This window comes from Flavobacterium soyae (assembly GCF_021245985.1).
Lineage (GTDB): Bacteria > Bacteroidota > Bacteroidia > Flavobacteriales > Flavobacteriaceae > Flavobacterium > Flavobacterium soyae.
In genome coordinates this window covers 1-230,686 of record NZ_JAJQXA010000003.1, presented here as the reverse complement: position 1 = coordinate 230,686, position 230,686 = coordinate 1, and the positions used below count along the sequence as shown (strand labels likewise).

Below are 230,686 nucleotides of genomic sequence, written 5' to 3'. Positions count from 1 at the left end.
TTATCCAATAAATAATCTTATAATTTTTAAATATCAAATAACGGATTTCTTTTGAATAACTTTCTAAAAGTTCTTCCTTTTGTCCAATTTCAGATTGTCCTTGCTGCTTAGTTGTTTCTTTCGTAATTCCTATAACAAGTTTTCTTGCAACGCTTAAATTGGCTTCTTTTTATAATAATCAAAAAATATTCTTAAGTACTTTTTTAGTAAAATCAGTCCAAAAAGTCTTTAACTTCATTTCTCACTTTCAAGCTTAAGAAAGTCTCTAATAAAAATCACTTTTCGAGTATCTAAATCCATTTCTTTTATTTTTATTAAAGTTACAAATTATCTTTAAATGAAAATTTAATTGCAAACAATTTTGAAGCAGCGTTTTCTCTGGTTAAATATCTTATTTCTTTTCAAAATCATAACATTCTTAATGATAAAATAACGCTTTCATAATAACTATCCCCGTATTGATTAACATTCGGGGTCTAATTTTGAGGAAAATAAAAATCAAAAAACAGAAATTAAAATTATAGCTATGAAAACAAAAATATGTGTTGCAATAATTACACTTATAAGCACTTTTTTTCTACAAGCTCAACAACAGATAAAAGGAATAACCGGCACCAATAACTGGATGAATAATTGGACTAATTTTAATCCGTCTAAAATAGAATACAGTGAAGCAACCAACATAATTGCCGGAACGATTGACAAAGATACCAGATTAGTAAAACGAAATACCTACCAGCTGGTAGGTATTGTTTATGTGACAAACAATGCAACTTTAACCATCGAGCCCGGAACTATAATAAGAGGCGATGATAAAACCTGCGGAACTCTTGTTGTTACAAATGGTGCAAAAATTGTGGCCGAAGGTTTAGAAACTGACCCAATCGTTTTTACTTCAAACAAAGAAATCACAGACAGACGTCCGGGAGACTGGGGCGGAATAATCATTTTAGGAAAAGCTCCAATTAATTCGCTTGGCGGACTTCACACACTTCCTTTTACTTTAGATCCAATATTAAATCATTATGGAGGTCAGGATGCCGAAGACAATTCAGGCATTTTAAAATATGTCAGGATAGAATTTGCCGGTAGAAAACTGAGTTCAGAAAAAGAACTTAACGGTCTTTCTCTGGCTGGTGTTGGGAGAAAAACAATTTTAAGCAATATCCAGATCAGTTTTTCAAACGACGATTCTTTTGAATGTTACGGAGGAGATTTAAATATGAATAATTTAATTTCATACAGAACTACTGACGACGATTTCGATTTTACACAAGGAGCTCAAATTAGCATCAGCAACAGTATTGCTATTCGTCATCCTTTTTCATCAGATATTTCGGGTTCAAGATGTTTTGAAGTCGATTCTTATGATAAGATTCAAAATACTGATATGACTAAAAAAATGACAAAAATCAATGCAACCAATATCACTTTAGTAAATCTTGAAGAAAACAACCAAGGCCTGGTTAGAGAATCTATTCATATTAGAGAAAACACTTTTTTTAATTTAAGCAATAGTATTGTTTCTGGTTTTTCTCCTTTTGTTTTATTAGAAAGCAATATTGGAAATGGAGACGAAAGCTTGGCAAAAATGAGTTTCAAAAACATAATCGTGAACAATTGCAACGGCGGAATTACAAGTGAATCATCTAGTGCTGATGCTGCAATTCAAAATTATTACAATCCAAATTCTGGGATAGAATACTCAAAATACAAGAACAATGAGTTGTTTACACTGCCAAATATCAAAGGAAATCCAGATTTTAGAGCAAATGTTAATAATACGATTGCGATTGGAAACTAAGGCCTTAAGCAAACTTTAGAGTTTAAAATTTAACAAATTTCAAAAATTAGAAAAGTTTTTTTTGAGATTTTATGTATTCTAATTCAAATTACATTTATATCTTTGTCACATCAAAATAAGATATGAGAACAATAATGAACAATACTTGGTGGTGGAACAATTTACGTCAAACGTCGTGAACTAAGCTTCCTATGGTATTTTCAAAACTATAAATATAAAAGGCTTGTCATCACGACAGGCCTTTTTTTTTGGTCGAAATTTTAGCAGAAAAAAATATTAAAAACTAAAAAACACATACTTTGAAACCTTTTATACTCAACACACATTACAAACAAATCCTGGCAGACACCATTACGCCGGTTAGTATATATTTTAAAATAAGAGATAAATTTCCAAATAGTTTATTACTGGAAAGCAGTGATTATCACGGAAACGACAACAGTTTCTCTTATGTATGCTGTAACCCTATTGCTACGATTAAAATCGAAAACGAAACGATTTCAAAAACTTTCCCTGACGGAACTTCAGAGCAGACTAAAATTGATGCTTCAACAAATATTCCAGAAGTAATTCAGGAGTTTTCAAGCAAATTTCAATCGGAGAAAAACGACTTTAAATTCATTAATAATGGATTATTCGGATACATTTCTTATGATGCCGTTCGTTATTTCGAGAAAGTTTCGATTGCTAAAAAAGACAATGCAACTTCAATTCCGGATGTTTTTTATGCCGTTTATCAAAACATCATTGCCATCAATCACTTTAAAAACGAAGCCTATATTTTCTGCCACAGCGTTGATGGAACAAATAACATTTCTGAAATCGAACAATTATTACAATCCAGAAATATTGCTTCATACAAATTTTCAAAAGAAGGCGAAGGTTTCTCTAATTTAACCGATGAAGAATTTAAACACAATGTGGCTTTAGCAAAAAAACATTGCTTTCGCGGAGACGTTTTTCAATTGGTTTTATCTCGTCGTTTTACACAAGGTTTTAAAGGTGACGAATTTAATGTTTACAGAGCCTTAAGAAGCATCAACCCATCTCCTTACCTATTCTTTTTTGATTATGGAGATTTCAAAATATTTGGGTCTTCGCCCGAAGCGCAAATTATCGTAAAAAACAGAAAAGCCGAAATTCACCCCATCGCCGGAACTTTTAAAAGAACCGGAAATGACGAACGTGATGCACTTCTAGCCAAAGAACTTTCAGAAGATAAAAAAGAAAACAGTGAACACGTAATGCTTGTCGACTTGGCAAGAAACGATTTAAGCCGAAACGGTCACGATGTAAATGTGGAGAAATACAGAGAAGTTCAGTTTTTCTCGCACGTAATTCACCTGGTTTCTAAAGTTACAGGTCATTTACACGAAAAAGCGACGACGATGCAGGTTGTCGCCGATACTTTCCCTGCCGGAACTTTAAGCGGTGCACCAAAACACAGAGCCATGCAATTGATTGAAGATTACGAAAAAACAAATCGTAATTTCTACGGAGGCGCAATTGGTTTTATGGATTTTGAAGGTAATTTTAATCACGCCATTATGATTCGAACTTTCCTTAGTAAAAATCATCAATTACATTACCAGGCCGGCGCCGGAATCGTAGCAAGTTCTGACGAAGAAAGTGAAATGCAGGAAGTTTATAACAAATTAAGAGCATTGAATACAGCGCTGGAAATGGCAGAAAAAATATAGTTTCAAGTTTTCTTTGTTTCAGGTTTCAAGTTGTTGGAACGTGAAACTTGAAATCTGAAACTTTAAAAAATAAAAACAAACTATAAAAAACTATAAACCATGAAAAAAGTATTATCAATTCTAGTTTTAATCATTACAATAACCTCTTGTAATTCGGAAAAAAAAGAGAATCCAATTAAAGGAACCTGGCGTCTGATATCAGCAGAAACGACAGAAAAAGATTCAACTTTTTCGACTTTCAATCCAAAAACAAAAATGATTAAAATTATTAACGATACACATTTTGCTTTTTTAAATCATGATTTAAATAATGGTAAAGATTCAACAAATGCAGTATTCTTTGGCGGAGGCGGAAAATATACTTTAAAAGATAGTGTTTATACCGAGAATTTAGAGTACTTCAACAACCGCCAATGGGAAAATGGAAAATTTGAGTTTGTAGTAAAAATTAAAAACGACACTTTAACTCAAAAGGGAATAGAAAAAGTAGAAAAATTAGGAATCGATAGAATTATTACTGAAAAGTACGTTCGAGAAAAATAAATAAAAAATAGTTGTCAGTCTCAGTCCCAGTTTTCAGTAACAGTTTGAAAACTTAGTGTCTTAGCAACTTAGAACCTTAGAAAAAATGAAAAAAATATTAGTTATAGACAATTATGATAGTTTCACTTATAATTTAGTGCACTATCTGGAAGATTTGAACTGCGAAGTTACGGTTTACAGAAACGATGAATTCGAAATTGACGAAATTGCTTCTTTCGATAAAATATTACTTTCGCCGGGTCCTGGAATCCCTGATGAAGCGGGTTTATTAAAGGCCGTAATTAAAAAATATGCACCAACAAAAAGTATTCTTGGCGTTTGTTTAGGGCAGCAGGCTATTGGAGAAGTTTTTGGAGGAACGCTTTCGAACCTAGACAAAGTATACCACGGCGTTGCAACAAATGTAAAAACAGTAGTTTCAGACGAAATTTTATTTGAAGGTTTAGGAAACGAATTTGAAGTGGGCAGATATCATTCATGGGTCGTTGACAGTAATTTACCAGAAGCTCTTGAAGCAACCTCTATCGATGAAAACGGGCAGATTATGTCACTGAGACACAAAAAATTTGACGTAAGAGGTGTTCAGTTTCACCCTGAAAGTGTGCTTACTCCAAAAGGAAAAAGGATTTTAGAGAATTGGATTAAAAGCTAAAATAATTCTTTATTAAAAAACAAGAAATAAGCTACATTTTTGTAGGTTTGAAGCAAAAAGGAATTGCATAAAAAAAGCTATCTTTTGCTAATAAATTTAAATCAAATAAAAAACAATGAAAAAAATTCTACTAACTTTATTTATCCTTCTTTCAACTTATTCATTTGCAGCTGATGTAAGCGGTAAAGTTTTTTTAGATAACACCACAAATTTTGAAAACTCTACAATTACTTTTACACCAGTTTCTCCTAGTGCAGTACTTGCTCAAACAACATCTCAAATAGATGGTAATTTTACAGCTGTTGTTGCTAATGGGGTTTATAATATTAAATATGAAAAGAATGGTTACCAAACTTATGAACTATTAAATTATTTTATTAGTGAAAATATTGTTTTAGACGATGTCACTTTATCATCTAACAATTTAGTCTTAGTAAATGGTAATGTTAGTGGATTATGGACAAAAGGAAATACCTATAGAGTTACAGGAAATATAATCGTTCCCGCTGGACAAACATTAACAATTGAAGAAGGCGTTGAAATAAAATTCGATGGTTATTATTCTTTGACTGCAAATGGAACGTTATTGGCAAATGGCTCTTCAAACAGCTACATTAAGTTTACTTCGAATAAAACTTCTCCAACAAATAAGGATTGGAATCAAATTGTTATTAATAGTACTGGAACATCAAAAATAGATTATTCTATTATCGAATATGGTAAAATAAAAAATGATGACAATATTGGCCTTCTAAACATAAATGGAAATTTAATTTTAACTAACAGTATCATTAGATATTCAGAACAAAGTGCAATAAGTATTCGAAATACAGGTAACTTAACCGTTAAAAACAATAAATTATACAATTGTGCTTATGGCTTTTCTGTTTTTACTACAGGAATTGTAAACATAGAAGATAATGAAATTTTTAATCATTCAATAATAGGTATAAATATACACACAAGCTCACCTCAATCAGTTTTTAAAAATAACATTGTGTATAATTGTGTATTTGATGCTATCCAAGTCCAAGGCACATATAAAATAGAGCGTAATATCTTATTTAATTCTGGAGTTGGAATTAATGTCGCATATGCCATGCCGAATATTGTAAACAATACTATATTTTCTAACAAATATGGTATTAGCATATATAATAATGAATCCATAGTAACAAAACCAAAAATTAATTCAAATATAATAACCGATAATTCATATGGAATTTACTCAACCGGGACACATAAACCTGAATTAGTTTCTTATAATTTATTCTACAACAATTATTCCGGCAATGGTAATAATAATTTGCCAGTAGGTGTTGGACCAATAATCACAACAAACAAAAATAATACCCCTTCAGATGCATACTATAATGTTTTTGTAAATCCTGAATTTGAATCTATTAATTCTGCTGAATCATCTTTTTGTACTTTGAGAAGTATTTCTCCTGCTGTTAATGCTGGGGATCCATCGATAAGCAAATCTAATGGAACAATTGTAGATATTGGAGCAAAAGAATTTAGCGGAAATTTATCTAATGAGGAATTTCAAAACACTAAAATAACAAACGTAAAAGTTTTCCCTAATCCAACAAGTGATTTTTTATCATTTGAAACAAATCAGAATTACAAATTCGATTCAATCAAATTTTTCGACATTAACGGTAAAGATATTAACCAAATTAAATTAGACGAATCTACATCAGCTTACCGATGGCAAGTCTCAAGCAATTTTAATAAAGGCGTGTATCTGTATGTAATTATGAATGGAAATTCAATTATTGATTCAGGAAAATTTATCAAAAAATAAAAACAAATTCTACTTCGATTAGAATTTTAAGGACTTAAAAAAAAAATGAAAACTATATTAAACAAATTAATCAATCACGAAGTACTTTCTAAAGAAGAAGCAAAAGACGTTTTGATTAATATATCAAGCGGACAATACAATCCGAGTCAGATTTCGGCATTTTTGACCGTATTTATGATGCGAAGCATTACAATTGATGAACTTTCGGGATTTCGCGAAGCTTTATTAGAATTGTGTGTTCGTGTCGATTTATCAGCTTACAATACAATCGATTTATGCGGAACTGGCGGTGACGGAAAGGACACTTTCAATATCTCGACTTTAGCCTCTTTTATTTCAGCTGGAGCTGGAATTAAAGTTGCCAAACATGGAAATTACGGCGTTTCATCAATTTCTGGATCGAGTAACGTAATGGAAAAAATGGGAATTAAATTCAGCAATGATCCTTCATTTTTAGAAAAATGTATGGACAAAGCCGGAATCTGCGTTTTGCACGCTCCCCTATTTCACCCGGCAATGAAAAATGTTGGGCCAATTCGTAAAGAATTGGCTGTAAAAACCTTCTTTAATATGTTAGGACCAATGGTAAATCCATCATTCCCGCAAAATCAATTAGTTGGAGTTTTCAATCTTGAATTAGCCAGAATGTATGCTTATTTATACCAAAATACTGATATCAATTTCACCATTTTACATTCACTTGACGGATATGACGAAATCTCTTTAACAGGCCCAACCAAAACGATTACATCACACATGGAAGGAATGTTAAAACCTGAAGATTTTGGTGTTAGACTTTTATCTCAAACAGAAATCGAAGGCGGAAAAACCATCGAAGAATCGGCTGAAATTTTCACTAATATCATATCTGGAAAAGGAAACGAAGCACAGAATAATGTAGTTTGTGCCAATGCAGCAATGGCAATTGCAACCGTTACAAAATGTTCTCCGCTTGAAGGATTTGAACTGGCAAAAGAAAGTTTACTATCCGGAAAAGGATTAAAAGCATTAAAAGCATTACAGGAATTAAGTAAATAAAAAACAAACACAAATTTCACGAATTAGCACTAATAAATTTGCGTCTTTGTGACTTTGTGGCAAAACAACAACAATGAACATTTTAGATAAAATAATATTTGATAAACAAAGAGAAGTCGTTCTCAAAAAATCAATCATTCCGGTTTCTCAGTTGGAAGCTTCTGTATTTTTTGGAAAAGAAACGATTTCATTAAGCCAAAAACTAAGAGCAAGTTCGACTGGAATTATTGCAGAACACAAACGCCGTTCTCCTTCAAAATCAGTTATTAATCACAACTTTACAGTTGAAGAAGTTGTAAAAGGTTATGAAAATGCCGGAGCTTGCGGAATTTCTGTTTTAACAGACGGGAAATATTTTGGAGGTTCTCTTGACGATTTACTTTTGGCAAGAGCAAGCGTAAATATTCCGCTTTTGCGAAAAGAATTTATTGTCGATGAATACCAAATTCTGGAAGCCAAAGCCCACGGAGCCGATTTAATTCTTCTGATAGCAGCTGTTTTAACTCGTAATGAAATTAAATCATTATCTGAATTTGCCAAAAAATTAGGTTTAGAGGTTTTACTGGAAGTACATAATCAGGAAGAACTGGAAAAATCGATTATGCCAACTCTAGACATGATTGGTGTAAACAACAGAAATCTAAAAACGTTTGAAGTAAGCTTAGATTTCAGCAAACAATTGGCATCCCAAATTCCGGATGATTTTGTAAAAGTTTCCGAAAGCGGTATTTCATCAATCGAAGCCATTCAGGAATTAAAACCTTACGGTTACAAAGGTTTCTTAATTGGGGAAAACTTCATGAAAACCGATAACGCCGGACAAGCAGCTGTTGACTTTATTAGTCAGCTATAGGCTTTAAGCTATAAGCAATAAGCCTTTCTCAACATTACTAATTTAGCCTAAAGCCTAAAGCTTAAAGCTTAAAGCATCAAAAAAAATGAAACTCAAAATATGCGGCATGAAATATCCCAAAAACATTCTCGAAGTAGGCGCACTCCTACCCGATTATATGGGATTTATTTTCTGGGAAAAATCCGCACGATATTTTAACGGAACCATTCCTGAACTTATAAAAACAATCAAAAAAGTGGGAGTTTTTGTAAATCAAAGTCAGGAAGAAATTCTGGAAAAAGTAACAAAATACAATTTGCAAGCCGTTCAGTTACATGGAAATGAATCCGTTGAATTTGTATCGGAACTAAAAAATAAACTGTCAAAAAAAATCGAAATCATAAAAGCATTTTCTGCAGATGAAAACTTTGATTTTGAAGTGATAAAACCTTTCGAACCTGTCTGTAATTATTTCCTGTTTGATACAAAAGGAAAATTACCCGGCGGCAACGGAACAACATTTGACTGGACGATATTAAAAAAATACAATTCAGACAAACCATTCTTTTTGAGCGGCGGAATCGGAATTAACGAATTAAAAGCCATTGAAGAAATTTCAAAAAGCAATTTACCAATTTATGCTATCGATGTAAATAGTAAATTTGAAATCGAACCAGGGCTTAAAAACAGAAATCTATTTAGCAATTTCAAACGAAAATTTGATGTTGCCAACTTTTAAACTTTAAATAAAATGAGTTTTAACGTCAACGAAAAAGGATATTACGGAGAATTTGGAGGAGCTTACATTCCTGAAATGCTGTATCCAAATGTAGAAGAATTACGCCAAAAATATCTAAGCATAATGGATGAACCAGATTTTAAAGCTGAGTTCAACCAATTGCTAAAAGATTATGTAGGACGCCCAAGTCCGTTGTATTTTGCAAAGCGATTATCTGAAAAATACAATACCAAAGTCTATCTAAAAAGAGAAGATTTAAACCATACCGGAGCGCACAAAGTCAACAACACAATTGGGCAGATTTTATTAGCAAAACGTTTAGGTAAAAAAAGAATTATTGCCGAAACCGGAGCAGGTCAACATGGTGTAGCATCGGCAACAGTATGCGCTTTAATGGGAATTGAATGTATCGTTTACATGGGCGAAATTGACATTGCGCGTCAGGCTCCGAATGTGGCCCGTATGAAAATGTTAGGCGCAGAAGTTCGTCCGGCACTTTCGGGTTCACGTACTTTAAAAGACGCTACAAACGAAGCCATTCGCGATTGGATTAATAATCCTGTTGATACACATTATATAATCGGATCGGCGATTGGACCTCATCCTTATCCCGATATGGTTACACGTTTTCAAAGTATTATTTCAGAAGAAATAAAATGGCAGTTAAAAGAAAAAGAAGGACGAGAAAATCCTGATTATGTTGTTGCTTGTATTGGCGGCGGAAGTAACGCCGCAGGAACATATTACCACTTTTTACACGAACCTGAAGTTGGAATTATTGCCGTTGAAGCTGCAGGAAAAGGTGTTGACAGCGGGCATAGTGCTGCAACAAGTAAATTAGGAAAAGTGGGGGTTATTCACGGCTGCAAAACCCTTTTAATGCAAACGCCAGACGGACAAATTACTGAGCCGTATTCAATTTCAGCAGGGTTAGATTATCCTGGAGTTGGACCTTTACATGCACATTTGGCACAAACCGGACGCGGTGAATTCTTCTCTGTAACCGATGATGATGCTATGAATGCAGGCTTGCAATTGACAAAACTAGAAGGAATTATTCCGGCGATTGAAAGCGCCCATGCATTTGCAGTTTTAGATCAAAAGAAATTTAAACCTACAGATGTTGTCGTTATTAGTCTTTCTGGACGTGGCGATAAAGATTTAGACAATTATATTGATTATTTTAAATTGTAATAATAATCGTAATTTGGGCATTCGCTAACGCAAACAAATAACGAGAAAAAAGTAGATATGGAAAAGTTATTCTCTTACGGAACATTACGATCAAAACAAATTCAAATGCAGGTTTTCAATAAAGTATTAACTGGAACTCCTGACCAGCTTCTTGGTTATAAACTAAAAAGCCTTCAAATTGAAGAAGAATTTGGAATGGCTGATTATGTTGTCGTTGTACCAAGCGAAAATCCTTCAGAAGTTATTCATGGAGTTGTTTTCAATGTTACTAACGCAGATTTAGCAAAAGTAGATTTATTTGAATCTAATGCTTATAAAAGAGTTAAGGTTACTTTAAAATCAGGAATTTCGGCCTGGATTTATATGGAAAACTAAATAATTATAAAATAAAAAATGATTCTAGCTGCTGCACAAACAAAACCAACGCGAGGGGATATCGATGCAAATTTATCAGATCATTATCGTCTTATAGAATTGGCTGTAAAAAATAAAGCGCAATTAATTGCATTTCCTGAAATGTCTATTACAGGCTATGAAAGAGAACATGCACAGAGATTAGCTTTCCAGAAAAACGATTCGCGCTTGGATCATTTGCAAAAATTAGCTGTAGAAAATAATATTGTAATTATTGCCGGTGCACCTATTGAAATTGGCTCAAATCTGTTTATTGGCGAATTTGTAATTTCTCCAGATAAGTTAGTTTCAATTTATACGAAACAGTTTTTACACGAAGGCGAGGATGAATATTTTCAATCTTCTTTTGATAATAATCCGATTATTTCAATTGAAAATCAAAAGATTTCATTTGCCATTTGTGCCGATATTGATAATCCGCTTCATCCGGAAAATGCGAAAAAGAGAGAAACTGATATTTATACTGCCAGTATTTTCTTTTCGCCAAACGGGATTCCGAACGCATACAGAGATTTGCAAAATTATGCCGAGAAACATCAAATGAATGTTTTGATGTCGAATTTCAGCGGCGAATCGTGGGGATCTCCTTCGGCAGGTCAAAGTGCATTTTGGAATAATAAAGGAGAATTAATTGGGCAGATGAATGATTCAGATTCGGGATTATTATTGGTAGAAAAACAAAAGGATAATTGGACAAGTAGGGTTTTAAAAAATTAAAAATAATGCTACAGATTTCACAGATTTGCACAGATTTTTTTCACGCAGATTTGACAGATTATTACAGATTTAATTAAAGATATTTTTAAAAAATCTGCATCAATTGGCTTAAATCAATTTAAATCTGCATGAAATAAAATTTGAATAATAATCAGTGAAAATCCTTTTAATCTGTGGCAAAAAACTAACATACCTACAAGGTTTTGGAAACCTTGCAGGATAAAAAAGATATTAAAATGAACAGAATAACTCAAAAATTACAAGAAGATAAAAAGATACTTTCGATCTATTTTTCTGCGGGATATCCTAACTTAAATGATACTGTGCAGATTATTCAGGATTTAGAGAAAAATGGGGTCGATTTAATCGAAATTGGACTTCCGTTTAGTGATCCTTTGGCCGATGGACCAACAATTCAGACGAGTTCTACACAGGCACTTCATAACGGAATGACAACTCAAATTCTTTTCGATCAGCTGAAAAACATCCGTGAAAGCGTAAAAATCCCCTTGATTATTATGGGATATTTTAATCCGATGTTACAATACGGCGTTGAAGCTTTTTGCAAAAAATGCAGCGAAATTGGTATCGACGGTTTAATTATTCCAGATTTACCTGTTGATGTTTACGCTGAAGAATACAAAGCGATTTTCGAAAAATACGGATTAATTAATGTTTTCCTGATTACGCCGCAAACTTCTGACGATCGTATTCGTTTTATCGACAGCGTTTCAAACGGATTCATTTATATGGTAAGTTCTGCAAGCGTTACGGGATCTCAATCTGGTTTTGGAAATGTTCAGGAAAGCTATTTCGAGAGAATAGCAAACCTAAATTTAAAAAATCCACAAATTGTAGGTTTCGGAATTTCGAATAAAGAGACTTTTAATCAAGCTACTAAATATGCAAAAGGCGCTATTATTGGAAGTGCTTTTATTAAACATTTAAGTGAAAACGGAAGTGGGAAAATTGAGGAATTTGTTGGAGAGATTCGATAAACGTATACAATAAAAGCCTAGCTTGTCATTCCGACGAAGGAGGAATCGCACTAGAAACTCCACAAGCAAATTCTCCAATCTTTGTCGAATTACGAGTGCGATTCCTCCTTCGTCGGAATGACAAAACAAACTAACAAAGCTGAAATACTAAGTGTTTCAGTTTTTTTTTTTGCCCAAAATTATCGAAACCGTTTTATGTTAATATTGTGTTAAACAAAAACTAAACAAGTGTTTAAATTAAACGAGTGTTTAATTTTGTATTCGATTATAAACAATACTATGTCACAGATCGAATTAAACGATAAAAAAATTCAGATTCTTACTGTTGCTGAAAAGCTATTTTCTGAGAAAGGATTTGAGGGAACATCAATACGGGATATCTCGAAACATGCAAAAATTAATATTGCCATGGTTTCGTATTATTTTGGTTCAAAAGATAAATTACTGGAATCTTTAATCATTCATAAAACAGCTGATTTAAAGTTACAAATCGAAAGTTTACAGCATGAAGATCTTCACCCTCTTGATAAAGTCAATAAATTAGTCGAAATTTATATCAATAGAATTAATTGTAACAGAGGGATTTTCAGAGTTTTACATTTCGAACTTAATTCTAAAAAAAGAGAAGAAAGCCTTGCCGCTTTTACAGAGCTGAAAAAGGGAAACCTAAAATCTCTTGAAGCAATTATTAAAGAAGGCCAGTCAAAAGGGATTTTTAGAAAAGATGTCATTATCCCGTTGATTACACCAACGATTATGGGAACTTTTTTTCATTTTCATATGAATAAATCATTCTTTGAGGAACTCTTAAATCTAAAAACAGAAACGTTATACAACGATTACATTAAAAACAGTCTTACAAAGCACATTCAACAAACTATAAAAGCGCTACTTGTTTATGAAAATTAGTCAAATAATGCTCTTTGGAGTTTTCTTTATAGGGATATCTTCAATAGAAGCACAAGAAAAAACAAGTTTAACTTTAGATGAAGCCGTAAAAATGGCTTGGGAAAAGAGTAACGAGGTTACGCTTGCCAACACTAAGGTAAACTCAAAAAAATATGAATTACAAACGGTTAAGAATAACCAATATCCTGATTTAAAAATTTCAGGACAATATCAGCGATTAACAAAAGCTTCGATCGATATGCCTAATCAGGGAGAAAGCGCTTCTTTAGCTTCTCCGGATCGTGCAATGCTTGGTATGGCAAATTTAAGTTTACCTCTTTTTGCAGGATTTAAAATTCAGAATAGTATTGACGCTTATGAAAGCTTATATGAAGCCGAAAGCGTTACTGCTGCTAAAACAAAAGAAGATGTTGCCTTAAGGGTAATTACTTATTACACGGCTTTATACAAGGCACAAAAAACTTTAGATGTTTTAACAGAGAATCAAAAAAGTGCTAAACAGCGTGTTACTGATTTTATTGAATTAGAGAAAAACGGAATCATTCCAAGAAATGATTTATTGAAAGCACAATTACTGGTTTCAAAAACGCAATTATCTATTGATGAAGCTAATAACAACATTAGCAACATCAACTTTTATCTAACGACATTACTTAAATTAGAGCCAACAGTAAAAATTCAGGTTAACGAAGATGATTTCTTTAACTTAAAAACAACTAATGCTCCAAGATCAGATGTTTTAGCACTTGAAAGCAGAAAAGATTTAGAGGCTGTTCGTTTACAGCAAAAAGCTTCAGAAGCTAATGTTAAGATTGCAAAAGCCGGATATTATCCAACAATTTCATTACTTGGCGGTTATACTGCTTTAGATCTTAAAGACATTATTACTGTAAAATATGCTATGAATTTTGGTTTAGGTTTATCGTATGATTTATCTGGAATCCTTAAAAACAGCGCACACGTAAAAGAAGCAGAAAGCAAAGCGCTTGAAGTAAAAAATACGGAGGCTATTATGACGGACCGCATTAAAGTTGAAGTTCAAAAATCTATTGAAGATTATGACTTAGCGATCAATCAAAGTGTGGTTTATGAAGAAGCATTTCAGCAGGCTGCAGAAAATTACAGACTTGTAAAAGATAAATTCGACAATGGTCTTGCAGATACCAATGATCTTGTTGAAGCTGATGTTGAACAGCTAAGTGCTAAAATCAATACCGCTGTAGCAAAAGCAACAATTATTCAAAAATATTACGAATTACTTTCAGTATCAGGACAATTATCACAATCATTCAATCTTTCTAAAATATAATCGAAGCTCTCATGGAAAAGAAAAAGACAAATAAAAAATTCATCATCATACTAACCGTTTTGGTTTTAGTGGGAGGAACTTACGGAATATCAAAATACTTACACTCATTGGCTCACGAAGAAACGGATGATGCTCAAATTGAGAAAAAAATGAATCCGATTATTCCGAGAGTATCAGGATATATTAGTAAAGTATATGTGAAAGATAATGACTATGTAAAAAAAGGAGATACTTTATTTACTATCGATAAAAGAGATTATCAGTTAAAAATCGATGAAGCAAATGCTGCATTATTAGGAGCTGAAGGTCAATACGAAGCAGCAAAAGCTGATATTGGAAGTGCAAATGCAAGCATCTCGGTTTCTGATGCAAATATGAGATCTGCAAGCGGTTCTATCGAAAGTGCTAAAATCAGATTGAGACAGCTTACAAACGATTTCAACCGTTATAATAACTTGTATAAAACGCATACCATTACAAAACAGCAATTTGAACAGGCTCAGGCTGCAAAAGATGAAGCTGAAAACCAAGTACGTGTTTTAGAACAGCAGCAAAGAGCAAGTTCTTACCAAAAATCTGTTATTCAGTCAAAATCTAAAGTTTCTGATAAACAAACAGAAGTTGCAGCAGCAAACATCAAAAAAGCAAAAACAATGCTTGATGTTGCTCACTTAAACTTAAGCTACACAGTAGTTACAGCGGCTATTGATGGTCAGGTTTCTAAAGTTGATATTCAGCCGGGACAATTAGTTCAGCCGGGGCAATCTTTATTCTACATTATCAACAATAATGAGGCTTGGGTTGTAGCTAACTTTAAAGAAACACAATTAAACAAAATGGTTGTGGGGCAAAAAGTAAGTTTAAAAGTTGATGCTTATCCAAACTATGAGTTTAAAGGTACTGTAACTTCATTTTCTCCTGCAACAGGATCACGTTTTTCATTGTTACCTCCTGATAATGCTACAGGAAACTTCGTAAAAACAATTCAGAGATTACCAGTAAAAATTAGTTTAGATGAATCAAACGATCCTGAAAAAGTAAAACTTTTAAGACCAGGAATGAATGTTGATGTAGACGTACATTTAAAATAAAAAATGGCAGCAGCAGTACAAGCAGACGACGATTTAGTAGAATACGGTTTTAGACGTGTTGTCATTACGATTACGGCAGTACTTTGTGCATTGCTGGAAATTGTAGATACGACGATTGTAAACGTAGCGCTGACAGACATGCGCGGAAGTCTTGGTGCTACCCTGACCGATGTGGCGTGGGTTATTACAGCATATGCAATTGCAAATGTTATTGTAATACCAATGACGAGCTGGTTATCGCAGCAATTTGGAAGACGTAATTATTTTGTGGCTTCTATCATTATATTTACCGTCTGTTCCTTTTTATGTGGAAATGCCACTAATATTTGGGAACTTGTAGCCTTCCGATTCGTACAAGGTATGGGTGGCGGAGCGTTACTTGTAACAGCCCAAACGATTATTACAGAAAGTTATCCGGCTGCAAAACGTGGTATGGCACAGGCCATTTACGGAATGGGTGTAATTGTGGGTCCAACTTTAGGTCCGCCTTTGGGGGGATATTTAGTAGATAATTATTCCTGGCCTTATATATTTTACATTAATATTCCACTTGGAATTATCGCTACTATTTTGGCTTTAACTTTCGTAAGAAGCCCTAAATATGGAGAAAAATTAAAAGCAAATCAGGTTGACTGGTGGGGAATTTTCTTGTTGAGTGCTTTTATCGGTTCTTTACAATTTGTTTTAGAACACGGACAGCAAGATGACTGGTTTAACGATTCACTTATTGTAACTCTAAGTGTTGTGACTGTTCTAGGATTGATTCTTTTTATTTGGAGAGAGCTGACTTACAAACATCCAATTGTTAATTTAAGTGTTTTAAAAGATGGAAATTTAAGAATTGGGACTGTAATGTGTTTCATTCTTGGTTTTGGATTATATGGTTCAACCTTAATTATCCCAATTTATACACAGTCAATTTTAGGATGGACAGCAACTGATGCAGGATTATTATTGATTCCGGGATCTATAACAACGGCGATTATGATGCCTTTTGTTGGAAATATGATTCAAAAAGGTGTTCCGCAAGGTTATATGGTTGGAGTTGGATTTTTTGTGTTTTTCCTCTTTACTTTTATGATGTACAGTCGTATGACTCCTGATACCGGTGTTGAACATATGTACTGGCCATTAATTTTAAGAGGAATTGGTCTTGGATTACTTTTTGTACCAATTACAACACTTTCACTTTCAACTTTAAAAGGAAAACAAATTGGTGAAGGAGCTGCTTTTACCGGAATGATGCGTCAATTAGGAGGTTCATTTGGTATTGCAATTATTACCACTTTTATCACACGTTTTAGTCAGGAACACAGAGTTGATTTAATCAACAATTTAGATCCTGCAAAATATGATGTTCAGCAGCGTATTGCAGGAATGCAAAGAGCTTTTATGTCAAAAGGATATAGTGCTGATGTTGCACTTAAAAAAGCTTACCAGGCAATAGAATATTCAGTATTAAAACAAAGTACCGTTTTGGCTTACATGGATATTTTTATGTACCTGGGAATTATGTTTTTATGTTGTATACCGATTATTCTCTTTATCAAAAAAGGGAAGAACAAGATTAGCGCAGCCGACGCAATGCACTAATAATAATTTTATAATACGCAGAAACGCCGAATTCAATTTAGAATTCGGCGTTTATTTTTTTGTTGACATCCACTAAATCTTCAGAGATTGAAATCTTTATCAATATTCTTGAAATTTACAGGGATTGAAATCCCTGCCTACAATATGTTCCGAGCCTTCGGCTCTCTAGTAAAAAATCTTAGAACCTTAGCATCTTAGTAACTCAGAACCTTAAAAAAAAACCTCTGATCCTTTGTAACTTTGAACCTTTGTCCCTCAAAATTTACCTTATAAAAACCAAATGATTTCCTTTTGAAAGATTCGCATCAAAATGATAACCTTCGTAATTAAAACCTTTTAAATCATCAATAGTTTCTGCATTTGTATCAATAATATAACGCACCATCATACCTCTCGCCTTTTTTGCGAAGAAACTGATCATTTTTAATTTTCCATCTTTGTAATCTTTAAAATCCGGAGTGATTACAGGAACTTTTAAAGCTTTTACATCAACTGCCGAGAAATATTCGTTACTGGCTAAATTCACAAATAATTCCCCTTTTGTCAATTCTTTGTTTAAAGCTTTTGTAACAACAGGTTTCCAAAATTCATGCAGGTTTTTATAATCTCCAACAGGCAGTTTTGTTCCCATTTCTAAACGGTATGCCTGCATTAAATCAAGCGGTTTTAAAACTCCGTAAAGTCCTGATAAAATTCTAAGTTTATCCTGAAGAACATCTAATTTTTCTAACGGAATTGAATAAGCATCTAAACCTGTATAAACATCACCATCAAAAGTATAAACTGCCGGGCGGGCATTTTCAACCGTAAATGGTGTTTTCCAGTCTTGGTTTCGTTTCCAATTTAAGTCAGCAAGTTTATCGGAAATTGACATTAAATGAGATAATTCAGCAGGTTTTTTTCCTTTTAGTATTTTATGAACCTGACGCGCTTCTTTTAAAAATGAAGGCTCAGTATGTTGAGCAGTAGGTAATTCTTTTTCGAAATTCAGTGATTTCGCCGGCGATATAACAATTTTCATTTGTGCATTTTTATATAACTCAAAAATACAAATTGCATTTTTAAAAATATGTTATTGTAATTGATTTGTTTTATTACTGTATAGTTTTTTTCGCCACGAATTACACGAATTTTCACGAATTATTCTTTCACGCAGATTGCGAAGATTTTTTGCCACAGATTAAAAAGATTTTCACAGATTTTTTAATCATTTTAATCCTTTAATCTGTGGCTATATTTTTCTGCCACGAACTATTCTTTCACGCAGATTGCAAAGATTTTTTGCCACAGATTAAAAAGATTTTCACAGATTTTTTAATCATTTTAATCCTTTAATCTGTGGCTATATTTTTCTGCCACGAATTATTCTTTCACGCAGATTGCAAAGATTTTTTGCCACAGATTAAAAAGATTTCCACAGATTTTTTTTAATCCTTTTAATCCTGTAATCTGTGGCAGAAAAAAAATAATTCGTGAAAATTCATGTAATTCGTGGCAGCTCTTTCTCAATTCATAAAAATCAGCCTGCCAAAATGTGAAATTGTTCAAAAAAGTGAGCGATAGATTATAATAGGGATTTTCTATGTTGTAAATTTGCATGCATTTCATTTCTTCGAAAATTGAAATCATCTTTATTCAAAAATTAGTGAATTCGTGGCTATACAAACAAATTATAAAACTGCTTTACAAAACAAAATCTTCGATATTATTTCGAAAGCTTCTCAGGAATTAAATGTAGACTCTTATGTGATAGGAGGTTTCGTTCGTGATTTGCTTTTAAACCGAGGTTCTAAAAAAGATATCGATGTTGTAGCGGTTGGAAGCGGCATCGAATTAGCGCTTAAAGTTTCTGACTTACTTCCGAATAAACCAAAAGTTCAGGTTTTTAAAACTTACGGAACAGCAATGCTTCGTTTTGAAGATACCGATATTGAATTTGTTGGTGCCCGAAAAGAATCTTATAATTTTGACAGCCGAAATCCGATTGTAGAAAACGGAACGCTTCAGGATGACCAAAATCGTCGTGATTTTACCATCAACGCTTTGGCTTTATCTTTAAATGCAACTAACTTTGGAGATCTTTTAGATCCGTTTAATGGATTGGCGCATTTAGAAAGTAAAACCATCAAAACGCCTTTAGATCCGGATATTACCTACTCTGATGATCCGCTGCGAATGCTGCGTGCGATTCGTTTTGCAACACAGTTAAATTTTGAAATTGAAGAAAATTCATTGAATGCGATTACCAAAAATGCAGATCGAATTAAAATTATTTCGGGTGAAAGAATCGTAGACGAATTGAATAAAATTCTTTCTACACCAAAACCGTCAACCGGATTTTTACTTTTATATAAAACCGGGCTTTTAGATTTAATCTTACCTGAATTAACAGCGTTGAATCAGGTAGAAGAAATCGAAGGTCATACGCATAAAAACAACTTTTACCATACACTTGAAGTAGTTGATAACATTTGCCCAAATACAGATGATGTTTGGCTGCGATGGTCGGCTTTACTTCACGATATTGGAAAAGCACCAACAAAACGTTTCAATAAAAAACAAGGCTGGACTTTTCACGGACATGAATTTTTGGGCGGAAAAATGGCAAAAAAAATATTCGAACGTTTACATATGCCATTGAATCACAAAATGAAATTTGTACAAAAAATGGTCATTATGAGTTCACGCCCAATTGTTTTGGCGCAGGATATTGTAACCGACAGTGCAGTACGTCGTTTGGTTTTCGATGCCGGTGAAGATGTTGAGGATTTAATGACTTTATGTGAAGCCGATATCACAACTAAAAACCCAGCAAAATTCAAGAAATATCATAAGAATTTTGAAGTAGTTCGCAAGAAAATTGTCGAAGTTGAAGAACGCGATCATGTTCGTAATTTTCAACCGCCAATTTCAGGCGAAGAAATTATGGAAATGTTCGATTTGAAACCTTCACGTGAAATTGGAGTTTTAAAAGAAGCTGTAAAAGAAGCTATTTTAGAAGGAGATATTCCAAATGAATATCAGGCTGCGTATGATTTTGTGATTAAAAGAGCTGCGAAATTAAATTTAACTCTTAAGAAATAGCATGGATCTTTTAGGTGGAATTTTTATATCTATATTATTGTTAATAATTATTTATTCAAATTTTATTTTTTTTAAGGGATTTAAGAAAACTGGAGAAAAACATATCAAACACAAATTATTTTACTTTTTAATGTCTGTTATTATTCCTTCTTCTGTAATTTTTATTGTTGCTGCTCTTTTAACTAGTCCTACTTTAATTGAAATGTCGGGTTTAAGAACTGAGATGAATGATAAAATTTCCAGGATTATCTTCGGAAGCGTAATATTTGCTCCAAGTATTTTAATCAATATATATTTCTCGAAATTCTATTTAAAAAGAATTTCCAAAACAAAAAAGACAAACGAAATCGAATTAATCGGAAAAGAATGAAAAGAGAGAATAAATCAGTAATCATTTGGTTACTATCAGGTTGTGTTTTATTATTTTTAATGGTTGTCGTGGGCGGAATCACACGTTTGACCAATTCAGGTTTATCAATGACGGACTGGCATTTAGTTACCGACACATTTCCACCTTTAACAGATGCAAAATGGCAGGCTGCATTTGATGAATATAAAAAGTTTCCTGAGTACCAAAAAATCAATATTCACAACGATTTTCAATTAGCAGATTATAAATTCATTTATTTCTGGGAATGGTTTCACCGTTTCATCGGTCGTATAATTGGTTTGGTTTTCTTTGTGCCGTTTGTTTACTTCTTAATCAGAAAGAAATTAGATACGCCAACAATTAAAAAATGTATTGTGCTTTTAGCAATGGGCGCTTTTCAAGGTTTTCTTGGATGGTTTATGGTTCGCAGCGGTTTAATTGACAATCCAGATGTGAGTCATTTTAGACTTTCATTACACTTAACTTTTGCTTTTATCACTTTTGCTTATACACTTTGGGTTGCGTTGGATTTGATTTATCCTGAAAGAAATATCAATAAAATATTACCGCTTCGTAAAATCGCCAGATATGCTTTAGCAGCTTTATTAATCCAAATTATTTATGGTGGATTTGTTGCTGGACTAAATGCCGGATTAATTCACAATCACTGGCCTTTAATGAGTGACGGAGAATTTATTCACGAATCGGTTTTTATTGAGCAGTCTAGTTTGATTAAAAATTTAATTGAAGGGAAAAGCGGTGTTCAGTTTGTACACAGAACTTTTGCTTATGTTGTTGTTGGAATTATTCTTTTCCTTTTCTTCAAAAGTAAAAAATATACGCTTACTAATACGCAGGTAAACGGAATCAATACTTTAATAGTTTTTGTTTTTATACAATTCTTTCTTGGTGTTTTTACATTATTATACAGCGTGCCTTTGGCTTTAGGATTAATTCACCAGATTATGGCGTTTTTCCTTTTGAGCGCAATGACATATACATTGCACAGATTGAGCAAATAATGTTTTGAACGATATAAAAAAGAGCCGAAAATTTCGGCTCTTTTTTATTTTATGTATTTGGTTAATTCCGTTTGAAAATTTACGTCTCGTTAACCGGATTGAAATCCGTCAGAAATGATAATCACACAATATAACGTTCCGTAGGAACGTCTCATTTAAAACAATCTATTTTACCCCAGCCAGGTTTTAAAATCCTGCACTTTTTCACGGCTTACAATAACCTCATCTTCTTTGTAAGTTGGTAAAATTACTTTTAAACGAGAATTGGTATACACCTGAATTTCTTTAATTGCCTGAAGCGGGACAATAAATTTTCTGCTTACGCGGAAGAAATCTTTTTTGTCTAATTCCTGCTCCAGAATCTCTAAAGTTGAATCGATTAAATAGTTTCGGTTGTCGTAGGTATGAATGTATGTTCCTTTGTTTTCACTAAAAAAACATTCGATTTCTTCTGTAGTAATTACTTTTAAGTGCTGTCCAATTTTAACCGTAAATCGTTTTTTATATACTTTCTCAAAAGGATTTGACAACATTTGACGGATCTGTTCAAAATCAAGCTGCAGATTTTGAGTTTCTGAACTTGGTTTTGGCAAGCGCGTTTTAAATTTAGTAACCGCTACTTCAAGATCATCTTCATCAATTGGTTTGAGGAGATAATCGATACTATTTAATTTAAATGCTTTTAAAGCATATTCATCATAAGCAGTTGTAAAAATAATAGCGCTTTTGATATCTATTTTTTCAAAAATTTCAAACGATAAACCATCTGACAATTGGATATCCAGAAAAATCAAATCCGGATGATCGTTATTGCTAAACCAATGAAGGGATTCTTCTACAGAATGTAACATTGTTTCTACGGCAATATCTAACTTTTCAAGCTTTCGCTGCAACAATCGCGCAGCTGGTTTTTCGTCTTCTATAATTAATGTGGTCATTTAGTACTGTGCTAAATTTAAAAAAAAATATAATTTAAAATTACTCCCATTTATTTTTATTCTGAGCTTCTTTCTCCATATATTTTTTAATTTTTTTGTCCTCCCATTCTTTATTTAAAAAAAGATCAGGTCCAAAAACTGAAAATGCATGAATGGCTAAAGCAATACCCCAATAAAATGCTGTTGAATAGACTTCCCATTCTCTAAAGTTTCTAATTTCAAAATGATTACCTATAAAACCTCTGCTATTCAAACTAGAAATAATGATAATCGCATTTACGATAAGATAAACTTTCAAATGCGAATAAAAGCCTTTTATTCTTTTAACTTTTCTGTATGCTATATTGTAACTTTCATCTGTACTAAATTCATGTGCATAATCTTCGTACATGTGTCTTCTAAATCGTCCCATTTTTATTGAATTAAATTATTGCCATTTATTTTTATTCTCTTTTTCTTTTTCCATCAATTCTTTGATTTTTCTTTCTTCCCAATCTTTACCTAAAACCGGAAATATTTCAAAAACTTTTAATCCGTGAAAAAGAACTCCAACTCCCCACCACAATAAGGGCCAGAAAAACCATAAATATTCTGGTGATGTCCATAAATTAATGACAATCAAAATAATATTTACACCAATGTAAGAGGTAAGATTAGCATAAAAGCCCTTTATATTTTCTACTTTCTTTTTTGCAAGATAGTATCTGTCTTCTTCATTATATTTTATTTCCATGATTACACCCATTTTTGTTTTTTCTGTCTTTTCTCTAAAATACTTTTCAGTTTACGTTCTTCCCATTCATTTCCTAAAATTTTAAAAGAAACAAATAAGTCTATTGCAGAACATACAAATACCGAACTCCAAATTACCATTACAACATCGTTTAAAAAATTTAATGGAAAAAAGTTCAATGGAGCTCCATAATATTCCTTTAACACAAAAGCTGCTAATCCTGCTGCATATATTAAAGCATGCATATAAAAGGATCTTAGTCTAACCACTTTTTTTCTAAAGATTTGCTCAAACTCCAGTTTTTCTCTTTCATTGTTACAATTCGTTTCCATGATTACTCCCATTTTTGTACTTTATTTTTCTTTTCTAAGAGGCTTCTTAACTTTCGTTCTTCCCATTCTCGACCAAGAAATTTAAAAGAAACCACCATATCAATTACACAACTAATGTAAACTGCCGTCCAAATACTCATTACAACTCCGTTTATAAATTGAAAAGGGAAAGAATGCAAAGGCAATTCGGTATATTGTTTTAATACATAAACAATTAAAGCAATGATGTAAAAAAATGTGTATTTATAAAATGATTTCAGTTTAGCTACTTTTTTACTTGCTAATTGTTGTAATTCATTTTCTTCGATATTATTACTAGAATTGTTTTCCATGATTACTCCCATTTTTGTTTTGAATTTTCTTTTTCTAAAATTGACTGGATTTTTCGTTCTTCCCAGTCTTTATTAAAAATTGGAGAGAAATTAAAAGCTTTCATTCCGTGTAAAATTATCGGAATTGTCCATCCCAGTACAGAATACAAACACCATAAATAACCTGGCGAAGTCATAAGATTTACTACAATAACAATTGGATTACAAAGAAGATAAACCGTTAAATGCTGATAAAACTTCTTAATTTCAATCACTTTTTTCTGAGCTTCATAGTAACGCTCTCCTTTGTTATAATTTGGTTCCATGATTATTTCCAGTTTCTCTGTTGGTTTTCTTTTTCTAAAATCTCCCTGATTTTTCGTTCTTCCCAATCAGAACTGTATCCAAATACTTTAAAAGCATGCATTACAACTCCAAATCCCCAGCCTAAAGCCGAAAACCAAAACCATTGAAATCCAGGAGAGTACGTTAAATTTACAAAAATTAAGCACGGAATCACACAACAATAAGAAATTACGTTTGCATAAAATCCTTTTAATTCCTCTACTCTTTTTTTTGCTCTGAAATAAGCTTTAGTTTCGTCACTATAATCTGCACTTGTTTCCATAACTGTAATTTGTTTGGTTAAAATTGGAATCTTAACCGTGAAATTTTTCTCGTTTTGTTCCACTATAACTTTCCTGTTCGTTACAATTTCGTAGCGGTTTACAATATTTTGTAATCCAACGCCTTGTCTGTCTTGTAACACTTCTTTCTTTTGAAAATCATTTTGAATGGCTAAATAATCGCCATCAATAAAAATCCTGATGTGCAGTGGTTTTTGTTCACTTACTACATTATGCTTTACTGTATTTTCGAGCAGAAGCTGTAACGATAACGGAACCACTTTTGCGTCTGGGTTAATGTTTGTTGTAGGCAATTCATAAAACAAACTATTCTCAAAACGCATTTTCAATAAATTCATATAAGTTTTTGCAAATGACAATTCATCTTCAACAGAAACCAGTTCTTTATCTTTTTGCTCTAAAACATACCTGTAAATTTTAGATAAAGAAGTCGTGAACCGCTGTGCGTTATCCGGGTTTTCTTCAATCAAAGAACTTAATACATTTAAACTATTAAAAAGAAAATGCGGGTCGATTTGATTTTTTAAACTTTCGAATTTAGCACTTGCCGTTCCTGCAATAATCTTTTGCTGCGTAACTTCAAATTTTGACGCCTGTTTCCATTTTACCATGAAACTTCTCGCTTGCATGAAAGTTGACACTGCTAAAGACAAAATAATATAAAACAGATGTATCCAAATCATTCTTTCGCTAAAGAACTTCTCTAAAGGCATGCTTTGCAGGTAAACAAAAATGTAATAATTTATTCCTAAAACTACCGGAACGGTATACAAAACAGTAACTATAATTCCGTAGTAAACCCTTAGATTTGTCTGCTCCAGCCAATCCCATTTTTTGTCTAAGAGCACATTAATGTATCCGTTTCCAAAACCTACTCCAAAAGAATAAAGACAGCTTATAAAAAAGGTTATAAGAACGTTTTCTACACTTAAATCATCTCCTAAACAAGCTGAGAATATCACTGTAAAAATCATAGAAATCTTAAACGAAACAATTGTTCCGCTTTTTAAATCTGCATATATATTTCTATGATCTTTCATTTATAAACTGGCTTAAATTGATACTTTTTATTTACAAGTTTTTTGAATTTCCAAAGCTCTGTCTAATCCCCATTTAGGAGAAAAAGGAGTTTCTGGTTTAAAAGTAGCAAAAAGTTCTATAGCTTTATCAACTTGAGCACAAAGTGGTTTTGTATCAACTCCTGTCCATTTTGCACCGCCTATTTGGTAATCAGCTTCTCCAAAAACAATTCTTGGGTTGTTTGGGTCGATCGCTTTTCCTTTTGCGTAAGCTTCCATTACTTTAGCCGAATATTTCATTCCGTTTGTCATTGGGTCAGCAACAACATATCCTGTATAAATTAAAGCTTGCAAAGCATAAAGTTCAGCATTATTTTGATCTTTAATAAATTCTACGTCTAATGCATCCTGAGCTTTTGTTAAAAGAAGATCAATTTTTGTTTTATCTTTTTCAGTAAAAACGGCTGTTGTATTCATTAAAGCGATATAATAATTTGGCAGATAACTGTTTTTATCAGCAGAGGCAATTCTTTCAAATAATGCCGAAGCTTCTGTGTTTTTTCCTTCTTTCCAAAGTGCAAAAGCTTTAGTCATTCCTTGTTCAAATTGAGTTTGAGCAGAACTTATTACTACTACAAATAATGCGATTAAAGTGATGATTTTTTTCATTTTATAAGTAATTTAAATGGTTATTTTGATTTGTTTGTTAGTTACTAATTTATAATACAATTTCAATTTTTGAATCTTTCTCAACAATAAATTTAGCATCTTTATAGGCAGGCGGTCCCATAAACCCTTTTGCATTGTTTGAAGCTGCATAATCTTCGGAAGGTATTCCCATCGCATTTCTATCAAGCTTACCGTTATTGTTTTCATCGTGATACGTTGAAATTGCATATTCTCCCGAAGGAAGATTGTCAAATGTTACGGTAACTTCATTGTTTTTAATTTCAGAAGAAAGACTTTTGTACGTCGTTTTAAGAAATGTACCGTCTGAGTTGTACAAACCTACTTTCACAATTCCTGTATTGTTTTTAATGCCTGAAACAGATACAGTCAATTTTACATTTTGAGCAGACATTAAGCTACAGATAAATAACGTGATTAGTGTAATAATTTTGGTCATGATTTCTTTTTTTAAGTTTCTAAGATTCTAAGTGACTGAGATTCTAAGTTTTTTTTTTGATGATTAAAACTCTTTTTTTCTAGGTTCAAAGTTGCAAAGTGACAAAGTGACAAAGTGACAAAGGTTTTATCCTTTTTAAGTTTTGATGGAACTTTGAACCTTTGTCACTTTGTCCCTCTGAACCTTTAATTTTATACTTCAAAAGTATATCTGATTTTACTGTCTTAAAATTAAATGATACTGAGTTGTTGATTTTTGCTGCTGAATTGTTTCTTCTTAAGGTTCAAAGTGACAAAGAGACAAAGGTTTTTCTTTTAGGTTCAAAGAGGAAAAGGTTCAGAAATACTGAGGTTTTTATCCTAAAAACTTAAAAATTTACTATTTCAAAAAACCTTTGTCTCTTTGTCTCTTTGTCACTTTGAACCTAAAATTAAAGATTCTTCAACTGATTCTCACTCTTATTCTGGCTGATCGTCCAGAAGAAACCTACGAAGAAAAATCGGTCTGCGGTTGGTGTAATCGCTTGTCTGTTATACACTCCGTTTGGATCTGGTAATTTTGCGTAATCGTATCCAAAGATATTCTGCGTTCCTAAAATGTTTGAAACTGAGAAATAAAGGATTTTTTGTGTTGTCAATAAATACGCCCAGTTAAAACTCAAACTATTATATGATTTTGTTTTTCCGTTCATGAATTGCGTTTGGTTTGGATCGTTGTACGGACGACCTGAACTGTAACTGTTTGTGAATCCAATTTGTGATTTCCAGTCGGTAATAAAATATTTCGTTACAACAGATAAGGTGTGATTTGCGATAAAACTTGGCGTTGCCATTCTTGGAAAGTTTTTATATTGTCTTTCAGAATCAATATAAGAATATGAAATCCAATATTCTAAATTTTTATACAAATTGCTGTCTCTCCAAAATAAATCCAATCCTTTTGCATAACCTTTTCCATTATTATTGAAAACCGAATTGTACTGAATATCTCTTGTATCGTATTGCACTAAATTGCTGTAATCTTTATAATAAGCTTCGGCTCTAAAAGTTTGTCCCGGCTGTGTAAACTGATAATTTAAAATATAATGCTGTGCTTTTTCACTTTCAAACTGGTGGTATTTTGAATACTTAATATAATCTACAACAGGTGTTTGAGAAAAGTCTCCGTAAGCAAATGAAAACTGGCTGTTTTTTGAAACTTTGTATGCTAATGAAGCTCTTGGTGCAATATTGTTTTCATTTAATAAACTGTTGTTAGAATATCTTAAACCAACTTTCATTGCCAGCTTTTTAGAGAATAAAATATCTGCTTCTGTATAAGCTGCAAAAATATTAGAATCATATCCGTTTTTCACGTCAATAGAAATATTGTCATCAAAGTTTTCATTGAATTTGGTAATGAAATAATCAGCTCCAAAAGACAATTTGAAATAGTTTGATACTTTCTTTCCAAGTTTTAATTTCAACTGCGCTGCATTTTCATCTGTATTGATATCATTAATATCGTATTTTGTTTTGTTTTTGCTGTAACCGTAGCTAATTCCAGAAGTTAACTGCCATCCCGTTCCAAAAGTTCCTTTATAAGAAGTGTTTAGGTAAAAGTTATTGTTGTTTAAATCTGTTCTTATTGGGTTCTCGAAATTGATATTTTTCTGGTTCAAATCGAATTTTTCAGAATCAAAAGCTGCGTATAATTTAAAGATTCCGTTTGTAAAATTATATCTGTAAACTGTTTCACCTCCAAGCGATTGATACGGATTATTCCAGTCTACATCTTGTGGAATCACTGCCTGATAAGGCGCTAAATTAATGTAAGCCATATTTACGCTTAACGAACTTTTTGTCCATTTTTGAGTATTTCCTAAACTCAAACCAACGGTCATTAAACCAATATCTGTTTTATTATGATCTGGTTCATCCTGTGTATTTAAAAGCAAAACACTTGATAAAGCTTCACCATATTCTGCCGAGTAACCTCCGGTAGAAAAAGCAATTCCGCTGAATAAGAAAGGGGAAAAACGGCTTCTTGTTGGTAAATTATTGGTTGTTGCTCCGTACGGCTGTGCCACGCGAATTCCGTCAACAAAAGTCTGCGTTTCGCTGGCTTCACCTCCACGTACAAACAAACGTCCGTCCTCGCCCACACTTTGCGTTCCAGGCAAAGTCTGCAAAGCGGCAACAATATTTCCTGCAGAACCTGCAGTTGTTACAATATCTAAAGGCTTTAAAACCGAAACCCTTGCTTTGTCTCCAGATTCTAAAGTTCCGGCTGTAATAACAACGGCATCCAGAGTGTTTACATTTTCTCTTAGTTTTATTGTTTGATTTTTATAATTAGCAACATCAATTTCATTTTTAAAAGTTTCGAAAAGTAAAAAGCTTACTACTAAAAACTGATTTCCGGTTGAAGTAGTTTCAAAAGAAAAATCTCCAGTTTCAGAACTTGTTGCTCCATCGTAAGTTCCGTCTATATAAATATTAGCGCCGGCAACAGGTTTTCCTTTTTGGTCCAAAACTTTTCCTGAGATAACATTTTGTGCAAAAGTAAATGTGCTTAGTAATAATAAAATAAAAGTAATTCTGGTTTTCATACCTGTTGATTTTATTGGTTATTGGTCATGTATGCTGTCGCCTTTTATTTAATGGTGTTTGCAAGCAAACTTTTTAAGCGGCGATTTCATGATATTGGTTTTTGATGGAGCAAATGTATTTTAACATTTCCTGTTAAAAAATATATAATAACCCAATTGTAGAATTTTAAGGATGAGTTGTAAATTACTAATTTGTATCTTAGCTGTAGTGTTTCTAAAAACTATTAACTATGTCAGAAAGTAAAAGAGTTTCGAATTTGTATCAATCCATTTATAATGGAAATCCGTGGCTTGAAGTTACCTTAGCTGATACTTTAAAAGATGTAACAGCAGCTCAGGCTTATAAAAAAATCAATCCTAATTTAAACACGATTTGGGAAATTGTCAATCACCTAATACAATGGAGAAGAAACATATTAAAACGTGTTCAGGGAGAAATAATTACCACTCCCGATCATAATTATTTTGTGCCAATTTTAGATTCATCTGAACCAGCCTGGGAACAATCACTGCAAAGTCTGGCAAAATCTCAGGAATTATGGAGTGCTTGTTTGAATAATTTTAATGATGCGGATTTCGAGAAAATAGATCAAAATAATAATCATAATTTTTATGAAGATATTCACGGAATCATTCAGCATGATGTTTACCATTTGGGACAGATTGTTATTTTGAAAAAATTATTAAACACATAGAAACATAGATTTAATATTGTGTTTGAGATTATTTTAAAATCCAGATTTTACGCATAGCTATGTCTTTATGCAAATGAAATACCTTTTTTAAAGTTTTCAATTCTATGTTTCTAAGTGTTAAAAAATAAAACAATTATGAAAAACTCACTTTTTATTATCGCTTTTTTATTGATGAATGTAATCGGTTTTTCTCAGGAAACCGAAGTTAAATTCGACGAAAATCTTGCAAAATCCCTAAATGCCGATGAATACGGAATGAAGAAATATGTTTTCTGCCTTTTAAAATCAGGAACCAATACAACGGCTTCAAAAGAAGAAACCAAAAAGTTGTTTGAAGGACATATGGCAAACATCAATAAACTGGCAAAAGAAGGAAAACTGGTTGTTGCCGGCCCTTTTATGAAAAACGATAGAAATTATAGAGGTATTTATATTTTTAACGTAGAAACTGTTGACGAAGCAAAAGCACTTGTAGCAACAGATCCAGCTATAAAAGCCAATTTACTCGAAGCCGAATTAACGCCTTGGTACTGCACCGCAGCTTTACAGGAAACTGTAAAAATTCATGAAAAGATTGCCAAGACGAAAATGTAATACTCTATATGAAAACAGAAAAAGAAAAAATGATTTCGGGCGAATATTACAACGCTTTTGACCCGGAATTAGTAAAAGGCCGCCGAACTGCAAAAAATCTTTTACACAGCTTAAATGTAAAAGAATACAGAGTTACCAAAAAAGCAAAAGAAATTTTAAAAGAATTAATTCCCAATACTGGAGCTGGTTTTTACATCGAACCACCTTTTCATTGTGATTATGGTTATAATATTTTTTGTGGAGAAAACGTTTATTTTAATGTGAATTGCGTTGTTTTGGATTGTGCTCCTGTAAATATTGGTTCGAATGTATTTATTGCGCCAAATGTTCAAATTTATACAGCCTCGCATCCGCTTGACGCTGAATTGAGAAAATCGCTTGAGAATGCTTATCCGGTTACAATTGGGGACGATTGCTGGATTGGCGGAAATTCTGTTATCTGCCCGGGAGTTACGATCGGAAAAAGCTGTGTTATTGGCGCCGGATCTGTTGTAACAAAAGATATCCCTGATAATTCACTGGCCGTTGGAAACCCTGCAAAGGTAATCCGAAAATTAAATCAAGAACCTGAATCAAAATCATAATGCTTACCTTAAATAAAGTTCACCATATTGCCATTTTATGCTCTGATTATCAAAAATCTAAAACCTTTTATACCGAAATTTTAGGATTAACGATTATAAGAGAAATTTACAGAGAAGAACGCCAGTCTTACAAATTAGATTTGGCTCTAAATGGAATTTATGTAATTGAATTATTTTCATTTCCAGATCCGCCAAAAAGACCTTCAAGACCAGAAGCCGTTGGATTACGTCATTTGGCGTTTGAAGTAATTAATCTAAATGAAACTGTTGCTTTTTTGACTTCAAAAAATATAGAATCTGAGCCAATACGAATTGATGAAACGACTGAAAAGCGTTTTACATTTATCGCAGATCCTGATTTACTGCCGATAGAGTTTTATGAGAGATAAGTTTTTGCTGCGAAGGCGCTAAGACGCGAAGTTTTTTTCTCGTTTTATGTCATTTCGTATGCAAAGGAATATTTCAATTGCCTCCAGCTTTAGCTGGATGATTCAAAAATCAAGCTGAAAAGGCTTTAGCCAAACATACGGTAGTTCGGCTAAAGCCTTTTTTCTATCATATTTCGTTCCTCCAGCTAAAGCTGGAGGCAATTTATTTCTTTAATAATTTTAATAAAAAAACTTCGCGTCTTAGTGCCTTCGTAGCATTCATTACACCGCTATACTCATAAAAACACACTGAAAGAATTTTCTTATTTTAATAATTTTAACATATAATAAGGAACGATTATTATTAAAAAACAGATTTGATTGCCTAATTTTGTGAAATCGCAAATAAAATCCTGCGACTACAAAATCACTTCTGATGAACAAAACGGCGCAAATCAAAAAAAATCATCAATTTATTAAATTCCGAAAATTAGTTATTGTTTCTATTTTAATTGGGTTTCTTTCAGCCTTTCTCGGAATTTCACTTAAAAAAATTACGGAGTATTACGAAGAAATCTTCTTCCATGAAGTTTCGGTAAACCCAATATTTTACATCATTTTTCCGGTTTTTGGGTTATCTGTAATTTATTTTTTGAGACAATATCTTTTTAAGAAAAAAGAAAACAAAGGAATTAAAGAAGTTTTTGAAAGCACAAAAACAACAAAAAATCTTCCATCTTATAAAATCCCATCACACTTTATCAACGGATTACTTACCGTAGTTTTTGGCGGCTCTACCGGAATAGAAGTTTCTACCGTTGTTGCTACTGCAACAATTGGCTCAGTTGCCCACGAAAAAGAAAATATCTTCCGTCAATACAAAACAGAATTAATCTGTGCAGGGGTTGCAGCCGGAGTTACAGCACTCTTCAGCAGTCCAATTGCGGGTATTTTATTTGCTTTTGAAGTTATATCACGAAAAGTAACGCGTGCTTTTATCATTTCAAATATCATTGCTGTTTCAATCGCTTTTGGCTTACTTTCTATTTTAAAAGAAGAACCTTTATTTTCGGTTTCAATTACAACCTGGCATTTAAAAGCAATCCCGTATTTCATTCTTTTAGGAATTTTAGCCGGAATGAATTCGGTTTATTTAACCAGATGTGTATTGTTTTTTAAATCTCAGTTTGGAAAAATCGGAACTCATTATTATAAAATTATTATTGGTTCTGTTGTTTTAAGTATTTCGTTATTTATTTTCCCTCAATTATATGGGGAAGGTTATCATGCTATAAAAGACATTTTCGGAAATACTGCACAAATACCTTTAACCATAACATTAGCTTTAACATTCATCGGAATTTTAATTCTAAAACCTATTGTAACTTCTATAACATTAGCTTCGGGGGGCGACGGCGGTGTTTTTGCTCCGAGTTTGTTTATTGGTGCTTTCTTAGGATTGTTACTGGCGTCTATTTTAAACAGTTTTTTCCATGTAAATGTAATTCCGGTTAATTTCATGATTATCGGGATGGCGGCTGTTTTGAGCGCCAGTATTCATGCTCCGTTTACTGCCATCTTTTTGGTATGTGGCTTAACAAACGATTATACTCTGTTTTTACCAATTCTTGTAGTTTGTTTAATTTCAAAATACACTGCCAAAACAATTTATCCTTACACTGTATATAGTTACGCCCCAAGCTTGACGAAATAATTTTTTTGCCACGAATTCACCAATTTTTCTAATTTATTAAACGCAAACATTTGTGAATTCGTGGCAAAAAGTACCACAAATTACATTACTATGCCAACTCCTAAAATTAAAAGAAGCTATCGCAAGACACGCTATATTCTTTACAAAGAAACTTTAATTGACTACAAGGAACATTTTTGGTCATTTTTAGGATCATTTGCCGGAATTGGGATTTTGGCTTACGTACAGTCCCTGCATTTTTCCGGAAGTGATGCCGTATATTTAATTGGTTCTTTTGGAGCTTCGAGTGTATTGGTTTACGGAATCATTCAAAGTCCGTTTTCTCAGCCTCGAAATCTGGTTGGAGGTCATATAATCTCTGCTATAGTAGGCGTAACCGTTCATAAACTGGTTCCAGATGTTATGTATATAGCTGCTCCATTGGCAGTTTCTCTTGCCATAATTTTAATGCAGATTACCAAAACGCTTCATCCTCCCGGGGGTGCAACGGCTTTAATTGCTGTTATTGGAACAGAAAAAGTAAAAGCTTTAGGTTATATGTATGTTCTTTCTCCTGTTTTAAGCGGGGTGCTTATTTTACTTTTAACGGCTTTAATTTTTAATAATATGACTTCGAGCAGAAGTTATCCTAGTCATAGTACTTACCACAAACATTATCATAAACTTAGAAAGAGATTGACTGGGAAGTAATTCTCTGGTCTGCTCCTGCAAGGTTTTCAAAACCTTGTAGGTATGACTTGAGTGATACCTGAAACCTACAAGGTTTTGAAAACCTTGCAGGAATGTAAATATATGAATGTCACCCTGAGCGAAGTCGAAGGGCGCTCCAATTGGAATCGGGGGCTTCGACTTCGCTCAGCCTGACAATTATTTTCGCTTTCTCTTTAAAAGAAAAAAATCTTTTCAACAAATCGTAATTCACAATTCGTATTTCGTTTTTTATATTTTACCTTTGACCTCTCAATAAAAACAAAGATTATGGTTTATAAATTTAGAGTAATTCTAGACGCCGAAGAAGATATTTTTAGAGACATTGCTATTCTTGAAGACGATACACTTGAGGATTTACACAATGCTATCTTCAACGCTTTTGGTTTTGACGGATCAGAAGTTGCTTCATTTTATACTTGTGATGAAACCTGGAATCAGGAAGATGAAATTCCTCTTTTTGATACTGGCGATGTTCCGGGAGAACAAAGAACCATGAACGATTATCCGTTATCTAGTATTTTAGATAAAGAAAACACAAAGATTATCTACGTTTATGATTTCATCAGCATGTGGACTTTCTTAGTTGAATTGGCCGCCATCGAAGAAGAAGCTGTAGGCGCAACTTATCCTGAAACTTTATTCTCTCACGGAGTTATGCCAGACGAAGCAATGGAAAAAAGCTTCGAAGCTGATGATATGCACAATGATATCTACGGAGAATTTGAAGATGACTTAGACGAAGATGATCTTGATATGTTCGAAGGCGACGACAGCTTTGAAGATTATGGATTTGAGGAAAATTGGAATTAGTTTTTTTGAGGTCCAAAGGCTCAAAGTTGCAAAGGTTCAGAGGTTTTCTTTAGAATCTTTGATTTCTTATTGTAGGAATATTTTTATTTTTGTGTTTGATTTTTTAAATGCAAAATATGAATACTTTTAGAGACCTTTTGATTTGGCAGAAGTCAATGAACTTAGTTACCGAAATTTACCAATTAACAAATTCATTCCCGAAAGAAGAAATTTATGGACTGTCTTCACAAATTAGGAGATGTTCTATATCAATACCGAGTAATATTGCTGAGGGATATGGAAGAGACGGAAATAATGATTATTTGAGATTCTTAAATATTTCAATTTCATCATTGTTTGAAATGCAGACTCAGCTTGAAATTTCATTCAATTTAAAATATATAACCGAGTATCAATTCAATAAAATAAATGGAGAAAGCAGAGAAATAGAACGAATGTTAAGCTCTTTTATCAGAAAAATAAAAGACAGAAAATAACCTTTGTCCCTTTGATCCTCTGTAACTCTGAACCTAAATAACACATGATAAACCTATTCAACACCCACATCGAAACGCTTGCGATACACCGCGTAGGGAACAAAAGCCGTAACGAAGCTATTTTTTTATCAGAGCAGCCATTTAATCTAAATGATGAAATTGTGCCTTTGATAAAAGAGTACTTCTTTAAACCTTTTAGAGAGAAAGAAGAAAACTATTATCAGTTTGCGCACGAAGTGGACTTGGATTACAACGACATGTTTAAATATGCAACGGAGATTTTTGCTAATCCTTCAAATCTGCAGGAGATTTCAAAAAAAATTACGATGCATTTATTTGAGCAGTCAAATCATCCGCATATTAAAAACGGAGAGGTTTATGTAACCTACTTAACAAACTTAAGTATTGATAATAATGTAGTTGATGCAATCGGGATTTTTAAAAGCGAATTGCAGTCGGACTTTTTACAATTTGAAGAAAAAAACAGCAATCTTGAAATGATTTTGCAGCAGGGAATTAACCTGAGCAAATTAGATAAAGGGTGTTTGATTTTTAACTATAAAAAAGAAGAAGGATACAAAATTCTAACTGTAGACAGCAACCGTTATGACGCGCGTTACTGGTTAGAGCACTTTTTATCTGTAGATGCTTTTGAAGACGAAAACTTCATCACTAAAAAATATTTAAAATTCTGCCAGAACTTTGCAAAAGATGTTGTTTTACCAGCAGAAGACAAAAAAGAGGAAGTAATGTTTATGAACCGATCTGTGAATTATTTCGCTAAAAACGATCAGTTTGAAGAGCAGAATTTCCTAAATGAAGTATTAGACAATCCAGACTTGATTCCTGAATTCAAAAACTATAAAGTTGATAAAGGAGAAAAATACAGCATCGAAGATGTAACCTCATTCCCAATTGCAAACGCAGCAGTTTCTGACGCCAGAAAATCGATTAAAAACGTGATTAACCTGGATACGCATATTCAGATTAAAATGGATTTTATCAACCCTGAAAGTGCAGAAAAATTTGTTGAAAAAGGCTGGGATGAAGAAAAACAAATGTATTACTACTTAGTTTACTTCAATAAAGAAGAAAAAAGCTAAGAAGTTTTCATTTTCTATTACTTACTTAAAACAAAAAATGGCAGTTACAAAATGTAATTGCCATTTTTTTATTTCGATTATTTTTGATGCTATAAAAGGGAAAAAACTGCTTTTACAATATCATCATAAACTTGTTTATCTCTTTCTCCCGTGCGGGCCAAAACCCGAATTCCGGAATAATTATTAAAAATGAACCGGGCTAAAACCCTTGCATCCTGCTGTTTGGAAATATGTCCTGCCTCCTGCCCTTTTTTCACAGCATTTGTAAAAACTTCTTCCATTGTCTGGCTGTTGCTTTTTACAATCTTAGCAATTTCTTCATCGTGCATAGCCAATTCTACAGAAGAATTTACCATAAAACAGCCTTTTGTAATTCTATCTTCTAAACTCTCTATAACAGCTTGTTTAAAAATAGCATGCAAAGTCTCTTTGACATTTTCAGATTTATCTAAAAGCTCTTTTACAGCATCTTGATTCTGTTGCTGATAGCGCTGCAAAGACTTTGAAAACAATTTTTGCTTGTCGCCAAAAGTATCATACAAACTAGAGCGGCTTAAACCTAAATGTGTTACCAAATCCTGAGCAGATGTCCCGTTGTAACCTTTGTGCCAAAAAATTTCAATTGCTTTATCTAAAGCCTGATCTTCATTAAATTCCTTCGTTCTAGCCATGATATCAAAATTAAATTTCTTTACAAATATAAGGATTAAACGGAACAATCGTTCCTGAATAAGTCAAAAAAAATTATAATACTGTGTTTACAGTAAGCCCGCCGTCAACCACAATTTCAGTTCCTGTAATGAATGATGAATCATCAGAAGCAAGGAAACTAATTGTTTTTGCAACTTCAGCAGCTTGTCCAAAACGTTTCAATAAGATTTTTTCTCCTAAAGCTGCTCCTAAACCTTCAACTTCTTCTTTTTCTAAACCAACTTTACCATACAAAGGTGTTTCGATTGGACCAGGAGAAACTGCATTTACTCTAATTTTTCTTGGCGCTAACTCTGCAGCAAATATTCTGTTTAATGATAAAACCGCAGCTTTACTTGCTCCATATACACTTGAACCCGGCATTCCTAATTGAGCATTTACAGAAGTATTAAAAATAATAGAACCGCCATCGTTTAAAATTGGCAATACTTTTTGAACTGTAAAATAAACTCCTTTTACATTCACGTTCATAATACTGTCATAATGATCTTCTGAAGCTGAATCTACTGGAGCAAAAGCCGCAATTCCTGCATTTAAGAATAAGATATCTACTTTTCCGAATTGTGCTTTTACTTGTTCTACTAAGCTGTCAATAGATTTTAAATCTGATTGATCTGCAACGATTCCCGTAACGTTCAGTTCTGCTTCTGCTTTTGCCAAAGCTTCTTTGTTTCTTCCTGTTACAATTACTTTTGCACCTTTTGATACTAATTCCGCAGCAGCTGCGTATCCAATTCCGCTATTTCCACCTGTTACAATAGCTGCTTTGTTTTCTAAATTTTTCATTTTGTTTATTATTTAAGTTATTGATTATTCAATTATTATGGTACAAAGATATAATAACGGAACGATCGTTCCGTTATTTGTAATGTTAATTTTTAGTTAAAATAATTCCCCGCTTCCGAAAACGCCATTTTATAAGGGTTAATATCTATGAAACTATAAACGAAACAAATCGTAAAATGACGCCAATTCTTAATTTATGCTTAATTTTGTAATTCTAAAAACAAAAAAACAGATGGATCGTCTTTTACCAACCGAAAGTCCTTTCGAAACGATAATCTCATTTCATAAACTAATTGAGTCTTTTGAGCAGATTGCTTTATCTAATGTTGATTACCGATCTAACTACGCCAAAGCGATTTTAAAAGAAATTGAGGCGTATCCGGAATTCAGAACAGGAATTCACGATTACAGCACTATTAAAAATAATGAAGCCTTAATTAAAAACATTGCTGCTGATTTATTCCCTACGGCTTTAACAAACAATGAAATAAAAGCCATAACAATACCTTTTCAAAATATATCCTTTAATTATACAGAGCGTTTCAAGAAAATTTTACGAAATGCAGGTGATGAATTTTATATGGAAATTCGTGATTTTGATGATCATCAATTCTATATCAATAACTGCTGTTTGATTTTAAGCGCTTATTATCATCAAAATATCGATTTTAATAAACCCTTTTTCTACGATATACCAGATGAAGAAGGTGTAGAAAAACATTATCGTATTCTGTACAATGCCGATTTCATGGAAATCACACCTACAGAGAATGCACCGCAGCTTACGCAGGACGATATTGATGTTTTGATTGATAATTATAACGATATTGATTTATGGAAATCTAAATTTCCCCCTAGAAGCTGGATTTTAAAAGGTTTCGGAATTGTTTCTTTATTTGATGCGACTACAGAAAGTGCTATTTCTAATTTAAAAAGTAATCTTTTAAAACCAGAAACCTCAAGAGTTGCCTCTACAGAAATTGTAGAAAATATCTTTAGGTCTATTTTTAAAATTCCGAGCTTAAAAGTTGGTTTTATTATTTATAATCCTGAAGAAGAAAAATTTATACGGCCAATAAAGTTTGACAACCAAATGCAGAGTTTTTTACTTTCATCTACTCAGGAAGTAGATTGTAAAAATGCATTTTTTGGATGTTCGTTTGAAAATCTTTTAGATAAAAAAGAGCCGTTTGTAATTTCAAATGTGAAAAAGTTTATCGAAGAATCTTCAAACCCAAAACTTGGCGAGCATTTATTAAAACAGGGAATTCAAAGCTGTGTTTTTGCACCCGTTATAAAAGATGACCATTTATTGGGCGTTGTCGAATTGGTCTCTGATAATATACGTGAATTAAACAGCATAAATGCAACAAAACTAGAATTGGTTTTACCTTATTTAACAGATACAATTGACCGCTATAATACGGATATGCAGCATCAGGTTGAAGCTATTATTCAGCGTGAGTATACTACGATTCACCCAAGCGTTTATTGGAAATTTAGAAAAGAATCTCAAAACTATTTCCAAAACATAAATCACACAAAAGATTATATTTTTAAGGAAATTGTATTTAAAAATGTATTCCCGTTATACGGACAAATTGATATTAAAGGTTCATCTGAACACCGAAATGAGACGGTTAAAATTGATTTGAAAAATCAGCTGACGGCCCTTTTGGAAATTTTCGATAACCAGAAACCAAATTCAAATCTGGTACTTTTAGAGCAGAGAAAATTCGAATTGGAGTCTCTTCGAAGTGAATTGGATTTTCCGCTAAAAGCAGATATGGAACAGCATATCCAGCGTTATATCGAAGATGAAATTCATCCGATACTGAAAAATACCAAAGACAATGCTAAAAATAAAAAGTTAGAAGAATTGTACTTTGAAAGTCTGGATGAAAAAACAGGAATGTTCTATCAGGAAAGAAAAAAGTTTGATAATGCTATGTCGATTATCAATAAAAGACTTGCTTCTGTATTAGATAAAAAGCAGGTTGAAGCGCAGCAAATTTATCCACATTATTACGAACGTTTTAAAACGGATGGTGTTGAGCATAATTTATATATTGGGGCATCGATTTCGCCAACAAAACCGTTTGACATTATGTATCTGCACAATTTACGTTTGTGGCAGCTGCAGACTTTATGCGAAATGGAATTAGAGCATCATCAGCTAAAAGAATCGCTTCCGTATGAATTAGATGTTACTTCACTGATTTTGGTTTTCAGTTCGCCGCTTTCTATCCGTTTTAGAATGGATGAAAAACGTTTTGACGTTGACGGAACTTATAATGCAAGATATGAAGTCGTTAAAAAACGAATCGACAAATCGAACATTAAAGGAACAGACGAAAGAATTACTGAAAAAGAGAAAATTACAATTGTATATTCTCAAAACAGTGAGGAGGCAGAATATTTAAAATACATCAAATACTTGCAGCATAAAAAAGTTCTTGAGCCGTCAATTGAACAATTTGAGGTCGAAGATCTTCAGGGAGTTTCTGGTTTAAAAGCGATTCGTGTAAAAGTGATTAATAACGTAAATAATTCAAAAATAAAGAAAATTACTTATCAGGATTTATTAGATGAGCTCAACTAAAAGCTGGGCTTTTTCTTATAGTCAAATTTTATAGAAATAGAACGCGGATGAAACGGATTCGCTTTGCGAAGACGCAGATTACACGGATAAATATTTAACGCGGATAAATACAGAAAAAAATCTGTTTTTATCCGCGTTTTTGCGAAGCGAATCCGTTTCATCCGCGTCTAATTTTTATAGATTTTAAAATTTAAATCGATTTAAAAGCAATTACAAACGCAATTACAGTAACAATAATTCCAAACATAAATAGGTTGTACGCAATACGAAGTAAATTATATTTTCGCTGTAAAACCAATCCCAGGTAATACAAATCTTTAATCATGTTCGAATAAAGATAATCGCGGTCTTTCATCATTTCGTTCATGGCCCAGTCGTATTCTTCTAAAGGCATTTTGTAGAAGTTTCCAAAAAACAATAAATTAATCTTTTTATTCTCAATATCTTCTCTTGTAAAAACACCCGAAGTTACTTTTGGACGTGTCGAAAGAATTGCAAAAATAATGGTAATTACACTCGACATCAGCATAATAAATGTGGGGATAACTAAGTGTGCATTTTTCGGACTGTCTAATTTTGGAATAATAGACGAAAGTGCAATCGAAATAATAATGGCATTTACAGACAATAAAATATTGGCTTTACTATCAGCAATTCCGCTTAAACGGGTATGGTTTCCAAGTGTAACGCGAAACAAGGTATCAACACCGCGATCTGGTTTTTCTACTTTTTCGCTTTTTTTGTTTTCTTTTTCAATCTCTTCTGCCGCTTTCAATTCCTGTTTATTTATTTTTTTTTGAATCAAAAGCAGGTTTTTTTCTTTTAAAGGCTGCCATTTTCTTAAAGCATAATCCGTGTAAAACCTATGTTTATTTAGCAAAAAGTTTAAGTTTTCCTTTGTCCATTCAGCATTCGAAAAATTTACAATTCCTATATTTTTTAATTCTAAACGCAATAACTCACAGGTTGTAACATATTCAGTTCCCATTAAATGGGCATAATCAGCATCTTTAATTATTTTCTCTAAATGTGTTTTTGGATGATAGTCTTTGACTGTAGCCAAAATCAAACCGGAAACAAGCTCGATAAACTTTTCTGATTTTTCTTTTTTCTTTAAAAAATCAACTGCAATCTTTACACTTTTGGCTTCATGGTTTTCATAACCTTCAATATAACCTGTATCATGAAACCAGGCTGCAACTAAAAGCGCCTCTTTATCATCTGCATCCACATCCTCTTTTTTGCAAAGCTCTTTTACCGCTGTAACTACTGTGAAGGTATGGTTAAAATTATGGTAAGAATATAAATTAGAAAGTTTATCTTTGAGTAAATTACTGACGAAATCTTCGGATTGTTCTATTAGATTCATAAAAGAATATTTTTACACCACTAAATTATGAAATTGTTTTTGGATAATCATTTTATTGCTAAGATTAAAAACTTTTTATTAGCAATTATCACCTTAACATTAATTTATTCCTGTGCCACACATAAAGCGCAGTACGGAAAAAACGTTAGTGCTAACGAAACAGAAAACGCAGCAGATACCATAAAAATTGCCCACACTTTTTATCTTGTTGGAGATGCCGGAAATGCTGATGAAGAACAAGCGCAGCAAACACTTGAACTTTTACATCAAAAACTTAAAAAAGCGAGTAAAAAATCGACTTTACTTTTTTTAGGAGATAATATTTATCCTAAGGGTTTTCCTAGTAATAATACTGAGGATAAAGCTTTGGCAGAAACAAAATTAACAAACCAGCTAAAATTAGCTGAAGGATTTAAAGGAAAAACAATTTTTATTCCCGGAAACCACGATTGGTACAGCGGAATAAAAGGTTTAGAACTGCAGGCTGATTTTATAACGAAAAATTTAAATGATAAAAAAGCATTTCTTCCCCGAAAATCCTGCCCAATCGAAGATACAAAAATTGACAGTAACACGACGTTAGTAGCTATTGACAGCGAATGGTTTCTGGAAGATTGGGATAATCATCCAACAATAAATGATAACTGCGATATAAAAACAAGAGAAGATTTTTTTAAGGAACTCGAAAGCATCTTAAACAAAAATCAGGAAAAAACGGTTCTTTTAGCGATTCATCACCCTTTATTAAGCAGCGGAAGTCACGGCGGTCAGTTTTCATGGAAAAAACAATTATTTCCGTTAGAAAATAAAATTCCGCTTCCGGTAATTGGGTCTTTTATTAATTTACTGAGAAAAACATCTGGAGTAAGTCCGCAGGACCTTCAAAATAAACAATATACAATTTATGCAAAACGAATAAAAACACTTTTGCAAAAACAGCGAAATGTAATTGTAGTTTCAGGACACGATCATAATCTGCAATATATCAGCAAAGAAAATATTCAGCAGATTATCAGCGGTGCCGGCTCAAAATCGGAAGCCGCAAGAGCCATAAATCCATTTGATTTTTCGTATGGCGGAAACGGTTATGCAGCTTTAACTTTATATAAAAGCGGCGACGCCAAAGTTTCTTTTTACGGAAATGAAAACAATAAAGAAAAACTGCTTTTTGAACGTGAAATTATAAAAGCCAAAGAAATTAACTGGGCATCGGATATTAAGAATAATTTCCCTCCAAGAATTACAACTTCTATCTATTCTACTAAAATGACAGATAAAAGTATGTTTCACAGATTTTTATTTGGACAGCATTACAGAAAATATTACAGCATGCCTATTGATGTTCCAGTGGCAACTTTAGACACTTTAAAAGGCGGTTTAAAACCCATCCGCGAAGGCGGCGGGCATCAATCTGTTTCTTTAAGAATGTCTGATCCAAAAGAACGTGAATATGTTATACGCGGCATGAAAAAAAGTGCCTCTGTATTTTTACAGTCTGTAGCTTTTAAAGATCAATATGTTGTGAATGATTTTGAAGACACTTATACAGAAAGTTTCTTGTTTGATTTTTATACGACTTCGCATCCCTATGCTCCATTTGTAACTGGCAGTATGTCAGACAAAATTGGCATTTTGCATACTAATCCGGTTTTATATTATATCCCAAAGCAAAATGGTTTAGGTGAATTTAATGCGGGTTATGGCGATCAATTGTATATGGTGGAAGAAAGACCTGCTGATAATCATTTAGACGGTAAAAACTTTGGTAATCCAAGCGATATTATTGGTACAGATGATATGATGCTCAATCTTCATAAGGACGAAAAATATTCGGTTGACGAAAAAGAATATATAAAAGCACGTTTGTTTGATATGTTGATTGGAGACTGGGACAGACACAGCGATCAATGGCGCTGGGCTGAGTTTAAAAAAGACGGTAAAGTTATTTACAGACCAATTCCAAGAGACAGAGATCAGGCATTTGCAAAATATGATGGTGCGCTGCTTTCTATTTTAATGAATATTCCGGCATTGCGCCACATGCGTACTTTTAAAGATAAAATTAGCAATGTAAAATGGCTGAACAGAGAACCTTACCCAATGGATTTGGCTTTTTTAAGAACAGCAGAAGAAAAAGACTGGATTGAACAGGCAAAGTTTATTCAGGATAATTTATCTGACAGCGACATTGAAAATGCTTTTAAAGCTATGCCAAAAGAAGTTCAGGATGAAACAGTTGACGATATCATTCAAAAATTAAAAGCCAGAAAAAGAGACCTTCAAAAATATGCGATAAAATATTCTGATGTTTTGAGCAAAACGGTTATGATTGCCGGAACAGATAAAAAAGACCGATTTGTTTTAAACCACAACAAGAAAAAAAGCATTGAAATTCAGGTTTTCAGATTGAAGAAAGAAGGTGATGAATTACAATATACAAAAACGCTGACCGATGCTAAAACCAAAAATTTATGGATTTATGGTTTAGACGATAATGATGTTTTTGAAGTAAAAGGCGATCAAAAATCGAGAATTAAAGTTCGTTTAATTGGAGGTCAAAATAATGATACATACAATATAGAAAACGGAAGAAAGGTTATTGTTTACGATTTCAAATCAAAACAAAACACTTATAATTTATCTCCAGGCCTTGGGAATAAAACCCAAACACAGTTAACAGACGATTATGATGTTAACTTGTATAATTTTCAAAAACCAAAATACAATGTGATTTCCGGACTGCCAAATATTGGTTATAACCCGGATGATGGTGTAAAATTGGGAGTTAACCTTAATTATACAGTAAATAACTTCAAACAAAATCCGTACACGCAAAAACATGTTTTAAATGCTTTTTACTATTTCGCAACCGGAGGTTTAGAATTTAATTATGCTGCACATTTCCCAGGTTTATTAGGAAAATGGGTTATTGATGTTGAATCGCTTTATACAACACCAAATTTTGCGATGAATTATTTTGGTTACGGAAATGAATCTCAATATGATGACAACCTAGGTATGGATTATAACCGTGTTCGTATCCGTAAATTTAATGCTTCGGGAGCCATTCGCCACGTTGGAAGGTATGGAAGTGAATTTAGTGTTCAGCCAATTTTCCAAAGAATGACCGTTGAAGAAACTGAGAACAGGTTTATCAATATTCCAAATATTGTAAATCCTGATGTATTTAACAGCCAGAATTATGGAAGTTTTAAAGTCAAATATCTTTTTAAAAATTCTGATTTTGCTGCAAAGCCAACTTTAGGAATGTATTTTATGATTGCCGGAACATGGACAACTAATTTAGATGATACTAAGAAAAACTTTCCAACGCTGGAAAGCATTTTAGGTTTCACACATAAAATTGATCATAACGGAAAACTGGTTTTGGCTACTTATCTAAAAGGAAAAGCAATTTTAAATAATAACTACGAATTTTATCAAGGAGCTGCTTTGGGCGGCGATACTGATTTACGCGGTTTTAGAAACGAGCGTTTTTTAGGAAATTCTTATTTCTCTCAAAGTTCTGATTTGCGTTTGAGTCTTGGTAAAATCCGTAAAACACTTGCTCCGTTTACTTACGGAATTTTAGGTGGTTTTGACTACGGAAGAGTTTGGCTTGACGGCGAAGATTCCAGAAAATGGCACCAAGATTACGGCGGCGGACTTTGGCTGAATGCTATCAATGTTTTAACCGCCAGAATTTCTTATTTCAAATCTCCTGATGAAGTTGGGAGGGTAATTTTTGGAGCAGCTTACAGTTTCTAGGTTCAGAGTGACAAAGTAACAAAGGTTCAAAGTTTTTTTACTGCGAATTACACTAATTTTCACTAATTTTTATTTAAAATTAATTCGTGGAAATTAGTGTAATTCATGGCAAACTTTTTATTTTAACTTAAATTCGTAAACGTTTCCTCCTATTTTATTTGTTTTTTCATCGGCTACGAGTAGAGTATTGTTGTCTTTAAAAACGATGGCTTCTTTTTGAGAGAAATGGTTTAAACTGATTTCAGTTTGGGTTCCTTTGTGGAATAAATCTCCTTTGAAACCTTTAAACAACACTATTTTATCGTGACTTAATAAAACCACTTTTTTACCGTCTGGACTTATCGTTGCGCTTGTTAAAACGCAGTGATTGTAATTACTGCACGTTTTAAACTCTCCTATTTTAACTGCTTTTTGAGTTCCTTTTGCATTTTTAATTTTGTAAATAAAAGCTGTTCCGTCAAAACCTTTGCTTCGGTTTTTGGTGAAAAGATAAAAATAACCGTTGTGTTCAAAGAAACCTTCAACGTCATAGAATAATTCTTTTTTCTTTGGTGGAAATTCGGTTTGTTCCGGATACGAGAATGAGATTTTATATTCGGCAGAAGCCTCATCTTTATTCAATTGATTTTTGGCTACTTTATAAATGCACAAATCTCTGCGTTCGTTATCGTTGTTTCCGAAATCACCAATGTAAATATTTCCCGTTTTATCTTTGGTAATATCTTCCCAATCGACATTTTCGGCATTTGAAATTGTAATTATCTTTTCTAATTTCCCTTTAGAATTAATGGCATAAATGGCATTCTTATTTCCGCTGTCTTCGAGAGTATAAATCACATTGGTTTCAGGAAAATAGGTAATTCCCGAAACTTCTTTTAATTTTTTCGGAAGCGAATAAAGCATTTTCAAATCATCATTTGACTGCTGCTGACAAGCTAATAAAACAATAGAAACAGCTACTAAAAAAGTTTTTTTCATAAAATTGATTTTTTTGTTTAGCCACAGATTACACAGATTAAAATGATTTTTTTTTAATTCTTTAATCCGTTCAATCTGTATAATCTGTGGCCCAATAACTTTAAACTAAGTTTGTGTTTTTAAAATTACGGATGATGAATTCAAAAGCGGCCTGCATGATGTGTCCCATTGATCTTGCGTTTTTAAATTTCATATCGTTTGTGTATCGGTACAATTCCATTTTTAACTGGTTTAGATGTTCTTCTGTCGAAATGGTATCGTGACACATAATGTTCAATAATTTTTTGATTCTGTTTTCGGCAGAATGGATTCGTTTTGCCAGAATCGCTCTTTCTTCATCTTTATACTGAATAATGGAACGTTCTTCCAATTTCTCTTTAATGAGCTGCATCATCGGATAATTTTCTTTAAAAAACTGCGGACGATAAACTTTGAAATTTCCTTCATAACACTGCTGATCAAAATCGATTGGCCGAATTTTATAGACCACCTGATCAAAATCATGAATCGGGACAATTACATAATTATACGCTCTCATATCTCCCAAAAGCCTAATCATACAGCGTTCATTGAATTTTACAAACTCTTTGGCGATTTGTGCTTTCTCCATTTCGGTACATTTATCGAGCAGCGTATCCATAAAAACATCGCCGGGAATCCCAATAATATGTTCTTCGATTAAAGTATCATTGTAAACCAAAAAGTTGATTTTATCCGGCGAAAGGATATCTTCTAATTCTAATCCGTAAATCCTTGAAGCATCGGCTTTTTTAATATAAAAATGAACATAATTGTCGTTGAGAATATTTCGGACTTTAATCCTAAAAGGTTTTGAATTTCCGAAAGTACAATAGTCGATTGCATCAATGTTTAGGAACTGAATAATCTCACTGTTTCCATCAGAATGCAGAAGCGAATAAATTTTCTTTAAATTGAGATCAATTTCATTTCTTTCAAATTCATTGTAATAGACCCGAATCCATAAAGTATCGGTTTCGTTTTTATCGTAAACGTTAACCGAACCTGAAAATCGTAATAAGTCATCATAAAACACAGATACTTTCGAAATACGCTCGTATCTGTCCAAATAACTTAAAAGTGCTTGTGTTAAAGGAAAAGAAGGCTTCTTTAACACCATCAAAGGTTCGCTCATTTTGAATATCTTTATTACAAATTTACATCAATAAGCTGATAAAAATAAATTTGGCGTAACAATATAGAACTTGAATCGTCATACTAAAAACTAAAACCGAAATAAATTTGGAAACCATCCTTACCATTCAGAATCTCAGTAAAAGATACGGACGCATTCAGGCGCTTAAAAATGTATCTTTTAGTATACAAAAAGGCCACGTCTACGGAATCCTGGGCCCAAACGGAAGTGGAAAATCGACCACTTTAGGAATTGTTTTAAGTGTTGTAAACAGAACATCAGGCGATTATAAATGGTTTGACGGAAATGTAGAAACACATGAAGCTTTGAAAAAAGTGGGAGCGATTATCGAACGTCCCAACTTTTATCCGTACATGACCGCCGAAGAAAACTTAAAATTGGTCTGTAAAATTAAAAACATCAATTATTCTAAAATTGAAGAAAAACTAAATCTTGTTGGTTTATCTGAAAGAAAAAACAGCAAATTCAGTACTTTCTCTTTGGGAATGAAACAGCGTCTGGCAATTGCGTCTGCACTTTTAAATGATCCTGAAATTTTGATTCTGGATGAACCAACCAATGGATTAGATCCTCAGGGAATTCATCAAATTCGAGATATTATTAAAGAAATTGCATCACAGGGAACTACAATTTTACTGGCTTCGCATTTATTAGACGAAGTCGAAAAAGTTTGCTCTCACGTTGTTGTTTTACGAAAAGGCGAAGTTTTGTATTCAGGGTCTGTAGATGCCATGTCTGCAAATGAAGGTTTCTTTGAAGTTTCTTCAGAGGATAATCTGGCACTGAAATCTGCTTTATATAATCATCAAGCCGTTGCAGAAGTTAAAGATGAAGATGGAAAAGTTTTGGTTTACTTAAAAGCCGATTTATCTGCTCAGGAACTAAATCAGTTTTTATTTTCAAAAAATATTATTTTAAGTCATTTGGTCAAACGCAAAAATAGTTTGGAAGCCCAATTTTTAGAATTAACCAAAAATACAAATCCAAAAATCTAACTAAGCCATGAAAAGACTTATCTCTATAGAATTACAAAAAATCTGGATGAATAAAGCCAGTCGTATTTTAACATTAACCTATTTTATTTTACTTTCATTTATAGCTTTAATTGCTTCTATTAAATTTAATATTGGCCCTATTAAACTTCATTTGGCAGAGATGGGAATCTTCAATTTTCCTTTTATATGGCATTTTAATACTTATGTTGCCGCTATTCTGAAATTATTTCTTGCTATCGTAATTGTTTCCATGATGGCTAACGAATACAGTTATGGAACATTAAAACAAAATTTAATTGACGGTTTGAGTAAAAAAGAATTTATTCTCTCGAAATTCCTAACTGTAGTTTTATTTTCAGCTGCTTCAACTGTTTTTATTTTTGTTATGAGTTTAATATTAGGGTTAATTTTTTCTTCTTATACTGAACTTGATATTATTTTTAGTGACTTAGATTATCTTTTAGCCTTTTTCGTAAAATTAACTGGATTCTTTTCGTTCTGTTTATTTCTTGGAATTTTGGTAAAACGATCTGCTTTTGCATTAGGTTTTCTTTTAGTTTGGAATATAATCGAAGCCATAATTAGAGGTTACTTGGCCTTTAGTATTTTTCCTGACAGCAACACCGATGAAAAAATTACACAATTCCTTCCTTTAGAATCAATGTCTAATTTAATTGTTAATCCCGGCCCAAGATTATCTGTAGTCAAGAATATTGGTTCACAAATGGGAATTAATACAGATATCGATTATAGTGTAAGTTACTTTGCAATTCTAATTGTATTAATCTGGACATTTTTATTTGTATATTTTTCTTACAAATTATTAAAAAATCGGGATTTGTAGTATATTTGCTACACTATGAATCAGGCAAAAAGTTTTTTAATTATTCTGTTTTTATGCTGTTTATCTACAAAGGTAAATGCGCAATTTATTACTATTGATGATCAAAAAACACCGCAGCAGCTTATTGAAAATATTCTGGTGAATAGTTCGTGCGCTGCTGCATCAGGTTCAACCGGTACAGGTGATAATTTTAGGCCGGGTAAACAAAGTTTTGCTTATTTTAATAGTAACGGAAGCAATTTCCCTTTTGCCGAAGGAATAGTACTGGCAACATCTACAGCCGAAAGTGCCGTTGGGCCTTTTGTTAGTGACCTTACAAGCAGCGACAGCCCTAACTGGCTTGGCGACAGTGATCTCGATCAGATATTAGGTATTCATTCTATAAACGCAACGGTATTAGAATTTGATTTTATTGCTTATACAAGTGCATTAAGTTTTAATTATATTTTTGCGTCAAATGAGTATCAGTACGATTATCCGTGTCAGTTTTCAGATGGATTTGCTTTTTTAATTAAAGAAGCAGGAACAGCAGATCCTTATAAAAATTTAGCTGTATTACCTAATACAACTACGCCTGTTTCTTCTGTAAATATCCGCCCGAAAATTGAACCCGGTACAAGACCTGGAGGAATTAATTATCAAGGCTGTGCAGCTTCAAATGAAAATTATTTTCATGGTCTAAATAACAATACCAGTCCAGTAAATTATGCCGGACAAACTGTTGTTATGACTGCGCAGACTACAGTTACTACCGGAAAAACATATCATGTAAAACTTGTCGTGGCCGATGACACTTATAGATATCTGGAATCTGCAATTTTCCTTGAAGCCGGAAGTTTTGCTTCAAAAATTTTGCTTGGTGAAGATCGTACTACTGCCGCAAACAATCCTGCTTGTTTTGGAGAAGAAATTGATCTTGACAGCAATCTTGATCCCGCAACTTATACTTTTAGATGGTTTAGAAAAGATGACCCTACTAATACCCTTGGCACAAATGCAGCTTATAAGGTTGTAAGTGCAGGAAATTACAAAGTTGAGGCTACTGTTATTGGTACAACATGTGTATTATCAGGAGAAATAAAAATTGATTATGCTCCCGAAATTCTTTCCGCAAATACTTCTTTATTTCAATGTGATGACAATACAGATGGAATTTCAATTTTCAATTTAGATAAAGCGAACAATATTGTTAAAAATAATGCTGCTTATATTATTAATGAAGGGTATTATGAAACATTGGCTCAGGCGCAGACTAAAACAAATAAAATTGTAAAACCTGAAATGTATATCAATAAATATGCAGATCAAATTGTATATGCCAGATTAGAAAATGAATTTGGCTGTTTTAAAATTGCCGAAGTAACGTTAAAAATTGCTCCTACATCAATTCCAGACCCTAGTCCGATAAGTACTTGTGACCGAGACGAAATTCAGGATGGACTTTATCAATTTGATTTGAATGCAGAAGTTACGCCAGTAGTAACTTCAGGTCTTCCAAACGGATTAATTGCTGCTTATTATTTAAATGCAAATGATGCTTTGGTTGAAATAAATGCATTACCTAATATCTTTAAAAATACAACAGCTTATAATCAAAGGATATATGCCAGAGTTGTAAACGGACCGGATTGTTATGATGTTGTACCTGTCGATCTTGTTGTGAATACTTTTAATCCGCCAAATTTTCAGGATGAATCTGTATTTTTATGCCAAAATGGAAATACAACTTTGTCTGTAGCGGCTGGTTTTAGCAGTTATTTATGGAGCAACGGAGAAACTTCAAATTCTACTGTCATAACTGTTCCCGGCGATTATTCAGTAACCGTAACTGATGCGAATGGCTGCGAAAAAACAAAAGATTTTAAGGTTATTTTATCTGAACCTGCAATCATAACGAATGCAGCTGTAAAAGATTTTTCAGGAAATGATAATTCTGTTTCAATTGAATATACCGGAGTTGGAAATTATGAATTTTCATTAGACGGAGAAACTTTTCAAAACGAACCGCTATTTACAAGTGTACCAGCCGGAACTTATAATGCAGCTGCAAGAGATAAAAATGGCTGCGGATTGTCTAATGTATTTGTTGTATATGTTTTAGATTATCCTAGATTTTTTACTCCAAACGGCGATACTTACAACGACTTATGGCTTATTGGTGACTCAAATTTACTGCCCAATTATACCTTAAATATTTTTGACCGCTACGGAAAACTTTTAAAACAAATGAACCAAAACAGCCCGGGATGGAACGGTATTCTTAACGGACAGCCGCTTCCTTCTGATGATTATTGGTTTACTTTAATTTTTGCAGACGGCAGAAATGTGAAAGGGCATTTTAGTTTGAAAAGATAATTTTTTTGAAATTCCAATCCCGAGGCTTCGGATAAAATCCAAATTCCAATACTTAAAATCTAAATTCCAATTGTATAAAAATTCGGGTTTAAATCATAAAAAAATCCCAAACTCCTATTGGAATTTGGGATTTTATATTGAAATTTAAATCTAATTAGATTTTAAATCTTTTTCTATCTGTCTCACTTAAGTAAATTTTTCTTAAACGAAGAGATTTTGGAGTAACTTCAACATATTCATCTTTTTGAATGTACTCTAAAGCTTCTTCTAAAGAGAATTTGATAGCAGGAATAATTCTTGCTTTATCGTCAGCTCCGGAAGAACGTACGTTTGAAAGTTTTTTCGTTTTAGTAACGTTAACAGTCATATCGTCGCTGCGAGTATTCTCTCCAATAACCTGACCTTCATAAATATCCTCGTTAGGATCAACGAAGAATTTACCACGATCTTGTAATTTATCAATAGAGTAAGGAATTGCTTTTCCGTTTTCCATAGAGATTAATGAACCGTTGTTACGTCCAGGAATTTCTCCTTTGTATGGTTCGTACCCGATGAAACGGTGCGCCATAATAGCTTCACCAGCAGTAGCAGTAAGCAATTGATTTCTTAAACCAATAATTCCACGAGATGGAATATTAAATTTAATAATCATACGCTCTCCTTTACCTTCCATAGAAAGCATTTCTCCTTTACGAATTGTTACGAATTCAACTGCTCTACCTGAAAGGTTTTCTGGTAAGTCGATAGTTAATTCCTCAATTGGCTCACATTTTTTACCATCAATTTCTTTGATGATAACTTGCGGCTGACCAATTTGAAGCTCGTAACCTTCTCTTCTCATTGTTTCGATAAGTACAGATAAGTGTAATACACCACGACCAAAAACCATGAATTTATCAGCAGAATCAGTTTCTCCAACTTTCATTGCTAAGTTTTTCTCAAGCTCTTTTGTCAATCTGTCTCTAATATGTCTAGAAGTAACAAATTTACCTTCTTTACCAAAGAAAGGTGAATCGTTAATTGTAAATAACATACTCATTGTTGGCTCATCGATAGCAATAGTTTGTAAAGCTTCCGGATTTTCAAAATCAGCAATAGTATCACCAATTTCAAAACCTTCAACCCCAACAATTGCACAAATATCTCCGGCAACAACTTCTTCCACTTTTCTACGGCCTAAACCTTCGAAAGTATGTAATTCTTTAATTCTTGATTTGATAACTTTACCATCTCTTTTTACTAAAGAAATTGGCATTCCTTCTTTTAAAACACCTCTTTCAAGACGCCCAATAGCGATACGACCTGTAAAAGAAGAGAAATCTAAAGATGTAATCAGCATTTGCGGAGTACCCTCAGAAACTTTAGGAGCAGGAACATTTTTAATAACCATATCTAATAATGGTTCAATGTTTTCTGTTTGGTTTTTCCAGTCATCAGACATCCAGTTGTTTTTAGCAGAACCGTAAACAGTTGGGAAATCTAATTGCTCTTCAGTTGCACCTAATTCAAACATTAAGTCAAAAACTTTTTCATGAACTTCTTCAGGAGTACAGTTTTCTTTGTCAACTTTATTAATAACTACACATGGCTTTAAACCTAAGTCAATAGCTTTTTGTAATACAAAACGCGTTTGCGGCATTGGTCCTTCAAAAGCATCCACTAGCAAACATACACCATCGGCCATGTTCAATACACGTTCTACTTCACCTCCAAAATCGGCGTGACCCGGAGTATCAATAATATTGATTTTTGTTCCTTTGTACTGAACAGAAACGTTTTTAGAAGTAATAGTAATACCTCTCTCACGCTCTAAATCGTTATTATCAAGAATTAAATCACCTGTATTTTCGTTTTCACGAAATAATTGACAGTGATACATAATTTTATCAACCAAAGTGGTTTTACCGTGATCGACGTGGGCAATAATTGCAATATTTCTAATAGATTCCATTTGTTATTTTTAATGGGTGCAAAAGTACACTTTATTTTGATAAAAAAAACGTTTCTGCGATAGTTTGCGTATATACAAGTAATTAGTTCATTAATCTACTGTTAATTTGAACCTCAAAATGAACTTTACTTATTGTTTAATTATAGTTAATTTAACTATATTTGAGTAATGAAAAGTAAAACTCTCCAAATTACTCTCGTTTACGTTATCATATCGCTAATTATGGCAATAGTCTGCCATAATTTACTCACAGAGCACTTTTTTGAAGCAAAATATTCTTATTTGTTTTTTGCAAAAGACGTCTTTTTCATAATAGCTACTGCATTCATCTTCAAATATATACTTTCAGTAAATGAAACTAAAAATATTTCTATTTTTCAGAAATTAAAAAGTACAAACGAAGAAATTAAGGAATCAAACGAAAAATACGACATTGTTGCAAAGGCAACAAGTGACACTATTTGGGACTGGAAAATTCAGGAAGACACCATAAATTGGAACAAAGGAATTGAAAGCGTTTTTGGCTATAATCCGGAAGAAGTTGGAAAGACTTCAAAGTGGTGGTTTGACAAAATTCATCCCGAAGACAGCATTCGAATGTCTATCAAATTATACTCTTTTATTGAGCAAAAAACAGAAAAATGGCAGGATCAATACCGATTTAGATGCGCCGACGGAACTTATAAATATGTTTTGGACCGAGGTTTTTTACTTAAAGATGAAAACGGAAGAGCCATTAGAATGATTGGGGCTATTCAGGATATTACCAAACAAAAAGAAGAAGAACAGCGATTAAAACTTTTAGAAACTGTAATTACACAATCTAAAGACTCTATTTTGATTACCGAAGCCAACTCACACGATCGTAAAATACCGAAAATTGTTTACGTAAATCCAGCATTTTCGCAAATGTCCGGTTATCAGTCAGATGAAATTATCGGAAAGTCAACCAATATATTTAAAGGCCCAAAATCTGATTCAGAGGAATTAAAAAAACTTTTACGGGCCATAAAAAATGAAGAAGAATGTGTAATTGAAACCATAACATATACAAAAACACAAGAAGAATATTGGGTTCGTTTTGCAATGATTCCAATTTTCAATAACGAGGGAGTAATTACACACTGGATTTCTATTCAAAGAGATATTACTGACGAAAAGAAACTGGAAACAGAAAAAGAACATCTTATTCGGGAACTTACGCAAAACAATAAAGATCTAAAACAGTTCTCCTATATAACATCGCACAACCTTCGCGCACCATTGTCAAATTTAATCGGACTTTTAAATCTTATCGAAGATATTCCTATCGAGAACGAAGAACTGGAAGAAATTCTGGCCGGTTTTACAAAATCAACACATTTATTGAACGAAACCATAAATGATTTAGTAAAAGTAATTATCATTAAAGACAATCCTTCGATGCAAAAAGAAGAGGTATCTTTAAAAGAAGTTTTCGAAAATGTTTTTAGCCAGCTCTCTTTTCAAATAGAATTACATAAACCTATTATTAAACTAAAGTTTGACAGGGTTCCGCTTTTAAACACTAATAAGGCTTATATTGAAAGCATTTTATTAAATCTGTTGACAAATTCAATAAAATACAAATCTGAAAACAGAAAACTAAAAATATCAATTACAGCAGAGCAAATAGATCATCACGCCATTTTAACCTTTAAAGACAACGGAATTGGAATTGATCTGGAAAGAAACCGTGACAAAGTTTTTGGACTTTACCAAAGATTTCATAATTATCCTGACAGTAAAGGATTAGGTTTGTATCTTGTAAAATCTCAGGTAGAAACTATGGGAGGAACAATTAGTATTGATAGTGAGGTCAATAAAGGCACCACATTTACTATAACATTTAAAAATTAACGCTATGCTGGAGCAAATTTTATGCATTGACGACGATCCAATTACGTTGATGTTATGCAAAAAAGTAATTTCAAAATCTTCATTTTCGCATGAAATTATTACTGCTCAAAATGGCGAAGAAGCTTTACATCATTTTAATACTTTAAAATACACAAACAACAAGAATAAAGTAAACAAAAAACCAGAACTAATATTTTTAGATTTAAATATGCCAGTAATGGGAGGCTGGGAATTTTTAGATCATTTCACTTCTAATGATTATGCAGAATTCAACACAGCGAAAGTCATCGTATTATCTTCTACAATTGATCCTGACGATTTAGCTAAAGCAAAAAAATACCCAATTATAATAGATTTTCTTTCTAAACCTATTACTCAGGCTATGCTTGAATATCTTAAAAAGAAAATCAGTTAAGTTAAAATTCTGAAATACTGTCTAGTCCTAAAACAGCAATACACAAAAAATCATGATTATTAACTGTATCTAATAAGTTATTATATTAGTACAAAATTTTGTACAACTTATATTATCATCCTTTAAAAATTAAGGAATATGAAAAACCTAATAATCATTACATTCCTATTTGTTGGTAATTTACTGAATGTGCAAGTAGGTATAGGTACAACAACTCCAGGCAACACTTTAGAAATAAACAGCAGTACAACTGAAGAAAGCTGATTGCGGTTTACTCAATTAAATTCCAATTCAGCTACTGTTTCAAATACGCCGGCAAAGGTATTAGGGATAAATACTGCCAGAGATGTTGTTTTTACCGCATTATACCCGCAAGTTGTATCAACAAATACAACTCTGGACGCCAATACTCCAGCAAATACAACATTAACATTAGGAGAAATACAGTTTCTAACCGATAAAACAAGCTCTGGGGTTACTGGAAACATACAGGTTCGATCCAGTTCTGCCAGCACGCTTGCTGTCACAATTTTTGGCCATGAGGAATATAATTCGGGTACAAATAATTACACTGCTGTAAGGGCAGTTCTCAATGATAATTTAGGAGCGTTTACTACTTTTTTTTTGCAGACGGTTTAAATTTAAATGAGTTACTTGTTTACAGAATCGTAACTGTTGGAGGAGGAATCTACCGAATCACTTTGTTTAACAGAAATGATACTGACATATATTTAGCGGGAGAAAAATTAAAATAAAAACTACTATTCTTATTTCTATTTTTTAACAAAAACATATAAAGCAGATTAACCTTCAATGAAAAGAATATATATTGAATAAATATATCTTAATACAATAAAACAGGATATTTCTATCTTTTCAAAATAAAAAACCAGCATCGGAACCTATTTTTACTATTGAGTCAGATCCATTTTCACTTTAAATTCCAATACATTTACAAATGATTTGGAATTTGAATTTTTAATATTGGAATTTTTATTGATATTTTTCAATGAGGTATAAACAAAAAAAAGTCCTCTAGAAGAGGACTTTTATATATTTAGTAACATTGTAGTTAATTACAATTTAGCAACGTGTTTTGTTAATTTAGACTTCAAGTTAGAAGCTTTGTTATCATGAATGATATTCTTTTTAGCTAACTTATCAATCATAGAGATTACAGTTGATAATTTTGCAGTAGCATCAGCTTTATCAGTAGCTATTCTTAACGCTTTAATAGCATTACGAGTAGTCTTATGCTGATATCTGTTAAGAACTCTTCTTTTTTCGTTACTTCTGATTCTTTTTAATGCTGACTTATGATTTGCCATTTTCTTTAATTTTAGATGTAATAATTATTATAAATACTAGTTAAAAAAGAAAAACCTCCCACAATTGCAAAACAATCACTTTGGTTTTAACTAATAAAACAAAAACCGAGACACCAATTTTTATTTTACAAAACTTATTTACAACTAATTTTGTAGTCCGTAGGGGAATCGAACCCCTGTTACCAGGATGAAAACCTGGCGTCCTAACCCCTAGACGAACGGACCTTAATTCTCCTAAGTTTGGAAACTCTTCAATATGTAATATAACTTGTAGTCCGTGGGGGAATCGAACCCCCCTTACCAGGATGAAAACCTGGCGTCCTAACCGATAGACGAACGGACCGTGCTTCTCTAATGCGGATGCAAAGATACATCTATTTTTTAGTTGCACAATAGTTGAGGCAAAAAAAATTATTTTTTTTTAATATGCCTTAGCAAAAAGCACTCTTTTTGAAGAAGGATTCCCAGTAAATACACAGGCCCCCGCCTCTTCAACAGCATCCAAAGGAATGCATCTAATTGTTGCTTTTGTCAAATCTTTTATCTTCTCTTCGGTCGCAGCAGTTCCATCCCAATGAGCTGAAATAAATCCGCCTTTTCCTTCTAAAACTTGCTTAAACTCCTCAAAATTATTTACTTCCGTAATATGAGTATTACGATAGTTTAATGCTCTGTCAAATAAATCGATTTGAATCTGTTCTAATAAATCATTTACATATTCCACGATTTTTTCTGCAGCAACAACTTCTTTTGATAAATTATCACGTCTTGCAACCTCAAAAGTTCCGTTTTCTAAATCTTTTGGGCCAACAGCAATTCTAACAGGCACACCTTTCAATTCCCATTCAGCAAATTTGAATCCCGGTTTTTGCGTTGTTCTGTCATCGTATTTTACCGAAATCTTAAGCTTTCTCAATTTAGCAGCCAATTCATTAACCGCAGCTGTAATTTCAGCCAGTTGTTCATCCGTTTTATGAATCGGAACAATTACAACTTGTATTGGCGCTAAATTTGGAGGCAGTACCAATCCCTGATCGTCAGAATGTGTCATAATCAGCGCTCCCATCAATCGGGTAGAAACTCCCCACGAAGTTCCCCAAACGTGTTCCTGTTTTCCTTCTGCGTTAGCAAATTTCACATCAAAGGCTTTTGCAAAATTCTGACCTAAAAAGTGGGAAGTTCCGGCCTGTAATGCTTTTCCATCCTGCATCAATGCTTCAATACAATATGTTTCATCTGCACCGGCAAAACGTTCACTCTCTGTTTTAAATCCTTTTACAACAGGGATTGCCATGAAATTCTCAGCAAAATCAGCATATACATTCATCATTTTTTCAGATTCTTCCAAAGCTTCTGCCTTTGTAGCATGAGCGGTATGTCCTTCCTGCCACAAGAATTCTGCAGTTCTTAAAAACAAACGTGTACGCATTTCCCAACGCACGACATTTGCCCATTGGTTAATCAACAAAGGCAAATCTCTATAGGATTGAACCCATCCTTTATATGTAGACCAGATAATTGCTTCACTCGTTGGACGAACAATAAGCTCTTCTTCTAATTTAGCGTTAGGATCAACCATTAATTTTCCAGGTCTGTCCTCATCGTTCTTTAATCTATAGTGTGTTACAACAGCACACTCCTTTGCAAATCCCTCTGCATTCTTTTCCTCCGCTTCAAACATACTCTTAGGAACAAATAAAGGAAAATAAGCATTTTGATGTCCTGTTTCTTTAAACATTCTATCTAACTCTGCCTGCATTTTTTCCCAAATTGCATATCCGTATGGTTTGATCACCATACACCCTCTAACTCCTGAATTTTCAGCTAAATCTGCTTTGACAACCAGTTCATTATACCATTTAGAATAATCTTCTGATCGTGTAGTAAGGTTCTTACTCATATTATATAGTTTGGCACAAATTTTGTTTTAATAATTTTAACTAAATAGTTTGACAAAACTAACTATTTTTGTAATGTGCAACAATAAAAAACACCACAGATATGAAAACTAATATTACTCTCCGCCAAAACTCAAGTCATTTTTACTTAATTGGATTACTGAGTTTTCTGTTAGCATCTTGTGGTTCTTACCAAAATACATCCTATCAAGATAATGACGGTGTATATGGTAACTCTACCAACAGATACGCGCAAACAAATACCACGAACACAAATAATCAATATAAAGATTACTTCAAGTCCCTTCAAGATGATAACCAGCCTACTGAAATTTTTACCGATGTAGACAATTATGGTAATTATGCTGAAAGCGACAGTACACAAACAGCAGCTGTATCTTACCCGGCTTGGGGAAGCAGCAATTCAGAAGTTTCTGTAAACGTTTACTCTAACCCTGCATGGTCATTCGGATTTGGATGGGGTTACCCTTATTACGGATACGGATGGGGATATGGCGGTTATTGGGGCGGATACTGGGGTTATCCTGGTTACGCTTGGGGATACCCTGGATATTGGGGACCTGGATGGGGATACGGATATCCTGGATATTGGGGTGGAAGTTACTACAGAAACTACTCTTATAACTACGGAAGAAGAGGATCTGCCGCTTACTATGGAGGCAGAAACTATGCTTCAAACAGAAACTTTGTAAACAGCAGAAACTATTCTAACAGAGGAAGCTACACAACAAACAGAAGCTATACCAATAGATCAAACGGTTATTCTGATTACAGAAGAAGCTCTTCTGTAAACGGAAGAACTTATAATTCCAGCCCGACTTTCAGCAACAGAAGAAGTTATTCTCAAGGCCAAAGTAACAGCTACGATTATTCTAATAGAAGATCAAGCTCTGCAGCAACTAACAGAAGTTACAACTACAACAATAACAACAGCAGTTCATCAAGAACTTACTCTCCTAGCCCTTCACGCTCAATGAACAGCGGCGGAGGCGGAAGTATGAGATCATCTGGCGGCGGAGGCGGTGGAAGATCATACGGAGGCGGTGGAGGCGGAAGAAGGTAACATTTTCCTTCTTTTCCACATCTAGTTTATATATTTAAAACTACCCAAATGAAAAAAATATTATTCCTTTTAATTACAGGACTAACTGTCAGCGTCTCACACTCTCAGGATGTTTCTGATGCTTTACGATATTCACAAGATAACATAACCGGAACTGCAAGATTTAGAGCAATGAGTGGTGCTTTTGGAGCTGTGGGAGGTGATTTGTCTGCTACAACCGTGAATCCGGCTGGATCTGCAATTTTCAACAACAATCAAGTTGGAATTACATTAAGCAATCAAAACATTAACAATGGTTCAAAATATTTCAACAGTAACGAAACCCAAGACAAAGACAATTCTTTCATCCTAAATCAGGCTGGCGGTGTTTTTGTTTTCAAAGATCGAAATCCTAACAATAAAGGATGGAATAAAATTGCAATTGGAGCAAGCTACGAAAACACAAATAATTTCAACAGCAATACTTTCTCAGCAGGAAGAAATCCAAATAATTCTGTAGCTAATTATTTCCTAGCATATGCAAATGGGGATCCTTTAAAAAACAACGCTGTTCCACTAGGAGCCATAAGAAATACAAACTATGCGGATCAAACTTACAAACAGCAACAAGCTTATTTTGGTTATTATGGATTTGTAATAAATCCCGCAGACGATGGTGATAATGGAAACACAGAATACACAGGTAATCTAGCTCCCGGAGGGAATTATTATCAGGAAAATAACATTTACGAAAGAGGCTACAACAGTAAAGTAAGCTTCAACATTGCAACATCATATAATGATCGCATTTATCTTGGAGCAAACTTAAACGTACACGTAACAGATTATAGAAGATCAAGTAGTTTTTACGAGTTTAACAACAACCCACTTACTGGAACACCAACTATTTCTGATGTAACATTTAATAATGAATTATACACTTATGGTAACGGATTCTCTTTTCAATTAGGAGCAATCGCTAAAGTTACAGAAGCTTTCAGACTTGGATTAGCATACGAATCAAACACATGGTACGAACTATACGATGAAGTATCTCAAAGCCTCTACACTACTACACAGGCAGCAGGCGGATCTTTAAATTATGCCAATATAAATCCAAATATTGTAAACGTTTACGAGCCTTACACTTTACAAACTCCAGGGAAATTTACTTTTAGTGGAGCTTACATATTTGGTAAATCAGGCTTAATTAGTGTAGACTATTCCATTAAAGATTATAGTAATGCAAAATTTAAACCAACAAATGATCCAGATTTTAGAGATTTAAATACTGAAACAAGCAATGAATTAACCACTAATGGTGAATTAAGAGTTGGAGCTGAATTTAAAATAAAACAATTAAGCATTAGAGGAGGATATCGTTTTGAAGGAAGCCCTTATAAAAACGGAACTACAGTTGGAGACTTAAACAGTTTTTCTGCAGGTTTAGGGTATAACTTTGGAGCAACTAAATTAGACTTAGCTTATTCGTATTTAGAAAGAAAATCTAATCAAGGTTTCTTTGCTACAGGATTTACTGATGGCGCAAACATTACATCGAAACTAAACAATGTTTCTTTGACTTTATTATTTGAATTGTAATTAAGAATAAATAGATGAATGGAAATTTCCGTCAGGTTTATACCTGGCGGATTTTTTTGGCCCTAAAATATCAAGAAGCTCTTCATAAAAAACACCTAAAAGAAACCGAAACAAGCTGTGTTTGAATAAAAAAGTGTAATTTTGCACTCCAATTTATAAAAGTATGAGAACCAAGTCTTTAAAAAAAAACAAAATTAACGTAATCACTCTTGGGTGTTCAAAAAATGTATATGATAGTGAAGTGCTTATGGGTCAGCTTCGTGCAAACGGAAAAGAAGTAACTCATGAAGCCGCTGCAAAGGATGAAGGAAACATTATTGTAATAAATACTTGTGGTTTTATTGATAATGCGAAAGCTGAATCAGTAAACATGATTTTGGAATATGCTGATAAAAAAGATAAAGGTTTAGTTGACAAAGTTTTTGTAACCGGATGTTTATCTGAGCGTTACAGACCTGATTTAGAAAAAGAAATTCCAAATGTTGACCAATATTTTGGTACCACTGAATTACCTCAATTATTGAAAGCTTTAGGAGCTGATTATAAACATGAATTATTAGGAGAAAGATTAACGACTACTCCTAAAAATTATGCTTACTTAAAAATCGCCGAAGGCTGTGACAGACCTTGCAGTTTTTGTGCAATTCCATTAATGCGTGGTTCTCATGTTTCGCAGCCAATTGAAAAATTAGTTAAGGAAGCACAAGGTTTAGCTAAAAACGGCGTTAAAGAATTAATACTGATTGCTCAGGATTTAACGTATTACGGTTTAGATCTTTATAAAAAGAGAAATCTGGCAGAATTGTTAGAGGCTTTGGCAGCTGTTGAAGGAATTGAGTGGATTCGTCTGCATTATGCCTACCCTACTGGTTTTCCAATGGATGTTTTGGAATTAATGAAGCGAGAACCTAAGATTTGTAATTATATTGATATTCCGCTGCAGCATATTTCAGATTCTATTTTGAAATCGATGCGCCGCGGTACAACTCAGGCTAAAACAACACAATTATTGAAAGATTTCCGCGCTGCTGTTCCCGGAATGGCAATTAGAACTACTTTAATTGTTGGATATCCTGGTGAAACGCAGGAAGATTTCGAAATCTTAAAAGATTTTGTTCAGGAAATGAAGTTTGACAGAATGGGCTGTTTTGCTTATTCTCATGAAGAAAATACTCATGCATATTTATTAGAAGATGATGTCCCAGATAATGTAAAACAAGCCAGAGCTAATGAAATTATGGAATTGCAATCGCAGATTTCATGGGATTTGAATCAGGAGAAAGTGGGACAAGTTTTTAGATGTATTATTGATAGAAAAGAAGGTACTCATTTTGTAGGCAGAACTGAGTTTGACAGCCCGGATGTTGATAATGAAGTTTTAATAGATGCTTCTAAACATTATGTAAAAACCGGCGAATTTGTTAATATCAAGATAATTGAAGCAACAGAATTTGATTTATACGGAGAACCTGCTTAAATTTACCGTAAACTCTAGTATTAACTTAGACAAAACAATTTTATGAAAGCTTCTCAAAACTTAACTATATTAGTTTTTACATTATTCTGTTTCAATTTTGCTTCGGCTCAATATGGTAACGGATATAATAATGGTTATGGCAATGGCTATGGCGGCGGCTACGGAAGAGGCGGCGGTATGGGCATGGACAGAAGTATGATGGGAGGACCGCAGGGCAATACCAGTAAACCGAAAGAAATACCTGTTGAAGAAACTGCAGCGAAAATTGTAGAGCAAATGAAACCGGTAGTAAATCTTGACGAACTTCAGGCAATTGCTATTACAAATGTTTTTGCCGACGGTTTGAGAGAACAGGGAATTCTTTTAAAAAATGAAAGCAGCAGCCAGGATGAAAAAATGGAGCAGTTAAAAGCCCTAAAGGAAAGCATGACAAAAAAAATCACTGCTTTTTTAAATCCTGACCAAATAGAGAAATACACTAATTTCATGGCTGATTTCAAAGAAATTAAAAAAACAAAATCAAAAAAGAAAAAAGATTCTAAAGAATCAAAAGATAATGAAGAAGAAAAACCTGCAGAAAAAATTCAGGAATAATTGTTCTAATTCTATTATAAAATGTAATTAACCATGGCAAAAAAACATTTTTGTTATTTGATTTTAGCAATTATTATTACTTCTTGCTCAACAAATCCGTATAAGCATACTGAAAAAGCTTATGACCAGCAGTTAAAAACTTTAGAAAATCAAATTACGAGTAAAGAAGCACAAACAATCCCGCCGATAAGCCCGTTAATTATTGATACAACTTATGCTTCGCAGCTGGGTATTATAAAAGACACGTTATCTAAAACGGGTTCAACGGCTTTAGTAAACGGAATTAGTACGGAATGGATTGGAACTGTAAATTTCAATTTAAGAAAACCTAGTTTTATTATTATTCATCATACTGCTCAGGATTCTCTTCAGCAGACTATAAATACTTTTACTAAAACCAAAACTCAGGTTAGTGCCCATTATGTAATTTCTGAGAACGGAAAAGTTGTTCAGATGCTGAATGACTATTTAAGAGCCTGGCATGCAGGAAATTCTACCTGGGGAAAAAATACTGATTTAAATTCAACTTCTATAGGAATTGAACTAGACAATAATGGTTTTAAACCTTTTACTGAGGCACAAATCAACAGTTTAGTAGCATTATTGACAAAACTTAAAAAGGATTACAATATTCCGACCCAAAACGTTTTAGGCCATGCCGATATTGCTCCAGGAAGAAAACAAGATCCGAGTGCCTTATTTCCGTGGAAAACATTAGCCGAAAAAGGGTTTGGAATCTGGCCGGATGAAGTTCTGGAAGAAGCTCCGTTTGACTTTAAAATTGAGCCTGCGCTAAGAATTATTGGCTACAACACAAAGAATCTTTCTGCAGCGATTCAGGCTTTCAAATTGCATTATATTCAAACTGATGCAACTTCAACGCTTGACCGCAAAACAATTGACACAATATATTCTATATATAAAAAACAGGTTCAGTAAGAACACATCTCCAATAAAATATAAAACGCATTTCTAAAGGTTTAGAAATGCGTTTTTTTATACTTGCATTTTTCCCAAGGATAATAATATACATACAAGATTTTGCCACAGATTTAAAGGCTTAAAAAGATTTTTCACTCTTTGAGTTGATGTTTTTTTTGCCACGAATTTCACGAATTTTCACTAATTATTTTTGGTAAAAACTGTATGCACAAAAAATGGATTTCACGGTTTAGTTAAGAAAGTTTATTAACGATTCTTCGTGTAATGATATAAAAAAATTAAGCAAAATTTAATTCGTGAAAATTCGTGAAATTCGTGGCAAAAAAAATCCTTTATAATCCTTTAAATCTGTGGCAAAATCAAACAAAAAAAATAATCCCAATAAAAAAGCTGCCAAAACATAAGTATATTTCGACAGCTCCAAAAAAAAAAAAAATATCAATCTTTATCTCTAGAAAGAGTATGTTGTAGCAAGCAAGGCGAAGAATGATCCTCCTGTTGGAGCAGCATCACTGTCTAAGAAGATATCTTCTGAAGCAGCATCGTATCTTAACTCGGGAATTATTGTTAGTTTTCCAACTTTATAGTTTAATGAAACTGTATTTGCAAATACATTAGAACCAGTTAATGTTCCTAAACTTGGAGCAGCATCTTTTGCATCAAAATATTCAACTCTGTATGCTAGAAGCAAAGATGGGCTAAATGAATAATTTGCATATCCTACTACTGAAAACCATTCACCATCTAAAGTACTATCGAAATCATGTTTCGTTTTAGCATAAGTTGCATTAAGCCCAAGTCCGAAGCTGTCACTTATTGTTTTAGAAGCTGTCAAATCGAATTGTGTTTTATTCTCATTTGACACCGGTATTGTACTTCCAGGAATTGGGTTTGTACTTCCTGATGTAAAGTTTAAATAAGCGCTTCCTGTTTCACCAACAAAACCTACTTGACCTATATACGTTTTTTGTGTTGAACCAGCATCCATTGCCGATTTAAAATCTGTTGGGTTAGTTATACCAAACATAGCAGTAAATTTACCTTTAGTATATTGTGCTTTAACCCCTGTATTAAAGAATGGTCCATAAGAGAAGGCATAAGACATACTGTAGTTTTTATTGTCTACTGCATCTACTAATTCATACCCTACGTGTGTACCAAAGCTACCGGCAACAACTTTAAATTCGTCTGTAATTTGGTAAGTAAAAAATAATTGTTTAATTAAAAATTTAGCATTTATATCTTTATCTGTTGTTTCATTGTATGAGAACTCTCCTGCTCTTTTTCCGAAACCTAAGTCTACAAAAACAGAAGCTTTTCCAAATGTATGACTTGCTTCGATCGAAGCCATTCCTAATTCAAACGAATCCTGAGAGTTGGTAAAGCTCGTTAATCCGTTCATTTGTTTAGAAAAATCATATTTATAGTAAGCGTCCGCAGACCCTCCCCATGTAGTTGCTGGCGAAGTTTGTTTTTCATCCTCTTGTGCAAAAGCAAAAGAACTGGTTAAAGTGGCAGCTAAAATGTAAAATACTTTTTTCATGTGTTAATTGGTTTTTAGTTATTAATTTGATTTTGGTTAGTTAATCGTTTATATATCTATTAATAGTATAAGTCATTTTTTAAAACCCTGAATCTCCGCCTAAAACCTCTTCATTTTCATTAGCGAATTTATTAACTTTTGTATGAGTAGAATAATTGGAAACTACTTTTTTGAGGTTTATAGCGAAGAATTATGGATTACAAAAATTAAACTGCCAATAATCGTTATTTGACATTTATAGCGTTTTGTTTTTGAAAATTCAATAACGTTTTTTTGGTGTTTTTATTCAAAAAAATTGGGTTATTTAAAAACTACAATCAAAAAACAGATAAAAAACTAACTTAAAAACACTTTAAAACAATATTACCCCTTAAAATTTTAGGGGTGTATTAAAAAACAAATATTTAAAACAAAACCAGACCCTTATTATTCAAAAAATCCATCAATGGTAAAGCTTAACAAAATTTCTTACAAAAATAAATTCCTTAAAACACCCGTTAAATATGTTATTACAAAATCAAAAATTCACCCGTAAAACAAAAAAAGCCTGCTCAAATCTGAACAGGCTTACTTATTAACGAAAGAGTTTTTTTACTCTTGACTATTATACTTTCTTAAAAACTCACGGACCTTGATCCCGGATTCTTTTAAGTCTTCATCTTTCCACTTTCCATCTGATTTTGCGGTCTTTTTTAAAATCGAGCAAGTTTCATCTTTATCAGAAACTGACCATGTTATCCAGCTTAATTTTTTAGATTCCATCCAGTCAATATATTCCTGCCATGCTTTTACATTTAAAGTTCCGTCGCCGGAAGCTTCCGTTCCTGCAGATTCAGAAATAAAAATAGGCAGACCTCTTTTCAGTGCTTCATCTGTTCTGTCCCTTAATTCTTTACCATGTGTTGCGGCGTAAAAGTGTAAAGTATACATTATATTATTATATCCTAAAATTGGATCTTCTGCAGGAAGGTCAACATCCTGATCCCAATGCGGTGATCCTACCAATATAATATTGTTGGGGTCATTTTCTCTAATTACCCTTATTACTTCTTCGGCATAGGTTTTAACTTCCCACCAGGTTTCATAATCAGGTTCATTAAATACCTCATATATTATATTAGGGTACTTGGAGTACTTTTGAGACATTTCTGCAAAAAATGCTTTTGCTTCTTTTAAATTAACATTATGGCTGTGCCAATCTATAATTACATATATATCAGATTTTATAGCACCATTTATTACGGCTTCTATTTTTTCTTTTGAAAACTGAGGGTCATTAGTATAGGAGTAATCTCCAAGTTCGATTCCCATTGCGGCACGCACGACATTGCAATTGAAATCTTTTTTGAGCCAGCTTACGGCTTTTTCGTTGTAAAATCTCGGCCACATACTATGCCATCCAAAACTCAAGCCCCGCAAAACAACGGGTTCATTGTTTTTATCTACTAACTGAGTTCCCTGAAGGCTCAATTGACCATGCTTTTTTACAAATTGTGCTTGTACAAAACAGCATACTAATAAGAATAAAATTGTAGTTAATTTTTTAAACCTCATCATAAATTTAAATTTTAAAGAGACAATTTTAATGTTATGCAATCATGCGAAGCTAATTCTGCTGCAAAATTCTTTTTTGTATTTCCTGAATCTTTATTAGTCCAAAGATTTTTTAATTTGAATGTAGTTTTATTAAAATCAGCTTCATAGCCGAAATCTACATCTTTTATTGCATTCTTTTTCCAATCGAAATTAATTTTTTTAGAAACTTCACTTCTGTTTAAAAAAGTAACCGCCCAATTTCCATCAGATAAAGGTTTTACCCAGACTTCTAAACCGTCTTCTGCTGAATGCTTAAAACCCTGAATTCCTAATTTATCCTGATTTACAGCGATTAATTCTTTATTGGTTAAAATCGCTAATGTTTCTTTTGACATTTTTCTGAAATCATTTCCTGCAATAAGCGGCGACGAAAGCATACACCACATTGCAAAATGTGATTTATCTTCAGTATCGTTCATTTCGTTTCCAACTTCCATCATATCAAAATCATTCCAATGATCCGGTCCGGAATATTTACGGATGTCTTTTCGCATTTCGGCAATTTTCATAAATCCCCAGGAAGACCAGTTTTCAGGATGTTTGAATTCGCAGTCAAAGCAAGGATAAATATCTCCGGAAATTCTCCAAAGATTTCCAACAGGTTTTCCCCACTCCCACGGCAGATTATCTCCCCATTCGCAAAGGCTGAAAACAATTGGCCGTCCTGCAGTTTTTAATGCGTTGCTCATGGTTGTATAAGCTTCTGGTGCAGTAATTCCTTTTGTGTTACACCAATCGTATTTTAAAAAATCGATTCCTAGTTTAGCATAAAAACGAGCATCCTGATATTCATAACCACGAGTTCCCGGATATCCCGCGCAGGTTTGCGTTCCGGCACAATTGTACAAGCCAAATTTTAAGCCTTTACTGTGTACATAATCGATTACAGATTTCATTCCGTTAGGGAATTTAACAGGGTCCGGAACTAAATCTCCGTTTGCATCACGTTCTTTGGCCATCCAGCCATCATCTAATACTATATAATTGTAACCGGCAGCAGCCATTCCTGATGAAACCATTATATCAGCGGTTTCTTTTACCAATTTTTCATCAATATTTGTTGCAAAAGTATTCCATGAATTCCATCCCATTGGCGGCGTCATGGCCAGACCTTCAAATTTTCCTGCAGTCAGCGTATGTGTATTCCCCTGGCTGAAACCAAAAACGGAGACACATAAAGCTAATCCTAAAATAATTTTCTTCATTTTATAAAATTAAAAACACATTTATAAAAAGATATTCCCTAACTTTTCAATTAGGGAATATCTTAAACTAACTCAAAAAAGCAACTTTATTTATTTTAATACAAATCCTATATCATCAAATAATACAGTATTACCTCCATCATTATTTGATTCCTGGAAGGTAAGCATCCAAAGACTCGTAGGATTTCCTAAATCGCTAAAAGGAATTTCCAGATAAACCCATGAAGTTGTAACAGGTAAAACATAGTTTGCTCCGCCGTTTACACTAAAATTAACTCGTCCGGTTTTTGAACCTTTAATGGCGATACGTAATGCTTTGTATGGGGTTAAATCAACATTGAAACCCCAGTTTCCTCCATCCCATTGACCAAATTCCCATTGCCATGATTTTTCGCCCTGATAAGAATCTCCTTCAAAAGCAAAATTAACTCCTTTTCCAGCCCATGGACCTCCCCATTGCACACCATACAATATATCATCGTATAATGCTGTTCCTATAGCTTCTTTTGATACGGCTGCTCCGGATATATTAGCTACAGAAAGATATCTGTGATTTGCATTTGCCGGGATTTTTACCACTATCTGCTCTAAAGTTGAAGATACAACTGTAACAGGAACTGCAGGCTGTGTTGGTGTTTCTGCCAGGGTAACTACAGGGTTTAGGAAATATTTGCCTTTAATTATTACCTGATCTCCCTCTGCACAATTGATAGAATTAAAACCGCTAAATGTAGGTACCGGCGGGGCAACTGTCAAATTATACACAACAGTTCCTCTTTCTGTAACCACTTTTAACTGATTAGAAGCATTAGCATAAGGAGTGTCTTCATCAACCAATATAATTATATCAGTATCTGTTACAAATGTTGGTCTGAAATAGGTATCAAAATCATTAAAGTATACTTTTTTCGTGGTAAGCAATCCTTTACCGTGAATTACATAATAATTTTTTGGATCTACTAATGTTACCGGAGTCAATGGTTTAAGACTTCCATCTGCATTATAACCAGAAGGCATAACTGATTCTATTACAGGAGCACCAGTATAAACCTCAGCGCTGCTGTCATCACTTGAGCATGAAGTAAAAAGCATTAAAGATAACATCCATGCCATGCATGCTGCTAACGAAACAATTTTTATATTTTTCATATTTTTATTTTTAAAAATTATTTAAAAGTATACGGTGCTACTTCTGTTAATTTTGGATTTTTAATTAAATCATCTGCCGGATAAGGCAGTAAAAGATTTGATGCCGAAATTGTAATATGTTTCGGTGTTTGCTTATCTCCTCTGTTTTGAGCCTCTAAAATTGCTTTTGCCTGAGCAAATGGCAAACGACCTAAATCAAAATAATAATCTCCTTCACAAGCTAATTCTGCACGTCTTTCTTTAAAGATATCATCAAATGAAATAGAAGCTTTAATTGGCAGACCAGCTCTTTTACGTACTGCGTTAAATGATTTTAAGGCTGCAGGATCAGAAGTGCTTCCTGATTGTGACCCTAAAATTGCTTCGGCATGAATTAAAAGCAGTTCAGCATAACGCATCATATAACTATTCATACTGCTTTCTCCATTAAATGGTGCATTGAATGGTCCTGTTATTGGTAAATTCTCTTTCCCTATTACATATTTTTTCAAACCGGATCCTGAATTCTGAGCTTGATTAGCTTCTTCAAAAGTATATCCTAAAAGTTTTGGAGAATCTACTGCAAGTGTTTGTGCATAAGTCAGGTTTGGGTAATAATCTCCAGGAAGCATAAATGTTTCTGCTCTTCTTTTATCTCCCGGCTCATAAACATTATGAATTAAATCCTGAGACGGCGCAATCTGACCTGAATATGAAGTCTCTACTAATCTGTTCTCCGGAGCAAACAATGTGTTTGAAAAGTTCCCCTCAAAATAAGTTCCTGCACCAGTCCACTGCCATGAAAAGATAGACTCTTCATTGTTATTATTTTTTTGAAGCCATAAATCAGCAAAAGATTTTGTTGGCAGTTCATCACCACCCAATAATTTAAATTCGCCGCTGTTAATTACTTCCTGAGCCATAGCTCTTGCCAGATCATATTTCTTTTGATACAGATATACTTTTGCCAAAAGAGCTTTTGCAGAACCGCTTGAAACGTGTGCATTTGCAGCATAATCAGATCCTCTGTTTTTAGATCTTAAATTGGCAATAGCAAATTTTAAATCGTTCTCTATAAACGTATAAACATCTGCTACAGGATTACTTGGAATAACAAAATTCTTAGAATAATCAGCATTGTTTTCAATAATTGGCACGTTACCCCATAATCTTACCAAAAAGAAGTATGAAAAAGCTCTGATAAAATGCATTTCGCCTAAAGCATTGTTTAAGGCTTCGCTGCTTACATCCGGCCCAACACTTTGAGGAAGTAAACTTATATATGTGTTACAATTTGCAACAGCCCCAAAACATGATCTCCATGAATCTCCAATAAAAGACTGTGAATTAGTAAAACTCAAATCTGTAAACTTACCAAATTCGTTATAAGGCCCCGCATACATATTACCAGATATAACATCGGTAATACCATAAAAACCTTCCTTATTCATATTAAACCAAACAATACCATAAAGCCCGTTACTTGCATTGTCCAATTTTACATCAGAATCGTAATAATTTCCTATTGTAGGCACTCCTTCTGCAGGCACGTCTAAAAAGTCCTGAGAGCAAGAAGAAGATATTAACATTAGCAGCGTCAAAGCAGCTGCACCACTTCTTTTTATTATATTTTTCATATTAATTCGTATTAAAATTCAACATTAAAACCAAAAGATATTTGTCTAGGCACAGGATAACGACCATTATCAACACCTGATAATAATGCATCTTGATTGTAAGAACCAACTTCAGGATCATATCCTTTATATTTGGTAAAAGTGTATAAGTTTTGTCCAGAAGCGTAAATTCTCAATCTTGTTAATTTTATTTTTGAGATTACGTCAGAAGGAAGAGAATAACCTAAAGTTACATTCTGAATTCTTAAGTATGATCCATCTTCTATAATTCGTGACGAAACCGCATTATTGATATCATTGTAAGCAGAAGGTCTAGGCAGTGAAGCATCTAAATTGTCTGCAGAATAAAAATCAGCCGCATCTGTTAAATAATTTGTACCTAAATTACTGTTTAATGTACCAGACATACGAGTTAAGTTCATCAGCTTGTTTCCAGAAGTTCCCTGAAGAAAAATAGATAAATCAACATTTTTATACTTAAAGTTGTTTGTTAAACCGTAAGTGAATTTTGGATTTGGATTTCCAATAGTAACTAAATCTTTTGTATCAATAATACCATCATTATTTTGATCCTTGTAAATTACATCTCCTTTTATAAAGTTTGGCTGTAATGAATTTGTTCCGTTTTTTAAAGGTACTCTTGTACCTGCAGCATTTTCGTAGCCATAAGTTAATAAATCTTCATCTGTTCTGTAAATACCTGTTGCTTCATAACCTAAAAATGAACCTATAGGCAGACCTTCCTGAGTTCTCGATACCGTTACCGTATTATAAGCCAGTGTACCCATTGTTTTAACAATGTTTAAGCCTGCCATATTGGTAACTTCATTTTCATATTTTGTAAAGTTTGCACTTGCGTTCCATGAAAAATTTGGTGTAAATTGCTGTGTATAATTAAGAGTAATCTCAATACCCTTGTTTTTCATACTTCCAAGATTAAAAGAAGGAGGGTTTACACCACCCTCATAATCACCACCTCCAGAAAGAAAGTTTGGCAGAGGAACCTGATACAAGAAATCTTTAGAAACTTTTTGATACACATCTATTGTTGCAGAAAGTTTTGAATCAAACATTGTAAAATCCAATCCTAAGTTGGTCTGTTCCTGAGTTTCCCATTTCAAATCTTTATTAGCTGTATTTGACGGCAGATAAGAAGTTCCCATTGAACTGTTAATCAAATGCAGGTTAGAATCATATAAGTTATTACCAATCTGGTTATTACCAGTTTGTCCCCAGCCCACTCTAAGTTTAATATTATCAACATACTTTCTCGTATTTGCCATAAAATCCTCATGAGAAAGTTTCCAGGAACCGCTGGCAGAGCTAAAAACCCCCCATTTGTTTCCTACGAAAAACTTAGAAGAACCATCTGTTCTTACTGCTCCTGTAACGCTGTATTTATCACCAAAATCATAAACAACCCTTCCTAAATAAGAAGCCAAGGTCTGAGTTCCTGAATAAACACCATTTGTAACCGCTTTTGATAAATCAGATGCAGCCAATGATTTGTCATTGTTATCTTTATATCCATAACCTGTTATTGTATATCCTTCCCAGTGAGCTCTGTTTGACTCCTGAACCGCAAGAACAGTAAAATTATGTCTGCCAATAGTTTTTCTGTAAGTAAGCATGTTTTTTAAATTCCATGAGTTACCAGAAGATGGGCTGTAATATAAATTGGCAAAACTTTTTACCGCATTCCCCAACGAATACATTGGATCAAATCTTTGACCTAAATTATCATATATATAACCACCAGCCTCAAAACGATATTCTAAACCTTTTAATATATCAATCTGAGTATAGAAATTTCCTGAATAGTTTTTTCTAACCAATGTATTTGATCCTAATAAAGAAGTAGCAACCGGGTTAACAAAAGATGTCGCTCCTCCAGCAGGCGGGCCGGCAAATGCACCCGAAAGTTCTCTAACTGCAACATCTGGAGTTGCCAATAATGACGTAGCAACTACACCATTAAACTGCCCGTTAAGAGTTAATTTTTCATCCGTAATTGCACCACTTACATTAACTCCAACTTTTATAAACGAATTAACTTTAGCATCAATATTTGTTCTAAAATTATATCTTTTAAATCCAGATTCGATAACAATACCTTCCTGATTTAAAACACCTCCGGATATATAGTAATTTACCCCTTCTTTACCACCTGAAAAAGAAAGCTGATTAGAAGTCATAAATCCTGTTTCATAAATTGCATCCTGCCAGTCAGTACCTTTTCCTAAAAGTTCAGGATGAGCAAATTCAGGTCTGAAAGAAGTTGGATCATATACAGCAGACAAAGCATTTTGATGTCTTGCATATTCCTGCAGATTCATAGAATGAAGTTTCTTTGGCAGGTTACTTATTGTATAAGAATTTTCAAAAGATAATTTACCAGTACCTTTTTTACCAGACTTTGTTGTTACAATAATAACACCATTAGCACCACGAGAACCATAAATAGCGGTTGCCGAAGCGTCTTTTAAAATATCAATAGATTCAATATCACTTGGATTAATAAGAGCTAAAGGGCTTTGTGTTATATTACCGCTATTAGAGAAATTAGAATTTCCCTGTGCATTTCTTCCCGAAGTTGATGAATTTCTTGCATCTCCTGAAATTGGCACTCCATCTATTACATATAAAGGTTCGTTTGTTCCTGTTAAAGACGAAACCCCTCTAATTCTTACCGAAACGTTACTTCCAGGTTCACCAGAATTGCTATTTACAACCACCCCGGCAGCTTTACCCTGCATCATTTGATCAAACGATGCAACTTTTAAGTTTTCAATATCTTTTGAATTAATACTAGAAATAGCACTGTTTACATCTTTTCTCTTTTGTGTACCGTAACCAATTACAACTACATCTTTTAAGTCTTCAGCACTTGATCTTAAGATTACATTGATTGTTCTTTTACCATCAACTGCGATTCTTTGTGTATTAAATCCAATAAATGAATATACTAAAGTTGCATTTGAAGGAGCATCAATAGAATATTTTCCGTCAAAATCAGTTGAAGTAGTTGTCTTCGATCCTGCTATCGAGATATTTGCACCAGGAATCGATAAACCTTTTTCATCAGTTACTGTTCCCGATATTTTACCCTGAGCAGCAATATAATTACTTGTCAGTAACAGAAATAAAATCAATGGAACCGCTCTGTGGTTCGCGTTCCAATGAATAAAGTTAGTCATTAGTTTTTTCATAATAAGTATTGGTTAGTTTAAATTTGTTTAATTCATAATTAAGCAGTAAGGGCAACTTTTACTTCGAAATTATTTAACAAATCTATAACAGATCCAATTATCAAATCGATAGTATTTCATCAATTAATGATAATATTTTCACTATATCTTCTTAAAAAAACACATAATAAAATAAAATCAAGTAAAAAATGAATTATTCACAATGAAACAACCCTTAACAACCACTATTATACAGAAAAGTTAACGAAATCATAAAAATCAAACGTTTTCGTTAAAAATAATATTTACTTATGCAAAAAAAGTATCACTACAAAATACGTTTTAATCCAGAAAAATCCTCACGATATTGACTAGGAGTACAATTTTTAATAGCCTTAAAACTACGATTAAAGTTTGCAATATTATTAAAGCCAGATTTAAAAGCCACTTCAGAAACACTCAAATCTTTCTCAACAAGCCAGCGTGCAGCATATCCAATACGAATGTCATTAATATAGTTTACAAAAGTTTTTCCGGTGCGTTTTTTAATAAAACGATTAAACGAAATTACAGACATACTAGCAACATTTGCCACATCCTCTAAAGTAATTTTATTTGCAAAATGTTTTTGCACATACTCATAAACCAATTTCATTTTATCGTAATCATCGAACTTATCATAGTCAACAGTATAAGTAGAAAGTAATCGCTGATTTCTAGAATTAGCAAGATCATATAATAAGGAAGTAATTTCCAGAAAATAATCCATACCATCTAATTTAGAAAGACTTACCAATCTGGGAGTTAATTCTTCGGCAGCTTTTTTAGAAAATAAAATTCCGTGAATAGACCTATTAAACATATCACGAATTGGATTCATGATTCGTCGTGCAAGCAGTGATTCATGAAATAAATCATTATGAAACTGAATCGTAATTTCGTGTATTTTTTTGTTAGTACATTTATTTAATTCCCAGCCGTGATATAAATTTGGCCCAATCAAAACCAATTCTACATTATCAATTTCTTCAATATTATCTCCCACTACACGCCTTACTCCTTTTCCATTTAAAATAAAATTAATCTCAAATTCGGGATGGTAATGAACAGGAAAATCAAAACTATCCTTAACCCTGTCAAAGACCAAAAAACTATCTCCGGCTGAAAGCGGGGCGATTTCTCTATAAAAATTTTTAGCAGTACTCATCTCTTAAAACTATTTTATCTAAATATCAATTGATTTTTTTCTGCAATAATATGATATATAATTGATAAAATAATATTAATTACGCTATAAACATACATTTATCTTTGAAAAATAGAATTATCAACTTTACAAAATCAGTATTAATAATAAACATTAATCATTTTTAATACTTGAACTTTTTATAGTTTTAATAATTTTATCAGGAAAACAATACCGAATTATAAATAGAAAAATTCAGCTTCAACAATAAGACAGCAATTTCTAACCAAAAGCTGAAAATGTGCTGAAAAACAATATTTTCAAAAAATGAAAAAATACTTTTTTAAGCTTTTAGCCTCCGCATTAATAGGAACCTCTTGCTCTGCACAGCATACTAATAGTAATACAAATTTGTCACTTTCAGATAAAAAAGCAACCCCTGAAACAGTTTTACTGTATAAAAAACTGAATCAACTCATACAAAAGGGTTATCTTTTTGGACATCAGGACGATTTAGCGTATGGAGTAAACTGGAAATATGAAAACGAACGAAGCGACATAAAAGATGTTGTGGGAGACTATCCTGCAGTTTATGGCTGGGATCTTGCGGGTCTGGAAAAAGATGATATAAATAATATAGACGGAATTCCATTCGAAAAAATGAAACAATATATTATTGAAGCCAATGAAAGAGGGGGGATTTCTACAATAAGCTGGCATTTTGATAATCCTGTAACAGGAAAAAATGCCTGGGATAATACACCAAATTCTCTAAAAACTATTTTACCAGGCGGAGAAAATCATCAAAAATATGTTTCATGGTTAGATAAAGCGGCTAATTACCTTCTATCCTTAAAAGATAAAAAAGGAAAAAATATTCCAATTCTTTTTAGACCTTATCATGAACTTTCAGGAGGCTGGTTTTGGTGGGGAAAAGGAAAATGTACATCTGATGAGTTTAAAACTGTATGGAAATTTACATTTGAATACCTGCAGAAAAAAGGTGTACATAATTTAATTTATGTTTACAATACCTCCAGTTTCAACTCAAAAGAAGATTTTCTGGCGAATTATCCCGGAGATAATTTTGCCGATATTTTAAGTTTCGATTCTTATCAAAATAATAATGATAAGGAAGGAATAAAGTTTATTGAAGAAGTTCAAAACCAGCTTAAGATTTTAAATGAAATAGGTCTTGAAAAACATAAATTAATAGCCATTGCCGAAGCAGGTTATGAAGCTGTTCCAGATCCAAAATGGTGGACAGGAACTTTCTCTAAAGCAATTGGCGATTATAAAATATCGTATGTCCTTTTATGGCGAAATCACGGCTGGCAGGAAAACGAGAAAAAAATGCATTATTATGCACCTTTTAAAGGGCAGGTAAGCGAAAAAGATTTCATTGATTATTACAATATGGATAAAACACTGTTCGAAAAAGACATTAACAAATAAATCTGAGTCATCTGCGTGCAAAAAAATCAGCACATAGAAACATGCTTAAAACACTAAAATAATTGCCCCAAAAACAAACTTTACAACCTTTAAAAAACAACCAATGCACAACAAAATTAGTTTAAAAGAAAAAATCGGTTATGGACTTGGAGATGCCGCTTCTTCAATGTTCTGGAAAATCTTTAGTATGTATCTTTTGTTTTTCTATACCGATGTTTTCGGATTAGCTCCTGCCGTTGTAGGAACCATGTTCTTGATTACCAGAATCTGGGATTCCTGCTTTGATCCAATTGTTGGAATCATTGCCGACAGAACAAAAACTAAATGGGGAAAATTCAGACCTTATCTTTTATGGATTGCGATTCCTTTTGCCGTAATTGGAGTTTTGACTTTTTACACGCCGGATTTTGACGAAAAAGGAAAAATAATTTACGCCTACGTAACCTATTCGTTAATGATGATGATTTATTCACTAATTAACGTTCCATACGCATCACTTTTGGGCGTAATGTCATCTGACCGAAAAGACAGAAACACATTATCATCTTACAGAATGGTTTTTGCCTTTGGCGGAAGTCTTTTGGCACTTTGGTTAATTGAACCGCTTGTAAATTATTTTGGCGGAAACCTAAATTCTAAAACTGGCTGGCTTGCAACGATTACTGTTTTTGGAGTAATTACAACAGCATTTTTTTGGGCTTGTTTTTTCTTCACAAAAGAAAGAGTAAAACCTATCGAAAATGAGCAGTCTAACTTAAAAGAAGATTTAAAAGATTTATTAAAAAATAAACCGTGGTGGATTTTATTAGGCGCCGGAATCGGGACTTTAGTTTTCAACTCAATTAGAGACGGAGCAGCAGTTTATTATTTTAAATATTATGTAAGCAGTTCTGTAAATTTTGATTTTTCCCTTTTTGGAACAGATTTCCATATGACCCCAACTTCTATTTATTTGGTTTTGGGGCAGGCAGCCAATATTATCGGCGTAATTATCGCTACTCCAATCGCTAATAAAATTGGTAAAAAGAAAACATTCTTTGGTGCCATGACAATCGCATCAATTTTAAGTTTAGTTTTCTATTTCTTCGGAAAAGAAGATGTTTTCCTAATCATGAGTTTTCAGGCTTTAATCAGTATTTGTGCAGGCTGTATTTTCCCATTAATCTGGTCAATGTATGCAGACAGCGCTGATTACTCTGAATGGAAACAAGGCCGCAGGGCAACCGGATTAGTTTTCTCAGCATCATCAATGTCACAAAAATTTGGATGGACAATTGGCGGTGCCGGAACCGGATGGCTTTTAGGTTATTATGGTTTTCAGGCAAATGTTGAACAAACTGCCGTAACCCAAAACGGAATTCAATTAATGCTAAGTATACTTCCTGCAATCGCAGCCGCAATATCAGTCGCTTTTATAGTATTCTATCCTTTATCCGAAGAAAAACTACAGACAATAGAACAAGATTTAAACGAAAAAAGACATCAAACAAAATAAAAACAAATCAGATACCGAATCAAAAATATGACAACAATAACCTCTTCGACTACTTTTCTGGATCGAAAAGCAGCATTAGAAAAAGAACATAAAGCACTAATCGAACAAAAAAATGCACCGGAAGAAAAGGCTGGAAACGGGATTTATAAACGTTATAAAAATCCTGTTGTTACGGCATCTCACGTTCCGTTGAACTGGCGTTTTGATTTAAACGAAAAAACAAATCCTTTTTTACAGGAACGAATTGGGGTAAATGCCGCTTTCAATGCCGGAGCAATGAAATGGAACGGAAAATATCTTCTTGCAGTTCGTGTAGAAGGAATCGACAGAAAATCATTTTTTGCAATTGCCGAAAGTCCAAACGGCGTAGATAATTTCAAGTTTTGGGATAAACCATGCGTAATTCCGCAAACTTCAGAGCCAGACACAAACGTATACGACATGCGTTTGGTCAATCATGAAGACGGCTGGGTTTATGGCATTTTTTGTACAGAAAGAAAAGATCCAAAAGCACCAAAAAGCGATACAAGTTCAGCCATTGCCAATGCAGGAATAGTACGTTCAAAAGATTTAGTAAATTGGGAAAGGTTACCGGACTTAATTTCGAATACAGGACAGCAGCGAAATGTTGTTTTGCATCCGGAATTCGTAAACGGAAAATATGCATTATACACGCGTCCGCAAGACGGATTTATTGACGTTGGAAGCGGAGGCGGAATTGGTTTAGGATATATTGACGATATGACAAATCCACTTGTAAAAGAGGAGAAAATCATCTTCGGCAAACAATATCATACCATTTATGAATTAAAAAACGGTCTTGGCCCTGCTCCAATCAAAACAAAAAAAGGATGGCTGCATTTAGCACACGGCGTTCGTAATACCGCTGCAGGACTACGCTATACTTTGTATATGTTTATGACAGATTTAAACGATATTTCGAAAGTAACCCACGTTCCTGCCGGACATTTTATGGGACCGGAAGGAATTGAAAGAGTTGGCGATGTGTCAAACGTATTGTTTTCAAACGGATGGATTGAAGATACTGACGGAACTGTTTATGTATATTATGCATCATCAGATACAAGAATGCACGTTGCTGTTTCCTCTGTAGATAAATTAGTTGATTATGTTACCAACACTCCCGCAGATACATTTATTTCTGCTGGATCTGTGGAAACGATCATTAATCAGATCGAAAAAAATAACGCAATTTAAGTATCGTGTGTACAACCTTAAAACAGCTTAAATCTGAATTAACAACAGAGCTGGATTCCATTTTAAATTATTGGTCAAAACATACACTTGATACTCAAAACGAAGGTTTTATTGGTCAGATTGATTTTAACGATCATCTTATTACTAATGCAGAAAAAGGTTCTGTATTAAATTCCAGAATTCTTTGGACTTTTTCATCAAGTTACCAGGTTACCAAAAAAGAAAATCATAAAAAAATTGCTGAAAGGGCTTTTGATTTTCTTTCAAAATATTTTTATGATGCTGAATTTGGCGGGCTTTTTTGGAGTATTAATTTTGATAGAACCCCAAAAGATACCAAAAACCAAATCTATGCTTTAGCTTTTGCTATTTATGGTTTAACGGAATATTATGCTATTTCTAAAGACGAAAAAGCTTTAGAAATAGCAAAAAAATTATATTTTAAAATTCAGGAACACAGTTACGATCCTATAAACAAAGGTTATCTGGAAGCTTTTACAAGAGATTGGCAGCCTATTGAAGATTTGCGCTTAAGCGATAAAGACGCCAACGAAAAAAAGACAATGAACACACATTTGCATATTATTGAAGCTTATGCAAATTTGTTTAAAGTCTGGAAAGATGAAACGCTCCGAAATCACAGTATTGAATTATTAGAAACGATAGAAAAACATTTCATAAATACCGAAACCGGACATCTTCGTTTATTTTTTGATGAAAACTGGATCGAAAAACCGGACGTTATTTCATACGGACACGATATTGAAGCAGCCTGGCTGTTATTACAATGTGCCGAGATTTTAGAAGAGGAGAATTTAATTGCCAATTATAAAAAACATGCCGTTCAAATTGCCGAAGTTACCAAAGAAGGATTTGATTCTGACGGAGGTTTATGGTACGAATTTGATCCTGAAAAAAAGGAATTAATTGCCGAAAAACATTGGTGGGTTCAGGCCGAAGCCTTAATTGGTTTTTACAACGCTTATCAATTGACCGAAAATGAAGACTATTTAGATATTATTTTCAGAAACTGGAAATTCATAAAAAAACATATTCTCGATCTTAAAAATGGCGAATGGTTTTGGGGAATTTACAGCGATTATTCTTTAATCGAAAAAGACAAAGCTGGATTCTGGAAATGTCCTTATCATAACGGCCGCGCTTGTTTAGAACTTATTAAGAGGATAAAAACTTAAAAGCTTCTCCTAATCAAAATTAATTATTGTACTAAAAAATATTGCTTATGAAAACACTTATTCTTTTTAGTTTATTATTTCTAACTACAATAACAAATGCACAAGGTAATCTTGTCAAAAACCCCGGTTTTGAATATGAGTTTGTAAACTGGCAAGGCGGCGACGCAGCCTATATTACTCCTTATGATAAAAAAACAGGAAAAAATTGTGCTGCAATCAATCAATTTGTTGGTGCCGAATGGAAGGCCGTTGATCAAACTATAAACATACCAAAAAACATTTATGCTTTAGAATTTAGTATTTGGATAAAATCTGAAAGTATCGAAGAGCAAAAAGAAGCTTATAAAGCCGGTGCGGCAATTGCATCGTTTACAAATTCAGCAAATAAAGAAATTATATCCGAAACTTTTGCTCAGGTAAAAGGAACGACTGGATGGACAAATTATAAAAAAACTGTGAAAGTTCCAGACGAAGCAAAAAAAGTCCGCATTATGCTTGCTCTGGCACAAACCAATGGCACAATTTATTTTGATGATGTAAAAGTTACCACTCTTTCAGAAGAAGAGTACATAAAACAAAATGCGCCTGCAGTAAGTGAGTCTGAAAAATTAAGTTCAGCGCCAAAACTATTTCTTAATGGCAATTTTGAAGAGAATTTAGCACCATGGAATGGTTCAGGTTCAATTACATCTGAAGATAAAAAAGAAGGAAAATCAGCTTTAGAAATAACTTCGGATATTGCTGAGTGGAAAGCTGTTGATCAAATTTCAGATCTCACTGACGGAGATAAAAGCTTACAGATTTCAGGATGGTTAAAAGCAAAAAACATTAAACAAGGAAAAGACAGCTGGAATAATGGTATGGTTATTATCGAATTTAAAAATGACAAAGACCATAAAGCACAGGAAGATATGATGATTGCAACTGTAACCGGCAATACAGACTGGACATCATTTCAAAAAACATTTACAATTCCCCAAGGGGCAATTAAATACAGAATTATGATTGCCCTAAGCAATTGTACAGGAACATTATTAGCTGATAATATCGAGATTAAAGTCTCTAAATAAAAATCTAAATGAAAAAATATTTTATAAAAACAGTACTTGCCAGCTTATCAATTTTAGCATTTGCAAGCTGTTCTTCAGATAAAGAAACAGAGGACGAAACTATAGTTATAGTAGATCCGCCAACACAAAGCGACCCGTTAACAACGCAAAATGCTGCCACTTATATGGTTGATGCAAATGCTACTAAAGAAACCGTGGCTTTATTTTATAACTTAAAAAGGCTGGCAAAAACAAAAGTGGCAATTGGTCAGCAGGATGCCTTTAACAGCTTTTATCAAGATGCCGGAGGAGATTCTGATATTAAAAAAAATACAGGTTACGATCCTGCCGTTTTAGGTTCAGATTTTATGTTTATTACCGATAAAAACAATAACAACCAGGCAGATAACTGGTTTTATCAGCAAGAAATAAAAATTACAAGCGATGTCAAAGCCGCTTACGCAAAAGGTATAATCAATACTTTCAGCTGGCATATAAGAGAACCTTTTAAAGACGAATCTTTTTATGCTGCTGATATGTCTGCTCAGGAAAAAGCTGCAGCATTTAAAAGCATTTTACCCGGCGGAACCAATCACGAATGGTACAAGAAAAAATTGGACAAAGTCGCCAGCGTTGTTTTAAACTTCAAAGGCTCGAATGGTGAATTAATCCCGATAATTTTCAGACCTTTTCATGAATTCGACGGAAGCTGGTTTTGGTGGGGCGCTAATTACTGCACTGCCGACGAATACAAACAAGCATATCAATTTACCGTTGATTATTTAAAAAACACAAAAGGCGTACACAACATTTTATACGCTTTTTCTCCAGACAATTCATATGCAACAGAAAGCAGTTATTTAAGCCGATATCCGGGTGATAAATATGTCGATATTCTGGGAATGGACAATTACGGAGATTTTGCTAATCAAGGTTCTACAGGTTCTGGCAAAGCCAATACAAAACTAAAAATGATCTCTGACATTGCTAAAACCAAAGTAAAAATTGCCGCTTTAACCGAAACAGGTTACAGAGTTACAAGTTCAATTCCGCCAGTTACAAACTGGTTTTCAACTTATTTATACGATGCTTTAACAGCAAACGATATTCAGGTAAGTTATGTAATGTTTTGGAACAACAACAGCGACGGGTATTATGTTCCAAATGGTTCTGTTTCGAATGCCGCAGATTTTAAAACTTTTGGTACCAAAACAAAATCGGCATTATTGAATTCCCTGCCAAAAATGTATGAAATGCCGAAATAGCATTTTTAACGGCACGCAGATTTAGCAGATTGTGCGACGCAGAAAAAAGAGCCAAAGGCTCGGCCAAATATTGCAGAGCTGGACTTCAGTCCAGTTTTACATTAAGTTCTAACAAAATATCATATGAAAAACAGATTTCTAAAACACCTCAGCTTTGCTTTAATTTTCTCCGTAATCGCTTGTCAGGCACAGGAAAGAATTACTGTAAGAGGAAATCAATTTTATAAAGGCAATAAACCATACGCTTACATTGGAACCAATTATTGGTACGGAAGTTTATTGGCATCCAAAAAAGCAGGCGACAGAAAAAGATTAATTAGAGAACTTGATTTATTGAAAAAAAACGGAATCGATAATCTGCGAATTTTAGTTGGCGGTGACGGTGGAAAATACGATTTTACTGTTCGTCCGGCACTGCAATATGAGCAGGGAAAATATGACGAAGATTTACTTGACGGACTTGATTTTTTAATCAACGAAATGAGCAAGCGTAAAATGTATGCCGTTTTGTATTTGACAAACAACTGGGAATGGTCTGGCGGAATGTCGCAATATTTAGAATGGAATGGAAAAGGCGCAATTCCGGTTCCGGCAATTCCACCCAATACGTGGCCTCAATTTATGTCATATACAGAACAATTTCACAGCTGCAAGCCTTGTATGAGCGGTTTAGAAAATCATGTAAAATTTATTATCGGGAGAACAAATTCCTATTCAAAAAAGAAATATACCGAAGACAATACCATTATGGCGTGGCAGGTTGGAAATGAACCCCGAACTTTTACGCCAGAGAACGAAGCAAAATTCACAGTTTGGCTAAATAACATTGTCAATTTAATTGACAGCCTAGACAAAAACCACTTAATTTCGACCGGTTCTGAAGGCAAAAACAGTTCAAATGACAGCATGGAAATTTTTGAACGCACACATCAGAATCCGAATATCGATTATTTGACGATGCATATTTGGCCAAAAAACTGGAATTGGTTTAAAGCAGATAATGCCGAAAAAACATTACCTGCTACCTTAGAAAATGCCGGAAAATATATTGACGATCACATAAAAGTGGCAAACAATTTAAAGCGCCCCATTATTATTGAAGAATTTGGTCTGCCAAGAGAAAACGAAAATTTAACTGCCGGATCTTCTGTTGCAAACCGGGATGTTTTCTATAATTATATTTTTGGCCGAGTTGCCGAAAGCGTTAAAAATAATGGTACGCTGCAAGCAGCCAATTTCTGGGGATTTGGCGGTGAAGGAAAAGCAATTAACAAAGACGGAAAATGGAATCCGGGTGATCCCTTAACAACAGATCCTCCGCAGGAACCACAGGGTTTGAATTCTGTTTTTTCTTCAGATAAATCGACTTTAGAGATTGTAAAAAAATACAATTTACAGTTGAAAAAATAATTTCTCAACCATATAAGTGATTTAAGTTTATAAAGTTAGTACGCCCCTTTTTTAAAAAACTTATATTATACTTATATGGTTTAAAAAATATCAGCATGAAAAATGTATTAGTTCTTTCTTGTTTTTTGTTACTTAATCTTTCTTTCTCACAAAAGAAACGAGATTTCATTTTAAATTCTCCCAATGGGAAAATCGATATCAGAATTGCTGTCAATGATAAAATTTCATGGACAATTTCGCATGAAAAAGATTTGATCCTTGCACCTTCTGATATGTCAATGACTTTAGACGAAAATATAGTTTTAGGAAAAAATTCAGTTGTTGTAAATTCGAAAAAAGAAAGTTCAGATTCTTCATTTGAAACTCCTTTGTATAAAAAGAAAACAGTCAAAAATAAATACAATCAGCTGACTATAAATTTCAGAAATGATTTTAGTATTGAATTCCGGGTTTTTGATGATGGCGCTGCATATCGTTTCATCACAAAAAAGAAAAAAGATATTACAGTAAAATCCGAGGAAGTTTCTTTAAATTTTGATCAGGATTACAATACTTTAATGCCTTACGTTCGAGATTTAAGAAATCCAAAAGATCAATATATTTCTTCGTTTGAATCGCATTATGAAAGCAAAAAAATAAGCGAATTTACAAAAGATACTCTTGCCTTTTTACCTTTCTTAATTGATTATAAAAATCATAAAAAAGCCGTTTTTCTGGAAGCCGGTCTGGAAGATTATCCAGGATTATTTGTAACGAATAATAAAAATAAAACAGGTTTTGAATCTCGTTTTTCTAAATATCCGCTTCAGGAAACCAACGGCGGATTTAATTACCTCAACAAATTAATTACCGAAAGAGCTGATTATTTGGTTAAAACCAAAGGAACACGAAGTTTTCCGTGGAGAGCAATCGTAATCTCTGAAAATGATTCGGCTTTAGCCAATAATGATATGGTTCAAAAATTATCTGAGCCTTCAAAAATTGCGGCTATTTCGTGGATAAAGCCCGGAAAAGTTGCCTGGGACTGGTGGAATGACTGGAATATTTACAATGTCGATTTCAAAGCCGGAATCAATACACAGACTTATAAGTATTACATTGATTTTGCTTCAAAAAACAAAGTTGAGTACGTAGTTTTAGATGAAGGCTGGAGTGTAGAAACCGACATTATGAAACACAGTCCGAATGTTGATTTAGAAGCTTTAATAGCTTATGCAAAAGAACGAAATGTTGGAATTATTTTGTGGGCTTCATGGATGGCTTTGCATGAAAATATTGATGGCGTTTTTGACAATTATGCAAAATTGGGTGTAAAAGGTTTTAAAGTCGATTTTATTGATCGTGACGATGCAAAAATGGTCAATTCGGTTTATGATATTGCGCAAAAAGCAGCAAATCATAAATTGATTATTGATTTTCACGGTATGTATAAACCAACCGGAATTCAGAGAACTTATCCAAATATTCTAAATTTTGAAGGTGTTAAAGGTTTAGAGAACAATAAATGGACACCAAATGATGATGTTCCTTTGTATGATTGTACAATCCCATTCATCAGAATGATGGCAGGTCCAATGGATTATACACCCGGAGCCATGCGAAACGCCGCAAAAAGCGAATTCAAGCCAAGTCATTCTAATCCGATGAGTCAGGGAACCAGATGCCATCAACTGGCACTATACATCATTTTTGAGGCGCCTTTGCAAATGATGGCCGACAGCCCGACTGCTTATATGAAAGAACAGGAAAGTACCAATTTTATTGCTAAAATCCCAACTACTTTTGATGAAACAGTTTCTTTAAATGGCGAAGTTGAAAAGTTTGTAACGATTGCCAGAAAAAAAGCAGACACTTGGTATTTAGGTTCTATTACAAATTGGGATTCCAGAGATATTACAATTGATTTTTCTTTCCTTGAAAAAGGCAAAAAATTCCAGGCCGAAATTTTCTCAGACGGTTTAAACGCTGACAAAGCCGCTACCGATTATAAAAAAGAAATCGTTACAATCGATTCATCAACTAAATTAACCTATCGATTAGCAAGCGGCGGTGGGCTGGCGATGATTATAAAATAAACATTCGTTTTCTATACGTTTCTAAACCCAACAGGTTTTAAAAAACTGTCGGGTTTAATACTAGAACATAAACTGAACGTAGACGCACTGCTGTGCGTCTCTACGATATACGTTTGTTGAATAAATGTGTTTACATTTCACAAAACACATCTCACACATATTACAAAAAATTTTACGCTAATATTTTCTCAATTACATTCAATTCATCTGCTGCAAATGCTGTATTTTGCAGACAGTCAATATTATTGCACAATTGTTTTACAGAACTTGCACCAATTAAAACGGAGGTAATTCGTTTGTCTTTTTGCAGCCAGGCCAATGCCATTTGAGCCAAAGACTGATTTCTATTCTGAGCAATTTCATTCAGCTTAATTAATTTCTGAATACGTTCTTCGGTAACTTCATTTTCTTTCAAATGCCCGTTTGGATTATGCGCTCTTGAATTCTCCGGAATTCCGTTTAAATATTTATCTGTTAAAAGTCCTTGTGCCAAAGGCGAAAACGCAATACATCCCACTCCTTTTTCCTCCAAAACATCTAACAAACCATTTTCGACCCAGCGTTCTAACATCGAATATTTTGCCTGATGAATTAAACACGGCGTTCCCAATTGTTTTAAAACATCAACCGCAACGCGGGTCTGCTCTGCCGAATAATTACTGATTCCAACATACAAAGCTTTTCCGCTTCTAACAGCGTGATCTAAAGCCATCATGGTTTCCTCAATCGGCGTTTCCGGATCAGGGCGGTGCGAATAAAAAATATCGACATAATCAACATTCATTCTTTTCAAACTCTGATCTAAACTTGACAATAAATATTTTCTGGAACCCCAGTCTCCATAAGGTCCATTCCACATGGTGTAGCCGGCTTTTGTAGAAATTACAATTTCATCACGCAGATTTCCCTGAAAATTATGCCATAATATTTTACCAAAATTTTCCTCGGCAGAACCCGGAACCGGTCCGTAATTATTCGCTAAATCAAAATGAGTAATGCCTTTATCAAAAGCTTCTACGGCAATACATTCAGCATTTTCAAAATTATCAACTGAACCGAAATTATGCCATAATCCTAAGGAAATCTCAGGCAGTAATAAACCGCTTTTTCCGCATCTGTTATATTTCATTGTTTTAGTTTAAAGGTTGAAGTTTTAAATAGAATTTAAAGGTAGAAAAATATCAAAAGCTATTAATTCAAAAGTTGTATTTTTTTAATCTAGCAAAGTCGCACAGCCGCAGAGTTTTTTTGAATAGCCCCTAGCTTTAGCTGGGGGAATAAGTTTGGAAGTTACAAAGGGCTTTAGCCAAACTTTGTAGGTTTGGCTAAAGCCCTTTTGATTGCGTTAATATTTTTCATCCAGCTAAAGCTGGACGCTATTAATCTTAAATTTAAAAAAAACTTTGCGGCTCTGCGACTCGCGAGATTAAAAAAACTTGCGCCTTAGCGTCTTTGCGGCAAAAACGTCTATTCCTTTATATCAAAACCATCTTGTAAACCTTTATCAGAACTTCCTCCAACCATAATTTTAAAAGTTCCAGGTTCTACTAAATAATTTCCTTCGTTATCATAAAAACCAAGTTCCTTATTAGTTAAAGTAAAAGTTACGGTTTTAGTTTCTCCTTTTTTCAGATTTACCAATTCAAAGCCTTTTAATTCCTTAATCGGACGGATGATACTTGCAAATTCATCATGAATATATAACTGAACTACTTCTTTTCCGTCATAATTTCCTGAGTTTGTTACTTCGACGCTTACTTGCACATTTTCTCCTTTTGCGAAAGAAGGTTTATTTAACTTCAGGTTTTTATAATCAAATTTGGTATAGCTTAATCCAAAACCAAACGGAAATTGAGGTGTTTTCTCTACATCCATATAATGCGACCAGAAAACATTTTTATCACTGTCTGTTGGTCTTCCTGTGCTGTATTTGTTGTAATAAATTGGCACCTGACCCACATTTCTTGGAAAGGACATTGGCAGTTTTCCACTCGGATTATAATCTCCATATAAAACCTGCGCAACCGCATTTCCTGTCTGAGTTCCTAAATGCCAGGCCTCAACAATTGCCGGAACATTTTCTGCAGCCCACGGAATACTCAACGGACGTCCATTATTTAAAACCAAAACCACATTTGGATTCACTTTGTAAATTTCTTCTAATAATTCTTGCTGCAATCCTGGCAGATTAAGATCCGTTCTACTTCTTCCTTCACCGCTCTGAAAACCATATTCTCCTAAAACCATTACGACAACATCGGCATTTTTTGCGGCTGTTTTTGCAGCTTCAAATCCGCTTTTGTCAGTGGTATTGAAAACCGTTTCGGTTAAGAAAGTTGCTTTTTGTTTCAATAAATCGGCTCCTTTTTCAAAAACCAATTGATTGTCTTTGTATTGCTGCATTCCTTCTAAAACCGAAACAGCCGTATTATCATCTGCAGCAATTCTCCAACTGCCAAGCGGGCTGTTTTTATCGTTTGCCAAAGCACCAATCAAAGCAATTTTTTGTCCTGATTTTTTTAGCGGAAGTAAATTTTTATCATTTTTCAATAAAACAATAGATTTCTTAGCCATATCTAAAACGCCTTCGTTGTTAGCTTTACTTCCAACAACTTCTTTTTCACGTTTTTCATCACAATATCTGTACGGATCATCAAACAAACCTAATTCAAATTTTACACGAAGAATTCTGCGAACGGCATCATCAATCAAAGATTCTTTTACTTTTCCCTGTTTAATCAAATCAACTAATTTCGCTACATACAAATACGATTCCATATCCATATCAGAGCCCGCAATTACGGCCTTAGCAGTTGCATCGGCTTCATCTTTTGCGTAACCGTGTGCAATCATTTCACGAATCGAAGCATAATCTGAAATTACAAATCCGTCAAACTTCCATTTTCCTTTTAAAATATCTCTTTGCAAAAACGCATTTCCGGTTGCCGGAACGCCGTTTAAAGTATTAAACGAATTCATAAACGTACGAACTCCGGCTTGAACAGTAGCTTCAAAAGGAGGTAAAACTGAATTATACAATTTAGAATTACTGATATCCACAATATTATATTCTAAACCTGCTTCAACATAACCGTAGGCCGCAAAGTGTTTTGCACAAGCCGCAATTGTATTTACTTTTTGAAGATCAGCAATCGTTTCACCTTGAAAACCTTTTACTCTCGCAATTGCAATTTTACTTCCCAAATACGGGTCTTCTCCCGCACCTTCCATCACACGTCCCCAGCGTGCATCATTCGCAACATCTACATTTGGACCAAATGTCCAGTTAATTCCAGATGCCGAAGCTTCATCTGCTGCAATGGCCGCCGATTTCTTAATCGCTTCTAAATCCCAGCTCGCTGCTTCTGCCAACGGAATTGGACTTAACGTTTTATAACCATGAATTACATCAAAACCAATAATAAGCGGAATTCCCAAACGTGTTTCTTCAACCGCAATTTTCTGTACAGCACGAACTTCTTTTACGCCGCGCACCGTAAGCATTGATCCAACTAATCCTTTTCTTAAATGTTCGTATTTTAATTCAGCCGTTCCGCCTTTTGGAGCCGGTCCCGTAACATCCCAAAAACCATTGTACTGGTTCATCTGCCCCACTTTCTCCTCCAAAGTCATCAAAGGCAAAAGCAAATCAATTCTTTGCTCAATAGTTTTATTTTTATCCAGATACGGCTTTTTTTGTGCATTCATATTTCCAACAGTAAACAGGGACAAAATCCCAATAATTATTATTTTTTTATTTTTCATATGTGGTTTAGTTAGTTTTTTAAGATTCTGAGGGATTAAGATGCTAAGGTTCTAAGTTTTTTCTAATCTTTGCGAGGCTTCGACTTCGCTCAGCCTGACAAAAGCAAACAAAAAATCAGTGTTAATCCCTTCAATCAGTAAAATCTGTGGGCAAAAAATCTAAAATCAAATCACTCTGTAGTAAAACAAGAAGCAGGTAAATTGGCTTTATTAAACAAATCTGACTGCATTGTATTTCCCCAGGCAAATCTCACTTTGGCTGGGTTTGGTATTTTTTTACTTGTCAAAACCACTTGATTATTTTTTATTGAAGCTTCGGCAGGAACAAAAACTCCGTCGGCTCCGGCGACTTCAAACTGATTTGATTTTTTATCTTTAAAATACAATCCGTCAGCATAATCAAAAGAAACTGTCACTTTGTTTTTATCGATTTTTATTTCTTTGAAAAACGGACCGTTTACCAAATTTGAATTGGTTTTATAAACTTCAGCCAAAGCCAAATTTGCCAAACGAATTCCAACTGATTTTTTATTTTTTGGATGAATATCAATCGTGTCTGAAATATCAGAAGTTAAAACCATTCCTGTTTTTGGAACTTCTTTCAGAATTTTTCTTTGAGAATTTCTAACCGTAACATTTGAGAAATTATTTGTTCCTGTTTTATAAGGCGCAATCTGAACGAAATAGAAAGGAAATTCGTCATTCCAGTTTTTTCGCCATGAAGTAATTAAAGCTGAAAGCGTTTTATCGTAAACCAGAGAACCAACATTTGATTCTCCCTGATACCAAATTGTTCCTGCAATTTTAAATCCAACAATTGGAGCAATCATAGCATTGTAAGCACGGCCGGGCTGGTGCGGGCCATATTCCTGCTCATTTAGTTTTTTAGCATTTTCCAGTAAAACCGGATCGTTTTGAACAGCTTCTTCCGGCATCCAGATTTCAGCCGGAGTTCCGCCCCAGTTAGATGAAATTAATCCAATGGGAACATTTTTTAAATCTTCGCGTAAGCGTTTAGCAAAAAAGTAACCAACGGCGCTGAAATACTTCATGGTTTCAGGAGTCGATTCAACCCAATTTCCCAATACATTATTCTGTAGACTTGCTGCTGTAGATTTAGAAACTGTAAAAAATCGAATATTAGGATTTGCGGCATTTTTTACTTCCTCATCGCCATTATCAATTCCCCAGCTTGCCGACATTTCCATGTTGGATTGCCCGGAACAAATCCAGACTTCGCCAATTAAAATATTTTTTAAAACAACTTCATTATACCCTTTTATAGAAATCGTATAAGGTCCGCCAGCTTCTGGAGTTTTAATTACAAGTTCCCATTTTGCCTGATTACTTGTTAGAACTTTATATTCCTGATTGTTCCAGCTCGAAATTAATTTTATTTCTTCTTTCGGATTTGCCCAGCCCCAGATTTTCACTTCAGAATTGCGCTGTAAAACCATATTATCTCCAAAAATATTCGGAAGCGTAACATTTGCTGTTATGATATTAGAAATCATAAAAAAGAAAACAAGCTTAAGTATATTATTTCTCATTTAACAGCTTTTTTAAAAATGGTCCATATTCATCTGCCAAAACTTTATGATCTGCAACATCTGGATGTCCTGTACATCCTTTAGGTGTCATTGGCTTAAATTTGAAAATCTGAATTGGTTTGTGCTGCTTATCTTCTGCAAAAGCTTTTTTTACTTTATTCAGACAATCTTCAAAAACAATGGCTCTTTCTCCACCTACCATCGGACTATTTGTAATCACAATCTGTACCTTCGGATTATGCTCATAAAGCATTTTTATAAAGCTGATATAATTCGAAACATATTTTTCCGGATTAAAAGGCAGACGTTCTTTTTTTCCGTCTCCGCCAGAAAAATCATTTGTTCCTAAAGCAATACTTATAATATCTGGCTGAAAAGCAAAATCATATTTTGGTTTTGATTGATCTTTGGTTAAATATAAATTTTGATAAATATCCGGCATTATGGCTTCGTCTTTGTTTTCGTCGTTCCAGTTTCTGTAAATTCCAATTCCTGAAACACAGCTCATTAAATAATCAACACCAATTGCTCTCGAAAGTCTAGGGCCGTAAGCATAATAACCGTTATGATGATCCATATATTCGCCTTTATCACACGGAATATCTGATGGATCACTCGCCGCACCACAAGTAATCGAATCGCCTATAAATTCAATTTTCTTTTTCTTTTTAGAGGAAATTGAAGTCAGTTTGGCTGTTGTTCCGGCAAACAAAATATTACCGCTTTGCGCTTCGGTATTTTTATAAATTTCTAAATGATGCTGTTTTTTGTTTGAACTCACTTTTATTGGAAATGATTGAACTGCTCCTTTTTCAATTTTAATTTTCCCAATATATTTTCCGTCTAAAACCAGTTGAACATAATTATGGTGTTCATACGAATCGACACTTTGAAGTGAAATTGAACATTCTTTTCCCGTAAAGTTAAATGAAACCGAAGAAGCAGTTCCGATTAAAATAACCTGACCGTTCTGAAGTTTGTCAACTCGTCCTGCATAAAGAAAAGTATTCTGATTTTGAGATGTCGAAATAATTGAAATCAGCAAAAACAGAATTAAAAGTGCATTTTTTTTTAGAAACATAATTTATTTGTTAAAATATAAATACGATTCACAAATATATTTGAAATACATTACACAGAAAGATACTAAAATATCAAAAAGCAATATAAAAATACCAAAAGAACGTTTGCAATTTGAAATTAAATTCTTACGAAGTATCTTTAGCAATTATTTTTTTGAGGTTTAGAAACTCAAAAGAAACAGAGGTTCAAAGTTTTTTTTCTTTGAATAAAATGGGTTATTAAAACAGTTTAGCTAAATATTAATTTTAAAATGAAGAATTACATTTCAATATTATTAATTTCGATTTTAGTTTCATCTTTCACTATAAAAAAGAAAGACAAAATTCAAATTCAAAAAGAACAATCAACAATTGATCGTGATTCTATAATCGTTTTTGCAAAAAAATATTTAGGAACTCCTTATTTATATGCAAGCAGTGATCCGCAAAAAGGGTTTGATTGTTCTGGCTTTGTAAGTTATGTTTTTAGTAATTTCGGTATGACACTTCCCAGAAGTTCGAGCAGTTATAAAAATCTGGGAACACCGCTAAAACCTGAAGATTTTAAAGTTGGTGATGTTTTGGTTTTTTACGGATATAAAGACAAAACGGTTATTGGACATCTCGGAATAATTTGCGAAGCCAATGGAATGCAGTCTAAGTTTATTCATGCATCATCTGGAAAAGCACAGCAGGTTACTATTACTGAACTCAATACAGAACATTATACGAAACGTTTTTATAAATGTATCGATGTAATTTCTAAATAAAAAAACTCCAAATACATTACATATTTGGAGCTTCCACTTTATAACTAACCTTTATTTTAAATAACCGTTCCTTTTAACGTAAGTATTTTTGGAGCAGTTTCAGCGCTTGTCGTTACAGTAACCGTTTTTGTAAAAGCACCTTTGTTTGCTGCGTTGTAAGTTGCTGTAACTTTTGCAGACTTACCAGGCAAAATTGGTTCTTTTGTATAGTCTGTAGCTGTACAGCCGCATGATCCCTGAACTTGTGTAATTACAACGGCCGTTTTTCCTGTGTTTTTAAATTCATAAACAATGACTTTTGGAGTTCCCTGCGGAATTTGTCCAACATCGATTGTTTCAGCTTTCCAAACAATTGTCGATTCAGCTGCAGTAACTTTTGTTTCAGAAACTAATGATTTTACCGGAGCAATTGCCGAAAATGACATTAGGCTTAAAGCCAAAACCAGCATAGAAATTTTAATGATTTTCATAGTTGAATATATTATATGGTTTATAGTTCAAATTTTATATTACAAAGGTAATTCAGACAAAAAAGAATCGCTGTTAACCGGTTTCAAATGTTTGTTAATGACTTGTTAATCGCTGTTTTTAACTATATTTTTGATTAATATTACACTCTCAAAAGTCTGTTTTCTTGAAAATTAATAAACTCAATAGTATTATAGTCCTGGGTTTGGTCGCCATTATCAGTATTTTGGTGGCGCAATTGCTTTGGACAAAAGAAGCTTTTACGATAGAGCAGAAAAAGCTGAGTCAAAAAGCCCATATTGCTCTTCTTGAAGTTGCTAAAAAACTGTATGAAGGAACCAGCCACGAACTGCCGGCACAAAGTCCTGTGCAGAAAATTTCAAATGATTATTATATCGTAAATGTTGATAATGAGTTTGAACCTGATATTTTAGAATTTTATCTAAAAACAGAATTCAAAAAAATGAATATTACGACGGATTTTGAATATGCGATGTACAATTGTCAGAGTGATGAGATGATTTACGGCGATTACATTTCTTTGTCGAAAAAAAAATCTGAATGCAAAAAGACCGTTTATTTCCCCAAGCATAAAAATCTAGTTTATTATTTTGCGGTTCGTTTTCCTAACGAAACGACTTATTTATTTAGTTCGATGCGCTTTTGGTTTGTGCTTTCGATTATGTTGATTTTGATTTTGTTGATTTATGTTTATTCGATTTTTACGCTTTTACAGCAAAAAAAATATTCTGAATTACAGCGTGATTTTATCAATAATATGACGCATGAATTTAAAACGCCTTTGTCATCCATTTTAATTGCTTCGAAATATTTAAGCGAACAAAATCCGATTAAAGACGATAAAAAACTCCATACTTATACGGAGATTATTATTAATCAAAGTAATAAACTGAATCATCATGTTGAGAAGATTTTAAATATTGCAAAATCAGATCATACACCTTTAGAATTAAAAAAAGAACCGGTTTTAATTGTTCCGATTATTGAAGAAGCGATTGAAAATATTCAGTTAAAATATCCCGAAACGGTTATTAAAATTGAAAGTCCTTCAAAAGAATATCTATTAGACACAGATGTTTTTCATTTTGCCAATCTGGTTTATAATCTTTTAGATAATGCAGTAAAATACTGCAATAAAAAGCCAGAAATTACGATTAGAATTATTGAAGAAAATTCAATTCTAAAATTAGAGTTTATAGATAACGGAATTGGTATTTCTACTAAAAAATTATCTTATATATTTGATAAATTTTACCGCATACAAAACGAAAAGAGTAATGAAGTGAATGGTTTTGGACTTGGTTTATATTATGTAAAAGAAATTTGTAATTTACAGAACTGGAAAATAAAAGCTGAAAATAATACTGAAAACGGGGTTACTATAACTTTGTCAATTCCTTATAAAAAATGAAAAATTTCAAGATACTTTATACCGAAGATGATGAAACGCTGGCGTTTTTGACCAAAGATAATCTGGAGCAGAATAATTATGAAGTGATTCATTGTACGAATGGAAAATCTGGTTTGGAAACTTTTAAAAATGAAGATTTTGACATTTGTATTTTTGATATTATGATGCCAAAAATGGATGGTTTTGAATTGGCTGAAGAAGTTAGAAAAATTGATACTGATGTTCCCATTATTTTTCTTTCGGCTAAAACTTTAAAAGAAGACCGTATAAAAGGGCTTCGCCTTGGTGCCGATGATTATTTGGTAAAGCCTTTCAGCATTGAAGAATTAATATTAAAAATTGAAGTTTTTCTGAAACGCTCCCAGAAAAACAATAAAGTCGAAAAATCGGTTTACGAAATTGGAAAATATCAATTTGACACTAAAAATTTCATTCTTTTTAACGATGAAGAAAAGGTCGGTCTTACACAGCGTGAAGCCGAATTGCTAAAATTGTTTCTTGACAATAAGAATTTAGTTTTAAAAAGAGAGCAGATTTTAACTGCACTCTGGGGAACTGATGATTATTTTATGGGAAGAAGTCTTGATGTTTTTATTTCGCGTCTGCGTAAAATTTTATCAAACGAAAAAGGTATTTCCATTGAAAACCTGCACGGAATTGGTTTTAGATTTTCTATAGCATAATTGTAACGTGTATTCTTGCAAATAATAACAATTCTGTTAAAAATAAAGAAAAATCTGTAAATAGATTTTGAAAAATCTTTGTATTTTTAAGTTCTAATTTTCCCAGATATGAAAATACATCATTTGCGAAATGCCACATTGGTAATTGAGACAGAAGAGCATGTTATTCTTGTCGATCCGATGTTAGGAAAAAGAAAAACGATCGCACCATTCACCATTTTTCGTTATAAACCCAAAAGAAACCCACTTGTGGCCCTGCCTAAAAACAGCAGGGAAATTTTGAGTAATGTCACGCATTGTTTAATTACGCATTTACACCCGGATCATATAGATAAAGCCGGGGAAGTATTTTTGAGACGAAAAAGCGTTCCTGTAATCTGCAGCGTAAAAGATGAAAAAGTTTTGCAGCAAAGAGGACTTAATATTGTACAGACTTTAAATTATTGGGAACCTCAGCCTTTTTTAGGTGGAAAAATCATTGGAATTCCCGCTCTTCATGGTTACGGATTTATTGCCAGATTAATGGGAAATGTAATGGGTTTTTACATCGAACTTCCAAACGAAAAATCAATTTATATAAGTTCTGATACTATTTTTACAGATGATGTTCAAAAAGCATTAATTGAACTTAAACCAGATATTGCAACAGTTGCCTGCGGAACTGCCAGATTAGATATTGGACAGCCTTTGTTAATGCGAATCAATGATATTTTGAAGTTTACCACTCTTGCACCCGGAAAAGTTTTTGCCAATCATCTTGAAGCTTTAAATCACTGCCCAACAACTCGCGAAGAATTAAGAAAAGCACTGACTGAAAATAATCTTTTGTCTAAAGTTGCTATCCCAAGTGACGGAACTAGTGTAGATTATTAAGTTACAAAACTAATAATCCGAATTCGCGTAAAGTATTAATTGGTTTTGAATACCAAAATAATTCAAAATCTTCTAATGAAGTTTCGAAATCATTTTTAACTTCCTGAAATGTATAATTTTTAGTATTCAAAATTGATATTTTGCCCAGAATCTCAATCAACCACTCACCTTCTTCTTTACTAGTTTGAATAGTAAAACTTTCTTTTTTATCATGAAAAGTCAGAGACATCATTTCCCAGCTTCTGCCTTTTTTTGATTTTGTGAAGATTTCTGCCGAAGGTTTTCCACCAAGCCAGACTACTTTTGCATTTGGTTTTGTATTGAAATCGTTTTGTTCTTCGAGTGCATTAAAAATAAAATCAGGATGAATTTTTGTTTTCGGAATCTTGAAATCAAACCAATCTTGCAGTTCGTAATCAAAACAAATTCCATGCATGAAATTGAAAAGTGATTTTTTTAATCCGAAGCTGAATTTATCGTGATTGATTCCTGTTGAATCTGTATATTCAATATCGTTATTGGCAAAAGTTCCAATTAATTCTGTTTTTTTAGTTACGCCAAATTGCTCTGGATATAATCCAACCGGACTATGAGCCGTCAATGCAAACTGATGCCAAAATCCTGATTGCAAAACTCCGGCTTCAAACAACTGACGAACCATTTCAAGACTGTCAATCGTTTCCTGAATAGTTTGCGTAGGATATCCGTACATTAAATACGCGTGGACCATTATTCCTGCCTCGGTAAAATTGCGGGTTACTTTTGCAACTTGTTCTACCGTTACACCTTTGTCAATTAATTTCAATAATCGATCCGAAGCAACTTCTAAACCTCCTGAAACTGCAATACAGCCGGAAGCTTTTAGCAATAAACATAAATCTTTAGAAAAGCTCTTTTCAAATCGAATGTTGGTCCACCAGGTTACAGCTAATTTTCGTTTTAAAATTTCGAGTGCCAAAGCACGCATTAAAGCAGGCGGTGCAGCTTCATCTACAAAATGAAAACCGTTTTGACCTGTTTGAAGAATCAATTCTTCCATTCGGTCGCAAAGTAAACTTGCTGCAACAGGTTCGTAAACTTTAATATAATCAAGAGAAATATCGCAGAAAGTGCATTTTCCCCAATAACAGCCGTGCGCCATTGTGAGTTTATTCCAGCGACCATCGCTCCACATTCTATGCATCGGATTTACAATTTCGATTACCGAAATGTATTTATCCAAAGGAAGATCTGAATAATCCGGTGTTCCTACGTAAGCTTGTTTGTAATCGTGTTTTAGGGAATTGTTTTTGTAGACAACTTCTCCATTTTCTAATAAAAAAGTTCTTTTATAATACTTCTCATCCCTCGACTCCGCTCGGGATGACATATTTTCAACAAGTTCTTCAATCGGAACTTCACCATCATCCAAAGTAATAAAATCAAAAAATTCAAAAACTCGTTTATCCGAAAGTGAACGTAATTCAGTATTTGGGAAACCGCCTCCCATTGAAATTTTAATTTCGGGATGATTTTGTTTCACCCATTGAGCAGATCGAAATGCGCTGTATAAATTTCCAGGAAAGGGAACAGAAATTAAAAATAATGTTGGTTTTACAGCTTCAATTTTTTCTTTTAAAATCGAAATTAAAATCGAATCGATATAAGTGGGTTCTTGCTGCAGTGCTTCGTACAATTCATCAAAAGAATTGGCGCTTCGCCCTAAACGTTCGGCATATCGGCTAAAGCCAAAATTTTCATCGATACATTCTACAATAAAATCCGAAATATCTTCGAGATATAAAGTTGCTAAATGTTTTGCTTTGTCCTGAGTTCCCATTGTTCCAAAGGCCCAATCGAGTTCTTCTAACTGCGCAAAACGAGAAGCTTCCGGCAAAAAATCTTCCTGACAAATCTGCAATGCCAATGTTGGATTTTTTCCCTGCAAAAACTGAATTACGGGATCGATCGTTTTGATATATTCATCCTGTAAAGCAAAAATTCTTTTGCAGTTGTCGGTTGTTGGTTGTTGGTTAATAGATTGGAATAAATTGATTAATCCTTTTTTTGAAAACAATTCTAAAATCACATCAATCCCCAAATCTGCCTGAACCGATTCAATATTTTTTGTGTTCAGAAAACCTTTTATATACGCAGTTGCTGGATACGGTGTATTCAGTTGGGTAAATGGCGGTGTAATTACAAAAAGTTTCGTTTTCAAAAGGATTTATTTTTATGCAAAAATACGGGATATTTAGAATTATTTGACAAAAGAAATTAATCCTAATTATTTTACTAACGTCATCAAATCTTTTAAGTTTTTATTATTGATATAAAACTTATAAAACATTTCTTTATTCATATTTACGGCATAGTTTTTTGGCTATATTTGCTCACCAAATTTCACTAAATGAAGCTTAGAATTTTACTCTTTTTTACTGTTTTTATCAAATGTTCTTGTGTCTTTGCGCAAGAAATTAATCCGAATTCGTCTAATAAATTTTTATTAGAAGATAGACATGGCCATTTAATTCAAAATTTAGAAGAACAAAAACAATTTTTGAAAATTAGGGAGGAAAGGATGAAAGCAGAAGTCCTGGATTTAAAAAAAGTAATTTTGAATTCAAAAGATGGAAATTTGACTTCAAAAACAGCAGCTACTCTTCAAGGAGTAGAAATGTGTACTAATGGAGGTTTTGAACAATATGAAACTATAAATGGCAACAGTTATCTTAAAAATTTTCTTTGCACAATAGGCGATCCTCCTGGTCCAACACAATGCCAATCGATTAGCAATACTGCCGATTCCTATATCAATCGCTATAATCCTAATAATATGGATATTATGGCAACTACTGTTTCTGCCAGTTTGGTTGATCCATATATGGGAGATATTAAAGCATTTGATCAATATGCTCTTAAAATTAATTATGAGAACTCTTCTACCTATGGTTCTATTGTTCAGGGCAAGAGGTTTAAAACAAATAATGAAAATTATCTAAAATTTAACTACAAAGCAGTAATACAAAGTGTATACGACAATAGTCATACGGATAATCAAGCTTTTGTAAAAGCTCGGATTTTGGATAAAAATAAGAAAGTTGTCAGTGAATTTTGTTTAGTAGGAGATGAAAAAAATTGCATTTTCAGCAAGGTTCCAAGTCAATATTCTGATTTCGTTACTTTATATACTACCAATTGGCAATCAGGAATATTGGATATTTCATCAATTCCAAATAATGAAGAATTTACCGTTGAATTTATGGCTTCAAGATGTGGATTGGGCGGGCATTTTGGATATATGTATGTTGATGATTTTTGTATCTTACATTCCGCAGAAAATTTGCAAGGTTCTATAGAACTTAATCCTTTAAATAAAGTTTGTCCAACTTTACCAATCTCAGTTTGTGGTAATTATACTATTCCTAATTCTGGAGGAATTTCTGCATCAGTAAAAAAAATCACTTTAAATGTTTACAATAGCAACAATGTGTCTATTTATAGTACATCAACTACTTCAAGCTTAGATACAACAAATAAAAAATTCTGTTTTACATTAAAAAACAGTGATTTTCCAAATATTACAAATGCTAATTATAATGTAGGCGTACAAATAGATTATAACATTTCTGGAACTTCATGCTCAGGAACCACATTTGATTCTGCTGCAGATCCTGACGCAAATCCTGGCTGGGATATTTCTTTTTTGAATTGCTCTTCAAGTTGTACTATTAATGTAACAACTGCCAAAATATCCCAATGTGATGCTAACCGTGACGGAACTGAAAATTTTAATTTATCTACATTAAACTCTTTAATTGTTCCTTCTACGACGGGTTTAAATTTTAGCTATTTCAAAAATTACAAAGAAGCAGAGTCCAACTTGAATGCTATCGCCAATTTTACAAGTTATCCAAGTTCAAGTGCTTCTATTTTTGTTAGAGTAAACAGAGATGCAGCTTGCTACAAAATAATTTCTGCCGATTTAGAGGTGAGAAACCCCACAGCAAATATTACAGGTATCCTAAATGTGTGTTCTGGAAGCACAGTATTAACTTCTTCTCCAGGATCTTCGTATTTATGGAGTACAGGAGGAACCACACAAAGTATTACGGTAACTTCCTTAGGAAATTATTCTGTTACTGTCACAGATTCTTTCGGATGCGCCAGCACTGCAAGTGTCACTATCGAACCAAGCCAAACTGCTGTCTCTCCTATTTTGCAGATTATGCAGCCTTCTTGTTTTTCTACCACAGGAACAATAAAAGTAACTTCGCCAGCATCTCAATATAGTTTTGATGATGGCGCTACTTGGCAGACAAGCAGCATAAAGAACAATTTATATCCTGGAACCTATTTAGTAAAAATAAAGACCGTAAATGGATGTACTTCCTATTCTCAAAGTGTAACTATTACAGCTGCTTCTACTTTGTATCCAAATTACAATTATACTAATCCTTTATTTTGCGGAGATACCGGCAGTATTACCATTATAACTCCAGCTGCATATTATAGCTTTGATGATGGTGTAACCTGGGTAACTAACCCTACTGCTAATAATCTTTTACCGGCAAATTATAAAATTCGTACCAAAGATTTACAAGGTTGTATTTCGTCGGCAAACAATGTACTTATTAGTAGTAATACGCTGGAAACTCCAACTTATACAATCGAATTACCCGCTTGTACTGTAAAAGGAAGTATTACGATCCATACTCTTTCAGATTTTTACACTTTTGATGGAGGAACTACATGGGTTACAAATAACAAAATGAGTAATTTAGATGCAGGAAGCTATTCTTTAGGAATCAAAAATGCTTTAGGCTGTACTTCCTACTATACTTACGCTTATTTAACTGATTTTACAAATTCATATCCTGAATATACAACTGAACAGCCTGTGTGTGGCACAGATGGCAGCATTACTATAACTACAGTTGCAGATTCTTATAGTTTTGATAATGGTGCAACTTGGACTACTAATAATGTTAAAACCCTTCCTTTTGGAAATTATCAAATAAAAATTAAAAACAGTGCTGGATGTATAAGTGGTACAAGTTATGTTTCTTTAAATCAACCTTACTTGAGTCAGCCAGTTATTAGCACGGAACAGCCAACTTGCGGTACAAATGGAAAAATCACTGTCAACTCACTATCTGATTTTTATAGTTTTGACAATGGTGTAACTTGGACAACTCTAAATTCTAAGTCATTACCTCCTGGTATTTATACCATACTTACAAAAAATAAGCTTGGCTGTACCTCTTATCCAAACTCTATTTATTTAAGTAATCCATATATAGACATACCTGATTATACTGTAGTTCAACCAACTTGTACATCCTCTGGCAGTATTACAATAAATACAACTGCTAGTTTCTATAGTTTTGATGGAGGCTATACTTGGGGGACTTCTCCTACTTTATCAAATCTTACTTCTTACGTATATTACAGCATTGCTGTAAAAAACAATTTAGGATGTGTTTCTAACTCTGTAAATGTTTTAATTAATAGCGCAAATCTTCCTGATCCGGACTATACAGTTACCTATCCAAGTTGCGGAAATATTGGAAATATTACATTCAACACTACTGCAGATTATTACAGTATTGATTATGGTACAACTTGGAATAAAAGTAATGTTTTTAATAATTTAGGTGAAGGATATTACAATTTAACGATAAAAAAAGGTAATTGTATATCCAAATACATTTCCATTTATATGGATTCTTTTAAGTTAGCACCGCCCAAAGCAACTATTGTTCAGCCAGGATGTGGAACAAAAGGCAGTATTACCATTACTACTACCGCAAGTTCTTATAGTATAGATGGAAATAATTGGGTAACAAATCCTGTTTTTTCGAATCTCGCTTCAGGATATTATTATCCAATGATTAAGAATGCTCAAGGTTGTGTCTCTAGCTACAACTCGGTATGGCTGGAAGATTTTTATCTCCCAGCTCCTACTTTTAAAGCAACACAACCTACTTGCGGGGTTGGAGGAAGTATAACCTTTACTTCAACTGAAGCACAATACAGTATCGATGGAGGCAGAACCTGGAGTACCAATCCTGTATTTACTAATCTAAGCCCAAACACTTATTATTTAGTAGTAAAAAATGCTTCTGGGTGCACATCTTCCTTTTACAGTACATACACTAACCTGCAAGAATATTATTTACCTAATCCCGATTTTACATTAATCCAGCCAACATGTGGTGTCAATGGAAGCATTACTATTGCAACTGTTGCAAGTTCTTACAGCTTTGACAATGGTAATACTTGGACAACTAACCCAGTTCTTTCAGGGCTTACTTCCGGTTATTACAGCATCATGATAAAAAACGCTGCCGGTTGTAAATCTTATGGTTTATCAATATTCATTACTCCTTACTATCTTCCTAATCCAAACATAAAAGTAGTACAGCCCAGCTGTGGAAATGGAGGAAGCATTACCGTTACAACTCCTGCGGACAGTTATAGTTTTGATGGCGGCAGCACTTGGACTGCAAATCCAATTTTATTAAATCCTGCAAGTTCATCTTATAACGTTCTTATCAAAAATGCTGCGGGTTGTATGTCAAATTCACAATATGTGTACATAAACACTTATTATCTACCTTCGCCAAATGTAAATGTTATTCAACCTACTTGTGGTACTCCAGCTGGAACTATAATAGTAAATTCTACTGCAGACCAATATAGTTTTGATGGAGGAATAACTTGGACTACAAATCCTGTAAAGAAAAATTTAGCTAGCGGCTCATACAATGTATTAATAAAAAACACTTTAGGCTGTACTTCTTCTGGTAGTTATGCCTATATATATACTCCTCCCGCAATTCCTGCCGCACCTACTGTTAAGATAGTTCAACCTTCTTCCTGTGGCGCCACTGATGGCAGCATCACCATAACAACATCAGCTATAAGTTATAGTTTCAATGATGGAAACAGCTGGACAACAAGCCCAACGAAAATAAATGTTGGGGCTGGTACCTATATTATTAAAATCAAAACAGATTCTTATAGCTGCGAATCATCAACAACTGTTGTCAATTTGAGCTCTGGTACTACAATTGCGGCTCCAAATTTTACTACTACTCAGCCAAGCTGCGGCTCATCAAAAGGTTCTATTACTATTACAACAAATGCAGCAACTTACAGCTATGACAATGGATTAACCTACGTTTTTTCTAATACAAAAACAGATCTTTCTCCAGGTACATATTTTATAAAAATTAAAAATTCAACAGGTTGTGTTTCAGATGCTGCTCCAGTCACGATATCGCCATTATCACCGCTTTCAGCTCCTGCTTTTACAGCAACTCAACCCACTTGCACCGATTTTACAGGATCAATTTCAATTAATACTGCTGCCGATTTTTATAGTTTTGATAACGGAATTACGTTTGGAACATCTAATACAAAATCTAATCTATCAGCAGGAACCTATAATTTAATGATTAAATATAATTCGGGTTGTATTTCTCTTGCTGTACCTGTCACTATACAAGCTGCACCTATAATTCCTGAAGCGCCACAAGTTGTAGTCACAGACCCAACTGGTTGTAATTCGTCTACAGGCAGCATTATGGTTTCTACAGTTGCGAATCTATATAGTTTTGATGATGGCATTACCTGGAATACCAATAATACAAGTAGTTTACCTCCTGGAAATTATTCTATCCGAATAAAATACACAAATGGCTGCGCATCTGCTGTATATAAAGCAATCATCAAAACAGCACCAAATGCTCCTTCAATTCCAACTTTAAATATTACGCAGCCTATTACTTGCAGTAATCCTTTTGGTTCAATTTTAATTACAAGTACAGCAGATCAATATAGTTTTGACAATGGCAAAAGTTATTCAGCCAATCCAAATTCAGGAAATTTACTAGCTGGAACCTATATGGTTCGCGTTAAAAATAGCAGTGGCTGCGAATCTGCTTCAATATCTGCAATCATTATTCCTCCAACAGATTATCCGAGCAATCCTATATTTACAACTATACAGCCCGATTGCAATAATCCTAAAGGCTCTATTACAATTACCAATGCTGCATCAGAATATAGTTTCGATGATGGTGTTAGCTGGACTACAGTTGCAACGAAATCAAATCTTGACCCTGCTACTTATTTTATTAAGGTAAAGAATAATAAAGGCTGTGTTTCAAATGCTTCCACAGTTACCATAACTCCTTTTACAAATTTTACCCAAAAGCCTACTATAACGAGCCCTCAAACTTTCTGTGTTCAGGTAAATGCAACTTTAAATGACATTCAAATTACCGGACAAAATATAAAATGGTATAGTAACCTAACAGCAGGAACACTTGTATCACCTACAACTGTAGCTCAGGATAAAGCAACATATTATGCTTCACAAACCATAAACGGATGTGAAAGTGAAAGAGTTCCGGTTACAATTAATATTCAGGTTACTTATCCTCCAACAGGAAATACAAATCAATCCTTTTGTTCAGCACAAAATGCAACAATTGCTGATATTCAAATTACAGGAACATCAATAAAATGGTATGATGCAGTGAGTAACGGAACTTTATTAGCAGAAAACACAAATCTTGTAAATGGTCAAACTTACTATGCTTCACAAACAGAAAATAATTGTGAAGGTCTAAGATTAGGAATAACAGTTTCGATTGTCAATACACCTTCTATTCCAACTGCAAACGGAAATCAATCTTTCTGTAAAAATGAAAATGCAAATTTAAGTAATATTCAAATTTCTGGGCAGAATATAAAATGGTACGACACCAATTTCTCGGCTGCAAATTTACCAATTACAACTTTATTGGAAGATAACAGGACATATTATGCTTCACAAACCATTGGATGTGAAGGCGACAGAATTCCGATTTTAGTTCGTATTTATGATACTCCTTTACCAACAGGAAGCAGTAATCAGCAATTTTGTATTGATGAAATTGCAACTATCGAAAATCTTGTGATTACTGGAACAAACATAAAATGGTACGATGCAGTTGTGGGTGGAAATATTTTAAATGGAACAGATTTATTACAAAGCAACACCTATTACGCATCGCAGACTTTAAATAACTGTGAAAGTCAAAGACTTGCTGTTAGTGTAAGAATTCAGGACACTCAAAATCCAATTGCTGATTCACCGCAGTTATTTTGTATTCAAAAAAATGCTTCTATTAGAGATATCGAAATCACCGGACAAAATATAAAATGGTACGAAAGCAGCTCTTCAAACATGACATTATCAGAATCTGCACCTCTTGAAAATGGAGTTATTTATTACGCTTCGCAAAGCATAAATAATTGCGAAAGTGACAGAATTCCAGTTTCCATAACTATTCTTGAGGCAACAATTGGCGATTGTATTAATTTTGTTGATGAGCTTCCATTTCCAAAGTTCTTTACACCAAATAATGACAACTTTAATGATCACTGGACAATTGATTCAGCTTATTTAGCTCCAAATACAGGAATTAGAATATTTGACCGTTACGGAAAATTAATAAAAGAATTAGCCTCAGGCGCTTCATGGGATGGAATGTATTTAGGGAATCAAGAACCCGCATCAGATTATTGGTTTACTGTTACAAGATTAAACGGAACAGAATTTAGGGGACATTTTAGTTTAAAAAGATAATTCAAATAAAAAAGGCGAAAGTTATATAAAACCTACGCCTTTTTTTATTTCAAGAAATTTAGAAATTCTATTATTTAAAATTTATGTTCCTCCTTGCTAATTACCAAAAATGAAACTAAAGAAATAAATGCTGCAATCGTTAAGTATAAACCAACATAACTTACATCATAAGTTTTGGCTAACCAAATAGCTATCATAGGCGCAAAAGCTGCACCCAGAATTCCTGCTAGATTAAACGTTAGTGATGCCCCCGAATAACGAACATTTGTTGGAAACAACTCAGACAAGAAAGTTCCCAAAGGACCATAAGTAAATCCCATTAAAGCCATTCCAATGCAGGCAAAAGCGGTAACTAAAGCAATATTTCCAGAACTTAAAAAATAAGAAAAGAAAAACCCGAAAACGGCAATAGCCGCAGTAGCTATAATAAGCATTTTACGACGGCCTATTTTATCTGCAACTACTGCTGAAACCGGAATAAAAATGGCAAAAAACAACACAGAAAACAACTGTATTAATAATCCGTCTCTTTTTACAATTCCTAAATCTGAAGTAGCCCAGCTTAATGTAAAAACAGTCATTAAGTAAAAAACTAAAAATGTTGTAATGGCTGCAAAGGTTCCAAAAATCAATTGATTTTTATACGATTTCACAAGTGTTAAAAAAGGAACTTTAACTTCTTCATGTTCTTTTTTAGAATTTTCGAAAGATGGAGTTTCAGTAATTTTTGTTCGAATATAAAACCCAACTACAACCAATAATGAACTGGCAATAAACGGAATTCTCCAGCCATAATCCATAAAATCTTCATTACTCATAGAATCGGTTAACAATAGAAAAGTCCCGCCAGAAAGCAGCAATCCTATTGGAGCTCCTAATTGCGGAAACATCCCGTACCAGGCACGTTTATGCGACGGTGCATTTTCTATAGCCAATAAAACCGCTCCTCCCCATTCTCCTCCTAAACCTACGCCCTGCCCAAAACGGCAAAGCATCAATAATAAGGGAGCTGCAACACCAATACTCGCATAACTTGGCAAAAATCCTATTGTAACGGTTGAAATACCCATTGTTAATAAAGCGGCAACCAATGTGAATTTACGCCCAATTTTATCCCCGTAATGTCCAAAAAAAGCAGAACCTAACGGGCGAGATAAAAAGGCGATTGAAAAAGTTGCTAAAGATTCCAGAGTAGCCATTGTCGAATCTGAACTCGGAAAAAATAATTGCGGAAAAACCAATACTGCAGCATTGGCATAAATATAAAAATCAAAAAATTCAATTGTGGTGCCAATAAGGCTTCCAAAAAGAACATGTTTTAATGAGTTCTTTTTTTTCGGGTTAGTTTCCATGTAAAATAGATATATCTTTTTTTGGTTACAAAAATATAGTTTCGTTATTAATATTACACATTTAAAACAATTAGTTTTAGAACTCTTCTTTGTTTTTAACAAATTTGATGCTTTTTATATTTTTAACACCCTCCATTTTAATCAAATTTAAAAAGCTGATTATAGGAGCTTTAAAACAAAAAATAAAAATCAATCTTAAGCAATAGTTAAAACCGTATTTAACTGCATATTTTCATTAAATTTACAGCTGTCAAAAATAAATTTACAATTATGCCAACCGACTGTGTCAGCTATCAAACTTCAGGATATTTTTCTAAATTGATACAAGATTATTTAGATCAGAAATCAGAATTGAAACCGCTGTACAACAATTTCCCAACATTAGAAAACTTCGAAAAGCAAATTGCTGAAAAAGCAGACAACTTTGATAACAATAACCGAATTCCTTTGATTACAGCTTTAAAAAAGCAATATCAAAATATTGAAATTTCTGATTCAACCAAGCAAAACATTGAGCTTTTAGCACTCAAAAACACCTTTACGATAACAACCGGGCATCAGTTAAATTTATTTAGCGGTCCCTTGTATTTCTTATATAAAATCATTTCGACCATAAATCTTACTAAGGAATTAAAATCGAAATATCCATCGTACAATTTTGTTCCAATTTATTGGATGGCGACAGAAGATCATGATTTTGAAGAAATAAACTATTTTAATTTTAAAGGAAAAAAATTCAGATGGAATAAAGAAAGTAACGGTCCTGTTGGACGGCTTTCAACTGAAGGTTTAGATGAATTCTTTGAAATTTATTCATTAGAATTAGGCTCAAGCACAAATGCCAATACTTTAAAAAAGCTTTTTGAAAATGCTTATTTAAAACATGATAATCTGGCCGATGCAACACGCTTTTTAGCCGACAGCTTATTTGCTAATCATGGTTTAGTGATTATAGATGCTGATGATGCCGATTTAAAACGTACTTTTATTCCGTATGCAAAAGAAGAATTAGAAAAACAAACTTCATACAAAGCAGTTCAGGAAACTATTGAACAATTGAAAGAGTATACCGTTCAGGTAAATCCACGTGAGATTAATTTATTTTATATTGAAGATAATCTGCGCGAAAGAATCATTTTTGAGGAAAACAAGTACTTCGTAAACAACACAAAAATCTCATTTTCTAAAGAACAAATTCTTTCTGAATTAGAAAATCATCCTCAAAAATTCAGTCCCAATGTTATTATGCGTCCGCTTTATCAGGAAATTATTCTCCCGAATCTATGCTACATAGGCGGAGGCGGAGAAATTGCTTATTGGCTGGAATTAAAATCCTTTTTTGATATTGTAAAAATTACTTTTCCAATGCTTTTAGTTCGTAACTCTGTTCTTCTGGCAACCGAAAAACAAGAAAAAAAAGCAGATCAATTAAACTTAAGCTGGAAGGATCTTTTTACCAAACAAGAAAATTTAATAAATACTATTACACACAAAATTTCTGCATTTCCAATTGATTTAACACCTCAAAAAGAAATATTGAAAAACCAATTTCAATATCTTTATGAATTAGCCAATCAAACTGATAAATCTTTTTCCGGGGCTGTAAAAGCACAGGAAACGAAACAGACAAAAGGTTTAGAAAATTTAGAAAAACGTTTATTAAAAGCACAAAAAAGAAAACTAAGCGATCAATTGCAGCGTGTAACAGATTTGCAATGCGAACTATTCCCAAATAATAGTTTACAAGAGCGCCAGAGCAATTTCTCTGAATTTTATCTGGAAAAAGGTGAGCAATTAGTACCGCTTTTACTGCAAAAACTGAAGCCTTTAGAAATGAATTTTAACATCATAACAATATAAAAAATAGTCTGCCACAAATTACACGAATTACCACGAATTATTTTTTTATTCAAAGAATATAAATTAGTGAAAATTTGCGTAATTCGTGGCAAAAAAATATAATAATAATTCTCGAAAACCAAATAACCATCTATTTTCAAGATTATTATTCTCCAAACCAAATAGCGATTTTTAAAATTATTAACTAACCAATTTACCCAAAACCAATGGTAAAAGAACGCTTAATTTCGCTAGATGTCTTTCGTGGACTAACTATTTTATTGATGACAATTGTAAACAACCCCGGAGACTGGGGCAATGTTTATCCGCCATTATTACACGCCGAATGGCACGGCTGCACTCCAACCGATTTAGTATTCCCGTTTTTTATTTTTATAATGGGAGTTGCCGTTCCGCTTGCAATGCCAGACAAATTTTATGACGGCACGACATTCAACAAAATTTTAGTTCGCTCTTTGCGAATGCTTTGTTTGGGGATTTTCTTCAACTTTTTTGGAAAAATCCAGTTATTTGGACTTGAAGGAATTCTGCTTTTAATTGGCCGGCTTGCCATTACTATTGCTGCAGGCTATGCCTTAATGGGAAGTTTCAGTTCAAAAATCAAAAACATTTTAGCATTTTCAATTCTGTTTATTTATCTCTTTCTCGCTTACAGCGGTATCGAAGCTTATAGTGATGTAAGGCTTCCGGGAGTTTTACAACGAATTGCAATTGTTTATTTTGTAGTTTCTCTTTTGTATTTAAAAACATCTCAAAAAACACAGATCATAACCGGAATCGTTTTGTTATTAGGATATTGGGCAATCATGACTTTAATTCCTGTTCCCGGAATTGGCGACGCAAATCTAGACAAAGGAACAAATTTAGCATCTTGGCTGGATGGCGTTTTATTAAAAGGACATATGTACCGCGGAACAGTAACCTGGGATCCGGAAGGCATTTTAAGCACATTTCCGTCAATAGTAAACGGAATTATTGGTTTATTAATTGGTCAATTATTACAGTTAAATTTTCCTAAAACTAAAAAAGCACAAAAAATGACAATTGCCGGAGCTGCATTAATTATTGGAGGCTTAATTTGGAATATTGTTTTCCCAATAAACAAATCCCTTTGGACAAGCAGTTATGTTTTATACACCACCGGATTAGCCACAACATTTTTAGCGATTTTATACTACATAATTGATATTGCCGATTATAAAAAAGGATTCAAACCATTCTTGATCTGGGGTGTAAACCCAATGATCGTTTTCTTTACTTCGCAGATAATTCCGCAGGCATTGGTAATGATCGAATTTCAAAATCCACATAAAACAGAAGAAAAAATCAATTTATTAAATTATTTATATAGCTTTTGGATTGCGCCATTTTTTAGCAACCCAATGACCGCTTCATTAGCCGGCGCATTAGTTTACGTTTGTATCTGGACTTTTATTTTGTGGATATTCTACAGAAACAAATTAATATTCAAAGTATAAAAAACATTTCATCATATACATAGAGACGCACCGCAGTGCGTCTTTTTTTTATTAAATATTTACTTTGTGTTAGATGCACTGCAGTACATCTCTACTATTACTTATATCATTTAAAAAAGCTTTTCTTACTCAAAACATCATTCTACCATGTTTTAATTGTGAATTTATTAAAATCAATTCACAAAAAAAGTCTACTTTTGCACAAAATTTAATAAAATATAAAATGGCAACAAATAGAACTTTTACAATGATTAAACCAGATGCTGTTGCAAACGGACACATCGGGAATATCTTAGCAATGATCACTAATGGTGGTTTCAAAATCGTTTCATTAAAATTAACTCAATTAACTGTAGCTGATGCAAAAGCATTTTATGCAGTTCACGCAGAAAGACCTTTCTACGGAGAATTAGTTGAATTTATGTCTCGTGGACCAATTGTTGCTGCAATTTTAGAAAAAGATAACGCAGTAGAAGATTTCAGAACTTTAATTGGAGCTACAAATCCGGCTGAAGCTGCTGAAGGAACTATTCGTAAAGCATACGCAGCTTCTATTGGAGAAAATGCAGTTCACGGATCTGACAGCGACGAAAACGCTGCTATTGAAGGTGCATTCCACTTTGCTGGAAGAGAGCAATTCTAATAATTTCAGATTGTAGAGTTCAGATTTTAGATTGCTGAACTACACATATAAATCAAAAAAAAGAGGCTGTCTCAAAAGTAAAATCAAGCTGTTGAGAATCGCGTAAATGGAAAATTTCTCCGATAGGTATCCGAATAAAAAAGAGGTTGTCTCGACTTTTGAGACAGCCTCTTTTTTTTGATATCCTGAAAAATCTAAAATCTAAAATCTAAAATCTAAAATCAGCGCAAAACCACATCTTTTACCACTTCACGCCCAAGCTCCTCATTAATCATTTTAACTATTTTAGATTTTCCGTGACTTAATTCTTCTCTTAAAACAGCAGATCCAAGTTCAACATACAATGTACTGCCCTTTAAAACGACATTTTTAGTATACGTTTTTACACCATTTCCCATTAATTGCGTCCAGGCTTCTTTTACATCAATCTGATCCATTCCTGGCTGTAATTTATTAACCTGAATAATTTGTTGTAAAACAGCTCCAATTGTACTTTCGTTATTTAGTCTTTTTGCCATCATTTAAAATATTTATTGGTCCCGTTTTTTTATAATGATATTCCTTATTCTGATCATTTTTCACCACAAATTCTTCATCCGAAATCGAAATTAATTCCTCAGTCCATTTAGCATAATCTGTATTATAATCCAGAAAAGTTCCTTTATCAGTAAATCTAACCGAAACATTTTCAAAAGTATCTGTTGTTAAAAAAGTGCCGTCAAGCTGTGCCATTACTTTTGTCCGAGTTCCTTTAGTTCCTTTAATTTTAAAAAAATCAAAATTCTCATTCATTCCGTACACCTTCTCCTCTCCTTTATCAAAAACCACTTTTTCAATTTCCCAATAACCATTTAGTTTTGCAATATCTGCCGGTTTTATTTCTTCTTTACAGCTTACAAGCAAAAGCGATAAAACCAAAAACATAAAAGCGTTTTTCATAATAGTATAATATTAATAAGGAGCTGTTCCTGCTGTACGCTATATCTTTTCCCGGCTAAAGAAGCCAGAAAAAGGATACCGCTGCCATCAGGGCCAGGACTCCTGTTTTCATAAAAAAATTAGTAATCTACAAAGTTAACTTTATAAATTTCAAAAGAAATACTTTAGTCTATAATTATCTCATTTTTCTAAAGAGTTTATGTTCTAACTATTTGCAGACAATAAAAAAAACTATTTTAACAATCTTATGTCATATTAAGGCAGATATTTTTATGGAAAAGGAAGATGCAGCAAATTTACTAAAGCCTGATATGATCGGCTCAAAAATTTGGGAAGATTTTTCGACAGATGCAAACGGTATTATAAAAGTAAGAGCTTACTATGCAGTTTTACAGATGGAACAAAATGGGAGTTTAAATAAAAACTTCGTGGTTAAATACGTAAAATAAGTTTTCCCACTCATTAAACTATTTTACATATTTTTGGTCAAACCCCAAACCAAAAACAAAAAACCATGACCAAAACTATTTTTACAATCCTGACTACCTTATTATTGATAGGCTGCAGTAAAGATTCAGCAGAACCAGATCCGGTTCCAGCTCCATCAGAAAGTATGTATTTCCCTCCACTAACCGGAACAGCCTGGGAAACAAAATCCATAGCCGATTTAAAATGGAATCAAGGTGCCGTACAGCCTCTTTTAGATTACCTCGAACTCAAAAATTCTAAATCTTTTATCATTTTAGTCAACGGCCGTATTGTTTTAGAAAACTATTTCAACGGACATACCGCTTCAACAAACTGGTATTGGGCGAGTGCCGGAAAAACATTAACTTCTACTGTTACCGGAATTGCACAACAGGAAAATTTGCTAAACATCGACAATAAGGTTTCTCAATATATTGGCACCGGCTGGACAAGCGAAACTCTGGCACAAGAAAATCAAATTACCTGCAAACATTTATTAACGATGACATCTGGACTTGATGACTCAACTGATGATGTAGACCCTGCCAGTTTAATCTACAAAGCCGATGCCGGAACAAGATGGGCTTATCACAATGTTTATGTAAAATTGCAAGATGTCATTGCAAGTGCAAGCGGACAAACCTGGGAAAATTATTTCAATGCTAAATTAAGGGATAAAATCGGGATGAATGGTTCTTGGGTACAGCTTGGTGTAAACAACGTTTATACAAGTACTTCAAGAAGCATGGCGCGCTTTGGGTTATTAATGCTGAATAAAGGGAAATGGGAAAACAATATCATTTTAAATGAAGCCTATTTCAATGAAGCAACAACAACTTCACAAAACATCAATTTAGGATATGGTTATTTATGGTGGTTAAATGGGAAAAGCTCTTATCATTTACCACAATCACAACTTACTTTTCAGGGAAGTGTAATCCCAACGGGACCAAATGATATGTTTATGGCTTTAGGAAAAAATGACCAAAAGATTTATGTAATTCCGAGCAAAAAAATGGTCATTATCAGAATGGGAGATGCCGCAGATAATGTAAATCTGGCTTTATCTGATTTCGATAAAGTTTTATGGGAAAAAATTAGCGCATTGTATCAATAAAAACTTCCTTATTTATCTCGTAGAGATTTTATATCGGTAGTAATTGATTTTACAGTTTTGTCCTTTTAGGGACTAAATATTAACAAATAGATTAAATCCCTAACGGGATAAAATATTTAAAAATTGAATTACTACCGATATAAAATCCCTTTGGGATATTCATATCGACAGAACACTATTACGAAGTAATGTAATTACTGCTTAGTTCGAAGTCTTTTAAGAACTCCCATAAAGAAGAAACCTATGCCCAGAACCAATAAAACATAATAAAAAGAAAGACTATTATCTCTCAAAACATTTGCTAAAACAAAACATATAATGCTTGCAAAATAAAAAACAACAGCCGATATATTTTTAAAAGAAGAAAAACTCATTATAAATTATTTAAAGAAACTGTCTACGAATTCATATTTATTAAAGACCTGTAAATCTTCAATTCCTTCACCAACGCCAATATATTTTACCGGAATTTGAAACTGGTCTGAAATACCTATTACAACACCGCCTTTTGCAGTTCCGTCTAATTTTGTTACTGCTAATGAAGTTACTTCTGTCGCAGCAGTAAATTGTTTAGCCTGCTCAAAAGCATTTTGACCTGTTGACCCGTCTAAAACCAGAAGTACATCGTGTGGCGCATCGGCAACTACTTTCTGCATTACGCGTTTTACTTTAGAAAGCTCATTCATCAAATTGATTTTATTGTGTAAACGTCCGGCAGTATCAATAATAACAACATCGGCATTTTGAGCCACAGCAGACTGTAAAGTATCAAAAGCTACAGAAGCCGGATCACTCCCCATATTTTGTCTTACGATTGGCACATCTACTCTATCAGCCCAGACTTGTAACTGATCGATTGCAGCGGCACGAAAAGTATCGGCAGCGCCTAAAACCACTTTATAACCGGCTTTTTTAAACTGATAAGCCAGTTTACCAATTGTTGTAGTTTTTCCAACACCATTTACTCCAACAACCATTAAAACATAAGGCTTTTTATCTTTTGGAATATCAAATTCGGTTGCTTCACCTCTATTGGTTTCAGACAATAGCCCGCCAATTTCATCACGAAGAATTTGGTTTAATTCGTCAGTTCCTAAATATTTATCTTCAGATACGCGTTTTTCGATTCTTTCGATAATTTTCAATGTTGTATTTACCCCAACATCAGAACCTACCAAAACTTCTTCAAGATTATCTAAAACATCATCATCGACTTTAGATTTTCCTGCAACTGCTTTGCTTAACTTAGAGAAAAAAGTAGTTTTTGTTTTTTCAAGACCTTTATCTAAAGTCTCTTTTTTTTCGGTAGAGAATAATTTTTTAAAAAAACTCATTTTTAATTTATTGTTAGTTTTAGACTGTTTCTAAGAGTTTTGAAACAATCTTAATGTTTATAGAATGCCTTTTGTTTTTAATTTAACCCCAACCCAACTGCATCGATCTTTTTATTGTCTTCTTTAAACAAGTAAAGATATAGAGTATGACGCGAACTAATGTTTAAAAAAATACAAATTGCTTAGTTTCTACAAAATTTTAAACAAATATAAAAAATAAAAAAGCTACTTCCGAATGAAAGTAGCTTTTCTATATATTGTAATTGTAATTATTTCTTTTTCAAGAATTCATCAACCTCTTCAGGAGCCATAATAGATTCTACGAATGTATATGCACCAGTTTTAGGAGATTTTACCATTTTGATGGCTTTTGATAATCTCTTAGAAGATGTTTGTAACGATGCTACGGTTTTCTTTGCCATGATTCAAATGTTATTTGAAGTTTTTTATAAAACTCTAAATGGCAAAACCATTTGAGATTTACAAAAATCTCTAATTATTACTTAATTTCTTTATGAACAGTTACACGTTTCAAGATTGGATTAAATTTTTTAATCTCTAATCTATCCGGAGTATTTTTTTTGTTCTTAGTTGTAATATATCTAGAAGTTCCCGGAACACCAGAAGTCTTGTGCTCAGTACATTCTAAAATTACCTGGATTCTATTACCTTTCTTTGCCATCTTGCTATATATTTATTTAGGAAAAGATTATTTGATAAATCCTTCTGACTGTGCTTTTTTCAAAACAGCAGTGATTCCATTTTTATTAATTGTTTTTATCGTAGATGCTGCTACTCTAAGAGTAATCCATCTATCTTCTTCTGGAAGATAAAAACGCTTTTTAACTAAGTTTACAGAAAACTTTCTCTTAGTTTTGTTCATAGCGTGAGAAACGTTATTTCCTACCATCGCTCTTTTACCTGTAAGGTCACAAACTCTTGACATTATACTTATCTTTTATCGTTATTCAAAATCAGGGTGCAAAGAAAAGAAAAATAAACCATTGTAGCAAAAATTTATTGCACAATTTTTAAAATTTCTTTTTGTAATATTTCTAAACTCTTAATAGTTGCTCTATCTATCACTTTTTCACGTGGTTGACCAAAGTTAAATTCTTCTGTGATTACTCCCTCTGGTGTAGCCAAAGCGATAAAAACAGCACCAATTTCAGCATTCGAGTCTCCTTTTAACGGGCCAGCGTTCCCGGTTGTCGCGATTGCATAGTCGGTTTTAAGTATATCTTTCACATTCAAAGCCATAGCTGCTGCAACCTCAGCACTTACTACTGAAAATTGATCTATCAAGTCCTGCGAAATACCCAAAACATTGACCTTGGCTTCTGTTGCGTATGAAACCACACTTCCTTTAAAATATCTTGATGCTCCTTGCACAGATGACAAAAGTGACGCAATTTTTCCTCCGGTGCAGCTTTCTGCTGTCGAAATCGTTTTATTATTTTTAGCAAGCAGTTTGCCAACTACGGTTTCAATCGTTTCATTTTCTTCATACCCTACTATAATATCATGAATTATAGCATCTAATGACTGAACATTCTCTTCAATTGCTTTTTCTAATTCTCTTTTATCTGTTCCGCGGGCAGTCATACGTAAGCGAACTCGTCCGGGATTTGGCAGATACGCCAATTTGATAAATTCAGGCAGATTATTTTCCCAGTTTTCGATACGTTCTGCGACTAAACTTTCACCTTGACCGTACGTTAAAATGGTTTTATGAATAATATAAGGACGTTTATACTCTTTTACAATTTTTGGGATTATCTCATTTTCTACCAGATATTTCATTTCGTACGGAACACCCGGAAGCGAAACAAATACGGTATTTTCCTTTTTCATCCACATTCCCGGCGCAGTTCCCATTTTATTATGAAGAACAGTACACTTTGAAGGAACAAGTGCCTGATCTTTATTCAACTGAGAAATGGGTCTTTTATAAAAACCTTCAATAAGTTCTGTTACGTGAGCGAGAACTTCGGGATTTACAACCAGCTGATCGTCAAAATAATCGCAGAAAGTTTTTTTGGTGATATCATCTTTTGTCGGTCCTAAACCGCCGGTTATAATTACAACATCAACTTTATTCTGCAGCTGCGCAAAAGTGTTTAAAATATGCTGTTTGTTATCACTTATTGAAATCATTTCATAAGTTTCTACACCAATTCGATCCAGCTCTTTGGCTATAAAATTTGAATTTGTATCTACAATTTGACCAATTAAAATCTCATCTCCAATGGTAACTATTGTTGCTTTCATATTTGTAAAATATTTTACTTATAAATTATTCTATAAGCATATTATGAAGTAGGTTGTGGAAATGATCTGTGGCAGAAAACAAAATTTCTATTTTGTTTTTAGTGAAGTAAAAACCTTAAAGCAGATAAAAATTTATTCCGCTTTTTCAATTTTAAAAAAGCGGAATAATCTGAATTTAGACGTCAAAATCTTTTTTGATTTCTTTAATTGCCTCTTTTACCTGTACTTTTATACTTTTAAAAGTCTCGATAATATCTTTTTTCTTTCCTTCTGCTTTTGTCCACGCTTCGACTTGCAGAATTTCTTCAAATGCAACATTCAACCCCATCAAGTCTAATGTAGGTTTAATTTTATGCGCATACGAATAAGCGTATTTATGATCCTTTTTCTTGATTCCTTCCTTGATTTGTTTTAAATCCTCAGGAACTTCTGTAACAAATAGTTTTAGAATTTCGTTTACAAATTCGGGGTCATTGTCTGAAAGCGCATACACTTTCGAAAGATTATACTTTAAAGCCATTATTTTATTTGTATTCTGAATAATTTTTTATCTTCTAAAAAGCCTTCCAAAACATCATTTGGTTTAACCGGCGCAACACCTGCGGGTGTCCCTGTAAAAATAATATCCCCAATTTTTAAGGTAAAAAACTGAGAAACATAAGAAACCAATTCATCAATTTTCCAAAGCATAAAACTTGTATTTCCTTTTTGAACTGTTTCAGAATTATTTTTGAGTTCAAACGTAAGATTTTCTAACGAAACAAAATCACTTTTTGGCAAAAAATCTCCAATTACTGCTGAACCATCAAATGCTTTTGCCTTTTCCCAAGGCAGTCCTTTTGCTTTTAATTTATCCTGTAAGTCTCTGGCAGTAAAATCAATACCTACACTAATGTCGTCATAATATTTGTGTGCAAACTTAGGCTCAATATATTTTCCAACCTTATTAATTTTCACAATTATTTCTAATTCGTGATGAACTTCCTCAGAAAATTCTGGAATTACAAACGGATGCTGCTTCAATAAAACCGCCGAATCCGGTTTCATAAAAACAACAGGTTCGTCTGGACGATCGTTTTTTAATTCTTCAATATGATTGGTATAATTTCTACCGATGCAAATGATCTTCATTCCTTTAAGTGTTCAGTTTTCAGTTTTGAGTGTTCAGTGTTTTGAGTGCTAAATTCTACTGAACACTAAAAACTGAACACTGAATACTTTATTTCGTATTTAATTTTCTCAATTTAATTCCTGTTAAAACTTTTTTGGTATACAAAGGAAAATCGGCGTTTTGAATCCAGCTGAAATATCCCGGTTCTGTTTCCAGTACTTTTTCAACTTTTGCTCCTTTGTGTTTTCCGAAAGTAAAAATTTCTTCGTCATCTTTATCAAAAGCAATCATTCCGGCAAAATCAGCGATTTTTTTACGGGTTGTAAATTCAGATAATGATTTCATATCGTTTTCTAATTCAGGATAACGATCTAACTGCGCTTTCAAAATCTCATAAGTTGCCATTGTATCTGCTTCTGCTGAGTGGGCATTTTCAAGGCTTTTCCCGCAGTAAAATTTCAAAGCTGCACTCAAAGTACGTTCTTCCATTTTATGAAAAATAGTCTGAACGTCTACCGAAACCTTATTTTTCATATCAAAATCGACCCCGGCACGAAGCAATTCTTCTGCTAATAACGGAATATCAAAACGATCTGAATTGAAACCTCCCAAGTCGCTGTCTTTTATCATATTATGAACCAGTGGTGCCAGTTCTGCAAAAGTTGGCTCATTAGCTACTTTTTCGTCAGTAATTCCATGAACCGCGGTAGTTTGTGGAGGAATTGGAATTGTTGGATTAACCAGCCATGTTTTACTTTCTTTATTTCCGTTTGGAAAAACTTTAAATATCGAAATTTCTACTATTCGATCTTTACCGATATCAATTCCAGTTGTTTCAAGATCGAAAAAGCAGATTGGTTTGTTAAGTTTTAATTCCATTTTTAATTTTTATAAGATTACAAATGTAATTTTTAAAGCCGAATTTTCCTCCCCAATTTCTATTTTTTTTTGACCAAAAAAGGCTTTATTTTTCGATTTTAACTTTTAAAATTAAATCTAAATCGGCTTATTTTCTGTTTTCTTACAAACGAAAAAACCCGAAAAACTTTTAATTTTTTTTCGGGTTTTAAATTTATTTATGAATCGATTAGAAATCTCTGTCTACATCAAAAGCTTCTAAATATTCTGCTACTCTTTTTACAAAACTTCCACCTAATGCACCATCAACAACTCTATGATCGTAAGAGTGAGACAAGAACATTTTTTGGCGAATTCCGATAAAATCTCCTTCCGGCGTTTCGATAACCGCAGGAACTTTACGAATCGCTCCAAGTGCTAAAATACCCACTTGCGGCTGATTGATAATTGGCGTTCCAAAAACACTTCCAAAAGTTCCAACATTTGTAACGGTATAAGTTCCGCCTTGCGTATCGTCTGGTTTTAGTTTTCCTGCTTTTGCACGGTTTCCTAAATCGTTAACCGCTTTTGCCATCCCAACAAGGTTTAACTGATCTGCATTTTTAATTACAGGAACAATTAAATTTCCGTTTGGCAATGCAGCCGCCATTCCTAAGTTAATATTTTTCTTTTTGATGATATACTCGCCATCAACAGAAATATTCATTCCAGGAAAATCTTTTAAAGCTTTTGCAACTGCTTCCATCATAATTGGTGTAAAAGTCAGCTTCTCGCCTTCTCTCTTTTCAAAAGCTGTTTTAACTTTATCCCTCCATTTTACAATGTTCGTTACGTCAACCTCAATAAACGACTGAACGTGAGCCGAAGTTTGCACAGAAGCCACCATGTAACCAGAAATCAGTTTACGCATTCTGTCCATTTCGATGATTTCGTCACCGCCATTTACAGAAACCGGAACTGTCTGCTGGCTTTTTTGAACTACTGGCTCTGATGCTTTCGCAGTTTCAACAGCCGCTTTTGGAGTTTCAACCGCTGCTTTTGGTGCTTGTTCAACTACTTTTGGAGCTTGAACTACTCCCGCTTTACGGTCTTCTATATATTTTAAGATATCATCTTTCGTTACACGGGCGTCTTTTCCCGAACCTTGAATATTATCTAATTCAGCAAGAGAAACACCTTCTTCTTTTGCAATGTTTTTTACTAAAGGAGAAAGGAATTTTTCAGATCCAGAAAAATCCTGAGGAGCAGCAACTTCTTCTTTTACTGCTTCAATTGTTTTTTCGATTTCTACAGCTTCTGCAGGAGCAGCAGCTTCTGCATCTGGAGTTGCAGCAGGCGCATCACCACCTTCAGTTTCGATAATTGCAATAGTCTGCCCTACCTGAACTAAATCATCTTTGCCAAATAATTGTTCAACTAAAATTCCCGATACTTCACTTGGTACTTCGCTGTCAACTTTATCAGTTGCAATTTCAAGTACAGCTTCATCAGCTTCAATTTTGTCTCCCACTTCTTTCAACCAGTTGGTAATGGTTGCTTCAGCGACACTCTCTCCCATTTTGGGAAGCTTTAATTCAAATCTTGCCATATTATTATTCTAAAGGATGATTTTGATTTTCTGATTGCGAAATTACTGAAAAATTTAAATATAAATTAAACTTAATATAATTTTTACTGAATTTTTCTGATTTGCCCTCTGTCATTTCTTGAATTACTTCCAATAATATAACTGGTGTTTTTGGGGAAAATCTTAAAAGTAATATCCTTATCTTTAAGAGTTTCTATGATATTGATACATTTTTTGAATGAAACATACTGATTATCCAAAATGATCTCTGTCTTTTTTCCCTTTAAAATCAGCGACGAATTTACCATTTTTTCTTTTTTGAAATCTAAAAAACTGACTTTATTTTCTAAAATCGAAGCCAGCTTTTCAGACAAATTCTCATTTTCGGAGTATAAAATATATCTTTCCGGCAAAGGTTTTGTTTTTGATTTTCCCTGAAACATTTTTACAAATGAAAAAAACCATGTTCCAATTTGAATAAAAAAGCTAAAAAACCATGATTTTTTAAAATGTTTTTGGTAGAAAAAATTCATTGCATCCTGAAAACGCTGCATATACAATTCATCTTTAACGGTACTTTCTCCTTTATAGTGTAAGACTGTCGTTTCATGAAAGTAATAATTGTTCTTTTTTAGCCGAAGTACTCTATACGACAAATCAATATCATCTGCGTACATAAAGCAATTTTCATCAAAGCCATTTAATTTCTCATACAAATCTTTTTCTAAAAACATAAATGCACCCACCAGAATCTCGACTTTTCCGGTTTGGTTTTCATTTAAATGCTGTGCATAATATTGATTAAAAAGATTCCATTTTGGGAACACTTTATACAAACCAAAGATTTTCGTGAAAGCTACCCAGGGCGATGGAATTCCGCGTTTACTTTCGGGCAGAAAATCTCCTGTTCCATCAATTAATTTACAGCCTATAATTCCTAAATCTTGTTTTCCTTCGGCGAAAGCCAAAATTTTAGTAAAAGTATCTTCGGCAACAACAGTATCAGGATTTAAAATGCAGATGTATTTTCCGCCGGCTTGTTTAACTCCAATATTATTTCCTTTTGGGAAACCAAAATTTTCTTGGTTTTGAATCAGTTTCACTTCCGGGAATTGGGTTTTCATCATTAAACAGCTGTCATCAGACGAATTATTATCTATAACAATAATTTCGGCATCAAGACCTGCAATTGCTTCCTGAACACTTAAAACGCATTGTTCCAGAAAGTAACGCACATTATAATTAAGAATGATAACCGATAACTGCATTGAATTTTTTGTAATTGATTTTGGGGAAAGTTAGAAATTTTCAGCCAATCCTAATCGCAATGACCAATCGTTTTTACTAATTCCGTAATCAAGCACTAAATTGCTGTTGTTTTTTTTGTTCCATTTAATACGTAATCCGGTTCCAACGGCTGGATTCCATTTTTTAAACTGATACGTATCTAACTTCGAAACAGAGGAAACATTGGTAAAAAACACAGCACCCCAAAAACCGTTTTTTGAGATATCAGTTCTGTATTCGGTTTCAAAATAAATCAGCGCATTGCTGCGAAATCTGTTTCGGGTAAAACCACGTCCCGTTCTTCCATCGCGATCCCAACCTATGCTTGGCAGATCTAAATAATGTGGTTTTCCACCAAAAGTTGACCAATAAAAAGCTCTGTAAGCCAAAACCCGATGTTTATATTTATGGAAAGAATGGTATTTGCGGGCATCAAAATAAATCGAATTCCATTTTTTGCCTTCAACTCCGCTTGTATTGATTCGGTAATCTGCCTCTACATACAAGCCTTGTTCGGGATTTACATTGTTTTCTCTGGAATCATAAAGCCCTTGAATCGCAATTCCGAAGGAACTTTCATTAGAAAAATCCCCATCCATATATTTAGAATAATCGGTTTCATCCTCAATATAGGAGTCCTCAGAAATATTTTGATAATTGTCGAACAATAAACCTAATCCTAATCGAAAATTCCCTATTACTTTTCGGGTTGCAAATTGATAAAAACGCCATTGCTGATAATCTAAAGTCGACATTTTTTCATCGGTATTATGTCCGCCTAAACCATAAGTATCCTGCGGATAAATCATATATCGATAATCGCCAATGAAATTCCAGTAATTATCCTTCGTATAAATATAGGTTTGAATAGGAAAAACATATTGTTTGGTGAAACTAAAATAAGGTGAAAACGAAACCTGAGACATTTTGGTCGTTTTACTGTCGCCGAGATAAAAAGTGGTTAAAAATGAAACTACCAAACCGGCATTTTTGTTAGCATCAATTGGAACCGGAAGCAATGAAAATGCTATTTTTTTATCCTGGTTTTTTCTAATAGAATCATTTTTATGAAAAAGCTTGTACAAAACATCCAGAATATCTTTGTTGTTGTTGTTGTTGTTGTTGTTGTTGTTGTTGTTGTCGTATGAAATGGTATCGTTTTGGCAATAGCCGAAATGCATTTGAAAAAAGAAAAAGAAACCTAACAGAAGCTTTGGATTTCTCATAATATAAATTTTATAGAAATAATATCTTACAAATTTAAAATTTTATTGAGAATAGTCACTTTTAAAAAAGAATAAAAAGAAATCTTATTTTTGAAAGAAACAAAAAATACTTTTTATGAGAGTCAAAAAATTGATTTTAACTAATTTCTTTCTTCTAATACCTATATTGTTTATAATATTAAGCTTCGCTTCTCCAGAAGAAATTTCAAACTCGCATATAAATCTTGTAAAAACCTCAACCTGGTATATCGCCGGTCCAGCCAAAGAAAATCAGGAAACAATTAATAAAATCCGAAAAGAAAAAGGCATAATTAAAGTTACGGCAAAAGATAATCCAGTTGGAGAAATCGAACTGAATGTGATGATTACAGAAGCTGATTCGAACGATGGCAAACCAACAAATTTATCTGAAAATTCAAAATATGTGAACATTACTTATAAATCATCGCAGCCTATAAAACTGCAAGCACGCGAAGGAAACGCAGAAGGAACCGGTTGTGTACATGGCGGTTCGCACCCAAGAGTAGATTTACCTGTATCTGCTAAAAAGTTCACGACAATAAAAATTCCGTGGACAGATTTTAAACAAGACGGCGATCTAAATGGAAAGACTTTGAACATTCATAAGCTCTGTAAATTCAATTTTGTGAATTATAATCCGGTTTCTGGTGCGACTTTGGAGATAAAGTCTGTTTTTATAAAATGAGAATATTTTACCGCAAAGTTCGCAAAGCTTTGTATTGATAAAGCTTTGCGAACTTCGGCTAATTTTTTAGCCACAAATTAATAGATTAAACTTTGTGCACTTTGCGTAAAACCTTTGCGAACTTTGCGGTAAAAAATATTATAAGTGAAGCTGAATCTTAAACCTGTTGAAGATTTTCATAACGAATAACATTATTATTGAGAAAACCAGTGACCAGATAATTCCCGGAATTCCTTCACGGAAATATTCTGGAATAATGGAAATTTTAAAAGCTAAATTAAAATAATAAATAACACCCGGCAGAATATAAATCAATAACGGATTTGCCGCTGCGGGCATAAAAAACTCGCTCCATTTGGTTTGTTTTTTAACTTCCATTAGCCAATACAAAAAGTAAAACAAAACGGTGCAAATTCCAGCCGAAATTAATGTCCAAGATGGTGTTCCTTGTATTTTTGAGATTCCGTAATGTGGCCGAAGGAAAAAGCCAACAGCAAAAAACAAAACAATGAATCCTATTACAGGCCAATTAATTTTATTTACTATTTTCTTGTCAAAAAAGAGCAGTGAAATTATTATTCCGGCGGTTACTAAAGTTACATGTGTTAAATGTCCGGCAATAAAATGCAGCCATTCCGGTAAAACTAAACCTTTTGTCAAATTTGCCGAATTTGCCGCAACACAAACTACAAGAAAAGCAATCATTGCCCATAATCTGCCTGAAACCAGCCAATAATAAATTACAGAAATAAGATAAGCCCAGCCTATTAAACCCAGAATTCCCCACCATTTTGGCGTGATTCCTATTTTTCCGGTTTCTTCCTGAACATATAGAAAGTAAAGTGCAATTAAAACTAATATTCCGCCGTATTGAAGTATATATTTTAACCAAACTGAAAAATCTTTTGGGTATTTATTCCAAATAGGAATGGGCATGGAATAAGCCAAAAATCCCCAAAAAGCAGGTGCGATTATCATTTTTGAAGCGTCGTAGCCATATTCAGCATTTACCATATAAACACCAATTATTATTAAAGCTACAGCACGTTTTAAAGTATGTGTCCAGATTACTTTTGGGGTGTCGCCTTTTATTAATCTGGCATTAAAGGCAAATGGAACTGACATTCCAACTATAAATAAAAAAGCAGGGAAAACTAAATCGACAAAGGTCATTGCATCGGCATCGGCGGGCATGTGTTTCATCCACTGTGGTACATTTTTGACACTTGCGAGTTCGTTTACAAATATCATTACAAAAATGGTAATTCCGCGTAAAGCATCAATCGAAATAATCCTTTGATTATACAAATTCTCTTTAATTTTCATAAAATATTACTTTTCTATCAAATATAATATAATTCTAAAATGCCGGTTACATTGTTACATAAATTTTCTTTTGCAATATTTGTTTAAAGAGAAATAAAAACAATATCAATTCTTTACTTTTGCACTTATGTTATCATTCTTTAAATCGAAACCTTTTTTAAAAGACCTTCTGGCAGGCGATTATATCGATATTCATTCTCATTTGCTTCCGGGAATTGATGATGGTGCATCATCAATTAAAAAAACAATAAAACTTGTAAAGGCATTTCAGGAATTGGGAATTTCTCAGTTTGTTACTACGCCGCACATTAATCATTTTGTCTGGGATAATGCTGAACAGGATATTTTAAACAAGCAAAAAGAAACTGAAGTTTTATTGAAAGAAGAAAATATCAATATTCCGTTTAAGGCTGCATCTGAGTATTTTATGGATGACTGGTTTGAAAACCATGTAAAAACAGAAAAGCTTTTAACCTTAAAAGACAATTATGTATTAGTCGAAATATCGTATTTAAGTGCGCCTTTAAACTTATACAAGATTATTTTTGAGATACAGCTTGCAGGATATATTCCGGTTCTGGCTCATCCTGAACGGTATTTATATTTTCATAATAACTTTGAAGAATATGAAAAACTTAAAAAAGCAGGATGTTTATTTCAGTTGAATTTATTGGCTGTTATGGGTTACTATGGCAGCGAAATCACCAAAACTGCTGCACTTTTATTAAAAAAAGGAATGTATGATTTTTCAGGGACCGATGTGCATCACAGCAATCATATAAAATCTTTAAATCAAAAAATAAAAATTGATTCAGTTGTAAACTTAAAGGAGGTTATTGCCAATAATCAGTTTTTTAGATTCTAATTTTTTCAATTTTAAAGCATAAAAAATGCTGCGGATTCTACTATTTTTTATTCTGTCTGTTTTTTCAGTTAAAGCCCAAACTTTTGGCTGTACAGATGTGCTTTCAAAAAATTATAATCCAAATGCAGTACAAAACGATGGAAGCTGCATTTATAAAAATTTAAAACTAAAACCTGAATATTCGATTAGACTTAGCGACTCGATTAAAGAAACTTCGGGTTTAATTGCTTTTGAGAATTTATTGTGGACTCATAATGACGATCACGATAAAACCATTTACGGATTAGATTCGCTAGGAAAAATCAAAAAGAAAATCATTCTGGATCAGGCAATAAATCATGACTGGGAAGAGATTTCGCAAGACAGTTTGTATTTATATATTGGAGATTTCGGAAATAATTATAGCGGAAATCGAACGGATTTAAATATCCTGAAAATTGAAAAAAAATCATTTTTAGAAGGAAAACCAATTATCGAAAAAATTTCATTTCAATATGCTGACCAAACTGATTTTTTGGCTCAAAAACCAAATTCTACCGATTTTGACTGTGAAGTTTTTGTAGTTTCTAAAGACAGTATTTATTTGTTTACCAAGCAATGGAAATCGTCTAAAACCAGTATTTATGTTTTGCCCAATCAACCCGGAAATCATATTGCACAATTTAAAAACACTTTAGATACAAAAGGTTTAGTTACAGGCGCAACGTATTTTGAAGAAAAGAAAATTGTGGCTCTTTGCGGTTATTCTAAAACGGGAAAAACATTTCTTTATCTTTTATACGATTTTAAAAACAACGATTTTTTATCGGGAAATAAACGAAAAATTGATCTAAAACTTCCTTTTAATCAAATAGAAGGAATTGCGACAAAAGATGGTCTTCATTATTTTATTACCAATGAATCTTTGGTTCGAAAACCCATTTTAAATAATCCGCAGCAAATTCATTATTTAGATTTGAGTTCGGTTTTAAATCCATATGTTAATCGGCAGCAATAATGTTGTTTTTCGCTCCCATTATTAAAAGCCACAAACACGTTCCAATTTCACCAAGAGTTGCCGGAAGCCTTACAAAAGAAGATATTCCGAGTTCAGAATAATTCGAAAACAATGCATTTCCGAAGAAATTTATTAAATAACTCACACAGCCAAGCATCAATAAAATTCCTAAAAACTTCGGAATTATTGCTGATTTAAAAATTAAATATCCTAACGGAAACAGCCAAAGTCCCCAAAAAACCTGAACAATTAAATTTCCGTAATCATATTGGTTCAAATAAAACATTACCAAATCCTTTTCTTCTCCGCCTGAATTAATTATAGAAAGAACTGCAAATTTATTCTGCATGTTTATAAAAGAAATCGGCACGCTCACAATGGCTAAAATAACCATATATATCGCATACGTTTTATGAACGGGTTGCAATAATTTGTACAAAACTAAAGGCAGAAATAAAAAGAAAGTATAACAGATTAATCCGCTTACTATACCAAGTCTGAAAAGAAATTCATGGTTTACAATATTACTAAAAGTTATATCAGGATGATTCCAGACAATTAGTAGAGAAGGAACATATCCTAAACTAAAAATTCCGGTTATTACAACTACTAAATATAACAAACCCGCGATTCTGCCTGTATTTCTAAACGATAGTTTTGATTCTTGATTCATGCTTTTATCTTTAAATTTAAACTTGTTTTGGCCATTTAAGCGCAGTCCAAAATATTATTGAAGTCAAAATACTTTCTATTATTGCGAGAAAAACGTAGAAACTCCACCAGGCTCCAGTAGTTGTAAAAGCTATTAACAGCATTATGGCAGTATAAATAATTCCGAAAATGAGATTAAGCCAGCGGTTTATTTTTGGTTTTAAAACTACCGATGCAAAAATCATTAAGGCCGGAATTGCCATTAAAAGTGCTGCCAGAAATAATTTTACGGGAGAATCCAGTAATGTATCTCCGCTAATAAAATCTTCAACTTTTTTTGGAACATAGAGCGAAAAATAATCTCCATAGATATAACAAAACATTACAGAAGTCCACAATGCAGCAAGCTTGATTTTTGTGTTTATTTTAAAATCTTCAAAACCACGGGTGTTTATTTCTTTCTCACTCATATTTAAGGAATTAAATTTTTAAATATGTCGGAGATAGTTCTAAAATGTTACAATTTGTTTTTATTCTAAAAGATAAGAGCCTGTTTCAAAAGTTGAGGCAGTCCTTATACTATAAACTATTTAGTTTGTTTTATAATGACTTAATTGATAGCTTTTTGATACCCTATTTAATCATTCCATAGGAATGTTTCGTAGGTAAAAAAAAAGATGAGCCGCATTTGCGTTCCGTAGGAACGTTTGATAGGTCAGATTATTAAAAACAGTGTAAAATCAAACGTTCCTACGGAACGTAATCCTTTATAACAATATAATTTTCTACCAATAAATGTTTTCCAGCAATGAAATGTTCCTACGGAACAAAGAAATAGGTAAAATAACAAAGAGGCTGTATCGACTTTTGAGACAGCCTCTCCTAATTTTCATGCTCTAAAACTTAAATAAGATTAACAATTCGCAAATCGTAAGATAAAAGTTTACTTTTGCAAAAAGTTATGTTTTCCAAAACACTCATAACTCATAATTTATAACTTACAATTTACAAAGTGAATTACTTATCTGTAGAAAATATATCGAAGTCATTTGGCGAAAGAGTCCTTTTTGACAACATTTCATTTGGAATCAACAAAGACCAAAAAATCGCTTTTATTGCCAAAAATGGTTCTGGTAAAACTACCATTATGAGCATTATTAATGGCTTAGACGAACCGGATACGGGACAAGTTGTTTTGAGAAAAGGAATTAGAATGGCGTTTCTTTCACAAGACAATAATCTGCAGGATGAACTTACGATTGAAGAAAGCATTTTTGCATCTGATAATGAAACGCTTAAAATAATCGAGGCTTACGAAAAAGCGCTTAAAAACCCAAATGACGAAGAAGCGTATCAAAAGGCTTTTGACGGAATGGATCAGCATAATGCGTGGGATTTTGAAACGCAGTACAAACAGATTTTATTCAAATTAAAACTGGAAGATTTTAAGCTTAAAGTAAAAAATCTTTCGGGAGGGCAAAAAAAGCGTCTTTCATTGGCACTCATATTAATCAATCGTCCTGATTTATTGATTCTGGATGAGCCAACCAACCATTTAGATCTTGAAATGATCGAATGGCTTGAAAGTTATTTTGCCAAAGAAAATATTACGTTGTTTATGGTTACGCACGACCGTTTCTTTTTGGAGCGTGTCTGCAACGAAATCATCGAATTGGACAACGGAAAATTATACCAATACAAAGGAAATTATTCTTATTATTTAGAGAAAAAAGAAGAAAGAATTACTTCTGAAAATTCAAGCATTGACAAAGCTAAAAACTTATTTGTAAAAGAATTAGAATGGATGCGCCGCCAGCCAAAAGCGAGAACAACCAAATCTAAGTCTCGTCAGGATGATTTTTACATTATTAAAGAAAAAGCGCAAAGCCGCCGAAAAGAAAACAAAGTAGAGCTTGAAATTAATATGGAAAGAATGGGAAGCAAAATTATTGAGCTTCATAAACTTTCTAAAAAATTCAAAGACCGCGTTATTTTGGATAACTTTAGTTTTGATTTTCAGCGTGGAGAAAGAATTGGGATTATTGGTAAAAACGGAACCGGAAAATCTACTTTTTTAAATCTGCTTACGGGAACAATTCCGCCAGACAGTGGCCGCGTTGTAAAAGGAGACACCATTAAAATTGGTTATTATACGCAATCTGGAATTAACCCTAAACCAGGACAGCGTGTTATCGATATTATTAAGGAATACGGCGAATATATTCCGCTTGCAAAAGGAAAAATTATTTCGGCTTCGCAATTGTTAGAGCGTTTTCTTTTTGATGCGAAAAAACAATACGATTATGTCGAAAAATTAAGCGGAGGAGAATTAAAACGTCTATATTTATGTACAGTTTTAATTCAGAATCCTAACTTTTTGATTCTTGATGAGCCAACAAACGATTTGGATATTGTAACGCTTAACGTTTTGGAAAGTTTCCTTTTAGATTATCCGGGATGTTTATTGGTTGTTTCGCACGACCGTTACTTTATGGATAAAATTGTGGATCACTTATTTGTTTTTAGAGGGCAGGGAGAAATCGAAAATTTCCCAGGAAACTATTCTGATTTCCGTGCCTATGAGGACAGTGCCGACGTTGCTCAAAAAGAAGAAAACAAAGCCGAAAAGAAAGACTGGAAACAAAATAATCCAACTGGAAATTTAAGCTTTAACGAGCAAAAAGAATATCAAAAAATCGAAAGAGAAATCAAAGATTTAGAAATCGAAAAAACTAAAATCGAAACATTATTTGCTGACGGAAAAGTTGCAGATGCTGATATTGAGAAAAAGGCAAATGAATTGCAAAGCATAATTAATAAAATCGAGGTAAAAGAAGAACGTTGGTTTGAGCTTTCGGCAAAGATAGAAGGATAAGTTAATTATAGAGGTTCACAAAGAAAGCACAGAGGTGCACGAAATTTTTTGTGAATCTTCGCGTTTTCTTTGTGAATCTCTGTGAAACCAAAATCTTTAATTATTTAAAAAACCTAAAATATGAAACAACTTTTAACAGTGTTACTTGCATTAGTACTATTCCTTTCTTGCTCTAAGGATAAGGATGAAGTTAAAGATTATACGGCTCAAAATGAACAGGAAATCAAAGATTACTTGGCTAAAAACAACTTAACTGCAACAAGAACAGATTCTGGTTTATATTATATTATCGAGGAACCGGGTGAAGGTGAAGATTTCCCTGAACCCAATTCAAATGTAACGGTTGTTTACAAAGGCTATTTTACAGACGGAAATGTGTTTGATGAAAGTGACAAAGATGTAGCCGAAGAAGATAAAAAAGGAGTTGCATTCGGTTTAAATCAGGTAATTCAAGGCTGGAAAGAAGGAATCAGACTTTTTAAACCGGGAGGAAAAGGTGTTCTTTTTGTTCCCGCGCATTTAGGTTACGGAAGCAGAGATTACAACGGAATTCCGGGTGGATCTGTTTTGATATTTGATATTACTTTAAAATCAATTAATTAAGGTATTTTCAAAATTTAGGCATGCTGTTTCAAATCAAATCTTATTTAAAATTTCTTTGGAATTCTAAAAACGAACACGGTGTTCATTCGCCTTTTGTTTTTAGTTTATTGACTAAATGCTTTTATGATAAGAAGCCGAAACGCGAATATTTGATTCTAAAAAATTATAGAAAATCGCTTCTTGAAAATAAAAATTTTATTGAAGTAACTGATTTTGGTGCTGGCTCTAAAGTTTTTAAATCAAACAGAAGGCAGATTTCTAAAATCGCATCTACAGCCGGAATTTCACCAAAACGGGCTGAATTATTATTTCGCGTAACAAATTATTTTCAGCCAAAAAACATTCTTGAAATTGGGACTTCTTTAGGTTTGGCGACTGCTGCCCTTGCATTGGGAAATACAGAGGCAAAAGTTATTACAATTGAAGGCTGTCCAAATACGGCAAATGCGGCCCAAAATCAATTAGATAAATTTGACTGCAAAAATGTCGAAAACATAATCTCTGAATTTGAATCTTTTTTAATTTCAGAAAACCTGAATTCTAAAATATATGATCTAATATATTTCGACGGTAATCATTCAAAAAAAGCAACTTTAACTTATTTTGAACTTTTACTGCAAACAGTAAATAATGATTCTGTTTGGATTTTTGACGACATACATTGGTCGCCGGAAATGGAAGAAGCCTGGGAGATTATAAAAAATCATCCAAAAGTAAAAGTTACGATCGATACTTTTCAATGGGGATTTGTATTTTTTAGATACGAACAAGAAAAAGAACATTTTGTTATTAGAGTATAAAATGACTATCATTTCTGATTGCCATTTTTTTACCTTCTTTTTCCCTGTTTCCCTGCTTCATTAAAAGAAAAACATTCTTATTCGACAGTTCGAATTGTAACAAAAATCAATTTCAAACTACTCATCGTTAATTAAAAAGTGTTTTGTACTTTTAAATCCAAAATTGTAAAACGAAATGGCAAATCCATTAATTAAAATAACCGACATAAGACGAAATTTTGTACTTGGTAATGAAATCGTCTATGTTTTAAAAGGAATTAATTTAGAAATCAACAAAGGCGAATATGTTGCTTTAATGGGGCCTTCGGGATCTGGAAAATCAACTTTAATGAATTTATTAGGTTGTTTGGATACCCCAACTTCCGGACGTTATGTTTTAAACGGAAAAGATGTCAGCCAAATGCGTGATGACGAACTTGCCGGAATTCGTAATACAGAAATCGGATTTGTTTTTCAAACTTTTAATCTTTTACCAAGAACTACGGCTTTAGACAATGTAGCTTTACCAATGATTTACGCCGGATATTCAAAATCTGACAGAAATACAAGAGCCACTGAGGTTTTAAAACAAGTAAATTTAGGAGACCGAATGGATCACCAGCCCAATCAGTTATCTGGAGGACAACGCCAGCGTGTTGCCATTGCCCGCGCTTTGGTCAACAAACCTTCGATTATTCTGGCCGATGAACCTACAGGAAACTTAGACAGTAAAACTTCTGTAGAAATCATGAAGCTTTTTGGAGATATTCACGCTCAAGGAAACACTGTAATTCTAGTAACTCACGAAGAAGACATCGCAGCTTACGCACACAGAGTTATTCGTTTACGAGATGGATTAATTGAAAGTGACACAACTAAATAATTTTAGATTTCTGATTTTAGATTTTAGATTATTTTCTAAATCTAAAAATTTAAGACTCTAGCATTCAATCTAAAATCATAAATCTACAATCTAAAATAACCATGAAAGTATATACAAAAACAGGCGATAAAGGAACAACGGCTCTTTTTGGAGGCACGCGCGTTCCTAAGGATCATATAAGAATTGACAGTTACGGGACTGTTGATGAATTAAATTCCTATATCGGATTAATTCGCGATCAGGAAATCGATTCACATTATAAAACCATTTTAATAGAAATTCAGGATCGGCTTTTTACTGTTGGCGCCATTTTGGCAACTCCGCAGGAAAAAGAAGTCTTGAAAAATGGAGAACTTCGCTTAAAAAATCTCGGAATAATTGACTCGGATATCCAATTACTCGAAAACGAAATAGATAAAATGGAAGAAAGCCTTCCGCAAATGACTCATTTTGTTTTACCGGGCGGTCACCCAACCGTGTCACATTGTCATATAGCACGTTGTATCTGCCGCCGTGCAGAGCGTTTGGCAGTACATTTAAGTCATAATGAACACGTTCCTGAAATCGCAATTATGTACTTAAACCGACTTTCTGACTACCTTTTTGTCTTGGCACGGAAGTTGTCGTTTGACTTAAAAGCGGAGGAAGTGAAATGGATTCCGAGGAAGTGAAATTTTAGATTTTAGTCCCGAAGCTTCGGGACAGATTTTAGATTTTTCAAGATTCTATAAATCTAAAATCAACAATCTAAAATCCGTAATTAACAGGACGTTCTTAAATTTTATTAAAATAAATCAAATTTTACTTGTCTTTTTCAGTAAAAAATTTATTTTTGCACAAACTAAACAGATAACAGATGTATTGGACATTAGAATTAGCATCTTATTTAAGTGATGCGCCATGGCCTGCTAACAAAGACGAACTTATTGACTACGCTATTAGAGCTGGTGCTCCATTAGAAGTAGTAGAAAACCTTCAGTCAATAGAAGACGAAGGCGAGATATATGAATCAATGGAAGAAATTTGGCCTGATTATCCAACAGACGAAGATTATCTTTGGAATGAGGATGAATATTAAAAAATAAACCAAAGGAAAAAGTCTCATCATAGAGGCTTTTTTTTTGGTTCAAATACATATTATATAATAAAGAAATACAAATAAATTATGAGTTTCATAAATAGCATCATTAAGGTCTTTGTAGGTGATAAATCTCAAAAAGATGTCAAAGCTTTACAACCTTACTTAAACAAAATTAAGACTTTCGAAACTAGTTTAATGAGTTTATCTCACGACGAACTAAGAGCGAGAACCGCTTATTTTAAAGAAAAAATTAAAGAAGCGAGAGCAGAAAAAGATGCAAAAATTGCTTCGCTTAAAACGGAAGTCGAAAATATTGAAGATATCGATAAAAGAGAAGATATCTATGATGCAATAGATGCTCTTGAAAAAGAAGCTTATGAAATCTCTGAAAAAACTTTATTAGAAATTCTTCCTGAAGCTTTTTCTGTAGTAAAAGAAACGGCTCGTCGTTTTAAAGAAAACTCTCATATTGAGGTTACTGCAACTGCAAAAGACCGCGAATTTTCTGCAACAAAACCATATATTACGATTGACGGCGAAAAATCTGTTTGGGCAAACAAATGGAATGCTGCCGGAAAAGATATTACTTGGGACATGATTCACTATGATGTTCAGTTGATTGGAGGAATGGTTCTGCACGAAGGTAAAGTTGCCGAAATGCAAACGGGTGAAGGTAAAACTTTAGTAGCTACTTTACCGCTTTACTTAAACGCTTTGACAGGAAACGGAGTTCACTTAGTAACTGTGAATGACTACCTGGCAAAACGTGACAGCACGTGGAAAGCACCATTATTCGAATTCCACGGTTTATCTGTTGACTGTATCGATAATCACCAGCCAAGTACTGAAGCCAGAAAAAAAGCTTATGATGCTGATATCACTTACGGAACCAACAACGAATTTGGTTTTGACTACTTAAGAGATAATATGGCACACTCGCCTAGCGATTTAGTGCAGAGAAAACACAATTTTGCGATTGTCGACGAGGTCGATTCTGTATTAATTGATGATGCAAGAACACCGCTTATTATTTCAGGACCAGTTCCGCAGGGAGATCGTCATGAATTTAACGAGTTGAAACCAAAAATCGAGAACTTAGTTGCACAGCAGCGTCAGTTAGCGAATGGTTTCTTGGCAGAAGCCAAAAAATTAATCAAAGAAGGAAATACTAAAGAAGGCGGATTCTTGTTGTTAAGAGCCTACAGAAGTTTACCTAAAAATAAAGCATTAATTAAATTTTTGAGTGAAGAAGGAATTAAACAATTACTTCAAAAAACTGAAAATCAATACATGCAGGATAACAATCGCGAAATGCATAAAGTAGATGAAGCTTTATATTTTGTGATTGAAGAAAAAAACAATCAGGTAGAATTGACAGATAACGGTATCCAATATTTATCTGGAGATACAGATTCTGATTTCTTCGTTTTACCAGACATTGGAACAGAAATCGCCGCTATCGAAAAACAAAAATTAGATAAAGACGCTGAAGCGGAAGCTAAAGAAAGATTATTTCAGGATTTTGGAGTAAAAAGCGAACGTATTCACACTCTTACACAACTTTTAAAAGCGTATGCTCTTTTTGAAAAAGATGTAGAATACGTTATCATGGACAACAAAATTATGATTGTCGATGAGCAAACAGGTCGTATCATGGATGGCCGCCGTTATTCTGACGGTTTACACCAGGCTATCGAAGCAAAAGAAAACGTAAAAATCGAAGCTGCAACACAGACTTTTGCTACAGTTACATTACAGAATTATTTCAGAATGTACAGCAAATTAGGGGGTATGACAGGTACAGCGGTTACAGAAGCTGGAGAGTTATGGCAGATTTACAAACTGGATGTTGTTGAAATTCCAACCAACCGTCCAATTGCAAGACACGATAAAGAAGATTATATCTATAAAACAACACGTGAGAAATTCAACGCTGTTATTGAAGACGTTACCGAATTATCAAATGCCGGAAGACCAGTATTAATTGGAACAACTTCTGTAGAGATTTCAGAATTATTAAGCCGTATGCTTAAAATGAGAGGAATCGCACACAACGTATTGAACGCTAAAATGCACAAACAAGAGGCACAAATCGTTGAAGAAGCTGGTAAAGCCGGAGTTGTAACTATTGCAACAAACATGGCTGGTCGTGGTACCGATATTAAATTATCTCCAGAAGTAAAAGCAGCCGGAGGTTTAGCAATCGTAGGTACAGAGCGTCATGATTCACGTCGTGTAGACAGACAGTTACGTGGTCGTTCTGGTCGTCAGGGAGATCCGGGAAGTTCTCAATTTTATGTTTCTCTTGAAGATAACTTAATGCGTTTATTTGGTTCTGAAAGAGTGGCTAAAGTTATGGACAGAATGGGATTGAAAGAAGGTGAAGTTATTCAGCATTCTATGATGACTAAATCTATCGAACGTGCTCAGAAAAAAGTAGAAGAAAACAACTTTGGTGTTCGTAAACGTTTATTAGAATATGATGACGTAATGAACTCTCAGCGTGAAGTAGTTTACAAACGTCGTCGTCATGCATTGTTTGGCGAGCGTTTAAAACTGGATATCGCGAATATGCTTTATGATACTTGTGAGTTAATCGTAAGCAACAATAAAATTGCAAATGATTTTAAAGGTTTTGATTTTGACTTAATTCGTTATTTCGGAATTACTTCACCAGTTTCAGAGGCTGATTTTCAAAAATTATCAGACATTGAAGTTACCGGAAAAGTATACAAAGAAGCTTTGGCTTTTTACACTGAAAAAACAGAAAGAAGCGCAAGAGAAGCTTTCCCAATTATTAGAGGAGTTTACGAAGAGCCAAACAATCATTTCGAAAGAATTGTAGTTCCTTTTACAGACGGAATCAAAACTTTGAATGTTGTTACGGATTTGAAAAAAGCTTACGAAAGCGAAGGAGCGCAATTAATTGCTGATTTCGAAAAAAACATCACACTTTCGATTGTTGATGAGGCCTGGAAAAAACACTTGCGTAAAATGGACGAATTGAAACAATCTGTTCAATTGGCTGTTCACGAACAGAAAGATCCATTGCTTATTTACAAATTAGAAGCTTTTAATTTGTTTAGAGGAATGTTAGACAACGTTAATAAAGAAGTTATTTCATTCTTGTTCAAAGGTGATTTACCAGCTCAAAACGTTACTTCTGAAATTCACGAAGCAAGAGAAGTTCGTCAAAAAGAAAACTTTAAATTAAGCAAAGACGAAATTCCAAACAGCGAAAATATTAATCGCGAAGCTGGAGAAACACAACAGCGTCAGGTTACAGAAACGATTGTGAGAGATATGCCAAAAATCAATCGTAATGATACTGTAACTGTTCAGGAAGTTGCAACTGGTAAAACAGAAACAATGAAATTCAAAAAAGCAGAAAACCTTTTAGCTTCAGGAGCTTGGGTTATTGTTAAAGAATAACTTTTTAGTATTCAGTGTTCAGATTTTTAGTATTCAGTCACAGTTTTTAGACTGATATTCAAATTACATATCAAACCCGACAGGTTTTAAAAACCTGTCGGGTTTTTAGTTTTTGGTTACAAACCAGACTGAACACTAAAAATCTGAACACTGAATACTAAAAAAAACTTTTTTCCGAAACTCTTGGTAATAAATGCGAATTAAATGTATTTTTGCATTCGAAACATAGAAACAGCGTTTTTGAAACGATTTTTGATCATATTGCTTTCATGCACACTTTTACTGCCTTCTTTTGGCAGTTTCTTTGTTTATACTTCTTTCAAACTTAATCAGGAAGAAATTTCAAAAACGATTTGCGTACAGCGAAAAATGGTTTTTAATTCCTGTAACGGTCGATGCGAGCTTCAAAAGAGTTTAAAAAAATACGCTGATAACGAAAAAAGAATGCAAAACAACCTGAAAGAAAAAGCAGAAGTTGTTTACATTCAAAATACTACTACGACTAATTTTAAATTAGTAACTCCAATTGAATCAAGAGCAAAAATTTTTGCTTCTTTTGATACAAAACCAATCTCGGTTTCAAACACTACGTTTCGACCTCCATCCTATTTTATATAAATTTCTGATAACCGCTTTTCAATAGTTTTTGAAAAGATTTTTTCTTGTCGTAAAGTCAGGAAAAGCACACGTTACTTTAAAATTTATATAAATTTAAAATGAAAAAAATATACATTATCCTATTCTTTATAGGACAATTTGTCTTTGCGCAGAACAAGGTAGAAAAAGACACAACAAAATCTCAAGAGCTTGAAAATGTTTTTATAACTGCCAACAGAACTGCTGCTAAACGCAAGGAAACTCCTGTTGCCATTAGCAAATTAACGGCTAAAACTATTAACGAAACCAAGGCAGCTGCTGTTTATGAAATAATAAACAAAACGCCGGGAGTTTTAATGGTTAACTTAGGAAACGAACAGCACATGATGTCTATTCGTCAGCCAATGACAACTAATGCTTATTATTTATATTTAGAAGACGGCTTGCCAATTCGTCCGATGGGAATTTTTAACCACAATGCTTTATTAGAAATTAATCAATATAACCTGCAGAGTATTGAAGTTGTAAAAGGTCCGGTTTCTTCTTTATACGGCCCTGAGGCTGTGGGTGGAACAATCAATTTAATTTCGATAAAACCACCTGTTGATCCAGAGTTTAAATTTGGAGTTCAGGCAGATAATTATGGATACAGAAGATTTCAGGCTGCCGGAGGTGCAACCGTAGGAAAAGTTGGTTTTCATATTGCCGGAATTTCAAGTTTGCAGGAAAACGGATGGATGACTTATTCTGATTATAACAAAGATAATCTGAATGCGAGAATCGATTATAACATCTCTCCTTCTACCCGATTAATAAGTAATACGATGTATGGAAAATATTATTCGGATATGAGCGGAACGGTTAACGAAGATGCTTTCAACAACAGAACATACAAAAGCACCTCTAATTTTACTTATAGAAAATCTGACGCTTTAAGAACCCGCTTAACACTAGAACACGATTGGAACAGCAATTCAAGCAGTTATATTACAGCTTATTTACGTGACAATAAGTTAGGCCAGAATCCTTCTTACGGAATTAAATGGAGCCCGACTATAAATCCTACAACTGCTAAAGGGGAAGTAAACTCAAATAATTTTAAAAGTTACGGAGCAATTGCCCAGCATACTCAAAAATTTGATTTTCTAAATACAAAACTTGTGGCTGGTGCTTTATACGACTATTCTCCAGTTACGTATTGGTCTTATGTAATTGATTTAAAAGCTAACTTAAATCCGGGAGAAGCTGGTAAACAAACCGTTGATTCTTATGAAATAATTGCTGAACATCCAGACTTAAAATTAGCAGATTATACGGCAGATATTTTCAACTCTGCAGGATATGCGCAATTGAGCATTAATCCACTTGAACAATTAATATTTACCGTTGGCGGTCGATACGACAACATGAAAGTAGACTATGATAATGCTTTAGACAAATCTACAGGAAGTAAAGTCTACGATAAATTCACTTTTAAAGTAGGTGCAAATTTTAATCCGATTGAGTTTGCAGGCTTTTATGGTAATTATTCTCAAGGTTTTGCGCCTCCGGGAATTACATCAATTTTTAGAACTAAACCGGGAACCGGAGGAACAACAGGTGTTCCGGCTGCTTTTTATTACAACTTAGAACCTGCAACTTTTGATAATTATGAAGTTGGCGGATGGTTTTCTTTCTTTCAAAATAAATTAAATTTTGATTACGCCTTTTATTATATGGAAGGTAAAAACGAGCTGTTAAGCATTAAACTTCCTGATAACTCAACAGATTATCGTTCGGCAGGAGAAACGCGTCATAAAGGAATTGAATTTGGAGCTTCATATCGTCCTTCACAGCAATTTAATATTCGCTTGGGTGGAACTTACGCACAGCATACTTATATCGATTTTAAACTTTCAGATAAACCAAGTGATCTCGTTCAGGATTTAAATGGAAAAGAAATGCCGGCTGCCCCAAAATGGTCTGGAAATTCAGAGGTAAGTTATTATCCAAACTGGCTTCCTAATTTAAGAACTTCTATAGAATGGCAGCTTGTGGGAAGTTATTACCAAGATCAGATCAATACGGTAAAATACGACGGTTATAACATTTTCAATGCAAGAGTTGGTTATCAATGGAAAGGCATTGAAGTATATGGAAACGTAATGAACCTGACTGATAAATTATACGCTTACAATGTTTCGAGAGCAAATACCACAAACGCACAGCCAACATATACGGCGGCGGCTCCAAGAACATTTGTATTTGGAATTCAATACAATTTTTCATTAAAAAAATAAGTTTTTGCCACAGATTAAAAGGATTAAAGGGATTAAAAAAGAGTTTTAAATTTTCCCTAAGAAATCAAAATTCATAAATCATTTAATAAAAAAAAACATTTTAATCTGTGTAATCTGTGGCAAAAAAAATAAAAACAAAAACAACTCAATTATGAGTAAAGAAATCAAGAAAAAATCTTCTAAAAAGAAAGATTCTAAAATCGTAAAAAAAATCAAGCAGCACATGTACAAATGGCATCGTGTTATTGGCTTAATTACTATTGTTCCTGTTATTTTCTGGACTTTGTCTGGCTTGATGCATCCGTTTATGGCGCATTTTTTCAAACCTGAAATTGCGCACGAAAGACTAGAACAGCAAATAATCGACAAAAGCCAGCTGAAATTATCCATTCAGGAAGTTTTACAAAAAAACGAAATCACTCAATTCAAAAATTTCCGAATTGTCACTTTTAATAATATTACTTATTATCAGGTAAAAACCATTTTTGGTCAATTGTGGTATTATGATGCTTCAAACGGAAAAAAACTGGAAGACGGAGATCAAAAATATGCCGAATGGCTTTCTCGCTATTTTCTCGATGATCAAAAAAGTGTCGTAAAAAAGAGCGAAGTGGTAACCGAATTTACGTCGCAATACAAATATGTAAATCGCTATTTACCTGTTTACAAACTTACTTTTGACCGTCCTGATGCCATGCAGGTTTATGTCGAAACCTCTTCCAGCAAACTGGCGACTTACAATCCAGCTTCAAGACAGGCTTTTATCTGGTTTTTTGATACTTTTCATAACTGGTCTTTTATAGATGCCATAACCAATAATAGTATCCGAATCATTACCATGATTTTCTTATTATCAATTATTGGACTTTCTGCTTTAAGCGGCATCTTGATTTACGGTTTATTGTGGAAACAATTCAAAAAAACAGATAATGCAGCGCCTAAAAAAGGGCTTAGAAAATACCATCGTCAAATTGGGATCTGGGTTTCGTTTTTTACGTTGACTTTTGCTTTTAGCGGAGGATATCATGCCACAACAAAATGGGCTCCTTATACACTGTCACAAATGGTCTATGAACCTACATTTGTGACTAAAGAAATTCCATTAGCTAATAATACGCTGGATTTAGACTGGGCCCGTTTTCAAAATGTAAGTATTATTACTTTAAACGATACCACTTATTTCCGTTGTCAATTGCTTGAAAAAAGTAAATTCAAGACTTCAAAAGTAGATTCTAATTCAAAATGGGGCAAAAAGAAAGATCAAAAATCGGAAGTAATTTACATTAACGCTGCGACCAACAAAGTTGTACCAAATGTTGATCTTCATTATGCGGAATATCTGGCTTACTATTTTACGGGCGGAGCTCCACAAGCGGCTTGCTGCGAAATGATCGAAACTTCTGATGAACCGGAAGAATCAATAGAAAACATAAAATTATTAGAATCAAAAGTTTTAACTGATTTTGAAAGCAGAGAATATGGTTTTGTAAACAAACGTCTGCCTGTTGTAAAATTAGCATACGACACTCCTGAAAAAACAACCTATTTTATCGAAACTTCAACTTCGAGATTAGCTGCTGTAGTTAAAAATGCTGATAAGGTTGAAGGTTATTCATTTGCCATATTCCATAAATTTTTATTCATGGATTGGGCAGGAAAAAACATTCGTGATCTGGCCACAGTTTTAGCTGCATTGAGTATTTTAATTGTCAGCATTTTAGGTTTTATCTTATTCTTGAAAAAGTAAAAAAAGATTCTAAGCTGCTGAGATATTAAGTTTTTTTTTGCCGCGAATTACACGAATTTCCACAAATTTTTAAATCAATTAATTCGTGGAAATTCGTGACAGAAAACTCTCCCCAACTACCAAAAGTGGCTGGGGATTTTTTATATTTGGTAACTAATAAACCTTTTACAATAAAGAATTGAGAAAAAAGATTCAGTTTTCGTTATTACTAATTTGGGCAATCTGTTTTAGTTATTTCTTTATTTTAATGCTGAAGCTTACTTTGCAGTACATTCCGTTAAAAAACGACGCTGCTTTTCTCCTGATCAAACAAACGGAAGTTTCTGAAATCCCTTATTACATTACCTTTTTTTATATTCATGTCTATTCGGCGATTTTTGTTTTATTTTCGGGATTTTTTCAGTTTAACAATACGCTTTTAAAGAAATATCCTGTTCTGCATCGAAATCTCGGAAAACTATATGTTTTTGTAATTCTGTTTTTAAGTGCGCCTTCGGGGTTATTTATTGGCTTTTTTGCTAATGGCGGATTTTATTCTAAAATATCTTTTATCACTTTATCCGTTTTATGGTTTTACTTTACTTTAAAAGGTTTTCTGTTCATTAAAAACAAAAAGATTGCACAGCACAAGGCATTTATGCTTCGAAGTTTTGCTTTAACATTTTCTGCCGTTACCTTACGTTTCTGGAAGGTGATTCTTGTATATTTGTTTCACCCTGCGCCAATGGATTTATACCAAATTATAGCCTGGTTAGGCTGGATTCCGAATTTATTAATCATCGAATATTATCTTTATCATCAATCAAAAAAATGAAAAACATCCTTTATTTATTTTTAGCTGCCTTGTTTTTTTCGTGTAATTCTAAAGAAAAACAACCACAAATCAGTGATAACAAAATGCCCGAAGAAATCCGAACTGATTTATACGGTTCATGGGTTGGCGATTTTGTTGTTGCAGAACGTGACACAACCCAGCCGGAAAAAGAAAGATATAGCAATAAGATCAATATTGTTATCAAAAAAATTACCGAAACAGAAGTTACGGGACAAAGTGTTGTTGCTGGTAATAACAGACCACTTTCAGGTACAATGAAAAGAACAGGAAATACTATTTCTTTTACGCTGAAAGAACCGGGTGATGATAAAAACGATGGTGTTTTTACTTTCGAAATACAAAATGATACCCTTTTAAAAGGAACATGGACAGCAAATAACCCTAAAAAAGAAGTCCGCAAAAGAAAATTTGAACTAACTAAAAAACAGTTCAAATACGATCCTACAGTAATGCTGCCGGATAACAATATGTATGTTGATTATGAAAATCCAAAAGAAGAGGAAGTAACTTATGAAGAAGAGAATGAAGGTGAAGAAACAAAAGACACAACAAAAGCCGAAACCTATTTTGAAAATGTATACAGAATGGCTTCTGAAAGCATTTTAAAAATCAATTCTTCTACACAGAAATTAAAAGAATCTGATATTAAAAACTTAAAAAAGATAGATTTAGAAATTCTTAGAAATACCATTTTTGCCCGACACGGATTTTCTTTTAAAACGAAAACAGTACGTCAGTTTTTTGATGATGTTGAATGGTATATTCCGATTTCGACTAATGTTGACGATCAATTAACTTCTGTAGAAAAAGAGAATATTGCATTATTAAAACGTTTTGAAAAATACGCCGAAGATAATTATGATTCTTTTGGAAGGTGATTTTTTTTAGGTGCTAAGGTTCTAAGCTGCTGAGATACTAAGTTTTTTTTGTCGCGAATTTACGAATGTATTTGTATAAAAATTCGTGAATTCGCGGCGAAAAATTTTTCTTAAATACCTACAAGATTTTGGAAACCTTGCAGGAAATCGCTATTTCGGATTTTCCTGATAATAACGTGCTTCAATTCTCTTAATATCTTTAATTGAATTTTTAGCCCAGACCAAACGTTTTTCCATTATTTCTTCATCAGATAAATGCCAGTCAATATCTGAATTTCGTAGTCTGTTAGTAAGATTTTGAATGATGATGGCTGCAGAAACAGAAATATTTAAACTTTCTGTAAAACCTACCATTGGGATTTTTAAAAATCCATCTGCTTTTTCTAAAATTTCCGGCGAAAGACCGTCTTTTTCAGTTCCAAAGAATAAAGCACTTGGTTTAGAAATATCAAAATCCTGAATCATACAGTCATTTTCATGCGGTGTTGTCGCAATGATTTGGTATCCTTTATTTCTTAAAGATGAAACACAGCCCTCGACAGTATCAAAACGGTTAATATCTACCCATTTTTGTGCACCCAAAGCAATTTCTTTATCAATCCTTTTACCAAAACGCTGTTCGATAATATTAAGTTCCTGAATTCCAAAAACTTCACAGCTGCGTATTACGGCACTCGTGTTATGCATTTGAAAAACATCTTCGACTGCAATAGTAAAATGTTTAGTTCGGTTTTCTAATACTTTTAAAAATTTCTCTTTTCGGTTGTCTGTCAATATATTTTCGAGAAATGCCAGGTAATCTAAATCAATCATTTTGTTTGTATTTGGCACAAAAATACATATAAATAGACAGAAAGAAAATTCAACTCTATTTTCAGTGTTCCTGATGTTCGAGAAACGTGTTGTTTAATTTTTCGTGCAGTATATTAAGCGTTGTAAAATTTATTTCTAATGGTTCTTCTTTAAAAAAATCGCCATTAAAAACTTCATTTTCGTTTTTAGAATGGGCATTTAGACGCTCAAACATTTTATCAAGTTCGGCATAAGCATAACTCACATTAATAAACGAAATAAATTTTTCTACAACCTGTTTCATTCCGTCGTTATAATAAAGAGCCGTAACATTCTGATCTGTTTCATAAAAACTCAGAAAACCTTCAAAATATTTCTCTAAAACCAAAGCCCCATATTGCTGAAAACTTATTTGATTAATTTCCTGAGCCGTAATTCCAAAAACACTCGGAGGCAGCAGATTTGGGACCATATGCATTCCCATCTTTTTTTGATGTGATTTTAAAACTTCTGTTGGGTTTCTGTAAAGCAGTGCAAAAGGTATTTCAGGAAAAACAGATCTTAAATAACCCGCATCAAAAATATGCCAGGCATCAAGTTTTAAAATTAAATTCTTTTGTTCCGGAAATCTTTTCTGCCCTAATAATTTAATCACAGCTTTTAAAAGTGCTGTCTTTTTATCTAAACCAAACAAATTACTTCGTAAAATTTCATCAACAATTGGCGCTTCAGAAACCATAATATTTTCAGTTGATGCGGCCAAAGACTGACTCAGCATTGTAGAACCGCATCTGGATACATGAAATACTAAAGATTTTAAATCGACCGAGGCTAATTCTTCAGACCATTCTACAAGATTTTCTACAGTGCTGACTACTTTAAATAAATGTGAATTATGAGCGTGGCTTCTGCATTTTGAAATTGTTTCATCAAAAAAAGGATCACTATATTTTAAGTCTCCCAGATAAATCCATTCAAAATAAATTTCATTATTTTTCTCAATTAACTTATAAGGAATCCAATTAGAAAGAGGGTGATGTATATTTTCCATTGCTGATTTTATTTTGATTGAAGGTCTGCTATAATTTTCGCTGTCATTTCTGATGGGTTCCGCAAAAGCTCGGCAATAATCTGCTGTTTTATCTCATCAGAATATCCATTTTTATTTGAAGAAGCATGAATATCAAAACCCATTTCTGCAAATAATTTATCAGACCAGTCATTCCGTATACAGTCAAGGGTGAGATGAATTCGCGGTTCGGCGCTTTTATTTTCAACACTATGCGGAAGCTGAAAATTAGCATACCAGCACTCTCCCATTTTCATAGGTACCAATTTTTTATCTACATAAAAAAAGACTTCCTGATTTGTTATTATAGGTACATGAATCCTAAAAAAACCGTCTTCATAAGAAGTATCATTATCTGTATGTTCTTTTATTTCGCTTTGAGGCCCTAACCGAAGTAATCGCACGGCTTCTTTTTCGCATTGAAACCAGTCCATAATTTCTTTAAAATAATGACAGCGGTCCAGCAGCGGTGTATTTTTATATTCTTTATTTGAAAAAGAGGTAATATCATTTACCAAACCCGATTGCGATCGTAAAGAAACACTTGTCCAGTTACCTTCATACCGATTTGTATTAAAATGCGGTGTCCATAAATCATTTTCGCAAATTGTAAGTTCTTGCTGTAGTTTTTCAATCGAAAAGGTAATAGGGAGTTTGCTTGACGAAGGATTCATGAGCTTAAAAGATTAAATTTGAGATTTGTTTTAGTCTTGTAAATATATAAAATACACAAACCCAATCATCAAATAAATAAGCAAAATTTTACAAATTCAGGAATTTGTTTTTTTAATCAAACTTCCTCCTTTAAATTATCAATAATAAAGTCGTAAAGCTTATTTGTTGAAAAAGAAACCGTTTCTAAATCGGTTTTTAAAACTAAATCTGCCTTTGCGGGAGTTTCAAAAACATCACTTATTCCCGTAAAATTTTTAATTCTATTAAGGTCATCTTCCGGCAGTAATGCTTTTTTATACAAACCTTTCGGATCTCTTTTAATCAAATTATTTATCGAGCAGTCTAAAAAAACAGTTCGTACAAATTCGTGTGTTCTTAATTCATTTCGCAGGCTTTCATACGGATTTATTACAGACATTAAAGTAATCGTATCTTCTGCAACAAAATTTCGTGCTACATTAAAAAGACGCCTCACATTCTCGCAGCGGTCTTCTTTAGAAAATCCTAGATCTTTACAAATTGTTTTTCGGTACACATCGCCGTCAACAATTTCAGCCTTATAACCGTTTTCGATTAATAAATGCTGAACATTTTGAGCCAATGTCGTTTTTCCCGAACCTGATAATCCTGTAAACTGAATTAAAATCATTTAGAATTTCTTTGTTTTTTATGAGGTATTAAAACTAAATAATCTGCAAAGTCAAAACAATAAGTATAATTACGGTTTTATTGTCTCTCAAAAATATTAAAAATAGAAAATTAAAATGTGCCATTAGACATATAATATCGGTAGATATTTAGAATTCGGTATACGGTGGCGTGCCATAGGTACACTACATAACGATATCTATTGCGTACCTACGGCACGATAAATCAATTTAAACTATTTTTTCTACCGATATTATGTGCCTAACGGCACAAAGTAAAATTTCAACTTAATTCTTGAAAATCACTATTTTCAATTAAAAACAAACGTGCCGATAGGCACATAATATCGGCAGCCATAACGTTTGGTATTCGTTGGCGTACCGTAGGTACACAACATAACGATATCTATTGCGTACCTACGGCACGATAAATCAATTTAAACTATTTTTTCTACCGATATTATGTGCCTAACGGCACAAAGTAAAATTTCAACTTAATTCTTGAAAATCACTATTTTCAATTAAAAAAAACGAGGCTGTCTCAAAAGTCGAGACAACCTCTTTTTTATTCGGATACCTATCGGAGAAATTTTCCATTTACGCAATTCTCAACAGCTTGATTTTACTTTTGAGACAGCCTCATAACATCGGCAGCCATAACGTTTGGTATCCGTTGGCGTGCCGTAGGTACGCAACATAACAATATCTATTACGTACCTACAGCACGATAAATCAATTTAAACTATTTTTTCTACCGATATTTAGTATCTAAAGGCGCAAAGTATATACTTTTAACTCTTGATTAGCATAAATCTCTATTTTTCAACTAAACAAAAACGTGCCGTTAGGCACATAATATCGGTAGACATAAAATTCGATATTCGGTGGCGTGCCGTAGGTACGCTACAAAATGACAGCTATTGCGTACCTGCGGCACGCTAAATTTTATTACAATTCTTGTTTTCTACCTATATTTAGTACCTACAGCACAACTCTTAATTCGCATAAATCACTATTTTTATCTTTTAATAAATTTAAAATGAAAAAGAAACTTGTTGTTTTAACCGGCGCCGGAATTAGTGCCGAAAGTGGTATTAAAACATTTCGTGACAGCGATGGTTTATGGGAAGGTCACAATGTAATGGAAGTTGCAACTCCCGAAGGCTGGCATAAAAACCAGAATTTAGTTCTGGATTTTTACAACAAAAGACGTCAGCAGTTAAAAGAAGTACAGCCAAATTTAGGACATCAAATTTTAGCCGAATTAGAAAAAGACTTCGACGTTTATATTATCACTCAAAATGTCGACGATTTACACGAACGTGCCGGGAGCACAAAAGTTTTGCATTTACATGGAGAATTATTAAAAGTGAGAAGCACCAGAAATCGTGACTTAATTCTAGACTGGTCAGACGATTTACTTACCGGAGATTTAGATGAAAACGGACACCAGCTGCGACCGCATATTGTGTGGTTTGGCGAAGAAGTTCCTGCATTGGAAGAAGCAATTGATATAACCGAAACAGCAGATTATTTTGCAGTAATAGGAACTTCATTGCAGGTGTATCCTGCGGCAGGTTTAATTTCTTATGCCCCGGGTACCACACCGGTTTTTTATATTGACCCAAAACCCATTTCAATTCCCAATATTCGAAACAAAGTTGAAGTGATTGCCAAAACGGCAACTGAAGGAGTTGCAGATTTAAGAGAAAAATTAAAATCGATTTAAAAACACAAATTTCACGAATTGGCACGAAGATTATTTTTTTAAATTTATTTACTATCCGTAAATTAAAAAATTAGTGACAATTCGTGAAATTCGTGTTTTGCCCTTTTAAAATACCTTCAATTGACTTTGTGATTACTTTAAATCCGCAAATTCTGTTTATATTTGCACCTTTCGAAAAACAACATAACAATGACTACTCTAAACGAATTGAATGCTATATCGCCAATTGACGGAAGATATAGAAATAAAACTCAAAATTTAGCACCTTTCTTTTCTGAAGAAGCTTTAATAAAATACCGTGTACTGGTTGAAATTGAATATTTCATCGCTTTATGCGAAATTCCTTTACCTCAGCTTTCCGGCGTAAATTCAGGTTTATTTGACAGCTTAAGAAATATCTACAAAAATTTCTCTACTGAAGATGCGCTTTGGATTAAAGAAACAGAAAAAGTAACCAACCACGACGTAAAAGCCGTTGAATATTTTATTAAAGATGCTTTTGAAAAATTAGGTTTATCTCAATACAAAGAGTTCATTCACTTCGGATTAACATCTCAGGATATTAACAATACTGCGATTCCGCTTTCTACAAAAGAAGCTTTTGAGCAGGTATATATGCCCTCTTTAATTGCTTTAATTTCTAAATTAAAAGAATTAAGTGTTGAATGGGCCGCTATTCCAATGCTGGCTCGCACGCACGGACAGCCGGCTTCTCCTACTCGTTTAGGAAAAGAAATCCTTGTTTTTGTAGAGCGTCTTGAAGAGCAGATGCGTTTATTGTTCAATATTCCGTTTGCGGCTAAATTTGGCGGGGCAACAGGAAATTACAATGCACACCATGCAGCGTATCCGCAGATTGACTGGAAACAATTTGGAACTAAATTTGTTGAAACAGGTTTAGGTTTACACCATTCTTTCCCTACAACCCAAATTGAGCATTACGATCATTTTGCTGCATTTTTTGATGGTTTAAAAAGAATCAACAATATCATTATCGATTTAGATCGTGATATCTGGACGTATGTTTCAATGGATTATTTTAAACAAAAAATCAAAGCGGGTGAAATTGGTTCATCGGCAATGCCGCATAAAGTAAACCCAATTGATTTTGAAAATTCTGAAGGAAACTTAGGAATCGCCAATGCTGTTTTTGAGCATTTAGCGGCAAAACTTCCAATCTCAAGATTACAGCGTGATTTAACAGACAGTACCGTTTTAAGAAATATTGGTGTTCCTGTTGGACATACAATTATTGCTTTTGAAGCTACTCTTAAAGGTTTGAACAAATTATTGTTGAACGAAAGCAAATTTGCCGAAGATTTAGAGAAAAACTGGGCAGTTGTGGCTGAGGCAATTCAAACCATTTTACGCCGCGAAGCCTATCCAAATCCGTATGAAGCATTAAAAGGTTTAACAAGAACTAATGAAGCTATTGATAAAAATGCGATTCATAATTTTATTGCTTCTTTAGAAGTTTCTGATGCTGTTCGGGCAGAATTAATGCAGATAACTCCCAGCAATTACACAGGAATTTAAAGAAAACCTAAAATATTTTGTCAAAAAAAGCTATCTTTATCGGGATAGCTTTTTTATTTACAAAATTTTTAAATGTTATGCTCTTTATAAACCCTCAATGGCAAGGTTCCGGAATAACGAATGAATTAAAAGCCGGAGCGGAAACCTTAAAGTTATTTTTTAAAGATTATAAATTCAAAGAAATTTCTCTTTATGAAAAAGATTTAGAAACACATCATAATATTATAGCTTATAATTCTATTTTAAAACAAACTGAATTCTTCAAAAATGAAATTGCAGAACGTAAATTAAAAAAAATTGCAACTATTGGAGGAGATTGCGGAATTGAAATTATTCCTATTTCTTATTTAAACAAAATTTACAACAATGATTTATGTGTAATTTGGATTGATGCACATGCTGATTTGAATACCCCGGAAAGTTCCCCAAGTAAAACATTTCATGGAATGCCTTTGAGAACACTTCTTGGTGAGGGAAATGAAAATATAAAAAAACTTCTTTTCTCGACCATTAAACCACAACAAATAGGCTTTGTCGGGTTAAGAGATTTAGACAATCCAGAAATAGAGTATATAGCCTCAAATAATATCAAATCTGTTTTAAGATGTGATTATTCAGATTTAGAAAATACAATCAAGTCTTTTAACAACGTATATATTCACCTTGATTTAGATGTTTTAGACGAATCAGAGTTTAAATATACAATGTTTCCAACAAGTAATGGATTTAAAATAAATGAAGTTAATGATCTAATCACAGAAATCAAACAAAAATCAAATGTAGTCGGGATATGTATTACCGAATCTAAAGCTGCAAAATTAGAACAGCTTGAACCCATCAGAAAAATTCTTGAACAAATAATAATTTAGAGTATAAAAATCAAAATTACAAATAGAATTATTACCTCCTAAAATACCAATTTATGATTGCCTTGAATGCCGCTGTAGAAACTACGCACCATTTACAACCTTTAATTAGCGATCTGGGATTAATCCTGATGACTGCCGGAATTGCCGTTTTATTATTTAAATTAATTAAACAGCCTTTGGTTTTAGGGTATTTAATTGCGGGATTTTTGGCCGGAAATCATTTTGATTTTTTCCCAACTATTACCGAGATGAAAAGTGTTGAAGTCTGGGCAGAAATTGGCGTGATTATTTTATTGTTCAGTCTGGGCCTCGAATTTAGTTTTAAGAAACTGATGAAAGTGGGCGGGACTGCCTCTATAACAGCAATTACCCAGATTATCACGATGGTTGTATTGGGTTATCTGGTAGGGCGATGGATGAATTGGGGACAAATGGACAGTATCTTTCTGGGCGTAATTTTATCGATTTCTTCTACCACAATCATTCTAAAAACCTTTGACGAGCTTGGTGTAAAAGCACAAAAATTTGCCGGAATCGTAATTGGGTCATTAATCGTTCAGGACCTTGTAGCTATTTTAATGATGGTTTTACTTTCAACTATTGCGGTAAGTCAGCAGTTTTCAGGAAGCGAATTGATGATGTCGGTCCTAAAACTAATATTCTTCCTCACAGCATGGTTTATTGGCGGAATCTTTTTTATTCCAACACTTCTTAAAAAAGCCAAACATTTATTGACTGACGAAATGCTGCTTATTATTTCCCTTGCGCTTTGTTTAACAATGGTAAGCTTTGCTTCTAATGTTGGTTTTTCTCCGGCTTTAGGAGCTTTTATCATGGGGTCTATTATTGCCGAAACTACACAGGCTGAACATATTGAACATTTAGTAAAACCTGTAAAAGATTTATTTGGCGCAATTTTCTTCGTATCAGTCGGGATGCTTATTGATCCCAAAATGTTATACACACATGCATTGCCGGTAGCGGTTTTAACTTTCGTAACAATTATTGGTCAATCTGTAAGTTCTACTATTGGTGCACTATTAGCGGGGCAGCCTTTAAAACAATCCGTGCAGACGGGAATGAGTTTGTCGCAAATTGGAGAGTTTTCGTTTATTATTGCAACACTCGGAATGACCCTGAATGTTACCAGTTCTTTTTTATATCCTGTTGTTGTGGCAGTCTCGGCTGTAACAACTTTTACGACACCGTTTATGGTGAAATATGCAGAGCCGTTTTCTCATTTCCTGGAACAAAAACTTCCTAAAAAATGGGTCAAAAACATCAACCGATATAGTGTAAATGCACAAGCGATAAAATCTGTCAGTATTTGGCAAAAAGTCCTGCACGCCTATCTTATTCAAATCATATTACACACTATTATTATTACAGCCATTATTTTATTATCGGCTAAATTTGTTGCTCCTTTGGTCGAAGACACAAGATTTGGCAACACATTGGCAGCCCTTATTACTATGGTTATTATTGCTCCTCTTTTATGGGCGCTGTCGCTGCGCCGGGTAAAAGTTGACGAAGTCGAAACACTATGGGAAGAACGCAAATACCGTGGTGCACTTTTAATGCTTATTTTAATCAGAATGAGCCTCGGATTATTTTTAGTTGGTTTTTTATTGAATATTTTCTTCTCTCCTTTAGTGGCTTTTGTTGCTTTGATTATTGCAATTGGAGTATATCAGCTTTTCCCAAAAAAACTGAACGAGCAATACCATAAAATCGAAAATCACTTTTTAAAAAACCTAAACGATCGCGAAAACAAAAAAATCGACAGACGATATGCCAATTTAATGCCGTGGGATGGTCACATGTCTATTTTTGATATTGGAAAAGAATCTAACCTTGCCGGAAAAACACTGGAAGAATTGAAGATTCGGGAACTCCTCGGAATCAATATTGCTTATATCAGGCGTGGTGAAGTCACAATACCAATTCCGTCAAAAAATGAGCGTTTATTTCCAGGAGACGAAATTTCTGTGATTGGTACTGATGCTCAAATTACCGAATTCACTAAATACCTGACTCATAATGAAATTGAAGCCAAAACAGTAGAAGAATCAGAAATTGTACTGCGTCAGCTTGAAGTTTCACAGGAAGAATTTACACAAAAAAGCATTAGTCAGTTCAGAGGAAAAACCGGCGGACTGATCGTAGGGATTGAAAGAAACGGAAATCGGATCCTAAACCCGGAATCCAGCTTAATTTTACAGCCAAATGATATTATCTGGGTTGTAGGAGACAAGAAAAAGATGGCTGAACTTCTAAGGGGTTAAGTTGCTGAGATTCTGAGGTTTTTAGCTTTGAGAGTATATCTTAGAAACTTTCAACATAAAAAATAAAAGTGCTGAGTTTCTAAGCCGCTAAGAGTTTAACCTCTTAATAAAAACTTAGAAACTCAGCACCTTAGTATCTTAGTACCTAAAAAAAATCTTAGCATCTTATTTATTCGGCTGCGGTGTAATACGCAGATAAGGTCTTATCGGTGTATATCCTTTTGGGAATTTCGCCGGAATATCACTATCCGGGATCGCCGGCACAATTACTACATCTTCTCCATCCTTCCAGTTTGCCGGAGTGGCAACACTGTAATTTGCAGTTAATTGTAAACTGTCAATTACACGAAGCAATTCGTCAAAATTCCTTCCTGTAGAAGCAGGATAAGTCAATGTAAGTTTGATTTTTTTATCGGCACCAATTACAAAAACAGAACGCACGGTAAATTTATCGCTTGCATTAGGATGAAGCATATCATATAAAGTTGCTATTTTTTTATCCTCATCGGCAATTATTGGGAAATTAACTGTCGTATTTTGAGTTTCGTTAATGTCTTTAATCCACTCCAGGTGCGACTGTAAACCGTCTACACTCAAAGCAATCACCTTCGTATTTCTTTTGGCAAATTCCGGAATATAATTCGCCACAGTTCCCAGTTCAGTAGTACAAACAGGAGTAAAATCTGCCGGATGCGAAAATAAAACGCCCCATGAATCTCCTAACCATTCATGAAAATTGATTGGTCCATGTGTAGTTTCTGCATGAAAATCCGGAGCTGTATCGCCTAATCTTAATGTTGACATAATTTATTTTTTTTAGTTCCTCTAAAATTACTTAAAAAATACATTTAGAAAACACGTAAAAATTAAAAAAAAGTTAAAATTCTATCTTCTCTATCTAATTAGTATTCTAAACTCATTGAATATTAATTCATAAAGATTTATTTAACACATAGAAACATGGTTGTTTTGTAATCTTAAAAGACCTTTCACTTATTTAAAATACACAGAGTAAGCTATGTGAAAGAAATGTTTTTTTTTAGTCCCTTTTTAAGCATAAAATCTATGTTTCTATGTGTAAAAAATAATTACATCCAACGAGAAATGCCATTAAATTAAGCATTTTTAAGATAATTATGACTCAAAAAAATTGTGTAAAAACATCACTTTTTTGAGTATTAAATTTATTGAATAGCCCTCCTGCTTCAGCTGGAGGTATTTAATATGAACAACAATAAGGCTTTAGCCAAATCTGTCATTTTTGGCTAAAGCCATCAGATTGATTTTATATAAACTCCAGCTAAAGCTGCAGCCAATTCAAAAAAACTTCGTTCCCGAAGCCTCAGGATTATGATTCTGCGAAAAATTTATGCGATATAGTATTAAAAGCACTTCTCTTAACTTAATGACATTGTCCAACGGGTTTATAATAAATTAAATAAAACTCACAACAAAGTACCAAATAGCAAGGGTTACAAACGAAATGGGAATTCCAAAACCAATCATCATACTGCTTAATTTTGGCTTTAAACCATAAGTCGAAGCCAAAATTGCACCTGTAATCATTGGAGCCATTGCAATTTCTATAATCGTAATTTTTATAGCCTCAGAATGCTGGTTAAAAATAAACACATAGAGAATAAAAATGATAAACGGCGTTACAATAAGACGGAATAAAAGTCCGAGCTGCAAAAATTTCCAATGCTTGCTTTTTCTATTAAAAGTCAGCTGTAATCCAACCGAAAATAAAGCCAAAGGTGTAACCAGACTTCCCAGTTTTAATAAAAGTGACTGAATATCCGAATCTAAATCGTACTCAAAAACATTTAGCAGGCAGGAGACAATAAATGTAATAAATGGCGGAAAGAGAATTATCTTTTTTGAAATGCTTTTAAAATCCGGGCTCCCTTTTGAGTAAAAAGCCGCCACAAAAACACCCAGGGTCGAAACCACAACAAAAGTTCCCGGCTGATCTACCAGTACAGCTGTTTCTAAACCTTTCTTTCCAAATAAAGCCTCAACAATTGGATAACCAAGAAACGACGAATTACTTAATCCTGCTGTTAAAACCAAACAGCCAATCAGTTTATTAGACCAGCCCAATCGCCGCCCTAAAAAATGAAAAAATACAAAAGCCAGGAAAAAACTAATCCAGCCCGCCCCTATTGGAAACAACAATTCGCTGCTCCATTTTATTTTCGGAATATGATATAAGGTGATGGCCGGAAGGCAGACATAAATGACAATTTTATTGATTGTTTTATAGATATGAACTGGAAACCGCTTTACATTTTGCAAAAGCAATCCTAAAAACAAAAAGAAGAATATTATAATAAAATTGTTCATATCAAGGCTTAAACACAAAAATAGGTATTTATAAATTGATGTATAAAACAAATTACACACCTTCTCTAAGATTTTTGTTATTTTTAACTCATTGAGTGTAATTAATATTAACACATAGTCCCGAAGCTTCGGGAGCAAAGGTTTTGTCATTTCGACCGAAGGGAGAAATCACACTCGAGACTCGACAAAGATTGGCGATTATGCATGCGGAGTTACTTGCGAAGATTTCTCCCTTCGGTCGAAATGACAATATTGCGTTAAGGCTTTGAGAAATTAATTTTATTCTCTAAAAGCTTAATTTAATCACATTGTCCAACCGGGTTTATTTTTAATCTGAAATTTTAAAAATCAATGCAGCAAATAAGAGACAATTTCGAGCGAATGGCAAAACTTTCAGATGATGATTGGAATATTTTTTCGTCAAAGCTCATACGTCGGGAATTTTCAAAGAAAAAACCTATACTCGAAACAGGCCATGTCGAAAATTACCTCTCCTTTATAGAAAAAGGGTTTGTAAGATATTATATTCCCCGTGAAGATAATGATCTCACTTTTGCTTTTGTATTTGATGGCGAATTTACAAGCGGTTATGATTCATTTATTACAAGACAGCCCGCAAACTACACCATCGAAGCCCTTGCCGACACTGTGCTTTGGTGTATATCTTATAATGACCTGCAGGATATTTATGCCGAAACAAAAATTGGCAATACCATTGGGCGTCTTGCAAGCGAAGGATTATTTCTTCAAAAATCAAAGAGAGAACTTTCACTCCTTAACGATTCTGCAGAACAGCGGTATCGTAACCTGTTTACAGAACAGCCGCAGCTGATTCAAAAAATTCCTCAAAAATATCTGGCATCCTATATTGGTATTACACCACAGGCATTGAGCAGGATAAGAAAACGAATTTGTTAACCCAGGTTCATTGTTTCGGGTTTCTTTATTCCGCAGCTTTGCATAAAAAAAGACATGGAAACCCTAATTGTATTATTTGGAACTTTTATAATTACCCTGCTTATTATAAGACTTAAAACCAAAAAAACAGCAATTTCACAAGCAGGCAGAATAGCTATGGCGGCCATGCTTGTATTAACTGCCACAGGTCATTTTTTATTTACCAAAGGCATGACCATGATGGTATCTTTTTTACCTTGGTCAATTGCAATTGTGTATGTTACAGGAATAATAGAGCTCATAGCAGCAGCCGGACTATTGATTTCAAAAACGAGACTGCTCACAGGCAGGCTTCTTATACTATTTTTTATAGTACTGCTTCCCGCAAATATTTATGCGGCATACCACAATATAAATTTAAAAAGTGCTGACTATAGCGGCGAAGGAATGTCTTATCTATGGTTTAGAATACCATTACAGCTGCTTTTTATAGTCTGGGTATATTTTTTTTCAATCAAAAATCAATCAAAAACGGTATAGTTAATCAGGAGCAATGCACATCACTTAAACAGATGATATGCATAATCTTCCGCTTTGTTTTTAATATAGTTTAACCTTGCTGGGCGTAATTAATTCCAACATATAGAAACATAAATTCTGCTACTGTTAAAAGGCATTTCACTTTCATTAACAAACATAGCAATGTGGAAGAAACGAGTTTCTTTTGATCATCTTTTAAAATAAAATTAATCTCGCAAAACCTAAACACAATATTGTCATTTCGACCGAAGGGAGAAATCACACTCGAGACTCGACAAAGATTGGCGATTATGCATGCGGAGTTTCTTGTGTGATTTCTCCCTTCGGTCGAAATGACAAAACCTTTGCTCCCGAAGCTTCGGGATTGCATCTTTGTGAGAGATTTATTCACCATTGCATCATAGATTTTCCCCTTAACTTAATGACATTGAGCTTCGGGACTATGTGTTGAACAAAATTTTTATGCCCAAGAGAAACAAACGGAATTAATTTTTAGTTAAAATTGGTTTTCGTATAATAAAACTTATTACATTTGTAACATATTTTATTACAGTATGCTTTCAGGTAAATTTGCCATAACGATTCACATTCTTACACTCCTCAATAAATTCCCAAATGATTATTTATCATCAGAATATATTGCAGGAAGCATTAATTTGAATCCCGTTTTGGTTCGAAAAGAAATTGCAAACCTAAAAGCGCATCATATTGTAGAAAGTAAAGAAGGAAAAAACGGCGGTACAAAACTGGCTGTAGATTCATCGAAGCTGACTTTGAAAGAAATTTTTGAAATGACTTTTGAAACCATTAATCTGGGTTATGCTAAAAACCAGCCCAATCCCGATTGTCCTGTGGGGAAAAAGATCAATGAGAACCTGGATGCTTTATATGCCGACATGAATCAAAAAGTGAGTACACAACTGCAGGGAATCTCTTTAGAAGATTTTTCGAACCAGTTTTAAACTATTTTTTTACACAAAACTGTAACATTTTTTATTACTAAATAAATTTATATATTATGAAAATCGCAATTATTGGAGCAACAGGATTTGTAGGCTCAGCAATTTTAAACGAATTGGCAAATAGAAAACATGAAATTACAGCAATTGCAAGAACTCCAAAAGATACTTCCAACGCAGCTTGGGCTGCCGCAGATATTTTTAATGTTGATGCTTTAGCAGCAATTTTAAAAGGACATGATATTATCATTAACGCTTATAACCCGGGCTGGACAAATTCAAACTACACTTCTGATTTCGAAAACGGATCAAAATCGATTCAGGAAGCTGCAAAAAAATCAGGTGTAAAACGTTTTATCACTATTGGAGGTGCCGGAAGTTTATATGTAGCACCAGGCGTGCAGGCAGTTGATACTCCAGAGTTTCCGAAGGAATATTATACGGCAGCTTCTGCTGCAAGAGATTATCTAAATGTAATTAAAGAGGAAAAAGAATTAGATTGGGCGTTTTTTAGTCCTGCTCTCGAAATGCATCAGGGAATTACAACAGGAAGAACAGGAAAATACCGTTTAGGTTTAGAAAATCCTGTATTTAATGACGAACAAAGAAGTATTTTATCTGTAGAGGATTTAGCAGTTGCTATTGCTGATGAAGCAGAAACTCCAAAACACCACCAAGTTAGATTTACTGCGGCTTATTAATTTTTTTTCGCCACGAATTACACAAATTTTCACTAATTACTTTTTAATGAGTTCTCCATGTCATCCTGAGCGAAATCGAAGGATACGTAAACTAAATCCGCAATACTAGTCAGACCCGACAGGTTTTAAAAACCTGTCGGGTCTCTTTGCGTTAAGACAAACGGGGGTGGCTGCACAATCTTTGTCACCCGCGAAGTCGAAGGGCGCAAAGTAACTCCACAATACCATTCAGACCCTACAGGTTTTAAAACCTGTAGGGTCTCTTGCGTTAAAACTGAGAGGTTAGAAGATTTTTGTCAAAGTTTTAAACTTTAACAAGGGATCTATGCAAAAGTTATTGCAAAAAGCTTCATTGATATCGATAATTTATTTTTTTTCGTAGTATAAAACCTGCTTTTCTAACAAAGAAATTACTTTTTTCAGGCTTTCAATTGTTTCTTGTTGTGCCTCGGCTAGCTTTTTATATCCTTTTTCATCTTCATCGGCCCCAAAAGAGATTTGAAAATTTTCATTATCCACTACCCTAATCATTGGACCTTCATTTTTTAAAAGCCATTCACAGCTATATTCAGGATAATTTTCAACAAGCTTTAAAATCCATTTCAATTGAATATCACTATTATTGCTCATAGCACGAGATAAAACACCTTGACTGGCTCCTATTATCTGCTCTAACTTAGACACACTAATCCCTTCATTTACAATTAAATGCCTTATGTTTTCCAAAACTACGCTCATATTGTAAGAAATTACCCTTAGATAAATTTTGTTTATTGAAAATTATCGTATATATTTGTTTCTAAATTTGATACAAACTTAACGATGGGTAAAAGTAAAACAAAAATCTATAATTCCTATGATTCTAATATACTAGAAGCACTGTTTGTAAAATACGGTGTATCTAAATATTATATACGTCAAAGTATCAATGGATCTGTAAAAGGAATCACACCGGACTGCATTAAAAAAGATTATGAAACAATGGAAAAAGCAAATAAAGATTTAGTCATAAATCTTATTCAAAAAACACTAAAGTAACCGAGTTAATAATATACAAAAACCAAAAAGATTATTATCCTCCCTTTTTTCTGTTTTTAAGTCCCAAGTTTTATAAACAGATTAAATTAAAGATGCCTTACTTAAAGTAAGCGACAAAAACTTCATGATTTTAAGCCTATTGATATAGAATTCAATAGCGCCTATTTTTACTCCACAATACCAGCAAATACCACAAAATATAAACGTATATCCCAAAAGGATATCGATCCGGCATGTCTTTTATGCTGTCATTCCAGGAATAACAGTTGGAAGCGCCTGTCCTTTTAAGTAATTAAATAATTTAAAAAATGAAGAAAAATCTATTTTGTATGTGGCTTATGCTTCTGGCCATATTATTTTCGGTTAACACGCAGGCCCAGATGACCATTGGGGGCAAAAAAAAACCCGAGGCTTTCTCAGTGCTCGAACTGCTTAACAAAGGCGGACTTAGACTGCCCCAAATGACAACTGCGGAGCGTGATGCATTTGCAGTAAAAAATAATGATAAAGGTAACGGTCTTACCATTTACAATAAAACTACCGATTGTGTGGAGTATTGGAACAAAACACGCTGGGTAAGTTTATGCGAAGGAACATCACAGACAACCATCAGCCCGCAGCCATGTGTAAATATAGCTGCTGATGGCAGCGGATGTGATTCACAATTTAGCGTTACAGATCCTGATTGTCCTAACGGGCCATTTAACATTAGTATTATGGCCGGTTCAGAGTATGCTTCCTTAAGCGAGGTAGATAATGTTAACGGAAAATTTAAAATTAACTTTTTTACAAATGAAACGGTAAATATCCACACTGTATTAGTACGTGTTACTAGTACTTGTACTAGTATGTACAAAGAGTTTTTATTTTCTCAAAAAGGGGTAGACTGCAGTTCTATGTCTTATACCGTACCGGCAATAACAGCATCAGGAACAGCTTTATGTACAGGAGGTTCTGTATATTTATCAGTTCCGGTAAATACAGCCAACCTTGATAAATTAATCTGGACCCGTAATGGTGCTGCAGTTGCCCGAGGCGTTAATTATTATGTAGCAACCCAAGCAGGAAAATACAATATTTCTATGGGGGCTGTAGGCTGTAATACCAATGCTGTAAACGAAAAAACTATTTCAGAATCTGCCACTACGGCACCTGCTAATATATCAATATTGGCTACGAACAATGGTGTGCTGTGTGGCACAAATTCTGTTACGCTTTCAGCATCAGGAACTATCAGTGCCGGAAGTATAGCATGGTTTCACAATGGGGTTGAAGAAAAAAGCGGTACAACCGCTGTTATTAGTGGAGACAGCAGTGTTGGCGAATGGTTTGCAGTTGTAAAAGACGGCAGCTGCTATTCGAAACAATCTAACAGTATTCAAATAACAAAAAGTCAGGCAAGCGGACAGATAACGATTGCTGATGCTGATGTACTGGTAAACGGGCAACCATTAAAAACCTTTACAACTTTCTGTTCCGGTGGTTCTTTGGATTTGAGCATTGCCAATAAACAAACCGGTATTACTTATACCTGGTACAATGGTAATGATATTATAACATCGAATCCATATATAGTACCAAGTTCTCAAAGTACCATATCATTGCGTATGGTTGCTTCTGATAACAGCGGTGCTAAATGCCCTGCAGAACAAAGAGTATTAGACGCGAATATCATTACCGGAAGCACGCCTGCAATATCAGTTATTGATGGTAATTCAAACCTTTGTGACGGTAAAACGGTTTTAACAATTATACCAAAAGACCCAGGCAGCTATACCTATACATGGTATAAAGATAATGTAAAAATGAGCGAAACAGCTGCAGCAATTAATGTTACCACAGAGGGAGCAGGAGCTGTATATTCTGCTACCATTACAAATGCTACAGGCTGTTCAAGTCCAACGGCTTCAAAAACAGTTAGTATTCAAAATTCCAGCCGACCTGTAGTTTCATGGTCGCCTGTTCCTGCAGCAACTGCTACTTTTGGTGCAGTGCCTACCTTTGGTACAACCAGCAGCTATGCTCCTACATCTTATGTATGGACTATGGATGGGGTAGTAATTCCAAATACTACCGGAGCAAATGCAACAATTCAGCTGCCAAAAACCGGGACAGAGGGACAAAAAGTTGTAATTACGGTAACGGCTAAAAATGGCTGCGGAGACTCAGATCCATTAGTGCAGGAAATTACAATGAACAGTGCGTGTCCAACGCCAATAATTACTGCAATATCTCCTGCGCAGACCACAACAGCAGGATCGATAGTTACGGTAAGTATAACAACGCAGAGTACTAGTATTAATAATCCAACTTATCAATGGTATAAAAACACAACCAACAGTACTACAGGTGGTACTCCTGTAGGCACCAGTGCATCTTCATTTACAGCATCTGATCTAACTGAAGGGGTATATTATTTTTACTGTAAAGTAACAAATGGCTGTACGGGCAATCTAAATGCAACCTCAGGAACAACGATGGTTACCGTAAATAAAAACCCGGCTACTATCACAACAGGAAGCGGCACTTTAGGTGGAAGAACTTGTTTTGATATTGCAGAAACTGAAGGTGGTACTGCTTGTGGTACACTGGCTTCTCGTTTATCTCAGAAAGCAGATTTTACTACTACAGCTGTAAACACACAAGTTTATACCTTTACCCCAAGCGGTACAGTAAATAGTGTTCGTTTTGATTATGTAGAAAGTGCAGCGGGTGCAGGGAAAATTGTTGATAAATTTGTGACTAACGGAAATACAGTAACACTAACTTATAAAAGTACTTTAAGCGGTCCGCAGGGTACAGCTAAAGGTTTATCAACTGCAACTGCATTGTCTGTAGATATATATGCAATTTATACTGACGGAACCGGGGAAAAAGCAGTAAAACTAACAGCCCAAATAAAAGACTGCATGTGCTGTGGTGCAATGGTAAGTGCTACAGAATGGAGAGCGTTTATGTGTTATAATCTAGGGGTTACTGATACGACTTTAAATCCTTTTAAACCTGATTATCGTTTGAAAGGAACTGCTTATACACCCATCAAAGATTGTTATGTTAATGGTAAAAAAACAGCAGCTGATCCTTGTCCTGCAGATTATCGTATGCCAACTAAAGCCGAGTGGGATGGAGTAACACAGTTTAATACTATGACAATAGCACCAGGGAGCATATCAGCTGAAGGACAAGGGGGAATATTAGTAGGACCTAGTTTAATGCTGCCTTATATCACAGTAAAGACTTTTTATGATGGTATATGGAATAATCGTCAGCCCTTAGGTTATTGGTCTTCAACTGGAACTGCAGCCAATAATCCATATATAATGGTTTCTGGTTATAGTCCTTCATTTTATACTTATAGTATATCAGGAACTTATTATACTAAAGATATAACTATGGGCATCCGTTGTATAGCAATACCAGACAGTGAAAAATAATAGTTTTTGCAGTTTAGAATACATAAAGCTTTCGTTGGGTTGTTTATAGTTGCCCAATGATAAGTTTTTAAAGGTTAAGATTATCAAAAAGACCGCTGCGCTTTTCATTTCCTGCTCTTGGGCAGGAATGAAAGGCGTTTCGGTATTTAAAATAAATTTTAGGTCAATTAGTAATTAATAACAAAAGAAAACATGAAAAAAATAGTATTACAGGCTATTGCTGTTTTGGGTGTGGTAACTTCCGGGCAGTCACAAACCATAAACGTGAATTTTTCTCATTATGGAGGAAAACAGTATGTGTATGTACTCGAGAGAGGCAGCAAAACAGATACTATTGCATCAGGAAAACTTGACGCTACAGGAAAAGCCGTACTTGTTATTCCAACAGCTAAAAAAGGATATACGGGTATTTCACACTTTGCCCTCACAGACGGCGGCGGAATGGATTTTATTGTAAACAAGGAAAATTTTGCCATTTCGTGCCTTGAAGAACAGCCCAATTTTGAAAACACCAAATACACAGGCTCACCAGAGAATGATTTTTTAAACCAAAAAATACAGCAGCAAAAAGCAATTCTCGACAAAGCCGGTTTTATACAGTACGGCCTTAATTTGTATGCCAAAGAAGAACCTTTGCATGCCGCTTTTCAAAAAGAAAACCAAAACCTGCAGCAGCAGTTTACCGCACTAGCAGACGAAACAGCAAAAAGTCCGCTTTATGCAGCGCGCTTTATAGAAATCTATAATTTTTTAATGGGTATAGGCAGCAGCTTTAACCAGCCCGAAGAGGAAAAAGCAAAAGAGCTAAACCTTTTTGTAAAAGAAAAACTCGATATGCAGGTACTTTACAACAGCGGTTTCTGGAATCAGGCCATAGAAGGATGGACAGATTTACAACAAAAAGTAATTAAAGACGATGCTGTTTTACTGGCAGATACCAAACAAATCCTGTCACGCATAAAAAGCAATGAAATCTACACCGCCTTTACAGAAAAAGTCGTGGCCGTGTTTACCAAAGCAGGAAAAGATGATTTAGTGGAGACTATAAGCCAGTATGCCGCAAAATCCGGAAGACTCGAAAAACCGGCCAAACAATTAACAAATGTAATTAATGCCCCTGTAGTTGGTGGTTTGGCTCCTGCTTTGCAAACGGCTGCAGGCAAGAAAGTAATCAATAAAAAAACGTTGTTATTCTTTTACGAATCGGGCTGTAACAACTGCGAAAATGAAATTCACCAGTTATTAGGCAATTACGAAATTGTAAAAAGCAAAGGCTACGAAATTATAAGCGTAGCTGCAGACATGACCAAAGATGCCGCAGACGGCCACAATCACACCTTTCCGTGGAAAGAACAATTATGCGACTATAAAGGTTTTGCAGGCCCAAACTTCCAAACCTACGCCATAATAGGAACCCCGACTTTTTTCACCATAGACGAAAAAGGCATAATCACAGGAAAATATGCGAGGCTTGTTGACACAGAAATTCTTAAATAATCCGTATTCCGCAGCAAAGCAGGAATAAAGCAAAAAGCAGTTCAAAAGAACTGCTTTTTTTTTTTGTCATCCTGAGGAACGAAGGATCACACCAGAAACTACACAAAGAAACTCCACAAAGAAACTCCACAAAGCAAATCGCCAATCTTTGTCGATCAGCAAATGCGATCCTTCCTCCGTCAGGATGACAAAAAAAAAACGCTCATCAACCTTGTCATCCTGAGGAACGAAGGATCACACCAGAAGCTCCACAAAGAAAATCACCAATCTTTGTCAATCAGCAAATGCGATCCTTCCTCCGTCAGGATAACAAAAAAAAAACGCTCATCAACCTTGTCATCCTGAGGAACGAAGGATCACACCAGAAACTCCACAAAGAAAATCCACAAAGCAAATCGCCAATCTTTGTCAATCAGCAAATGCGATCCTTCCTCCGTCAGGATGACAAAAAAAAACGCTCATCAACCTTGTCATCCTGAGGAACGAAGGATCACACCAGAAGCTCCACAAAGTAAATCCACAAAGAAACTCCACAAAGAAATTCCAAAAAGAAATTCCAAAAAGAAATTCCAAAAAGAAACCCCACAAAGCAAATCACCAATCTTTGCCGATCAGCGAGTGTGATCCTTCCTCCGTCAGGATGACAAAAAAAAACGCTCATCAACCTTGTCATCCTGAGGAACGAAGGATCACACCAGAAACTCCACAAAGAAATTCCACAAAGCAAACCGCCAATCTTTGCCGATCAGCAAATGCGATCCTTCCTCCGTCAGGATGACAAAAAAAAAAAAAAAACGCTCATCAACCTTGTCATCCTGAGGAACGAAGGATCACACCAGAAACTCCACAAAGAAATTCCACAAAGCAAATCGCCAATCTTTGTCGATCAGCAAATGCGATCCTTCCTCCGTCAGGATGACAAAAAAAAACGCTCATCAACCTTGTCATCCTGAGGAACGAAGGATCACACCAGAAACTCCACAAAGAAACTCCACAAAGCAAACCGCCAATCTTTGCCGATCAGCGAGTGTGATCCTTCCTCCGTCAGGATGACATAAAAAACACTATCTAATCATTCAAAATAACAATTTAGAAAATCGAAATTTGGATTAAAATCTTTTATTAATTCGATTTTTTTATCTCTTTTCCAACCCTTTAATTCTTTTTCCCTAGAAATTGCTTCTTGAATCCAATTAAATTTTTCATAATACACTAAGAATTGAACATTATACCTGGCCGCAAAGGTCTTTTTATTGGTTTCAATATTTTGAGCATGTTGATTAAGTCTGACTTTTAGGTTATTTGTAACACCAATATAAAAAGTTGACCGATATTGATTCGTGATAATGTAAACATAATAACTATGAAAACCGATTTGAGGATTTAGCATTTTTTTTTAAAACGAATATAACCGTTATTAAATAATTTAACAAGTTAAATATTATAAAAGTACGATTTGTCATCCTGAGGAACGAAGGATCGCACTCGAAACTCGACAAAGATTGACGACTTTGTTTACGGTGCTATTTTTTTTGTCATCCTGAGGAACGAAGGATCACACTCGGAACTCGACAAAGATTGACGACTTTGTTTGCGGAGTTTCTAGTGTGATCCTTCGTTCCTCAGGATGATATAAAATTTCATGCAAATTCGTGCAATTGCTTCGCCTGTTCGCTATCGCTCGGGTTGTGGCAAACCTAACAACCCACAATTTCAAAGAAATCCTTTTTTTGAAACTGTTTTTGTTTTCAGTACTTTTACAATATTAAAAAAGTATTTTGTCAAGTTTAAAGAAACAGTCGGGCAGTTTAAATGAAAAAGCTGGAATTTCATCTCCTGAAATTACCAATGCTTCGGCTATCAATCAAATTAAAAACAAACGCCGACAGCAGCCTTCTGCATCCGAATTAATCTCTGGGATTCTTTCGGGAAATATAACCGCATTAAGCCGCGCGATTACACTTATCGAAAGCACAAATCCCGATCATGCTGCAAAAGCAGACGAAATTATAAAAGGCTGTCTCCCTTATGCGAATCAATCAGTCCGTATAGGGATTACCGGTGTTCCCGGAGTTGGGAAAAGTACTTTTATTGAGGCTTTTGGAACTTATTTGACTCAGACAGGAAAAAAAGCGGCCGTTCTGGCAGTTGATCCCAGCAGTTCGATTTCGCACGGAAGTATTCTGGGCGATAAAACCAGAATGGAAGAACTGGTAAAAGATGAAAATGCTTTTATTCGTCCGAGTGCTTCTGGAGAGAATCTGGGCGGTGTTGCCCGTAAAACCCGTGAAACGATTATTTTATGTGAAGCCGCTGGTTTTGATACAATAATTGTAGAAACTGTTGGCGTGGGACAAAGTGAAACCGCCGTTCACAGTATGGTTGACTTTTTTCTTTTATTAAAAATTTCCGGTGCGGGCGATGAACTTCAAGGAATTAAACGCGGTATTATGGAAATGGCAGACGCCATTGTCATCAATAAAGCAGACGGTGATAATATCAAAAAAGCCAATCAGGCAAAACTTGAATTTAACCGCGCTCTGCATTTATTTCCTCCAAAAAAATCAAACTGGCAGCCCAAAGTCACGACTTGCAGTGCGATTACAAAAGAGGGCATTTCGGAGATATGGGACACTATTTCTGATTATTTCGAAATGACTAAAGAAACGGGTTTCTTTCAGGAAAAAAGAAACGAACAAAACCAGTTCTGGATGATGGAAACCATCAACGAACAATTAAAATCAAATTTCTTTAACCAGCCCGAAATCATTACGCTTCTGGAACAAAGCAAAAAAGCAGTGCAAAATCATGAAATTTCACCTTTTGCCGCTGCTCAGGAGTTATTAAAATTGTATTTTAATAAAAGCCGCTAAGGTTCTAAGATACTATCCTGAGGCTTCTGGCAATGTCATTAAATTAAGAGGAAATCTATAAAATTACTTAACAGTTTAATTAAGAAAGTAATTAGAAAAATCAGTTTTTATCAGCGTTTTCGCTTTAGCGAATCAGTAAAATAAGCGTCTAATTGTGACGCGGATAAAACAGATTTACTTCGTAAAAACGCTGATAAACACGGATTTGATTTGCAATAATTTTATTTTCTAAAAGCTTAACTTAATGACACTGGGCTTCGGGACTAAGATTTTTTCTCAATCTTGTCATTCCGAGGAACGAGGAATCTCACAAGTAACTCGACAAAGACTGGCGATTTTCTTGGCGGAATTTCTTGTGAGATTCCTCGTTCCTCGGAAAAAAAAACTCAGGTTATATTTTTTTGTCAGTTCGGGCGAAGTAGAGAATCCGCAAAGCATTTCGACTTCGCTCAATGTGACAAAGGTTCAAAGCAGCAAAGTTTTCTCTCTGCTTCTTTGAACCTTTGTCCCTTTGTTACTCTGCACCTTTGAACCTTACTTCGTTCTAAGCTTATATTTGTTTTCTTTGTATAAATTCCCTGCAGTAATAACATGCGCTAAGGCATCTTTTGCTAATTCCTCGTTTAATTTTACGGGAATTAAAGTCGTATCATTTTTAATTTCGAATTGAAGCGGTTTTAAATTTGGCTGCATAATTACAACCTGATTTTCGACCCTAAATGCGTTGATATCATTAAACTGCATAATTGATCTTCCCTGCACTTTTGGATCTAGTTTACTCAGGTTTCTGCCCACCATTGGTGTTTCAAACGAAAGCCCTAAATAGCTTAATAATGTTGGCGGAATATCAATTTGACTTGCCAGTCTGTCATAAACTGCACCTTTTGGAACTCCAGGCCCCATAATAAAGGCCGGAATATGGAATTTGTTTATTGGCACTAAATTTTTTCCGTAAGTTCTCGTGTTATGATCTGCAATTACAATAAAAATCGTGTTTTTAAAATACGGTTCTTTTTTAGCCATTTCGAAGAATTTACCAATCGAGAAATCGGCATATTTCATGGCGTTGTTTACTGTTGCTGCCTTTTTATCGTATTGTTTTATTCTTCCCGCGGGATATTCAAACGGTTCATGATTTGAAGTCGAAAACATTAAAGAGAAAAATGGTTTATCGCCTTTTGCTTTAAAATAATTATTGGCTTTTGTTACCAAATCTTCATCAGAATAACCCCAGGTTCCCTTGAAAGCATATTTATTTCCATCTGATTCAAAATCTTCCTGATCTACAATATCGCTGAAACCATTTCCGTTGAAAAATGAAGCCATATTATCAAAATTCGCCATTCCGCCATAAATAAAACTAGTGTCGTAACCTTTTTGTTTTAAAGCTTCTGCCAAAGTAAAAAAACCTTGCTGCGAGTTTCCAAGTTTTACTACACTTTCTGACGGTGACGGTAAAAATCCGGTTACAACAGCTTCAATTCCGCGAACACTTCTGGTTCCTGTACAGTATAAATTGGTAAACAATAAACCTTCTTTTGATAATTTATCAAATTCCGGTGTTAATGGTTTTCCTCCTAAAATTCCAACATATTCTGCGCCTAAGCTTTCCTGCAGAAAAATGACCAAATTGTATGGTTTTTTCTTAACAGAATCTGGCTGCTGTACATGCAGAAACGGAATTTCGGCATCTGTAAAATCTGTCGGGCCGGCAATCATGTATTTTTTTACACGGGCAATGGCTTCGGCTTCATCCATTTTACCATACATTTTTGTGTTTCCTTCATTCTTAATCGAATAAGCCGCAAATGCAACAGTATAAAATGAATTTAATCCTAAAGTATTTGTCAATTGATCTGTAGAGAAAACAGCATTACTGGCATTGATAGGACGTTTTGAAGTAAGGCTTGAACGTGCTCCAAAAAACAATAAAAAAGCCAATAATGGAAAAACAATTAATTTGAATTTATATTCGGTACTAGTGGTATGAAAATATTTTTTCCCTTTTTTGAAGGCAAAATAAATCACTAGCCCTAAAATTAGAAAAGTCACAATGATCGAAGTCAGATAACTTTTTAAAAGCATTGGAATTACTTCTTTTGGGTAAATCAGATAATCTAAGAAAATCTTATTCGGACGTGTGTCGTATTGTTTTACAAAATCAGGCGAAGCCAATTCTACAAAGAGAATCAGAAACAGGAATAAGAAACTGTAAATTACCAAAAACCTATTGGTGAATTTAAGCCAGTTATTTGGCAGAAAAGTAATTAAAACGGCCGGAAGAAATGATAAATAACAAAGTAAAATCAAATCCATTCGCAGACCAATTGGAAAAATATACCAAAAATCAGGTGTCTGCTCTACCCTTTCTTTAAAAAGGAAAAATAAAAATATTCGGCTTAAAGTTGTAATCAGTAATCCGGTTACTATAAAATTGAAAATAGGTTTTAAATAACTTAATTTTTTCATTAGGTGCTTTACATTAATTTTTAATTTGAGATTATGAAGTTGCAAAGTTTTTGTTTCACGCAGATTTTAAAAGATTTAAGCAGATATACGCAGAAATTTTTATAGTAATTTTTAAAATTAAATCTGCTTAAATCTGCAAAATCTGCGTGAGAAAATCCCGGAAACATTGAAGACGCATTGCTGTGCGTCTCTACATGTGCGTCTCTACTCTTCGTAACGGTTTATTTCTCTGTCGTAAAATTCATTGGCTTTAACGATAAGGCCTTCCATTTCGGCATTTAATTCTGCTTCATCGAGATCTTCGGCTTCTTCCATAAATTCAACCTCATCATCTTTTAAGTTGATTATAAATCTTGGATAATCAAGGTGAATGATGAAAATATCATCTGGAAAATCAGTATTATCGCCAAGTAAAAATTTAGGTAAATCCATTTTATTTATGTTTATTTTTTTTAATATGATGTTTGTTTTTTTGCCACAGATTTCACAGATTATTAGGATTAAAAAAAATCATTTTTAATCTGTGGCATATATATTTTTAGTCTTCAAATTTAGTTATTTGAAACCGAATCAGTAATTAATTTCTTAGTTAAGTAATGAAAGCGCATGTACAGAAAAATTGCTGCTGTGGTTAATCCTGCCAAAAGCCCTATCCAAACTCCCTGCGCCTTCCATTCTGTATATTCTCCCAAATAATAAGAAATAGGGAAACCAATAATCCAATAGGCTGCAAAAGTAATGTACATTGGAATTTTAACATCCTGCAAACCACGCAAAGCTCCCAGAACCACAACCTGAACTCCATCAGAAATCTGAAAAATAGCAGCAATCAATAATAATTTTGAAGCAATTTCGATTACTTCGGTATTATCTAAAATTTGTCCGCTGTTTTCCATATTTAAAAAGATATGCGGGAAAAAATCATGGAAAACGACAAACAGAAAAGCAAAAAATGTTTCGATAATAATGGCAAGCAAAAATATAGAACGGGCCACAACAACGAGGTTTTTATAATCCTGCAGTCCTCTTTGATTGCTTACTCTAATCATCGATGTTACGCTTAATCCCATCGCAAACATAAAAGTAAGCGACGATAAACTCAACGCAATTTGATTGGCCGCCTGACTGGTTTTACCTATATTACCGCAAAGCCAGATCGAAGCTGTAAACAAAACGACTTCAAAAAGCATCTGCATCGCTGATGGCAATCCTAAGTTTATTATTTTTTTTAGCGTCGCGCTTTTAATTTCGCTGAAGCTGAAATTTTTGAAAAAGTGTTTTAAATCATTTCTTCTTGACAGCATAATGTGCATGAACATAACCAGAAATATTCTCGAAATCACGGTACCAAGTGCCGCGCCGATAATTCCCATTTTAGGAAAAATCCAAATACCGTAAATCAACACATAATTTATTCCTACGTGAAGTACATTTGCCATAATCATGGCGTACATCGAATATTTTGTCATCGATTTTCCATCGGCAAATTGTTTATATCCCTGATACATCACTAAAGGAATCAGCGAGAAAGCAACCCAGTCTAAGTACGGTTTTGCCAGTACAATTACTTCTTTAGGCTGTTCTAACAATTCCATTAATGGTTTTGCCAAAACAATTAAACCAAAAAGCAATAATCCAATAATGGCGCATAAAAATAAACCATGATGAAACGCAGAACGAATTTTGCCATCATTTTTTTCGGCATCGCCTTCGGCCACAATTGGTGTAATTGCTGTCGAAAAACCAATTCCTAATGACATGGCAATAAAAATCATACTGTTTCCTAGTGAAACTGCTGCCAATTCTGTACTTCCTAATTTCCCTACCATTATATTGTCGACAATACCAATCAGGGTATGACCAACCATTCCTAATATAATAGGGTATGCCAGCCTGAAATTATACGAAAACTCTTTGGTGTACTGCTTTAAATTCACTTTGACTCTTTTTTAGTGGGCAAAGATAATCAGAAGCTTCGAATTCTATCCTATTAATAAAAATATAAGCCAATTTTAAGGCTAAAATTAGCACACCATAATATTATATAAAGATTTTTAAAAATTATATAACAAGTCCAAAAGACCTCTATTCTACTTTTACAATATTAATAATTCAAATATATACGCCATGAAAAAATTACGATTTATATGCCTAGCTGCTTTCGCATTTTTATACTCTAATACAACTTTTTCTCAGGAGAATGCAGCAGCAGCTCAGGAGAGTGAAGCAACAAATTACGATCAGGGATTTAGATTAGGTTTTGGTATAAATGGAGGTATTCCAACAGACAAAGATTATGACTGGTCACTTGGCGGAGACGTTCGTTTACAATACGATTTATCTAAAAGAACATCAGTCACCTTAACAACAGGTTTTACAAATTTGTTTATGAAAGATGATGTAAAAGATTTAGGCTTTATTCCTGCAAAAGCTGGTTTTAAAGCGTTTATCTGGGAAGACCAATTTTATGTTTTAGGTGAAGTTGGTGCAGGTTTTGCCGTAACAAACGGTTATAACGACACTACACTTTTATGGGCTCCGGGAATTGGGTATGCCAACAAATATATTGACATTAGTGTGCGTTATGAGGATTACGACAAGTTCAATACTAATCAAGTCGCGCTTCGTTTAGCGTATGGTTTTGATCTATAAAAAAGAAAAGGTTTATTTTATTTTTTTGTTTTTGGTAACAGATCCCGGAAGTTTTCATAGTCTTCCGGGTTTTGTATTTTATAGAAGTTCCCGTAAAACAAAATAGTTTTACAAAAAATTCCATTTAATTATCATAGACCAGAGAGGTTTTTAAAACTGTTCCGTTTATTTTTCTGCCGCAGATTAAAAAGATTAAAAAGATTTTTTGCAAAGTCTATTCTTAAAAAAATAATCAGTGAAAATCCTTTAATCTGTGGCAGAAATAAATATAATGCAGATTTCAGGTTTACTATATTTGATATTCCGGAGGAATATTTGATTGGTAGTAACGTTTTTTCATTATGTCCTGTAAGGACATCTGATTTTATAGAATTATAACCACTCTATTTACCAAACGTTCCTATGGAACGTTAAACCTGCCGAACCTAAATTAAATTCTACCAAACAGACATTCCTATGGAATGAATAACTACATTTAAAAAATAAACCCGACAGGTTTTAAAAACCTGTCGGGTTTATTCGTGGTAAGATTTTGATTGAGAAATCTTTGTCTTGGTTTAAAGATAGGAACGTATAAATTTTAACGTTGAGAAATTATCGAATTATCAAATTGACACATTATCTAATTCTTATTTAAGAACTTTTTATCCGTCAAAGTTTTCATAAAGGCTATCAGCTGCTTTTTTTCTTTATCAGATAAATTCAATTTGTCTTCGGGCAGCGTTTGGTTTGGGAGATTGAACCCTAAACCTAATCCTCCGCCCTGATCATAAAAATCTATAACCTCTTCCATGGTTTTATAAACACCATTATGCATATATGGGGCTGTAAGCTCAATATTTCTTATTGTTGGTGTCTTAAATGAATTTTTATGAATGGCGGCCTGCGTGATTACAAACTTTCCCAGATCACCATCAAGTTTTTTGCTTTTATCAGGAACTCCCAGAATTTCACTTTCAGATCTGTCAAAATTTGGAGGGACAGTTCCGTTTGTTAATGGAATAAAATGACAGGTTGCACATTTGGCCTTGCCGGCAAACAAATTAAAACCCGCTTTTTCATCTGCTGTAAATGCCGTTTTATTTTGCATATAATTGTCAAATTTCGAATCGTATTGACTCAGCGAACGAATATAGGAAGCTAAAGCATTTTTGATTGCAAATTCGTTTATTTCGCCTTTTGGAAAAGCTTTTTTGAAATCTTTTACATAATCAGTATTTTTTTGAATGGCCAAAGCTGATTTCTCTAAAGATCCATGCATTTCGTTCTCATTTTTAATTACTGCAACTGCCTGATCTTCGAGATAACTAACCCGCGAATCTGCAAAAAATACACGCTGAAAAGCAATATTTGTCAACGTTGGCGTATTACGCTGAATCATTGATTTTCCGTCTAATGCAACGGCTCTTTCCAATCCATCAGTAAAAGCTTTATCAGCATGATGGCACGAAGCGCAGGAACGTGTATTGTTTCCGGACAAAATCGGGTCATTAAATAACTTTTTACCAAGGACAATTTTTTCCGGCGTCGTTTTATAATCAGGGAAACCTGAGAATGCTTCGGGATCAAAGGCATCTTTATCAAACAAGGTTTCTGCTGCTGCTTTTAATCCTCTTTGTTCTTTCATTAACGGAATTCCTAATTCAGCCTGTGTTTTAAAAAGTCCTTTGCTTAACGGATTTAAAATTTCTTTGATAAAATAAGCACGGTCAAATGCATTAAAATTGTTATTGGCCTGCAGGTACTTTTTTCCTTTTTCTAAAATTTCAAGAACCTGCCCGGAATTTGAAACCTCTTTATTCTCAATATAAACCCGATAATATTTTTCGATTGTTTCCAAAGACACCAAAGCTTCCGGGAGTGAGTTTAGCACAACCGGCGAATCAAATCCTGTAATCCCTAAAGTAATAATTCTATAAACTTCTAATCGCATCGCATCAAAAACATGGGCATCGGTCAATTCATTTGAATTTGAAACTTTTTCCAACCGAATTAAATTTGCTGATAAAACCCCTAATTCCTGAAGCAGTTCTTTTTTATTGTTTTTATCATATTTAGGAAAAACTAGTTCTTCAATAACCTGAAATCCTTCTGGCTGAACAGTTTTATTATCATTTTCCTCAAACTCAGGTATTGCCGGCCCATTGATCGATTTAGAAACTGCTGGCGAATAATACTCACTTAGCAATTCGACTTTTTTATAACTTTGATGTGCTTCCAGAAATTGTCCCTGAATTTGAGCTTCCGCAGCATCTGACTTTACAAAATGTTCTAGTTTAGCAACTTTTTCGATTAATAAAGTAATGTCTTTTTGAAACAATGTATTTATTTCCTGATGTTTGTTTTTTTTCTGACAAGCAGCAAATACAAGCAGGAATAACAAACAATATATTTTTTTCATGATGTAATGACGATTAAAAAGAGGAATATGTAGAAAAAACAGAAACCACTACCTCAAAAGAAATAGTGGATGACTGTTTTTATAATGATTTTAAAATTTATCTCGGTAAACCTTTAATAACTACAATTTGACTTGCCTGGTTTTCATCAGGACGATTTGTTCCGCCATCAGGATTTTTATATTTTGCACCTGACCAAGAATGTGGCTGTATACTTAACATAAAAGTATCAGGAATACCTAATTGTTCAGAAACATCAATTAAAGCTCCATATTCCCAAATTCCTTTTTTACTTGGATCTGGTGTAAGTGATGAAACTACATTATATTTTGCAGCATCTGCTGCCGTACGACGGTGATCTAATTCTAGCACAACTTTCAAATCTTTTGTAGCAATATTATATTGATAAATATAAGCATCGTGCGTTTCATCTCCGTATCCGTTTGCATCTTCTTCAACGTAAACGTAGTTTTTAGTCACACAAATATTATCCGGATTCTGGAATTTACCAGCAATTCCAGAACGGTTATCTCCATCAAGAATTACTTCAAGATTTCCTTTTAAAGGATCGACAGCATCAAGATTTAATCTGTAAACTCTGCCATATTTAGTTCTTGAACCATCGGCGTTAGTTTTTACAATATCTTGCCCAGTTACGTTAAAATACAATTCACGATCTGCATTATCTCCGCCTTTACGGTAATCTAAATCTTCTACACGGCCAAATTTAATTGCTTTTAAAGTATTTACAGCCGCATTAATCTGCGCACCTGTAAGCGTTTTATGATCGTCAATTTTCACAAAAGAAACCGGGTAAGTCTTACCAGTCTCCATATCTTTTTCTCTCTGGTTATCGTCGTTTCTTTTTAGCATATACAACGAACCATTCGTTAAATCACCCACAGTATTTGACACATACATAAAAACCTGACCTCCGTAAGTTCCAGAATCGTCGTCGCCAATTACAACAACCGTTTTTCCTTTGTATGCAGAAGTACGCAATGGCAAAGCATTCTCAGCACTTAAGCGCCCGAAACCGGCTAATTCTTTAGACACAGATGCCGAACCTGCGCTTCCGTAAGGATCTAATGCATGTGTACGGGATTCTTCCCCAGATTCTCCACAAGTTAAATAAACAGGTCCAAAACCATGTTCAGCCTGTGTTGCCATTGTAGCACCGCATAATCTCCAGGTTCCTCCATTAGAGTTTAACAAATATTCTCCTTTAGTAGGTTTAAATGTTTTGTCAAGTGTAATTCTCGAAACAGCAAAATTGTCTTCGTTGTTTACTAAAAAAGTAAAAGTTCCATCGGTATTTTTCAATAAGCCAGAACCATCTGCAGAACCTCCAAAAACAAAGTTTGGACTATCTGCAAAAACATCATCTGAACTAAAAAGAGAATAAATCTTCAAATTTTCAAAACCTGCCTGCGCTTTTATTAAACTTGGCGTTACAGATTGGTCTTTTAACACAACACTTGTTGTTTCTGTTTCGTCTTTAGAATCGTTGTTATTACAAGATGTAATCACCGAACCTAAAATAAGTAGAGGTAAAATAATTCGTTTCATTTAGCTAAATATTGGTTTTTATTTTTTTTACAAAGTAAATCCCTACTCTTTAACTTAAAATGATGCTGATATTACCAAAAAAACAAGCCTTTTAGCAAAAACACCTTACAGCTTAAAAAAAAATTAACATTAATTTAGTAATACCAAATACACTTAAACTTGCAGTAACATAAAAACAAAAAAAGAGTCTTACTTTATGACTCTCTAAAACAAACCCGACAGGCTTTAAAACCTGTCGGGTTTACGTTTAAAAAAATTATCAAATTGACACATTACCTAATTTCTAACTATTCTCCAAAGTCTTCTTATACGTTTCAAAATTAGCTTTTATTTTTTCATCAAGTTCGGGGTTTTTAATATCCGTATGCTTTTGCATTTCTTCCCAAATAATTTTTGCGACAATATAACGCGCCATTTCTTTATCATCCGCAGGAATTACATACCAAGATGCCTGTTCTGTCGAAGTTTGGTTTATAGCTTCTTCATAATACTGCTGGTATTCCTCCCAATGTTCGCGCTCTTTTAAATCTCCGGGAGAAAATTTCCAATTGTGTTTTCCTTCCTCTAAACGACGCAGTAAACGATCTCTTTGCTCATCTTTACTTAAATGTAGAAAAAATTTCATGACAATAGTTCCGTTTTGAGCAATGTGTTTTTCGAAATTATTGATTTGTTTGATTCTGTTTTCCCAAAATTTAGGTGTAATGTCATCAACAGATTTTATATCAGGTAAATTCTCTGCCAGAATAAATTCGGGATGTACTCTCGTAACCAAAACATTCTCATAATGTGTTCTGTTAAAAATCGCAAACTTTCCTTTTTCCGGCAAAGCGATATAATGACGCCATAAATAATCGTGTTCCAGTTCTGTAGAATTTGGTGTTTTAAAACTATGAACCACAACCCCACGCGGATTAAATTCTTTAAAAACTTCCCGAATCAAACTGTCTTTTCCAGACGTGTCCATTCCCTGAAGACAGATCAAAACTGCATATTTATTGTGCGCATACATTACATCCTGAAAATCGCTTAATTTTGCCTGGACCTTATCGAGTTTTTCTTCTTTTTCATCCTCATCGGCGTTAACATTTAACAAAGTTGGAAGCTTGTTTAATTTAATTTTATCAGTAACTTTAAAATCCTTCGGGTCTATTGATTTCATATTTTTTGATTTTTATTTTTAAGCGGTAAAATATGTTATCGCTTTCCATTTATTCTTTTTAATGGCTTTTTCAAACCAGCGATTTCATATTTTTAAATTTTGTAGTATAAATATAGTAATTTTACGATTTAAGACAGCTATCGAAAGTGCTGTTAATTGCTTTTTCAAAACAACATTCATGGAAAAATTCACATTAGAAATATTATTTCAAATCATCGGAATCGGTTCGGCATCAGGATTATTTTTTAACAACGATTCTCTTTATATCATTGGCGACAACAGCGGATTTTTATATGAATACAATATGCAGAATCAGCAGTTAAACCAGCATCCTTTAATTGATAATCCGACGCAAAATATTCCTAAAAACCTAAAACCGGATTTTGAATCTTTAACCCATCATAACGATACACTGTATGTTTTTGGCTCCGGCTCTACTGAAAACCGAAACAAAATGGTCGTATTTGATATAAAATCGAAAACTATTTTACAAAAAAATAATCTTGTCGATTTATATGCCGTTATGCAGAATTTCGGTTCTATAAAACCAGAAGATTTTAATTTGGAAGGTGCCGTATTTGATGGTGAAAACTGGTATTTATTCAATCGCGGAAATGGAATATCAAACAAAAACACCATTTTTACGATTCATGCAAAAAGTCTGGGAGATGAATTTGCTTTGGTTGCCACCAATTATAAACTTCCAAAAATAAAAGGTGTTCGTTCAAGTTTTACCGATGCAATTTTAGTGGAAGACAAAATCTATTTCCTTTCTACTGCAGAAGACACAAAATCGACTTACGACGACGGGGAAATCCTTGGAAGTTTCATTGGCAGAATTGATCTAAAAACCATGAAAATCGATTTTACTCAAAAAATAACTTCAACCAATAAATTTGAAGGTTTGACTTTCTATAAAAAAGAAAATAATAAAATTGAGTTCTTGCTTTGCGAGGATAATGATACGGAGCTTTTAGAAACTAAGATTTTTAAATTGATTTTGCCGATAAAATAAATTAAAGAAATTCGCTTTGTGCAACTTTGCGTAATTCTTTGTGAATCTTTGCGGTAAAATTATAACACCGAGATTCGCAAAGGTTTTTCACAAAGATTCGCGAAAGATTTCGATTACAATAATAATGTAGAGGCGCACTGCAGTGCGTCTACGCAAAGAATATAAAAAATTATTAATGACAAGATTGTGGATTTACGAGGCGTTAGACGCACTGCTGTGCGTCTCTACATAAAATCATCGTAAAAAATATATGCCTTTTTAAACAAAGATTCGCAAAGTATTTCGATTGCAATAATAACGCAGAGGCGCACTGCAGTGCGTCTCCGCAAAGAATGTAAAAAATTATTAATGACAAAATTGTGGATTTACGAGACGTTAGACGCACTGCTGTGCGTCTCTACAAATACCATTAAATGCCTTTTAAAACAAAATTATACACACAAAGCTGCACAAAGTATTTTGATTACAATAGTAACGTAGAGGCGCACTGCAGTGCGTCTACGCAAAGAATGTAAAAAATTATTAATGCCAAAATTGTGGATTTACGAGACGTTAGACGCACTGCAGTGCGTCTCTGCCATAAAACCTTTGTAACTTTGAAACTATGAGCCTTTGAACCTGAAAAAAAACTTTTTTTCATCTCCATCCCAACCTTTTTATCTTTTTCGCTCTCTTTATAATTAAAGACCAAAATTGTGATAAACGAAACTCAAATTTCTAACTGCAAAAAAATGAACCGTGATGCCCAGCGTCAGGTTTATGAGCATATGGCTCCAAAATTGTATCGCGTTTGCAAACGATACCTCAAGAAGGAAGAAGAAATCGAAGAAGCTCTGGCCGACGCTTTCTATACCATATTTACAAAATTAGATCAGCTTAAGGAAGAAAAAGCTTTTGAAGCCTGGGCCAGAAAAATTACCGTTAATTACTGTTTGGCGGCCATCAAGAAAAACACCAATTTCAATATGTATCTTGATGATGCAAAAGTGCTTTTACAGCCTTTTACAGAAGAAATGAACTCGTTAGAAGAAGAAGATTTACTCAATTTATTAAACCATATTCCGGATGGCTGTAAAACCGTTTTTAACCTTTTTGTTATTGAAGGTTACGGGCATAAAGAAATTGCAGCAATGCTTAATATCTCCGAAGGCACTTCAAAATCACAATTGAATGCCGCGAAGACTAAGCTGAAGGAATTAGTAAATAAATTGTATTATCAAAAAGCAAAATAGTCATGGACAATCAAGATAAAATATTCAACAGATTTAAGGAAGCTGCAGATAATGCAGAAACCAAAGATTTTCCGGGAATGGAAAAAGTCTGGTCGCGCCTTGAAGACAAACTCGACAGAAAAGAAGATAAAAAAAGCATTGCACTTTGGAAAAAAATCGCTGTTGCTGCTTCTCTCCTATTAGTAATCTCTTTAGGATATCAGTTTTTAAAAACAGACAAAACAGCCATTATTCAAACACCAGATAAGGTTGTGGTTAATGAAACCGAAAAAGAAACAATAGATAATTCAGCTTTAGAGAAAAACAAAGCCGTAGTCGCCGCAGATTCACAATTAGTTCCAAAAGAAGAAGCGGCCCAAATTCTGGAAAAACAAATTAAACAACAGGAAAGAGTTGCGATTCAGGAAACACAAAGTGCTCCTAATCAAACTGCAACGCCCGCAGCAAGTATGGCCCCAATGCTTGATGAGGCTGCGATGCCAGCTCCTATAGCACAAGCCGAGTACGCTGAAGAAGAAGCGGCATCCTCAAAAGCAAAAGAGAAATCAGAGGCAAATTTTGGGTATGCGAGAAAAATGGAAAAAGAAACTTTTAAAACTGCTTCTGCAGAGATGCAGTCTCAAAGAGCCAAAAAAAGTACACCATTGGTTATACTTAACGGAAACGCAATGGCACACAGCGACGATGCAAAAAGAGACCAAATGATGCAGAAAGAACTTCCAAACCTAAGTCCTGAAAATGTAGATTCTCTGGTCATTTTAGATGAACCGCTTTATATTATTGACGGAATTTATTATTCAGAAAATGATTTATTCGGTGCAAACCCAACAAGTCCATACGCTCCATTAAACGAGCAGGAAATAAAAACCATAACAATTCTTCAGGATCTTGAAGCCACATCAAAATATGGCGAAAGAGGAAAAAAAGGAGTTGTTATAATAACTACAAAAACTGGAAAACCGGCTTTAAAGAAATAGCCAAAACTTAAAAAATCTTAGTCAAAGTTTAAAACTTTGACTAAGAAAAAAATCCGAACATTAATTTAAAATTTACTATCATGAAAAGTCTAAAACTTATTTCATCAGCCATTGCTATGCTTATTTGTTTCGTGTCAATGGCGCAGGAAAGAACGATTACAGGAATTGTTTCAGATGAAACTTCTCAGCCAATTCCGGGCGCTAACATTACCAATCAAAATTCAAAAAAAACAGCTCAAACCGACTGGAATGGTAAATACTCAATTCAGGCTCAAAAAGGAGACCTTTTGATTTTTGAATATATTGGTTACAAAACTCAAAGGCAAAAAATACAAAATTCAAATACAATCAATATAAAACTAATTGCAGCGACTCAAACTTTACAAGAAGTTGTGGTTGTAGGTTACGGAACAAGTACTGCGGAATATGAAAGTGTTAGTTCTGATTATACGGAAAAAAGAAAAGCAAACAAATCTGTTGCTCAATCACTACAAGGCAGAGCTGCAGGGCTTCAAATTTCATCAAATAATCAATATTATACTCCGGCTCCAAGTGTTGCAATACGCGGAACTGCCCCTGTTTCTCCTAAAAATGAACCAATGTATATTGTTGACGGAACAGCAATAAAAGCCGATCAAATGGCGAAAATTAATCCGAATGATATTGACAATGTATCTGTTTTAAAAGATACGGCTGCAACTTCAGTTTATGGCAGTAAAGCTGCAAATGGTGTTGTAGTTATTTCAACCAAAAACGAACTTTATAAAAACCTTTCAGAAAAAGAATTAGACAAAAAACTAAATCAGATCACTCCTATTCGTCCTGTTGAACCAACGCAGGAAGATTATGATACTTTTGTAGAGAATGCTTTTGAGAGCCCAAAAACAGCTCCGCTTTCCACTTTCTCTATAGATGTTGATAATGCTTCTTACACCAATATCAGACGTTTTTTAAATAACGGGCAAGAAGTTCCAAAAGATGCGGTACGTGTAGAAGAAATGGTGAACTTTTTTAAATACAATTATCCGCAGCCAAAAAATGAACATCCGTTTTCTATTAATACTGAAGTAAGCGATTCACCCTGGAACTCAAAAAATAAAATTCTGAAAATTGGTTTACAGGGAAAAAATATCCCGACAGATGATTTACCAGCCTCCAATCTTGTTTTTTTAATTGATGTTTCGGGTTCAATGAGCGACATGAATAAACTGCCTTTATTAAAACAATCCATGAAAATATTGGTAAATGAATTACGTTCAAAAGATAAAGTGGCAATTGTGGTTTATGCAGGAGCAGCAGGATTAGTTTTAGCACCAACTTCTGGAGATGAGAAAAAAACAATAATTGAGGCGCTGGATAAATTAGAAGCCGGAGGAAGTACAGCCGGCGGCGCAGGAATTGAACTGGCGTATAAAATTGCTGCAGAAAATTTCATCAAAAGCGGCAACAACCGTGTAATTCTGGCAACCGATGGCGATTTTAATGTGGGAAGTGCTTCAAACTCTGATATGGAAAAATTAATTGAAGAGAAAAGAAAAACCGGCGTTTTCTTAACTTGTCTGGGTTACGGAATGGGGAATTACAAAGACAGTAAAATGGAAATCCTTGCTGATAAAGGAAACGGAAATTATGCCTATATTGACAATATTCAGGAAGCGAATCGTTTTTTAGGAAAAGAATTTAAAGGTTCGATGTTTGCGATTGCAAAAGATGTAAAAATCCAAATTGAGTTTAACCCAAAACAAATTCAGGCATATCGACTGATAGGTTATGAAAACAGAAAACTTCGCCCGGAAGATTTTAAAAATGATGCAATCGATGCCGGAGAATTGGGAAGTAATCATACGGTTACGGCTTTATATGAAATTATTCCTGCCGGTGTAAAAAGTGATTATTTAGACGTTCAGCCGGATGATTTAAAATACACTAAAACCGAAACAAATCCTAATAATTACAGCAGTGAACTGGCAACAATAAAATTTCGTTACAAAAAACCTGACGGTGATAAAAGCATCGAAATGGTTCAGGTTATTGATAATAAATCTGTCCCTTTAGAGAAATCTAGTGATGATATGAAATTTAGTTCGGCTGTGGCTTGGTTTGGATTAAAACTAAGAGATTCAAAATTAATTGCCGATAAATCTTCTGAAGAAATTGTAAAATTGGCAAAACAGGGAAATTCAAATGACAGTGAAGGTTATAAAGCCGAATTTATTCGTCTTGTTGAAGGTGCTAAGCAGTACAATTAATAAATATTTCTTTACATTTGGTTTTTAATCGAATCATTAATCCTAAAAACGTATGAATCCAATTTTAAGCCAAAATCTATTTTTAGTTAAAGAACATATCGGAATGTTTAAAGCTGCTAACAATTATGACATTTATGACCCTCAAACGAATCAAATAATCATGAACTGCCGAGAAAATAATCTTGGTTTCTTTACTAAAGTATTTCGTTTTACAGATTATAAAAGAGCAACACCTTTTAATGTTGAAATCACAACTGCTTCGGGCGAAAAATTAATTTCGGTAAAAAGAGGAATTGCCATTTTCCGTTCAACAGTTGAAGTTTTTGACGAAAAAGACAGATTAATTGGAACCTTCAAACAGAAATTTTTCTCATTTGGAGGGAGATTTGAAATCTTAGATAAAAATGACAAACCTGCAGCAACGCTGCAAGGAAAATGGACAGGCTGGGATTTTAAATTTTCTCACGAAAATAAACAGCTTGCACAGGTAAGTAAAAAATGGGCCGGATTAGGAAAAGAGTTTTTTACAAGTGCAGATAATTATGTACTTCAAATTGAAGAAACCGTACCATCAGATAGTCCGCTTAGACAATTAATTCTTGCTGCCGTAATGTGCATCGACATGGTTTTGAAAGAATAAAAAGTTGTTAAACTTAGATTAAGAAAACACCTAAAACCATCATTTTAGTCTGCAAAAGCTTTATTTTTGTTAGACTTAAAATGATGCTTTTTGCATTTCTAAACATAAATCATGACAGACTTAAAAAATAAAAATGCGCTTATTACGGGTGCCGGTAAAGGAATTGGGAAAGCAATTGCTATTGCTTTGGCAAAAGAAGGTGTAAATGTGATTCTTGTTGCAAGAACTCAGACCGATGTTGATCAATTAGCCGTTGAAGTAAATAAATTTGGTGTAAAATCTTTAGCTTTATCTGCAGATGTTTCGGACATCAATTCTATAAATACTGCTGTTGAAAAAGCTTTAGCCGAATTTAAAACTATTGATATCCTGATTAATAATGCCGGAATTGGTGCTTTTGGAAAATTTCTGGAGTTAGAACCTTCTGACTGGGAAAGGATCATTCAGGTAAATTTAATGGGAACGTATTATACAACCCGCGCTGTTATCCCTCAAATGATCGAAAGACAAACGGGCGATATTATCAATATTTCTTCTACAGCGGGATTAAACGGAAATGCCGTAACAAGTGCTTACAGTGCATCAAAATTTGCTGTTATGGGTTTAACTGATTCTTTAATGCAGGAAATGAGAAAACACAATATTCGTGTTACTGCTTTAACACCGAGTACCGTAGCAACAGATTTGGCAATCGACTTAAAATTAACAGATGGAAACCCAGAAAAAGTAATGCAGTCTGAAGATGTTGCTGAATTGATTATTGCACAGCTTAAATTAAACCGCAGGGTTTTTATTAAAAACAGCAGTATTTGGTCGACTAATCCTTAAATTTAAAATTCCAAAAAATAAATTCCAAATTCCAACTCTTAAACAATTGGAATTTTGGAATTTAAAAATATTGGAATTTTTCAAAACTAAAATGATGGAACAATATTTAAGACAATTAATTGCGATAGAATTTCAGGATAAAAAAGAAATTTTTACCGGGTTTCTTATTGATTATTCTGATGACTGGATTTTACTTCGAAACAATCCGGTTGATTATATTTTAGACGGTTATGTGATTTTGAAGAATAAAAATATCGAAGCAATACACAGAGATCAGGATTTGGCTTTTACAGAAAAAGTAATCCGTTTAAAAGGCTTAAAAACAAATGCTGAAGATATTATTCCGATTCGGGATTTGAACTCGATTTTAAATTTCATCAATAATCAGCACGGTATTTTTCAGATTTCTAAAAAGTCTGCAAAATCAGCTTATTTAGGTAAATTAATTTCTTTGACTGATGAGGAACTTACAATTGATTTTTTGGACACCAGAGGTCAGTTTGGCGGCGAATTAGGTTTTAATCCAGAAAAAATCAGAGTTATTGAATTTGATACAGATTATATTAATTCTTTGAAATTGGTGATTCCCGAGAATCAGAAATAGTTATAAAATAAAAAAGCCTCTTTTAAGAAGCTTTTTTATTTGTCATTTCGACCGAAGGGAGAAATCGCACTAGTAATTCCGCATAGAAAATCTCCAATCTTTGTCAACAAACTAGTGCGATTTCTCCCTTCGGTCGAAATGACAATACTTTGTCTATATATTTTTTTTTAAGCTTCCGCCAATTTATTTACAAACTCCAAACGAACACTTCCATCTTCATCAATTTTAGTTAAATTGATTTCATGTAAAGTATTTATCAATTCAGGGTTCCATGGCGTTTTTACTTTTACGTAGTTTTCGGTAAAACCGTGAATATAGCCTTCTTTATTTTCACTTTCAAATAAAACAGTTCTGTTGGTTCCGATTTGACTTTCGTAGAAAGCACGACGTTTTTTAACCGATAATCCACGTAACATTTTACTGCGTTTTGCTCTTACATTCGCAGGAACAATCCCAGGCATATCTGCAGCTTCTGTATTGTCTCTTTCAGAATATGTGAAAACGTGCAGATAAGAAATATCCATTTCGTTTAAGAAATGATACGTTTCTAAGAAATGTTCGTCTGTTTCTCCAGGAAAACCAACAATTACATCGACACCAATACAGGCGTGCGGCATAACTTCACGAATTTTATTTACACGGTCTGTATAAACTTCACGCAAATAACGACGTTTCATTAGTTTTAAAATATCGTTGCTTCCTGACTGCAGCGGAATATGGAAATGCGGTACAAAAGTTCGGCTTTTTGAAACAAAATCTATCGTTTCATTTTTCAATAAATTCGGTTCAATGGATGAAATACGAAGACGCTCGATTCCATCAACTTCATCTAGAGCCTTAACTAAATCAAGAAAAGTATGTTCGTGTTTTTTATTTCCGAATTCACCTTTTCCGTAATCTCCAATATTAACTCCGGTTAAAACAATTTCCCTAATATTTTGAGCCGAAATTTCTTTGGCATTTTTTAAAACATTTTCTAAAGCATCACTTCTCGAAATTCCACGCGCTAAAGGGATTGTACAATAGGTACATTTATAATCGCAGCCGTCCTGAACTTTCAAAAAAGCACGTGTACGATCGCCAATGGAGTAACTTCCCACATAAAAATCAGCTTCGGCAATTTCGCATGAATGAACTTCACCCATATCATTTTTGCTCAAATCGTGAATATAGTCTGTGATTTTAAATTTTTCTGTAGCACCCAAAACTAAATCAACACCATCAACGGCTGCTAATTCTTCTGGTTTTAATTGTGCATAACATCCAACAGCTGCAACAAAAGCTTTATCATTAAGTTTCATTGCTTTTTTTACAACCTGCTTAAACTGCTTATCAGCATTTTCTGTTACAGAACAGGTATTGATAACATATATATCTGCAATTTCTTCAAAATCAACACGATCAAAACCTTCATCATTAAAGTTTCTGGCAATCGTAGAGGTTTCTGAGAAATTCAATTTGCAGCCAAGCGTATAAAAAGCAACTTTTTTTCTATTTTCCATAGGAATGCACTACATTTATAGTAGCAAGATATTATATTTACATCTCTATTAAAGAGTTTGCAAATTTACATACAATATTCTTGAAAATAAAATCAATAATACACTATATATCAATATTTTGCACAAAACATGAATTTTAAAATGCATTAAAAAATCAAATAATAAATCAATTATTTCTTAATTTTTGTATTTTAGAAGATGAAAAAAAATAATTCGATAGGAATAAAATGACAAAATTATCGATTAAGTGCAAATTTTATCGATTAAATACATTTTTTTGTTTTTTAGATTAAAATTTTCTTACATTTAACTTTGCTTAGAAAATTTCAGCCTTGTATTGAGTTTTTATAGATTTTAAACTTTAATATTAATATAATAACAATTCATATAAAACAATTTTGATTTTCAATCGTTATGTTGTTGTTTTGTTATTAAAAACGAATGGGAACGCCGAAAACCAGAAAGAGTAGGCAAAAATTAAAAATTAAAAACTCCATTATGAAAGCATTTTTACCCACAATCTGCTTGATGTTCTTAACCATTTTTAGTTCGCAAGCGCAAACTAATGCCCCAGCTGCGGCTGCTAACCCATTTCCATCTATTAGTACTTTAACAAATTGGGCGAGTTTAAATTCGCAGTCACAATTTGATATTGCCATTCGTGCGGTTGGATTTAAATTTGAAGTAAAGGAGCCAGGTGCAGAATCTACGTCTTATACCTACATTCGTAAAGTAACTGTAAATGAAGTAAATTATACTGATAGAATTGTTTACAGAATTATGAACAATAATTCAGCAAGTATTATTTCATTAGTAACTGCATCTACAGATTTAGTTAGCTTATACACTCCTCAGTTGGCAACTTTTAAAAACAACAATTGTAAAACTGAAATGTCTAAAGATAAAAACACAACTTGCAGCTGTTACGAAAGTGTCGCTTATGCAATCGATCTTTGCGATGAACGTGTAAAACTTACAATGGGTGACGGAAATAAATATTTTGTTTCTGTAGCTAAAAAATAATTCAAAGAAACTACGTTTTCCAAATCTTTGCAGACTTTAGTTTTCAAAGATTTGGAGGAACGCATTTCTTAAAATACAATTCCTATAAGTTTGGATTTTTAAGTTCGTACCAAACTTCTATTTCTCCTTCATATTCGAAAGAATTTACAAAATGGAAACCTAGTTTTTCTAAAATCTTTCTTGAATTTTCATTTCCCGCATCCGCGTAAGCGTAAAGTTTTTCTACTTTCATTTCGTTAAAAGCATAATCAATAAAAGCTTTTCCAGCTTCAGATGCATATCCTTTTCTCCAATGCTTTTCGATAAAACGATATCCTAACTCGTAAAAATTTTTATGATTATTGATTTCGTCTGTAATATACTTTATTCCTGACCAGCCAATAAATTCATTGGTTTCTTTTAAAACGACAGCCCGGCGGCCTGTTCCAAAATCTTTGTATTGCTTTTGAACAAATTTGATATAATCAATACTTTCCTCAATATGTTTTATGGGGTTATTTCCTAAAAACAAATGTACATTCGGATTCGAATCCAATTCGAACATTCCTTCTGCATCAGAAAGTTCCAGCTTCCGTAATATCAAACGTTCTGTTTCGATTGGATTTTTCATCTCAAAATTTAATTTAAAATATATTTCTGTACTACTTCGGCAACTCCGTCGTTGTTATTTGAAGATACAATTAAATTGGCTTTATCGCGCAATTCAGGCGCTACATTATCAACCCAAACACCTAAACCGGCATATTCGATCATAGTTAAATCATTTCCTGCGTTTCCAACGGCGATAATTTCACTTTGATGAATTCCGAGTTTATCTGCTAATTGTTTTAAACTTGCTGCTTTATCTATCCCGTTTTGCGCTGCTTCAAGGAAAAAAGGTTTAGACATAGAAACACTTAAATGAGGCATTGCAGCTAATAAATCTTTTTCGACTTCTTTTAAATAAGCAGGATTTTCAAGTAAAATACATTTTACAGCAGGTCTGTCAACATAATCTTTAAAACTCGAAACTTTACGGTGTGCCATTCCGGTAATATCTTTTTCAATCTCGATATATCCAGAATCGGTTTCACTTATAATTTCGTCATCTAAATACGTTATAATGTGCGTTTTCATCTTTATACTATAATCGTATAAAGCATGAATTTGTTCTACAGTAAGTTTCTGTTCAAATAAAACAAAATCATCTTTTACCTGGCTGATAATTGCACCGTTAAAAGAAATCATATAAGAATCATTCAAATCCAGCTCCAGCTCTTTTGCATAAGCAATCATTGCCGTTGTTGGTCTTCCCGAAGCCAAAACAACATAAACACCTTTTGCCTGTGCTTCTAATAAAACTTTTTTATTTAAATCGGAAATTTTGTGGTCGTCTGTCAACAAGGTATCATCCATGTCGAGAACTAACATTTTGTATTGCATTTTTTTTAGTTTTCAGTTTTGAGTAATATTCAGTTTTCAGTGTTCAGTATTTAGTATTCAGTCATAGTTTTGATGCTGCGAACTGAACACTAAATACTGAATACTGAAAAAAAAACTTCCTAAATACTCATTCTAAATTCTTCAATAACCGGATTTGCTTTTGCAAAATCTGTTTCCTGAATGAAAACCTCAACGGCTAAATCTGTACCGCCAAAACCTCCTAAACGAGCTGATTGAATATTGTCTTTTTTTAAAGTTTCTACACCGGCTTCTTCTAATCTTTCCTGCAAAGCAATCGCTAATACTTCACTTCCTGAAAACACCTTCATTAATCCCATGACATTTTATTTTATTAATTATTAATCTATTCTAGTATTGTTTTTAATTGATTTTGAAAATCTTCATTTTCATTTACCCCAATATGTTCCTGATTTTTTAATGGATAAAAAACAGCATTTGATTTTAAAAGCTTTTTCAACCGAACCGAATTCTCAAAAGGAATTAATTGGTCTGCCGTTCCATGAAAAATATAAATCGGAGCTTTTACCTGCGAAAGATATACATTGGTTTCTAAACTAAACTTTTTCATAAAGTCCGGAAACATTGGCACTCGTTTACTTGACAATTCTAAAAAATTATAATACGGCGCCTGCAGCAGTAAAGCTTTTGGTTTATTTTCTAAAGCTAGTTTAGCCGCAAATCCAGAACCTATAGAATATCCGGCAATTATAATTTTATCTTCTGGATATCTTTTAGTCATTGACTGATATACAATTGAAATGTCTTTTGACAATTGTTCTTCATTTTCGATTTCGCCTTCGCTTTTCCCGAAACTTCTATAATCTAAAATAAAGATATCGTATCCTAATGAAGTATATACTTTTGCGATTTTACCCCAGGTTTCAAGTGTTCCTGCGTTTCCATGAAGATAAAAAACCAATCCTTTAGAGTTTTCAGTCTTAAATAATAATCCGTTAAGAATAGTTCCGTCAAATGATTTGATGTTAATTTCTTCAAATTTTTGCTGATAATCAAACTTATAATCTTTTGGTAGTCTTGAACTATGAAAAACTAATTCAACCTGATTAAAATAAACATAAGAAATTATCAAAACATAAATAATCAGAAAAAAGCACAAAAGTACGATTGATAAGAATTTGAGTGTTTTGAATATTTCCATATATTTATTTAGTTTTCAGTCTCAGTCACAGTTTACAGTAAAAAAAACTACGACTGAAAACTGAAAACTGCGACTTTTTACTCTTCTTCAATATCGTCTTCTTCTTCGTCAAGTTCCTCCTCGCCTTCTTCATCCATATCAAACAAATAAGGTTCGATCAGCATTTTGTCAGCCAAAATTTCGATGCGTTCTGTCAAAGTTTCAGCAAAAATTAAACGCTGTGTTTTGGCAATACTGTTAGAAATACGCATAATTTTAGTTTCATGCCGCAATTTCAAAATAGGATCTGCATCATCCAAAATAAACATTTTCAAACGGTTTACATTATAACCCGCTGTCGAAAACATATCGCTCAATTTGTTTGGCGTTCCTATTAAAACATCAATTCCCGTAGAAACGTAATTTTTGTCATAATCCATATCGCCTTTGTCGTGAACACCGTATACTTCGAGATTGGTATATTTCCCGTATTTCTCAAAAAGCTCTTCCATTTCAAGCACTTTTGCTTTATCTTCCACAATAATCAAAGCACGAGGCGATTCTTCATTTTTTCCAGCTAATTGCTGAATCACATTCAAAACAATTGTAGTTGTTTTTCCGCTTTTCTCCGGAGAAATAATAATACAATCTGCACCACTTTTAATGGTCGAAAAAGTTTCCAGCTGCAAAACATTTGCTTCTGTTAAACCATTTTCAATTAATCCGTCTTGTAATTTCTCGTTTATTTTTTTTAGTTTCATGCTTAGTTTTAGATTTATGATTTTAGAATTTAGATTCTAAATCATTATTTACTAGCGAACATTTTCACGTCGCTTTCAGAGATTTCGTTTCCTCCTAAAATGATTAATCTTTCGACTACATTTCGAAGTTCACGAATATTTCCTGTCCAATCGTATTCCTGTAATAATTGTATGGCTTGCGCCGAAAACACTTTAACCGCATTTCCTTGTTCTGATGCAATTTTTTCTGCAAAATGTTTGATCAAAGCCGGAATATCGTCACGTCTTTCATTTAATGGCGGAACTTTTATTAAAATTACAGCCAAACGATGGTATAAATCTTCACGGAAACGGCCTTCGGCAATTTCTGTTTTTAAATCTTTATTTGTTGCGGCAACCACACGAACATCAACTTTTATATCTTTATCGGCACCCACTCTTGTAATCATACTTTCCTGAAGCGCGCGTAAAACTTTGGCTTGCGCCGAAAGACTCATGTCTCCAATTTCATCTAAGAAAATAGTTCCTTTATCTGCCGCTTCAAACTTTCCGGCACGATCTTTAACTGCCGATGTAAAAGCACCTTTTACGTGTCCGAATAATTCGCTTTCGATCAATTCACTCGGAATCGCTGCACAGTTTACCTCAATTAAAGGGAAATTAGCACGTTCGCTTTTTTCGTGTAATTGATGCGCTACTAATTCTTTTCCGGTTCCGTTTGGCCCCGTAATTAAAACCCTTGCTTCGGTTTGGGCAACTTTATCAATCATCACTTTAATATGATTAATTGATTCGCTGTCACCAATCATTTCGTAATTTTTGCTTACTTTTTTCTTTAGGATTTTATTCTCAACAACTAATTGTTTTTTGTCTAAAGCATTACGAACCGTATTTAATAAGCGGTTTAAATCCGGTGGTTTTGAGATATAATCAAAAGCGCCCAGACGCATGGTATGAATTGCGGTTTCCATATCGCCATGACCTGAAATCATAACCATCGGAATCTCCGGTTTTATCTTTTTTACTTCTTCTAAAACCTCAACACCATCCAGTTTTGGCATTTTGATATCACACAAAACCAAATCGTAATCGTTGTTTTTTATTTTTTCAAGACCTGCTGCGCCATCTTCGGCTTCATCTACCAGATAGGAATCATTTTCTTCTGATAATATTTTTACCAAAACTCTTCTAATCGCTGCTTCGTCTTCGATAATTAGTATTTTACTCATTTTTTTCTAAGGTTCAAAGTTGCAAAGGTTCAGAGGCACAAAGTTTTAAATCTTTGTCACTATTAATTCCTTTCAACCTAGTATTAGTAATATCTTTTTTTAAGCTCTAGTATAATCTTTAAGTTGTTTATTCTAAGTTACAAAAAATCAAATCTCAAAACCTTTGAACCTTTGTCCCTCTGAATCTTTGCAACTTTAAAAAGCTAGTACTTCAGCCATTTATACAATTCCTTCCACGTTGGTTTTTTGCCGTACATTAAAATACCTACTCGGTAAATTTTTGCTGCGAACCAAACAACAAGGAAAAAGGCAGCAAACAATAATGATACCGAAATTGCGATTTGCCACCACGGCACGCCAAACGGAATACGCATTAGCATAACTATAGGCGATGTAAGCGGAATCATCGAAAATACAACGGCAACTGTTCCGTGTGGATCGTTTACAACTGTAAAGAATCCGATGTAGACACTTAGAATTAACGGCATTAATATTGGCAGTAAAAATTGCTGCGAATCGGTTTGATTATCAACAGCGGCTCCAATTGCTGCATAAAACGAACTGTATAGAAAATAACCTCCAATGAAATAAATTACAAAACCAATTATAATACTTGCGATTGGCAGGTTCCACAATTCGGTAATATACATTTGCGCTGTTCCAGAAAATTCATGCTGGGCAGATTGCATTAATTCTGGCGAAATTCTGGCTGTTGGCCCAACGTTTACTCCAAAAAATGTTGATGCCGCAAACATTAACCCTAAACCAATAATCGCCCAAATTATAAATTGTAAAATTCCGGCCAATGATGTTCCAACAATTTTACCAATCATTAACTGAAAGGGTTTTACAGATGAAATAATGATTTCGACAATACGGTTTGTTTTTTCTTCAATTACGCTTCGCATTACCATATTTCCGTAAATGATTATAAACATCATAATCAAATAACCGAATGCGCCGCCTATTGCGATTTTTATTTCATTTAACCCTTTTAAACTTTCTTCTCCCGAAGCTTTAACCAAATGAATATTGACCTCTGACTGTGCTTTTTGAATTTTCAGAGTATCTAGTTTTGCTTCTTCCAGATTTAGTTTGGTAATTTTTGTTCCGATGATTTTCTGCGTGCCTTCTATAAAAGAAATGCTCGGGCTGTTATTCGAAATAAATTCAATTTTACTTTCTAAATCTTTTGTTTTATTTGTTTTTGGAATAACAATTAATCCGCTGAAATTTTCTTTTGTAATGCTGTCTTTTAAAGCTTTTACATCAATTTCAGATAAATTCAGATATTTGAATTCGGCACCTTTTTTATTTTCTTTTAAAAAATCGGCAGCAAAAAATCCGGTTTCGTCATGAATTGCAATACGTTTTGTTTCGGCTTTCATCGTGCTCAGATAGCCTATAAAAACGGCTATCGCAACAAACAAAAGCGGACTCAAAAAAGTCATGACAACAAAAGATTTATTGCGGACTTTGGCAATAAATTCTCTTTTTATAATCAACGAAATGATGCTCATTTATAATTTTAGATTTTAGATTGTTGATTTTAGATTACCGATTTAGATTTTAGTTTTTCACTCTAAAATCTAAACTTTATTCTCTGTAACCGTTTGAATAAAAATATCGTTTACACTTGGAATTTTTTCTACGAAATGCGTTACTTGCCCGCGTTGTGTCAGAACATTTAATAATTCATTTGGTGCTGCATTTCCTATTTGAATATTTAATTTTAAATCGTCGTTTAAGGATTTAAAATTAGCAGGCGAAACAGTAAACTTTTGTGTAATATCGTACATCAAACCTTCAACATTATTGGTCAGGATTCCCACTTCAAAACTGTTGGTTTTAAACTGACGTTTTACATCGCCTACTTTTCCTTCAATCAGTTTATTTGATTTGTGGATTAAGGCAATATGATCACAAAGTTCTTCTACACTTTCCATTCTGTGTGTCGAAAAAATAATGGTTGAACCCTGCTCTTTTAATGCCAGAATTTCATCTTTTATAACATTGGCATTTACTGGATCAAAACCCGAGAAAGGCTCATCAAAAATTAACAATTTTGGTTTGTGCAGTACACAAACTACAAACTGGATTTTCTGCGCCATTCCTTTAGAAAGTTCCTGAATTTTTTTATTCCACCAGCCTTGAATTCCTAAACGATCGAACCAATAATCTAATTGTTTTTTGGCTTCGGCTTTAGAAAGTCCTTTCATTTGCGCGAGATACAAACATTGTTCCCCTACTTTCATCGAGCTGTATAACCCTCGTTCTTCCGGAAGATAACCAATTGTCTGCACGTGTTTTGGCTGTAGTTTTTCTCCATCTAAAATTACTTCGCCGCTGTCCGGCATTGTAATTTGATTGATGATTCTGATTAGGGAAGTTTTTCCAGCTCCATTTGGACCTAAAAGTCCATATATACTGCCTTTTGGCACATTTAATGAAACTTCGTTAAGCGCTACATAATCGCCATATTGTTTTACGACTTTATGTACTTCGAGTAAGTTGCTCATTTTGTTTTTTTGGATTTTCTTGTGCTGGCTTTTGACATTTTTGCCAACAGTCTGTAAAAGTAAATAATTACTAGCGAATCTGCATAATAATACGCAAAAAACCCATTCTATTTATGTTTAGAATGGGTTTTGAATTTATTTAAACATTTAGAAAAAGTTTAGATTATGAGAACATATCTTTTACTTTTTCAAAAAATGATTTCTCTGATTTTTCAGGGCTTGGTATAAAATGTTCGTCGTTTAAAGCATTTTCAAAGAATTGTTTTTGCTCTTTATTCAACGTTTTTGGTGTCCAGACATTTACGTGAACCAATAAATCTCCGCTTCCATAACCATTTAAACTTGGAATTCCTTTTCCTTTTAATCTTAAGATTTTTCCAGACTGAATTCCTTCTTCCAGTTTAATACGAACTTTTCCGTTGATGGCTTCAATATCTTTTGAAACTCCTAAAACTGCTTCCGGGAAACTGATGTATAAATCAAAATGAATATTTTCACCTTCACGTTTTAAGAACTCGTGTTCTACTTCTTCAATGGCAACGATTAAATCTCCTGGAATACTATTTCCCGGAGCATCGTTTCCTTTGTTTGAAACTTTCAACTGCATTCCGTCAGTAACACCAGCCGGAATTTTGATTGATACTGTTTCATCTTCCTGAACCATTCCTTGTGAGTCTGCTTCAGAAGGTTTTTTATCTAAAATTTGACCAGAACCACCACAAGTAGGACATGTTGATGCTGACTGCATTCTTCCTAAAATGGTATTGGTTACACGCATTACCTGACCTTGACCGTTACAAGTTGTACAGGTTTTATACGTTACACCTTTTGCCTGAACTTTACGTTTTACTTTTACTTTTTTCTCAACACCATTTGCAATTTCTTCTAAAGTAAGTTTTACTTTAATTCGAAGATTGCTTCCTTTAGCACGGCGAGGGCCACCGCCTCCGCCTCCGAAACCGCCAAATCCGCCGCCAAAAATATCACCAAACTGGCTGAAAATATCATCCATATTCATACCGCCGTGACCACCGCCAAATCCGCCAGAACCGTCAAATGCCTGATGTCCGTACTGGTCATATTTTGCTTTTTTCTGTGGATCGCTTAAAACTTCATAAGCTTCAGCAGCTAATTTGAAGTTTTCTTCTGCCTCTTTGTCGCCTGGATTTTTATCAGGGTGGTATTTAAGCGCACTTTTTCTATATGCTTTTTTTATTTCGGCAGCGTCAGCATTTTTTGAAATGCCTAGTATTTCGTAAAAATCTTTTTTCATAATTAGGTTTAAATTCCAAATCTAAAAATTCCAAAATCCAATTTTCAAGCTGGTATTTGAAACTTCTGTTTGCATTTTTTAGTTTCCGATTACTACTTTAGGGAAACGAATAATTTTGTCTCCTAATTTGTATCCTTTTTCAATAACATCAACAATTTTCCCTTTTAATTTTTCAGACGGAGCCGGAATCTGGGTAATTGCCTCAGCAAAATCAGCATCAAAAGCATCTCCTGCTTTTACATCAACCTGCTCTAAACCTTTAGTTACCAAAGTGCTTTTTAGTTTTTCGTGAATCAATTCAACACCTTTAGTTAAATTTTCATCTTCAGATTTGTTGATTTCTACAATCGCTCTGTCAAAATCATCCAAAACAGGAAGCATTGCTAACAAAACTTCTTGGTTTGCAGTTTTAAACAGGTCGATACGCTCTTTTGAAGTTCTTTTTTTGTAATTTTCAAATTCGGCAAATAATCTCAAAAACTTATCTTTTTCTTTTGCCAAGTCTTGAGCTAATTGCTCTTCAACACTTAATTCTTCAACAATTAACTGCTCACCGTTGGCATTGTTCTCTAACGTTACATCGTCTAATTCCTGATCGAATTCTGTATTTTCCGTAGTCATATTACTTTTATTTTTAAAAATATTCTTAAACTTCATTTTTTATTTCTTTCTTTTAGATTGCAAAAGTACTGCCAAATCTTATAAAATGTCAAATTGTCACTTTATTAAATATGAGTGTTTTAAAAAGCGAAAATAGACAATAAAAATTTATTATAATTTTAAGACTATTACGATTTAGTTTATCGTATATTTGGTATCCAAATTGGGAACATAAATTATTACCTATCAAAATTGAATTTAAGGGTTGGCTTAGGCCTCTAAATAATTATTAATTCAAGTTTACCTTATATTAAAAAAAGCTTCGCCTTTATAGAGACGAAGCTTTTTTTTTGCTTTTTGAAAAAAAAATTACCGCAAAGAACGCTAAGTTTTTTTACTCTTAAGCTTTATAAAAAGAAAAAGTTCGCAAAGCTTTGTGTTGATTTAGCTTTGTGAACTTTTTTTGAAAGTATCTTAGATAAAATCCTTGCGTACTTTGCAGTAAAAAATATTGCACGGGCGGAGGGATTCGAACCCCCATCAACGGTTTTGGAGACCGCTATTCTACCCTTGAACTACGCCCGTAACTTAAGGTGGGCAAATTAAAAGTTTTTTTTCTTCACCTGCAATATTATTTCACCCAGATTTAAAAAGAAAATCCTTTTAATCTGGGTTATCTGCGACAAAAACCTTCGTTCCAAATAGTTAAGCAAACAAAGTTTTTTTTCAATTAGTCGAAATCTATTCGCTTGTCACTAAAAAAATTTATTTCACGCAGATTTTAAAGAGATTTAGGCAGATTAAAGCAGATTATTTAATATAAAAATCAATTTAAATCTGCTTTAATCTGCCTATCTGCGTGAAACAAAAAAATCCTTTTAATCAGTGGAATCAGTGGCAAAAAACCTTCGCTTCTAATAGCTAACCTAACAAAGCATTTTTCAATCCTTCGAAATCTATTCGTTTGTTACTAAAAATTTTTATTTCACGCAGATTTTAAATAGATTTAGGCAGATTAAAGCAGATTATTTAATATAAAAATCAATTTAAATCTGCCTATCTGCGTGAAACAAAAAAATCCTTTTAATCAGTGTAATCAGTGGCAAAAAACCTTCGCTTCTAATAGCTAACCTAACAAAGCATTTTTCAATCCTTCGAAATCTATTCGTTTGTTACTAAAAATTTTTATTTCACGCAGATTTTAAAGAGATTTAGGCAGATTAAAGCAGATTATTTAATATAAAAATCAAATTAAATCTGCTAAAATCTGCCCAATCTGCGTGAAACAAAAAAATCCTTTTAATCAGTGTAATCAGCGGCAAAAAACCTTCGCTTCAAATAGTTATCCTAACAAAGCTTTTTTCAATCCTTCGAAATCAACCGAAACCTGCTCGCCTGTCACTAAATTCTTTAAGGCATAAGAGTTTGAAGCAATTTCCTGATCGCCGGCAATTACTGCAAACGGAATCAAACGTTTATCTGCATATTGAAACTGTTTCCCCACTTTTACATTATCCGGATACAATTCTACTTTTATATTTTCCTGTCTTAATTTCTGAATGGCTTTTGAAGCATACAAAGCTTCTTTATCTCCATAATTGATAAATATTGCTTTTGAAGTCGCTGCAACAGTTTCCGGGAATAATTGTAATTCTTCCAAAACCAAATAAATTCTATCTAATCCAAAAGAGATTCCGACACCGCTCATATTTTTCAAACCAAAAATACCCGTCAAATCGTCGTATCTCCCGCCGCCGCCAATAGAACCCATTGAAACTGTTTTTGGAGCTCCAACTTCAAAAATAGCACCCGTATAATAATTTAATCCGCGTGCCAAAGTCACATCAAGATCTAAAATTGCGGTTGACAATCCTAAAACTGCAACATTGTCACAAATAAATTTTAGTTCTTCAACTCCTTTCATTCCTTCTTCTGATGAAGCTAATAATTCTGAAAGCTGATTGATTTTATCTGCGAAAGTTCCGCTAAAGCTAAAAAGCGGCTGTACTTTTACCAACGCCGTTTCAGATATACCTTTTTCAATCATTTCTTTCTTTACACCGTCTTCTCCAATTTTATCTAATTTATCAAGAGCAACTGTAAAATCAATTAATTTATCTGAAGCGCCAATAACTTCGGCAATTCCAGATAATATTTTTCGGTTATTGATTTTGATTGTAACACCTTCTAAACCTAAAGAGGTAAAAACGGTATCGTATAACTGAACCAATTCTACTTCCTGCCAAAGCGATTTTGAGCCTACTACATCGGCATCACATTGATAAAATTCTCTGTAGCGTCCTCTTTGTGGTCTGTCAGCTCTCCAAACTGGTTGAATCTGGTATCTTTTAAAAGGAAATTCAATTTCGTTTTGATGTTGTACAACATATCTAGCAAACGGAACTGTTAAGTCGTAACGCAATGCTTTTTCTGAAATTCTTCCTGTAAATTTATTCAGCTCAATTCTTTGGCTTAAATCTATTGTTTCTGCAGAATTAACCTGCAGCGATTCTATAGATTCCGGTAATTCAATTTTGTTTTTATTAAAGAAAAAGTTTCCTGAATTCAGGATTTTAAAAATCAAACGATCTCCTTCTTCCCCATATTTTCCCATCAAAGTATCTGAGTTTTCAAACGAAGGAGTTTCTATCGGCTGAAAACCAAATTTCTCAAAATTAGTTTTTATCGTCTGAATTATATATTGACGTTTTGACACCTCGGCAGGCGAAAAATCTCTTGTCCCTTGTGGAATGCTTGGTTTTGAAGCCATCTTTTTTATTTTAGATTGTTGATTTTAGATTTTAGATTTCTTTGAGATCTAAAATCTAAAACCTTTAAAATTATTTTATTTTTAGTTTTTTTTGATTGTTGGTTTTACACTTTCGACTTTATGCCTTTCCAACTTTCGACTTAATTTAAAATCGACTGCAAATATCTTACTTTTTAAAATAAATAATAGCGGTTCGAAAACAAACTTGTAACAAAAACCGTATTTTCGTGACAAATTGGTCATGATGCTAAAATTATTTAAAGAAAATATCCGAATTGCTTTTGGTTCTATCAAAACTCAATTACTGCGAACCATTCTTACTGTTTTAATTATTGCTATCGGAATTACCGCTTTGGTTGGAATTTTAACTGTTGTAACGGCACTTGAAAATACGGTTTCGACCAATTTTGCTTCGATGGGAGCAAATACTTTTAACATCAATCAATATGAAAATACGGTTCGTAACCGCGGTGGAAACGAACGAGAAATCATAAACCCAATTATTTCTTATCCAGAAGCGGTTGCTTTTAAAAACAAATACAAATATCCTTTTACTGAAACTTCCCTTTCGTTTACGGCAACTTCAAAAGCAGAAGTAAAATATTTAGATACCAAAACAGATCCTGAAATTACGGTTGTGGGTGTTGATGAACATTTTATTTCAAACTCAGGTTTAGAAACTACTTTAGGACGCTCTTTTAATCAGTTTGATATTGATAACAATACTTATTCCTGCGTTGTAGGTTCTGATTTTGAAAAAGGTTTATTAAAAGACGTGAACCCAATTGATAAAGTAATTTCGATTCGCGGCGCACGCTTTAAAGTTATTGGCGTTTTAAAAGAAAAAGGTTCAACATTTGGAAACAGTCAGGATTTGCGTGTTTTAATTCCTATTCAGGTGGCGCGTTCTTTATTTACGGCTCCAAATATCAACTATACTATAAGCATTATGGTTTCTAAAAAAGAACTTTTAGATGAAGCCGTTGATAATGCGACAAGTACAATGCGAAGAGTTCGTAAACTAAGTCCGGTTAGAGATAATAATTTTGGAATTGGCCGAAGCGACGATTTAATCAACAGAATTTTAGGAATTACAAAATATTTAGGCTGGGCATCCTGGATTATTTCTATTATCACAATTTTAGGTTCATCTATTGCCTTAATGAATATTATGATTGTTTCGGTTACAGAACGAACCCGAGAAATTGGCGTTAGAAAAGCTTTGGGCGCAACAAAAGCCACAATCTCTGTTCAGTTTTTTATCGAAACTTTATTAATTGGACAAATTGGCGGTTTGGTCGGAATTGTGTTAGGAATTCTAATAGGTTTCGCTTTTGCTGCCGCAATGAGTTTTGCTTTCGTGATTCCGTGGATGGCAATTTTTGCTGCTTTCGGAACCAGTTTTATGGTTGCAATTGTCTCCGGTTTATATCCGGCAATTAAAGCTTCGCAATTAGATCCTATTGAGGCGTTACGATATGAGTAATTTTCACATTTCCTGCAAGGTTTCCAAAACCTTGTAGACATTGTATTTTCATCGTTAATAAATTAAACCTACAAGGTTTTGGAAACCTTGCAGGAAATCATACGATCGTTATAATAAATATCTTTTCGAAGATCAATGTTTATAAAATCCATTTTGCCTAATAAATCGATCATTTCTTTTCCTAAATACTGATTGATTTCAAAATACAACCGTCCGTTTTCTAAGAGATTATTTTGTGCCAAAGATGCTATTTTTCTGTAAAAAACCAATGCGTCATTGTCGTCTACAAAAAGTGCTAAATGCGGTTCGTAATCGAGAACATTTTTCTTTATTTCTTCTTTTTCAAGATTTCTCACATAAGGCGGATTTGAAACAATTATATCAAATTGACTTTTCAATTCTTCGGTTTTTAAAATATCCTGAAATATAAAAGTAACATCTACTTTATTTCTGCTGGCATTTCGTTTTGCCGTTTCTATTGCTTTTTTTGAAACATCCATAGCATATACGTCTGCATTTGGAAGATTTTTAGCCAGCGAAATAGCAATACACCCGCTTCCGGTACCGATATCAAGAATTTTTAGTTTTTTGATTTTATCAAATGTTTTGTTTTCGTTAATGATCCATTCTACTAACTCTTCTGTTTCGGGTCTTGGAATCAGGACATTTTCGTTTACTTCAAATTCTAAACCGTAAAAACTGGTTTTACCTAATAAATATTGAATTGGAACTTCTTTTTTTAGCTGCGCAAGTAATAAATCCCAAACAGCAAAATCAGATTCAGAAAAAAATAATTCGTGATTTAGAGCCAAATCTATTTGACGCAGCCTGTGTTTATCTTCTAAAATTAAATAGAAAAAACTTTCTGCTTCGTACGCATCATACAAAGTAGATAACTCTTTAATAAACTGAGTACGATATTGTTTAATTTTCATTTTTTATATCTGTTATTAGATAGTAATTTTATTTAACAGTCAAATTGTACTGCTATTTCCGAAACTTTCTTCACCGCCTCCCCGTTCTCAGCTTCTGATGAAAGAAACAAAATCACCCGATCTTCTTCATAATTTCTATTTGCCCCAAAAATAAAGTCTAGTTTTCCATCACCGTCAATATCTCCTGCAAAAAGCAATTCTACAAAAGTGTCATTAAAAGACGTTTCAGCCAGAAGCAGTTTTTCAGGATTATTCCCCACGCTTAAATACAGCTTATAATCTTCTACTTTCTTAAAAATCTCTATTTTATCATCATCAGTACTAACTTTTTCTTCAGAAAGTATTTTTCCATCTCCACGTAAAGTATAATTGAGATTATTAAAAGTAAAACTTAGTTTTTCTTTCGGCCAGATTTTGTCTCTATCAATTTTTAAGGATTTTATTTTTCCTGTTTTCAATTTTGGAAGATCCATTAATAATAAAACTTTTTTTTCAGACAGAATTGAAAGGACAGAATCGCCGGAGCATTCGCTATATCCTTTTTCAATTTTAAAATTAGCTTTTCCTAAAAAATACTCTCCACTTTCCTGATACAATTCAATCCATTTCTCATTTAAAGCAGTTACAGGATTTTCATTATTAAAAGTTCGGTAATTTTGCGGTATCAGGATATTGAATTCATTTTTAAATTCTTCTGCAGCAATGTCAGCTTTATTTTCTAGGGCTTTAACAACTGTATCTTTTGCAATTTTGGTATTTTTTATTGCTTTTACTTTTGCAGTGTCTTTACAAGAAAACAAAAATGAAAGTAAAAAAAGGCTGAAAATAATTTTTCTCATGGACTTATAATTTTTTCAACATCCAGACAGGGCAAGAATTATGTCCGGTACAACCCATTGGCGTATCTAAATATTCAAAACCTGATTTTCTATATAATTTTTGTGCTGCATGCATAAACGGCATAGTTTCGATATAACATTTTTCAAAACCAAATTTTCCGGCTTCCGTTAAACATTCTTCCATCATTTTGCTTCCAATTCCTAATCCGCGGACTTCTGGCAAAAAATACATTTTTTGCAATTCACAAATTTTAGGGTCTCCATTCTCTAGCGGGGCAATTCCTGCACATCCTAAAATTTTCCCTTCACTTTCAACTACAAAATAGACTGATTGTGGTTTATTATACTCTTCAAACATTAAATCTAAATATGGATCTTCATAAGCGGTACCTGCTTTGGGAATTTCCATTTCATCAAAAACTGATCGTATTAGCTTCGCAACTTCTTGATTGTCTTCTTTTTTAATTTTTCTGATAATCCAATTTTTCATTTTATATATTTGCTTATATCTACAAAAATAAAAATACTTTTCCGATAGTTTCATAACAATTTGGATTGTTTCACAACAATCATTGCAACATTAGACTCAAAACTCAAAAATAGTTACTTTTGCAGGGTGAATATACATGAGAAATATATTAAACGATGCATTGAACTTGCTAAAAATGGTTTTGGAACAACTTATCCAAACCCTATGGTAGGAAGTGTAATTGTTTATGAAGATAAGATTATTGGCGAAGGCTGGCACAAAAAAACCGGCGAACCACACGCCGAGGTCAATGCAGTTCGATCTGTAAGGGATAAATCGCTGTTAAAAAAAGCAACAATTTATGTTAGTTTAGAACCTTGTTCTCATTTTGGAAAAACTCCGCCTTGCTGCGATTTAATTATTTCAAATGAAATTCCGAATGTTGTGATTGGAACAGTTGATCCAAATGAAAAAGTAGCCGGAAACGGAATTAAAAAACTTGTTGAGGCCGGAGCAAATGTAGTTGTAGGCGTTTTAGAAAAAGAATGCAGTGAACTCAACAAACGCTTTTTTACTTTTCATCAAAAAAAGAGGCCTTATATTACATTAAAGTGGGCCGAAAGCCAGGACGGATTTTTGGCTCCCGAAAAAGAAGAAGGCCAGGAACGCAAACCAGTTTGGATAAGCAACGAATATTCCAGACAATTGGTTCATAAATGGCGAAGCGAAGAACAGGCGATTTTAGCCGGCACGCAGACCATTATTGATGATAATCCGAAATTAAACATTCGGGATTGGTCAGGAAATAATCCTGTTCGGGTGATTTTAGATCAAAATAACCGAATCTCAAAAGATAGTTTTGTTTTTGATGACAGTGTAAAAACTATTGTATTTTCGAAATCTGAAAACAATGTTTCTACAAAAAATACGATTTTTAAAAAAATTGATTTTAATGAAAATGTGATTGGACAGATTTTAACCGTTTTATACAAACATCAAATTCAGTCTATAATTATTGAAGGCGGGAGACAGACCCTGCAGTCTTTTATTAATCAAAATATTTGGGACGAAGCCAGAATTTTTGTTGGAAAAAATACTTTTGAAAAAGGAATTAAAGCACCAGAGCTTCAAAAGAAAAATGCTATTAAAACTTATATTCAAAACGACGAATTAATATACGTAAGAAATCATGATTGATACGATAATTTTTGACTTTGGGGATATTTTTATCAATTTAGACAAACAAGGAACAATTTCAGGTTTGCAAAATTTGGGTTTAACGGAATGGAATGCTGATCTTGATCGTTTGAACTTATTATTTGAAACCGGAGATATTTCATACGATGATTTTCTGGCTGGGTTTCAAAAACAGCTTCCAAATTCTTCGACAGAAGAAATCCTAAACGCCTGGAATGCAATTTTGGCTGATTTCCCTTCTTATCGATTGGATTTCTTAAAAGAACTTTCAAAAAAATACCGTTTGTTTTTGTTGAGTAATACAGATGCTATTCATATTGCTGCTTTTGAAAAAACGGTTGGGATTCCTTTTTATACTGATTTTTATAATTGTTTTGAAAAAGTTCATTTTTCATTTGAAATTAAAAAACGAAAACCAAATGCTGAGTCGTTTCAACATTTAATTGACGAACATAATTTAATTCCTGAGCATACGTTATTTGTTGATGACAAAAAAGAAAATACGGATGCCGCTGCTGCATTAGGCTTGCGTGTTTGGAATTTACAAGTTGGCAAGGAAGACGTTGTAGATTTATTTAGCAAAGAATTATTGTAAAAATATTTAGCCACAGATTAAAAAAGATTAACACAGATTTTTTACATCAATTAAAAAAAATCCTTTTAATCCTTTTAATCTGTGGCAAAAAACAATTTAGAATTTTAAGTTTGGAATATAACGATACGTATCAAACCATTGCCACAGAATCTGAAGAAGTTCTTTTTAAGGAAAAGGGAAGCAAATTCTTTGGCTATGCATTTCCTATAGAAAGTGACGATGAAGTAAAACCAATTATCGAAGATTTAAGAAAACTTCATCCGCATGCTGTACATTATTGTTACGCTTATCAATTGGGTACGGCTCCAAAAATTTCTTATCGTGCAAACGATGATGGAGAGCCAAGCAATACAGCAGGCGCTCCCATTTATGGACAAATACAATCTTTTGGCGTGACTAACGTTCTTATAGTTGTGGTTCGTATTTTTGGAGGCACAAAACTGGGTGTTGGCGGTTTAATTGCTGCTTATCGAACAACAGCGCAAATGACATTAGAGGTTTGTGAAATTGTCGAAAAAACAATTGATGTTCAATTTTTAATTTCCTTCGATTATAAAAACATGAACAAGGTAATGCGTGTTATAAAGGAGAAAAAACTGGAAATTATATCTCAGGAAATGGAAATTGATGAAGGCTCCGGGCTTCCAATTGGTAAAATAATGACCAAAGCACGTAAAAAAAATGCCGAATCTATATTCGACATTTTTGATTTAATGTTTGAAATCGATATTAAAATTGTGTAATTTGTTATAAAAACACCCTTCGCTTTAATAATTATGTTAAGGTTTTAAACAATTCTAAAATATAATCCGGAGGTGCAGTCGGGCGACCTGATTTTAACGAAATAAATACTAAAATAAATACGGCGGTTGTTAATAACTCATTTGCTTCATTATAGATTTCGCAGTCAAATTCAATCTTGACAGATGACTGACTTTTGAATGTCGTATGAATTGTTAAAAGCTCATCATAACGCGCTGATTTTTTATAATTGATCTGCATCGAAACAATCGGGAGACCAATTCCGCTTTCTTCCATACTTGCGTACGAAATCCCTTTATTTCTAAGCCATTCCACGCGGCCAATTTCAAAATAAGGCACATAATTTCCATGATAAACGACCCCCATCTGGTCAGTTTCGGAGTAACGAACACGCACTTGCGTTTGATGATTTTTCATTATTTATACGTTAAAAAAATTTAAATTACAGAAGTTCTCTTACAACTTTTTTTTATAAAATTAGATACCAAAATATTTTTTTTTACAGAAATTTGTTCACATATTTGTTATCCCGAAATACGGAATAAAATTGCTCCATTTTTACAGGAGAATCTTTATTAATAATATAAAAATTTATTTGAATCTATGACTAAAACTGCTCAATCGGTATGGGAAAACTGTTTGTCTTTTATAAAGGACAATATTCAAGATCAAGCATACAAAACTTGGTTTGAACCAATCAAATCAGTTGAGCTAACCGACAACGCGTTATATATTCAAGTACCAAGTAAATTTTTCTACGAATGGCTCGAAGAGCATTACGTAAAATTATTGAAAGTTGCGCTTACCAAAGAACTGGGAAAAAACGCAAAGTTACTCTATAAAATTAAAATGGAGAACACTTATGGAAATAAACAGCCGTTTACCGAGCAGCTGCCAAGTTCTAACAGAGTTCCTATGAAACCGCAGGAAGTTGACGCTCCGTTTAAAAATTTAAATCCTGAACTTAAGAATCCGTTTGTAATTCCCGGTATCAGAAATTTAAAAATTGAATCTCAGTTAAATCCTAATTACAGCTTTGATAATTTCCTTGAAGGAGACTCAAACCGTTTAGCACGGTCTGCAGGTATGGCGGTTGCCAATAAGCCTGGAGGAACTTCATTTAATCCGTTATTGATTTTTGGAGGAGTTGGTTTAGGAAAAACACACTTGGCACACGCTATTGGGGTTGAAGTAAAAGATAAATATCCTGAAAAAACGGTTTTATATATTTCTGCCGAAATTTTCACACAACAATATATTGATTCGGTTAAAAAGAACAATCGTAACGATTTCATTCACTTTTACCAATTAATCGACGTTTTGATTATTGATGATGTTCAGTTTTTATCTGGAAAATCAGGAACTCAGGACGTATTTTTCCACATTTTCAACTATTTGCACCAAAACGGAAAACAGGTAATTTTAACTTCTGACAAAGCTCCTGTAGATATGCAGGATATTGAGCAGCGTTTATTATCTCGTTTTAAATGGGGACTGTCTGCAGAATTGCACCAGCCTGATTATGAAACCCGTATCTCGATCTTAAAAAACATTTTATATCGTGATGGTGTTGATATGCCGGAAGATATTTTAGAATATGTTGCCCGCAATATTAAATCTAACGTTAGAGAATTAGAAGGCGCCATTATTTCATTAATCGCCCAGTCTTCTTTCAACAAAAAAGAAGTTACGATTGAATTGGCGAAAAGCGTAGTTGAAAAATTTGTTAAAAACGTAAAAAGAGAAATCTCTATCGATTATATCCAAAAAATTGTGTCTGATTATTTTCAGCTGGATATTGAAACACTTCAATCTAAAACTAGAAAAAGACACGTTGTTCAGGCTAGACAATTGGCTATGTTTTTTGCAAAGAAATTCACGAAAGCTTCTTTGGCAAACATTGGTTCACAAATTGGAGACCGGGATCACGCTACCGTTTTACATGCTTGTAAAACTGTTGATAATTTAGTTTCTACAGACAAACAATTCAAGAAATTTGTCGAAGACATCAACAAAAAACTAACGCTATAAACGCGAATCATGCCAGTAAAAGTTTTAATGGTTTGTTTAGGAAATATCTGCAGATCTCCTTTAGCAGAAGGAATTTTAGCATCAAAATTACCTAAAGACAAATTTATTGTTGATTCTGCCGGAACAGGATCATGGCATATTGGTCACGCTCCAGACAAACGTTCGATTGCTGTTGCTCAAAAAAACGGTTTATGCATTGACGGTCAAAAAGGAAGACAATTTAAAACTTCAGATTTTGACGAATTCGATTATATCTACGTTATGGACAGCTCTAATTTGCGTGACGTTCTTCATCTTGCCAAAACTCCTGAACATAAAAACAAAGTTCGTCTTATTTTAAACGAATTATTTCCAGACGAAAATGTAGATGTTCCGGATCCTTATTACGGAGCAGTCAACGGATTTGATAATGTATATCAAATGCTGGACGAAGTCTCTGAAATTATTGCCCAAAAACTTATCGAAAAACATTCATAATTAAATTTGTATTTCAATTGCTGTTTATAGAATTGAAATACATTTTTTGTTTTAATTTATAAAATATCACAAAATGAAACTTCTCGGAAAACTATACTTAATTCCAACCACAATGGGCGAAAGCGATCCGATGGATGTTTTACCACAAACCGTAAGAAGAGCAATAGAACTTATCGACCACTATATTGTTGAGAATGACAAAACAGCCAGAAAATCTATAAAAGCAGTTTATCCTGAAAAAAAACAATCAGAATTGGTACTTTTTACACTAAATAAAAGAACAGAACCAAGCGAACATTTAGATTTTATAAAGCCTTTATTAGAAGGAAAAAACATGGGATTAATGAGCGAAGCCGGATGTCCGGGCGTTGCTGACCCCGGCGCTGTGATTGTAAAACTGGCACATGAAAAAGGAATTCAGGTTGTACCTTTAGTTGGTCCTTCTTCTATCCTATTAGCTATGATGGCTTCTGGAATGAATGGTCAGAGTTTTACTTTCAACGGTTATTTACCAATTGATAAAGACGAGAAAAAATCGGCATTGAGGCATTTTGAGAAATTATCTCACGATAAAAATCAATCGCAGATTTTTATTGAAACACCTTATAGAAACAATAAATTAGTTGAAGATATTCTGCAAATTGTAAATCCTTCAACACATTTATGTATTGCAACTGATATTACGCTGCCAACAGAATTCATTAAAACAATGAAAATTTCGGATTGGAAAAAATTAAAAGTAGATTTACATAATCGACCGACGATTTTTATTATTCATAAAATGTAAAAACACCAAATATGAAAAAGTTTTTCATCTTGTTCTTAATTTGTTTTATACAAAATATATTTTCTCAAACTACAAAAAAAGAAGGAGATATAGAAGCAACTTTTAAAGATATTGGATCTACACCAGAAACAGATAATTCTATTTATGCCTCATCCGGCTTAGAAGTAAAACCTGAGTTTCCTCAAGGAATGATTGCATTTGATAAATTTGTTGAGAAAAATTTTAAAATTCCAAAAGAAAATTTAGAACTTAAAGGAAAAATATTTGTAACCTTCGTAGTTGAGAAAGATGGCTCATTAAGCGATATTAAAATTTTAAAAGATCTTGGTTCTGATACTGGTGCGGAAACAATTCGAGTTCTAAAATTATCTCCTAAATGGAATCCTGGGAAGCACAATGGTAAAAATGTCAGAGTAATGTTTACAGTTCCAATAACTATAAAATAATGCAATAAAATTATTTATTTTATATAAAGATCTCAAGCTTCTCTTTAATCAAACTTCAACATGAGTAAACTCCCTAACGTAACCACAAGCATTTTTACGGTAATGTCAAAAATGGCAGCCGAATACAATGCAATAAATCTTTCGCAGGGATTTCCAAATTTTCCTGTTGATGAAAGATTGACAGATATTGTTGCAAGGTTATCAAAAGAAAACGTACATCAATATACACCAATGGCAGGCTACCCCCCATTGATGAATAAAATTGCAAAGCTGATTCAGGATTCTTATAACAGAACAATCAATCCAGATTTAGAACTTTTGGTTACGGCTGGCGCAACGCAGGGAATTTTTACTTCAATTTTAGCTTTGGTAAAAGAAAACGACGAAGTAATTATTCTCGATCCAAGTTATGATTCCTACGAATCACCTGTTTTACTTTGCAAAGCAAAACCAGTTCGCGTAGCGCTGAACGACGATTATACTCCAAATTGGGAAACAATTGAAAAAGCTTGTTCTGCAAAAAGCCGAATGATTATCATCAACAATCCGCATAATCCAACAGGAAAAATATTGAATGAAGCTGATTTTCTTCAATTTGAAAAAATACTTTCAAAATATCCCGATATCATAGTTTTATCTGATGAAGTTTACGAATACATTACTTTTGAAGAAAAACATATCTCGGCACATACCAAAAATTTTCTTTTAGACCGCTGTATTATGGTTTCTTCTTTCGGGAAATCATTTCATATTACAGGCTGGAAAATTGGCTACACCATTGCTCCCGAATATTTAATGAAGGAAATCAAAAAAGTGCATCAGTTTTTGGTTTTCAGCGTAAACAGCATTTCACAATTTGCGATTAGCCAATATTTAGATGTTGTTGATGTAAATTTACTTGGAAAATTCTATCAGGAAAAACGGGATTACTTTCAAAAACTGCTTCAAAACAGTCGATTTGAACTTAAACCATGCGAAGGAACTTATTTTCAGGTTGCTTCTTATGCCAATATTTCAGATGAAGATGATGTTACATTCTGCAAAAATCTAATCATCAATCACGGTGTTGCCGCAATTCCTATTTCAACTTTTTACTCTGATCATAAAGATCAAAAATTAATACGTTTTTGCTTTGCCAAAGACGATTTTACTTTAAAATCTGCTGCGAAAAAACTATGTGATATATAAAGTTTATCAAAATTTTATAACAATATTATGCGTGCATCCTATTTTTTTAATTAATATTGTAAAAAAAGAAAAGTATGAGCTATACAGATAAAATGTTACGTGACGACGCTTTAAAAGGAAAAGTCATTGTAGTTACAGGCGGCGGAAGCGGTCTAGGAAAAGCAATGACTAAATATTTTCTTGAATTAGGCGCACAAGTTGCGATAACTTCAAGAGATTTAGAAAAGCTGAAAACTACTGCGGCAGAGCTTGAAAGTGAAACTGGCGGAAAATGTTTACCGCTTCAATGTGACGTTCGTCATTATGAAGAAGTAGAAAATATGCTTCAGGAAACTTTAAAAGTTTTTGGAAAAGTAGATGTTCTTTTGAACAATGCAGCCGGAAATTTTATTTCTCCAACTGAACGTTTATCTGCAAATGCATTTGATACTGTTATAGATATCGTACTTAAAGGTTCAAAAAACTGTACGCTTGCCTTTGGAAAACACTGGATTGATACCAAGCAAACATCGGCAACGATTTTAAATATTGTAACAACTTATGCCTGGACAGGTTCTGCTTATGTGGTGCCAAGTGCGACTGCAAAAGCAGGGGTTTTAGCCATGACAAGAAGTCTTGCTGTAGAATGGGCAAAATACGGAATTCGTTCTAATGCGATCGCTCCGGGGCCATTCCCTACAAAAGGAGCCTGGGACAGATTATTGCCGGGAGATCTTTCTGAAAAGTTCGATATGGCAAAAAAAGTGCCGTTGAAACGTGTGGGAGATCATCAGGAATTAGCCAATTTAGCAGCTTATTTAGTATCTGATTTCTCTGCTTATGTAAATGGTGACGTTATTACAATTGACGGCGGCGAATGGTTAAAAGGCGCCGGACAATTCAATTTATTAGAAGCAATTCCCGAAGAACTTTGGGATCAGCTTGAAATGATGATTAAAGCAAAGAAGAACAAATAATTACAAGTGCTTACTAAATTCAGAATATTTTATTAAAACTATACTGATTGCACCAAATCCCGAAGGTTTACTTTCGGGATTTTTTATTTTTTCACCATATAAGTGATATAAGTTCAATTAAGCGGCTGTTCGTTTAAATATCTGCTAGCTTAAATTTACTTACATTACTTATATGGTTTAAATAAATAATATGTTTAGACAATTCAGTTAAATTATTATTTTTGCCAAACAAATATCAAACAAAAATTTTATGCTCATTATTGGACTTGCAGGAGGAACAGGAAGTGGAAAAACAACGGTAGTACACCAAATCATGAACGAATTACCAGACACTGAAGTGGGTGTAATTTCTCAGGATTCGTACTATAAACAAACCGATAATTTATCATTTGACGAAAGAGCATTAATTAATTTTGATCATCCGCGTGCAATTGATTTTGAATTATTGGTGAGACATCTTAAAGCTTTAAAAGCAGGAGAAACTATCGATCAGCCGGTTTATTCTTTTATAAAACACAACAGAACTGACGATACAGTGGCAACACATCCTAGAAAAGTTATGATTGTTGAAGGAATCTTAATTTTGACAAATCCGGAATTACGTGAACTTTTTGATATCAAAATTTTCGTTCATGCAGATTCTGATGAAAGATTAATTCGTCGTTTAAAAAGAGATATTTCAGAACGCGGGCGTGATATCGACGAGGTTTTAAACCGTTATCAAAACACCTTAAAGCCTATGCATGAGCAATTTATAGAACCATCAAAAGCATTTGCAGATATTATTATCCCAAATGATAAATACAATACTGTAGCAATTGATGTAGTTCGCGCTGTAATTAATCAGAGAATTTTATAATTTTTGTCGTAAATTTAAACCATAATAATTAGGAGCTGTTTCCCGCTAAAAAGCCCCATCATATTCAAAAGAAATAATTTAGGTTAACAAAAATGAAAATAACAAATCCATATAAAGACAAAAAATGGTTTAAATTCCTAGGCAATAAATACGTCTGGGTTTTACTGTTTTTTGTAATCTGGATGTTATTTTTAGATAATTACTCTTATTTCGATCATCGCTTTTTAGATGGGCAGATCAATGAATTACAAGACAATAAAAAATATTATCAGGAAGAAATAAAGAAAGATCAGGAACAGATCAAACAACTTAAAAATCCTGAACAAATAGAAAAATATGCTCGCGAAAAGTACTTTATGAAAAAAGACAGCGAAGATATTTACATCATCCAGTTTGAAGGAGATACCATTCAAGATAAAGAATAAACACAAAAAATACTAAATGGCCACTAACCTATTCGACGATTTTAATCCGATTTCATCCAAACAATGGAAACAAAAAATTCAGTTTGAATTAGATGGAGCCGATTATAACCAAACCGTAATTTGGAATTCTCCAGAAGATATTCAGGTAAAACCTTTTTATCACAGCGACGAATTTACCAAAAGTGCTGCTGTTCATACTCAGGCATCAGAGTTTAAAATCTGTCAAAACATATTTGTTCACGACGTTGAAAAATCTATCAACAGAGCCATAAATACGATTGAAAGAGGTGCCGAAAGTTTACGTTTTACGATTCAAAACGAAAATACCGACATTCAAAAATTATTAGAAAATCTTCCTTTAGAAAATAGAACCATTTATTTTCATTTGAATTTTCTCTCAATCGATTTCGTAAAAAAACTGGACGCTATTGCTGCACAAAAAAATGCAGCTTTTTATTGCAATCTTGATCCAATTGGACAATTAGCCCGCGACGGAAACTGGTTTACAACATCGGATAAAAATAATTTTGAAACACTTGAAAAAATTTCAAACCAAACTAATCTGCCATTTCTAAGTGTAGATTTGGGTTTGTATCAAAATTCAGGAGCAAATATCACACAGCAAATTGCCTACAGTTTAGCGCATGCCAATGAATATTTAAACCGTTTTCCAACTTCAACAAAACCTATTGTTTTTGAAATAGCTGTTGGAACTAATTACTTTTTTGAAATTGCAAAACTCCGTGCCTTGCGAATGCTTTTCAAATTAATTGCTGCAGAATACAATCCTGAAATAGACTGTCATTTTTTAGTTACTCCAACCAAACGGAATAAAACCATTTACGATTATAATGTCAATATGCTTCGTACCACAACCGAATGTATGTCGGCAATTTTAGGCGGAGCCGATGCTGTTGCTAATTTACCTTATGATGCTTTATATCATAAAGACAATGAGTTTGGTGATCGAATTGCCCGAAATCAACTTTTAGTTTTAAAACACGAAAGTTATTTTGACAAAGTCGATAATCCAGCCGATGGAAGTTATTACATTGAAAGTTTAACGATGCAATTGGCAGAAAAAAGTTTAAACTTATTTAAAGATATTGAAGGTGACGGAGGTTTCCTGAAACTTTTGAACGACGGAACCATCAAAAAGAAAATTCAGGAAAGTGCCGCTAAAGAACAGGAATTATTCGATTCTAAAAAAGAAGTTTTATTAGGCACCAATAAATATCCTAACAAAGAAGACAGAATGAAACATGATTTAGAATTGTTTCCTTTTGTAAAAATCAAACCTAGAAAAACATTAATTACACCAATTATAGAAAAGAGATTAGCCGAGAAATTGGAACAGGAAAGACTTGAGTTTGAGTAAAATTAACTTCAATTAATTGAATATAAGCCTAAATATTATGGAAGTAATTAAAAAAATAATACAAGTCGAAAATAACGAATCTGAAATTCCAAAGTGGCAAATTAATGAGGTAAGAAAAAGAACAGAAAACTATTTAAAGAATCCAAATAATGCTAATGATATTGATGATTTTTTAAAAGAAATTGAAAGTGATTTAAACCTATTTAAATAACAATTTTTACAATTGAGAAAAGACCTTAAACATATAAAGTTAGAAGCTAAAAGTCATGAGTTAAGTGAACAAACTCATAACTCAAAACTAATAACTAATAACTTCACCACAGCCGAAGGAATTGAACTCAAAAAAAGCTATTCTGAAAAAGATATAGAGGATTTAGAGTTTCTGGATTTCGGAGCTGGCTTTACACCCAATTTACGCGGACCTTACGCTACAATGTACGTTCGTCGTCCATGGACAATTCGTCAATATGCCGGATTTTCGACTGCAGAAGAAAGTAATGCTTTTTATAGAAGAAATCTTGCTGCAGGTCAAAAAGGACTTTCAATAGCTTTTGATTTACCAACGCATCGCGGTTACGATTCAGATCATGAAAGAGTTGTTGGAGATGTTGGAAAAGCAGGAGTTGCAATCGATTCTGTTGAAGATATGAAAGTATTATTCGATCAGATTCCACTTGATGAAATGTCGGTATCCATGACTATGAACGGTGCCGTTTTACCCATTATGGCATTTTATATTGTGGCTGCCGAAGAACAAGGTGTTGAATTGAACAAGCTTTCGGGAACTATTCAAAATGATATTTTGAAGGAATTCATGGTGCGCAATACTTATATTTATCCGCCAACGCCTTCAATGAAAATTATTGCCGATATATTTGAATTTACGAGCAAAAAAATGCCAAAATTCAATTCTATCTCAATTTCAGGATATCATATGCAGGAAGCCGGAGCAACAGCTGATATTGAATTGGCTTATACTTTAGCAGATGGTTTAGAATATATTCGAACTGGATTATCAACTGGAATGACGATTGATGAATTTGCTCCACGCCTATCTTTCTTTTGGGCAATTGGAATGAATCATTTTATGGAAATTGCAAAAATGAGAGCCGGCCGAATGATTTGGGCAAAACTATTACAGCAGTTTAACCCGAAAAGCGATAAATCATTAGCATTAAGAACGCATTGCCAAACCAGCGGATGGAGTTTAACAGAACAAGATCCGTTTAATAATGTCGCCAGAACTTGTATTGAAGCAACCGCTGCAGCTTTTGGAGGAACACAGTCTTTGCACACCAACGCACTCGATGAAGCAATTGCTTTACCAACTGACTTTTCGGCCAGAATTGCACGAAATACGCAAATTTATTTACAGGAAGAAACCAAAATCACTAAAACCGTTGACCCTTGGGGCGGAAGTTATTACGTAGAATCTTTAACGAATGAGATTTTAGAAAATACCTGGAAATTAATTGAAGAAGTTGAAGAATTGGGCGGCATGACAAAAGCAATTGAAGCCGGAATCCCAAAACTTCGAATTGAAGAAGCGGCTGCGAGAAAGCAAGCGAGAATTGACAGCGGACAAGACATTATTGTTGGTGTCAATAAATTTAGATTAGAAAAAGAAGATCCGCTGCATATTTTAGATGTTGACAACCAAATGGTTCGTAAACAGCAAATAGAGCAGCTTGAAAATATTAAAGCAAAAAGAGATACTGAAAAAGTAAATCAATCACTGGAAAAATTAATTCATTGTGCTAAAACCGGAGAAGGAAACTTATTAGAAATGGCTGTTGAAGCTGCCAGAAACAGGGCAACTTTAGGCGAAATAAGTGATGCCCTTGAAACTATTTTCGGAAGATTTAAAGCGCAAATTAAATCATTTAGCGGTGTGTATAGTGCAGCAATAAAAAACGACGAGAATTTTGAAAAAGCAAAACAATTAGCAGATGCTTTTGCAAAACAAGAAGGAAGGCGCCCAAGGATTATGATTGCCAAAATGGGACAAGACGGTCATGATCGCGGTGCAAAAGTAGTGGCAACCGGTTATGCGGATGTGGGTTTTGATGTGGATATAGGTCCGTTATTTCAAACTCCGGCCGAAGCGGCAAAACAAGCTGTAGAAAATGATGTTCATATTTTAGGTGTTTCATCACTTGCTGCGGGACATAAAACATTGGTTCCGCAGGTTATTGAAGAGCTTAAAAAACACGATCGTGAAGATATTATGGTAATTGTGGGCGGTGTAATTCCTGCACAGGACTATCAATTTTTATTTGATGCAGGCGCAGCAGCTGTATTTGGCCCAGGAACTAAAATAAGTGAAGCGGCTATTAAAATCTTAGAAATCTTAATTGACTAAAAATGCTCAAAAAAAAAGAGGCTGTCTCAAAAGTCGAGACAACCTCTTTTTTATTCGGATACCTATCGGAGAAATTTTCCATTTACGCGATTCTCAACAGCTTGATTTTACTTTTGAGACAGCCTCTTTTTTTGTTTTTTAATCGTTTATTGTCGCATTACTGTCTGCTTCAATAAAAGAAAGATCATAGCCCGCAAAATCACGCATATAACTTTTTAAAGAAGTTCCGAAAGCATCTCTAAAATGCCTGTTTCCTCCATGTTTAAAAAAGTTTTTTACTGATCCTGCACCTCCTAGATGTGCAGCTGCTAAAATACCAGATTCTGTAATTTCGACACCGTTAATAACTTTTCCTTCGTACTTTTCTATTTCATTACGTAAAATCCATTTGTTTTTGGATAATAACGCAACAAAAGCTTTTTCCTGTAATGCCGGATCTGTTAAGAAGTCTTTTTCATTTCTGACTCCAATGGCGCGTAATGCTTTTGAACCAAATTGATATTTTCCCATGTAACCCAGTGAATTTACCATTCGGTATTTTCCCTGTGATTCTTTGAAAGCTACTGCTTCTTTAAAACCGATAAGATGATTTCCAGTATATGGGACGTTTAGATTTACTTTAGGATAATCATCCTTTTCTAAAGATGGAAAAATATATTCTGATCCATCTGTTTTTTCTGTTAGAAACCACGGTTTGGTTTCGATACTAAAGGGTTTAAAACCCAAACTTAAAAATGTAATAATAACGATTAAACTCGCATAAAAATACCACTTCTTTATCATAAATTGTTTTTCTTCAAAACGCTGTCACCTTTTTGAAATTTCTACGGTGCAAAGGTAATGAAAAACAAAAAAATCTGATATTCAGCAGTTTAACCGAAATTAAAAATAGAGTGCATGTGCTTTGAAGCCTTTATTGGCGGAGTATTCGAGAGTTGGTGCCGGAATTTTTATCGTGTTAAAAACAGAAAAAATAGTTTTCAAAAAATGCGATTTTGTGTCAATTTTAGCTAAATTCACGTCAAATGAAAGAAAAAACTGACGGTATCTTTCAGGGTTTTCGACCGAAATTAGAATATCATCCTGAACATTTCCGGAAATCATTCCTTCGGCTCCATATCCAAAAGCAACATTCAGCCACTTTGGAATTTTGCTCTCTTTTGCAAAAGAATGAAGATTGACAGAAAGCCAATAAGTTTGTCCATTATAATCTTTTAAAATCTGCTCATTTAATGATTTCCCTAAAAGATTCGGGCGCATACTTGCATATTGCGTTGTATGAAATGAAAATTTTGGAATGATACGCTGTTCTTTCCACAATAATTCTTGGGAAACATACAAACCTGTTCCGGTAGCGTTAGCAATAATATCGCCCGGAGAAGCTCCCCATTGTGATGAATACCCGTCTAAAACTTCAACCGCAGTTAAAAAGGCAAAACCCAAACCTGCACCGTAAATTAATTGTTTTTTTTGATCCGCACCGCTCCAGTTCAGCATTTCAGCACCAAATCTTCCTAAATGATAAGCAGAATACATATGCCCCACTTTATCCATTTGGAGCCATTCGTTGTTATCATTTATAAAATGAAACTTGGATCTTGGATAATCGGCATACCAAATTTGATTTAAACCCAATAAAGTAGCCGAAGCCAAAGCGGTTTCTGTTACAATTACAGTAGTTTGTCTTTTCTTATTTAAAGTATCTGATGGAGCTAAAAAGCTTTCAACCTTATTTTGAGAAAAAGATTGAAAGCTTAGTATAAGTAAAACCGGTAAAAAAAGGTATTCTTTTAAATTCAAAACTATCTTGTTACGCCTTGACTAGCAATCCAGTCTGAATATTTTTTTGCATTTTTTGTGTGCTCTGCATAATTTGAAGCAAATTCATGGTAACCAAAACGATCAACGCTTGCACAAAAATAAATGTAATCGTTTTTCTCCGGATTTAAAACTGCCTCAAGTGCCGTAATATCTGCCATAGCAATTGGTCCCGGAGGAAGGCCGATATTTACATAAGTATTATATGGAGATCTCATAACTAAATCATTATAAAAAACTCTTTTTATAACCTGATCAAAATTATTGTCTCTTAATTTTAAAGCATAAATTACGGTTGGATCTGCCTGTAGTGGCATTTCTAAACGCAAACGATTTAAGTACACACCTGCAATACGAGGCCTTTCATCTTTTTTAACTGATTCTTTGTGAACAATAGAAGCCAAAATAGAAACCTGAACCGGAGTTAGACCTTGTTTTTTTGCTTCTTCAATTCTTTTATCTGTCCAAAAATTATGGTATTCCTTGATCATTTTATCACGGAATTTTTCTGCAGATGTGTTCCAATATACTTCGTATGTATTTGGAATAAACATAGCGAAAACATTTTCTTCATTAAATCCGTTGTCTGATAAAAATTTAGGATCTCTAAAAGCTTTCAATAAAGATAAACTATCCGCTTCAATTTCTGACCCAACTCTTCCTGCAAAATTCTCCAGGCGTTCCTGATTGTTAAAAGCTAATTTAACGGGAACATTTGAACGCATTGCACGAACTAAGTCAATGTTATTCATGTCTTTTTTCAAAAGAAAACGTCCTGATTTTACATTTTCAGGATAACTTCTTTTGCTGGCAACCAGTTCAAAATTGTCAAAGTTTTTGATATATGGTTCTAATATTTTTTTTACATCAGTATAATTTGCTCCGGTTGGAACGTAAACGTAAACTTCTTTTTCTTCAAATTTTGTATTGGCACTAAAAATTTGGCTGATTAAAATAAAACCGTAAATCAGTAAAACAGAAATTACGGCTACGGCAGCTAGTGTGATTATTTTTTTTAATTTCAAAGCTATTAGTTTAAATGTTTTTATTGATTAACTGAAAGATTGCTTCATCTTGATAGTGGTTATTTAGCAAAATCCAGTCTTTTTTAATTCCTATTTTCTCAAAACCAAATTTAGTAAAAAGAGCTATACTTGCTTCATTATTTACACTAATATTTGCATAAAGCTGATGCAGATTTAAATTAAAAAAAGAGTATTTTATTAAAAGTTCTAGTGCCTCAGAACCAATATTTTGTCCTCTGTTTTCCTTCTTCTGAATAACAATACCTATTCCCGCTCTGTTATTTCTTGGATCAAATTCAAATAAATCGATCAATCCAATCGCCGGAAAATCTTCGTCCTGACAAATTGCTAAGCGTAATTGTTTGGCTTCATAAATATCCTGTTGTGCATTTTCAAGATATTGACGAATTAAAAACCGGCTATAAGGTGTATTGGTATTACTGACTTCCCAAATGCTTTGATCATTTTCCATCGAATGCACAAACCCTAAGTCTTCAGGTTCTAGTGCACGCAGATAAATGGTATCGCCTTTGAGTGTAATCATTTGTGATTTTAGATTTTAGATTGCTGATTGTCAATTTTCGGACTTGGAATTTGGAATTTTAAATTTCTATAGTTCCTTTGAAGACAAATTTTGCTGGTCCGGTTAGAAAAACATTAGTGAAATGATCTCCTAATTTATCAAAAGAAACTACCAATTTTCCTCCTTCAACATTTAAATTAATTGAAGTTTTATCTGTTTGTCCAATTGCATTCATTGCGATTGCTACAGCTGTTGCTCCAGTTCCGCAAGCTAAAGTTTCGTCTTCAACCCCTCTTTCATAAGTGCGGAGAGAGAAAGTATCATCATCTACTTTTTTTACAAAATTAACGTTGCTTCCTTTTTCTCCGTATAAATTTCCGTAACGAATAGCAGCTCCGTTTTCTTTTACATTATAATGTTCTAAATCATCAACAATTTGTACGTGATGCGGAGATCCGGTATTTAAAAAAGTATAAGAGTCATTTTTTTGCACTTTATCAACATCAATCATTTGAAGCGAAACAATTGCATCATTTCCTACTGATGCATGATGTAAACCATCTGTCGCAATAAAAGTAGTTTTATCATCAATAACTCCTAACTGATTTGCAAAAGCCACCAGACAGCGGCCGCCATTGCCGCACATTGAACTTTGGTTTCCGTCTGAATTATAGTAAACCATTTTAAAGTCAGTTTCAGAATCATTTTCTAACAAAATTAGGCCGTCAGCTCCAATTCCGAAACGTCTGTCGCACAAGCGTTCAATCAACTTCACATCTTCTTTCGGGAAGAAATTAGATCTGTTGTCGATCATTACAAAATCGTTACCTGTACCTTGATATTTATAAAATTCTACTTGCATTTTTTATTCATTAAGAAATACAAAAGTACGAAGAAAGAACGAAGATTAATTAATGAAATGTTAATCAATGTTAAAGAGAGTTAAACCATTTTCTCAAATAATTTTTTGGTATAATTTTACGTTAGATATCTTAAAACAAATACCTATATAACTTAAAAACATAAATTGTAATATGAAAAGATTTTCAACCTTATTTTTAGTTTCACTACTAAGCGGTGCTACTACGCTTGGTGCTTACAAGTTATTATTTGACGGCAGTGATTCTTTTTTTGGAAAAGGAAACTCTGTTGTTACCCTTGCTCCTAATTCATACGGAAGAACCGTTGGATTACCCAGTGAAGCAGTTGATTTTACAGAAGCTGCAGATAAAACAATTCACACGGTTGTTCACGTAAAAAATGTTTCGAGAAGAACGGTAAGTAATCCTATGATGGAATTTTTCTACGGTTATGGCGGGCAGCAGCAGCAAGAACAAGTAGGAACCGGATCTGGTGTTATTATATCTGAAGATGGATATATCGTGACAAACAATCACGTTATTAAAGATGCTTCTGAAATTGAAATCACCCTGAACAATAAAAAATCGTACAAAGCAAAATTAATTGGTACAGATTCTAAAATGGACATTGCCTTATTAAAAATAAGTGCTGATGAAAAATTACCATATACTGCTTTTGCAAACTCTGATTCTGTAAAAATTGGAGAATGGGTTTTGGCAGTTGGTAATCCGTATAATTTAACTTCAACAGTTACTGCCGGAATTGTTTCGGCGAAAGCCAGAAATTTAGACCAAAGCGGAATTCAATCTTTTATTCAAACTGATGCTGCTGTAAATCCGGGAAATTCTGGCGGTGCATTAGTAAATACAAGAGGCGAATTAATTGGTATTAATACTATGATTTCGTCTATGACAGGATCGTATGTTGGATATTCTTTTGCTGTTCCATCAAATATTGCTCGAAAAATTATTGAGGATATTATGGAATATGGAAATGTTCAAAGAGGAATTCTTGGTGTTGAAGGCGGTGAATTAAACAGCACGGCTTCAAAAGAATTAGGAATTACTGAAACGCAAGGTTTCTACATTAATAAAGTATCTAAAAATTCTGGTGCGGAAAAAGCGGGTCTTACAAAAGGTGATATTATTGTAAAACTAGACGAGCAAAACATTGCTACTTTTGCTGATCTTTCAGGTTACATCAACACAAAACGCCCGAATGACGTTGTAAAAGTAACTTATATTAAAGATGGAAAAACTAAAACTGTTCCGGTTACTTTAAGCAAAAATGAGTTTTTCAGCACTGAATTTAAAGGAATTGAATTAGAAAATATCGATGCTGCTGATAAAAAGAGATTCAAAATTGATTATGGTGTAAAAATCAAAAACATCACAAATGAGAATTTAATGCAATACCAAAATGAATTGCAGGGAAATATTATTTTGAGCATCGATAACGTAAAAGCAACAAATGTTGAAACTGTTTCTAAACTTTTAAATAAAAAAGACGAAGGACAAAGTGTTCGCATTGAAATGATCAATAAAAACGGAGAGATATTTAGAATTATTATTTAAGTCGCAGTATTTAGTTCTTTAAAACTGTAAACTAAAACTGCGACTGAAAACTTTAAAAAAAGCCATCTTAAGAAATTAAGGTGGCTTTTTTTGTTTTGAAAAATAAATGCTAAAATAGTTTACGAAATCGATTGAAATAGATACTTTTGCGCCAAATTATAAAATAAGTGAGCGTTTTATTATTTCAATTTAATCAATTATGAGCAAAAATTCTTTGTACCAAAAAGAGGTATCATTACAAGTCGACCGAAGAAGAGCTGGTGTCGAATTAATTAAAGTGATAAGTGATTTGTGGTATGACAAATCCATAGAAATGGTTTTATTTAAAAACCAATTATTGGATAAAAATGTCAGCGATATTATCAATCTTCATCAATATGCCGGTGAATTTGTGGGGAAACCTATCACCATTTTCGATTCTGTAGAAATCGCAAAAGTTGTTTTGTCTTTAGATCTTCCGCCTGCGAAAATAGATCTTGGAAAATTAACTTACGAGTATCATCTAGAAGATGAGAAATATCCTGACGCAAGATATTTTGTGATCGAAAAATTGAAAAAATCAAAATCTTCACAAGAAATTCAGCCCAAAGATGTTATTTTATATGGATTTGGAAGAATCGGACGCTTATTGGCCAGAGAATTAATGTCTAAAACCGGAAAAGGAAATCAATTGCGTTTGAGAGCGATTGTGACCCGAGATAAAAATGACGCTGTAACTTTAGAGAAACGTGCTTCTTTATTACGCTATGATTCTATCCACGGAGATTTTCAAGGTTCTGTAATTGCAGATGCTAAAAACAATGCGCTAATAATTAACGGAACTACGGTTCATATTATTTCTGCAAATTCTCCAGAAGAGATTGATTATACCGAATATGAAATTAATGATGCATTAGTAATTGATAATACAGGTGCATTTACAACCGAAGAAGCTTTAAAAAGACATTTAACATCAAATGGGGTTAATAAAGTTTTATTGACTGCCCCAGGAAAAGGTGTTCCAAATATTGTGCACGGAGTTAACCATAATGACTATAATCCAGATGAAAATAATATTTTCTCTGCGGCATCTTGCACAACAAATGCTATTACGCCTGTTTTAAAAGTTATTGAAGATACTTTAGGAGTTGTAAAAGGACATTTAGAAACTATTCATTCTTATACCAACGACCAAAATTTGGTTGATAATATGCATAAAAAATATCGCCGTGGAAGGGCTGCAGCTCTAAATATGGTTATTACTGAAACTGGTGCAGGAAATGCTGTTTCAAAAGCTTTACCATCTTTAGAAGGAAAATTAACTTCAAACGCTATTCGAGTTCCTGTTCCTAATGGTTCATTAGTGGTTTTAAATTTAGAAGTTAAAAAAGCAACATCGATTACAGCAATCAATAAAATCATGAAAAAATATGCTCTTGAAGGAGAACTGGTAGAGCAAATTAAATATTCACTGAATAATGAATTAGTTTCATCTGATATTGTGGGAACTTCGGCTCCATCAATTTATGACAGCAATGCAACTATTGTTTCAAAGGATGGAAAAAACATTGTACTCTATATTTGGTACGATAATGAATACGGTTATAGTCATCAGGTTATTCGTCTTGCAAAATATATTGCCAAGGTAAGACGTTATACTTATTATTAATTCAATCTAACTACTTACTTAAACCATCAAGTTTACTTGGTGGTTTTTGTTTTCTTATTAAATAGGTAAAACAGTTGTGCTCTTTACTTCTGATATCACAAATACAGTATTTATAAGTGAAACTTCAGGTAAAACAGATAATTTCTTTTGATGAAAATGATGATAGCTTTCCATATCTGGAATTATAATTTTAAGCATATAATCGAAGTTTCCTGAAACATAATTGCACTCTACAACCTCGGGTAAATTTAAAATTGACTGATTAAATCCTTCAGAAGTATCATAAGTCTGCTTAGTAAGCGTAACCTGACAGTAAACTGTTAAATTATTTCCAAGTTTTTTCTTGTCTAAAATTGTAACGTATTTTTCTATAATCCCATCTTTTTCAAGACGTTTCACCCGGTCGTGAACCGGAGTTAAGGACAAATTTATTTTGTTTGCGATATCTTTTAAGGTATAGTGTGCATCTTCCTGTAAAAGACGTAGTATTTTTTTGTCAATTTCATCTAAAGCCATAACGAAAACGTTTTATTAGAGTAGTGTTTCTTAGTTTTTTTTTCTTTTTGAAGAATAAATTAAGGGGCAAAACAGAATAATTTTCTGTAAAAGTAAAAAATAAAATAATATTTTCTTATTTATTAATCAGTAAACCATAATTTATTCTCTCTCTGTAGCTTTGTAAAACAAATTCAATAAAAAACAAAAAAATATATCAAATGATAATAGGTGTTCCAAAAGAGATAAAAAACAATGAGAACAGAGTTGCTTTAACTCCTGCTGGTGTTTCTGAAATGAAAAAACATGGACATACAGTTTATGTGCAAGCTACTGCTGGTTTAGGAAGCGGCTTTGCTGATGAAGAATATGCGCAGGCTGGTGCTGTAGTTTTACCAACTATTGAGGAAGTTTATGCAATTGCAGAAATGATTATTAAAGTAAAAGAACCAATTGCGTCTGAATACCCATTAATTAAAAAAGATCAATTGTTATTCACTTATTTTCACTTTGCATCATCTGAGCCATTAACTCACGCAATGCTTGAAAAAGGTGCAGTTTGTTTAGCTTATGAAACTGTTGAAAAAACAGACCGCAGTTTACCATTATTAGTTCCAATGTCTGAAGTTGCAGGTCGTATGGCTATTCAACAAGGAGCAAAATATCTTGAAAAACCATTAAAAGGAAGAGGAATTCTTTTAGGTGGTGTTCCAGGTGTTCCGCCAGCAAAAGTATTAGTTTTAGGTGGAGGAATTGTTGGAACTCAAGCTGCAAAAATGGCTGCTGGTTTAGGAGCACAGGTTACTATCATGGATTTAAGTTTGCCACGTTTACGTCAATTAGATGATATTATGCCAGCAAATGTAAATACAGAAATGTCTAACCATTATAATATTACTAGAGCAATTAAAGATGCTGACTTAATTGTTGGTGCAGTTTTAATTCCAGGAGCAAAAGCACCTCACTTAATTACACGTGATATGCTTAAATTAATGCGTCCGGGAACTGTTGTTGTTGACGTTGCAGTTGACCAAGGTGGATGTATCGAAACTTGTACTCCTACAACTCACGAAAACCCAACTTTTATTATTGATGATATCGTACACTATTGTGTAGCTAATATGCCAGGAGCTGTTCCTTATACATCTACTTTAGCTTTGACTAATGCTACTTTGCCTTATGCAGTACAATTAGCAAACAAAGGATGGGAAAAAGCTTGTGCAGAAAACGAAGAATTGAAAAAAGGTTTAAATATTGCTAATGGAAAAATCCTTTACAAAGGAGTTGCTGAAGCATGGAACCTTCCTTTTAATGAAGAATTAGTATTGGCAAACGCATAGTGTCAATATTAAATAAGTGCTTACTAAGCAATAAAGTAAAAAGGCTTTTCGTAATGAAAAGCCTTTTTTTATGCCATAAAAAACCTGTTTTGAAAGACAGGTTTTTTTCTTTTATACTTTATTTCTTTTCATCTAAAACTTCCTGCAATACTTTTGCTTCAGTTCCATTAGGGAAAATAACTTTAATTTTTTGTGCTATAGTTGGTGCGATTTCAGTAATTGCTTTTTTATCGTAAGATTCTCCTTTTTTGATATGCCATCCATAAAAAATTGCTGGTACATGAGTATCATAACTGTATATTGTACCATGTGAAGTTCCGGTAGTCGCATATTCGATATCTCCTGGTTTGTCAACAATTACAAGATCTCCATTTTGAGTTACGTCATAACCTTTTACTACAAAATTCAGAGAATAATCGTTTCCGGCATTAGCTAAAATTTCTTCTTCTGTATACACTTTTTTAACTTGTGGCTGAGAAATTAAAAACTCTTTAAAAGCTAGTTTAACTTTTGCTAATTCTAATCCTTTTTCTTTTATAATTTGTCTATTGAAGAAAACATTAAAATTTGAATAATTTTGAATCAAATCAACTCCAAAAGTCTTCGTAGAAAAATCCTGCATGCTTTTCTTTACATCTTTTGATGGATAATTGTCTACATTATATTTACGATCCTTTAAATAAATTACGTTTTCAGCACCTGCATGATCTGCAGTTAAGAAAAGCAGATAATTTCCTTTCCCAACTGTTTTATCTAAATAAGCTAAAAAGTCAGCTATTGTTTGATCTAATCTTAAATAAGTATCCTGAAGCTCCATTGATCTTGGCCCAAGTAAATGACCAACATAATCTGTAGAAGAAAAACTAACCGTTAAGAAATCCGTAGTATTATTTCTTCCAAGATTTTCTTTTTCGATCGCTCTTTTAGCAAAATCAGCAAGTAAATCGTTTCCATATGGAGTTGCACGAATTACTCCTGCGTCATTTTTCTCATACATTGATTTTAAATCATACGGAAAAACAGGAGCAGCACTTCCATATAATTTACCTTCATAAGGATTATTATCAGGAAGACTTTCATTATATACAGAAGCCGGCTTATATAAATCCCAGCCTTTATTAATATATTTTAAGTAGTTTTTTTCGTTATTGAACTCTGATACCCATTCCGGTAATTTTTCACCATAAAAAGTACTCGAAATAAACGATCCCGTTTTACTATACCAAAAAGCCCAATTTGCAAAATGTCCAGCCGGTAAAATTGCACCACGGTCTTTAAGACTCATTCCGATAACTTTTCCATTAAAATTGGTAGCCATACGAACTTCGTCAGTAATTGTAGTAGCTTGAAGATTTTTAGGAGACATTGCACCTTCTTCTGCAGTTCCGTCTCCAACAGTTTTTACTCCAGCATCATCTGTACAATACATTTCTTTACCAAGAGTTCTGCTGAACCATTCGTTACCAACAATTCCGTGTGTAGCAGGTGTTGTACCAGTATATATAGAAGCGTGTCCCGGTGCAGTGTAAGTTGGCATATAGTTATAATGCATATTCTGGAAAACAAATCCATCATTCATTAATCTTTTAAAACCATTTGGGGAAAAATCATCTGAAAATCGATATAAATATTCCATTTTCATTTGATCGACTACTATACCTACGACTAATTTGGGACGTTGTTGCGCACTTAAATTTGTGATAACAAAAAGTGTCAACAGTAAAATACTTTTCTTCATGTTTACTAAATAATTTAAACACAAAAATACTCATTCAAATTTAAAACTTCTAAAGTATGAATGATGAAGAACAAACAATTGACTATAATTTAACAGTTTAGTCTTGCAATCTAAGTTGCTATTAGCAAACATCTGTAAAACAAAAAATCCTCATCAAATGAATGATGAGGATTCTTCAAAGAAAGGCGACGACATACTCTCCCACAATGATGCAGTACCATCTGCGCAGGCGGGCTTAACTACTCTGTTCGGGATGGGAAGAGGTGAGCCCCGCCGCAATAACCACCTTAAGGTTTTTAGTTGTTGGTTTGTGGTTGTCGGTTGATGGATTTCTCCA

The 230,686-nt window shown here is 33.7% G+C and carries 200 protein-coding genes, 3 tRNA genes and 1 rRNA gene; 114 read left to right on the top strand and 90 right to left on the bottom strand.

Going from position 1 to position 230,686, the window contains the following annotated elements; genetic code table 11:
• Positions 1-526: 526 nt before the first annotated feature.
• The 16 genes from LUU93_RS05400 (at position 527) to LUU93_RS05325 (ending at position 17,343) form a co-directional block, all read left to right on the top strand.
• The gene (locus tag LUU93_RS05400; protein WP_232679101.1) at positions 527-1,804 is read left to right on the top strand and encodes a beta-helix domain-containing protein; all 1,278 of its coding nucleotides are present in this window, start codon (positions 527-529) and stop codon (positions 1,802-1,804) included.
• Between the two features lie 299 nt (positions 1,805-2,103).
• The gene (locus LUU93_RS05395) at positions 2,104-3,504 is read left to right on the top strand and encodes an anthranilate synthase component I family protein (RefSeq protein ID WP_232679099.1); all 1,401 of its coding nucleotides are present in this window, start codon (positions 2,104-2,106) and stop codon (positions 3,502-3,504) included.
• Positions 3,505-3,603: 99 nt separating this feature from the next.
• The gene (locus LUU93_RS05390) at positions 3,604-4,047 is read left to right on the top strand and encodes a hypothetical protein (RefSeq protein ID WP_232679096.1); all 444 of its coding nucleotides are present in this window, start codon (positions 3,604-3,606) and stop codon (positions 4,045-4,047) included.
• 85 nt (positions 4,048-4,132) lie between these two features.
• Entirely contained in the window at positions 4,133-4,699 is a 567-nt protein-coding gene (locus LUU93_RS05385) for an anthranilate synthase component II (protein ID WP_232679094.1), read from the top strand.
• A 115-nt stretch (positions 4,700-4,814) separates the two neighbouring features.
• A complete protein-coding gene (locus tag LUU93_RS05380) occupies positions 4,815-6,509 on the top strand; it encodes a right-handed parallel beta-helix repeat-containing protein (RefSeq protein ID WP_232679092.1) in 1,695 nt (564 codons plus the stop codon).
• Positions 6,510-6,554: 45 nt separating this feature from the next.
• Positions 6,555-7,547, top strand: a complete 993-nt coding sequence (gene trpD, locus LUU93_RS05375; RefSeq protein WP_232679090.1) for an anthranilate phosphoribosyltransferase — start codon at positions 6,555-6,557, stop codon at positions 7,545-7,547.
• A 73-nt stretch (positions 7,548-7,620) separates the two neighbouring features.
• A complete protein-coding gene (gene trpC, locus LUU93_RS05370; protein ID WP_232679088.1) occupies positions 7,621-8,400 on the top strand; it encodes an indole-3-glycerol phosphate synthase TrpC in 780 nt (259 codons plus the stop codon).
• Between the two features lie 85 nt (positions 8,401-8,485).
• Positions 8,486-9,118, top strand: a complete 633-nt coding sequence (locus LUU93_RS05365; protein ID WP_232679086.1) for a phosphoribosylanthranilate isomerase — start codon at positions 8,486-8,488, stop codon at positions 9,116-9,118.
• 12 nt (positions 9,119-9,130) lie between these two features.
• On the top strand, positions 9,131-10,312 hold the full coding sequence (trpB, locus tag LUU93_RS05360; RefSeq protein WP_232679083.1) for a tryptophan synthase subunit beta: 1,182 nt from the start codon (positions 9,131-9,133) through the stop codon (positions 10,310-10,312).
• A 57-nt stretch (positions 10,313-10,369) separates the two neighbouring features.
• Positions 10,370-10,687 (top strand): gamma-glutamylcyclotransferase family protein, encoded by a 318-nt coding sequence (locus tag LUU93_RS05355; protein ID WP_232679081.1) that lies wholly within the window; start codon positions 10,370-10,372, stop codon positions 10,685-10,687.
• 18 nt (positions 10,688-10,705) lie between these two features.
• On the top strand, positions 10,706-11,443 hold the full coding sequence (locus tag LUU93_RS05350) for a carbon-nitrogen hydrolase family protein (RefSeq protein ID WP_232679079.1): 738 nt from the start codon (positions 10,706-10,708) through the stop codon (positions 11,441-11,443).
• A 236-nt stretch (positions 11,444-11,679) separates the two neighbouring features.
• Positions 11,680-12,441: a tryptophan synthase subunit alpha gene (trpA, locus tag LUU93_RS05345; protein ID WP_232679077.1), complete on the top strand. Its 762-nt coding sequence runs from the start codon at positions 11,680-11,682 to the stop codon at positions 12,439-12,441.
• A 279-nt stretch (positions 12,442-12,720) separates the two neighbouring features.
• The gene (locus tag LUU93_RS05340; RefSeq protein WP_232679074.1) at positions 12,721-13,350 is read left to right on the top strand and encodes a TetR/AcrR family transcriptional regulator; all 630 of its coding nucleotides are present in this window, start codon (positions 12,721-12,723) and stop codon (positions 13,348-13,350) included.
• Positions 13,340-14,659 carry a TolC family protein gene (locus tag LUU93_RS05335; RefSeq protein ID WP_232679072.1) on the top strand — a complete coding sequence of 440 codons (1,320 nt, stop codon included), beginning with the start codon at positions 13,340-13,342 and terminating at the stop codon, positions 14,657-14,659. The genes LUU93_RS05340 and LUU93_RS05335 overlap by 11 nt, the downstream gene beginning before the upstream one ends.
• An 11-nt stretch (positions 14,660-14,670) precedes the next feature.
• A complete protein-coding gene (locus LUU93_RS05330; RefSeq protein ID WP_232679070.1) occupies positions 14,671-15,750 on the top strand; it encodes an HlyD family secretion protein in 1,080 nt (359 codons plus the stop codon).
• 3 nt (positions 15,751-15,753) lie between these two features.
• The gene (locus LUU93_RS05325; protein WP_232679068.1) at positions 15,754-17,343 is read left to right on the top strand and encodes an MDR family MFS transporter; all 1,590 of its coding nucleotides are present in this window, start codon (positions 15,754-15,756) and stop codon (positions 17,341-17,343) included.
• A gap of 262 nt (positions 17,344-17,605) precedes the next feature.
• On the opposite strand, the gene yaaA is transcribed toward LUU93_RS05325, so the two are convergent.
• Positions 17,606-18,364 (bottom strand): peroxide stress protein YaaA, encoded by a 759-nt coding sequence (gene yaaA, locus LUU93_RS05320; RefSeq protein WP_232679066.1) that lies wholly within the window; start codon positions 18,362-18,364, stop codon positions 17,606-17,608.
• 632 nt (positions 18,365-18,996) lie between these two features.
• Here yaaA and LUU93_RS05315 point away from each other — a divergent pair.
• The 3 genes from LUU93_RS05315 to LUU93_RS05305 all read left to right on the top strand — a co-directional run bounded on the left by LUU93_RS05315 (position 18,997) and on the right by LUU93_RS05305 (position 21,819).
• Positions 18,997-20,427: a CCA tRNA nucleotidyltransferase gene (locus tag LUU93_RS05315; protein ID WP_232679064.1), complete on the top strand. Its 1,431-nt coding sequence runs from the start codon at positions 18,997-18,999 to the stop codon at positions 20,425-20,427.
• 130 nt (positions 20,428-20,557) lie between these two features.
• Positions 20,558-20,797: a hypothetical protein gene (locus tag LUU93_RS05310; RefSeq protein ID WP_232679062.1), complete on the top strand. Its 240-nt coding sequence runs from the start codon at positions 20,558-20,560 to the stop codon at positions 20,795-20,797.
• Entirely contained in the window at positions 20,794-21,819 is a 1,026-nt protein-coding gene (locus LUU93_RS05305; RefSeq protein ID WP_232679060.1) for a COX15/CtaA family protein, read from the top strand. Before LUU93_RS05310 ends, LUU93_RS05305 begins: the two co-directional genes overlap by 4 nt.
• A gap of 170 nt (positions 21,820-21,989) precedes the next feature.
• Here LUU93_RS05305 and LUU93_RS05300 read toward each other — a convergent pair whose 3' ends face one another.
• The 10 genes from LUU93_RS05300 to LUU93_RS05255 all read right to left on the bottom strand — a co-directional run bounded on the left by LUU93_RS05300 (position 21,990) and on the right by LUU93_RS05255 (position 29,515).
• Positions 21,990-22,757, bottom strand: a complete 768-nt coding sequence (locus LUU93_RS05300) for a LytR/AlgR family response regulator transcription factor (RefSeq protein ID WP_232679058.1) — start codon at positions 22,755-22,757, stop codon at positions 21,990-21,992.
• Between the two features lie 40 nt (positions 22,758-22,797).
• On the bottom strand, positions 22,798-23,169 hold the full coding sequence (locus LUU93_RS05295; RefSeq protein ID WP_232679056.1) for a 2TM domain-containing protein: 372 nt from the start codon (positions 23,167-23,169) through the stop codon (positions 22,798-22,800).
• Between the two features lie 15 nt (positions 23,170-23,184).
• Positions 23,185-23,490, bottom strand: a complete 306-nt coding sequence (locus tag LUU93_RS05290) for a 2TM domain-containing protein (RefSeq protein ID WP_232679054.1) — start codon at positions 23,488-23,490, stop codon at positions 23,185-23,187.
• 2 nt (positions 23,491-23,492) lie between these two features.
• Entirely contained in the window at positions 23,493-23,822 is a 330-nt protein-coding gene (locus tag LUU93_RS05285) for a 2TM domain-containing protein (RefSeq protein WP_232679052.1), read from the bottom strand.
• 2 nt (positions 23,823-23,824) lie between these two features.
• On the bottom strand, positions 23,825-24,154 hold the full coding sequence (locus tag LUU93_RS05280) for a 2TM domain-containing protein (RefSeq protein ID WP_232679050.1): 330 nt from the start codon (positions 24,152-24,154) through the stop codon (positions 23,825-23,827).
• Between the two features lie 2 nt (positions 24,155-24,156).
• Complete coding sequence (locus LUU93_RS05275) at positions 24,157-24,459, bottom strand: 2TM domain-containing protein (RefSeq protein ID WP_232679048.1); 303 nt, start codon at positions 24,457-24,459, stop codon at positions 24,157-24,159.
• 2 nt (positions 24,460-24,461) lie between these two features.
• Positions 24,462-25,820, bottom strand: coding sequence for a histidine kinase (locus tag LUU93_RS05270; RefSeq protein WP_232679046.1), 1,359 nt, complete (start codon positions 25,818-25,820; stop codon positions 24,462-24,464).
• 27 nt (positions 25,821-25,847) lie between these two features.
• On the bottom strand, positions 25,848-26,468 hold the full coding sequence (locus LUU93_RS05265) for a hypothetical protein (protein ID WP_232679044.1): 621 nt from the start codon (positions 26,466-26,468) through the stop codon (positions 25,848-25,850).
• 49 nt (positions 26,469-26,517) lie between these two features.
• Entirely contained in the window at positions 26,518-26,925 is a 408-nt protein-coding gene (locus LUU93_RS05260) for a DUF2141 domain-containing protein (protein ID WP_232679042.1), read from the bottom strand.
• Between the two features lie 430 nt (positions 26,926-27,355).
• Positions 27,356-29,515, bottom strand: coding sequence for a TonB-dependent receptor (locus LUU93_RS05255; RefSeq protein ID WP_232679040.1), 2,160 nt, complete (start codon positions 29,513-29,515; stop codon positions 27,356-27,358).
• Between the two features lie 230 nt (positions 29,516-29,745).
• Between LUU93_RS05255 and LUU93_RS05250 the strand changes: the two genes are divergently transcribed.
• The 9 genes from LUU93_RS05250 (at position 29,746) to LUU93_RS05210 (ending at position 36,570) form a co-directional block, all read left to right on the top strand.
• The gene (locus tag LUU93_RS05250; RefSeq protein ID WP_232679038.1) at positions 29,746-30,210 is read left to right on the top strand and encodes a DinB family protein; all 465 of its coding nucleotides are present in this window, start codon (positions 29,746-29,748) and stop codon (positions 30,208-30,210) included.
• A 135-nt stretch (positions 30,211-30,345) separates the two neighbouring features.
• Complete coding sequence (locus LUU93_RS05245) at positions 30,346-30,804, top strand: YciI family protein (RefSeq protein WP_232679035.1); 459 nt, start codon at positions 30,346-30,348, stop codon at positions 30,802-30,804.
• 8 nt (positions 30,805-30,812) lie between these two features.
• Positions 30,813-31,388, top strand: a complete 576-nt coding sequence (locus LUU93_RS05240; protein WP_232679033.1) for a sugar O-acetyltransferase — start codon at positions 30,813-30,815, stop codon at positions 31,386-31,388.
• A complete protein-coding gene (gene gloA2, locus LUU93_RS05235; protein WP_053473869.1) occupies positions 31,388-31,777 on the top strand; it encodes an SMU1112c/YaeR family gloxylase I-like metalloprotein in 390 nt (129 codons plus the stop codon). Before LUU93_RS05240 ends, gloA2 begins: the two co-directional genes overlap by 1 nt.
• A gap of 415 nt (positions 31,778-32,192) precedes the next feature.
• The gene (locus tag LUU93_RS05230; protein ID WP_232679032.1) at positions 32,193-33,470 is read left to right on the top strand and encodes a chloride channel protein; all 1,278 of its coding nucleotides are present in this window, start codon (positions 32,193-32,195) and stop codon (positions 33,468-33,470) included.
• Between the two features lie 90 nt (positions 33,471-33,560).
• Positions 33,561-34,160, top strand: a complete 600-nt coding sequence (locus tag LUU93_RS05225) for an HPP family protein (protein ID WP_232679500.1) — start codon at positions 33,561-33,563, stop codon at positions 34,158-34,160.
• A 288-nt stretch (positions 34,161-34,448) separates the two neighbouring features.
• A complete protein-coding gene (locus LUU93_RS05220; RefSeq protein ID WP_232679030.1) occupies positions 34,449-34,991 on the top strand; it encodes an IS1096 element passenger TnpR family protein in 543 nt (180 codons plus the stop codon).
• 116 nt (positions 34,992-35,107) lie between these two features.
• Positions 35,108-35,467 (top strand): four helix bundle protein, encoded by a 360-nt coding sequence (locus LUU93_RS05215; RefSeq protein ID WP_232679028.1) that lies wholly within the window; start codon positions 35,108-35,110, stop codon positions 35,465-35,467.
• Positions 35,468-35,511: 44 nt separating this feature from the next.
• Positions 35,512-36,570, top strand: coding sequence for a nucleoid-associated protein (locus tag LUU93_RS05210; RefSeq protein ID WP_232679025.1), 1,059 nt, complete (start codon positions 35,512-35,514; stop codon positions 36,568-36,570).
• A gap of 89 nt (positions 36,571-36,659) precedes the next feature.
• Here LUU93_RS05210 and LUU93_RS05205 read toward each other — a convergent pair whose 3' ends face one another.
• Positions 36,660-37,241 carry a TetR/AcrR family transcriptional regulator gene (locus tag LUU93_RS05205; RefSeq protein ID WP_232679023.1) on the bottom strand — a complete coding sequence of 194 codons (582 nt, stop codon included), beginning with the start codon at positions 37,239-37,241 and terminating at the stop codon, positions 36,660-36,662.
• Between the two features lie 73 nt (positions 37,242-37,314).
• Positions 37,315-38,067 (bottom strand): SDR family oxidoreductase, encoded by a 753-nt coding sequence (locus LUU93_RS05200; protein WP_232679021.1) that lies wholly within the window; start codon positions 38,065-38,067, stop codon positions 37,315-37,317.
• Between the two features lie 232 nt (positions 38,068-38,299).
• On the opposite strand from LUU93_RS05200, the gene LUU93_RS05195 reads away from it, so the two are divergent.
• The gene (locus LUU93_RS05195) at positions 38,300-40,669 is read left to right on the top strand and encodes a GAF domain-containing protein (protein ID WP_232679018.1); all 2,370 of its coding nucleotides are present in this window, start codon (positions 38,300-38,302) and stop codon (positions 40,667-40,669) included.
• A 190-nt stretch (positions 40,670-40,859) separates the two neighbouring features.
• On the opposite strand, the gene LUU93_RS05190 is transcribed toward LUU93_RS05195, so the two are convergent.
• A complete protein-coding gene (locus tag LUU93_RS05190; RefSeq protein ID WP_232679016.1) occupies positions 40,860-42,038 on the bottom strand; it encodes a Pycsar system effector family protein in 1,179 nt (392 codons plus the stop codon).
• Between the two features lie 27 nt (positions 42,039-42,065).
• Here LUU93_RS05190 and LUU93_RS05185 point away from each other — a divergent pair, with 27 nt between their 5' ends.
• Positions 42,066-45,806 (top strand): metallophosphoesterase, encoded by a 3,741-nt coding sequence (locus tag LUU93_RS05185; protein ID WP_232679014.1) that lies wholly within the window; start codon positions 42,066-42,068, stop codon positions 45,804-45,806.
• 117 nt (positions 45,807-45,923) lie between these two features.
• Here the strand turns inward: LUU93_RS05185 and LUU93_RS05180 are convergent, their stop codons facing one another.
• Both LUU93_RS05180 and LUU93_RS05175 read right to left on the bottom strand, forming a co-directional pair.
• A complete protein-coding gene (locus LUU93_RS05180; protein ID WP_232679011.1) occupies positions 45,924-46,784 on the bottom strand; it encodes an SdiA-regulated/phytase-like domain-containing protein in 861 nt (286 codons plus the stop codon).
• Between the two features lie 100 nt (positions 46,785-46,884).
• The gene (locus LUU93_RS05175) at positions 46,885-47,937 is read right to left on the bottom strand and encodes a hypothetical protein (RefSeq protein WP_232679009.1); all 1,053 of its coding nucleotides are present in this window, start codon (positions 47,935-47,937) and stop codon (positions 46,885-46,887) included.
• A gap of 107 nt (positions 47,938-48,044) precedes the next feature.
• On the opposite strand from LUU93_RS05175, the gene LUU93_RS05170 reads away from it, so the two are divergent.
• From LUU93_RS05170 to LUU93_RS05160, 3 genes are read left to right on the top strand one after another with little or no spacing between them, the layout of a single operon-like run.
• Complete coding sequence (locus LUU93_RS05170; RefSeq protein WP_232679007.1) at positions 48,045-48,953, top strand: ABC transporter ATP-binding protein; 909 nt, start codon at positions 48,045-48,047, stop codon at positions 48,951-48,953.
• A gap of 7 nt (positions 48,954-48,960) precedes the next feature.
• Positions 48,961-49,797, top strand: a complete 837-nt coding sequence (locus tag LUU93_RS05165) for an ABC transporter permease (protein WP_232679005.1) — start codon at positions 48,961-48,963, stop codon at positions 49,795-49,797.
• Positions 49,798-49,812: 15 nt separating this feature from the next.
• Positions 49,813-52,152: a T9SS type B sorting domain-containing protein gene (locus LUU93_RS05160; protein ID WP_232679003.1), complete on the top strand. Its 2,340-nt coding sequence runs from the start codon at positions 49,813-49,815 to the stop codon at positions 52,150-52,152.
• A 154-nt stretch (positions 52,153-52,306) separates the two neighbouring features.
• Here LUU93_RS05160 and typA read toward each other — a convergent pair whose 3' ends face one another.
• Positions 52,307-54,103 (bottom strand): translational GTPase TypA, encoded by a 1,797-nt coding sequence (gene typA / locus LUU93_RS05155; protein WP_232679001.1) that lies wholly within the window; start codon positions 54,101-54,103, stop codon positions 52,307-52,309.
• Positions 54,104-54,271: 168 nt separating this feature from the next.
• Between typA and LUU93_RS05150 the strand changes: the two genes are divergently transcribed.
• The 4 genes from LUU93_RS05150 to LUU93_RS05140 all read left to right on the top strand — a co-directional run bounded on the left by LUU93_RS05150 (position 54,272) and on the right by LUU93_RS05140 (position 57,035).
• On the top strand, positions 54,272-55,981 hold the full coding sequence (locus tag LUU93_RS05150) for a PAS domain-containing sensor histidine kinase (protein WP_232678999.1): 1,710 nt from the start codon (positions 54,272-54,274) through the stop codon (positions 55,979-55,981).
• Between the two features lie 4 nt (positions 55,982-55,985).
• Positions 55,986-56,396: a response regulator gene (locus LUU93_RS05145; protein WP_232678995.1), complete on the top strand. Its 411-nt coding sequence runs from the start codon at positions 55,986-55,988 to the stop codon at positions 56,394-56,396.
• Between the two features lie 138 nt (positions 56,397-56,534).
• Positions 56,535-56,660 (top strand): hypothetical protein, encoded by a 126-nt coding sequence (locus LUU93_RS21695; protein WP_255669396.1) that lies wholly within the window; start codon positions 56,535-56,537, stop codon positions 56,658-56,660.
• Positions 56,661-57,035, top strand: coding sequence for a hypothetical protein (locus LUU93_RS05140; RefSeq protein ID WP_232678992.1), 375 nt, complete (start codon positions 56,661-56,663; stop codon positions 57,033-57,035). It begins immediately after the preceding gene.
• A 437-nt stretch (positions 57,036-57,472) separates the two neighbouring features.
• Here the strand turns inward: LUU93_RS05140 and rpsT are convergent, their stop codons facing one another.
• From rpsT to proS, 4 genes are all read right to left on the bottom strand, one after another.
• Positions 57,473-57,724 carry a 30S ribosomal protein S20 gene (gene rpsT / locus LUU93_RS05135; protein ID WP_068844538.1) on the bottom strand — a complete coding sequence of 84 codons (252 nt, stop codon included), beginning with the start codon at positions 57,722-57,724 and terminating at the stop codon, positions 57,473-57,475.
• 153 nt (positions 57,725-57,877) lie between these two features.
• Positions 57,878-57,949: transfer RNA gene (locus LUU93_RS05130), tRNA-Glu, on the bottom strand.
• A 46-nt stretch (positions 57,950-57,995) separates the two neighbouring features.
• Positions 57,996-58,067 (bottom strand) — tRNA-Glu (locus LUU93_RS05125).
• A 78-nt stretch (positions 58,068-58,145) separates the two neighbouring features.
• Positions 58,146-59,624: a proline--tRNA ligase gene (gene proS, locus LUU93_RS05120; protein WP_232678990.1), complete on the bottom strand. Its 1,479-nt coding sequence runs from the start codon at positions 59,622-59,624 to the stop codon at positions 58,146-58,148.
• Positions 59,625-59,725: 101 nt separating this feature from the next.
• Between proS and LUU93_RS05115 the strand changes: the two genes are divergently transcribed.
• From LUU93_RS05115 to LUU93_RS05095, 5 genes are all read left to right on the top strand, one after another.
• On the top strand, positions 59,726-60,706 hold the full coding sequence (locus LUU93_RS05115; RefSeq protein WP_232678987.1) for a hypothetical protein: 981 nt from the start codon (positions 59,726-59,728) through the stop codon (positions 60,704-60,706).
• 48 nt (positions 60,707-60,754) lie between these two features.
• Complete coding sequence (locus LUU93_RS05110; RefSeq protein ID WP_232678985.1) at positions 60,755-62,287, top strand: OmpP1/FadL family transporter; 1,533 nt, start codon at positions 60,755-60,757, stop codon at positions 62,285-62,287.
• 163 nt (positions 62,288-62,450) lie between these two features.
• The gene (rimO, locus tag LUU93_RS05105) at positions 62,451-63,764 is read left to right on the top strand and encodes a 30S ribosomal protein S12 methylthiotransferase RimO (RefSeq protein WP_232678983.1); all 1,314 of its coding nucleotides are present in this window, start codon (positions 62,451-62,453) and stop codon (positions 63,762-63,764) included.
• Between the two features lie 42 nt (positions 63,765-63,806).
• A complete protein-coding gene (locus tag LUU93_RS05100) occupies positions 63,807-64,358 on the top strand; it encodes a hypothetical protein (RefSeq protein ID WP_232678981.1) in 552 nt (183 codons plus the stop codon).
• A 33-nt stretch (positions 64,359-64,391) separates the two neighbouring features.
• The gene (locus LUU93_RS05095; RefSeq protein WP_232678979.1) at positions 64,392-65,297 is read left to right on the top strand and encodes an N-acetylmuramoyl-L-alanine amidase; all 906 of its coding nucleotides are present in this window, start codon (positions 64,392-64,394) and stop codon (positions 65,295-65,297) included.
• A gap of 454 nt (positions 65,298-65,751) precedes the next feature.
• Here LUU93_RS05095 and LUU93_RS05090 read toward each other — a convergent pair whose 3' ends face one another.
• The 7 genes from LUU93_RS05090 to LUU93_RS05060 form a co-directional block, all read right to left on the bottom strand.
• Positions 65,752-66,843: an outer membrane beta-barrel protein gene (locus LUU93_RS05090; protein WP_232678977.1), complete on the bottom strand. Its 1,092-nt coding sequence runs from the start codon at positions 66,841-66,843 to the stop codon at positions 65,752-65,754.
• 591 nt (positions 66,844-67,434) lie between these two features.
• On the bottom strand, positions 67,435-68,400 hold the full coding sequence (locus LUU93_RS05085; protein WP_232678972.1) for a glycoside hydrolase family 5 protein: 966 nt from the start codon (positions 68,398-68,400) through the stop codon (positions 67,435-67,437).
• 11 nt (positions 68,401-68,411) lie between these two features.
• On the bottom strand, positions 68,412-69,644 hold the full coding sequence (locus LUU93_RS05080; protein WP_232678970.1) for a glycoside hydrolase family 27 protein: 1,233 nt from the start codon (positions 69,642-69,644) through the stop codon (positions 68,412-68,414).
• A gap of 90 nt (positions 69,645-69,734) precedes the next feature.
• The gene (locus tag LUU93_RS05075) at positions 69,735-70,793 is read right to left on the bottom strand and encodes a hypothetical protein (protein ID WP_232678968.1); all 1,059 of its coding nucleotides are present in this window, start codon (positions 70,791-70,793) and stop codon (positions 69,735-69,737) included.
• A gap of 17 nt (positions 70,794-70,810) precedes the next feature.
• On the bottom strand, positions 70,811-72,409 hold the full coding sequence (locus LUU93_RS05070) for a RagB/SusD family nutrient uptake outer membrane protein (protein ID WP_232678966.1): 1,599 nt from the start codon (positions 72,407-72,409) through the stop codon (positions 70,811-70,813).
• 11 nt (positions 72,410-72,420) lie between these two features.
• Positions 72,421-75,618 carry a SusC/RagA family TonB-linked outer membrane protein gene (locus LUU93_RS05065; protein ID WP_232678963.1) on the bottom strand — a complete coding sequence of 1,066 codons (3,198 nt, stop codon included), beginning with the start codon at positions 75,616-75,618 and terminating at the stop codon, positions 72,421-72,423.
• A 307-nt stretch (positions 75,619-75,925) separates the two neighbouring features.
• The gene (locus tag LUU93_RS05060; RefSeq protein ID WP_232678961.1) at positions 75,926-76,804 is read right to left on the bottom strand and encodes a helix-turn-helix domain-containing protein; all 879 of its coding nucleotides are present in this window, start codon (positions 76,802-76,804) and stop codon (positions 75,926-75,928) included.
• A gap of 306 nt (positions 76,805-77,110) precedes the next feature.
• Here LUU93_RS05060 and LUU93_RS05055 point away from each other — a divergent pair, with 306 nt between their 5' ends.
• From LUU93_RS05055 to LUU93_RS05020, 8 genes are all read left to right on the top strand, one after another.
• On the top strand, positions 77,111-78,238 hold the full coding sequence (locus tag LUU93_RS05055; RefSeq protein ID WP_232678958.1) for a glycoside hydrolase family 26 protein: 1,128 nt from the start codon (positions 77,111-77,113) through the stop codon (positions 78,236-78,238).
• 103 nt (positions 78,239-78,341) lie between these two features.
• Positions 78,342-79,733, top strand: coding sequence for an MFS transporter (locus LUU93_RS05050; protein WP_232678956.1), 1,392 nt, complete (start codon positions 78,342-78,344; stop codon positions 79,731-79,733).
• Positions 79,734-79,760: 27 nt separating this feature from the next.
• Positions 79,761-80,951, top strand: coding sequence for a glycoside hydrolase family 130 protein (locus LUU93_RS05045; protein WP_232678954.1), 1,191 nt, complete (start codon positions 79,761-79,763; stop codon positions 80,949-80,951).
• A gap of 5 nt (positions 80,952-80,956) precedes the next feature.
• Positions 80,957-82,147 (top strand): AGE family epimerase/isomerase, encoded by a 1,191-nt coding sequence (locus LUU93_RS05040; protein WP_232678952.1) that lies wholly within the window; start codon positions 80,957-80,959, stop codon positions 82,145-82,147.
• A 47-nt stretch (positions 82,148-82,194) separates the two neighbouring features.
• A complete protein-coding gene (locus tag LUU93_RS05035; protein WP_232678951.1) occupies positions 82,195-83,217 on the top strand; it encodes a carbohydrate binding domain-containing protein in 1,023 nt (340 codons plus the stop codon).
• 8 nt (positions 83,218-83,225) lie between these two features.
• The gene (locus LUU93_RS05030) at positions 83,226-84,461 is read left to right on the top strand and encodes a glycoside hydrolase family 26 protein (protein WP_232678949.1); all 1,236 of its coding nucleotides are present in this window, start codon (positions 83,226-83,228) and stop codon (positions 84,459-84,461) included.
• Between the two features lie 123 nt (positions 84,462-84,584).
• Complete coding sequence (locus LUU93_RS05025; RefSeq protein ID WP_232678947.1) at positions 84,585-85,871, top strand: glycoside hydrolase 5 family protein; 1,287 nt, start codon at positions 84,585-84,587, stop codon at positions 85,869-85,871.
• Between the two features lie 95 nt (positions 85,872-85,966).
• Positions 85,967-87,946: a retaining alpha-galactosidase gene (locus LUU93_RS05020; protein WP_232678944.1), complete on the top strand. Its 1,980-nt coding sequence runs from the start codon at positions 85,967-85,969 to the stop codon at positions 87,944-87,946.
• Positions 87,947-88,118: 172 nt separating this feature from the next.
• Here the strand turns inward: LUU93_RS05020 and mgrA are convergent, their stop codons facing one another.
• The 4 genes from mgrA to LUU93_RS05000 all read right to left on the bottom strand — a co-directional run bounded on the left by mgrA (position 88,119) and on the right by LUU93_RS05000 (position 94,342).
• Positions 88,119-89,075, bottom strand: coding sequence for an L-glyceraldehyde 3-phosphate reductase (gene mgrA, locus LUU93_RS05015; protein ID WP_232678942.1), 957 nt, complete (start codon positions 89,073-89,075; stop codon positions 88,119-88,121).
• Positions 89,076-89,413: 338 nt separating this feature from the next.
• Positions 89,414-91,711 (bottom strand): beta-glucosidase BglX, encoded by a 2,298-nt coding sequence (bglX, locus tag LUU93_RS05010; RefSeq protein ID WP_232678940.1) that lies wholly within the window; start codon positions 91,709-91,711, stop codon positions 89,414-89,416.
• Between the two features lie 170 nt (positions 91,712-91,881).
• Entirely contained in the window at positions 91,882-93,261 is a 1,380-nt protein-coding gene (locus tag LUU93_RS05005) for a sialate O-acetylesterase (RefSeq protein WP_232678938.1), read from the bottom strand.
• Positions 93,251-94,342, bottom strand: a complete 1,092-nt coding sequence (locus LUU93_RS05000) for an SGNH/GDSL hydrolase family protein (RefSeq protein ID WP_232678935.1) — start codon at positions 94,340-94,342, stop codon at positions 93,251-93,253. The genes LUU93_RS05005 and LUU93_RS05000 overlap by 11 nt, the downstream gene beginning before the upstream one ends.
• Before the next feature lie 252 nt (positions 94,343-94,594).
• Here LUU93_RS05000 and LUU93_RS04995 point away from each other — a divergent pair, with 252 nt between their 5' ends.
• Positions 94,595-95,092, top strand: a complete 498-nt coding sequence (locus LUU93_RS04995) for a C40 family peptidase (protein WP_232678933.1) — start codon at positions 94,595-94,597, stop codon at positions 95,090-95,092.
• A gap of 56 nt (positions 95,093-95,148) precedes the next feature.
• Here the strand turns inward: LUU93_RS04995 and LUU93_RS04990 are convergent, their stop codons facing one another.
• Entirely contained in the window at positions 95,149-95,562 is a 414-nt protein-coding gene (locus LUU93_RS04990; protein ID WP_232678932.1) for a DUF1573 domain-containing protein, read from the bottom strand.
• A gap of 164 nt (positions 95,563-95,726) precedes the next feature.
• On the opposite strand from LUU93_RS04990, the gene LUU93_RS04985 reads away from it, so the two are divergent.
• The 3 genes from LUU93_RS04985 to LUU93_RS04975 all read left to right on the top strand — a co-directional run bounded on the left by LUU93_RS04985 (position 95,727) and on the right by LUU93_RS04975 (position 98,548).
• The gene (locus LUU93_RS04985; RefSeq protein WP_232678930.1) at positions 95,727-96,992 is read left to right on the top strand and encodes a sensor histidine kinase; all 1,266 of its coding nucleotides are present in this window, start codon (positions 95,727-95,729) and stop codon (positions 96,990-96,992) included.
• Entirely contained in the window at positions 96,989-97,675 is a 687-nt protein-coding gene (locus tag LUU93_RS04980) for a response regulator transcription factor (protein WP_232678928.1), read from the top strand. Before LUU93_RS04985 ends, LUU93_RS04980 begins: the two co-directional genes overlap by 4 nt.
• Before the next feature lie 108 nt (positions 97,676-97,783).
• On the top strand, positions 97,784-98,548 hold the full coding sequence (locus tag LUU93_RS04975) for an MBL fold metallo-hydrolase (RefSeq protein WP_232678925.1): 765 nt from the start codon (positions 97,784-97,786) through the stop codon (positions 98,546-98,548).
• Between the two features lies 1 nt (position 98,549).
• On the opposite strand, the gene LUU93_RS04970 is transcribed toward LUU93_RS04975, so the two are convergent.
• Positions 98,550-100,748, bottom strand: a complete 2,199-nt coding sequence (locus tag LUU93_RS04970) for a B12-binding domain-containing radical SAM protein (RefSeq protein WP_232678923.1) — start codon at positions 100,746-100,748, stop codon at positions 98,550-98,552.
• 360 nt (positions 100,749-101,108) lie between these two features.
• Between LUU93_RS04970 and LUU93_RS04965 the strand changes: the two genes are divergently transcribed.
• A complete protein-coding gene (locus LUU93_RS04965) occupies positions 101,109-108,170 on the top strand; it encodes a T9SS type B sorting domain-containing protein (RefSeq protein ID WP_232678921.1) in 7,062 nt (2,353 codons plus the stop codon).
• A gap of 74 nt (positions 108,171-108,244) precedes the next feature.
• On the opposite strand, the gene LUU93_RS04960 is transcribed toward LUU93_RS04965, so the two are convergent.
• Positions 108,245-109,522: an MFS transporter gene (locus tag LUU93_RS04960; RefSeq protein WP_232678919.1), complete on the bottom strand. Its 1,278-nt coding sequence runs from the start codon at positions 109,520-109,522 to the stop codon at positions 108,245-108,247.
• A 270-nt stretch (positions 109,523-109,792) separates the two neighbouring features.
• Between LUU93_RS04960 and bshC the strand changes: the two genes are divergently transcribed.
• From bshC to LUU93_RS04945, 3 genes are all read left to right on the top strand, one after another.
• Entirely contained in the window at positions 109,793-111,382 is a 1,590-nt protein-coding gene (gene bshC, locus LUU93_RS04955; RefSeq protein ID WP_232678917.1) for a bacillithiol biosynthesis cysteine-adding enzyme BshC, read from the top strand.
• Positions 111,383-111,588: 206 nt separating this feature from the next.
• Positions 111,589-112,860 carry an acyltransferase family protein gene (locus LUU93_RS04950; protein WP_232678915.1) on the top strand — a complete coding sequence of 424 codons (1,272 nt, stop codon included), beginning with the start codon at positions 111,589-111,591 and terminating at the stop codon, positions 112,858-112,860.
• Between the two features lie 223 nt (positions 112,861-113,083).
• A complete protein-coding gene (locus tag LUU93_RS04945; RefSeq protein ID WP_232678913.1) occupies positions 113,084-113,503 on the top strand; it encodes a nucleoside-diphosphate kinase in 420 nt (139 codons plus the stop codon).
• Positions 113,504-113,724: 221 nt separating this feature from the next.
• Here the strand turns inward: LUU93_RS04945 and LUU93_RS04940 are convergent, their stop codons facing one another.
• Both LUU93_RS04940 and LUU93_RS04935 read right to left on the bottom strand, forming a co-directional pair.
• On the bottom strand, positions 113,725-114,021 hold the full coding sequence (locus LUU93_RS04940; RefSeq protein WP_232679498.1) for a DciA family protein: 297 nt from the start codon (positions 114,019-114,021) through the stop codon (positions 113,725-113,727).
• A complete protein-coding gene (locus LUU93_RS04935) occupies positions 114,002-114,442 on the bottom strand; it encodes a hypothetical protein (RefSeq protein WP_232678911.1) in 441 nt (146 codons plus the stop codon). The genes LUU93_RS04940 and LUU93_RS04935 overlap by 20 nt, the downstream gene beginning before the upstream one ends.
• Positions 114,443-114,714: 272 nt before the next feature.
• Here LUU93_RS04935 and LUU93_RS04930 point away from each other — a divergent pair, with 272 nt between their 5' ends.
• Complete coding sequence (locus tag LUU93_RS04930; RefSeq protein ID WP_232678909.1) at positions 114,715-114,891, top strand: hypothetical protein; 177 nt, start codon at positions 114,715-114,717, stop codon at positions 114,889-114,891.
• Positions 114,892-114,956: 65 nt separating this feature from the next.
• Complete coding sequence (locus LUU93_RS04925; RefSeq protein WP_232678907.1) at positions 114,957-116,027, top strand: serine hydrolase domain-containing protein; 1,071 nt, start codon at positions 114,957-114,959, stop codon at positions 116,025-116,027.
• A gap of 380 nt (positions 116,028-116,407) precedes the next feature.
• Here LUU93_RS04925 and ftsY read toward each other — a convergent pair whose 3' ends face one another.
• The 11 genes from ftsY to LUU93_RS04870 form a co-directional block, all read right to left on the bottom strand.
• A complete protein-coding gene (ftsY, locus tag LUU93_RS04920) occupies positions 116,408-117,361 on the bottom strand; it encodes a signal recognition particle-docking protein FtsY (protein WP_232678905.1) in 954 nt (317 codons plus the stop codon).
• 269 nt (positions 117,362-117,630) lie between these two features.
• On the bottom strand, positions 117,631-117,783 hold the full coding sequence (locus tag LUU93_RS04915) for a DUF4295 domain-containing protein (RefSeq protein WP_008468081.1): 153 nt from the start codon (positions 117,781-117,783) through the stop codon (positions 117,631-117,633).
• Between the two features lie 77 nt (positions 117,784-117,860).
• Complete coding sequence (gene rpmG, locus LUU93_RS04910) at positions 117,861-118,043, bottom strand: 50S ribosomal protein L33 (RefSeq protein WP_008253902.1); 183 nt, start codon at positions 118,041-118,043, stop codon at positions 117,861-117,863.
• Between the two features lie 27 nt (positions 118,044-118,070).
• Entirely contained in the window at positions 118,071-118,307 is a 237-nt protein-coding gene (rpmB, locus tag LUU93_RS04905; RefSeq protein ID WP_008468080.1) for a 50S ribosomal protein L28, read from the bottom strand.
• Positions 118,308-118,378: 71 nt separating this feature from the next.
• Positions 118,379-119,632, bottom strand: coding sequence for a CinA family nicotinamide mononucleotide deamidase-related protein (locus LUU93_RS04900; protein WP_232678903.1), 1,254 nt, complete (start codon positions 119,630-119,632; stop codon positions 118,379-118,381).
• Positions 119,633-119,807: 175 nt separating this feature from the next.
• Positions 119,808-120,152 carry an Hpt domain-containing protein gene (locus tag LUU93_RS04895; RefSeq protein WP_073417072.1) on the bottom strand — a complete coding sequence of 115 codons (345 nt, stop codon included), beginning with the start codon at positions 120,150-120,152 and terminating at the stop codon, positions 119,808-119,810.
• Complete coding sequence (locus LUU93_RS04890) at positions 120,152-120,763, bottom strand: fumarylacetoacetate hydrolase family protein (protein ID WP_232678900.1); 612 nt, start codon at positions 120,761-120,763, stop codon at positions 120,152-120,154. Before LUU93_RS04890 ends, LUU93_RS04895 begins: the two co-directional genes overlap by 1 nt.
• An 88-nt stretch (positions 120,764-120,851) precedes the next feature.
• Complete coding sequence (locus tag LUU93_RS04885) at positions 120,852-121,622, bottom strand: 3'-5' exonuclease (protein WP_232678898.1); 771 nt, start codon at positions 121,620-121,622, stop codon at positions 120,852-120,854.
• A 208-nt stretch (positions 121,623-121,830) separates the two neighbouring features.
• Positions 121,831-123,189 (bottom strand): dihydrolipoamide acetyltransferase family protein, encoded by a 1,359-nt coding sequence (locus LUU93_RS04880; protein WP_232678896.1) that lies wholly within the window; start codon positions 123,187-123,189, stop codon positions 121,831-121,833.
• Between the two features lie 83 nt (positions 123,190-123,272).
• Positions 123,273-124,436 (bottom strand): glycosyltransferase family 2 protein, encoded by a 1,164-nt coding sequence (locus LUU93_RS04875; protein ID WP_232678894.1) that lies wholly within the window; start codon positions 124,434-124,436, stop codon positions 123,273-123,275.
• A gap of 30 nt (positions 124,437-124,466) precedes the next feature.
• On the bottom strand, positions 124,467-125,681 hold the full coding sequence (locus tag LUU93_RS04870) for a BamA/TamA family outer membrane protein (RefSeq protein ID WP_232678893.1): 1,215 nt from the start codon (positions 125,679-125,681) through the stop codon (positions 124,467-124,469).
• A 115-nt stretch (positions 125,682-125,796) separates the two neighbouring features.
• Here LUU93_RS04870 and LUU93_RS04865 point away from each other — a divergent pair, with 115 nt between their 5' ends.
• Positions 125,797-126,387: a hypothetical protein gene (locus LUU93_RS04865; protein ID WP_232678891.1), complete on the top strand. Its 591-nt coding sequence runs from the start codon at positions 125,797-125,799 to the stop codon at positions 126,385-126,387.
• 138 nt (positions 126,388-126,525) lie between these two features.
• Here LUU93_RS04865 and LUU93_RS04860 read toward each other — a convergent pair whose 3' ends face one another.
• Positions 126,526-127,713 (bottom strand): DUF5009 domain-containing protein, encoded by a 1,188-nt coding sequence (locus LUU93_RS04860; protein WP_232678888.1) that lies wholly within the window; start codon positions 127,711-127,713, stop codon positions 126,526-126,528.
• A gap of 127 nt (positions 127,714-127,840) precedes the next feature.
• Here LUU93_RS04860 and LUU93_RS04855 point away from each other — a divergent pair, with 127 nt between their 5' ends.
• Both LUU93_RS04855 and LUU93_RS04850 read left to right on the top strand, forming a co-directional pair.
• A complete protein-coding gene (locus LUU93_RS04855) occupies positions 127,841-128,578 on the top strand; it encodes a tyrosine-protein phosphatase (RefSeq protein WP_232678886.1) in 738 nt (245 codons plus the stop codon).
• Between the two features lie 25 nt (positions 128,579-128,603).
• Complete coding sequence (locus tag LUU93_RS04850) at positions 128,604-129,575, top strand: T9SS C-terminal target domain-containing protein (RefSeq protein ID WP_232678883.1); 972 nt, start codon at positions 128,604-128,606, stop codon at positions 129,573-129,575.
• Here the strand turns inward: LUU93_RS04850 and LUU93_RS04845 are convergent.
• Together LUU93_RS04845 and LUU93_RS04840 are read right to left on the bottom strand one after the other, a co-directional pair.
• Positions 129,559-130,248: a DUF4386 domain-containing protein gene (locus LUU93_RS04845; protein WP_232678881.1), complete on the bottom strand. Its 690-nt coding sequence runs from the start codon at positions 130,246-130,248 to the stop codon at positions 129,559-129,561. The two genes, LUU93_RS04850 and LUU93_RS04845, sit on opposite strands and share 17 nt — an antisense overlap.
• 16 nt (positions 130,249-130,264) lie before the next feature.
• Positions 130,265-130,696 (bottom strand): DUF6326 family protein, encoded by a 432-nt coding sequence (locus tag LUU93_RS04840; RefSeq protein ID WP_232678880.1) that lies wholly within the window; start codon positions 130,694-130,696, stop codon positions 130,265-130,267.
• A gap of 542 nt (positions 130,697-131,238) precedes the next feature.
• Between LUU93_RS04840 and LUU93_RS04835 the strand changes: the two genes are divergently transcribed.
• The 12 genes from LUU93_RS04835 (at position 131,239) to LUU93_RS04780 (ending at position 146,215) form a co-directional block, all read left to right on the top strand.
• A complete protein-coding gene (locus LUU93_RS04835; protein ID WP_232678878.1) occupies positions 131,239-133,101 on the top strand; it encodes an ABC-F family ATP-binding cassette domain-containing protein in 1,863 nt (620 codons plus the stop codon).
• 120 nt (positions 133,102-133,221) lie between these two features.
• A complete protein-coding gene (locus LUU93_RS04830) occupies positions 133,222-133,704 on the top strand; it encodes an FKBP-type peptidyl-prolyl cis-trans isomerase (RefSeq protein WP_232678876.1) in 483 nt (160 codons plus the stop codon).
• 20 nt (positions 133,705-133,724) lie between these two features.
• Positions 133,725-134,504, top strand: a complete 780-nt coding sequence (locus LUU93_RS04825) for an O-methyltransferase (protein ID WP_232678874.1) — start codon at positions 133,725-133,727, stop codon at positions 134,502-134,504.
• 175 nt (positions 134,505-134,679) lie between these two features.
• Complete coding sequence (locus tag LUU93_RS04820) at positions 134,680-135,366, top strand: ABC transporter ATP-binding protein (protein WP_232678872.1); 687 nt, start codon at positions 134,680-134,682, stop codon at positions 135,364-135,366.
• Between the two features lie 101 nt (positions 135,367-135,467).
• A complete protein-coding gene (locus tag LUU93_RS04815; RefSeq protein WP_232678870.1) occupies positions 135,468-136,037 on the top strand; it encodes a cob(I)yrinic acid a,c-diamide adenosyltransferase in 570 nt (189 codons plus the stop codon).
• 185 nt (positions 136,038-136,222) lie between these two features.
• On the top strand, positions 136,223-136,444 hold the full coding sequence (locus LUU93_RS04810) for a DUF2795 domain-containing protein (RefSeq protein WP_007138072.1): 222 nt from the start codon (positions 136,223-136,225) through the stop codon (positions 136,442-136,444).
• Between the two features lie 87 nt (positions 136,445-136,531).
• Positions 136,532-139,879 carry a preprotein translocase subunit SecA gene (secA, locus tag LUU93_RS04805; RefSeq protein WP_232678865.1) on the top strand — a complete coding sequence of 1,116 codons (3,348 nt, stop codon included), beginning with the start codon at positions 136,532-136,534 and terminating at the stop codon, positions 139,877-139,879.
• 240 nt (positions 139,880-140,119) lie between these two features.
• Positions 140,120-140,497, top strand: coding sequence for a hypothetical protein (locus tag LUU93_RS04800; protein WP_180859632.1), 378 nt, complete (start codon positions 140,120-140,122; stop codon positions 140,495-140,497).
• Between the two features lie 98 nt (positions 140,498-140,595).
• A complete protein-coding gene (locus LUU93_RS04795) occupies positions 140,596-142,755 on the top strand; it encodes a TonB-dependent receptor (protein WP_232678864.1) in 2,160 nt (719 codons plus the stop codon).
• Positions 142,756-142,906: 151 nt separating this feature from the next.
• Positions 142,907-144,502, top strand: a complete 1,596-nt coding sequence (locus LUU93_RS04790; protein WP_232678862.1) for a PepSY-associated TM helix domain-containing protein — start codon at positions 142,907-142,909, stop codon at positions 144,500-144,502.
• A 178-nt stretch (positions 144,503-144,680) separates the two neighbouring features.
• On the top strand, positions 144,681-145,316 hold the full coding sequence (locus LUU93_RS04785) for a DUF2306 domain-containing protein (RefSeq protein WP_232678859.1): 636 nt from the start codon (positions 144,681-144,683) through the stop codon (positions 145,314-145,316).
• Positions 145,313-146,215, top strand: a complete 903-nt coding sequence (locus LUU93_RS04780) for a YARHG domain-containing protein (protein WP_232678857.1) — start codon at positions 145,313-145,315, stop codon at positions 146,213-146,215. Before LUU93_RS04785 ends, LUU93_RS04780 begins: the two co-directional genes overlap by 4 nt.
• Before the next feature lie 150 nt (positions 146,216-146,365).
• Here the strand turns inward: LUU93_RS04780 and LUU93_RS04775 are convergent, their stop codons facing one another.
• From LUU93_RS04775 to cysC, 4 genes are all read right to left on the bottom strand, one after another.
• Positions 146,366-147,028: a TrmH family RNA methyltransferase gene (locus tag LUU93_RS04775; RefSeq protein WP_232678855.1), complete on the bottom strand. Its 663-nt coding sequence runs from the start codon at positions 147,026-147,028 to the stop codon at positions 146,366-146,368.
• A gap of 61 nt (positions 147,029-147,089) precedes the next feature.
• Entirely contained in the window at positions 147,090-148,058 is a 969-nt protein-coding gene (locus tag LUU93_RS04770) for a sulfotransferase family protein (protein ID WP_232678854.1), read from the bottom strand.
• Positions 148,059-148,066: 8 nt separating this feature from the next.
• Positions 148,067-148,750, bottom strand: coding sequence for an aspartyl/asparaginyl beta-hydroxylase domain-containing protein (locus LUU93_RS04765; protein WP_232678852.1), 684 nt, complete (start codon positions 148,748-148,750; stop codon positions 148,067-148,069).
• Between the two features lie 116 nt (positions 148,751-148,866).
• The gene (gene cysC / locus LUU93_RS04760; RefSeq protein WP_232678850.1) at positions 148,867-149,400 is read right to left on the bottom strand and encodes an adenylyl-sulfate kinase; all 534 of its coding nucleotides are present in this window, start codon (positions 149,398-149,400) and stop codon (positions 148,867-148,869) included.
• Positions 149,401-150,437: 1,037 nt separating this feature from the next.
• Here cysC and LUU93_RS04755 point away from each other — a divergent pair.
• The 4 genes from LUU93_RS04755 to LUU93_RS04740 all read left to right on the top strand — a co-directional run bounded on the left by LUU93_RS04755 (position 150,438) and on the right by LUU93_RS04740 (position 155,817).
• A complete protein-coding gene (locus LUU93_RS04755; protein WP_232678848.1) occupies positions 150,438-151,127 on the top strand; it encodes an SIR2 family NAD-dependent protein deacylase in 690 nt (229 codons plus the stop codon).
• A 189-nt stretch (positions 151,128-151,316) separates the two neighbouring features.
• Complete coding sequence (purB, locus tag LUU93_RS04750) at positions 151,317-152,663, top strand: adenylosuccinate lyase (RefSeq protein ID WP_232678846.1); 1,347 nt, start codon at positions 151,317-151,319, stop codon at positions 152,661-152,663.
• Positions 152,664-152,740: 77 nt separating this feature from the next.
• A complete protein-coding gene (locus LUU93_RS04745; RefSeq protein ID WP_232678845.1) occupies positions 152,741-153,532 on the top strand; it encodes an arginase family protein in 792 nt (263 codons plus the stop codon).
• A gap of 53 nt (positions 153,533-153,585) precedes the next feature.
• On the top strand, positions 153,586-155,817 hold the full coding sequence (locus LUU93_RS04740) for a cation:proton antiporter domain-containing protein (protein WP_232678842.1): 2,232 nt from the start codon (positions 153,586-153,588) through the stop codon (positions 155,815-155,817).
• A gap of 165 nt (positions 155,818-155,982) precedes the next feature.
• Here the strand turns inward: LUU93_RS04740 and LUU93_RS04735 are convergent, their stop codons facing one another.
• Positions 155,983-156,621 carry a peroxiredoxin gene (locus LUU93_RS04735; protein ID WP_232678840.1) on the bottom strand — a complete coding sequence of 213 codons (639 nt, stop codon included), beginning with the start codon at positions 156,619-156,621 and terminating at the stop codon, positions 155,983-155,985.
• A gap of 630 nt (positions 156,622-157,251) precedes the next feature.
• Positions 157,252-158,163 (bottom strand): AEC family transporter, encoded by a 912-nt coding sequence (locus LUU93_RS04730; protein ID WP_232678838.1) that lies wholly within the window; start codon positions 158,161-158,163, stop codon positions 157,252-157,254.
• A gap of 351 nt (positions 158,164-158,514) precedes the next feature.
• Between LUU93_RS04730 and LUU93_RS04725 the strand changes: the two genes are divergently transcribed.
• The 4 genes from LUU93_RS04725 (at position 158,515) to LUU93_RS04710 (ending at position 161,260) form a co-directional block, all read left to right on the top strand.
• Complete coding sequence (locus LUU93_RS04725) at positions 158,515-159,081, top strand: Crp/Fnr family transcriptional regulator (RefSeq protein ID WP_232678836.1); 567 nt, start codon at positions 158,515-158,517, stop codon at positions 159,079-159,081.
• A 54-nt stretch (positions 159,082-159,135) separates the two neighbouring features.
• The gene (locus LUU93_RS04720) at positions 159,136-159,600 is read left to right on the top strand and encodes a DoxX family protein (RefSeq protein ID WP_232678834.1); all 465 of its coding nucleotides are present in this window, start codon (positions 159,136-159,138) and stop codon (positions 159,598-159,600) included.
• 554 nt (positions 159,601-160,154) lie between these two features.
• Positions 160,155-160,562, top strand: a complete 408-nt coding sequence (locus LUU93_RS04715) for an RrF2 family transcriptional regulator (protein WP_232678832.1) — start codon at positions 160,155-160,157, stop codon at positions 160,560-160,562.
• A gap of 56 nt (positions 160,563-160,618) precedes the next feature.
• Entirely contained in the window at positions 160,619-161,260 is a 642-nt protein-coding gene (locus LUU93_RS04710; RefSeq protein WP_232678830.1) for an NAD(P)-dependent oxidoreductase, read from the top strand.
• A gap of 366 nt (positions 161,261-161,626) precedes the next feature.
• Here LUU93_RS04710 and LUU93_RS04705 read toward each other — a convergent pair whose 3' ends face one another.
• Positions 161,627-161,998, bottom strand: a complete 372-nt coding sequence (locus LUU93_RS04705) for a hypothetical protein (RefSeq protein ID WP_232678828.1) — start codon at positions 161,996-161,998, stop codon at positions 161,627-161,629.
• An 84-nt stretch (positions 161,999-162,082) separates the two neighbouring features.
• On the opposite strand from LUU93_RS04705, the gene LUU93_RS04700 reads away from it, so the two are divergent.
• From LUU93_RS04700 to LUU93_RS04690, 3 genes are all read left to right on the top strand, one after another.
• On the top strand, positions 162,083-162,298 hold the full coding sequence (locus tag LUU93_RS04700; RefSeq protein WP_232678826.1) for a hypothetical protein: 216 nt from the start codon (positions 162,083-162,085) through the stop codon (positions 162,296-162,298).
• Between the two features lie 308 nt (positions 162,299-162,606).
• Positions 162,607-165,732 (top strand): phage tail-like protein, encoded by a 3,126-nt coding sequence (locus tag LUU93_RS04695; RefSeq protein WP_232678824.1) that lies wholly within the window; start codon positions 162,607-162,609, stop codon positions 165,730-165,732.
• A gap of 192 nt (positions 165,733-165,924) precedes the next feature.
• A complete protein-coding gene (locus tag LUU93_RS04690; RefSeq protein ID WP_232678822.1) occupies positions 165,925-167,229 on the top strand; it encodes a peroxiredoxin family protein in 1,305 nt (434 codons plus the stop codon).
• Positions 167,230-168,301: 1,072 nt separating this feature from the next.
• Here the strand turns inward: LUU93_RS04690 and LUU93_RS04685 are convergent.
• Positions 168,302-168,619, bottom strand: coding sequence for a GIY-YIG nuclease family protein (locus LUU93_RS04685; protein ID WP_232678820.1), 318 nt, complete (start codon positions 168,617-168,619; stop codon positions 168,302-168,304).
• 388 nt (positions 168,620-169,007) lie between these two features.
• Between LUU93_RS04685 and meaB the strand changes: the two genes are divergently transcribed.
• Entirely contained in the window at positions 169,008-170,102 is a 1,095-nt protein-coding gene (gene meaB, locus LUU93_RS04680) for a methylmalonyl Co-A mutase-associated GTPase MeaB (RefSeq protein WP_232678818.1), read from the top strand.
• Positions 170,103-170,636: 534 nt separating this feature from the next.
• On the opposite strand, the gene LUU93_RS04675 is transcribed toward meaB, so the two are convergent.
• The 3 genes from LUU93_RS04675 to LUU93_RS04665 form a co-directional block, all read right to left on the bottom strand.
• Complete coding sequence (locus tag LUU93_RS04675; protein WP_232678816.1) at positions 170,637-172,571, bottom strand: LTA synthase family protein; 1,935 nt, start codon at positions 172,569-172,571, stop codon at positions 170,637-170,639.
• 204 nt (positions 172,572-172,775) lie between these two features.
• The gene (locus tag LUU93_RS04670) at positions 172,776-173,003 is read right to left on the bottom strand and encodes a DUF8828 family protein (RefSeq protein ID WP_073484329.1); all 228 of its coding nucleotides are present in this window, start codon (positions 173,001-173,003) and stop codon (positions 172,776-172,778) included.
• Between the two features lie 119 nt (positions 173,004-173,122).
• Positions 173,123-174,508 carry an MATE family efflux transporter gene (locus LUU93_RS04665; protein ID WP_232678814.1) on the bottom strand — a complete coding sequence of 462 codons (1,386 nt, stop codon included), beginning with the start codon at positions 174,506-174,508 and terminating at the stop codon, positions 173,123-173,125.
• 190 nt (positions 174,509-174,698) lie between these two features.
• On the opposite strand from LUU93_RS04665, the gene LUU93_RS04660 reads away from it, so the two are divergent.
• Complete coding sequence (locus LUU93_RS04660) at positions 174,699-175,223, top strand: hypothetical protein (RefSeq protein ID WP_232678811.1); 525 nt, start codon at positions 174,699-174,701, stop codon at positions 175,221-175,223.
• Between the two features lie 622 nt (positions 175,224-175,845).
• Here the strand turns inward: LUU93_RS04660 and LUU93_RS04655 are convergent.
• The 3 genes from LUU93_RS04655 to LUU93_RS04645 form a co-directional block, all read right to left on the bottom strand.
• Entirely contained in the window at positions 175,846-177,624 is a 1,779-nt protein-coding gene (locus LUU93_RS04655) for a cytochrome-c peroxidase (RefSeq protein WP_232678809.1), read from the bottom strand.
• A 97-nt stretch (positions 177,625-177,721) separates the two neighbouring features.
• Positions 177,722-179,191, bottom strand: a complete 1,470-nt coding sequence (locus LUU93_RS04650) for a PhoX family protein (RefSeq protein ID WP_232678807.1) — start codon at positions 179,189-179,191, stop codon at positions 177,722-177,724.
• 283 nt (positions 179,192-179,474) lie between these two features.
• Positions 179,475-180,353 (bottom strand): PPK2 family polyphosphate kinase, encoded by an 879-nt coding sequence (locus LUU93_RS04645; RefSeq protein ID WP_232678805.1) that lies wholly within the window; start codon positions 180,351-180,353, stop codon positions 179,475-179,477.
• A gap of 178 nt (positions 180,354-180,531) precedes the next feature.
• On the opposite strand from LUU93_RS04645, the gene LUU93_RS04640 reads away from it, so the two are divergent.
• The 7 genes from LUU93_RS04640 (at position 180,532) to LUU93_RS04610 (ending at position 187,898) form a co-directional block, all read left to right on the top strand.
• Positions 180,532-181,368: a DUF6929 family protein gene (locus LUU93_RS04640; RefSeq protein ID WP_232678803.1), complete on the top strand. Its 837-nt coding sequence runs from the start codon at positions 180,532-180,534 to the stop codon at positions 181,366-181,368.
• A gap of 731 nt (positions 181,369-182,099) precedes the next feature.
• On the top strand, positions 182,100-182,600 hold the full coding sequence (locus LUU93_RS04635; protein WP_232678800.1) for an RNA polymerase sigma factor: 501 nt from the start codon (positions 182,100-182,102) through the stop codon (positions 182,598-182,600).
• Between the two features lie 2 nt (positions 182,601-182,602).
• A complete protein-coding gene (locus tag LUU93_RS04630; RefSeq protein WP_232678798.1) occupies positions 182,603-183,577 on the top strand; it encodes a hypothetical protein in 975 nt (324 codons plus the stop codon).
• 80 nt (positions 183,578-183,657) lie between these two features.
• Positions 183,658-185,826: a VWA domain-containing protein gene (locus tag LUU93_RS04625; RefSeq protein WP_232678796.1), complete on the top strand. Its 2,169-nt coding sequence runs from the start codon at positions 183,658-183,660 to the stop codon at positions 185,824-185,826.
• Positions 185,827-185,878: 52 nt separating this feature from the next.
• Positions 185,879-186,466, top strand: coding sequence for an LURP-one-related/scramblase family protein (locus tag LUU93_RS04620; RefSeq protein WP_232678794.1), 588 nt, complete (start codon positions 185,879-185,881; stop codon positions 186,464-186,466).
• 111 nt (positions 186,467-186,577) lie between these two features.
• Positions 186,578-187,294, top strand: coding sequence for a 3-ketoacyl-ACP reductase (locus tag LUU93_RS04615; protein ID WP_232678792.1), 717 nt, complete (start codon positions 186,578-186,580; stop codon positions 187,292-187,294).
• Positions 187,295-187,388: 94 nt separating this feature from the next.
• The gene (locus LUU93_RS04610; RefSeq protein WP_232679496.1) at positions 187,389-187,898 is read left to right on the top strand and encodes a hypothetical protein; all 510 of its coding nucleotides are present in this window, start codon (positions 187,389-187,391) and stop codon (positions 187,896-187,898) included.
• Between the two features lie 167 nt (positions 187,899-188,065).
• On the opposite strand, the gene mtaB is transcribed toward LUU93_RS04610, so the two are convergent.
• Positions 188,066-189,400 carry a tRNA (N(6)-L-threonylcarbamoyladenosine(37)-C(2))-methylthiotransferase MtaB gene (mtaB, locus tag LUU93_RS04605; RefSeq protein WP_232678789.1) on the bottom strand — a complete coding sequence of 445 codons (1,335 nt, stop codon included), beginning with the start codon at positions 189,398-189,400 and terminating at the stop codon, positions 188,066-188,068.
• A 498-nt stretch (positions 189,401-189,898) separates the two neighbouring features.
• Between mtaB and LUU93_RS04600 the strand changes: the two genes are divergently transcribed.
• Positions 189,899-190,423 carry a hypothetical protein gene (locus tag LUU93_RS04600; protein ID WP_232678787.1) on the top strand — a complete coding sequence of 175 codons (525 nt, stop codon included), beginning with the start codon at positions 189,899-189,901 and terminating at the stop codon, positions 190,421-190,423.
• Positions 190,424-190,505: 82 nt separating this feature from the next.
• On the opposite strand, the gene LUU93_RS04595 is transcribed toward LUU93_RS04600, so the two are convergent.
• The 12 genes from LUU93_RS04595 to hisS all read right to left on the bottom strand — a co-directional run bounded on the left by LUU93_RS04595 (position 190,506) and on the right by hisS (position 202,135).
• Positions 190,506-191,033 (bottom strand): GNAT family N-acetyltransferase, encoded by a 528-nt coding sequence (locus LUU93_RS04595; protein ID WP_232678785.1) that lies wholly within the window; start codon positions 191,031-191,033, stop codon positions 190,506-190,508.
• 8 nt (positions 191,034-191,041) lie between these two features.
• Entirely contained in the window at positions 191,042-191,845 is an 804-nt protein-coding gene (locus LUU93_RS04590; RefSeq protein WP_232678783.1) for a Cof-type HAD-IIB family hydrolase, read from the bottom strand.
• A gap of 119 nt (positions 191,846-191,964) precedes the next feature.
• Positions 191,965-192,183 carry a putative signal transducing protein gene (locus tag LUU93_RS04585; RefSeq protein WP_232678782.1) on the bottom strand — a complete coding sequence of 73 codons (219 nt, stop codon included), beginning with the start codon at positions 192,181-192,183 and terminating at the stop codon, positions 191,965-191,967.
• Between the two features lie 26 nt (positions 192,184-192,209).
• Positions 192,210-193,025: an alpha/beta hydrolase gene (locus tag LUU93_RS04580; RefSeq protein ID WP_232678780.1), complete on the bottom strand. Its 816-nt coding sequence runs from the start codon at positions 193,023-193,025 to the stop codon at positions 192,210-192,212.
• Between the two features lie 77 nt (positions 193,026-193,102).
• Complete coding sequence (locus tag LUU93_RS04575) at positions 193,103-193,765, bottom strand: DEAD/DEAH box helicase (RefSeq protein ID WP_232678777.1); 663 nt, start codon at positions 193,763-193,765, stop codon at positions 193,103-193,105.
• Between the two features lie 44 nt (positions 193,766-193,809).
• The gene (locus LUU93_RS04570) at positions 193,810-194,973 is read right to left on the bottom strand and encodes a sigma-54-dependent transcriptional regulator (RefSeq protein ID WP_232678775.1); all 1,164 of its coding nucleotides are present in this window, start codon (positions 194,971-194,973) and stop codon (positions 193,810-193,812) included.
• A 203-nt stretch (positions 194,974-195,176) separates the two neighbouring features.
• Positions 195,177-196,493: an ABC transporter permease gene (locus LUU93_RS04565; protein ID WP_232678773.1), complete on the bottom strand. Its 1,317-nt coding sequence runs from the start codon at positions 196,491-196,493 to the stop codon at positions 195,177-195,179.
• 69 nt (positions 196,494-196,562) lie between these two features.
• Positions 196,563-197,492 (bottom strand): ABC transporter ATP-binding protein, encoded by a 930-nt coding sequence (locus LUU93_RS04560; protein ID WP_232678771.1) that lies wholly within the window; start codon positions 197,490-197,492, stop codon positions 196,563-196,565.
• Between the two features lie 163 nt (positions 197,493-197,655).
• On the bottom strand, positions 197,656-198,765 hold the full coding sequence (gene dnaJ, locus LUU93_RS04555) for a molecular chaperone DnaJ (RefSeq protein ID WP_255669395.1): 1,110 nt from the start codon (positions 198,763-198,765) through the stop codon (positions 197,656-197,658).
• 78 nt (positions 198,766-198,843) lie between these two features.
• The gene (locus LUU93_RS04550; protein ID WP_232678769.1) at positions 198,844-199,422 is read right to left on the bottom strand and encodes a nucleotide exchange factor GrpE; all 579 of its coding nucleotides are present in this window, start codon (positions 199,420-199,422) and stop codon (positions 198,844-198,846) included.
• Positions 199,423-199,879: 457 nt separating this feature from the next.
• Positions 199,880-199,950: transfer RNA gene (locus tag LUU93_RS04545), tRNA-Trp, on the bottom strand.
• A gap of 757 nt (positions 199,951-200,707) precedes the next feature.
• Positions 200,708-202,135, bottom strand: coding sequence for a histidine--tRNA ligase (gene hisS, locus LUU93_RS04540; protein WP_232678767.1), 1,428 nt, complete (start codon positions 202,133-202,135; stop codon positions 200,708-200,710).
• Positions 202,136-202,376: 241 nt separating this feature from the next.
• Between hisS and LUU93_RS04535 the strand changes: the two genes are divergently transcribed.
• A complete protein-coding gene (locus LUU93_RS04535) occupies positions 202,377-203,621 on the top strand; it encodes an ABC transporter permease (RefSeq protein ID WP_232678765.1) in 1,245 nt (414 codons plus the stop codon).
• 68 nt (positions 203,622-203,689) lie between these two features.
• On the opposite strand, the gene prmC is transcribed toward LUU93_RS04535, so the two are convergent.
• From prmC to LUU93_RS04520, 3 genes are read right to left on the bottom strand one after another with little or no spacing between them, the layout of a single operon-like run.
• On the bottom strand, positions 203,690-204,556 hold the full coding sequence (gene prmC / locus LUU93_RS04530; protein WP_232678763.1) for a peptide chain release factor N(5)-glutamine methyltransferase: 867 nt from the start codon (positions 204,554-204,556) through the stop codon (positions 203,690-203,692).
• 32 nt (positions 204,557-204,588) lie between these two features.
• Positions 204,589-205,395: a hypothetical protein gene (locus tag LUU93_RS04525; RefSeq protein WP_232678761.1), complete on the bottom strand. Its 807-nt coding sequence runs from the start codon at positions 205,393-205,395 to the stop codon at positions 204,589-204,591.
• Between the two features lie 4 nt (positions 205,396-205,399).
• Positions 205,400-205,885, bottom strand: coding sequence for a GNAT family N-acetyltransferase (locus tag LUU93_RS04520; protein ID WP_232678758.1), 486 nt, complete (start codon positions 205,883-205,885; stop codon positions 205,400-205,402).
• 126 nt (positions 205,886-206,011) lie between these two features.
• Between LUU93_RS04520 and ribD the strand changes: the two genes are divergently transcribed.
• The 3 genes from ribD to LUU93_RS04505 all read left to right on the top strand — a co-directional run bounded on the left by ribD (position 206,012) and on the right by LUU93_RS04505 (position 208,399).
• On the top strand, positions 206,012-207,061 hold the full coding sequence (gene ribD / locus LUU93_RS04515; RefSeq protein ID WP_232678756.1) for a bifunctional diaminohydroxyphosphoribosylaminopyrimidine deaminase/5-amino-6-(5-phosphoribosylamino)uracil reductase RibD: 1,050 nt from the start codon (positions 206,012-206,014) through the stop codon (positions 207,059-207,061).
• A complete protein-coding gene (locus tag LUU93_RS04510; protein WP_232678754.1) occupies positions 207,054-207,656 on the top strand; it encodes an HAD family hydrolase in 603 nt (200 codons plus the stop codon). Before ribD ends, LUU93_RS04510 begins: the two co-directional genes overlap by 8 nt.
• Before the next feature lie 110 nt (positions 207,657-207,766).
• The gene (locus tag LUU93_RS04505) at positions 207,767-208,399 is read left to right on the top strand and encodes an IMPACT family protein (RefSeq protein WP_232678752.1); all 633 of its coding nucleotides are present in this window, start codon (positions 207,767-207,769) and stop codon (positions 208,397-208,399) included.
• A gap of 31 nt (positions 208,400-208,430) precedes the next feature.
• Here the strand turns inward: LUU93_RS04505 and LUU93_RS04500 are convergent, their stop codons facing one another.
• Positions 208,431-208,835, bottom strand: coding sequence for an acyl-CoA thioesterase (locus tag LUU93_RS04500; RefSeq protein WP_232678750.1), 405 nt, complete (start codon positions 208,833-208,835; stop codon positions 208,431-208,433).
• A 186-nt stretch (positions 208,836-209,021) separates the two neighbouring features.
• Between LUU93_RS04500 and dnaA the strand changes: the two genes are divergently transcribed.
• From dnaA to scpA, 11 genes are all read left to right on the top strand, one after another.
• The gene (dnaA, locus tag LUU93_RS04495) at positions 209,022-210,449 is read left to right on the top strand and encodes a chromosomal replication initiator protein DnaA (protein ID WP_011921525.1); all 1,428 of its coding nucleotides are present in this window, start codon (positions 209,022-209,024) and stop codon (positions 210,447-210,449) included.
• Between the two features lie 9 nt (positions 210,450-210,458).
• Positions 210,459-210,926 carry a low molecular weight protein-tyrosine-phosphatase gene (locus tag LUU93_RS04490; RefSeq protein WP_232678748.1) on the top strand — a complete coding sequence of 156 codons (468 nt, stop codon included), beginning with the start codon at positions 210,459-210,461 and terminating at the stop codon, positions 210,924-210,926.
• A 73-nt stretch (positions 210,927-210,999) separates the two neighbouring features.
• Entirely contained in the window at positions 211,000-211,713 is a 714-nt protein-coding gene (locus tag LUU93_RS04485; RefSeq protein WP_180859732.1) for an SAM-dependent methyltransferase, read from the top strand.
• Positions 211,714-211,724: 11 nt separating this feature from the next.
• Positions 211,725-212,159: an energy transducer TonB gene (locus tag LUU93_RS04480; RefSeq protein WP_232678746.1), complete on the top strand. Its 435-nt coding sequence runs from the start codon at positions 211,725-211,727 to the stop codon at positions 212,157-212,159.
• 60 nt (positions 212,160-212,219) lie between these two features.
• Positions 212,220-213,347 (top strand): methionine aminotransferase, encoded by a 1,128-nt coding sequence (locus tag LUU93_RS04475; RefSeq protein ID WP_232678744.1) that lies wholly within the window; start codon positions 212,220-212,222, stop codon positions 213,345-213,347.
• 74 nt (positions 213,348-213,421) lie between these two features.
• Complete coding sequence (locus tag LUU93_RS04470; protein WP_053474060.1) at positions 213,422-214,303, top strand: SDR family oxidoreductase; 882 nt, start codon at positions 213,422-213,424, stop codon at positions 214,301-214,303.
• A gap of 250 nt (positions 214,304-214,553) precedes the next feature.
• A complete protein-coding gene (gene udk / locus LUU93_RS04465; RefSeq protein ID WP_232678742.1) occupies positions 214,554-215,162 on the top strand; it encodes a uridine kinase in 609 nt (202 codons plus the stop codon).
• Positions 215,163-215,254: 92 nt separating this feature from the next.
• Complete coding sequence (locus LUU93_RS04460) at positions 215,255-215,587, top strand: FtsB family cell division protein (protein WP_232678740.1); 333 nt, start codon at positions 215,255-215,257, stop codon at positions 215,585-215,587.
• A 16-nt stretch (positions 215,588-215,603) separates the two neighbouring features.
• Entirely contained in the window at positions 215,604-216,965 is a 1,362-nt protein-coding gene (locus LUU93_RS04455; protein WP_232678738.1) for a methylmalonyl-CoA mutase subunit beta, read from the top strand.
• Positions 216,966-217,002: 37 nt separating this feature from the next.
• The gene (locus tag LUU93_RS04450; protein ID WP_232678736.1) at positions 217,003-217,176 is read left to right on the top strand and encodes a hypothetical protein; all 174 of its coding nucleotides are present in this window, start codon (positions 217,003-217,005) and stop codon (positions 217,174-217,176) included.
• Between the two features lie 12 nt (positions 217,177-217,188).
• Positions 217,189-219,327, top strand: a complete 2,139-nt coding sequence (scpA, locus tag LUU93_RS04445) for a methylmalonyl-CoA mutase (RefSeq protein ID WP_232678733.1) — start codon at positions 217,189-217,191, stop codon at positions 219,325-219,327.
• A gap of 138 nt (positions 219,328-219,465) precedes the next feature.
• Here scpA and LUU93_RS04440 read toward each other — a convergent pair whose 3' ends face one another.
• The 5 genes from LUU93_RS04440 to dapF form a co-directional block, all read right to left on the bottom strand.
• A complete protein-coding gene (locus LUU93_RS04440) occupies positions 219,466-220,110 on the bottom strand; it encodes a peptidoglycan-binding protein LysM (protein WP_232678731.1) in 645 nt (214 codons plus the stop codon).
• A gap of 99 nt (positions 220,111-220,209) precedes the next feature.
• Positions 220,210-221,127 carry a DUF2279 domain-containing protein gene (locus tag LUU93_RS04435; protein ID WP_232678729.1) on the bottom strand — a complete coding sequence of 306 codons (918 nt, stop codon included), beginning with the start codon at positions 221,125-221,127 and terminating at the stop codon, positions 220,210-220,212.
• 2 nt (positions 221,128-221,129) lie between these two features.
• Positions 221,130-222,170, bottom strand: a complete 1,041-nt coding sequence (gene mltG, locus LUU93_RS04430; RefSeq protein ID WP_232678727.1) for an endolytic transglycosylase MltG — start codon at positions 222,168-222,170, stop codon at positions 221,130-221,132.
• A gap of 10 nt (positions 222,171-222,180) precedes the next feature.
• Positions 222,181-222,714: a GNAT family N-acetyltransferase gene (locus LUU93_RS04425; protein WP_232678725.1), complete on the bottom strand. Its 534-nt coding sequence runs from the start codon at positions 222,712-222,714 to the stop codon at positions 222,181-222,183.
• A 58-nt stretch (positions 222,715-222,772) separates the two neighbouring features.
• Positions 222,773-223,555: a diaminopimelate epimerase gene (gene dapF / locus LUU93_RS04420; protein ID WP_232678723.1), complete on the bottom strand. Its 783-nt coding sequence runs from the start codon at positions 223,553-223,555 to the stop codon at positions 222,773-222,775.
• 172 nt (positions 223,556-223,727) lie between these two features.
• On the opposite strand from dapF, the gene LUU93_RS04415 reads away from it, so the two are divergent.
• Together LUU93_RS04415 and LUU93_RS04410 are read left to right on the top strand one after the other, a co-directional pair.
• A complete protein-coding gene (locus tag LUU93_RS04415; RefSeq protein WP_232678721.1) occupies positions 223,728-225,128 on the top strand; it encodes a trypsin-like peptidase domain-containing protein in 1,401 nt (466 codons plus the stop codon).
• Positions 225,129-225,327: 199 nt separating this feature from the next.
• Positions 225,328-226,776: a glyceraldehyde-3-phosphate dehydrogenase gene (locus LUU93_RS04410; protein WP_232678719.1), complete on the top strand. Its 1,449-nt coding sequence runs from the start codon at positions 225,328-225,330 to the stop codon at positions 226,774-226,776.
• A gap of 57 nt (positions 226,777-226,833) precedes the next feature.
• On the opposite strand, the gene LUU93_RS04405 is transcribed toward LUU93_RS04410, so the two are convergent.
• A complete protein-coding gene (locus LUU93_RS04405) occupies positions 226,834-227,292 on the bottom strand; it encodes an Lrp/AsnC family transcriptional regulator (protein ID WP_053474073.1) in 459 nt (152 codons plus the stop codon).
• Positions 227,293-227,492: 200 nt separating this feature from the next.
• Here LUU93_RS04405 and ald point away from each other — a divergent pair, with 200 nt between their 5' ends.
• Positions 227,493-228,611 carry an alanine dehydrogenase gene (gene ald / locus LUU93_RS04400; protein ID WP_053474074.1) on the top strand — a complete coding sequence of 373 codons (1,119 nt, stop codon included), beginning with the start codon at positions 227,493-227,495 and terminating at the stop codon, positions 228,609-228,611.
• Between the two features lie 118 nt (positions 228,612-228,729).
• On the opposite strand, the gene pafA is transcribed toward ald, so the two are convergent.
• Together pafA and rrf are read right to left on the bottom strand one after the other, a co-directional pair.
• Positions 228,730-230,349: an alkaline phosphatase PafA gene (gene pafA / locus LUU93_RS04395; protein ID WP_232678717.1), complete on the bottom strand. Its 1,620-nt coding sequence runs from the start codon at positions 230,347-230,349 to the stop codon at positions 228,730-228,732.
• Between the two features lie 180 nt (positions 230,350-230,529).
• Positions 230,530-230,639 (bottom strand): 5S ribosomal RNA (gene rrf, locus LUU93_RS04390).
• Positions 230,640-230,686 lie beyond the last annotated feature (47 nt).

Bases quoted from the DNA above. Each gene is read 5' to 3' on its own strand.
- LUU93_RS04915 (WP_008468081.1), bottom strand. From the start codon at position 117,783: ATGGCAAAGAAAACCGTAGCATCGTTACAAACATCTTCTAAGAGATTA.
- LUU93_RS04880 (WP_232678896.1), bottom strand. From the start codon at position 123,189: ATGGCAAGATTTGAATTAAAGCTTCCCAAAATGGGAGAGAGTGTCGCT.
- LUU93_RS04640 (WP_232678803.1), top strand. From the start codon at position 180,532: ATGGAAAAATTCACATTAGAAATATTATTTCAAATCATCGGAATCGGT.
- LUU93_RS05255 (WP_232679040.1), bottom strand. From the start codon at position 29,515: ATGAAAACCAGAATTACTTTTATTTTATTATTACTAAGCACATTTACT.
- ftsY (WP_232678905.1), bottom strand. From the start codon at position 117,361: ATGAGTTTTTTTAAAAAATTATTCTCTACCGAAAAAAAAGAGACTTTA.
- LUU93_RS05340 (WP_232679074.1), top strand. From the start codon at position 12,721: ATGTCACAGATCGAATTAAACGATAAAAAAATTCAGATTCTTACTGTT.
- LUU93_RS04845 (WP_232678881.1), bottom strand. From the start codon at position 130,248: ATGAATCAAGAATCAAAACTATCGTTTAGAAATACAGGCAGAATCGCG.
- typA (WP_232679001.1), bottom strand. From the start codon at position 54,103: ATGGAATCTATTAGAAATATTGCAATTATTGCCCACGTCGATCACGGT.
- LUU93_RS05365 (WP_232679086.1), top strand. From the start codon at position 8,486: ATGAAACTCAAAATATGCGGCATGAAATATCCCAAAAACATTCTCGAA.
- LUU93_RS05060 (WP_232678961.1), bottom strand. From the start codon at position 76,804: ATGAGTACTGCTAAAAATTTTTATAGAGAAATCGCCCCGCTTTCAGCC.
- LUU93_RS04820 (WP_232678872.1), top strand. From the start codon at position 134,680: ATGGCAAATCCATTAATTAAAATAACCGACATAAGACGAAATTTTGTA.
- LUU93_RS21695 (WP_255669396.1), top strand. From the start codon at position 56,535: ATGAAAAACCTAATAATCATTACATTCCTATTTGTTGGTAATTTACTG.
- LUU93_RS04655 (WP_232678809.1), bottom strand. From the start codon at position 177,624: ATGAAAAAAATATATTGTTTGTTATTCCTGCTTGTATTTGCTGCTTGT.
- LUU93_RS05280 (WP_232679050.1), bottom strand. From the start codon at position 24,154: ATGGAAAACAATTCTAGTAATAATATCGAAGAAAATGAATTACAACAA.
- LUU93_RS04575 (WP_232678777.1), bottom strand. From the start codon at position 193,765: ATGAAACTAAAAAAAATAAACGAGAAATTACAAGACGGATTAATTGAA.
- LUU93_RS05185 (WP_232679014.1), top strand. From the start codon at position 42,066: ATGAAATTGTTTTTGGATAATCATTTTATTGCTAAGATTAAAAACTTT.
- LUU93_RS04815 (WP_232678870.1), top strand. From the start codon at position 135,468: ATGAAAGTATATACAAAAACAGGCGATAAAGGAACAACGGCTCTTTTT.
- LUU93_RS04875 (WP_232678894.1), bottom strand. From the start codon at position 124,436: ATGCAGTTATCGGTTATCATTCTTAATTATAATGTGCGTTACTTTCTG.
- LUU93_RS04705 (WP_232678828.1), bottom strand. From the start codon at position 161,998: ATGAGCGTAGTTTTGGAAAACATAAGGCATTTAATTGTAAATGAAGGG.
- LUU93_RS04780 (WP_232678857.1), top strand. From the start codon at position 145,313: ATGAAAAACATCCTTTATTTATTTTTAGCTGCCTTGTTTTTTTCGTGT.
- LUU93_RS04950 (WP_232678915.1), top strand. From the start codon at position 111,589: ATGGTAAAAGAACGCTTAATTTCGCTAGATGTCTTTCGTGGACTAACT.
- LUU93_RS05325 (WP_232679068.1), top strand. From the start codon at position 15,754: ATGGCAGCAGCAGTACAAGCAGACGACGATTTAGTAGAATACGGTTTT.
- LUU93_RS04735 (WP_232678840.1), bottom strand. From the start codon at position 156,621: ATGTCAACATTAAGATTAGGCGATACAGCTCCGGATTTTCATGCAGAA.
- trpC (WP_232679088.1), top strand. From the start codon at position 7,621: ATGAACATTTTAGATAAAATAATATTTGATAAACAAAGAGAAGTCGTT.
- LUU93_RS04520 (WP_232678758.1), bottom strand. From the start codon at position 205,885: ATGAAAAATTGGATTATCAGAAAAATTAAAAAAGAAGACAATCAAGAA.
- LUU93_RS04860 (WP_232678888.1), bottom strand. From the start codon at position 127,713: ATGAAAATTAAAGAGAATTTGTATAATCAAAGGATTATTTCGATTGAT.
- trpA (WP_232679077.1), top strand. From the start codon at position 11,680: ATGAACAGAATAACTCAAAAATTACAAGAAGATAAAAAGATACTTTCG.
- LUU93_RS05085 (WP_232678972.1), bottom strand. From the start codon at position 68,400: ATGATGAGGTTTAAAAAATTAACTACAATTTTATTCTTATTAGTATGC.
- LUU93_RS05385 (WP_232679094.1), top strand. From the start codon at position 4,133: ATGAAAAAAATATTAGTTATAGACAATTATGATAGTTTCACTTATAAT.
- purB (WP_232678846.1), top strand. From the start codon at position 151,317: ATGACTACTCTAAACGAATTGAATGCTATATCGCCAATTGACGGAAGA.
- LUU93_RS04635 (WP_232678800.1), top strand. From the start codon at position 182,100: ATGAACCGTGATGCCCAGCGTCAGGTTTATGAGCATATGGCTCCAAAA.
- LUU93_RS04865 (WP_232678891.1), top strand. From the start codon at position 125,797: ATGAGAGTCAAAAAATTGATTTTAACTAATTTCTTTCTTCTAATACCT.
- LUU93_RS04450 (WP_232678736.1), top strand. From the start codon at position 217,003: ATGGAAGTAATTAAAAAAATAATACAAGTCGAAAATAACGAATCTGAA.
- gloA2 (WP_053473869.1), top strand. From the start codon at position 31,388: ATGCTTACCTTAAATAAAGTTCACCATATTGCCATTTTATGCTCTGAT.
- trpD (WP_232679090.1), top strand. From the start codon at position 6,555: ATGAAAACTATATTAAACAAATTAATCAATCACGAAGTACTTTCTAAA.
- LUU93_RS04925 (WP_232678907.1), top strand. From the start codon at position 114,957: ATGACCAAAACTATTTTTACAATCCTGACTACCTTATTATTGATAGGC.
- LUU93_RS05390 (WP_232679096.1), top strand. From the start codon at position 3,604: ATGAAAAAAGTATTATCAATTCTAGTTTTAATCATTACAATAACCTCT.
- LUU93_RS05000 (WP_232678935.1), bottom strand. From the start codon at position 94,342: ATGTTTCTAAAAAAAAATGCACTTTTAATTCTGTTTTTGCTGATTTCA.
- LUU93_RS04855 (WP_232678886.1), top strand. From the start codon at position 127,841: ATGTTATCATTCTTTAAATCGAAACCTTTTTTAAAAGACCTTCTGGCA.
- LUU93_RS04715 (WP_232678832.1), top strand. From the start codon at position 160,155: ATGCTTTCAGGTAAATTTGCCATAACGATTCACATTCTTACACTCCTC.
- LUU93_RS04935 (WP_232678911.1), bottom strand. From the start codon at position 114,442: ATGAAAAACGCTTTTATGTTTTTGGTTTTATCGCTTTTGCTTGTAAGC.
- LUU93_RS04730 (WP_232678838.1), bottom strand. From the start codon at position 158,163: ATGAACAATTTTATTATAATATTCTTCTTTTTGTTTTTAGGATTGCTT.
- LUU93_RS04890 (WP_232678900.1), bottom strand. From the start codon at position 120,763: ATGAAGATCATTTGCATCGGTAGAAATTATACCAATCATATTGAAGAA.
- LUU93_RS04685 (WP_232678820.1), bottom strand. From the start codon at position 168,619: ATGCTAAATCCTCAAATCGGTTTTCATAGTTATTATGTTTACATTATC.
- LUU93_RS04410 (WP_232678719.1), top strand. From the start codon at position 225,328: ATGAGCAAAAATTCTTTGTACCAAAAAGAGGTATCATTACAAGTCGAC.
- LUU93_RS04710 (WP_232678830.1), top strand. From the start codon at position 160,619: ATGAAAATCGCAATTATTGGAGCAACAGGATTTGTAGGCTCAGCAATT.
- LUU93_RS05205 (WP_232679023.1), bottom strand. From the start codon at position 37,241: ATGGCTAGAACGAAGGAATTTAATGAAGATCAGGCTTTAGATAAAGCA.
- LUU93_RS05225 (WP_232679500.1), top strand. From the start codon at position 33,561: ATGCCAACTCCTAAAATTAAAAGAAGCTATCGCAAGACACGCTATATT.
- LUU93_RS05300 (WP_232679058.1), bottom strand. From the start codon at position 22,757: ATGACCACATTAATTATAGAAGACGAAAAACCAGCTGCGCGATTGTTG.
- LUU93_RS05350 (WP_232679079.1), top strand. From the start codon at position 10,706: ATGATTCTAGCTGCTGCACAAACAAAACCAACGCGAGGGGATATCGAT.
- LUU93_RS05355 (WP_232679081.1), top strand. From the start codon at position 10,370: ATGGAAAAGTTATTCTCTTACGGAACATTACGATCAAAACAAATTCAA.
- LUU93_RS04830 (WP_232678876.1), top strand. From the start codon at position 133,222: ATGAAACAACTTTTAACAGTGTTACTTGCATTAGTACTATTCCTTTCT.
- LUU93_RS05065 (WP_232678963.1), bottom strand. From the start codon at position 75,618: ATGAAAAAACTAATGACTAACTTTATTCATTGGAACGCGAACCACAGA.
- LUU93_RS05075 (WP_232678968.1), bottom strand. From the start codon at position 70,793: ATGAAAAATATAAAAATTGTTTCGTTAGCAGCATGCATGGCATGGATG.
- LUU93_RS05070 (WP_232678966.1), bottom strand. From the start codon at position 72,409: ATGAAAAATATAATAAAAAGAAGTGGTGCAGCTGCTTTGACGCTGCTA.
- rpsT (WP_068844538.1), bottom strand. From the start codon at position 57,724: ATGGCAAATCATAAGTCAGCATTAAAAAGAATCAGAAGTAACGAAAAA.
- LUU93_RS04585 (WP_232678782.1), bottom strand. From the start codon at position 192,183: ATGGGATTAATGAAGGTGTTTTCAGGAAGTGAAGTATTAGCGATTGCT.
- LUU93_RS04755 (WP_232678848.1), top strand. From the start codon at position 150,438: ATGAAAAAGAAACTTGTTGTTTTAACCGGCGCCGGAATTAGTGCCGAA.
- LUU93_RS04510 (WP_232678754.1), top strand. From the start codon at position 207,054: ATGATTGATACGATAATTTTTGACTTTGGGGATATTTTTATCAATTTA.
- mtaB (WP_232678789.1), bottom strand. From the start codon at position 189,400: ATGGAAAATAGAAAAAAAGTTGCTTTTTATACGCTTGGCTGCAAATTG.
- LUU93_RS05020 (WP_232678944.1), top strand. From the start codon at position 85,967: ATGAAAAATGTATTAGTTCTTTCTTGTTTTTTGTTACTTAATCTTTCT.
- LUU93_RS04725 (WP_232678836.1), top strand. From the start codon at position 158,515: ATGCAGCAAATAAGAGACAATTTCGAGCGAATGGCAAAACTTTCAGAT.
- LUU93_RS04695 (WP_232678824.1), top strand. From the start codon at position 162,607: ATGAAGAAAAATCTATTTTGTATGTGGCTTATGCTTCTGGCCATATTA.
- LUU93_RS04570 (WP_232678775.1), bottom strand. From the start codon at position 194,973: ATGAGTAAAATACTAATTATCGAAGACGAAGCAGCGATTAGAAGAGTT.
- LUU93_RS05400 (WP_232679101.1), top strand. From the start codon at position 527: ATGAAAACAAAAATATGTGTTGCAATAATTACACTTATAAGCACTTTT.
- bglX (WP_232678940.1), bottom strand. From the start codon at position 91,711: ATGAAAAATAAAAAAATAATAATTATTGGGATTTTGTCCCTGTTTACT.
- LUU93_RS05005 (WP_232678938.1), bottom strand. From the start codon at position 93,261: ATGAGAAATAATATACTTAAGCTTGTTTTCTTTTTTATGATTTCTAAT.
- LUU93_RS04775 (WP_232678855.1), bottom strand. From the start codon at position 147,028: ATGATTGATTTAGATTACCTGGCATTTCTCGAAAATATATTGACAGAC.
- LUU93_RS05310 (WP_232679062.1), top strand. From the start codon at position 20,558: ATGTCTGTTATTATTCCTTCTTCTGTAATTTTTATTGTTGCTGCTCTT.
- LUU93_RS05200 (WP_232679021.1), bottom strand. From the start codon at position 38,067: ATGAAAAATTTAGAAAACAAAGCAGCTATTGTAACAGGTGGAAATAGC.
- LUU93_RS05115 (WP_232678987.1), top strand. From the start codon at position 59,726: ATGAAAACTAATATTACTCTCCGCCAAAACTCAAGTCATTTTTACTTA.
- LUU93_RS05335 (WP_232679072.1), top strand. From the start codon at position 13,340: ATGAAAATTAGTCAAATAATGCTCTTTGGAGTTTTCTTTATAGGGATA.
- LUU93_RS04525 (WP_232678761.1), bottom strand. From the start codon at position 205,395: ATGAGAAAAATTATTTTCAGCCTTTTTTTACTTTCATTTTTGTTTTCT.
- LUU93_RS04500 (WP_232678750.1), bottom strand. From the start codon at position 208,835: ATGAAAAATCATCAAACGCAAGTGCGTGTTCGTTACTCCGAAACTGAC.
- proS (WP_232678990.1), bottom strand. From the start codon at position 59,624: ATGAGTAAGAACCTTACTACACGATCAGAAGATTATTCTAAATGGTAT.
- LUU93_RS05160 (WP_232679003.1), top strand. From the start codon at position 49,813: ATGAATCAGGCAAAAAGTTTTTTAATTATTCTGTTTTTATGCTGTTTA.
- dapF (WP_232678723.1), bottom strand. From the start codon at position 223,555: ATGCAAGTAGAATTTTATAAATATCAAGGTACAGGTAACGATTTTGTA.
- LUU93_RS04975 (WP_232678925.1), top strand. From the start codon at position 97,784: ATGAAAATACATCATTTGCGAAATGCCACATTGGTAATTGAGACAGAA.
- LUU93_RS04945 (WP_232678913.1), top strand. From the start codon at position 113,084: ATGGCAACAAATAGAACTTTTACAATGATTAAACCAGATGCTGTTGCA.
- yaaA (WP_232679066.1), bottom strand. From the start codon at position 18,364: ATGAAAATTGTTATATCGCCGGCGAAATCACTGAATTTCGAAAAAGAA.
- LUU93_RS05035 (WP_232678951.1), top strand. From the start codon at position 82,195: ATGAAAACACTTATTCTTTTTAGTTTATTATTTCTAACTACAATAACA.
- LUU93_RS04455 (WP_232678738.1), top strand. From the start codon at position 215,604: ATGGCCACTAACCTATTCGACGATTTTAATCCGATTTCATCCAAACAA.
- rimO (WP_232678983.1), top strand. From the start codon at position 62,451: ATGAGAACCAAGTCTTTAAAAAAAAACAAAATTAACGTAATCACTCTT.
- dnaJ (WP_255669395.1), bottom strand. From the start codon at position 198,765: ATGAAAAAAGATTTTTACGAAATACTAGGCATTTCAAAAAATGCTGAC.
- LUU93_RS04965 (WP_232678921.1), top strand. From the start codon at position 101,109: ATGAAAGCAGAAGTCCTGGATTTAAAAAAAGTAATTTTGAATTCAAAA.
- LUU93_RS04840 (WP_232678880.1), bottom strand. From the start codon at position 130,696: ATGAGTGAGAAAGAAATAAACACCCGTGGTTTTGAAGATTTTAAAATA.
- mgrA (WP_232678942.1), bottom strand. From the start codon at position 89,075: ATGAAATATAACAGATGCGGAAAAAGCGGTTTATTACTGCCTGAGATT.
- LUU93_RS04560 (WP_232678771.1), bottom strand. From the start codon at position 197,492: ATGAGCAACTTACTCGAAGTACATAAAGTCGTAAAACAATATGGCGAT.
- LUU93_RS05210 (WP_232679025.1), top strand. From the start codon at position 35,512: ATGATAAACCTATTCAACACCCACATCGAAACGCTTGCGATACACCGC.
- LUU93_RS04415 (WP_232678721.1), top strand. From the start codon at position 223,728: ATGAAAAGATTTTCAACCTTATTTTTAGTTTCACTACTAAGCGGTGCT.
- LUU93_RS04620 (WP_232678794.1), top strand. From the start codon at position 185,879: ATGAATCCAATTTTAAGCCAAAATCTATTTTTAGTTAAAGAACATATC.
- rpmG (WP_008253902.1), bottom strand. From the start codon at position 118,043: ATGGCAAAGAAAGGTAATAGAATCCAGGTAATTTTAGAATGTACTGAG.
- LUU93_RS04615 (WP_232678792.1), top strand. From the start codon at position 186,578: ATGACAGACTTAAAAAATAAAAATGCGCTTATTACGGGTGCCGGTAAA.
- LUU93_RS04645 (WP_232678805.1), bottom strand. From the start codon at position 180,353: ATGAAATCAATAGACCCGAAGGATTTTAAAGTTACTGATAAAATTAAA.
- LUU93_RS04440 (WP_232678731.1), bottom strand. From the start codon at position 220,110: ATGATAAAGAAGTGGTATTTTTATGCGAGTTTAATCGTTATTATTACA.
- LUU93_RS04670 (WP_073484329.1), bottom strand. From the start codon at position 173,003: ATGGATTTACCTAAATTTTTACTTGGCGATAATACTGATTTTCCAGAT.
- LUU93_RS05285 (WP_232679052.1), bottom strand. From the start codon at position 23,822: ATGGAAACGAATTGTAACAATGAAAGAGAAAAACTGGAGTTTGAGCAA.
- LUU93_RS04625 (WP_232678796.1), top strand. From the start codon at position 183,658: ATGAAAAGTCTAAAACTTATTTCATCAGCCATTGCTATGCTTATTTGT.
- LUU93_RS04590 (WP_232678783.1), bottom strand. From the start codon at position 191,845: ATGCAATACAAAATGTTAGTTCTCGACATGGATGATACCTTGTTGACA.
- cysC (WP_232678850.1), bottom strand. From the start codon at position 149,400: ATGATTTTAATTCAGTTTACAGGATTATCAGGTTCGGGAAAAACGACA.
- LUU93_RS04490 (WP_232678748.1), top strand. From the start codon at position 210,459: ATGCCAGTAAAAGTTTTAATGGTTTGTTTAGGAAATATCTGCAGATCT.
- pafA (WP_232678717.1), bottom strand. From the start codon at position 230,349: ATGAAGAAAAGTATTTTACTGTTGACACTTTTTGTTATCACAAATTTA.
- LUU93_RS05110 (WP_232678985.1), top strand. From the start codon at position 60,755: ATGAAAAAAATATTATTCCTTTTAATTACAGGACTAACTGTCAGCGTC.
- LUU93_RS05215 (WP_232679028.1), top strand. From the start codon at position 35,108: ATGAATACTTTTAGAGACCTTTTGATTTGGCAGAAGTCAATGAACTTA.
- LUU93_RS04810 (WP_007138072.1), top strand. From the start codon at position 136,223: ATGTATTGGACATTAGAATTAGCATCTTATTTAAGTGATGCGCCATGG.
- bshC (WP_232678917.1), top strand. From the start codon at position 109,793: ATGCCAACCGACTGTGTCAGCTATCAAACTTCAGGATATTTTTCTAAA.
- LUU93_RS04630 (WP_232678798.1), top strand. From the start codon at position 182,603: ATGGACAATCAAGATAAAATATTCAACAGATTTAAGGAAGCTGCAGAT.
- LUU93_RS04650 (WP_232678807.1), bottom strand. From the start codon at position 179,191: ATGAAACGAATTATTTTACCTCTACTTATTTTAGGTTCGGTGATTACA.
- LUU93_RS05290 (WP_232679054.1), bottom strand. From the start codon at position 23,490: ATGGAAATAAAATATAATGAAGAAGACAGATACTATCTTGCAAAAAAG.
- LUU93_RS04480 (WP_232678746.1), top strand. From the start codon at position 211,725: ATGAAAAAGTTTTTCATCTTGTTCTTAATTTGTTTTATACAAAATATA.
- LUU93_RS04770 (WP_232678854.1), bottom strand. From the start codon at position 148,058: ATGGAAAATATACATCACCCTCTTTCTAATTGGATTCCTTATAAGTTA.
- LUU93_RS05245 (WP_232679035.1), top strand. From the start codon at position 30,346: ATGAAAAACTCACTTTTTATTATCGCTTTTTTATTGATGAATGTAATC.
- LUU93_RS05150 (WP_232678999.1), top strand. From the start codon at position 54,272: ATGAAAAGTAAAACTCTCCAAATTACTCTCGTTTACGTTATCATATCG.
- LUU93_RS04980 (WP_232678928.1), top strand. From the start codon at position 96,989: ATGAAAAATTTCAAGATACTTTATACCGAAGATGATGAAACGCTGGCG.
- dnaA (WP_011921525.1), top strand. From the start codon at position 209,022: ATGACTAAAACTGCTCAATCGGTATGGGAAAACTGTTTGTCTTTTATA.
- LUU93_RS04460 (WP_232678740.1), top strand. From the start codon at position 215,255: ATGAAAATAACAAATCCATATAAAGACAAAAAATGGTTTAAATTCCTA.
- LUU93_RS04405 (WP_053474073.1), bottom strand. From the start codon at position 227,292: ATGGCTTTAGATGAAATTGACAAAAAAATACTACGTCTTTTACAGGAA.
- prmC (WP_232678763.1), bottom strand. From the start codon at position 204,556: ATGAAAATTAAACAATATCGTACTCAGTTTATTAAAGAGTTATCTACT.
- LUU93_RS04995 (WP_232678933.1), top strand. From the start codon at position 94,595: ATGAAGAATTACATTTCAATATTATTAATTTCGATTTTAGTTTCATCT.
- LUU93_RS04740 (WP_232678842.1), top strand. From the start codon at position 153,586: ATGATTGCCTTGAATGCCGCTGTAGAAACTACGCACCATTTACAACCT.
- LUU93_RS04580 (WP_232678780.1), bottom strand. From the start codon at position 193,025: ATGGAAATATTCAAAACACTCAAATTCTTATCAATCGTACTTTTGTGC.
- LUU93_RS05220 (WP_232679030.1), top strand. From the start codon at position 34,449: ATGGTTTATAAATTTAGAGTAATTCTAGACGCCGAAGAAGATATTTTT.
- LUU93_RS04745 (WP_232678845.1), top strand. From the start codon at position 152,741: ATGCTCTTTATAAACCCTCAATGGCAAGGTTCCGGAATAACGAATGAA.
- LUU93_RS05265 (WP_232679044.1), bottom strand. From the start codon at position 26,468: ATGAAAAAAATCATCACTTTAATCGCATTATTTGTAGTAGTAATAAGT.
- LUU93_RS04675 (WP_232678816.1), bottom strand. From the start codon at position 172,571: ATGAAAAAATTAAGTTATTTAAAACCTATTTTCAATTTTATAGTAACC.
- LUU93_RS05330 (WP_232679070.1), top strand. From the start codon at position 14,671: ATGGAAAAGAAAAAGACAAATAAAAAATTCATCATCATACTAACCGTT.
- secA (WP_232678865.1), top strand. From the start codon at position 136,532: ATGAGTTTCATAAATAGCATCATTAAGGTCTTTGTAGGTGATAAATCT.
- LUU93_RS04825 (WP_232678874.1), top strand. From the start codon at position 133,725: ATGCTGTTTCAAATCAAATCTTATTTAAAATTTCTTTGGAATTCTAAA.
- LUU93_RS04700 (WP_232678826.1), top strand. From the start codon at position 162,083: ATGGGTAAAAGTAAAACAAAAATCTATAATTCCTATGATTCTAATATA.
- LUU93_RS04535 (WP_232678765.1), top strand. From the start codon at position 202,377: ATGATGCTAAAATTATTTAAAGAAAATATCCGAATTGCTTTTGGTTCT.
- LUU93_RS05045 (WP_232678954.1), top strand. From the start codon at position 79,761: ATGACAACAATAACCTCTTCGACTACTTTTCTGGATCGAAAAGCAGCA.
- LUU93_RS04850 (WP_232678883.1), top strand. From the start codon at position 128,604: ATGCTGCGGATTCTACTATTTTTTATTCTGTCTGTTTTTTCAGTTAAA.
- LUU93_RS04765 (WP_232678852.1), bottom strand. From the start codon at position 148,750: ATGAATCCTTCGTCAAGCAAACTCCCTATTACCTTTTCGATTGAAAAA.
- LUU93_RS05145 (WP_232678995.1), top strand. From the start codon at position 55,986: ATGCTGGAGCAAATTTTATGCATTGACGACGATCCAATTACGTTGATG.
- LUU93_RS04565 (WP_232678773.1), bottom strand. From the start codon at position 196,493: ATGAGCATCATTTCGTTGATTATAAAAAGAGAATTTATTGCCAAAGTC.
- LUU93_RS05180 (WP_232679011.1), bottom strand. From the start codon at position 46,784: ATGAAAAAAACTTTTTTAGTAGCTGTTTCTATTGTTTTATTAGCTTGT.
- LUU93_RS04900 (WP_232678903.1), bottom strand. From the start codon at position 119,632: ATGAAAGCAACAATAGTTACCATTGGAGATGAGATTTTAATTGGTCAA.
- LUU93_RS04990 (WP_232678932.1), bottom strand. From the start codon at position 95,562: ATGAAAATCATTAAAATTTCTATGCTGGTTTTGGCTTTAAGCCTAATG.
- LUU93_RS04475 (WP_232678744.1), top strand. From the start codon at position 212,220: ATGAGTAAACTCCCTAACGTAACCACAAGCATTTTTACGGTAATGTCA.
- rpmB (WP_008468080.1), bottom strand. From the start codon at position 118,307: ATGTCAAGAGTTTGTGACCTTACAGGTAAAAGAGCGATGGTAGGAAAT.
- LUU93_RS05260 (WP_232679042.1), bottom strand. From the start codon at position 26,925: ATGACCAAAATTATTACACTAATCACGTTATTTATCTGTAGCTTAATG.
- LUU93_RS04940 (WP_232679498.1), bottom strand. From the start codon at position 114,021: ATGGCAAAAAGACTAAATAACGAAAGTACAATTGGAGCTGTTTTACAA.
- LUU93_RS04550 (WP_232678769.1), bottom strand. From the start codon at position 199,422: ATGAAGTTTAAGAATATTTTTAAAAATAAAAGTAATATGACTACGGAA.
- LUU93_RS04595 (WP_232678785.1), bottom strand. From the start codon at position 191,033: ATGAAAAATCCAATCGAAACAGAACGTTTGATATTACGGAAGCTGGAA.
- LUU93_RS05190 (WP_232679016.1), bottom strand. From the start codon at position 42,038: ATGAATCTAATAGAACAATCCGAAGATTTCGTCAGTAATTTACTCAAA.
- LUU93_RS05270 (WP_232679046.1), bottom strand. From the start codon at position 25,820: ATGAAAGATCATAGAAATATATATGCAGATTTAAAAAGCGGAACAATT.
- LUU93_RS04610 (WP_232679496.1), top strand. From the start codon at position 187,389: ATGGAACAATATTTAAGACAATTAATTGCGATAGAATTTCAGGATAAA.
- LUU93_RS05050 (WP_232678956.1), top strand. From the start codon at position 78,342: ATGCACAACAAAATTAGTTTAAAAGAAAAAATCGGTTATGGACTTGGA.
- LUU93_RS04600 (WP_232678787.1), top strand. From the start codon at position 189,899: ATGAAAGCATTTTTACCCACAATCTGCTTGATGTTCTTAACCATTTTT.
- LUU93_RS05055 (WP_232678958.1), top strand. From the start codon at position 77,111: ATGAAAAAATACTTTTTTAAGCTTTTAGCCTCCGCATTAATAGGAACC.
- udk (WP_232678742.1), top strand. From the start codon at position 214,554: ATGCTCATTATTGGACTTGCAGGAGGAACAGGAAGTGGAAAAACAACG.
- LUU93_RS05090 (WP_232678977.1), bottom strand. From the start codon at position 66,843: ATGAAAAAAGTATTTTACATTTTAGCTGCCACTTTAACCAGTTCTTTT.
- LUU93_RS05305 (WP_232679060.1), top strand. From the start codon at position 20,794: ATGAAAAGAGAGAATAAATCAGTAATCATTTGGTTACTATCAGGTTGT.
- LUU93_RS04720 (WP_232678834.1), top strand. From the start codon at position 159,136: ATGGAAACCCTAATTGTATTATTTGGAACTTTTATAATTACCCTGCTT.
- LUU93_RS04470 (WP_053474060.1), top strand. From the start codon at position 213,422: ATGAGCTATACAGATAAAATGTTACGTGACGACGCTTTAAAAGGAAAA.
- LUU93_RS05295 (WP_232679056.1), bottom strand. From the start codon at position 23,169: ATGGGACGATTTAGAAGACACATGTACGAAGATTATGCACATGAATTT.
- LUU93_RS04425 (WP_232678725.1), bottom strand. From the start codon at position 222,714: ATGATTACACTCAAAGGCGATACCATTTATCTGCGTGCACTAGAACCT.
- LUU93_RS05025 (WP_232678947.1), top strand. From the start codon at position 84,585: ATGAAAAACAGATTTCTAAAACACCTCAGCTTTGCTTTAATTTTCTCC.
- hisS (WP_232678767.1), bottom strand. From the start codon at position 202,135: ATGGCTTCAAAACCAAGCATTCCACAAGGGACAAGAGATTTTTCGCCT.
- LUU93_RS05380 (WP_232679092.1), top strand. From the start codon at position 4,815: ATGAAAAAAATTCTACTAACTTTATTTATCCTTCTTTCAACTTATTCA.
- LUU93_RS04960 (WP_232678919.1), bottom strand. From the start codon at position 109,522: ATGGAAACTAACCCGAAAAAAAAGAACTCATTAAAACATGTTCTTTTT.
- LUU93_RS05080 (WP_232678970.1), bottom strand. From the start codon at position 69,644: ATGAAGAAAATTATTTTAGGATTAGCTTTATGTGTCTCCGTTTTTGGT.
- LUU93_RS04660 (WP_232678811.1), top strand. From the start codon at position 174,699: ATGAAAAAATTACGATTTATATGCCTAGCTGCTTTCGCATTTTTATAC.
- LUU93_RS05240 (WP_232679033.1), top strand. From the start codon at position 30,813: ATGAAAACAGAAAAAGAAAAAATGATTTCGGGCGAATATTACAACGCT.
- LUU93_RS05100 (WP_232678981.1), top strand. From the start codon at position 63,807: ATGAAAGCTTCTCAAAACTTAACTATATTAGTTTTTACATTATTCTGT.
- LUU93_RS04485 (WP_180859732.1), top strand. From the start codon at position 211,000: ATGAAACTTCTCGGAAAACTATACTTAATTCCAACCACAATGGGCGAA.
- LUU93_RS04930 (WP_232678909.1), top strand. From the start codon at position 114,715: ATGGAAAAGGAAGATGCAGCAAATTTACTAAAGCCTGATATGATCGGC.
- LUU93_RS04790 (WP_232678862.1), top strand. From the start codon at position 142,907: ATGAGTAAAGAAATCAAGAAAAAATCTTCTAAAAAGAAAGATTCTAAA.
- LUU93_RS04690 (WP_232678822.1), top strand. From the start codon at position 165,925: ATGAAAAAAATAGTATTACAGGCTATTGCTGTTTTGGGTGTGGTAACT.
- LUU93_RS05030 (WP_232678949.1), top strand. From the start codon at position 83,226: ATGAAAAAATATTTTATAAAAACAGTACTTGCCAGCTTATCAATTTTA.
- LUU93_RS04895 (WP_073417072.1), bottom strand. From the start codon at position 120,152: ATGGCTTTAAAGTATAATCTTTCGAAAGTGTATGCGCTTTCAGACAAT.
- LUU93_RS05095 (WP_232678979.1), top strand. From the start codon at position 64,392: ATGGCAAAAAAACATTTTTGTTATTTGATTTTAGCAATTATTATTACT.
- LUU93_RS04870 (WP_232678893.1), bottom strand. From the start codon at position 125,681: ATGAGAAATCCAAAGCTTCTGTTAGGTTTCTTTTTCTTTTTTCAAATG.
- LUU93_RS04885 (WP_232678898.1), bottom strand. From the start codon at position 121,622: ATGGAATTAAAACTTAACAAACCAATCTGCTTTTTCGATCTTGAAACA.
- LUU93_RS05175 (WP_232679009.1), bottom strand. From the start codon at position 47,937: ATGAGCGAACCTTTGATGGTGTTAAAGAAGCCTTCTTTTCCTTTAACA.
- ald (WP_053474074.1), top strand. From the start codon at position 227,493: ATGATAATAGGTGTTCCAAAAGAGATAAAAAACAATGAGAACAGAGTT.
- LUU93_RS05165 (WP_232679005.1), top strand. From the start codon at position 48,961: ATGAAAAGACTTATCTCTATAGAATTACAAAAAATCTGGATGAATAAA.
- trpB (WP_232679083.1), top strand. From the start codon at position 9,131: ATGAGTTTTAACGTCAACGAAAAAGGATATTACGGAGAATTTGGAGGA.
- LUU93_RS04795 (WP_232678864.1), top strand. From the start codon at position 140,596: ATGAAAAAAATATACATTATCCTATTCTTTATAGGACAATTTGTCTTT.
- LUU93_RS05230 (WP_232679032.1), top strand. From the start codon at position 32,193: ATGAACAAAACGGCGCAAATCAAAAAAAATCATCAATTTATTAAATTC.
- LUU93_RS05275 (WP_232679048.1), bottom strand. From the start codon at position 24,459: ATGGAACCAAATTATAACAAAGGAGAGCGTTACTATGAAGCTCAGAAA.
- LUU93_RS05250 (WP_232679038.1), top strand. From the start codon at position 29,746: ATGTCAGAAAGTAAAAGAGTTTCGAATTTGTATCAATCCATTTATAAT.
- LUU93_RS05195 (WP_232679018.1), top strand. From the start codon at position 38,300: ATGGATCGTCTTTTACCAACCGAAAGTCCTTTCGAAACGATAATCTCA.